The 230,686-nt window shown below is 45.2% G+C and carries 168 protein-coding genes, 1 pseudogene and 1 other annotated feature (2 of these 170 cut by a window edge); of the genes and pseudogenes, 21 read left to right on the top strand and 148 right to left on the bottom strand.

The genetic code is table 11. The features are described 5' to 3' along the window. Positions 1 to 126 carry the 3' end of an ATP-binding protein gene (locus MHI37_RS11845; protein ID WP_256710645.1) on the top strand. 2,865 nt of this gene lie to the left of the window's left edge, so only the last 126 of its 2,991 coding nucleotides appear in the window; its start codon lies beyond the left edge, outside the window; the stop codon is at positions 124 to 126. Positions 127 to 248: 122 nt separating this feature from the next. Here MHI37_RS11845 and MHI37_RS11840 read toward each other — a convergent pair whose 3' ends face one another. The 3 genes from MHI37_RS11840 to MHI37_RS11830 form a co-directional block, all read right to left on the bottom strand. Then, positions 249 to 545, bottom strand: coding sequence for an RNA polymerase alpha subunit C-terminal domain-containing protein (locus MHI37_RS11840; RefSeq protein ID WP_076338761.1), 297 nt, complete (start codon positions 543 to 545; stop codon positions 249 to 251). Between the two features lie 696 nt (positions 546 to 1,241). Next, positions 1,242 to 1,490: a hypothetical protein gene (locus tag MHI37_RS11835; RefSeq protein WP_076334765.1), complete on the bottom strand. Its 249-nt coding sequence runs from the start codon at positions 1,488 to 1,490 to the stop codon at positions 1,242 to 1,244. Beyond that, complete coding sequence (locus MHI37_RS11830; RefSeq protein ID WP_076334764.1) at positions 1,459 to 2,730, bottom strand: transposase; 1,272 nt, start codon at positions 2,728 to 2,730, stop codon at positions 1,459 to 1,461. Before MHI37_RS11830 ends, MHI37_RS11835 begins: the two co-directional genes overlap by 32 nt. 666 nt (positions 2,731 to 3,396) lie before the next feature. On the opposite strand from MHI37_RS11830, the gene MHI37_RS11825 reads away from it, so the two are divergent. Continuing rightward, entirely contained in the window at positions 3,397 to 4,755 is a 1,359-nt protein-coding gene (locus MHI37_RS11825; protein WP_342556500.1) for a transposase, read from the top strand. Here the strand turns inward: MHI37_RS11825 and MHI37_RS11820 are convergent. The 3 genes from MHI37_RS11820 to MHI37_RS11810 form a co-directional block, all read right to left on the bottom strand. Further along, positions 4,725 to 7,721, bottom strand: coding sequence for an Ig-like domain-containing protein (locus tag MHI37_RS11820; protein ID WP_342556550.1), 2,997 nt, complete (start codon positions 7,719 to 7,721; stop codon positions 4,725 to 4,727). The genes MHI37_RS11825 and MHI37_RS11820 overlap by 31 nt on opposite strands. A gap of 367 nt (positions 7,722 to 8,088) precedes the next feature. Continuing rightward, positions 8,089 to 9,174 carry an aspartate-semialdehyde dehydrogenase gene (gene asd / locus MHI37_RS11815; protein ID WP_076338230.1) on the bottom strand — a complete coding sequence of 362 codons (1,086 nt, stop codon included), beginning with the start codon at positions 9,172 to 9,174 and terminating at the stop codon, positions 8,089 to 8,091. 140 nt (positions 9,175 to 9,314) lie between these two features. Continuing rightward, positions 9,315 to 9,582 (bottom strand) — a binding site (T-box leader). A 102-nt stretch (positions 9,583 to 9,684) separates the two neighbouring features. Continuing rightward, a complete protein-coding gene (locus tag MHI37_RS11810) occupies positions 9,685 to 10,056 on the bottom strand; it encodes a hypothetical protein (protein ID WP_179090260.1) in 372 nt (123 codons plus the stop codon). Positions 10,057 to 10,345: 289 nt separating this feature from the next. On the opposite strand from MHI37_RS11810, the gene MHI37_RS11805 reads away from it, so the two are divergent. After that, a complete protein-coding gene (locus MHI37_RS11805) occupies positions 10,346 to 11,584 on the top strand; it encodes an ISL3 family transposase (RefSeq protein ID WP_076338222.1) in 1,239 nt (412 codons plus the stop codon). 424 nt (positions 11,585 to 12,008) lie between these two features. Here MHI37_RS11805 and MHI37_RS11800 read toward each other — a convergent pair whose 3' ends face one another. Further along, the gene (locus MHI37_RS11800) at positions 12,009 to 12,767 is read right to left on the bottom strand and encodes an SDR family oxidoreductase (RefSeq protein ID WP_076338221.1); all 759 of its coding nucleotides are present in this window, start codon (positions 12,765 to 12,767) and stop codon (positions 12,009 to 12,011) included. 684 nt (positions 12,768 to 13,451) lie between these two features. Between MHI37_RS11800 and MHI37_RS11795 the strand changes: the two genes are divergently transcribed. Further along, complete coding sequence (locus MHI37_RS11795) at positions 13,452 to 14,261, top strand: SDR family NAD(P)-dependent oxidoreductase (RefSeq protein ID WP_076338220.1); 810 nt, start codon at positions 13,452 to 13,454, stop codon at positions 14,259 to 14,261. Positions 14,262 to 14,340: 79 nt separating this feature from the next. Next, complete coding sequence (locus MHI37_RS11790) at positions 14,341 to 14,880, top strand: TetR/AcrR family transcriptional regulator (protein WP_076338219.1); 540 nt, start codon at positions 14,341 to 14,343, stop codon at positions 14,878 to 14,880. A 396-nt stretch (positions 14,881 to 15,276) separates the two neighbouring features. On the opposite strand, the gene MHI37_RS11785 is transcribed toward MHI37_RS11790, so the two are convergent. From MHI37_RS11785 to MHI37_RS11730, 12 genes are all read right to left on the bottom strand, one after another. After that, positions 15,277 to 16,161, bottom strand: a complete 885-nt coding sequence (locus MHI37_RS11785; protein WP_076338218.1) for a carbohydrate ABC transporter permease — start codon at positions 16,159 to 16,161, stop codon at positions 15,277 to 15,279. An 11-nt stretch (positions 16,162 to 16,172) separates the two neighbouring features. Further along, entirely contained in the window at positions 16,173 to 17,147 is a 975-nt protein-coding gene (locus tag MHI37_RS11780; protein WP_076338217.1) for an ABC transporter permease subunit, read from the bottom strand. Positions 17,148 to 17,421: 274 nt separating this feature from the next. Further along, positions 17,422 to 19,023 (bottom strand): response regulator, encoded by a 1,602-nt coding sequence (locus MHI37_RS11775; protein WP_076338216.1) that lies wholly within the window; start codon positions 19,021 to 19,023, stop codon positions 17,422 to 17,424. Then, positions 19,020 to 20,777 carry a histidine kinase gene (locus MHI37_RS11770; protein ID WP_076338215.1) on the bottom strand — a complete coding sequence of 586 codons (1,758 nt, stop codon included), beginning with the start codon at positions 20,775 to 20,777 and terminating at the stop codon, positions 19,020 to 19,022. Before MHI37_RS11770 ends, MHI37_RS11775 begins: the two co-directional genes overlap by 4 nt. 184 nt (positions 20,778 to 20,961) lie before the next feature. Beyond that, entirely contained in the window at positions 20,962 to 22,515 is a 1,554-nt protein-coding gene (locus MHI37_RS11765) for an ABC transporter substrate-binding protein (protein WP_076338214.1), read from the bottom strand. Between the two features lie 124 nt (positions 22,516 to 22,639). Next, complete coding sequence (locus tag MHI37_RS11760) at positions 22,640 to 25,429, bottom strand: family 78 glycoside hydrolase catalytic domain (RefSeq protein WP_076338213.1); 2,790 nt, start codon at positions 25,427 to 25,429, stop codon at positions 22,640 to 22,642. A gap of 16 nt (positions 25,430 to 25,445) precedes the next feature. Next, positions 25,446 to 26,714, bottom strand: a complete 1,269-nt coding sequence (locus MHI37_RS11755) for a family 1 glycosylhydrolase (RefSeq protein WP_076338212.1) — start codon at positions 26,712 to 26,714, stop codon at positions 25,446 to 25,448. A 220-nt stretch (positions 26,715 to 26,934) separates the two neighbouring features. Beyond that, on the bottom strand, positions 26,935 to 28,716 hold the full coding sequence (locus tag MHI37_RS11750; protein WP_076338211.1) for a family 43 glycosylhydrolase: 1,782 nt from the start codon (positions 28,714 to 28,716) through the stop codon (positions 26,935 to 26,937). A 48-nt stretch (positions 28,717 to 28,764) separates the two neighbouring features. Beyond that, complete coding sequence (locus tag MHI37_RS11745; RefSeq protein WP_076338210.1) at positions 28,765 to 31,074, bottom strand: glycoside hydrolase family 2 TIM barrel-domain containing protein; 2,310 nt, start codon at positions 31,072 to 31,074, stop codon at positions 28,765 to 28,767. A gap of 465 nt (positions 31,075 to 31,539) precedes the next feature. Next, a complete protein-coding gene (locus MHI37_RS11740) occupies positions 31,540 to 33,276 on the bottom strand; it encodes an ABC transporter ATP-binding protein (protein WP_083676399.1) in 1,737 nt (578 codons plus the stop codon). A 43-nt stretch (positions 33,277 to 33,319) separates the two neighbouring features. After that, on the bottom strand, positions 33,320 to 35,083 hold the full coding sequence (locus MHI37_RS11735) for an ABC transporter ATP-binding protein (protein ID WP_076338208.1): 1,764 nt from the start codon (positions 35,081 to 35,083) through the stop codon (positions 33,320 to 33,322). A gap of 97 nt (positions 35,084 to 35,180) precedes the next feature. Beyond that, a complete protein-coding gene (locus tag MHI37_RS11730) occupies positions 35,181 to 35,615 on the bottom strand; it encodes a MarR family transcriptional regulator (protein WP_076338207.1) in 435 nt (144 codons plus the stop codon). Between the two features lie 261 nt (positions 35,616 to 35,876). Between MHI37_RS11730 and MHI37_RS11725 the strand changes: the two genes are divergently transcribed. After that, positions 35,877 to 36,494, top strand: coding sequence for a TetR/AcrR family transcriptional regulator (locus tag MHI37_RS11725; protein ID WP_256710611.1), 618 nt, complete (start codon positions 35,877 to 35,879; stop codon positions 36,492 to 36,494). 47 nt (positions 36,495 to 36,541) lie between these two features. Beyond that, positions 36,542 to 38,890, top strand: a complete 2,349-nt coding sequence (locus tag MHI37_RS11720; RefSeq protein WP_076338206.1) for an MMPL family transporter — start codon at positions 36,542 to 36,544, stop codon at positions 38,888 to 38,890. 1,348 nt (positions 38,891 to 40,238) lie between these two features. Here the strand turns inward: MHI37_RS11720 and MHI37_RS11715 are convergent. Further along, entirely contained in the window at positions 40,239 to 42,515 is a 2,277-nt protein-coding gene (locus MHI37_RS11715) for a glycoside hydrolase family 3 C-terminal domain-containing protein (protein WP_076338203.1), read from the bottom strand. 164 nt (positions 42,516 to 42,679) lie between these two features. On the opposite strand from MHI37_RS11715, the gene MHI37_RS11710 reads away from it, so the two are divergent. Beyond that, positions 42,680 to 43,918 carry a helix-turn-helix domain-containing protein gene (locus MHI37_RS11710; protein ID WP_076338202.1) on the top strand — a complete coding sequence of 413 codons (1,239 nt, stop codon included), beginning with the start codon at positions 42,680 to 42,682 and terminating at the stop codon, positions 43,916 to 43,918. Positions 43,919 to 44,485: 567 nt separating this feature from the next. Here the strand turns inward: MHI37_RS11710 and MHI37_RS11705 are convergent. The 13 genes from MHI37_RS11705 to MHI37_RS11645 form a co-directional block, all read right to left on the bottom strand. Continuing rightward, positions 44,486 to 44,944, bottom strand: a complete 459-nt coding sequence (locus MHI37_RS11705) for a hypothetical protein (protein ID WP_076338201.1) — start codon at positions 44,942 to 44,944, stop codon at positions 44,486 to 44,488. Positions 44,945 to 44,957: 13 nt separating this feature from the next. Beyond that, positions 44,958 to 45,260 carry a hypothetical protein gene (locus MHI37_RS11700; protein ID WP_076338200.1) on the bottom strand — a complete coding sequence of 101 codons (303 nt, stop codon included), beginning with the start codon at positions 45,258 to 45,260 and terminating at the stop codon, positions 44,958 to 44,960. 276 nt (positions 45,261 to 45,536) lie between these two features. Beyond that, entirely contained in the window at positions 45,537 to 46,115 is a 579-nt protein-coding gene (locus MHI37_RS11695) for a hypothetical protein (RefSeq protein ID WP_076338199.1), read from the bottom strand. 2 nt (positions 46,116 to 46,117) lie between these two features. Continuing rightward, complete coding sequence (locus tag MHI37_RS11690; protein WP_076338198.1) at positions 46,118 to 46,597, bottom strand: RNA polymerase sigma factor; 480 nt, start codon at positions 46,595 to 46,597, stop codon at positions 46,118 to 46,120. Positions 46,598 to 46,906: 309 nt separating this feature from the next. Then, positions 46,907 to 48,385, bottom strand: a complete 1,479-nt coding sequence (locus MHI37_RS11685; protein ID WP_076338197.1) for an Lsa family ABC-F type ribosomal protection protein — start codon at positions 48,383 to 48,385, stop codon at positions 46,907 to 46,909. A gap of 333 nt (positions 48,386 to 48,718) precedes the next feature. After that, positions 48,719 to 50,416 (bottom strand): phosphoenolpyruvate--protein phosphotransferase, encoded by a 1,698-nt coding sequence (gene ptsP / locus MHI37_RS11680; RefSeq protein WP_076338196.1) that lies wholly within the window; start codon positions 50,414 to 50,416, stop codon positions 48,719 to 48,721. A 10-nt stretch (positions 50,417 to 50,426) separates the two neighbouring features. Then, positions 50,427 to 50,684, bottom strand: a complete 258-nt coding sequence (locus MHI37_RS11675; protein ID WP_076338195.1) for an HPr family phosphocarrier protein — start codon at positions 50,682 to 50,684, stop codon at positions 50,427 to 50,429. Between the two features lie 28 nt (positions 50,685 to 50,712). Further along, positions 50,713 to 51,762 carry a PTS sugar transporter subunit IIA gene (locus tag MHI37_RS11670; RefSeq protein ID WP_076338194.1) on the bottom strand — a complete coding sequence of 350 codons (1,050 nt, stop codon included), beginning with the start codon at positions 51,760 to 51,762 and terminating at the stop codon, positions 50,713 to 50,715. Between the two features lie 90 nt (positions 51,763 to 51,852). Beyond that, a complete protein-coding gene (locus MHI37_RS11665) occupies positions 51,853 to 52,983 on the bottom strand; it encodes an AraC family transcriptional regulator (protein ID WP_076338193.1) in 1,131 nt (376 codons plus the stop codon). Between the two features lie 3 nt (positions 52,984 to 52,986). Next, positions 52,987 to 53,775, bottom strand: a complete 789-nt coding sequence (locus MHI37_RS11660) for an ABC transporter ATP-binding protein (protein WP_076338192.1) — start codon at positions 53,773 to 53,775, stop codon at positions 52,987 to 52,989. Between the two features lie 16 nt (positions 53,776 to 53,791). After that, positions 53,792 to 54,736, bottom strand: a complete 945-nt coding sequence (locus MHI37_RS11655; protein WP_076338191.1) for an ABC transporter substrate-binding protein — start codon at positions 54,734 to 54,736, stop codon at positions 53,792 to 53,794. 14 nt (positions 54,737 to 54,750) lie between these two features. Further along, entirely contained in the window at positions 54,751 to 55,782 is a 1,032-nt protein-coding gene (locus MHI37_RS11650; RefSeq protein ID WP_076338190.1) for an iron ABC transporter permease, read from the bottom strand. Further along, positions 55,779 to 56,783, bottom strand: coding sequence for an iron ABC transporter permease (locus tag MHI37_RS11645; RefSeq protein WP_256710610.1), 1,005 nt, complete (start codon positions 56,781 to 56,783; stop codon positions 55,779 to 55,781). Before MHI37_RS11645 ends, MHI37_RS11650 begins: the two co-directional genes overlap by 4 nt. 526 nt (positions 56,784 to 57,309) lie before the next feature. Between MHI37_RS11645 and MHI37_RS11640 the strand changes: the two genes are divergently transcribed. The 4 genes from MHI37_RS11640 to MHI37_RS11625 all read left to right on the top strand — a co-directional run bounded on the left by MHI37_RS11640 (position 57,310) and on the right by MHI37_RS11625 (position 61,367). Next, positions 57,310 to 58,137 carry an AraC family transcriptional regulator gene (locus MHI37_RS11640; RefSeq protein WP_076338189.1) on the top strand — a complete coding sequence of 276 codons (828 nt, stop codon included), beginning with the start codon at positions 57,310 to 57,312 and terminating at the stop codon, positions 58,135 to 58,137. Positions 58,138 to 58,660: 523 nt separating this feature from the next. After that, positions 58,661 to 59,752, top strand: coding sequence for a fatty acid desaturase family protein (locus MHI37_RS11635; protein ID WP_076338188.1), 1,092 nt, complete (start codon positions 58,661 to 58,663; stop codon positions 59,750 to 59,752). 28 nt (positions 59,753 to 59,780) lie between these two features. Then, the gene (locus MHI37_RS11630; RefSeq protein WP_076338187.1) at positions 59,781 to 60,101 is read left to right on the top strand and encodes a MocE family 2Fe-2S type ferredoxin; all 321 of its coding nucleotides are present in this window, start codon (positions 59,781 to 59,783) and stop codon (positions 60,099 to 60,101) included. Positions 60,102 to 60,113: 12 nt separating this feature from the next. Beyond that, positions 60,114 to 61,367 carry an FAD-dependent oxidoreductase gene (locus tag MHI37_RS11625; protein ID WP_218638943.1) on the top strand — a complete coding sequence of 418 codons (1,254 nt, stop codon included), beginning with the start codon at positions 60,114 to 60,116 and terminating at the stop codon, positions 61,365 to 61,367. A gap of 358 nt (positions 61,368 to 61,725) precedes the next feature. On the opposite strand, the gene MHI37_RS11620 is transcribed toward MHI37_RS11625, so the two are convergent. The 69 genes from MHI37_RS11620 to MHI37_RS11280 form a co-directional block, all read right to left on the bottom strand. Next, entirely contained in the window at positions 61,726 to 62,622 is an 897-nt protein-coding gene (locus MHI37_RS11620) for a xylose isomerase (RefSeq protein WP_076338226.1), read from the bottom strand. Between the two features lie 146 nt (positions 62,623 to 62,768). Further along, the gene (locus tag MHI37_RS11615; RefSeq protein ID WP_076338186.1) at positions 62,769 to 63,599 is read right to left on the bottom strand and encodes a sugar phosphate isomerase/epimerase; all 831 of its coding nucleotides are present in this window, start codon (positions 63,597 to 63,599) and stop codon (positions 62,769 to 62,771) included. Further along, a complete protein-coding gene (locus MHI37_RS11610; RefSeq protein ID WP_076338185.1) occupies positions 63,596 to 64,699 on the bottom strand; it encodes a Gfo/Idh/MocA family oxidoreductase in 1,104 nt (367 codons plus the stop codon). The genes MHI37_RS11615 and MHI37_RS11610 overlap by 4 nt, the downstream gene beginning before the upstream one ends. 31 nt (positions 64,700 to 64,730) lie before the next feature. Beyond that, on the bottom strand, positions 64,731 to 65,546 hold the full coding sequence (locus tag MHI37_RS11605) for a TIM barrel protein (RefSeq protein WP_076338184.1): 816 nt from the start codon (positions 65,544 to 65,546) through the stop codon (positions 64,731 to 64,733). Between the two features lie 3 nt (positions 65,547 to 65,549). Next, positions 65,550 to 66,449 (bottom strand): sugar phosphate isomerase/epimerase, encoded by a 900-nt coding sequence (locus tag MHI37_RS11600; protein WP_083676395.1) that lies wholly within the window; start codon positions 66,447 to 66,449, stop codon positions 65,550 to 65,552. 9 nt (positions 66,450 to 66,458) lie between these two features. After that, complete coding sequence (locus tag MHI37_RS11595) at positions 66,459 to 67,271, bottom strand: alpha/beta hydrolase (protein ID WP_076338182.1); 813 nt, start codon at positions 67,269 to 67,271, stop codon at positions 66,459 to 66,461. A gap of 18 nt (positions 67,272 to 67,289) precedes the next feature. Continuing rightward, on the bottom strand, positions 67,290 to 68,135 hold the full coding sequence (locus MHI37_RS11590; RefSeq protein ID WP_076338181.1) for a sugar phosphate isomerase/epimerase family protein: 846 nt from the start codon (positions 68,133 to 68,135) through the stop codon (positions 67,290 to 67,292). Positions 68,136 to 68,142: 7 nt separating this feature from the next. Next, on the bottom strand, positions 68,143 to 69,138 hold the full coding sequence (locus MHI37_RS11585; protein ID WP_083676394.1) for a zinc-binding dehydrogenase: 996 nt from the start codon (positions 69,136 to 69,138) through the stop codon (positions 68,143 to 68,145). Then, positions 69,135 to 69,911: a ThuA domain-containing protein gene (locus MHI37_RS11580; RefSeq protein WP_076338180.1), complete on the bottom strand. Its 777-nt coding sequence runs from the start codon at positions 69,909 to 69,911 to the stop codon at positions 69,135 to 69,137. Before MHI37_RS11580 ends, MHI37_RS11585 begins: the two co-directional genes overlap by 4 nt. A 6-nt stretch (positions 69,912 to 69,917) precedes the next feature. Next, positions 69,918 to 71,540, bottom strand: coding sequence for a glycoside hydrolase family 43 protein (locus MHI37_RS11575; RefSeq protein WP_076338179.1), 1,623 nt, complete (start codon positions 71,538 to 71,540; stop codon positions 69,918 to 69,920). Between the two features lie 88 nt (positions 71,541 to 71,628). Next, positions 71,629 to 73,290, bottom strand: a complete 1,662-nt coding sequence (locus MHI37_RS11570; RefSeq protein WP_076338178.1) for an extracellular solute-binding protein — start codon at positions 73,288 to 73,290, stop codon at positions 71,629 to 71,631. Positions 73,291 to 73,358: 68 nt separating this feature from the next. Then, entirely contained in the window at positions 73,359 to 74,258 is a 900-nt protein-coding gene (locus MHI37_RS11565) for a carbohydrate ABC transporter permease (protein ID WP_076338177.1), read from the bottom strand. Position 74,259: 1 nt separating this feature from the next. Next, a complete protein-coding gene (locus tag MHI37_RS11560) occupies positions 74,260 to 75,195 on the bottom strand; it encodes an ABC transporter permease subunit (protein WP_076338224.1) in 936 nt (311 codons plus the stop codon). Between the two features lie 191 nt (positions 75,196 to 75,386). Further along, on the bottom strand, positions 75,387 to 77,564 hold the full coding sequence (locus tag MHI37_RS11555) for an AraC family transcriptional regulator (protein ID WP_179090258.1): 2,178 nt from the start codon (positions 77,562 to 77,564) through the stop codon (positions 75,387 to 75,389). A 254-nt stretch (positions 77,565 to 77,818) separates the two neighbouring features. Next, the gene (locus MHI37_RS11550) at positions 77,819 to 78,568 is read right to left on the bottom strand and encodes a phytanoyl-CoA dioxygenase family protein (RefSeq protein ID WP_076338175.1); all 750 of its coding nucleotides are present in this window, start codon (positions 78,566 to 78,568) and stop codon (positions 77,819 to 77,821) included. Between the two features lie 250 nt (positions 78,569 to 78,818). After that, positions 78,819 to 79,637, bottom strand: a complete 819-nt coding sequence (iolB, locus tag MHI37_RS11545) for a 5-deoxy-glucuronate isomerase (protein WP_076338174.1) — start codon at positions 79,635 to 79,637, stop codon at positions 78,819 to 78,821. Further along, a complete protein-coding gene (iolG, locus tag MHI37_RS11540) occupies positions 79,630 to 80,685 on the bottom strand; it encodes an inositol 2-dehydrogenase (protein WP_076338173.1) in 1,056 nt (351 codons plus the stop codon). Before iolG ends, iolB begins: the two co-directional genes overlap by 8 nt. 45 nt (positions 80,686 to 80,730) lie before the next feature. Continuing rightward, positions 80,731 to 82,176, bottom strand: coding sequence for a CoA-acylating methylmalonate-semialdehyde dehydrogenase (locus MHI37_RS11535; RefSeq protein WP_076338172.1), 1,446 nt, complete (start codon positions 82,174 to 82,176; stop codon positions 80,731 to 80,733). A 19-nt stretch (positions 82,177 to 82,195) separates the two neighbouring features. Then, a complete protein-coding gene (gene iolC / locus MHI37_RS11530) occupies positions 82,196 to 83,206 on the bottom strand; it encodes a 5-dehydro-2-deoxygluconokinase (protein WP_076338171.1) in 1,011 nt (336 codons plus the stop codon). Positions 83,207 to 83,219: 13 nt separating this feature from the next. Next, positions 83,220 to 84,119, bottom strand: a complete 900-nt coding sequence (gene iolE / locus MHI37_RS11525) for a myo-inosose-2 dehydratase (RefSeq protein WP_076338170.1) — start codon at positions 84,117 to 84,119, stop codon at positions 83,220 to 83,222. 25 nt (positions 84,120 to 84,144) lie between these two features. Next, entirely contained in the window at positions 84,145 to 86,010 is a 1,866-nt protein-coding gene (gene iolD, locus MHI37_RS11520; protein WP_076338169.1) for a 3D-(3,5/4)-trihydroxycyclohexane-1,2-dione acylhydrolase (decyclizing), read from the bottom strand. A gap of 566 nt (positions 86,011 to 86,576) precedes the next feature. Further along, positions 86,577 to 87,581 carry a LacI family DNA-binding transcriptional regulator gene (locus tag MHI37_RS11515; RefSeq protein ID WP_076338168.1) on the bottom strand — a complete coding sequence of 335 codons (1,005 nt, stop codon included), beginning with the start codon at positions 87,579 to 87,581 and terminating at the stop codon, positions 86,577 to 86,579. Between the two features lie 603 nt (positions 87,582 to 88,184). Then, positions 88,185 to 88,562: a hypothetical protein gene (locus MHI37_RS11510; protein WP_144023735.1), complete on the bottom strand. Its 378-nt coding sequence runs from the start codon at positions 88,560 to 88,562 to the stop codon at positions 88,185 to 88,187. Positions 88,563 to 88,728: 166 nt separating this feature from the next. Continuing rightward, complete coding sequence (locus tag MHI37_RS11505) at positions 88,729 to 89,142, bottom strand: DUF5662 family protein (RefSeq protein ID WP_076338166.1); 414 nt, start codon at positions 89,140 to 89,142, stop codon at positions 88,729 to 88,731. A 675-nt stretch (positions 89,143 to 89,817) separates the two neighbouring features. Next, positions 89,818 to 91,176: a transposase gene (locus MHI37_RS11500; protein WP_076340183.1), complete on the bottom strand. Its 1,359-nt coding sequence runs from the start codon at positions 91,174 to 91,176 to the stop codon at positions 89,818 to 89,820. A gap of 271 nt (positions 91,177 to 91,447) precedes the next feature. Beyond that, a complete protein-coding gene (locus tag MHI37_RS11495; protein WP_076339972.1) occupies positions 91,448 to 91,681 on the bottom strand; it encodes a hypothetical protein in 234 nt (77 codons plus the stop codon). A 54-nt stretch (positions 91,682 to 91,735) separates the two neighbouring features. Continuing rightward, positions 91,736 to 92,539 (bottom strand): histidinol-phosphatase HisJ family protein, encoded by an 804-nt coding sequence (locus MHI37_RS11490; RefSeq protein ID WP_076339973.1) that lies wholly within the window; start codon positions 92,537 to 92,539, stop codon positions 91,736 to 91,738. Positions 92,540 to 92,557: 18 nt separating this feature from the next. Next, positions 92,558 to 93,673 (bottom strand): ABC transporter ATP-binding protein, encoded by a 1,116-nt coding sequence (locus MHI37_RS11485; RefSeq protein WP_076339974.1) that lies wholly within the window; start codon positions 93,671 to 93,673, stop codon positions 92,558 to 92,560. Further along, positions 93,670 to 94,500 (bottom strand): carbohydrate ABC transporter permease, encoded by an 831-nt coding sequence (locus tag MHI37_RS11480; protein ID WP_076339975.1) that lies wholly within the window; start codon positions 94,498 to 94,500, stop codon positions 93,670 to 93,672. The genes MHI37_RS11485 and MHI37_RS11480 overlap by 4 nt, the downstream gene beginning before the upstream one ends. 9 nt (positions 94,501 to 94,509) lie before the next feature. Continuing rightward, on the bottom strand, positions 94,510 to 95,448 hold the full coding sequence (locus MHI37_RS11475) for a sugar ABC transporter permease (RefSeq protein ID WP_083676590.1): 939 nt from the start codon (positions 95,446 to 95,448) through the stop codon (positions 94,510 to 94,512). Positions 95,449 to 95,529: 81 nt separating this feature from the next. After that, positions 95,530 to 96,909: an ABC transporter substrate-binding protein gene (locus MHI37_RS11470; RefSeq protein ID WP_076339976.1), complete on the bottom strand. Its 1,380-nt coding sequence runs from the start codon at positions 96,907 to 96,909 to the stop codon at positions 95,530 to 95,532. Between the two features lie 149 nt (positions 96,910 to 97,058). Then, positions 97,059 to 98,417 carry an aspartate aminotransferase family protein gene (locus tag MHI37_RS11465; protein WP_076339977.1) on the bottom strand — a complete coding sequence of 453 codons (1,359 nt, stop codon included), beginning with the start codon at positions 98,415 to 98,417 and terminating at the stop codon, positions 97,059 to 97,061. After that, entirely contained in the window at positions 98,398 to 99,219 is an 822-nt protein-coding gene (gene phnX / locus MHI37_RS11460) for a phosphonoacetaldehyde hydrolase (protein WP_076339978.1), read from the bottom strand. Before phnX ends, MHI37_RS11465 begins: the two co-directional genes overlap by 20 nt. Further along, a complete protein-coding gene (gene phnW / locus MHI37_RS11455; protein ID WP_083676591.1) occupies positions 99,209 to 100,318 on the bottom strand; it encodes a 2-aminoethylphosphonate--pyruvate transaminase in 1,110 nt (369 codons plus the stop codon). Before phnW ends, phnX begins: the two co-directional genes overlap by 11 nt. After that, positions 100,315 to 101,289 carry a CehA/McbA family metallohydrolase gene (locus tag MHI37_RS11450; RefSeq protein WP_076339980.1) on the bottom strand — a complete coding sequence of 325 codons (975 nt, stop codon included), beginning with the start codon at positions 101,287 to 101,289 and terminating at the stop codon, positions 100,315 to 100,317. The genes phnW and MHI37_RS11450 overlap by 4 nt, the downstream gene beginning before the upstream one ends. Next, positions 101,286 to 102,266 carry a CehA/McbA family metallohydrolase gene (locus MHI37_RS11445; RefSeq protein WP_076339981.1) on the bottom strand — a complete coding sequence of 327 codons (981 nt, stop codon included), beginning with the start codon at positions 102,264 to 102,266 and terminating at the stop codon, positions 101,286 to 101,288. The genes MHI37_RS11450 and MHI37_RS11445 overlap by 4 nt, the downstream gene beginning before the upstream one ends. A gap of 374 nt (positions 102,267 to 102,640) precedes the next feature. After that, positions 102,641 to 103,426: a DeoR/GlpR family DNA-binding transcription regulator gene (locus MHI37_RS11440; RefSeq protein WP_076339982.1), complete on the bottom strand. Its 786-nt coding sequence runs from the start codon at positions 103,424 to 103,426 to the stop codon at positions 102,641 to 102,643. A gap of 48 nt (positions 103,427 to 103,474) precedes the next feature. Continuing rightward, on the bottom strand, positions 103,475 to 104,866 hold the full coding sequence (locus MHI37_RS11435; protein ID WP_076339983.1) for an MATE family efflux transporter: 1,392 nt from the start codon (positions 104,864 to 104,866) through the stop codon (positions 103,475 to 103,477). A gap of 693 nt (positions 104,867 to 105,559) precedes the next feature. Continuing rightward, on the bottom strand, positions 105,560 to 112,117 hold the full coding sequence (locus MHI37_RS11430) for a DNRLRE domain-containing protein (RefSeq protein ID WP_076339639.1): 6,558 nt from the start codon (positions 112,115 to 112,117) through the stop codon (positions 105,560 to 105,562). Positions 112,118 to 112,158: 41 nt separating this feature from the next. Continuing rightward, on the bottom strand, positions 112,159 to 113,010 hold the full coding sequence (locus MHI37_RS11425) for a protein phosphatase 2C domain-containing protein (protein ID WP_076339640.1): 852 nt from the start codon (positions 113,008 to 113,010) through the stop codon (positions 112,159 to 112,161). Between the two features lie 8 nt (positions 113,011 to 113,018). Further along, positions 113,019 to 114,281 (bottom strand): extracellular solute-binding protein, encoded by a 1,263-nt coding sequence (locus tag MHI37_RS11420; protein ID WP_076339641.1) that lies wholly within the window; start codon positions 114,279 to 114,281, stop codon positions 113,019 to 113,021. Between the two features lie 25 nt (positions 114,282 to 114,306). Then, entirely contained in the window at positions 114,307 to 115,941 is a 1,635-nt protein-coding gene (locus tag MHI37_RS11415) for an iron ABC transporter permease (RefSeq protein ID WP_256710706.1), read from the bottom strand. Positions 115,942 to 115,981: 40 nt separating this feature from the next. Then, a complete protein-coding gene (locus tag MHI37_RS11410; RefSeq protein WP_076339643.1) occupies positions 115,982 to 117,079 on the bottom strand; it encodes an ABC transporter ATP-binding protein in 1,098 nt (365 codons plus the stop codon). After that, positions 117,076 to 118,191 (bottom strand): ABC transporter substrate-binding protein, encoded by a 1,116-nt coding sequence (locus MHI37_RS11405; protein ID WP_144023810.1) that lies wholly within the window; start codon positions 118,189 to 118,191, stop codon positions 117,076 to 117,078. The genes MHI37_RS11410 and MHI37_RS11405 overlap by 4 nt, the downstream gene beginning before the upstream one ends. A gap of 87 nt (positions 118,192 to 118,278) precedes the next feature. Continuing rightward, a complete protein-coding gene (locus tag MHI37_RS11400; protein WP_076339644.1) occupies positions 118,279 to 119,859 on the bottom strand; it encodes a response regulator in 1,581 nt (526 codons plus the stop codon). After that, the gene (locus tag MHI37_RS11395; RefSeq protein WP_076339645.1) at positions 119,831 to 121,654 is read right to left on the bottom strand and encodes a sensor histidine kinase; all 1,824 of its coding nucleotides are present in this window, start codon (positions 121,652 to 121,654) and stop codon (positions 119,831 to 119,833) included. The genes MHI37_RS11400 and MHI37_RS11395 overlap by 29 nt, the downstream gene beginning before the upstream one ends. Before the next feature lie 374 nt (positions 121,655 to 122,028). Then, entirely contained in the window at positions 122,029 to 122,493 is a 465-nt protein-coding gene (locus MHI37_RS11390) for a family 78 glycoside hydrolase catalytic domain (protein ID WP_076339646.1), read from the bottom strand. Positions 122,494 to 122,514: 21 nt separating this feature from the next. Continuing rightward, a complete protein-coding gene (locus tag MHI37_RS11385; protein WP_076339647.1) occupies positions 122,515 to 123,366 on the bottom strand; it encodes a hypothetical protein in 852 nt (283 codons plus the stop codon). Between the two features lie 110 nt (positions 123,367 to 123,476). Next, on the bottom strand, positions 123,477 to 124,346 hold the full coding sequence (locus MHI37_RS11380) for a carbohydrate ABC transporter permease (RefSeq protein WP_076339648.1): 870 nt from the start codon (positions 124,344 to 124,346) through the stop codon (positions 123,477 to 123,479). After that, entirely contained in the window at positions 124,346 to 125,305 is a 960-nt protein-coding gene (locus tag MHI37_RS11375; protein WP_083676554.1) for an ABC transporter permease subunit, read from the bottom strand. Before MHI37_RS11375 ends, MHI37_RS11380 begins: the two co-directional genes overlap by 1 nt. A 102-nt stretch (positions 125,306 to 125,407) precedes the next feature. Next, a complete protein-coding gene (locus tag MHI37_RS11370; RefSeq protein ID WP_076339649.1) occupies positions 125,408 to 126,952 on the bottom strand; it encodes an extracellular solute-binding protein in 1,545 nt (514 codons plus the stop codon). Positions 126,953 to 127,031: 79 nt separating this feature from the next. After that, the gene (locus tag MHI37_RS11365) at positions 127,032 to 128,861 is read right to left on the bottom strand and encodes a cache domain-containing protein (protein WP_076339650.1); all 1,830 of its coding nucleotides are present in this window, start codon (positions 128,859 to 128,861) and stop codon (positions 127,032 to 127,034) included. Between the two features lies 1 nt (position 128,862). Beyond that, positions 128,863 to 129,876 carry a response regulator gene (locus MHI37_RS11360; RefSeq protein WP_076339651.1) on the bottom strand — a complete coding sequence of 338 codons (1,014 nt, stop codon included), beginning with the start codon at positions 129,874 to 129,876 and terminating at the stop codon, positions 128,863 to 128,865. A gap of 189 nt (positions 129,877 to 130,065) precedes the next feature. After that, positions 130,066 to 131,595 (bottom strand): glycoside hydrolase family 28 protein, encoded by a 1,530-nt coding sequence (locus MHI37_RS11355; RefSeq protein WP_076339652.1) that lies wholly within the window; start codon positions 131,593 to 131,595, stop codon positions 130,066 to 130,068. 244 nt (positions 131,596 to 131,839) lie between these two features. Then, positions 131,840 to 132,154: a hypothetical protein gene (locus tag MHI37_RS11350; protein WP_076339653.1), complete on the bottom strand. Its 315-nt coding sequence runs from the start codon at positions 132,152 to 132,154 to the stop codon at positions 131,840 to 131,842. A 408-nt stretch (positions 132,155 to 132,562) separates the two neighbouring features. Beyond that, a complete protein-coding gene (locus MHI37_RS11345) occupies positions 132,563 to 132,853 on the bottom strand; it encodes a hypothetical protein (RefSeq protein WP_076339655.1) in 291 nt (96 codons plus the stop codon). Between the two features lie 272 nt (positions 132,854 to 133,125). Next, on the bottom strand, positions 133,126 to 134,043 hold the full coding sequence (rbsB, locus tag MHI37_RS11340; RefSeq protein WP_076339656.1) for a ribose ABC transporter substrate-binding protein RbsB: 918 nt from the start codon (positions 134,041 to 134,043) through the stop codon (positions 133,126 to 133,128). Positions 134,044 to 134,058: 15 nt separating this feature from the next. Then, positions 134,059 to 135,027, bottom strand: coding sequence for a ribose ABC transporter permease (gene rbsC / locus MHI37_RS11335; RefSeq protein ID WP_076339657.1), 969 nt, complete (start codon positions 135,025 to 135,027; stop codon positions 134,059 to 134,061). A gap of 2 nt (positions 135,028 to 135,029) precedes the next feature. Next, complete coding sequence (locus MHI37_RS11330; protein WP_076339658.1) at positions 135,030 to 136,511, bottom strand: sugar ABC transporter ATP-binding protein; 1,482 nt, start codon at positions 136,509 to 136,511, stop codon at positions 135,030 to 135,032. A gap of 18 nt (positions 136,512 to 136,529) precedes the next feature. Continuing rightward, positions 136,530 to 136,928, bottom strand: coding sequence for a D-ribose pyranase (gene rbsD / locus MHI37_RS11325; protein WP_076339659.1), 399 nt, complete (start codon positions 136,926 to 136,928; stop codon positions 136,530 to 136,532). Between the two features lie 2 nt (positions 136,929 to 136,930). Next, positions 136,931 to 137,809 (bottom strand): ribokinase, encoded by an 879-nt coding sequence (gene rbsK, locus MHI37_RS11320; RefSeq protein ID WP_076339660.1) that lies wholly within the window; start codon positions 137,807 to 137,809, stop codon positions 136,931 to 136,933. 294 nt (positions 137,810 to 138,103) lie between these two features. Further along, a complete protein-coding gene (locus MHI37_RS11315) occupies positions 138,104 to 138,988 on the bottom strand; it encodes a carbohydrate ABC transporter permease (RefSeq protein ID WP_342556549.1) in 885 nt (294 codons plus the stop codon). 18 nt (positions 138,989 to 139,006) lie between these two features. Then, a complete protein-coding gene (locus tag MHI37_RS11310) occupies positions 139,007 to 139,903 on the bottom strand; it encodes a sugar ABC transporter permease (RefSeq protein ID WP_076339123.1) in 897 nt (298 codons plus the stop codon). 85 nt (positions 139,904 to 139,988) lie between these two features. After that, entirely contained in the window at positions 139,989 to 141,425 is a 1,437-nt protein-coding gene (locus MHI37_RS11305) for a sugar ABC transporter substrate-binding protein (protein WP_342556548.1), read from the bottom strand. 276 nt (positions 141,426 to 141,701) lie between these two features. Continuing rightward, complete coding sequence (locus tag MHI37_RS11300) at positions 141,702 to 144,299, bottom strand: glycoside hydrolase family 3 N-terminal domain-containing protein (protein WP_076340095.1); 2,598 nt, start codon at positions 144,297 to 144,299, stop codon at positions 141,702 to 141,704. 286 nt (positions 144,300 to 144,585) lie between these two features. After that, complete coding sequence (locus tag MHI37_RS11295) at positions 144,586 to 146,322, bottom strand: S-layer homology domain-containing protein (protein WP_076340096.1); 1,737 nt, start codon at positions 146,320 to 146,322, stop codon at positions 144,586 to 144,588. Between the two features lie 1,803 nt (positions 146,323 to 148,125). Further along, entirely contained in the window at positions 148,126 to 148,695 is a 570-nt protein-coding gene (locus MHI37_RS11290) for a manganese catalase family protein (protein WP_076340097.1), read from the bottom strand. 42 nt (positions 148,696 to 148,737) lie between these two features. After that, on the bottom strand, positions 148,738 to 149,001 hold the full coding sequence (locus MHI37_RS11285) for a spore coat protein CotJB (protein ID WP_076340098.1): 264 nt from the start codon (positions 148,999 to 149,001) through the stop codon (positions 148,738 to 148,740). Between the two features lie 3 nt (positions 149,002 to 149,004). Beyond that, the gene (locus MHI37_RS11280; protein WP_076340099.1) at positions 149,005 to 149,229 is read right to left on the bottom strand and encodes a spore coat associated protein CotJA; all 225 of its coding nucleotides are present in this window, start codon (positions 149,227 to 149,229) and stop codon (positions 149,005 to 149,007) included. Between the two features lie 219 nt (positions 149,230 to 149,448). On the opposite strand from MHI37_RS11280, the pseudogene MHI37_RS11275 reads away from it, so the two are divergent. Continuing rightward, positions 149,449 to 150,090, top strand: a pseudogene (locus MHI37_RS11275) (arylamine N-acetyltransferase); the annotation flags it as partial. A gap of 181 nt (positions 150,091 to 150,271) precedes the next feature. Here MHI37_RS11275 and MHI37_RS11270 read toward each other — a convergent pair. Next, complete coding sequence (locus MHI37_RS11270) at positions 150,272 to 151,516, bottom strand: IS4 family transposase (RefSeq protein WP_076340182.1); 1,245 nt, start codon at positions 151,514 to 151,516, stop codon at positions 150,272 to 150,274. A 175-nt stretch (positions 151,517 to 151,691) separates the two neighbouring features. Here MHI37_RS11270 and MHI37_RS11265 point away from each other — a divergent pair, with 175 nt between their 5' ends. Beyond that, complete coding sequence (locus tag MHI37_RS11265; RefSeq protein ID WP_076339470.1) at positions 151,692 to 151,925, top strand: hypothetical protein; 234 nt, start codon at positions 151,692 to 151,694, stop codon at positions 151,923 to 151,925. Between the two features lie 634 nt (positions 151,926 to 152,559). On the opposite strand, the gene MHI37_RS11260 is transcribed toward MHI37_RS11265, so the two are convergent. The 5 genes from MHI37_RS11260 to MHI37_RS11240 form a co-directional block, all read right to left on the bottom strand. Continuing rightward, positions 152,560 to 153,381: a helix-turn-helix domain-containing protein gene (locus MHI37_RS11260; RefSeq protein ID WP_076339469.1), complete on the bottom strand. Its 822-nt coding sequence runs from the start codon at positions 153,379 to 153,381 to the stop codon at positions 152,560 to 152,562. Between the two features lie 79 nt (positions 153,382 to 153,460). Next, a complete protein-coding gene (locus MHI37_RS11255) occupies positions 153,461 to 154,621 on the bottom strand; it encodes a sn-glycerol-1-phosphate dehydrogenase (protein WP_076339468.1) in 1,161 nt (386 codons plus the stop codon). Further along, positions 154,618 to 155,421, bottom strand: coding sequence for an HAD-IIA family hydrolase (locus tag MHI37_RS11250; RefSeq protein ID WP_076339467.1), 804 nt, complete (start codon positions 155,419 to 155,421; stop codon positions 154,618 to 154,620). The genes MHI37_RS11255 and MHI37_RS11250 overlap by 4 nt, the downstream gene beginning before the upstream one ends. Positions 155,422 to 155,529: 108 nt before the next feature. Further along, positions 155,530 to 156,312 carry a DeoR/GlpR family DNA-binding transcription regulator gene (locus MHI37_RS11245; RefSeq protein WP_256710694.1) on the bottom strand — a complete coding sequence of 261 codons (783 nt, stop codon included), beginning with the start codon at positions 156,310 to 156,312 and terminating at the stop codon, positions 155,530 to 155,532. Positions 156,313 to 156,472: 160 nt separating this feature from the next. Beyond that, complete coding sequence (locus MHI37_RS11240) at positions 156,473 to 157,243, bottom strand: AraC family transcriptional regulator (RefSeq protein ID WP_083676529.1); 771 nt, start codon at positions 157,241 to 157,243, stop codon at positions 156,473 to 156,475. A gap of 139 nt (positions 157,244 to 157,382) precedes the next feature. On the opposite strand from MHI37_RS11240, the gene MHI37_RS11235 reads away from it, so the two are divergent. Continuing rightward, positions 157,383 to 158,300 (top strand): nucleoside hydrolase, encoded by a 918-nt coding sequence (locus tag MHI37_RS11235; protein WP_076339465.1) that lies wholly within the window; start codon positions 157,383 to 157,385, stop codon positions 158,298 to 158,300. A 97-nt stretch (positions 158,301 to 158,397) separates the two neighbouring features. Here MHI37_RS11235 and MHI37_RS11230 read toward each other — a convergent pair whose 3' ends face one another. The 22 genes from MHI37_RS11230 to MHI37_RS11125 all read right to left on the bottom strand — a co-directional run bounded on the left by MHI37_RS11230 (position 158,398) and on the right by MHI37_RS11125 (position 187,526). After that, positions 158,398 to 159,330: an acetamidase/formamidase family protein gene (locus MHI37_RS11230; protein WP_076339464.1), complete on the bottom strand. Its 933-nt coding sequence runs from the start codon at positions 159,328 to 159,330 to the stop codon at positions 158,398 to 158,400. Positions 159,331 to 159,478: 148 nt separating this feature from the next. Then, a complete protein-coding gene (locus MHI37_RS11225; protein ID WP_076339463.1) occupies positions 159,479 to 160,726 on the bottom strand; it encodes an MFS transporter in 1,248 nt (415 codons plus the stop codon). A gap of 100 nt (positions 160,727 to 160,826) precedes the next feature. Then, the gene (locus tag MHI37_RS11220; protein WP_076339462.1) at positions 160,827 to 161,720 is read right to left on the bottom strand and encodes a carbohydrate ABC transporter permease; all 894 of its coding nucleotides are present in this window, start codon (positions 161,718 to 161,720) and stop codon (positions 160,827 to 160,829) included. Positions 161,721 to 161,763: 43 nt separating this feature from the next. Beyond that, a complete protein-coding gene (locus tag MHI37_RS11215) occupies positions 161,764 to 162,675 on the bottom strand; it encodes an ABC transporter permease subunit (protein WP_076339461.1) in 912 nt (303 codons plus the stop codon). 79 nt (positions 162,676 to 162,754) lie between these two features. Beyond that, complete coding sequence (locus tag MHI37_RS11210; RefSeq protein ID WP_076339460.1) at positions 162,755 to 164,386, bottom strand: ABC transporter substrate-binding protein; 1,632 nt, start codon at positions 164,384 to 164,386, stop codon at positions 162,755 to 162,757. A 202-nt stretch (positions 164,387 to 164,588) separates the two neighbouring features. Beyond that, entirely contained in the window at positions 164,589 to 165,968 is a 1,380-nt protein-coding gene (locus tag MHI37_RS11205) for a sugar ABC transporter substrate-binding protein (protein WP_256710693.1), read from the bottom strand. 24 nt (positions 165,969 to 165,992) lie between these two features. Next, positions 165,993 to 167,849 (bottom strand): histidine kinase, encoded by a 1,857-nt coding sequence (locus MHI37_RS11200; protein ID WP_076339458.1) that lies wholly within the window; start codon positions 167,847 to 167,849, stop codon positions 165,993 to 165,995. Between the two features lie 18 nt (positions 167,850 to 167,867). Next, positions 167,868 to 169,478 carry a response regulator gene (locus MHI37_RS11195; protein WP_076339457.1) on the bottom strand — a complete coding sequence of 537 codons (1,611 nt, stop codon included), beginning with the start codon at positions 169,476 to 169,478 and terminating at the stop codon, positions 167,868 to 167,870. 231 nt (positions 169,479 to 169,709) lie between these two features. Then, positions 169,710 to 171,314 (bottom strand): helix-turn-helix domain-containing protein, encoded by a 1,605-nt coding sequence (locus tag MHI37_RS11190; protein WP_076339456.1) that lies wholly within the window; start codon positions 171,312 to 171,314, stop codon positions 169,710 to 169,712. After that, on the bottom strand, positions 171,307 to 173,085 hold the full coding sequence (locus tag MHI37_RS11185) for a sensor histidine kinase (protein WP_076339455.1): 1,779 nt from the start codon (positions 173,083 to 173,085) through the stop codon (positions 171,307 to 171,309). The genes MHI37_RS11190 and MHI37_RS11185 overlap by 8 nt, the downstream gene beginning before the upstream one ends. Before the next feature lie 68 nt (positions 173,086 to 173,153). Next, positions 173,154 to 174,482 carry an extracellular solute-binding protein gene (locus tag MHI37_RS11180; protein WP_076339454.1) on the bottom strand — a complete coding sequence of 443 codons (1,329 nt, stop codon included), beginning with the start codon at positions 174,480 to 174,482 and terminating at the stop codon, positions 173,154 to 173,156. A gap of 32 nt (positions 174,483 to 174,514) precedes the next feature. After that, complete coding sequence (locus MHI37_RS11175) at positions 174,515 to 175,345, bottom strand: carbohydrate ABC transporter permease (RefSeq protein ID WP_076339453.1); 831 nt, start codon at positions 175,343 to 175,345, stop codon at positions 174,515 to 174,517. Positions 175,346 to 175,355: 10 nt separating this feature from the next. Next, positions 175,356 to 176,225 (bottom strand): sugar ABC transporter permease, encoded by an 870-nt coding sequence (locus MHI37_RS11170; protein ID WP_083676530.1) that lies wholly within the window; start codon positions 176,223 to 176,225, stop codon positions 175,356 to 175,358. A 250-nt stretch (positions 176,226 to 176,475) separates the two neighbouring features. Beyond that, complete coding sequence (locus MHI37_RS11165) at positions 176,476 to 177,840, bottom strand: extracellular solute-binding protein (protein WP_076339451.1); 1,365 nt, start codon at positions 177,838 to 177,840, stop codon at positions 176,476 to 176,478. Between the two features lie 370 nt (positions 177,841 to 178,210). Next, on the bottom strand, positions 178,211 to 179,467 hold the full coding sequence (locus tag MHI37_RS11160; RefSeq protein ID WP_076339450.1) for a glucuronate isomerase: 1,257 nt from the start codon (positions 179,465 to 179,467) through the stop codon (positions 178,211 to 178,213). Between the two features lie 37 nt (positions 179,468 to 179,504). Then, on the bottom strand, positions 179,505 to 180,914 hold the full coding sequence (gene gndA, locus MHI37_RS11155; RefSeq protein WP_076339449.1) for an NADP-dependent phosphogluconate dehydrogenase: 1,410 nt from the start codon (positions 180,912 to 180,914) through the stop codon (positions 179,505 to 179,507). A 164-nt stretch (positions 180,915 to 181,078) separates the two neighbouring features. After that, positions 181,079 to 182,461 carry a nickel pincer cofactor biosynthesis protein LarC gene (gene larC / locus MHI37_RS11150; RefSeq protein WP_076339448.1) on the bottom strand — a complete coding sequence of 461 codons (1,383 nt, stop codon included), beginning with the start codon at positions 182,459 to 182,461 and terminating at the stop codon, positions 181,079 to 181,081. Position 182,462: 1 nt separating this feature from the next. After that, complete coding sequence (gene larB, locus MHI37_RS11145; RefSeq protein ID WP_076339447.1) at positions 182,463 to 183,137, bottom strand: nickel pincer cofactor biosynthesis protein LarB; 675 nt, start codon at positions 183,135 to 183,137, stop codon at positions 182,463 to 182,465. Next, a complete protein-coding gene (larE, locus tag MHI37_RS11140; protein ID WP_144023793.1) occupies positions 183,134 to 183,952 on the bottom strand; it encodes an ATP-dependent sacrificial sulfur transferase LarE in 819 nt (272 codons plus the stop codon). The genes larB and larE overlap by 4 nt, the downstream gene beginning before the upstream one ends. Positions 183,953 to 183,973: 21 nt before the next feature. Then, positions 183,974 to 185,488 carry a gluconokinase gene (locus MHI37_RS11135; protein WP_076339445.1) on the bottom strand — a complete coding sequence of 505 codons (1,515 nt, stop codon included), beginning with the start codon at positions 185,486 to 185,488 and terminating at the stop codon, positions 183,974 to 183,976. Beyond that, positions 185,485 to 186,762, bottom strand: a complete 1,278-nt coding sequence (locus tag MHI37_RS11130; protein WP_076339444.1) for a lactate racemase domain-containing protein — start codon at positions 186,760 to 186,762, stop codon at positions 185,485 to 185,487. Before MHI37_RS11130 ends, MHI37_RS11135 begins: the two co-directional genes overlap by 4 nt. Beyond that, complete coding sequence (locus MHI37_RS11125) at positions 186,759 to 187,526, bottom strand: SDR family oxidoreductase (protein WP_179090318.1); 768 nt, start codon at positions 187,524 to 187,526, stop codon at positions 186,759 to 186,761. The genes MHI37_RS11130 and MHI37_RS11125 overlap by 4 nt, the downstream gene beginning before the upstream one ends. Before the next feature lie 168 nt (positions 187,527 to 187,694). Here MHI37_RS11125 and MHI37_RS11120 point away from each other — a divergent pair, with 168 nt between their 5' ends. Then, positions 187,695 to 188,687 carry a LacI family DNA-binding transcriptional regulator gene (locus tag MHI37_RS11120; protein WP_076339442.1) on the top strand — a complete coding sequence of 331 codons (993 nt, stop codon included), beginning with the start codon at positions 187,695 to 187,697 and terminating at the stop codon, positions 188,685 to 188,687. A 13-nt stretch (positions 188,688 to 188,700) separates the two neighbouring features. Here MHI37_RS11120 and MHI37_RS11115 read toward each other — a convergent pair whose 3' ends face one another. The 9 genes from MHI37_RS11115 to MHI37_RS11075 form a co-directional block, all read right to left on the bottom strand. After that, a complete protein-coding gene (locus MHI37_RS11115; RefSeq protein ID WP_076339441.1) occupies positions 188,701 to 189,801 on the bottom strand; it encodes an endospore germination permease in 1,101 nt (366 codons plus the stop codon). Between the two features lie 29 nt (positions 189,802 to 189,830). Beyond that, positions 189,831 to 190,064, bottom strand: coding sequence for a hypothetical protein (locus tag MHI37_RS11110; protein ID WP_076339440.1), 234 nt, complete (start codon positions 190,062 to 190,064; stop codon positions 189,831 to 189,833). A 6-nt stretch (positions 190,065 to 190,070) separates the two neighbouring features. Further along, positions 190,071 to 191,282: a Ger(x)C family spore germination protein gene (locus MHI37_RS11105; protein WP_076339439.1), complete on the bottom strand. Its 1,212-nt coding sequence runs from the start codon at positions 191,280 to 191,282 to the stop codon at positions 190,071 to 190,073. A 35-nt stretch (positions 191,283 to 191,317) separates the two neighbouring features. Beyond that, positions 191,318 to 192,838: a spore germination protein gene (locus MHI37_RS11100; protein WP_076339438.1), complete on the bottom strand. Its 1,521-nt coding sequence runs from the start codon at positions 192,836 to 192,838 to the stop codon at positions 191,318 to 191,320. A gap of 509 nt (positions 192,839 to 193,347) precedes the next feature. Continuing rightward, positions 193,348 to 194,202 carry an IS3 family transposase gene (locus MHI37_RS11095; protein ID WP_083676096.1) on the bottom strand — a complete coding sequence of 285 codons (855 nt, stop codon included), beginning with the start codon at positions 194,200 to 194,202 and terminating at the stop codon, positions 193,348 to 193,350. 20 nt (positions 194,203 to 194,222) lie between these two features. Beyond that, positions 194,223 to 194,906, bottom strand: a complete 684-nt coding sequence (locus MHI37_RS11090; protein ID WP_342556530.1) for a helix-turn-helix domain-containing protein — start codon at positions 194,904 to 194,906, stop codon at positions 194,223 to 194,225. A 176-nt stretch (positions 194,907 to 195,082) separates the two neighbouring features. Then, complete coding sequence (locus tag MHI37_RS11085; protein WP_256710736.1) at positions 195,083 to 195,550, bottom strand: HIT family protein; 468 nt, start codon at positions 195,548 to 195,550, stop codon at positions 195,083 to 195,085. A gap of 19 nt (positions 195,551 to 195,569) precedes the next feature. Beyond that, on the bottom strand, positions 195,570 to 196,493 hold the full coding sequence (locus tag MHI37_RS11080) for an AraC family transcriptional regulator (protein ID WP_076340153.1): 924 nt from the start codon (positions 196,491 to 196,493) through the stop codon (positions 195,570 to 195,572). A gap of 192 nt (positions 196,494 to 196,685) precedes the next feature. Next, positions 196,686 to 197,330, bottom strand: a complete 645-nt coding sequence (locus tag MHI37_RS11075) for a hypothetical protein (RefSeq protein WP_083676608.1) — start codon at positions 197,328 to 197,330, stop codon at positions 196,686 to 196,688. A gap of 140 nt (positions 197,331 to 197,470) precedes the next feature. Here MHI37_RS11075 and MHI37_RS11070 point away from each other — a divergent pair, with 140 nt between their 5' ends. Together MHI37_RS11070 and MHI37_RS11065 are read left to right on the top strand one after the other, a co-directional pair. Next, the gene (locus MHI37_RS11070; RefSeq protein ID WP_076340152.1) at positions 197,471 to 197,989 is read left to right on the top strand and encodes a hypothetical protein; all 519 of its coding nucleotides are present in this window, start codon (positions 197,471 to 197,473) and stop codon (positions 197,987 to 197,989) included. A gap of 932 nt (positions 197,990 to 198,921) precedes the next feature. Next, positions 198,922 to 199,521: a hypothetical protein gene (locus tag MHI37_RS11065; RefSeq protein ID WP_076340151.1), complete on the top strand. Its 600-nt coding sequence runs from the start codon at positions 198,922 to 198,924 to the stop codon at positions 199,519 to 199,521. A gap of 139 nt (positions 199,522 to 199,660) precedes the next feature. Here MHI37_RS11065 and MHI37_RS11060 read toward each other — a convergent pair whose 3' ends face one another. The 3 genes from MHI37_RS11060 to MHI37_RS11050 all read right to left on the bottom strand — a co-directional run bounded on the left by MHI37_RS11060 (position 199,661) and on the right by MHI37_RS11050 (position 214,329). Next, on the bottom strand, positions 199,661 to 201,013 hold the full coding sequence (locus MHI37_RS11060; protein ID WP_076340185.1) for an IS5/IS1182 family transposase: 1,353 nt from the start codon (positions 201,011 to 201,013) through the stop codon (positions 199,661 to 199,663). A gap of 295 nt (positions 201,014 to 201,308) precedes the next feature. Continuing rightward, positions 201,309 to 206,930, bottom strand: coding sequence for an S-layer homology domain-containing protein (locus MHI37_RS11055; protein ID WP_342556547.1), 5,622 nt, complete (start codon positions 206,928 to 206,930; stop codon positions 201,309 to 201,311). A gap of 691 nt (positions 206,931 to 207,621) precedes the next feature. After that, entirely contained in the window at positions 207,622 to 214,329 is a 6,708-nt protein-coding gene (locus MHI37_RS11050) for an Ig-like domain-containing protein (protein ID WP_342556546.1), read from the bottom strand. A gap of 498 nt (positions 214,330 to 214,827) precedes the next feature. Here MHI37_RS11050 and MHI37_RS11045 point away from each other — a divergent pair, with 498 nt between their 5' ends. Both MHI37_RS11045 and MHI37_RS11040 read left to right on the top strand, forming a co-directional pair. After that, complete coding sequence (locus MHI37_RS11045) at positions 214,828 to 215,067, top strand: hypothetical protein (protein ID WP_076335019.1); 240 nt, start codon at positions 214,828 to 214,830, stop codon at positions 215,065 to 215,067. Positions 215,068 to 215,481: 414 nt separating this feature from the next. Then, on the top strand, positions 215,482 to 215,829 hold the full coding sequence (locus MHI37_RS11040) for a hypothetical protein (RefSeq protein WP_076335018.1): 348 nt from the start codon (positions 215,482 to 215,484) through the stop codon (positions 215,827 to 215,829). A gap of 117 nt (positions 215,830 to 215,946) precedes the next feature. On the opposite strand, the gene MHI37_RS11035 is transcribed toward MHI37_RS11040, so the two are convergent. From MHI37_RS11035 to MHI37_RS11020, 4 genes are all read right to left on the bottom strand, one after another. Then, positions 215,947 to 219,672 (bottom strand): family 43 glycosylhydrolase, encoded by a 3,726-nt coding sequence (locus tag MHI37_RS11035; RefSeq protein WP_076335017.1) that lies wholly within the window; start codon positions 219,670 to 219,672, stop codon positions 215,947 to 215,949. A 21-nt stretch (positions 219,673 to 219,693) separates the two neighbouring features. Beyond that, on the bottom strand, positions 219,694 to 220,731 hold the full coding sequence (locus tag MHI37_RS11030) for an S-layer homology domain-containing protein (protein WP_076335016.1): 1,038 nt from the start codon (positions 220,729 to 220,731) through the stop codon (positions 219,694 to 219,696). Between the two features lie 35 nt (positions 220,732 to 220,766). Continuing rightward, positions 220,767 to 222,044 (bottom strand): dockerin type I domain-containing protein, encoded by a 1,278-nt coding sequence (locus tag MHI37_RS11025; protein ID WP_076335015.1) that lies wholly within the window; start codon positions 222,042 to 222,044, stop codon positions 220,767 to 220,769. A gap of 126 nt (positions 222,045 to 222,170) precedes the next feature. Next, the gene (locus tag MHI37_RS11020) at positions 222,171 to 226,685 is read right to left on the bottom strand and encodes an alpha-L-arabinofuranosidase C-terminal domain-containing protein (RefSeq protein WP_179090133.1); all 4,515 of its coding nucleotides are present in this window, start codon (positions 226,683 to 226,685) and stop codon (positions 222,171 to 222,173) included. Between the two features lie 447 nt (positions 226,686 to 227,132). Here MHI37_RS11020 and MHI37_RS11015 point away from each other — a divergent pair, with 447 nt between their 5' ends. Continuing rightward, positions 227,133 to 228,488, top strand: a complete 1,356-nt coding sequence (locus MHI37_RS11015; RefSeq protein WP_076335013.1) for a dipeptidase — start codon at positions 227,133 to 227,135, stop codon at positions 228,486 to 228,488. Between the two features lie 94 nt (positions 228,489 to 228,582). On the opposite strand, the gene MHI37_RS11010 is transcribed toward MHI37_RS11015, so the two are convergent. Beyond that, positions 228,583 to 229,398 carry a phytanoyl-CoA dioxygenase family protein gene (locus MHI37_RS11010; RefSeq protein ID WP_076335012.1) on the bottom strand — a complete coding sequence of 272 codons (816 nt, stop codon included), beginning with the start codon at positions 229,396 to 229,398 and terminating at the stop codon, positions 228,583 to 228,585. A 53-nt stretch (positions 229,399 to 229,451) separates the two neighbouring features. Further along, positions 229,452 to 230,686 carry the 3' portion of an extracellular solute-binding protein gene (locus MHI37_RS11005; protein WP_076335011.1) on the bottom strand. It continues 301 nt past the right edge of the window, so 1,235 of the gene's 1,536 nt are visible here — the last part of the coding sequence; its start codon lies beyond the right edge, outside the window; its stop codon occupies positions 229,452 to 229,454.

The raw sequence follows: 230,686 nt of genomic DNA, 5'->3' as shown, positions 1-230,686 counted from the left end.
TCCAACACAAACCGGCGATTAATCCAATTGTATAGCCAGGGCTTGACTATCGTCAGTAATCCCAATATAGGGACTACTGTATCCTTTGTCATACCTGATCGCCCAGTCAACAAACGATTAGTCTAGGCTGAGACAAATACGCTGCAATAAAAATAAGGGGGAGAAGAGCAACGTTGCTCTTCTCCCTTGTCATTGGAACAATCATCGTTGATTTCTCGCTTCGCAAGACAATCCCCGGTTAATCAGGATCAGTTAGTTTTGAATGATAACCCATGTTCCATCAAAGCTACCCTGAGTACAGGTAACGATTTTGGCCCCATACCGTGAAATTGTAAGATCTCTTTTTCACTATATGTTGAGAGCTGTTGCAAAGAAGCTATTCCCTTATGCTCCAGAGCTTGTCTTGCAGGTGCAGCAAGAAGAGAAAGAAATCCGTTGCCAGGTTTACGTTCTTGCTCACAAGTCGGGCAGGATAGGCAATCGCTGCTTTTATAAAATTGATGTCCCTTGTCGCAAGTCTTTAAAGCTTTATTTGAAGCTGCCATTGTCATATCTCCTTTACTTCAAGCCTGTATCTGCTGCGCTTTCCCCCAGCGCAGCGCATCTTCAACCAACGGAACAATACGCATTTCTTTTTGCTGCTTTGTTCTTCATTAGGATTGGTCTGGAATAGCCAGCTAAACAAATCATTAGGTTTCCATTATAACATAGCATAAAAAGAGACATCCGCTTGGAGGCCACTGCAAAACGAATACAATATCTCTAAAATAAAGCTAAGAGTAGAACCATTGTTTTAGGTGTAACGCACACTCAAGCAAGCCCTCCAAAGCATCGCCCTTTGGACGTGCCACGAAATGGAAATAACCAAATACTGAAGTTAGAAGAACAAAATCGCCCTTACGGATGATTGGAAATCGCAGACGCGTCAGCTCACACTTCTAACGGAAACCACAGACGCTAAATCGCCTTTATTTTTCGTTTCAAGATTCTAACGGAAGCACAGGCCTCTATTTATACCCTACATGCACGATCTCGCTTCATTTCTGCGGAATAGCGTCTCCCACTTCCGTTAAAATGTGACGCTAACCCAAAATGGCAGTTTAGCGTCGCTGGCTTCCGTTAGCTTTCGTTAGCTGCTCACTGGCTGCTGCCGCAGCATCATTATCAACAGGTTCGGAGAATGCATAGTTTCCTATACAAGAACAAAATCACCTACGGTGAATTTACGTACTAGCCGACGGTTACTTCTCCGCCGGCTCTTTCTTCCTCACCAAGTCTCCGTTACACTCCGGGCATACGAACACAGGACTCTCCTCAGGTCCTAATTCATAAGAACACTCTCCTACGATGAAATCAGGCACAGGATCTAAACATCCGCAATCTACGCAAACATAATCGATAAAGACTTCTTCCTCCTCATCATCAAAGGAAAATAGTTCAACAGCTTCTTCCTTTTCGCTATCCTGTTTCTTGCCTTTCCTTTCGTTCATTAGCCCGAACCCCCCATTTCTTCTTATACGCTCGTTCACTTTCCTCATCATAATAATAAATTCGCCCATAGTCTGCATGCCAAATAACCACAAGCAACATGGTTTGTTTGCAGCAGGGACAGGCGATCGGATCCCGTTCATAAGTCTCCAACATCCGCTGACGGTACGTCTTTCTTCTCTTTTCCTTCGGCGGGAACGTCATTTCAATCTGTTTATGGACCATGTACCGCCATAAGTTAATGATCTTTTGCGACTCCTTATTCTTACTTCTGCTGTACAGGCCATACCTGCCTACCATTCGAAAATGCTTCGGCGGGATATGCTGCACCAGGGCATAAATGAATTTCATGACAGGGGCTACGACATCGATCCTCTTTCCTGTCTGATGATCTTCGTACCAGTAATGTACCGTATGGTAGTCATACTTTATAATGCGATACTCTGCGATTGCCGGACGAGCCAGATAACGTCCAATATACTTGGCCGCTCCACGGGCATCCTTCATTCGTTGTTCTGCGTTGACATAAAATCCATGCTTGTACCGACTGTACAGTTGGTTTACCAACGTTTTTACCTTCGCATCGCCAGGATGCCACTTCAACATTAAATCCATAAGTAGCTTCTGCCATGACTTTCTCAAGTAGGTAAAAGAAATATACTCCACACTCTTCCACTGCTTATGGCAATCTAACGCACCTTCCGTAACCAGGGCATGAATATGCGGATTAAACTTTAGATCCCTTCCAAACGTATGAATGACCGTAATGACGCCCACGTCATACTGTTTGCTCTTATTTTTACGCCGATAGTAATATTGGATGACCTTCGCCACTTCTTTACTAAGCTCGTTCAAACGACTCCGATCCTCAAAGAAGTATTTCCTCAACTCTTTTGGTACCGTAAACACGGTATGACGATGGGGGACATTCAGGATTCGCTCCTGTTGCTTTTCTGCCCAGTCATCGGTGTATTTCTTTCCGCATCCATGACAAAACCGACTCTTACAAGTAAAACAGATAATGACCGGTTCCGGTTTTCCCTCCGTACAACCCATACATTCATATCTCGCGTAACCCATATCCTTCGTGCCGCATCGCGTTGCCTTGTTTACGGCTTCCGGTATCGCTTTCTGCAGTTCTTCCGGGAATAGATTCGCATGAAGTTCCCAAAACCCATGAAAATGATCCTTCAAGATCTGTTTCACGATCCCTCGTTTCTTCCATGTTTCTCGCTTCTCCATAACGATCCCCCCCTATTTATTTTTTCGACTCGATTATCCACATTTTTTAGCATCGCATAATTTCCTAAACAAGAACAAAATCACCCTTACGGATGATTGGAAATCGCAGACGCGTCAGTTCAAACTTCTAACGGAAACCACAGACGCTAAATCGCCTTTATTTTTCGTTTTGAGATTCTAACGGAAGCACAAGCCTCTATTTGTACCCTACATGCACGATCTCGCTTCATTTCTGCGGAATAGCGTCTCCCACTTCCGTTAAAATGTGACGCTAACCCAAAATGCAACTTTAGCGTCTCTGGCTTCCGTTAGCTTTCGTTAGCTGCTCATTGCTGCTGCCGAAGCATCATTATCAACAGATTCGGAGAATGCATAGTTTCCTATACAAGAACAAAAGCAGCCAGTCCTCGGATGAGGAGCAAGCTGCTTTTTTAATCTGCATGTTACAGTTCCATTTTCAAGCTCGGTCCCACCCAAAAGCAGGTCGCATTAATTATTTAATAGATACTAACTCAACTTTCGCAGAGTCAAAACCGAGTTGACTCCAATCCGGTGTTAAGGTAAAGCTGGTTTAAGTAACGATCTTGCCCATATAGAAAAACACCGCTTCATTTGGTAAAGTGAGATTGTCGAGATCCACTAAACCAAAGAAGAGGTGTCCCTTCCATGATAAAGCAAAAGTCGTCCCTAGATCAACTCCCACCTGAAATGAGGCCTGCTTTTCAGGAACTCGGTGTACTGAAGCACCTGAGAAATGCAGGATTCAAAAAGACTTTTGGCTATACCTGTTCCCATCTATTTATGCTCGTTTTTGTCCTTCTCTTTCATCAGAAGAACTGGTTTCGTCTGCTCGAAAGTTCCAAAAGTGAAGCCTTTCCTGGCAAAGATGCCGTCTACCGGTTTCTTAATCACAGCGGATTTGCTTGGCGGCGTTTCTTGACTTCTCTCAGCAGTGACACCGTTCAGCGAGTCGAAACCTTGACCTCCGTCACACGAACTTCCGTGTTTATTGTCGACGATTCCATGTTTGAACGAAATCGCAGCAAAGCGGTAGAACTTCTCGCTCGGTTCAAGGATCACGCCACCGGTGCTTATTATAAGGGGTTCCGTATGCTGACTTTAGGCTGGTCGGACGGCCATACATTTCTCCCTCTGGACTTCGCCCTGCTCAGTTCTGTGAAGGCTGGACTGACCGGTATTCATCCGGGAATCGATAAGCGATCCACTGGCTACAAACGCCGGAAAGAAGCTCTGCTTTCGGCCCCGCATCTGGTTTCTGAACTGCTGGATCGGGCCATCGCCTCGGGTGTTTCTGCGTCTTACGTACTCATGGACAGTTGGTTCACTCATGCGCCCTTAATCGAGCGAGTGGTGGAACGAGGTCTTCATGTCATTGGCATGGTGAAAAACGACAACAAGCGATATCTCGTTCAGGGCAAGCGGGTCGATCTCAAAGGTCTTTACCGATCTGCAACGCAAGTCCAAGGGAAGCAACGGAATATTTTGCGTCAGATTCATACGGAACTGGTTCCCGGTATTCCAGTCGTCGTGATCTTTGTTCGCCATCGCTCCAAGAAAAACGAGTGGCTCGCGATTCTATCGACGGATCTCACACTGACGGCACCGGAAATCATTCAAATCTACGCTCTTCGCTGGGACATCGAGGTCTTTTTCAAATGCGCTAAATCCTTGCTGCGCCTGCAAAAAGAGTTCCAAGGTCGCTCCTACGATCTGCTCATTAGCCATACTACGATTGTCTTTTCCCGTTATATTCTGCTGGCTTGGCAGCATCGGCAAAGTACCGATCAACGGACGCTCGGTGGACTGTTTTATTTGCTATGCGATGAAGTCGGTTCTTTGGACTGGGCAGTGGCTTTACAGCAACTGGTGGAATTGATGAACGAAATCGCTAATCAAGTCGGCAAAAAGCTATCCACTATGATAAAAAGTCAACTACAGCTCTGGATCTCCGCTTTGCCCAATTACATCAAGGCTTACTTGCCAATTTCAGGCTGCGAAAGTTGAGATACTAATAGCATATTAATTTCCGGATTCGTTTGAAGAGCACGTAAAACAATAGTTAAAGCTTCTGCACGAGTAGAGGGTTTATTGGGCGCAAATTGCCCATTGCCTTGTCCACTAATTATGCCAATTGTTGCAGCTTTCTCAATTTGTTCCTTGTTCCACGCACCATCAATATCTGAGAAATCAGGTTTTGCAGCGACCTCTACATGGTTAAGGTTAACAATTTTGGAGATGATGGATATAATTTCAGCACGGCTGATTTCTTTGTTTGGCTTAAATGTATCATCTTCATAACCTGAAATAATTCCAATTTCAGTCAGAGCATTAATTGAAGCTTCAGCCCAATGTCCTGACGTATCCGTTAATCCTTTTCCAATACCCGTGCCAGAAATATCAAATACATTTGCAATAATTGTGGCAAACTCAGCACGGGTAATACTTGCATTAGGATGGAAGGTACCATCTTCATATCCGTTAACAACGCCCAATTTAACAAAGAGGTTAACCGTTGCATTGGCCCAATGGGAGGCCGTGTCTTTGAATTGAACCTTTGTAGGATCAGCTTTTGCTTCTTCTACTTTCTTAGTAAGACTGGATAAAACATTTTCAGCTTTGACGACTGCCTCATCAAACGTCACTTCTGGTTTTGCTGTAGGTTCTGGTGCAGGTGTGGGTTTTGGTTCAGGCTTACTTTCGTTGCCACCACTGCTCCCGCCGTTAGTAAGCGCTGTGATGGTTATCACTTTTGTTCCTACAACACCTGTTCCATCTGTAGCTGTAGCTTTAACCGTTACCGTTCCTGCTGATGCTGGCGTCAATAAACCGCTTGCGTTGATCGTAGCCGACCCTGTTCCATTTTCTACGGACCACGCAACTGCTTTCTGACTTGCATCTACAGGAGCTGCTTCAGCCGTCATTTGAAGCGACGACCCTGTTGCTACCGTGGAAGCTTCGCCTGCTGCTGTTACTGTGATTGCATTCACTGGCACTGTGATGGTTATCACTTTTGTTCCTACAACACCAGTTCCATCTGTAGCTGTAGCTTTAACCGTTACCGTTCCTGCTGATACTGGCGTCAGTAGGCCGCTTGCGTTGATCGTAGCTGAACCTGTTCCATTTTCTACGGACCATGTTACTGACTTCTCACTTGCATCTGCCGGAGCTGCTTCAGCCGTCATTTGAAGCGACGACCCTGTTGCTACCGTGGAAGCTTCGCCTGCTGCTGTTACTGTGATTGCATTGACTGGTACTGTGATGGTTATCACTTTTGTTCCTACAACACCAGTTCCATCTGTAGCTGTAGCTTTAATCGTCACCGTTCCAGCGGATGCTGGCGTCAATAAACCGCTTGCGTTGATCGTAGCCGACCCTGTTCCATTTTCTACGGACCATGTTACTGACTTCTGACTTGCATCTGCCGGAGCTGCTTCAGCCGTCATTTGAAGCGACGACCCTGTTGCTACCGTGGAAGCTTCGCCTGCTGCTGTTACTGTGATTGCATTTACTGGCACTGTGATGGTTATCGTTTTTGTTCCTACAACATCTGTTCCATCTGTAGCTGTAGCTTTAACCGTTACCGTTCCTGCTAATACTGGCGTCAATAAACCGCTTGCGTTGATCGTAGCTGAACCTGTTCCATTTTCTACGGACCATGTTACTGACTTCTGACTTGCATCTGCCGGAGCTGCTTCAGCCGTCATTTGAAGCGACGACCCTCTTGCTACCGTAGAAGCTTCGCCGGCTGCTGTTACTGTGATTGCATTGACTGGTACTGTGATGGTTATCACCTTTGTTCCTACAACATCTGTTCCATCTGTAGCTGTAGCTTTAACCGTTACCGTTCCTGCTGATGCTGGCGTCAATAAACCGCTTGCGTTGATCGTAGCTGAACCTGTTCCATTTTCTACGGACCATGTTACTGTCTTCTGACTTGCATCTACAGGAGCTGCTTCGGCCGCCATTTGAAGCGACGACCCTGTTGCTACCGTGGAAGCTTCGCCTGCTGCTGTTACTGTGATTGCATTGACTGGTACTGTGATCGTTATCACTTTTGTTCCTTCAACACCTGTTCCATCTGTAGCTGTAGCTTTAACCGTTACCGTTCCTGCTGATACTGGCGTCAGTAGGCCGCTGGCGTTGATGCTAGCCGATCCCGTACCATTTTCTACGGACCATGTTACTGTCTTCTGTTTTGCATCTACTGGTAGTATTCCAGCACTCATTTCTAAAGTGTCGCCTACTTTTAAAGAAGAAACATCTCCGGCGCTACTTACTTCGATGCTTTCAACAACCTTAAAGAAGTTCTTCGAAATTAATTTTGGACCTGAGTACAAAGAAATAGGCTTTTCCATGATATGATTAATGTCTGTTTTAATAAGAAAAGTGACCAATCCACCAACCGTATACGAGGAGAAGCCCTCCTCCACTTCTCCATTAGAGCTAACTGGGTCTGTGTCCCAAAAGATTAAACTTGAATCCGTAGAATGAGCGAATATCTCTGTGCGATCATCCACTAGCTCACCATAGCTATCATAAACTGCAAATGTCAAATCTACAAAGTCTCCAGATTCTTTAATAACCTTTTCTGGTTCTTTTGCTAATACGACATGATCTGCTGCAGAGTCAGGCCTATGTTCTAAAATTCCGCTTACGAATACAATAGCAGGCAAATTAAAATCAAACGAATACGAATAATTTGGAACCCAGCTTACATTACCATCATACACGTAACCGCCTACAATTTTTTTAGAATCGTAAGTTGAGACAGTTACTGAGGTTTTCCCAATATCGTCTTGTTGATCGGTTACAGTTCTATCTGAATATCTTACAAAAACATGCTGCGAACCACTAAGTACATCATCTTCGAAGCGAAACTCCACCTGATTCCGTTGTTGAACACAACCACTTAAAAGGATCAAAACCAAAGCCGAAGCCAAAATTGAACTGTATGCTGAAAAGCGTTTCATGGTACTTCCTCACTCCTAGTTGGTTATAAATATTTTATCAATTGTGAATCTACCTAATTATTGTTCTTCATAGAGTGCCTCCTCATTGTTTCCAAATAGTTGAGCATGCTTCTAACGCATATAAGGACAAGTATATCCGATCCCAATGACAGATAAATGACAAGATTCGGCAAAATATTTGTTTGATATTGAAACTGAATATGGCTGAGGTCCCTTGCATCTACATGCCAAATAGACCCATGGTAGACGCCATATCATACCCGTGTCTAAGTTTAAGTAGCCCTATACTCCAACAAACAGCAAAAAAGCCTCTCCACAGCCAGCCTACAGCATGGAGAGGCTTGATTCTAATAACAAACTATTTATCCTATTTTGACTGAATGTACCCTTCCGCTTTAAGCAGCTCGGCAATCAGAACGGCACCGCCCGCTGCTCCACGCAATGTGTTATGCGATAGTCCTACAAATTTATAATCAAATAAGGAATCTGCGCGTAATCTGCCTGCTGAAACTCCCATACCGCGCTCGATATCACGATCAAGCTTCGTCTGTGGTCTATTCTCTTCTTCAAAATAAGTAATAAACTGCTTCGGTGCACTTGGCAGTCCTAGCTCTTGAGGACGTCCTTTGAATTGTTGCCAGCGATTAAGAATTTCTTCTTTCGAAGGTTTTTTCTCAAACGATACAAATACGGTTGCCAAATGTCCATCTAATACCGGAACGCGGATACATTGTGTTGTAATCAATGGTGCACTTGCTTTAATAATTTCATTGTTTTCGATGGTTCCCCATATGCGCAGCGGCTCCTGCTCGCTCTTTTCTTCCTCACCGCCAATATAAGGGATGACGTTATCCAACATTTCTGGCCAGTCGGTAAAGTTTTTGCCGGCTCCAGATATGGCCTGATACGTGGATGCAACCACATTCGTCGGTTTGAAGTCTAATAGTGCGTGAAGCGCCGGCACATAGCTCTGAATGGAGCAGTTGGGTTTAACCGCAATAAATCCGGTCGAAGTACCTAGACGCTTTCTCTGTGCAGCAATTACATCTAAATGACCTGGGTTAATTTCCGGAATAACCATTGGGATATCAGGTGTCCAGCGATGAGCCGAATTATTAGAAACAACAGGCGTGCCCGTCTTTGCGTATGCTTCTTCCAAAGCTTGAATCTCATTTTTCTTCATATCCACTGCACAAAATACAAAATCGACTTGAGCAGTAATTTCCTCTACTTTGGAAGCATCCTGAACGATAATATTTTTCACTGCGTCAGGTATTGGACCAGACAGCTTCCATCTGCCTTGCACAGATTCTTCATACGTTTTACCTGCCGAACTTGCACTTGCAGCTATAGCCGTTACTTTAAACCATGGATGCTGATCCAGCAGCTGAACGAACCGCTGCCCCACCATGCCTGTTCCTCCAACAATACCAACCCTTAATTTTTCTGTCATAATCGATTCCATTCCTCTCAACTTGAAATGATCTTCCTAAATAATTATTCAAACAGACTGATTTGGTGTACCTTTTGTTGAATATAAGCTGAATTTTATTATAGCAACAAAAAAATCCCGTCCCTAAGACTATGGAAAGTCTTAGGGACGAGATTTGTATACTCGCGGTACCACCCTAGGTTCACTACTATGTCGCCATATTAGCCTCTTCAAGTACGGCTTTGCCATCTGGCAATGCTTATACTCTAGCTCTGTAACAGGAGCTCCTGTCACACCATCACCCCTTTATCTAGGGCTCCAATGTGCTGCTCTGAGTCTTTTTTCAATAAATAACTCTTACTCCTTTTCAGCTAACGGAGCTCTCTGTGAAAGAATTCGTTTATTTACTCGTCTCTTCATCGCATTTCATATTACGATTATATTATCAAATAACAGTTCTGAGGTAAACATGAATTTAAAAATTGATACAACATTTATTCTAACAGATCTGCGATATTTAGTGTAATACCATTATATGCCGCATATCCGAAGCTTTTGGGATTCCGTGTTTCCAGAGGAATTGGAGGAATTTCTAGTATAGTGTATATATCCGGAATGTTTTCCTGCAATTTTCCCATCTATATTTTTATTAGCTGAATTTATTATGGTCAAGTCTTTTATCCCGTACGGGATACTGTCCGTAGTTGCTTCAAATGGAACAGGTGTCTGCGGTTCATAATCAAGCAGCTTCACCTTCTGAAGCCGCATTTGTGTACAATCGCTGCCTCTAAGCACCTCCGGCCACATGGCATGCTTACCCTCCGGATGCCAAGACATCGGTGAGCAATAAACCCAATTTTCATCCGTGGTGAGCTGTACTCCTTGATAGCCTTCTTCATTCATTGAACGATTGATGTCAATTAATACCGGCCCAATATTGCCTGACCTGAATTTGCGTAAGGTTATCAGAGATCAATTCCTGTACAATTGAATCGGGTGTACTGCTCTTCATTCCCCGAACAAACTGTTTCACCTCTCCGCCTCGAATTGGATTCGGAATAATAAAGCCTGGTTTTTTTGGCTCAAAACAGAAATCAGTGCTTGACGAAATAACCCAAGGTTAGAAATGGAAAAACATCTACCACTCCTGTATTGTTGTAAGTCCTACCCAACAACAAAAAGGAAATGACAGATGCAGATCCAGTATATCAATGAAATGCTCGACATACCAGAGCTACAGATTAAGCAGATTGTGCGAATAAGCGCAGATGAAATTCATATAGAGGTAACACCAATCGCTCAAAAACAATGCTGCTCAATTTGTAGATCAGATGAATATGTCATTCGTAAAGGCAGCAATGACATACGTAGCGTCCGACACACACCCGCGTTCGGGAAAAAAGTGTATCTTTTGGTTCCATCCATCCGACTGGCATGCAATCAATGCGATGTTGGGTTTGTATGGGTGTACGAATTTGTTGGAACCAAAAGGCAATACAGCAACCTCTTTCGAGAGAGAGCTGCTGAGCAAGCTATTGGCTCTACCGCAGCACATAGCGCCCGTATGCAGCAGGCGCCCACCAGCACGATTCAGCAGATGCATAACGATGCTGTTCCTCTGGAGAGCGAACGACTTTCAGAGCAAGCATGGAAACAAGCGAAAGAAAGCAAAGGCTTGGTTTTGGGTGTCGACGACTTCGCTATCAAGAAGGGGCATACCTACAACACGGGCATCCATGACCTGAAAGGAGAGATGATGCTTGATCTTTTACCCGGGCGAAAGCTGGAGGATCTACGCGTCTATGCCAAGCACCACCCCGTTTTTTTGATGTTGGAGCCTAAAGCAGTCGTGATGGATTTAGCTCAAGCCTATCACACCTGGATTCGCGAATGTTTTCCTAGGGCAATCCGAATCGCTGATCGTTTTCATGTCCATGGCTACGTGATTGAAGCGCTGCAAGAAGTGCGAAAAACGGTACAGATCACGCTTTCCCCACGAGCGAGAGCAGTACTCAAAACGCATCATCGTCTCTTAAATCCCCAAGCAGAATCTCTGTCTGCTGAAAGTAAGGTCAAGCTCAATGAGTTATTGGGATACTCCCCACTCCTGAGAAACTGCTGGGAATGGAAAGAAGCTTTTACGGCTTGGTATGACTATTCACCAAGTGCCGAAGTTGCAACGGTGGGATTTAACCGTTGGTGTGAGCAGGGCGAAAAAATCGACCACGAAGCAATCAAAAGTGCACTGAAGACGATGCGGAATTGGCAAGAAGAAATAATCAATTACCATCGCTGCAGATGGACGAACGCAACAGTTGAAGGCCGGCATAACCGAATCAAAGCTTATCAACGACGGCATTACTTCACACGCAATCGTGATCGGTATAAGAGCGGAATTCTAGTTGAATGTAATCGCAATCGACTTAGCTAATAATCAAGCGCTGATTTCGAGGTTGAGCCGTTTTTTTGGGTCATTTTCAAAACTCGATATTGTACTAATTAGCTGCACGCTTTCGATTCAATAAGAATCCGTTTTACGCGCCAATGCACCGATAGCTACAGTAGCACCGATATCGGAACGGAGAAACGTCCAACTCTGGACCTCTGTCAAGATAATAGACACGGATTTTGTTTCTTTAAAGCATTAAATTCATAGTTGTGTTCAAAGTAAGCTTCACGTCGAGCCCGCCTGTTCACAGGAAGCAAGGGGCAATCACATTGCGGCCTACAAGGGTACCAGGTCAACCTGGTCTCGCCTTCGGCGATGGCGCATGTGATGACGTGGACAGGCCAACCGCTATAGCGACAGGAGCAGCAATTAGCCAGTATGGGCTATAGCCAAGACCACATCCACCTTAATATGCCGTCCACCCAGCATCTGCCGTGATAATCGTACCATTGACAAAACTCGACTCATCCGAAGCCAGGAATAGTGCCACCTTAGCAATCTCCTCAGCATCCCCCACCCGAGGGTTAATTCCCATACCAGACATTGCACGCTCCGCTCCAAACGAATGTGGCGCTGTCAACGAAGCCGAGATATTTGTCTTCACACCGCCAGGTGCAATCGCGTTGCAACGAATTCCCTTACTCGCATATTGAAAACCTACGTTTTTTGTCAATCCTACAACGGCATGTTTAGACGCTGTATATGCCGCACCGGCGCGTGATCCGAATAAACCGCCTGCGGAAGCGACGTTAACGATGATACCAGAATTCTTTGGCAAGAAAATTTCGAGAGCCTTCCGCATCGTACGCATCGGTCCCGTCGAATTGACAGCGAAAACACGTTCCCACAGCTCGTCCGTTAGATCACCAGCAGGTACGAAATTGTCCATAATACCAGCATTATTCACTAATATGTCAACTGTTCCGTACGAGTTTATCGTTTCATCGAACAAGCGTTGTACGTCATCTTCCATCGCAACGTTTACTTGAATAGCAATTGCTTCGCCTCCCTTGTTCACGATTTCGTTCACGACTTGGCTGGCGATCTCCAAATTAAGATCAGAAACGACGACCTTAGCCCCTTCACCTGCGAATAACTCGGAAATGGCTTTCCCCATTCCGGAAGCAGCTCCGGTTACTATTGCTACTTTTCCTGAAAGTTTCATTTTCATACCTTCTTCCATTATATTTAACATATTGTTAATAACGAGTGGAACGAGAACACTTTACTTTTGTATTTACCTTATATCCTAAATATATAGTAATCCAGATGCTACCCAGTAACGACCGCTGTTTTCCCATCAAGTTTCACGTTAACTGTTTCCGTTCTGGCATATGATACATTCCGATTATTATTCGATAATAGATAACTCGGTTACGATAGGTGCAGTTGGTCCGGAGAAATAAAAACTGCTAACTGATCTCACGAGAATCCGCTAACCATTCCGATCATCGGATTAGATAAGAATTCTGGAATATACTTTTTTCCAAGATGGATTCTGCCGCATCTTTCTCCAACAAGTCCCCCACTTTGGAATCTTGACCGAATTTCATAAATAGAGTTCACCCCCTCTCTTTAATTCGAAATTAAAGTTAAACCTGTACCCAACTTCAGCATTCGTAATAACTTCTCATTATTCATCTATGAATTCGCTACAATGTCCTGTAGTTCCATCCTAATGTAGGATGACTGCACACCTCTAACGTTTTGACGACTTAATCAATGAAACTTTGACGACTATTTCGGAATTAGAGCCAGATTGGCAATTATAATTATTGACAAGCAATCCTATCAAATTTAAAATTATAAAAACATACATATGTATGTTTTAGAATAAGGAGGGTATTTCATGACGGATTTCTCAAGCGTTAAGGGCAAAGTTGCTATAGTTACAGGTGCTGCTGATGGCCTCGGCAAAGCGATTTCACTATGTTATGCGGACAATGGCATGAAGGTCGTTATATCAGATATTAATACCGACAAAGGATTAACGGTTGTAGAAGGAATTAAATCTGCCGGCGGAGATGCAGCATTCTTCAAAGCTGATGTAAGTAATGAAGAAGAAGTAAAGAACCTTATTGATTTTACAGTCGAAACTTATGGCCAATTAGACGGACTTGTCAATAACGCAGGCATCGCCGCCGATAATAGACCGATTCATGAATATTCCACCGCTGAGTTCGACTGGCTCATGTCTATTGATTTGAGAGGCGTATTCTTGGGAACGAAGTATGCAATCGAAGCGATCCTAAAGTCTAAATCATCTGGGGGATTCATTGTTAATGTCGCTTCATTAGCCGGAATATTGGGAAACAGTTCAATGGGAATTTATTCGTCTGCCAAACACGGCGTTGTAGGTTTAACCAAAAGCGCTGCGCTAGATTATGCGCCTTATAACATTACAGTTAACGCGATTTGTCCGGGAACATTCAGAACTTCAATCTGGGGGGAAACACCTGAAGAAATAGTCAATCAATATGCGAAAATCTTCTCTCCAAGCGGAGAATTAGGCGATCCGAAAGAAATTGGTCACTTAGCACTATTTTTAGCTTCCGACTTGGCACGTTATATAAGCGGGTCTGCTATTTCGATAGATGCTGGCTCAAGTGCAGGCAAAATTACTCCAGTTCAATGGACTCATCCAGAAATTCTGCAATAATTCGTCTCTCCCGAAAATAACTTCCTAGCGGAAGTTATTTTTCTTTGTATGCTATAATGCATGTGAGGAGTTGAAAGAAATGATTACGACCAAAGAGAACATGTGCGAAATCGCTATTCAAATGTTTAGAGAACATGGCTATGAGAACATTAGTATCAACATGATATGTAATCGACTCCAGGTCACTCGTGGCTCTTTCTATCATCATTTTGAAGATAAAAACGATCTGCTATTATATTGGTTCTCCTCCCAGGTTAGGATGCATATCATACTAGAATTGGACGAAGGTTCTCCGAAACAAATCTTAAAGAAACATGCTCTAGACTACGCAAATATCATCGAAAACGTCGGCTATGATTTTATGTACCACATTCTATTGGCAGAATTTGAACTTCAAGGCAAGCACTTTCATACCTATTTCGATGCGGAAGGCCTGTCCATCGATCTCATCCAAAAGGCGATCGAAAGTAGAGAAATTCATTCAACGAGGACACCGAAGGAATTGTTAGATACGTTTATAGCTGCTGTAGTCGGTGCCATTGTATTGTGGAAGCTCGAACGAGGTGAATTTGATATCTCTAGGAAAATAGATCTCATATTTGAAATTACTTATCGATAAACGGAAACAGAATCGATACAAAAATACCATTCCGGAAAAAGAGGAATGGTATTTTTATTGTACGCATTTTAGAACCCTAATTTTACACTCTGTCTTTGCGAATGACGTACAACTCCGTATTAATTAAAGACAATAACTCCATTGGAATATTAAAGGCGGATATTTTAGACATTTTCTCGATTGACATGACTCCCTTCATGGCAGTGAATCTCGGATCTTCTGCCGCATTCCCGAAAAACTTCTTGAATATGGCCTTGGCTTCCTCATTTTCGTAGAGATCTTCAATAATGCCGAAAGTAGAATGGTACCCCTCCTGGAGTGCTACCTCTTGAATAATTATTGTTATGAATAAAGGTCCATTTCTCGTTAAGATCTATCGTTTGCATTTGAAATTCCCTACCCTTTCACTGCACCGAACATAATGCCCTTAATGAAAAACTTCTGGAAGAACGGGTATGCTATTAAGATCGGTAGCGATCCCAGCACCGCGATCGCCATCTTTGCCGTATCCGAAGGCATCTGAGACATGGCATCGCCGGCATTTGCGCTCATATTCGATTGAATAAACTGAATGTCCTGCATGATCCTTTGCAGGAGATTCTGTATACTGAACAACTCTGGCTTCGTAATATAGATCATCCCGGTCTGCCAGTCGTTCCAGTACATGATCGCCGTAAACAGTCCGATTACAGCCAATATTGGCGTGGAAGTTGGAATAATTATGCTGCCTAGAATTCGGTATTCACTCGCTCCATCCAATTGCGCCGATTCGATCAAATCTTTTGACATCGATCCTTGCAAGAAGATTCGCATCATCATGATGTAATAACCATTCGTGAGAACCCCGGCGACAATTAAAACCCAGATTGTGTTCTTCAAGTCTAAAATTTGCGCATAAATAAGGTACGACGGAATCATCCCTCCGTGGAACAACATCGAGAAAAATACGAGAAACAGGATAATTCCGCGATGTGGTGTTTCTGGTCTGGATAGTGGATAGGCCATTAACAGTGTGGTGAATATTCCAATTGTTGTGCCAACAACCGTAACGAATATCGATACGCCATACGCTCGAATAATATTCGATCCACTATCGAACAAATATTCATAAGCCGCGGTACTGAACACTTTAGGAATGAGCGAATATCCATTTGCTATGAGTGACGATTGATCCGTCAACGACGCAGAGATCAGCAAGATGAACGGAATAATACAGACTACGCTTAATATGATCAGAACGGTATGACTAAACCATGTTATGACTCGGCTTTCATTTATCACGTCGTTTCCCCCTAGAATAATGCGCTTTCTTTATTTTTGCGACGCACCAGATAGTTCACTGTAATGACGAGAGCAAATCCTACAACTGACTGATACAAGCCCGCCGCCGCAGACATACCCATGTTGCCGCTCCCCATCAAACCGTTAAACACATAAGTATCAATTGTGGCTGTTGTCTCGAAAAGTGCCCCAGAATTCAGTGTTACCTGATAGAAAAGACCAAAGTCGGAATAAAATACCCGTCCCAGCTGGAGCAGGGCCATCATTAGGATAACAGGTGTTACGATTGGAAGCGTAATATATATAATCTGCTTTAAGCGGTTGGCGCCATCAATTCTCGCAGCCTCGTAGTAATCTTCATTGATCCCGAGCAATGCAGCAAAATAAACAATACTTCCATATCCGACTCCCTTCCACTGATCCACGAAAGTCAAGATAACAGGCCAAAACTTCGCTTCGGCATACCACATGATTCCTTCCTCTATTCCGAGCAGCGGAAGAATCGTTCGATTGATCAACCCATTCTCGACACTGAGGAATCCATACACCAGATAACTGATAATAACCCAAGAGATCAAGTGAGGCATTGAAATAATGGCTTGATATGTTCTAAGAAAAACCTTCTGTTTAATTTCATTTAGCAAAATAGCGACACCTAACGACAAAATCGTTCCTAGAGCGAGGAACAAAAGATTGTATAGAATTGTATTACGGGTAATAATGAATGCGTCTGAGGTTTTGAACAGATATTCAAAGTTTTTTAATCCAGCCCAATCGCTTCCGAAAATACCTTTCGCAAAATTGATCTCCTTGAAAGCGATGACGACCCCGAACATTGGCAGATAGTTATTGATTAAGAGATACAATAACCCAGGTATCATCATAATCAGTAGCGGTGAGTACCTGCGATAATCATACTTTTTCTTTTTCTTTTCCGATTTCGTTTGAGGTAAGGCCGCCGAATCCGCAGGTGAAATCTGATTCATGTAAAATCACATCCTTGTCTTCATCTATTGTTTATAGACCTATCATAAGAAATTCACGTGAGTTTAACTAACGTTAAGCCGACTTCTTATCTAACACTTTCACGACTATTGTCGTGAACAAATCATGGTTTATCCGCATAATAAGTGGTGATCCCTAATATAGATTTGGTCAAAAAAAAGAAATAGCGGTGCCAGGAAAGTTATCCCTGTACCGCCATTTCAACTTTAGATTTGTTGCCACTTTGACTTTTGAAACAGTCCCGGATCTAATTATTTATTTTTTTCCAAATTGGTTCCTGTATTCCGTTGGTCCCAGCCCAGCGTGTTTTTTGAATATTCTAGCGAAATGCGAGAAATTGGTGTGTCCTACAGACGAAGCAATCGAGCTAATTGGGATGTTGGTTTGCGACAGCAGCTCTTTTGCCAAATTGATTCTTTCATTTAACACATAATCAGATATAGAGTATCCCGTTTCTTTTTTGAATATCCTGGATAGATAATCGGGATTTAGATAGACATGATTGGCAATCGTATCTCGCGACATGTCGTGGCCTATATTTTGCTCGATATAGCGTTGGACCGTCTGGACGACCGTTTCGGTTTCTTCAACTGCTTTAGTTTGTTGCACGGCTTTGTCCAGTGTATGATGAACCCAGACTAATAAGTCAGTCACAGAGTGCCCCGCTAGCTCCGATAGCCTTCTAGACGCTTCATCGCCATATAGTTGGTGGGCCTGAATGCCGCTTATATTCAGAAACGAATAAAGCGCCTGCATGAAATCCTGGTGAAACTGATGCAAAATATTGGCATCCACGATTTGGTTTTGTACCAGCTGCTCGAGAGACTTCTCTACTTCCCGAATAGACTCGTCCTTTGTCCCTGTTTTTAGTAGAGAAAACCACATATTCAAATCTGGTAGCCCGATCGATTGAGTCGTATCCATTCTCTCAACGAAAGGAAAAACCTCATTGTAAAAGGCTACGTTATTTCGATCGCGTTGCTTTAAGCTTGTAACCAATCCTGCAATTCCTTGAGCTTCAACAGGCTTTCCTAAATAACAAGATACACTGCAATAAAAATACTCTCTACACATTTCTAAATAGTGATTGCATGCCTTAGGAAGCTGATCTAGGTTCCCGTCTTCCAATATATCCGCTGCAAAAATCCCAATCATTGTTCCGCGGTCAAGAAAAAAGAATACACCATTTAATTGGCTGCCCGTTATGATTTCTTCAGCCGAATTTTTAAGCGCATACTCCATTATTTTTTCATCACGCCTACTTAATGGTTTATTCCATTTTTTCACTGAAATCAACAATGGGAAAAAAATCGCGTCATCTAAGACCGGCAGTTGATGATACTCGGCATGTTTATGAATCGCTTCCGGATTACTTGGTATGGTGTGATTAATAAGGTCCAACCAAAACCGTTCAATGACAAGTGATTTATGCTTCATCCAAAATTGATGGGATTGTTTATTCCTAATCATTTCACTGTTATGATTAATGATGCCTTGGGCCCTTCGGATTACATTTTCCAATTCGTCCGTAAGCACGGGCTTTAACAAATAATCCAGACTCCCTAACTGAATAGCTTCCTTTGCATACTTAAAATCAGCGTGGCTCGTAAGAAATATGGTGATGAGATGCGGATATTGCTCCCTTGCCCATGACAACAGCTCCAAACCGCTCCCTTGCGGCATTTCTATATCGCACAACATAATGTCTATTTTTTCACTTTCGATTATGGCTTTCGCTTGCTTCATATTATAAGCTGTGAATAATCTGGATAGTCCAAGCTTATCCATATCCAGATCGCTTTTGACTCCTTCAATAGCATGTAATTCATCATCGACAAGCAACAATTGATAAGTCATCGTTTCCCCTCCATTACAGGTTGAGTTGGAACAATGATTTCCACTACGGCGCCACCTGTTTCCTTATCGTTATAATAATGAATGCTGACAGTTTCGTTATATAGCAGCTTTAGCCGCCTTTGAACATTCCATATCCCGATGTGCTCACCTTGTTCATTTTCTATGTTTTTGCCAGCCAGCAGCTCCTGAAGTACCTTATCCTCAAATCCTTTTCCCGTATCCTTTATGCTTATTTTCATCATAGAGCCGTCTATTTCATCTTCGAAACCGACATATACCGTGATGTGGATAGGCTCCTCCATCGTTACTGCATGTTTAATCGAATTCTCGACAAACGACTGAATAACGAGAGGTGGAACCGGAATATCCGTTAAGTAATCTGGTGCATCTACTTTCCAGGTCAATTTCTCAGGAAATCGCAGTTCCTGTATACTCAAATAATGACGAGTGTGCTGCAGTTCATCATTTAGCCTAACAAATGATGTATTGCTGCGAAATAAAAAACGGAAATATTTAATCAATGACATGGTCATTTCCATGATCAATTGGTGGTTTTTGACTTTAGCTAAATTATAAACAATATTCAAAGCATTCAAGAAGAAGTGTGGATTTACTTGCAGCTGCAGCCGCTGAAGCTCCTCTCGCTGCTTATTCAATTGTTCTTCAAACACGTTGACTCGAAGCGTTTGGATTTCATTCATCATCGAATTAAAGGAAAATCCTAATATTTTAAATTCCTCAGCGCCGAGTTCAGCATTCACGCGGACACCCCAATCCCCCCCGCGGACTCTACTCATTGCGAGTAGGACCCGTTTAAGCGGGTTAAGAAAAACTTGCTTCATTAAATACAGACCAATCGGAATAAATATTAACGAGCTTATGGTGATGAACCAAATAAGCCGTTGAAGATAGGGAAGGTTCGCTAGTATGTTGCGATCCGGTATAACCGCAATCAGGTTGAAGTTCCCTCTATAGGATTCTGTCCCGACGACAAGATACTTGCGATCCGAACCCGATAAATAATGTTCATTCAAGTTCTTTCGCAGATTAATTCCATCGTTATCTACGAGGCTACGATTTGTAATTGACTCTCCTTGATCATCAGCGATTAGTGTTGTCCCCCCCTCTCCTAGTTTTAGTGCGGTAAGAGGCTTTAGCAATTCATCCGTTCTTACCCAGCCCCCTAGGTAGACATCTCCTGATTTCACGATATTAATTAGATAATGCTCTTGTCCGATTTGGGTATGCTGCCACCTTTTTGTTCTGACTCCTTTAGGTATTTTTTGTTGAGTAATCATGTTCGTGATATGATCTTTCACGATCTCCTTTTCCTCATATGAGACCCCGGTAGAATACACATCCATATAATCGTGTCTGTCCTCGACATAAACAAAAAAAGAACCTAGCAATTTGAATAGAGCCATATCGTACGACAATTTGTTAAATATATACGCTTTCGACATATAATACTGATCATCGGTTTCAGCCTGTTTAAGAGCAATTAAATCATAGCCCGTTCCGGCAATCGTATGGATATAGGAGTCGATATCATTTAAGTTGGAATCTATCTGATTCATATGCAGCGACAAAGTATTTTTGTAAGAGTCTGCCACTTGTGCACGGACTACGTCAATAGCGTAGAAATTATTATAAAGCAGCATTCCTGTCAGAGGCAACGTCATAATAAGCACGCTTAACGTAATCTGGATTCGCAACGAATTTAGGCGAAGCCTCTTTAATGTAAGCTTTTTCATGCTCTCCGACCCCTTCTAGTTTTGTTTTCTTACATTATAAGTGACAAACTTACCTTACGCCTATGTGAATTATCTCTAAGCGAATTTTATACGGCAAACCTCCAATAAACAAAGCCGGATCTACATGTAGACCCGACTTTGTTACTGTTTTTATAAGGTTTATTACTCGAGCTTAATGCATTATTTATTTTGCTGCAGCCCAGGCATCTAACTGCTGTTGTTTCTCCTCAATCACTTTATTAATACCAGCCGATTTCAGTTGAATGATAAACTCCTTAAGAATGGATTCTGGAGCCACCGAGCCCGTTTCCAAAACTGATTTGTACCGGTTCGTAACATTCGTGATCGCCGTCAATTCGTTCTGTACATTGCTTGGATTGAACGAAAATCCCAGCGCTTTGGATTTATTCGCTGAAGCGTTAAATTCCTTAACGCTTTGACCGATTTTCGGATCTTGGCCTTCGAATGTATAGGCTATGAAAGGATTGCTCGTTGTAAGAGCATTCATCGTATATCCGACGGTCGATATGTCAACGCCCTCAGGGTATCTGATTATATTATCCGACACGTTAACATAGTGTTTGCCTTCGATTCCCCAAATAATAAGATTGACAAGTTCTTTATCTGTATACATTAGTTCTAGAAACTTCATGACGCGCTCCGGATTTTCGGACTGCTGAGCAATCCCCCATAACCCGACTATTACATCAGTAGTGACAGCGTAAGACTCGATATCGAGATTTACGACCACCAATTCTTGACCGATGAGTCGCTCTTCCTGCGCTCTAATTTCGGGTTTGTTCATCGTAATATAAGAAAATGCCTTATTCGCCTTAAGCAAGTCAGCTGTATTGGTTTTCGTAGTTGCAGCATCCTTGTTGACATAGCCTGCTTTAAACCAATTGTGCATTTTATTCAGTAACTGTGCATATTCATCAGTTTCATACCAGTTGACTAATTTCAAATCATTATCGAAGCCCGGCAATACGCCATTACCGTCTCCAAGCTTATCATAGCTTCTATAAAAATCCATCGCTTTCGATAAACCGGAAGCAAGCGGAAACACTCCTGGCTCATTTTCTTTAATAATCTTAAACACATTATCCAAATCATTCAAAGAATGAATGGCATCTACATCAATATTATATTTTTCAACTAAGTCTTTTCTCATGAATACAGCTGGCTGCGACGCGAAGGAATGCAGAGTAGGAATACCATAAATTTGTCCATTCACTCTAGCGGACTCCATATATTCGGCTCCAATCGCTTCAACAATGCCTTGTCCATGTTTATCCAATAGCGGATCGATTGGAAGAAGTTTTCCGCTTATCGCATCAGTGGCATATTTGCTTCCAATACCGAAGGTAAACATTAAATCCAGCTTTTCTCCACTGGCTGTCATCAGGTTCATCTGCTGGTCATAACTTCCAATGCTAAGCGGAAGAATCGTTACGGTTGTATTCAGCTTTTCTTGTGTAAGCTTGTTAATTTCTGCTTCAACCAGCTTCATATCTGCCGGAACCGCTCCAAATATGGGCAAAGCCATCGTTAATTCGTAGGGCTCTTTCATTGCATCTTCAGCGCTTTCAGAAGATTCGGAAGCATTTCCTGCTCCAGTTGTCGGGCTTGGCTGGCCAGTCTTCGTATTTCCGTTGTTGTTTGACGAGCATGCGGCGATCAGTGTTGTCATAAGCACTAACGCAAGCAGAATCCTGGTGTACTTGAATGTCCTTTTCATCGTATTCCCCCTATATAATTGTTTGCTAGCACTTTGAGTATATCTTCCTATATCCCGCACAACTAACAGTTTAACGACTTTATGACTATTGCTTTGCCGACTTTATTCAGCATTGCAAACATGATTAAATCGTAAACAGATACTCGCCGCTCCCCACTGCCAGAACGATGTTCTCACCTTCATTGTAGGCATCCGTAGACTCGTTGAATACATTTTTCAAATCTTCAAGACGGCCTGGAAGCACAATCGTTGCCGTGGTATTGGCGGGAACCTCAAATCGATAGCTTACTTCTTGATTCTTTTTCTCCCAGCTTGACCGGATGGTTCCATAGCTGGACTCAAACGTTGCAGTTGCCCGAGTCAACGTACCTCCTGCCAATGGTTTCAACATAAAATGCTTGTAGCCTGGCTTCTCCCAAACGGGCCGTATTCCGGCTATACAGGCGAAGAGAAAGTCGCATACAGCCCCATATGAATAATGATTTAATGATCCTGACAGTTCCCCCTCAGGTGAAATGCCTCTCCAGCTTTCCCAAATTGTCGTAGCCCCCTTGCTGACGGCAAACAGCCAAGACGGACTCGTATCCTGCTCCAGCAGCCGGAAAGCCAGATCGGCGTAGCCGTTATCCGCTAATACCTGCAATAAGAATGGCGTCGAAAGAAATCCTGTATTCAAGTGATCATTCTGTTCTTCAACCAACTGCGCCAGCCTGTTAGCAACAGCTTGTTTTTTATCTTCATCCACTAACCCGAAAGCAAGCGTTCGGACATTAGGAGCCTGCCTATTTTCTATCATGGCCCCATCTTCTTTAATGAAATATTTATTATAAACTCGTTTAACCTTCTCGTAGAGCGCCCTGTACTTCGCTCCCTCCTCGGTCTTCCCAAGCACAAACGCCATCTCTGAGAGCAGGCGGGTAGAATATGCAAAATACGCCGTTGCAACAAACGGGAGAGATCCCCTGGAGTTGGTCATGGCTGATACTATATCGTTAAAGATCGTGTCAGCTTCCAACCATTCGCCCCAATGGAACTTCGTATCCCATATATAATCAGCGTCAAGCTCCCCATCGGTATAATTGTGATAAGCCGGCGAATCTTTGAATTCCTCACTTTCGGTTTTTGCGGAGGCAGCCATATAATCCACCCATGCTTTCGCCGAGTCAAATTGCTTCTCCAGAATCCACTTGTCCCCATAACAAAGATAGAGGGTCCATGGAATTATAACGGCCGCATCTCCCCAGCCCGAAGAACCGTCCAGCATACTGGCAGTTCCAGGCTTTGGCCTACGAAGCGCCATCATCGGATCACTATTCCCCTTCGCGAACCGTTCCCATTCTTCCAAGCTGTGGTGCCCAATCACGGTTGGCACCGTGCTTCCTACCGAACCGTCCGGGAATTGTTCGGCCGCCAAGTCGGCCATCCACTTCTCAAAGAAAGGATATACATTCATAAAATCTGAAGCCGTTCTGCAATACAATTGTGCATCGCCTGTCCACCCTGCTCTTTCTCTTGTAGGGCAATCGGTAGGGATCTCCATAAAGTTACTCTTCTGGCTCCATCTCGAGTTAGATACAAGTTTGTTAATCAATGGATTCGAGCAGTTGAAATCGCCCGTCTCCTCCAGATCGGAATATACGGCTACCGCCGTAAAGTTCTCTGGAATTATTTCCCCTGGATATTTCTTCACCAGTACATAACGGAAACCAAAGATAGCAAACTGCGGTCGGTAGCTCTCGCTTTCTCTTCCTGCCAAAATATAATGAACCTCTTGAAAGTCCTCTATTGCTCCATGTGCCGCAAGGTTCTGCAATGTGAAGTTACCATCCTGATCCAAGGCTTCGCCATGAATCAAAACGATCTCTTTCCCCTCATCTCCTTGCACCTTCATATCGACCCAACCTGCGATATTTTGCCCGAAATCCAGCACCCTATCTCCATTTGGCGTTTGCAATACCTTTGGTGTGAACCTTTCCTTCTGCCTAACAGGCACGCTGCGAGTAGCAATCAAATTATCGAATCGATCCTCGACAATCTGCACTGACGCCCAAGCAGTATCGTCATACCCAGGCTGGTTCCAGCCCATTATGTTCATTCTGGCATCATAAAACTCTCCCGCTTTCATATCCGACTTCAGCAAAGGGCCATAAGAGGTTCTAAAGGAACCGTCACTACCGATGACCTCTCGGTTGCCATCTTCGTAATCCAACATGAGTTGCCCTAAAAAAGCCACTTTGTATCCAAAATTGTTTTTTAAACTTGCTCCACCGGTCATTCCTCTCCACCAGCCGTCTGCAAGAATAATCCCAAGTGCATTCGTGCCTTCATGTACAAAAGAGGTCACGTCATATACTTGATATTGCAGCCGGTTATAATAGGAAGTGAACCCGGGCGTGAACAGATGATCTGTACCTTCCGCACCGTTTAAATAAAAGCTGTACAAACCTTTGGCCGTGAAGCAGGCTCGGGCGGCAACAAGACCTTTCCTCACTGTGAAATCCTTCCTAACATAAGGAGCCGGTTTATAAGCGTCGATATCTACTTCCTTCTCCGGTTCAATCCATTGAGCCTCCCAATCTGCAGCATGCAACAGACCTGTTTCGAAGTAGGCCGGCTTGCTAAACGCCGATTCCTCTTCATGATTACTATAAACCTTGACTCGCCAATAGATACGTTCTATCGAATTTAATGCAGGACCCTCATACAAGACACCTTGCGAGTCGCTGCTCTCTAACTTGCCGCTGTCCCATATTAAGTTAGCAAAGTCATTGGCTTTGGATGCTTGCAATTGATAGGCAATTTGCATGACGTTTTTTCCATCGCTGCGCAGCTTCCAGCCTAGACGCGGCCGTTGCGCGTCAAGACCCAAGGGGTTTTCCAGATACTCTGTCCGTAACGACACAACTTCAACCATGTTCTGTATCCTCACTTTATAATAGATTATTCTTGGCAATATTTCCGTAATGATATGCGCTTGGCTTGGGCTTTCTTTCTTGTGTGGATCGGTCTACTGAGATCAGCCCGAAGGTCTTGGAGTACCCGAGCTGCCACTCGAAATTATCGAGCAACGACCAATGCATATACCCCAATACAGGTATCCCATCAATTACACAATCATGCACCCCTTGTAGCGCACGATCGATAAAAGCAATTCTGCGTTCATCGTTCTCCGTACCAATGCCGTTCTCCGTGATGATGATCGGCTTATTCAAATACTTGGAGGCATACCGGATTACGGACTCTAGTCCTTCTGGATAGTACTCGTTACCCATCTGCGTTTTCTCGGCATCCTCGGCAGGTGGTATATATCCTTCTGGACCATATACGTACCTTGTATAATTCTGCAATCCGAAGAAATCATCTTCTTCTAGATAAGGAAGAAATTGAAGAAACTCCTCCTGCATAGCATGCGCTGCATGTTCTTCACCGCCCGGGATGGACTGAATGTCGTATAAGGATAACGTTATGCCTACTTGGGTTTGCGGGCTAACCTTTCGTATGGCCTCTCTAGCTTCTGTATGTGCCTTGAAGATAACTTCCAACCCTTTCTCCGATCTCGCAGCTAAAAAGGCATGGACGTCTTGGGGAGGCACGCCGAATGCTTGACCTAGTTCGACATAATACTTTTGCATGCTTTCCATCCTCCCGGTATTAATTCCGACTTGCGCTGCATTCTGTGTCTGATGACGCTTTATGATCTTGGTTATTCCGATGGAGATGTTGGCCTCATTAATCGTGCAGACGTAAGGAATAGAATCACCTAATTCACGCATGACATGCTCACAGTATCGCGCAAACTTTGCTGGAGTCTCCATGGACTCCCAACCTCCGGCACGAATCAACCACTGCGGAGAAGTGAAATGATGGAGGGTTATGATCGGCATGATGTTAAACTCTTCGCAGGCTGTCAGAACATCACGGTAGTGATCCAAGACCTCCTGGTCGAAACGACCTTCCTCCGGTTCAATTCGTGCCCACTCCATGGAAAAACGATACGAATTCAAGCCTAGTTCCGCCATGAGCGCGATATCTTCCCTGTACAAGCGGTAATGTTCAACGGCTTCACCGGATGGCTCCTTAAACACAGTCCCCTCCAAGTTCTCCATCAACCAAAAATCAGAGTTTACATTGTTGCCCTCCACCTGGTGTGCAGCAGTAGATGCTCCCCAGTAGAAACTTTTGGAAAATTGTCTCGACATTATGAATTCCTCTCCTTTACCTATCGTAGTTACTATACAATTAAAAATACTAGCTTCATCCAATTGTAATCAAAGCCTTGAAAGTCAACTAACGTTTTGGCGACTTATTGAATGAAGCTTTGCCGACTTTTCCTCCGAATGCGCAAGTAGCCGAGTCCTCTTCGGCCCCGGCTGCTTGCTTGTCTAGCATATGAGTATCCAAACGCAGAGAAACCTTCTGTTAGATGACTTTAATAACTTCGCCTTCCGTAATTCCCGTTTCATTAAAAGCATCCACTCTGACATATACGGGCTCGCCTTTTATTAACGCCCCTATGCACACCTCGTATTTGCCCAGAACCATGTAGCTGTGATACAGCTTCTCCGACGTATAACCCCATAACACGTTATATCCCACAGCAGTATCTTGGTTCCATGCAACGGAAAGATCAAGTCCGTTTTGAACGTCGGTCTTTACTCCGGATACTTGAATAGGGGGATCACCTGTGCCTATTCCAAACACTCTAAGACCGGAAATACATGCCTGTTGGCGATACGGCAGTTCTATCACCGTACATCGGATAAATCGCGCCTTCAAGCCTTCTTCCCGGACGATCAGATCATGCGCTAGATCGGTATCCACATTCGATTTATCTTTGATGACAAAATACGATGTTCCGTCCAGCGAGCCTTCCAGAAGCCATCTCGTAACATGTTTGCGATGATCAATATAGCGAGGTGTATGACCACTTCTCCGCATCTCCGCGCCATTAGGAAGCGATAAGTCTAATTGATCGTCTGCAAAGTTGATCTGAACCGCATGAACTTGACATTGATCCAGTAAATCGATCTCCAGATATTGACCAGCCTCGTTAGTTACCGCTTTCCACCAGGTCTGTACATTCTCATCGGTTGCCTTCATCGCCTCCTTCCCCTGTACATGAGACGAAGCTTTCGCCGGCTTGCCGTAAGAGAGCAGCATCCACTCGGGATTGGCCCAAGTGTCGTTTTCAGCCTGCTCGATCTTCATCGGCCAGTCGCCGTATCGCTGATTGCAGTACAACTCTCCATCTTGATCAAATCCTGCAGACCACAATCCCAAGCGCCTTTCGAACATATGATTCACGCTGATCCTCATCGTTGAAGCGTGCCAAAAGTTACCATACTTATCTTCCAGAGTGGACCCATGTCCTGCTCCCTGAATAAAGCCCCCCGGTTTAAATGAATATGGATTGTTTTTAGCCAGCGTAAAGGGGCCTAGTGGTTTATCCGACACGTATACTCCATCGGAATAAACGTTATACTGCGTACCGGGGCTAGAATATTGCAGATAATACCTGCCTTCATGCTTATCCATCCACGCTCCTTCTATATAAGGATCATTCCCCAGCGCAACTCTAAGATGACTTAGCATTTCTTCCGTAGCATTTGGCATGCTTTGGGCATATCTTTGAACTGCTTGCTCAATTTGCTCGGGCGTTTTAGGAGGAATATGATTTTCTCCGTTCCTTTCATACCCAATAACGGATTGGTTGTTGAAGATCAATTCCGACGGCTCGCCAATCGGCTTCATATCATCTGGCTGCAGCTCAATTCCGTAGATCGGCTTGGAGTTCGAGCATCCCCAGTAAAAATAAACCCGCCCATCATCATCCACGAATAGATTCGGATCCCAGAAGGGAAATGTGCCTTCTATCTCTTCGAAATGTCCATGAATTGGATCTTTCGTTCGGTAAAAAGAACCGTTTTTCTCCGCATTCGAAGCCGTGAAATACATATAATCTCCAATAATCCTTACGTCTGGAGCATAGTCATAAATCGGCACATCTTTCAACGGATGGAATTCCCAGTCCACGAGATTATCACTGACAAGAAAACCGGTCGTCATAGAAGGAAACAGAAAGTATTTCCCGTTAAATAAAATCAGGCTAGGATCCGCTGCCTCTCTGTTGACTTTCATTCCGTTCATTTCGATAAACTGATATTTGTACTCCATGTTGATGGGATTGCAGATGTATTTCATCTCACATCATTTCCTTTCCTTTCGAACTAAACTCGAGACCTTTAATCGTTAATTAGGCTTTTTGATTTGCGTTAATTCTTTATTGAGCGCGTATAACAGCTTTTCAGTAAAGTGTTCGGGTGCCATTTCCGCTAAGGTATCGATCTTGAATCCTTGAGTCATGCTGTAAGTAGGCCTCTCTCTAAAGCCCTCTCCCAGAAATTGATTCAGCACTGCTGCCGCGTCATCACTCTCGTAAAGCTCTTTAAAGGTACATCTGGTGGAGTATACATCATTGGTAATTTGCAGGTCCTCCATTGTCTTCCCATCTAGTTCGGGCAATTCGAACCAGTTGCTGACTTCCTCGCCCTTGTCCTCTACCGGGGCTTCGTAGCTTGCATTCGGCTCGTCCACCTTATTAAACTGTGCAGTATCCGAGTATTGAACTTGTCCATCGGTGGCTACTGCACGAATAGCATTCAACCCATCAATCAAGCTCACATGCTCAAAGCAGAAGATTTTCTCATCGCTCGTTTGCGTTTGAACTTTGGCACCATTGACGAATAGCGTCACTTCAGAGCAATTAGAATAGACCTTAATAGAAATGGATTCCTCTGCTCGATCTATGAATCGTTTGCTCGCGATATGAACAAATTTTTCTTCGGACCAATGAGCTTTATACATATAGAAAGCATCCTTCTTAATCTTTCTATCATAGGAAATAAGACCTTTGTTGTTTCTCCCTTTGACGCCTCCTTCGTCTCTGATGTTGGCTCCAAAATCAAACATGTTCCACACATAAGTCCCCCATAAGAAACGTCTCTTCTCAAAAATCTTCCAAACCGACTCATGGAAAAGGGTATGATATTCTTCCGTGTAATCTTTCATTTTAGGAGCAGAACTATGATATTGGACAATGCCTTCTGCGCCATATTCGGATATGCACAACGGCACATCAGGATTAATGCGATGAAACTTGTCAAGCCAAGGGGCAAAATCCTCTGACTTTCCGTGGTACCAGCCGTAGTACTTGTTGTATCCAATTACATCCGTTATACGGTTATATTCATCTTCCTCGTTGACGAACAGAACATTTGCCATCGTCGTTATTCGGGTAGGATCTTCATTTTTAGTTAGTTCATTCAGCTCTTTAACGAGCTTCCTGACCTCCGGCCGTTCTCCACCGATTTGAATTTCATTTTGCACCCCCCAGAATATGATAGAAGGATGATTATAATTTTGTTTGATCAATTCCAACATCTGCTGCTTTGCATTGATTCCTTCTAATTCATTCTGTGACATGATCGATATGAATGGAATTTCTGCCCATACAACCATACCTTCTTGATCGCACAAATCATAAAAGAATTGGCTGTGTTGATAATGAGCGAGCCTGATCGAAGATGCCCCGATTTCTTTTATATATCCCATATCTTCAACTTGCTCTTGTTCCGTTATGGCCCAGCCCATATCCTTTCTATCTTGATGTCTGGATACACCGCGCAAAGGCAAATGTTCGCCATTCAAGAAAAAGCCCTGCACTGGATCGACATGAAAGTATCTCACTCCAAAAGGAATTGAACATTCATCGATTGTGTCATTAAAGCTGGTTAATGAAACGTTTACCCTATAAAGATAAGGGTTTTTCCGGCCATGCCACAGTGTCGGGTTGTCTATGACACAAGACAGCTCTTCTATTTTGCTTTCTCCTGCAGCCAATATAACTTCCTTTGCAGCGTACGTTACAATCTGATTATCAGCATCGAAAATATTCGCCCAAAGTCTAACTTCCTTCACTTCATTACCGTCATTTACAAGTCTTGACCGAATGATCAGTCGAGCTTTTTCCTTCGTTACTTCTTCCTGAATGACATATACGCCATTAGAACCATAATCCATTAAATCCAAATGAACGGAATTCGCTACAACTACATTGACATCTCGGTAAATCCCTCCGTAGAAGGTAAAGTCTGCTTTCTGAGGGTAGACGTCATCTACGACCTTATTGTCGACTTTTACTGCAAGTACATTGTTGGCACCGAAATTAACAGCCTCCGTTATGTCAAACCTGAATGTGGAGTACCCTCCTTTATGCTGACCCATATGCAGGCCATTCACGTATACATCCGTTATACTGTTAGAACCATTGAATTCTATAAACAGTCTGTTCCCCTCGCAAGAAGGTTCGATCGCAAACGTCTTTCTGTACCAGCAAGCCCCTTGATAATATTCATAGCCGTTTGCACCATCGATCGCGTTCCATGTATGGGGAATATTCACGATGCCCCAATGCTCGTCATTATACGATTCATTTTCCGCATGCTCTTCATTCTTTCTAATAAATTGCCAAGCATCATTCATCTCAATACGTCTTCTCATTGTGTAACAACACTCCTCTTTTGAAAAATACCTAGCCCTTATATAATTGTAATTAACACGATGAGAGCTTACTAACGTTTTGACGACTATATCGATGGAACTTAAACGACTTTTTAAAGAAGGTTTCGAGTTCAAGCCACCTTCAAATAACAAGAACACCATTCCATAAAAAAAAGGAATGGTGTTCTGCTTGAGTTGAATGACGCCGATGCGGTTATTTTCAAGGAAGAAATTTAGAACCGATTTGATTATTTGAAAATAACTTCCGGCAGGTATAATATCAGAAAAGCAGGAGCCGCCATTTATACTAAGCAACTCCTGCCACAAACATGTATATCATGAAGCATTTGTAGAACTTTGAACAAGCACCCTTACAGAGACAGGTTTAATTATTCACCTGTCTATCGTAGGGGAGTTTATTAGCATCAGACTATCGTCGCTTTCATTTTCTGAGCATATGTCTTCTTACAGAGCAGCTTCCGCAGTCTCAAACTGGCTATTATACAAATCGGCATAGAAGCCATTCGCAGCAAGCAGTTCCTTGTGATTGCCGCTCTCGATAATATCTCCGTCCTTCATGACGAGGATGATATCGGCATTCTTTATCGTAGACAGCCTATGCGCGATTACGAACGAGGTTCTTCCTACCATCAGACGGTCCATTGCTTCTTGAATGAGAAGCTCTGTTCTCGTATCGACGGAGCTCGTCGCCTCGTCGAGGATGAGCAGCGGGGCGTTTGCAATAAGCGCTCTTGCAATCGTAATGAGCTGCTTCTGACCTGCGGAAAGGTTCACTTGCTCGTTCAGTACCGTGTCGTAGCCATGAAGCAAGGTTCTGATAAAATGATCAATGCCGACGGCCTTAGAGACGTCCTTCACTTCAGCATCGGTAACGCCCTGCTTATTGAAGACGATATTTTCTTTGATTGTGCCCTCGAATAACCACGTGTCCTGAAGCACCATACAAAACTGCTCATGAACATTTTCCCGAGGAAGCTCATGGATCGGTACACCATCGATGACAATTTCCCCGCCGTTCAGCTCATAAAACCGCATTAGCAAATTAACGATAGTTGTCTTCCCCGCCCCTGTCGGACCAACGATAGCGATCTTCTGGCCTGGTAAGGCGCGGGCTGAGAAATCGTTAATGATAAGCTTATCCGGATCATATCCGAAGGAAACGTTCCGGAACTCTACCTGACCCTTAACGTCCTTAAGCACCTTCGATTTATGGCTCTCGTCCTCAAGCTCCTTCTCTTCCAAAAATTCAAAAACGCGTGCGGCTGCAGCTGCAGTCGATTGCAGACTTGTCGCGGCCTGCGCAATTTGCCCAAGGGGCTGAGTGAACAGCCGGACATAGAGCATGAAAGCAACGATAACACCAAACGAAATTTGACCATCCATTGCTAATGCTCCGCCGACAATACATACCGCCACGTAGCCGAAGTTGCCGACGAACATCATGAGCGGCATCGTCAAGCCGGATAAAAATTGCGACTTCCATGAGCTTTCATACAATTTATCGTTGATTTCGTTAAAGGTTTCCTTCGCTTTCCGCTCTCCATTATAAACCTTAACGACATCGTAACCTGAGAATATTTCCTCGACATGACCATTCAATGCACCTAGGTTCGCCTGCTGGTGAACGAAATGCGTTTGCGATTTTTTGATCATTATGGTCATAAAGCCAAATCCTAGAAACGTCGAAATAATCGCCGTCAACGTCATCCATACATTGGTATAGAACATCATGAACAATGAGCCCACAAGCATGGTGACGGAAGTTACAAGCATCCCGACACTCTGATTCATCGTCTGTCCGATCGTATCGATGTCATTGGTGACACGGCTCAGTACATCGCCATTGCTTGTGGAATCAAAATATTTCAATGGAAGCTTGTTAATCTTCTTCGAGATGCGCGTGCGCAAGCTTTTCGATACCTTCTGCGTTACCGTAGCCATAATGTAGCCTTGGAAGAAGGAGAAGATGACGCTTAAACCGTATAGGACGGAAAGCAGTATACCGATGCCAAAAACCGCGTCCATGTCGATTTTGCCCATTAGCCCTACGGTAATGTGATCCGTCATTTCCTGCAGCTTGCTTGGCCCGACAATCGTAAATAGGGTGCCGACGACGGACAGCAGCAGGGCCACGATAATAAGAGGTACATATGGCCTGCAATACGCGACGAGCTTGCCCATTGTGCCTTTGAAATCGATGTTTTGCTTGGTTGCGACCTGTTGTTTAGCCAATTTCAAGCTCCTCCTTCGATAACTGAGAGTTCGCGATCTGACGATAAACCTCGCAGGTCTGAAGCAGCTCTTGATGCGTACCTCTTCCTACGATCTTGCCTTCGTCGAGAACGAGTATGAGATCGGCTTCCTTTATCGTTCCGATTCGCTGCCCTACAATCAGGTTCGTAGCGCCCACCGTTTCTTGATTCAGCATGGAGCGCAGCTGACGGTCTGTCTTGTAATCAAGTGCTGAGAAGGAATCATCAAAAATGTAAATGTCAGGCTTCCGGAATACCGCTCTAGCGATAGATAACCGCTGCTTCTGCCCGCCGGACAAGTTCGAGCCGCCTTGCGAGATGCTGCCTTCGTACCCGCCTTCCAGCTTTTCCACGAATTCTTGGCCTCTGGCGATCGCTACCGCTTTCTTCACATCCTCAGCAGATCCTTCCACTCGCCCGTTATCCCCATAGGCGACATTAGACGTTACGGTTCCGCTGAATAATACGGTTTTCTGAGGAACGTAACCAAGCTTATTGTGCAGATCCCGCAGCGTGTACTCTTTCACATTCAACCCTTGGACAAGTACCGCTCCCTCTGACACGTCATAAAATCTCGGAATTAAGTTCAGCAGCGTACTCTTGCCGCTGCCCGTCGAGCCGATGAATGCTACCGTCTCGCCCCTGCGCGCAACGAAGCTGATATCTCTAAGTACATATTCATCCGAATCCGCATATTTGAAGCTGACATTCCGGAATTCAATCTCTCCTGCTTTGGCGGCATTAGTCGATTTCGATCCACCATCCTTGATGCTTGGTTCCGTATTTAATACTTCTATTACGCGCTTGGCAGAAACCGACGCACGCGGCAGCATAAAGAAAACCATCGATAACATCATGAAAGCCATAACGATCTGCATGGCATAGGAAGAGAAGATAACCATGTCACTGAACAAGCCAAGTCTTGCCGCTGTATCCGCTCCATTGATCAAATAAGCGCCGATCCAATAAATAGCCAAGCTTAATCCACTCATGATAAGACTCATGACCGGCATCATTAAGGCCATTAATCGGCTTGTGAACAGATTCGCATCGGTTAACTCCCGATTCGCGTATTCGAATTTCGCTTCTTGGCTCGGTCCTGCATTATAAGCACGAATAACTCGCAGACCATGCAAGCCTTCTCTTGTTACTCGGTTCAATTGATCCGTTAATCCTTGAATCATTCTGAACTTCGGCATGGCGAACAAAATAACGATCGCAATCATGAGAAGCAGCAGCGCGACCGAAACACCGGATGAGAGCGTCCATTGCCAGCTCTTGCTGGAGATCTTCACAATCGCCCAGCCTGCTAGAATAGGTGCTTTTATCATGACTTGCAGCCCCATCGCCACGATCGTTTGCACTTGCGTAATATCGTTCGTAGAACGGGTAATAAGGCTCGCCGTCGAGAATTGATTCATTTCGGCCATCGAGAATGATTCAACCTTGTCGAAGAGCATGCTTCTGAGCCTCTTCGCGAGTGAAGCGGCGCTCTGAGCGACCAAATAGACGACGATGAAAGATGCAATTAAGCTTCCAATCGCGCATATCATCATGTAGGCGCCTGGTTTCCATACCTCGCTTAAGGAGCTTCCTTCTGTCTGCACCAGCTTTGTGATTTCTGCCAAATAATCGGGAAGCTTAAGATCGAGCCATACCTGGAACACGATAAATGCGGTACTGATGACGATAAACCAAACATTTTTAGGATTGAAATACTTCAAAATCTTTAGCATTTATCAAACGCTCCTTCTCCATGTTGTTAGCCATAGAACTGTAAGTCTACTAACAATATTACACTAATAAAAGCCGCCATTAAAACGTTGACGACTGCTACTCCAAATTTTTTTTAATTTTATCCAGTACGGCAAAAAAAAATTCCATCTCCTCTCGCGATATCCCCTTCCTCAGCTCACACTCCAATGCAACGTACTTCTTGATAATCGTTTCATGGTACTCGATAGCCTTAGGCGTAAGCATAATTCTTTTTAAGCGCGCATCGTAAGAAACTGACTGTCTTGTGATAAGGCTATTTTTCTCCATCAATTGCAAAATCTTACTCGCCGTTGAACGGCGAATCGAAAACTCGTTCTCGAAATCGCGCTGGAAAATCTCTTTGTCCTGGTTATCGACAAAAAACTTCAACACCCAACCATGCATCCCGGTCAGTTGATCCGCGTATTTCTGATGAATAAACCCGTCAGCCTGTCTTTTCAACATATTCCTTAGCGTTCTTAGCTCGAGCGCAACCGATCGGTCTGCGTCCATTTTCGCCCTCCTTTACCTGTCCAAATGAAGATATTTTCTCATTTTATCACAATAGTTGTTAGTCAGCTAACATTATTACGACAACTTGCTGCCACTTTCCCGACTTTTTGAACGCGCGGAGAAACCGTGATTTTGGACGCCACAAATACGTCACAACTTGCTCATTGTGCATCATTGCCCATTGGGCAATAATATAGATATGCATTAATAATTGAAAAAGCCAGGATACAGTCTGAAAAGAGGTGAACGCTTAAGCGCTCCATGATGAACAAACTAAGTCTACGCGATATCAAAAGGGAAGCAACCGCCAATGCACTTGCCGATGCAGCGTTCGCTCTTGCTCTGGAGAAGGGGATGGACGGCTTCGTCGTCGAAGATGTCGTGCAGCGTGCCGGTTACTCCAGAAGAACGTTTGCGAACCACTACTCCTGTAAAGAGGAAGCGATAGCGACGGCGGCTCTTATCTTTAAAGGCGCCGATGAGGTCGCGGATTGGATTGCAGGCTTAAACGAGGACATTCCCCCACTCGAAATCCTGTATCACTTGATGAAGCTGCAGCTGACAGCAGAGCATTTCTTGAAATTACAACAGCTTGTATCGCTCTCGAAGCAGTACCCGTCACTTGAGCCCTACATCCTCAGCGGACTGCGTCGCTTGCAAATATCCGCCCAGGAGACATTACACGATTTATCCCATGGACGTTATCCCGAGGGGTACACCCACCTTCTCGTCGGGGCTGTTTACGGGGCTGTACTGCCATTGCTTGACGGCAGCCTGAACGTTCTGCTTCCTGGTCAGTCAGCTGCCGAAACCCCAGAGGCTGTTACGCTCGATCATTATTTGGATACCATGTTCGATTACTTGCGAAACGGATTCTAGTTCATTATTTCACTTTATTTCCACATGCAAAGGAGAAGTATTAACGTATGTCAACTTTTCTGTACAGATTGGGTAAGTCAGCCTATACCAAACCATGGTATTTCATTGTCAGTTGGATCGCGATCCTCGGAGTTGTGCTTGCCATACTCGGAGTCAACGGAATACATGTCAGTTCCGAAATGAAAATTGAGGGTACGGAATCACAGAAGGTGCTTGATCAATTGACGGCAGAGCTGCCGGAAGCTTCAGGCGGACAAGCCAGCATCGTGTTTACTGCGCCAAACGGCGAACGTCTGGATACGCCGGAGCGTTTGAGCTCCATTAGCAATGCCGTTAATGATGTATACAATCTTGAGTATGTTATCAATCCCATCGAACTGGCTGCACAAGCCGGAGCGTCGATGACCGACGCGGCTGCGCAAGGCAGCCAGACAGCACAAGGGGAAGCATCAGCCGGGTCCACTCAAGAAGCAACAGGCGAATTGCCTCCTTACGGGCCGATGTTGGTCGACGGCGTTCCGCTGCCAGGCATCATGATCGCTTCGGATGGCAGCGTTGCCCTGTTCCAATTCCAATTCACCGTTCAGCAAATGTCGTTGCCCGAATGGGTCCCTGATTCGGTAATCAATGCTGTCACGACTGTCGAGCAGACTGGGATTACTGCACTGCCAAGCGACTCGCTTTCGACTAAGCCTGCAATCGGCTCGACGGAAGCCATCGGCATTGCCGTCGCCGCTGTAGTGCTCTTCATGACACTCGGTTCGGTCGTTGCTGCAGGCTTGCCGCTTCTAACCGCTCTCATGGGCGTAGGAATAAGCGTAGGAGGAGCTTTCGCCTTCTCGAATGTGTTCCATATGACCGATCTCACGCCTGTACTGGCGCTAATGGTCGGACTTGCCGTCGGTATTGACTACTCGCTCTTTATCGTCAACCGTCAGCGCCGTATCATTCTCGATCAGGGACTAAGCGCTCAGGAGGCAGCTAGCAGAGCAGTCGGCACTGCCGGGAGCGCCGTATTTTTCGCTGGCTTGACCGTTATCATTGCGTTGTGCGGCATGCTTGTCATCGGGATTGGCTTTTTGTCCGCTATGGCACTTGTTGCCGCATTAGCCGTCCTCGTTAACGTTCTGGTTGCCCTAACCCTGCTGCCGGCTCTGCTAGGTCTGGTAGGGGAACGCATCTGCTCTGCCAAAGCACGCACGAAGAGCAGTACCCAAGCGAATAAAACATCTCATGGGTTCTCTCACCGCTGGGTAACGGGCGTATCGAAGAGCCGTTGGCTTATAATTATTGGCGTCATTGTTATACTTGGCGCAGGGGCTCTCCCGGTCGCGAAGATGGAAATGGGAATTCCTTCTGGTGCGACAGCGAACTTGGACACCCCATCAAGACAGAGCTACGACGCGATTTCAGAAGGTTTCGGCGAAGGCTTCAATGGCCCGTTGCTTCTCGTAGCCGAACCTAAAGGCACAGGTACCATTACGATGGAGACACTGGGCGGGCTCGTTCAGGAGCTTCAGCAGCATGACAACGTATCGCTAGTCACGCCTATGGGCGTAAACAAAACTGGCAATATGGCCATCATTAGCCTTATCCCGAAAACAGGACCTACCGATAAAGAGACAAAAGATTTAGTACAGGAGCTTCGAGAGTCTGAAGGTGGCACCGCGCTGACGAATGATCTCACGATCGGCGTTACTGGATTCACCGCTATCAACATCGATATGTCGTCGAAGCTGGCTGAGGTGTTCCCGCTCTACGTTGGCATTATCGTCATTCTCTCGCTAATTATTCTGCTGCTCGTATTCCGTTCGATTATCGTTCCACTCAAAGCTACGGTCGGCTTCATTCTCAGTGTGCTCGCCACATTCGGGATCACTACAGCCGTATTCCAATGGGGATGGCTGCACTCCATCTTCGGCTTTGACACTGGCGGCCCGCTGCTCAGCTTTATGCCGATTATGGTTACCGGCATTCTTTACGGCCTGGCAATGGATTATCAGGTCTTCCTTGTCAGTTCCATGCGCGAGTCTTACGTCCATGGTCATCGTGGAACGGATAGCGTCGTTCACGGATACAAACAGGCCAGCCGCGTTGTAGTAGCCGCAGCCGTAATTATGGTGTCTGTCTTCGCCGGCTTTATTTTCGCTCATGATATCATGATCAAACAGATCGGTTTTGCGCTGGCGATCGGCATCTTTATCGACGCCTTCATCGTCCGAATGGCGCTCGTCCCAGCAGTTATGGCGGTCTTCGGAGATAAAGCTTGGTGGCTGCCAAAATGGCTAGACCGCATGCTGCCGAACCTCGATGTCGAAGGCGATAAGCTGCTAGCAGTACTGAAGGAACAGGAAGGTGCCGCCAACATCAAGGCTAATCCTCGTCAGGCTAACTGATTTCATTTCAGAAAAAATAAGGCAAACCAGATGATCTGGTTTGCCTTTGTTTCATTTATGCTCCCGAAATTGGCTCCTATACTCCGTAGGCCCCAATTCAGTATATTTTTTAAACACTTTTGTAAAATGGGAAAAATTTGAATATCCAACGGATGATGAAATCGAACTGATGGGGATGTTCGTTTGCGTTAACAATTCCTTCGCCAGCTTGATTCTTTCCAGCAGCACATAATCCGTAATGGTGTGACCCGTTTCCTTCTTAAATTGCCTTGTCAAATGGTCAGGGTTCAAAAACACCTGTTCGGATACCGTTTCTCGGGACAGATCCTGGTCAATGTTAAGAGCAATATATCGTCATACTCTCATAAAAGGTAAAGCTTAATTATAAGCATACTCGCTAGGCAGTAATGTTACGATTGTCTCAGGCGCTCAAAACCATCAATATAGCATTAGAAATACAAATCGTTTTTGGGGTTTCACGGAATCATTGGAGAATTAAGAATATGAAATAACCAGCCAAATAATAACAAGGGAATACAACAGGCAATGAGTATTACTATTACAAAAACTTTACTTTTTAATTGATTCTTCATCTACATCCTCCGCGCAATTAAGACCTCGGTTTCTACGTAAGACGAATAATCCAGAAATTTTGTTGCGCTATCCTGCACCTAAGCAGGATAGAAGCTATTTCTTCGAGCTCCCACGTATCTATGTTGCACTCCCGCACTATAGAGACCCTTACCCGTGCGTCTTAAACCGAAATTAGTCTATTCTAATGCAAATGTGCAGGATAGACAGCTCTGAGAGGCTGAAAAGCGCGAAGTTAGTGCTAATTTGCAGGATAGCTTGCGTGCGGAGGTGAATCTACTGTGTCCGTTAGATAGTCTTCGAGCTGTGGAGGGCCTATTCTGTGCAGAAGAAGCGGACATTTGTGCACAGAGTAATTATACGAATATCCTATAACAAACCCATCAAGCAGCTCCACAACCAGTCATCCAACAGGCTCTTCAACTAACCAACTTTGGCGCTATCCTGCACTTTAGCAGGATAGAAGCCGCTTTATCGAGCTCCCACGTATCTATGTTGCACTCCCGCACTATAGAGACCCTTACCGGTGCGTCTTAAGCTTAAATCAGTCTATTCTAATGCAAATGTGCAGGATAGGCAGCTCAGGGAGGCTGAAAAGCGCGAAGTTAGTGCTAATATGCAGGATAGCTTGCGTGCGGAGGAAGCTGGGAGCGTGCTCAATGAGCAAAAAAGCCCCTCCGCAGCAAAAAAGCACTGCAGAGAGGCTTACCTCTAATAAAATATCTTCTTAGTTGTTTCCTTTGCAATGTTCCTGTCGTTATTCATTAAGCTCTTCAATCAGCGCGGCGAGCATCTGTTCCGAGACCGCTCCCTGACTGAATGATGCCAACGCTCGCAACGGCATAAATCTCGTCATAGCTTCCATCATTTCCGAATGCTCATCAGCTTCCTGTTTGTCAGTCCCCATGCCCATTCCCTGCTGGAAGCCCTGAATCAACTTTTGGATTTTAGCAGCTTGTTTCGGATTTCGCATAATATCCCCAAGCGTCGAATTCCGAGTGTAGATTGGCTTTATCGTAACAGTAGATTCAATATTTACCGTCTCCTGCAGATGGATATTCATAGAGGAAGAACCGACTAGAATAGCGAACTCTCCCGATTCGACGTGCCAATCCTTAATGCCAACATTGTAGTAAGCGAACGAACGCTTATCGAGCGTAATGGCAACTGTCTTCTCTTCGCCAGGAAGAAGATCAACCTTCACAAAGCCCTTCAACTCTTTCTCTGGACGATTCACCGTACTTTCAATATCGTTTACGTACAGCTGGATGATTTCCTTGCCAGCGCAATCGCCGGTATTTTTAACCGTGACATGAACATTAACCGTTTCCGTATCTTTGAGTTCTTTCTTATCCACAGCAATACCCGTATATTCAAATGTCGTATAGCTTAGTCCATAGCCGAACGGAAAGAGGGGAGCAATCTTCTTCGCATCATAGTAACGATAGCCGACATATAAGCCTTCACGGTACTCCACACGGTCTTCTTCACCCGGGAAAAATAAGTAGGACGGACTATCGCTAAGTTGTTCCGGAAAAGTTTCAGCAAGTTTACCTGAAGGATTCACTTCCCCGAAAAGCAAATCAGCAATAGCTCCCCCACCTGCTTGTCCGCCAAGATAGCCTTCAATTACAGCTTTCGTATGGTTCAGCCACGGCATCTTTACCGCTGCTCCGTTTAGCAGTACGACCACTAGATTGCTTTGAGCTTCCGCGATTTCTTCGATCAGCCTGATTTGATTGACCGGTATGCTGATATGTGTACGATCATATCCTTCCGATTCGTATCGATCGGGCAGTCCTGCGAATACCACAACAACATCGGCTTCTTTTGCCGCATGTTTAGCTTTCTCCAGAAGTGATTCATCGATAGAATCATTTTCGAGCACATAACCTTCAGCATAAGTGACGGTTGCATTGGAACCTGCCAGTTTCTTCATTTCTTCGATTGGAATGTCCAGCTTCGTCGGGGTGACGTGCGAACTGCCGCCTCCTTGAAATCTTGGCTTCTGAGCAAATGGTCCGATGACAGCGATCTTTTTGCCCTGGCCTAGAGGAAGAATACCGCCTTCATTCTTCAGCAGCACCATACTCTCGCTTGCAACCTTCCGAGCAATCTGATGGTGTGCTTCTCTGTCATAGGTGAAATTATTTTTACGATGATCCACATATTTAAAAATAATACGCAGCAAACGTTCCACTGCCTGATCCAGTTTTTCTTCGGACAGCTTGCCGCTTTTAACTGCATCAATCACTTTCTGATCGCCTGCTCCGCCGGATGAAGGCATTTCCAGTTCCAGACCTGCCGCGAGTGCTTGATCCCGCTCATCTACTGCGCCCCAGTCAGAAACGACAAATCCTTCATGCCCCCACTCGTCTTTCAAAATATCGGTCAGCAAATATTCATTCTCGGATGCATATGTCCCATTGACCTTATTATAGGAGCTCATCACGGTCCAAGGCTGGCCTTCCTTTACCGCACCTTCAAAGCTCGCCAAATAAATTTCTCGCAGCGTACGCTCATCAACGACCGCATTGGTCGTCATCCGGCGATATTCCTGATTGTTTACCGCAAAATGCTTCAACGACGTGCCTATTCCTTGGCTCTGGACACCTTGAATGTGGCTAGCTGCCATCTGGGAAGAGAGATATGGATCCTCCGAGAAATACTCGAAATTACGACCGCATAACGGGGAACGTTTAATATTTGCGCCTGGCCCAAGCAGAACAGCAACATTTTCTTCCTGACACTCCTCGCCTAATGCGACGCCTACTTGTCTAATTAAATCACGATCCCATGACGTTGCAAGTCCAGCAGCCGAAGGAAAGCAAGTAGCAGGTACACTGTCGAATAAGCCAAGATGGTCTGCTGAAGCTTTTTGTTTGCGAAGTCCATGTGGCCCATCGGTTACCATGACGGATGGAATCCCTAGCCGTTCCACGCCTTTAAGATGCCAGAAATCAAGCCCCGAGCACATTCCAGCTTTTTCTTCCAATGTCATTTGTGCAATAAGCGCATGAATATCCCTGTTCATTGTTTCATCCCCCGATCGATATCATCAAATTCAGACAGCAGTACAATCACTTTCACAACCAGCGTTTCTGTCTTTATTATAGAAGCAAGCTTCGCATTAATATGGTATTTTTGTTTGAAAAGTAGTATTATTTTTTGTGATGTTTGTGAAAAAGGGGCGATTAAATGGTACCGTCAATGACAGACTTACAATATATAAGCAGTCTCTTGCATGAGATCTTTCAAATCCCTGTTTTCTATCTCAACGCTAGAGGTAAAATCGAATGGGGATATACGGGCGAATGGATTGACAGCCCTCTTTACACTTCTAGGGAAGCTATGCTTGCTCCGTTTTCTGACTCTGTATATAGGCTTGCCTTTCCAGTTCTTCATAACATGGATACCCTCGAGAATTTCTGTTCCATTGCTATTGAAGAAGAAGGAAACTATCAAGGAACACTTGTACTTGGTCCTACCGCTTACTCCAAAATTCCAGGTGAGCTAATCAATGGATTAATAAACGACCGATGGATAAAGTCTAATAAAGAAGAAATTATAACCTATTACCGAAACCTCCCGCTTTTGTCGAGCATGAACTTATCGAAAGCCGCCCGACTCGCCCTTTTTATGATTAATAAAGAACAAATGGATTCCACTTTGCTACTGCATTTGAATAGAAAGACATTGGATTCTTCGACAGAGGCGGCCAACTCGGCCCAGATTTTATCTGAACGCAGGTTAAATTCAAATTTTCATCACAGTCGCGATCTGGAGGAAAGGCTCTTTCTCGCCATCAAAGAAGGACAGCCCGAATTACTTATGAGTATGTTGCAAAACACTCCTTTTATCACTGGCACCGGGATTCTTGCTAAAAAAAGCGAGATTCGTAATCAAAAGAATTTAGCTATCGCCGGTGTTACACTTGCAACCCGTTATGCCATGGATGGTGGGATGCCTTCTGAATCTGCCTATACGATGAGTGATATGTATATCCAAACCATAGAGGAGCTGACTGCTACTAGTGAAATTAATGCTACCCTAAGAAAATCTTTCTGTGATTTTTCCGAACGTGTCCGCAGCAACAAAACCAACATTTATTCCAAACCCATAAAAAAATGTGTGAGCCATATATTTAATCATCTGTACGACGACCTATCGCTGTCTGATCTTGTAGAGCTTACTGATTACAGTCCTGCCTACTTATCGACCTTGTTTAAGAAAGAAGTCGGCATAAGCTTTAGTGAATATGTAATGAAAGCTAGAATCGAGGAAGCCAAATATTTAATAAACTACTCGGACCATCCTCTGTCCAAAGTTGGTACCCTGCTCAATTTCCATGATCAGAGCCATTTCATTAAAGCTTTCAAGAAACTAACCGGAATCACGCCCAAACAGTTCCAAATGCTGCGGACCGCCAAAATCTAATTAATAGGCAGCTCAGGCGATCACTTTGTTTCTCCAGAACGATCTTCTCGCTTGGCGAAATCTTCATTTTTTCAAGTTCAACCTATGTAGATGGAATTTCTCCATCTATTTTAATGGATTTTAACTTTTTCTGGCATTTAGATGGAATTCTTCCCTCTAATTCCAATGAATCAACCGAAATTCATAAGAAACTGTAAAATTAACTGGACAAATTCCATCTATTTCCTATGACAAGCGAATAACAATATTTTAACGGGAGAAATTCCATCTAACTTCATTGAACTTATAACTGTGAAGTTACAAAAACGGATGCCATTATATAATTCCGCTAAAAAACGGAAGGTTTTTAATAGCTTCCAAGGTGAAACGGCAATCGCCGTCCTAAAGGCGGTGGCGCGTTTTAATCCGGAGAAATATTGAGATAGTTTAGGAAATGAGGCAACACGGGATTGGTGTAATGATGGTGTGGATGCGGGTGGTTTTATGCGGCACCCACTATTATAAATCGAAGACGCTTTTTCGGTACCCGCCCTCTTAAAGAGGGCGGGCTGCATTTGTTTAAAGATTTTAATTGGTTGGAATGATTCGAATATCCTTATCCAAATTGGCAAGCATCATGTAATTGCGATTGAAAGTAAAGATTCGTTTTACCTGATAATAAGACATCGTTACAGCAGTAAACGCTTCGCTGAGCGAGAAACGGAGCTCTGGTCTGTCGATAAGCAGTCTGCGCGACTCCAAATCAAATTCGGGGCCGCTGGAGATGACCGCCAGCTTGCCTTTACTTACCGCCTTATCAATTGCATTCAAAAAATATTCCGCCTGCTGATAGCTGTAATCATTGCGAAGCCATTCGTGAAGATCAAATATAATCGAGTTTGTCGTCACGTAATTACGTTCTAGATCATGCAAATCCAGAAACAAGGAACGGGCTTTCTCATAACGGGGGTCTTCAGGGTTCATTAAAGCGGCTAAAGCTGTTCCATCCAAAAAAATGGTATCCTGAATGTTCAATTGATTATCCATAGGTCAGCACTCCTTAATCCACTAATTTGCAAATACCGTCCAAATACAAAAGTGGGTTATCTTCCTTTTGATCCACTGAAATGTGGGTTGATTCATTTGGGGCGCTTGCCAGGTATTGGACAACGATTCCATTGACGATCGCTTGAACGGTCGTATGCTGTTTATCGGCGATTGCTTTCAGCTCAACATAATATTGCGGATTAAGTTCTATCGTGCTTTCTACTTGTTCTTCACTTCTTGAAGAAATGAATTCGGAAGCAGTAGACTTCGCTTTTTCGAATTGATTTTTAATGAAGCGTTTGTAATTATTCACCATCGGGATTCACTCCTTATGTATAGCTTTTATAAATATTCGTCGAAATTTGTCGTTTTTAGGGGGTGATGTCGGGTGAAACGCCAAATTTTGGCTTGCTTCAAGGTGATGGGGGTCTCCATGTGATAACCGGTAGTTAACTCAATGATTAAATAAGAAATTATAGCTTCTATTCCGTTCAACAAAAAAAATCAGCGGTACCAGGCATTTATGCCGGCCGCTGATTTTCTTTGTTTTATGATCGCATATGAGAATGCGGTTTTTCTGCTAACCACTCGCTTAAAAATTGTTGAAAATAACGTCGGCCGCTACCTTTCCGCTTGTGACGTCTTCCGAGGTGAAGCCAGATACCGTGTTGCCGACTTTAAATTCCTTGCTCACCAGTTGCTCAGAAGGATCAGGAGCCGTCGGGCCCGTTATGCCGTAAGTCGTTTTATCTGTTACGGTAACCCATAGCTCGCCGATACGGAAGCTTTGGCCGTCAGCGCTCACCTCATCAATGACACCGTCAATGTTGACCCGATGCTTAGCCGAAGAGGCTGATCCCGGACCGCTATTTTCAACGATGCCGCCGTTTGGGTTGTTAGTGACCGAATCAGGGGCAGTGCCACTTCCGTTCTGGTTAACCGCATAGATGCCCAAAGTCAATACTGCGCAAGCTGCAATGCTCGCTGCCCAGATGACCACCTTGTTTTTCTTTACTGCTGGATTAGCTGTTTTCATAGCATTCTCTCCGTTTCGTTTATCGTTATCGATGAGCTTGTACCTTTCCAGGTTTAAACGCTCAAGCGTACGTTCTTTAAAGTCTTCGCTCGTTTTCAATTTGGACATGGCCGATTGATAACTCGATTTTTTCATCTTCACAAATCACCACCTATAACTTCTTTAAGCTGATTGCGCCCGCGAGCAAGCCAAGTTCCTACCGTCGCAGGTTTGGCATGAAGAATGTCCGCTATTTCTTCCAATGAGTAGCCCTCGTAATAATGCAGATGGATCGGGACCCGATATTTCTTGTCTAATGATAATACAGCCTGCATGACCATGTATTCGTCCTTCGGAAGGTATGATAGATTGTCCGGCAAGAGGTTCCGACTTTTAAACCAGCTCGTCTTGAGCAAATTCTTGCATTTATTAATTGTTGTTCGGATTAACCAAGCTTTCTCATGATCAACGCTATCGAAGACGGGGAATTTCTGGAGATAGGCCAGAAATACTTCCTGTGCGACTTCCTCCGCGTCAGCAACGTTTTTGAGATAGGCGAATGCTATCTTGACCAAGCTGTCGGAATAGTTCACCACGGCTTTGCGGACGGATTCATTGAGCTCATATGAATCGTTCACCTGATGTCCCCCTTTCACTAGTAATACAATTGAGGAGCCCGTTATTTTTCACGCTGTAAAAAATAAATTTGGATTAATTGCTATATACGAGGAGCACTTCGCTTCCTATTAGTATGTCCACTTGCCAAAAACAGCAGCAGTTCGCGGGGCAGAAGCAAATAACAAACCCCTTGGTCTCATGGAGGCCAAGGGGTTTGTTATTACGCGAATGAGTTGCCGGAGTGATCAACAGGCATTGTTACTGCAGGATCATCAGCTTGTTAGTCTAATAACGAACGAGTCATATCCTTCTCATCGACATGGATCATATTAAAGTTCAATGATCTTTGTAGCCACATGATCACAAAATTCCTTGTCATGCTCCACAAAAAGAATGGTTGGTTCGTATTCAAGCAGAAGCTCTTCAATTTGCATGCGAGAAATAACATCAATAAAATTAAGCGGTTCATCCCAAATATGCAAATGAACCTTCTCACTAAGACTTTTTGCAATCAGTACTTTCTTTTTCTGTCCGCCGCTAAAAGCTGAAATATCCTTATCAAATTGAGCTCTGGAAAAATCAAGCTTTCTTAAAATCGACTTAAATAAGCTTTCATCAATCCCATTGTCTGCAGCATATTCAGATAAATTACCCTTTAGGTGGGACGTGTCCTGAGATACATAGGATATTTCGAGCATGCTATCCTTGCTGAAATTGCCTGTATAGTTTAAAGCCTCACCGCAGATAAGCTTGATGATACTTGATTTTCCGGAACCATTTATACCCGAAAGAGCAATTCGTTCACCCTGCACAATCGAAAAGCTAATATCTTCACAAACCATCTTCTCTCCATAAAAAATCGAAACATGATCTAGCTCAGCTAGTTGATTTTTATGAAAAGCAAGTTGTGAAATTTCTAAGCTGTCAGAGCTTTCGATATTTTTGAGGAGTTTAGACTTCTCATCAATAGCAGACAGCTGTCTTTGTTCAATTGCTTTAGAGCGTTTCATCATTTTGGCAGCCTTGTGGCCAATATATCCTTTATCTACCTTAGAACCTGAATTTCTTGTTCCATTCTTTGTTTTTTCCACTTCGTGTGACCAATTACCCGTCCGTTTAGCAGAACCCGATAGCCGGTTAATGTCTCTTTTAAGTTTCTCGTTTTCTGCAAGCTCAAAGTTATCCTGTCTCATTTTGTTTTCCCACCAGCTGGAGAAATTACCTTTTTGAATTTCGATATTGGTCTTATTGATGGAAAGGATATGGTCTACACAGTTATCTAGAAACGATCTGTCGTGTGACACCAGAATAAATGAGCTTTTAGTATTGAGATAGTCACTCACAAGCTTTCTGGCATTCATGTCCAGATGATTGGTTGGTTCATCAATCAACAGAAAACTATTTTCCTTAATAAACAGTGTAGCCAGCAATACTTTGGTTTGCTCGCCATTCGACAATGAATCAAAGGGCCGATATAAAACATCTTCCGAAACCTTTAGCAATGAAAGCTCACGCATCAGTTTCCAGTGAACATAATCCGGGAAAATCTCGTTGATGACATCAAGCGTATTATTTTGCTTGTTTTCCACATGGAAAGGGAAATACTCGAAACTGACCTTGGCAGAAATATTTCCACTGTATTCATATTCACCAAGCAACAAATTGAGAAACGTTGTCTTTCCTCTACCGTTTCTTCCCGTAAACCCTAATTTCCAATCCGTATCGATCTGAAAACTTACATTTTCGAATATATTATCGTAACTGCCCGCATAGGCAAAAGTCAGGTTTGTAACATTAATTAATGACATAGATATAACCTCCTGTAGAAAAAAATAAAAGCTACAAGAAAGTTACCTTCTTGTAGCTCAAATAAATACAGTTAATCCAACCCCAAATAGAGTTAGCTTAGGTTATATTGTTTGAGTGAAAAGATATAGTAACTTTCTTGCATATAAAAAATAAAACATGCGAAATAAACGCAGTCCGTTTTATTCATTTACATTGTTCGCAAGAAATACTACATTCTACTTTTCAACCCCAATCATTAATTTGAAAACATTGTATCACGTTCATATTTTAATTTCAACTGATGCATCATGGTTCATTGAATCACGTATTCAAAGATACCCCATCTAGCCTCTTTAGACATCTGAAATAAACAGCTTTAGCTGCTCACTTATCTCTTCAGCTGTTGACAATTGCACTACACGCTTCGATAGCACTTCTAAGTCTTTCAATGAATACTCTGCTACGATTTTGCGAATGGAGAGCAATTGGGTAGCGCTCATGCTTAATTCATCAATGCCCATACCAACTAGTAGTAAAGCTGCCGCTTTTTCGCCTGCCATTTCTCCACATACCCCAACTTTTTTTCCATGCGCATGAGCAGTATTAATGACCGACTGGATCATTCTCAATACAGAGGGATGAAAACAATTTTGTAGATATTGTACCTTCTCATTCGTACGATCTGCTGCCATCATATATTGGACTAGATCATTAGTGCCGATACTAAAGAAATCAACCTCGTTACAGCACTCCTCCATGATCCATCCAATAGAAGGCACTTCAATCATCATACCGATTTCCATTTGAGCATCAAAAGGAATGCTCTGCTGAGCTATTTCGGCTTGAACTTCCTGTAGCAACGCTTTTGCCTCTTTAATTTCTCCCAGCGTTGTAATCATAGGAAATAGTATCTTCACCTTTCCATAAGCACTCGCGCGACAAATAGCTCGCAATTGCTCTTTAAACAAGCTTAAAAAAGAGGGCTGCAAGCATAAGCGAATGGCTCGCAGTCCCAAAAATGGATTTTGTTCTTGTCTCTGGTGCAAGTAAGGGATAATCTTATCTCCGCCCACATCCAAGGTTCGAATAATGACTGGAGCCTTCGCCTGCATGATTACTTTTTTAAAAGTCTCATATTGTTCTTCCTCGCTCGGAGCATGAGTACGATTCATAAACAAAAACTCACTGCGAAACAGACCTATCCCATCAGCACCTACGGTCTGTACCATTCTCGTATCGTCTGAACTAGCAATATTCAGTGCTAATGTCACGTTATGTCCGTCAGCTGTAGCGGTCTTCTGTGCAATAAAGACTTCTAGTTTCTTTTTATTTACAGCTTCTTGCTGAAGCTTATCCTGATAATATTGAATTTCAATAGCAGTTGGATCGTTAATCAATAGACCTTGATAGCTATCTAGTATTACGAGTTTCCCATGAGGAATCAAAGCAATGTCTAGTCCCGTAATAGCAGGAATTGCTAAGGATCGAGCAATAATCGCAGTGTGTGTGGTCTGGCCACCTGTCGTGATCATGCCGGCTACATAGTTTAAATCAAAGCCTGCCGTCATGGATGGAGTTAAGTCTTCTGCTACAATGATGACTGGCTCATCAAGCCTGATCTGCTCCTTTTCTTTTCCCATCAGCGCTTCATAAATTTGATTACGAACATCGTATAAATCAGACAAGCGCTCTTTTAATAATCGAAGCTCCATCTCATTGAAGTATTGGACCAATTCCTCCGTAACGTCGAATAGGGCGGTAATCGCACTGACTTGCTTATTCTTAATTCTAAGCTTTACCTCTCCTATCCATTCCGGGTCACGTAGCAGCTGAATATGTGTATGAAAAATGCGTGCCTGCACTTCTGCTGCCAGATTATGCATTTGCTGAAGACTATATTCTACTCGATCAACTGCTTGTTGTAGACGCTGCTGCTCTTTTTCAATCCGATCAGAAACGATTTCTTGGGGTGTCCAATCCATCACAGCAGGCTGAATGACATACGTTTTTGCAATCACATAGCCCTCAAATATACCAATCCCTTGTTTCATCTTAACATTCCTATTCTTCATTGGTCTCTATAATTCTGCCAATCGCATCTAATATAGATTCAGCATGGTCTCCTTCTGTTTCAATAGTAATCGCTTCTCCATATTTCACTCCTAGCTTTAGAATACTCATCATGCTTGCTGGATTAGCTGTTTTACCTTCCTTTATCAGTTTAAGAGAACAAGGAGCTTGCTGTGCAATCTCTACAATTAAGCTAGCTGGACGATAGTGTAGTCCATCCGTATTTTTAACAATAAAAGTTTTTTTCATGATTTTGTGGTTACCCTACTCTGTATTCTTACCATACGCGCGTATCACGTTCTACTTCCTCGAATCGTTGAATGAATTCCTCAATAGATGTAGCATTAGCTACTTTATCAGCATTTCCCTTCATTTCAAACATAGTAGCAGCCTTCATCAATACGTCCAAATGATACGATCGTTCAGCCGCTATCCCAATCATGATGTAGACCTTCTCACCATTTTCGTAATCAATGCCATTTGGAAAGTGCAGAATAACTACACCAGATTTCACTACAGCTTCCTTTGCGATCTTTGATCCGTGTGGTGTGCTTACTCCATTACCGAGATAAGTGCTTTTCACTTTTTCCTTTTCATGCATGCTGGCAATATAGTTTTCTGCTACGTAGCCTAGCTCCACCAGCTTCTCACCTGCTAATTGAATCGCTTCCGTCTTAGGTATGGACTGCAAATTCAAGAAAATATTCTGTTTCGAAATTGGTATGTAAAATAGCTCCTCTTCAATCATTCCACTAGCATCAGAAATAATGGTTAGACGATCTGTAGCAGGAGTACGAGTCTGCGGCTTCGGAGCTGTCTCAGGGTAACCAACATGTAAAATACCAACTACCTTCTCACCAGGCTGCACACCAATGGACTGTCGAAATTCAGGAGAATAAATCACTGCATCAGTTTTCCAAATGACTCCCAGTCCTCTTTCCCAAGCTGCCAACTGGAAATTTTGAATCAATGTACTGACTGCTGCAAAATCCTCTTCCCATACATTCGGACGAGGGTCCTCCGGCATGATCACTACAACATGAGCAGGAATTTCCAACAAATAATCTATCTTAGCCTTTTTCATCGGCTTGCCCATTTTACCTTTCTCTGCATCACGCTTCATAAGCTGGACTAATGTTTTTCTTCCTCCCTCAACAAAAGCAATAAACCGCCAAGGCTCCCTAAGCTTATGATTAGGTGCCCATACTGAAATGTTCAGCAACTCATTAATCAAATCAAGCGATACCGCATCAGGCTTGAAATTTTTTATCGTGCGTCTTTCCTGAATCGCATGTGCAACAGGAAATTGCGTTATAATAGTTGTCATAATCCTTCTCCCATCTATTCCTTAATCATTTCACTTTATCGTTCTTCCTCGTATCGCAACATGGATAATTCTAATCATTTACGGATGATTTTATTGCTGTTCATTCATGTGATATGCTAGCAGCCAATCATAGGTCAACTCTTCCAACTTCAATATATAAAGTATTTGCGTCAAACCCACCTCAACATTATCATCCGCCAGCGCATATACCGGGGCAATATTGAGCAGCTCCTTCTCAGCATACTCGTAGCGCGAGGGGATAAAAATATAGGCTGGCTGCTTCTCATTAATTTCCGTTAGAAGCTCATCCCAATTAGACTCTTGTGGCGTATCACTAGTTAAAAAGCATGGCTTAATGCCAATCGTACGAACAATATTTTTAATCTCGGGTGTTAAGGCGACTATTTTTTTCCGTGTCTTCTCCAAAAAGATAACGGGGGACACACCCAGCTTTTTTTTGAACACACGACTAAAGTAGTACTCATCATCATAACCCACTGCATGTGCAACCTCTGAAACCTTTAAATGCGTGCCAGTAAGTAGCTCTAAAGATTTTCGAATACGCTGTTCGATCAAATACTGTCCAGGGCTTGCACCATACTGATGCTTGAATCGCTTGAAAAATTCAGATACATTCAAACCTACCCGCTGTGCTAATTCTTCAATAACGATTTTATCCTGTACATGCTCCTTCAGCATGTCAGCTACATGCTCCATCTCTAGCTCTTGATCAATCTTTGCTTCCTTCGTTGCATCCGATAATCGTTCCCAGAGTTCATAAAACATTGAGCGATCACGAATATGTCGATATGAAAAACGGCGGTCCAATTTCATGCAAAGTTTTTCAATCAAATACTGCGTGGCTGTCAGTGATGTCGGATACATGATTCCCCAGAACGGCATGCTGTAGCTTTTCAGCTTCCAATCATGCTTTTTACGTTCAACCCTCATAGAGGCAAATTCAATTTTTTTCAGTACAAAGCAGGCGGAGCTCGAATTTTGGAATTTCAACCTTTCTTCGGCTGGATAAAAGAGAAAATCCCCTGCTTGCACCCTATGGTTGCCAAGCACATCATGAACCTGACCTTTCCCTTCCAAAACATAAATCAAGGTATTGATTTGTGTCAACAACTGATGTGAACGATCTTTATCCAGCTTCATCGTATGATAGCTCTCGATATCAAGCCATAGCCTTGGAAGCTCCTGTATAAACTGAGGCAAGCTCTACACCTCCAATACATAGGGTAAGCATATTGGTTTGCCTGTTCTTGGATCTTTAATAATATTAGAATGAATACCGAAGACCTCATACAGATGCTCTCGTTGCATAACTTCGCTTGGAGAACCACTATGCACGATTTTCCCATCTTTAACTGTTACCATATAATCGGAATACAAACTAGCATGATTCAAATCATGTACGACCATAACAATTGTACGTCCTTCCTGCTCATTCAATCTTCTCAAGAGTGAGAGAACTTCATATTGATGGGCTATATCTAAGTACGTAGTAGGCTCATCCAACAGCAGAATCTCCGTTTCCTGCGCTAAAGCCATCGCTATCCAAACTCGTTGCTTTTGCCCACCCGATAATTGATCAACAGAACGTCTTGCGTAAGGAAGCATATTGGTTACATCCAATGCCCACTTTATCTTTTCTTTATCCTTCTTCGTTAATGTCGCAAAGCCACCCTGATGGGGACTACGGCCAAAGCTGACAAGCTCTGCCACTGTTAATCCGTCAGGTGCAATTGGATTTTGCGGTAAAATAGCCAATTGCTTGGCAATTTCCTTTGATTTTTGAGTATGCACAGCGTTACCGTTCACGTAGACCACTCCGCTTTGTGGCTTTAAAATGCGAGCAATCGCTTTTAAAATTGTCGATTTACCACAGCCGTTAGCACCAACCAAAGCAGTAATTTTCTTCATAGGAATAGTCAGGTGCAAATCCTGAACAATCATAACATCCTCATAACTGATATCCAGATGCTTCGTTTCAATGATGCCAGGCATTTATTATTCACACCCCTTATTCAGATTGACTTGCAATTTTTTTTGTTAACTCCAATATTTCAAATTGTGAAGAAAATACATTTTCGATAAACAATTTATCCACCATGTGGACATGATCGTTTTTTACAACATTTAATGAATTCCAAACCGAGTTGTTTGTCCATATATTAATTAAACCGTTTGGATCATTCGGGTCAGATTCACGTACGGATTCGGCAATAATGATATGATCGGGATTAGCAGCACTTATACCTTCAATGGTCAGTTGTCCACCATTCTCTAATCCTTCAACAGGCTTAAAACCTAATTCATCATATAGTAAACTAAAATCTTCAATACTAAGTGCTGTGAAATCCTTACCATTTGCACGAAGCACTAGAACCGTTTCATCGAACTCTGGAGTAAGCGCCCGCTTTGTTTCTTCAATCCTCAGGTCATAATCTGCTATAATTTCTTCCGCCTTTGCTTCCTCACCCAGCAGCTCCGCAATTTGACGAATCCGTGTACGATAATCAGAACCACCCTTCACAACTGCATAAGGTGCAAGATCCTTTAGACTGTCTAATTCACGAACTTTATCCGAAGTAAATATTAATAAATCAGCATCCATATCAAGCAACGATTCAAGATTCATTTTATTTCCCATATTGATAATATCTAAACCCTCTAAATAAGGAGCTAAAATTTCTGAATGGGTAATCTCATCTAGCCCTTCACTGCCTATTGGTGGATGACCCAGCATCACGAGAATATCAAGAATTTGCTCATTAATAGAGACAAGGGTTTTAGGATATGTCTCTAGCGTAATTTCACCATTTTCATGCTGAACAGTACGAGGATAAACTGCGGATATTTCTTTTTCTTCCGTTGAAGGCACCACAGTTGTTTGCTCATTAGCACCACATCCCGCCAAGCTAGCAACTAATACTAATAGAACGAGAGAAATAATATACTTTTTCATCTTTCATAACTCCTCTATTTTGATTTAATTAATAAATATAAAAAGTAAGGTGCGCCCAACATGGAGACGACTACCCCTGCCGGCAATTCTGTGTTCGAAAGAATACTTCTTGCAATAGTATCTCCAGCTAGTACCAACAACGAACCAAGCAAAGCAGCAACTGGAAGCATGTATTGATGCTTCGGACCAACCAGCTTACGAGCAATATGCGGCGCCATTAATCCAACAAACCCAATACCTCCACCTATAGCTACGGAAGAAGCAGCCAAGCCTAATGCAGCTAATAATAAATAAATTTTTTCTTTTTCGAGCGAATATCCTAATGCGATTCCGGTTGAATCATTTAGGCTTAAAATATTTAGGATATGAGATTTATAGTATACGAACGGAATAATGATACAGATCCAAGGTAATAGGGCCAAGACATAATCCCAATTTCCACCGTATAGACTTCCCAAGCTAAATTCAAAAACCATATCAAATTCAGTTGGATTTAGCCTTAAGGTTAAAATTACAGATACGGCCGATAAGGCAGCTGCTACGGCAATGCCCACCAAAAGCATTCTTGTCGGCATCAATCCATGTCCCTTTTTATATGACATCACATAAATTAGAAATGCCGAAAAGCATGAACCGCATAACGCTCCTATCGGAAGGACAAAAGGATTGGCAAACAGCGTACTGGGAGCAGCAATTACCATAATTAAAACAACTAGGCTAGCGCCTGAGTTGATACCTAAAATACCTGGATCAGCGAGTCCATTTTTAGAAATACCCTGCAATACAGCTCCTGAAATAGCAAGGCCGGCACCAATTAATACAGCGATGACCATTCGTGGCAATCGCAGTCTAAATAAAACTGTTTCTTGCTTAAAGGTGCCCTCCCCCATTATCGTTGACCATACTCCTACTGGATTTAATCGCATTGCACCTGAATTTAGGCTAATTAGAAAAATACCTAATAAGAGAAAGGTAAGAATACTAATCACTTTAATGCTATTCTTTTTACGCAGTCGATGGATTTCATTGAAGCTTTGAACGTTCATAACAATTGTCTATTCTCCTTCCGAGCAAGATATAAGAAGAAGGGAACGCCAATTACAGCCATAATAGAACCAAGAGGAGTTTCATACGGCATATTAATTAATTTAGCACCGATATCTGCAAATACGACAAGGACTGCTCCAAGCATAGCTGAGCATGGAATGATCAAGCGATAGTCCACACCTACTAGGAATCGAACAATATGCGGGATGATTAAACCTACAAATCCAACACCGCCAACTGCCGCTACTGCTGCCCCGACTAAAAGAAGTACTGCAATGCCAGATACGGCTTTAATAAGTCTTGTTCGCTGCCCAAGTCCTGTTGCCACTTCTTCACCTAGGCTTAAAATCGTTAGCTTTGGTGACAGCAGTATCGCAATAAAGAGTCCGACTAGTATCCATGGACTTATGATTTTAACCTGAAACCATTCTACTGCTGAAATGCCCCCAGCTGACCAGAAAGCCAGTTCATAAGTCGTGCCGGACAGCAAAGAAATAATTTGAGTAGCACCCTTTATTAAAGCACCCACCACAGCCCCAGCTAGTACTAAACGTAATGGTGTCAAAGCTCCTCTTGCAAAAAAAGCTATGGCATAAATGAGCAATACCCCTAATCCTGCACCCAAAAATGAAAAATAAATCAGATACTCAAAGGGTAATTTCGGAAAAAATGCAATCACAATTGCCACAACAAGGCCAGAACCAGCGTTAATCCCAAGCAGGCCGGTATCTGCTAATGCATTTCTTGTCATACCTTGCATCATGGCACCCGCTACAGCAAAGCTTGCACCAATTAAAGCTCCGGCCAGTGCTCTAGGCAAACGAAGATTTTGTATAATTTGATGCTCTTCAGAAATGGAATCGAAATGAAGGATAGAATCCCATATCATCCATAAGGAAATTCCTGCTGGACCCGTGCCGATTGAAACAGCAATGCCCGCGACAATAGCCAGTATTCCGCCGAATAAAACCAACGTCGCAACAAAGGGTCTGTATATCAACTCCTCCTGCTCCTGTTGCTTTCGACGATGCTGTGATGATAAACATTTCCAAATTGTGGATACCAAGCAACAAAGCCTCCTAAGCATTATTAATAATGAAAATCATTATCACTACTAAAATCACTTTAATTTACCTCCATTAAAAATGCAATCATTTTCAGAAAGTGATTGGAATCCAACCATCTAAACGATACTCTCCAATCGCTGAAATCCTTGATATTACAGTGTTTTTCAGTATGTTCAAAGATATCAAACTACGGAATATTTTATACTGAATCATATTTTTATCGAAAATTTCATATAAAAATCCATCTCTTTCAATACTCGCTCGTCACAGGATAATTCCATATTCATTATCACAAAAAGGATTACATGGCTCGCCCTAAGGCTAATTAACAGTTAAAATATTTAGTTGACGAGCAGTTAATGCCTCTGTTGCGATGACAATGGCCGCTGGTTGCGATTTTGTGCCTATCATTGATATAATGCGGCTAGATTACTATTTTGCTTCCCTGAGGTGAATACCATGTCCATCCTTCCGTTAGACCTCTCTATTCAAGATATCGACAACGCTACAGCGGGGTCCATCGTCTACCCGCCAGGGGGGCGCCTTGGTCCCCGTATTCAGCAGGATGTTCAGCTTGTCATGCTTTATACAGGGGAGATGTGCGTTGAAATCGACGGAAGAATGCTCCGCATCGGGCCTGGACATGTCGTCCTGCTAAAGCCTGGGTGTGAGGAATCCTTCACCTTCTCGCGAACAGAAGAAACCTGGCATCGCTGGATTGCAGTTCATTTGAATGACCTGTCCGAGCAGACAAAGCTTGGACTCGCTCAATTGCCCGAGTACCTGCCGATCACCGAAGAAATGAACCGGCTGCTTGATCTCATGCTGAACGTTCAGCGCTATGCGCAGCCTGAGGATTCAGCAGTCGTCAGTCTTGGACTGGCTGCGCTTTATCTCTACCCTACCGAATCCAGAAGAGTACTCCTGCAAAAAGAGAAGCATCCTGCCATCTATTTGGTTTTATCCCAAATCCACGAGCATTATATGGACGAATTGACTTTGGCTGAGCTGGCCGACCGTGCAGGACTGTCCCCAGAACACTTGGTCAGGCTGTTTAAGCAATATGAGCAGACCACGCCCATTGCCTATCTTTGGAATTACCGCATCGGAAGAGCAGTCGAGCTATTAACCAGCACCGGACTGAACATCACAGAAATCGCACATCGCTGTGGCTTCAAAACCTCTCATCATTTTGCCAGAATGGTAAAACAGGTAACCGGGCGGACAGCCTCCGAAATACGACGACTATCCTGGAGCGGCATCTCAGCTCTTAAACCAAGGATATGAGCACAGCTTGCGCCCTTAATCACTTATCACGATTTACAAACCAAGCAGCAGCCTTCGAGAAAGAACTATCCTCGGGGCTGCTGTTTTTAGATGCTACGCACAATACTTCATCATTAACTAATAGCACTTTATACATGAAGCCCACCACCCTGTTATTAAAATCCCTCTCCTTCGTAATATAAAAAGCGTGGCATGCTCATACTCAAAAGCTAGCGCTAGACTTTATTAGACACAACTATTCGAAATATATCATCACCAAAGTCATAAGCACTGCCTCTAACATTTCACTCACAAACTTCCCTCTTTTCATGAAATTCGGCATTTAAACACTAAAGTAAAACGCTTAACTAGCTACAATATACAGACACATGCGTTTCCAACAACATTCTCCATCTTATATTTTCTTATATTTTAAATTTTTAGAAATATCAACTACAGATAAAAAGAGATCAATTACGCGCATTGTTTAACGCTTCTAGATTGTGTACGATCCATATAAACATTTACGAAGGAGGAAGAGCTTGTGTCGACCACATTAAACCACAAACGGGACTACAGCCTAACCGGACCTGAGAACGATTTGGCGCAGCAAAAAGGTCTGGTAGCAGCGGAATGGTATACCAGCCAAATTCCCCGTTCAAAGCTAAAAGAGCTTATGAAACGAAAAGACGGGCCAGCGATCCGGGATACGATCATCTGGTTTTGTGCGCTTGCCGCTGCTGGATTTCTAGCCTATTTTTCATGGGGAACCTGGTGGGCTCTCCCCGCTTTCGCGCTTTACGGCGTGCTTTACGCTTCACCCGCTGATTCGCGCTGGCACGAATGCGGTCATGGCACCGCATTCAAGACGTCATGGATGAATGAGGCCGTCTACCAAATCGCTTCCTTTATGATTCTAAGACCCGCTACTCCATGGAGATGGAGTCATTCCAGGCATCATACCGATACGATCATCGTCGGCAGGGATCCTGAAATTGTAGCCCCGCGTCCGCCAGTCTGGCATGTCATTCTCATGGAGTTTTTCAAGCTGTATGGCGGTCCAAGGGATTTGAAGCGTATGCTCCTTCATTGCTTCGGCAAGCTGGACGGAGAAGAGAAAGAATATATTCCGGCTTCAGAAATACGCAAAACCTGTACAGAGTCACGTATTTATATACTCATATTCATAGCGGTTATCGCAGCCTGCATCTACAAGGGTACCATCCTTCCGGCGATGTTCATTGTATTGCCTTCTTTCTATGGAAGCTTCCTTGTTCTCATGACCGGCCTCTCCCAGCATCTTGGGCTTTATGAGGATGTGCTTGATCACCGCCTCAACACGCGAACGACCTATATGAACCGAATCCTTCGGTTTCTGTACTGGAATATGAACTACCATATCGAGCATCACATGTTCCCCATGGTACCCTACCATGCTCTGCCGAAGCTGCATGAAGAAATGAAACACGACTGTCCGGTGCCTTCGCCTAGCCTTGGCGCAGCACTCAAGGAAGTATTCTCGGCCCTCATTCGGCAGAGGCGGGACCCATCGTATACGATTCTCAGGCCGCTGCCGGCAACGGCCCGTCCCTATGTCTATGGTCCAAGCACAGAAGAGAAGAGCAATAAAATCTAAACAAATAGATATAAAAGAGGAGCAGCATATGACATACGAAGGCTGGATCACCGCATGTGAGGAAGAAGATATTGAGGAAGAGGATGTCATTCGGTTTGATTATGGCGATCGAACCTTTGCGATTTACCGCTCTGCGAAAAACGAGTATTTTGCCACGGACGGCTACTGTACGCATGAAAAATTTCATTTGGCCGACGGACTGGTCATGGGCAATCATATTGAGTGTCCGAAGCATAACGGGCGGTTTGATTATACGACAGGCGAAGCTAAGCGAGCACCCGTCTGCCAAGCGCTCAAAACCTATCCGCTCAAGCAAGAATCCGGACTCATCTGGATCAGAATCAATTAAGGAGGAAGAATTTTGTCGAATTATGGAATGGTTATCATAGGAGCTGGAGAAACGGGTGCCCGTGCAGCGGTCGAGCTTCGCAGCTTAGGCTGGACCGGAAAAATTACCCTGATCGGCGAAGAAGCTCATGCTCCCTACGAGCGTCCGCCGTTATCCAAGCCTACATTACTGGAAGAACACAACCCTTCACCTGCTTATATTCTCGACAACAAGCAGCTGGAGGAGCACCGTATTGAGCTCATGAAAGGCTGCAAAGCCGTTTCAATTGACAAAAACAACCATAGCGTACAGCTTGAAAATGGGCAAAACATTAATTACGAACGGCTTTTGCTTGCTACGGGCGCCCAGCCGAGAAGGCTTTCCATACCATTATCAGGATCCCAATCCCGATTTGATACGTCAAGCGTCCTCTACCTGCGTTCGTTCGGTGATGCACTCTCGCTTCGCAGGAGGCTGGAGCCTGGGAAACGAGTCGTCATCATCGGCGGTGGTTTTATCGGTCTTGAGGTCGCGGCAAGCGCGCGAGAATGTGGATGCGAAGTAACGGTCATCGAAGCCGGCCCGCGAATTTTGATGCGGGGCGTTCCCGAAGCGATTGCAGCTATCGTAGATGCCCGTCACCGCTCGGCAGGCGTCCAGTTCAAGCTCGGGGTCGGAATCGCCGGTATATCAAGCTCCGGCGGGGAAAGCATTATTACCTTGATTAACGGGGAAACGCTGGCCTGCGACGCTCTGATTGCGGGTATTGGCGCTATTCCCGAAACAGCTCTCGCCGCGGCCAGCGGCCTCGCCATCGAGAATGGCATTAGTGTTGATGAGAAGCTGGCAACGAGCGACCCGAATATTTTCGCTGCAGGAGATTGCTGCTCCTTCCCACACCCGCTTTATGGCGGCATGCGTATTCGGCTTGAAGCGTGGCGCAATGCCCAGGATCAAGGCACGCATGTTGCCGGAAGCATGCTGGGTGCCAAAGAAGCCTATGCGGCAGTGCCATGGTTCTGGTCGGATCAGTACGATCTCACCTTGCAAGTTTCGGGCTTGCAAGGTATAGGAACAACGACCGTGCATCGAACCCTTGGAAGCAGCGGCGATTTATTTTTCCATCTTACGGATGAGCGCACGCTCGCAGCGGCAAGCGGCATCGGTGGTCCCGGTATTGCCAAGGATATTCGGCTTGCGGAAATGCTTATCGCGTCCAAGGCAGTTCTCGATCCAGATGCGCTGGCACGCCCAGATGTCAAGCTAAAGGTGCTGTTAAAGGGTTAAAATCAAATTAGAAATCGCAGACGCGTTAGCTCACAGTTCTAACGGAAACCACAGACGCTAAATCGCCTTTATTTTTCGTTTCAAACTTGTAACGGAAGCACGCGCCTCTATTTGTATCAAATATACACGATATCGCTTCATTTCTGCGGAATAGCGTCTCCCTGTTCCGTTAAAATGTGACGCTAACCCAAAATGCAACTTTAGCGTCTCTGGCTTCCGTTAGCTTCCGTTATCGGCTATCCGACTGCTGCCGCAGCATCGTTATCAACAGGTTCGGAGAATGCATAGTTTCCTATACAAAAAAAACCAGCTGAGCAGGTCTAGCCATCCTGCCCAGCTGGTTTTATTGTATTTACTCTTATTCGGCCTCGCTCAGCACGCGTTGCCACTGCGCCAAAGCAATTCGCTTGAACAGCAGCGCCTGCTGCCAGCGGTCGGAAATTTCCCGTTCCACTCCCCCAGCAACCCTTTGCGTAATGGCGTAATAACCAGGCGGGCCAAGCTCCGTCACGAAAGGCAGCACATCTCCCGGCTGCGCCTGCTGGAGCCAACTCGCCATCCCTTTTCGCCACCAGCGCTCAAAATTGTGCAGCATGGGATGGTCACCTTCCGTGCCGACGTCGATCTGCACTTGTTCTCCATTCGATACGCGGGCGTGAATGCCCGAAGTACGCTCAAGCAGCTTTCCGAAATATTCCTCCGCATGCAGGAGCGAACCGTTCAATTCGCCTGAAACCACGTAATGGGACAAATCAATCATGAAACGAAGCTCCGGCAGCTCGCGGGCATACGCAGCTGTTCGAATGATATCCTGAGTAACTGTACCTCTATGCGTTTCTATGAAGGTCGGCATGCCGGCTTCCTTCGCTTTCGCCAGTAAGCCCGACAGCAGATGGATAGCCTGCTGATCAATAACGAACGAGTCCATCACCTGCAAATTCACATACTGCACGCGGCCGAACCGTTTCGCCTCCTCAAGAATGGCGTTTATATCTTCTACCTTTGATGGGAAAGCCATCGCATTAAAGCCTAGCTTGTAGCGATCAAGCAGCCGATGCCACTCCTTTGCTTCTTCCAACGATGGTATCGATGCGCTGATCGCGGCGTAGCCCGCTTCAGCTATTTTCTCGAATTTTTGTTCCATCGTCCATTCTTTTCCGTTCTCTCCCAGCGAGTTCATCGCCCACCAGGATTGCTGTAATTCCAGTCTCGGAGCATTAGATGATCCATCGTTTACCGCGTTTCTTATTCCCATGTCATTTCCTCTTTTCTTCTTCATGTCCGCAGCAGCTGCCCTTTCTGCTGGTTGAAAAACCAAAGAAAAGCCGGCTCTAACTTAAAGCCCGGCTCCTCCTAGCGTTCAGAGCGATAATCCCTTTACCGCTTGATGTGATTAATAGCTTAAACCAGCATCCAGCCTGGATGCTTCGCCAAGCGCTGCTCTATTATGCTTAAAGCTTTTTTGTTTCGTTCTAAATGGCTGTACGTGTCGCCGCCCATGCCATAGCCTTGGAAACCAAGCGCTCCTTCATAGCCATGCTTTTTCAGCGCTGCTAGAAAGCTGAACATGTCAAGCTCCCCCTGGTCAATGCATTCAATCGAAGCAGGCAATCCCCCTGGAGGCAGCTTCCGGCTTCCGCAGACATTGACAGCATGCAGATAAGGTACGCATGCGGACAGAGCCTCATTCAGCTTCGTTCCATCGATGGCATACCAATGGAAGGAGCTAAAGGTCATGCCAAGCAAAGGATGATTCAGCTTGTTGATCAGCCTAAGCGCATCCTCCCAGCGCTCCATCCAGAAAAAAACATGATGGTACAGCGAGATCTGAATATTTCTCCGCTCTGCAATCCCGAGCAGATCCGTTAACCATTCTAGCGCCAAATGATCGCCTTCTGGATCCGAAGGCGAATATTTATTGTCGCCCATCGTCAAGGCAAGCTCTACTCGGCTGCAGCCCTGCAACGTCTCCAGCATGGTTATCATTTTTGCCGCTTCTGGATGCTCTTTGGACCACGTAAGATCAAGCACCGCATAAACGGCAGCAACCTCCAAGCCGTAGGTAGCTCTCACCTGAGGAAGCCGGTCAAGATCCTTCCATGCCTGCTCGTCCCATAAGGTTAAGTAGACAGCTTCATAACCAAGCTCCTGCAGCATTTCACAGCGCACATCAAACGGGTAATTTCCAAGACTATGATAAAAGAACGTATCCATGGCATAAACATTTTTCATCGGATTTCCCCCTTGACCACCGCTTGCCGCTCTCCGCTTCGGGCACAATCGTAGATCGCAGCCAGAATGCTGAAGTTGAACACCGCCTGCTCGTTCACGATGGCTGGTGAAGCAAGCCCGGAAATCGCTTGCAAGAAATAAACAATCGGTTTATCCATCATGCCCAGAGGCGCGTTCGTTACGGTGCTTCGATTTTCCGCGGGCTCCCCGTTCACATCAAAATGATGGGTAAGCTCGCCGTTCCCGTCCAGACAAAGCCAATCCCATTGGAGCGCTCCTGCCGTACCCTCGATCTCGGTTATGCTCCGCTCTTCACCATGGCAGCATGCCGCTCGCTCGTAATGAACTGGCACAAGGCTGCCGTCCGCCAAATGAAGTCTCAACAGCGCTCCGACATGCTGCTCCACATCGCTCGATATCTCGGCCGCGTGCGGATGATCCGTCACAGGATCTGTCATCCAGGCATGAAGGACCTCGACTTTGACCGGCTGGAGCACTTCCGTCAAGCTGGCTATGTCGTAAGGTCCCCAATCCATCAAGGTGCCGCCTCCGCTAACCGAGCGGTTCAGAAACCAACGGCTTGTCGGCTGATACTCGATTCCCGTCCGTGCTCTCTTCCTTCGCTGAACCCACTGTACTTGGTACAGTTCCCCTAGTGTTCCTTGCTCCAGCATCTCTCTAATCTCATTCGTTATTTGCAAGCCCGCAAACCGCGAGCTGCAGCAGCCCAGCATTTTCCCAGTTTCCTGCGCTGCTTGCAGCATCAGAACAGCTTCCTCCCTGTTCATAGCAAGCGGCTTCTCGCATAACACATGCCTGCCGGATCGGAGGGCACGGCAAGTGATATCCGCATGTGTGAGCGGCGGTGTCGCGACAATAACCACATCATTTTCCTCGGCAGGCTCGCCTAGCATCGAAGTTAACTGATCAAAGGGGACCGCCCAAGGAAATCGTTTAACAAACTCTACTAATGCAGAAGGATTCACGTCCGTTACAAACAGCGATGGCCGCTCAAGCTCTGACTCCGCTAATTGGCCAATGGCCTCGGCATGGTAACCGGCAATTGCTCCGGCGCCAACGATGTAGATGCGCTGTTTCATAATCCACTCTCCTTATCTTGTATTGTTGTCATTATCTTCCTAACGGAGCAAGCGCTTCGCGAATATAAATTCCATTCTGCAGGGTTACTTGATCAGGGTCCGACTCAGCGCCCTTGGACTCCTCCTCCACCATAATCCAGCCGTCATAGCCGGTTCCGTTCAGAAACCGTACGATTCCTTTATGGTCGATAATGCCTTGTCCAAGCGCCGTCCATGACCCGTCAGCATTCATATCCTTAAAGTGAACATGCTTGATCATCGACCGGTACGTCTTAATAATAGCCTCGACGTCCATCCCGCCCTTGGCAATGTGTCCCGTATCCGGCGCATAGCCGCAGTACCGGCCATCTAGACCATTCAGCAGTACGCTGTAATCTTCTTCCACGCGAAAAATCGAGCCGCTTGGTGAATTCGGATGATAAGCGCATGGAATTCCTTGGTCGAAGGCACGCTGCGCAACAGCGTTAATATTGGACAGCGCGTTAGATTGCCTATTCACGAGATCACTGCGATCCTTGCCTGGCAGCTGCACCAAGGTCAATATCGTACCTGGAAAATACTTCAAGTATCGGATAATACGGTCTGCTTCTGCTCTTTCCTCCTCGGTCTCCTCGCCATGACGCCACTCCAAAGCAAGGCAAAGCGCGCTGAGACGCAGCCCTTTCCTATCCAGCTCGTCCAGCAGGGCAAGAGGCGTATCCGTATACCGCCCAAGCATACATACCTCTGGTTCAATACCGGCACCCCCGGCCTCGGTCACCGTAGTAAGAATATGATCCAATTGGTCGCGGTATTTTTCGTACGACATTTGCCATGTGTAGGTTTGAAAACCAAATGGAATCGTCATTTTCTATTCCGCCTCCTTAATGGCTTTGCGAATGAACGGGACCGCTTGTCGGCCCCATTCCTCCACCTCCGCGTTAAAGCAGAAGTCGACGCACCACCACTCCATAACGGACACCACTGGCTTCAGCTCTTTCAGTACCGCTTTGAAATCCACCTCTCCCGCTCCAAAAGCAGCGTGCGTACTTGTTTCTTCATCGTGCAAAGTCCCGTCTGAATCAATGAGATGAAAATGTCCGATATGCCCTTGCAGAAGCTGCGCATACTCCACGATACCACCGGAACAAATTTCTTTCTCGCCTGTTTGCCGCGCTCCGACAACCCCGCTCATATAGGCATGGCTTGTATCGAACAGCACTTGAAAAGCCGGATGGTTAACTGCTTCGACGAGTCGCTTCACCTCTGAGGGCTTATTCAGCCAGAAGCCAGGCTCGAACTCCCAAACGATTCGTATGCCTTTGGCCGCTGCAAGTTCAGCGGAAGCTCGCCATGTTAAGGCGAGATGGGCAAAATTATCCTCGTACTGCTCCAGTGACAGCTCTGAGGGAGGACTGACCGTATCTACGCGAATCGTATCGATGCCAAGGTCCGTGCAAAATGTAATGTAACTTCTCAGCAGCTCCAAATAGTCGGCTTGCTTACATCGGTCTGGAGGTGCCGAGCTGAAATCCGGAGCATAGCCGGAAATGCCAAGGCCATAGGATTGAATCTCTTCCAGCAGCGCTTGACGGCTGGAAGCTGTTGGATAAAGCTCCGGTGTCGGGTGGGGGGCAAAGCCATTGATTTCAATTCCGTCATAGCCAGCTTGCTGCGCATATTGCAAGATACGCGTGAAAGGCCACGGGGATTGCGCAAAGGGCCCAAAGGCAAACGCCCAGGAACCGATCGAAATTTTAGGATTCATCATTATCTCTCCTTATTGTATAGCTTCACGATGACGCATTAAAAAATCCAGCGTGATCCGGTTGAAATCCTCCAGCCGGTCCCAATGATGCGTATGGCCGCTGCCTTCGAATATATGCATTTCAGCGTGCTTAATCTCCTCCGCGATGGCCAGCGACAACGAAAGAGGGGTAAATATATCTTTATCCCCTACTGTAATGAGCGTCGGCACTGTTATCGTCCCGAGTCTCCCCGTCGTTAGATGGGAAATGCAGGCCTCGCACTGCGCAAGAAACGCTTGAATTGGCATGGGAGAAGGCTGAACCAAAGCCGCCTGCTGTGATGCCTCCAATGCAGGCAAATGATGCTCATGAAAGGCAGGCGTATAAATAATGAGCTGAAGCAGTTTCTGGAAATCATCCGCCTCCATTAGCGAATAGGCATTGCCAAGCGTCTCAAATACACGTCTCGTATACGCTCCGCACGCCAGCCAAGAGCAGTTCAGCGTAAGGCTTCGTACTCGCTCAGGTGCCAGAAGCGCCGCTTCCTGCGCAATAGCGCTCCCCATTGAAATGCCGGAGAAATGTGCCTGCGCAATGCCAAGCGCATCGAGCAAACCGATCGTATCGGCTGCCATCATTTTCGTCGTGTAGGGCCCTGCCGGCTTAGCGGATTCTCCCGCACCGCGGTTATCGATCAGAATGCAGCGGAAATGCTTCTCATAAGCACGCACATGCTCTTCCCACACGCTGCCGGCTGCACCGAGGCCCATTAGCAGCACCAGCGGTTCTCCCTGCCCTCGTTCGGTATAATAAAGCTCGATTCCATTCGTTTGTACCACAGACATGGCCTATCTCCTCCCATTTTAAACCAAGCAACTCCGTATATATTGAACGCCTAGACGTGCCGCATCATCTGGATGCTCCGAGTAATCACGCCACAGATGCAGCCTGGATATCAATCCGGGAACCTGCTGTCCGAATGCTTCGATCGTTAGCCAGCCTTCGTAGTCAACTTCCTTCAGCACATCGAATATCTCTTTAGGCACGGCATGGCCGCTGCCCGGAACTCCCCGATTATTTTCCGAAATATGAACATGGACAATATGCTTTGCTGCTCTCCGCCAAGCCTCCGGTACGTTAAGCTCTTCGATATTGCCGTGATGGGTGTCTGCGAGCAGACCGACGTTCGGAAGTCCGATTTCTTCGACGAATCGAACGCCATCCTCCAGCGTATTGACAAGGTACATTTCGAAGCGATTGATTGGCTCGAGGGCAAGCTTAATCCCCAGCTTCGCGGCAAACTCGCCCGCAGCGCGCAGCGTCTCGACCGCATAACCCCATTCCTCCGGCTGCGGGCCTTGCCCACTGAAGCGGCCAAGCCCTTGGAACAAAGGGCCGCATAATACTTCTGCGCCAATTAATTGCGTATTTATAATGGCACGCTTCAATACATCAAGAGCATTCTGCCTCAGCCTGGCGTCACTGCTGGCAGGATCTGCAGAAGCCGCATCAAGCGCTGCGATTCCAGTGCTTCCTAGCCCAAGCTCCTTCAAAATCTTACCGAATGCACTCGCATCCTCAGCGTCCATATTATCTACCGCTAGCTCTACACCGTCGAAGCCCCAATTCTTAATAGACGACAGCAAATTCAGATGCTTGGAGGGGTCTGGCTGATCCGTCCAAAGCAGCAAATTCATTCCTACCTTCATGACCGAATCACTCCCATGGTTTCAATATAATCTTGCCGCTTTGCTGTGACGCAGACACTTCGAACGCTTCTTGAATTCGGCTCATCGGAAACGTATGCGTAATCAACAGGTCAGCGAGCGGCGATTGCTCGATTACTTTCATCAAGTACGGAAACTCATTCAAGTTGTAATGCCATGAGCCAATGAGATGAATGCCTTTGCGAAGCAGATCGTCACTCACCTTGATCGGCGTCTCGGAGAAGCATTCTCCAACGAAAGCTACTTTCCCCTTCCGTTTGACCGAATCAATTTGCAGCCGATGTGCCGATACGACTCCAGAACAATCAAGCCCGTAGTCCGGACCTTTGCCGCCGGTCAAAGCCTTAATTTGACTAACAGCATCTTTATCGCGGGGATCAATAATATGATCTACCCCCATTTGCTTGGCAAGCTCTACCCGATATGGATTCATTTCGACCGCGATAACTGCTGCGCCCCGGAACTTCGCATTGACGATTGCGCCAAGGCCGACGGGTCCAAGCCCTGTAATGAGCACAGTCGAGAAAGCATTAACACCCATCGTGGAGAAAGCACCGTGTGACGGCCCAAGACCGCAGCAGGCTAGCGATGCTTTCTCGTAGGAAACACCGTCCGGAATTTTGGCAAGCAGCCAAGATGGCTTCGACAAATACTGCGTCATGGTTGGCTCGTAATGATTCTGATTGTGCTCGCAATAGATGAAGTCGCCTGCAATGCACATTTCGCATTCCCCGCAAGGATATTGCGGCATGACAACTACGCGGTCACCGACCTTTACCTTGCTGCCCGGCGCTGCTTCAACTACCTCGCCGGCCGCTTCATGGCCAAGGCATTCCGAATGGTCACCCTGGACAAAACTTTTATACTCCGCACACATCGGCGCGGCATGTACTTTGACAAGCGCCCAGCCTGCTTTCAATTCAGGCTTTTCCCGTTCTATTAATTCGGCTTTCTTCTCGCCTGTAATCGCTGCAAGTTTCATCATTCTGTTCCTCCTTCTATTAAATGCTCCGATCCAACTGCCCAATGTACGCCATTAAGCAATAAGCGCCTGAAAGCTGCCAGCTCAAAATCATCCGGATGTCCCATTGTCGTTGTAAATACTCGCCCACCGCCAGCATGTGTCCGCGTCCAGGCTACCGGATGCACACGCGGGGTCTCGCTTGTATATGACCAGCCGTTATCCTCCGGATTAACAGTCGCCCCGTTGAGCAGCGGAATCGTACCTTCCGGCGGATACGGAAGCACCTGATAAAGCCAGGAACGGCATTCAAAATGTGTAGGAATGCCCCTCAGAATTGGATGCTCCGCTGCCGCCCATGCAGTCGAAACGCTTGTCGTTGAAGAATGGCCGAAATGGCGAATCCACGGCGCACCTAGTACGTCGATACCGAAGCCGTCATTCCAGCATTCGAGTGGATGTCCCTCCGGGTACTGGAATGCATGCGTGCTCGTCCGTAAACCGATGACCGGTTTACCCGCTTCCAAATAATCGCGAATATAACGGAATTGCTCTTCCGGCAATTGACGGAACCGAATGTAAAACACGGCCAAATCTGCTTCTTGAAGCGCTTCAAGTCCAGATATGCTTGTAGGATCAGCAGGGCCCATAGAAGACGTAAGCACGGTTACCGTTGCCCCGTGCTTCCTTGCAGCTTCCTCTGCAATCAAGGGTATTGTTCTTTCCGATTCATATTCATCCTCGCCGCATAGAAATACGATATGCTTTCCTTTTAACGACTCATTAGAAAATTCCATCTCGCATCACTCCTTCTCCACATAACGAAAGTAATTGAAATCGGCAGCCTTGCGGCCTCCGGATAAATCATGAGCGCATAACCCGATGAAGGCGCCTGTGAAGCCCCAGTCGGTAAAATAACCGTCGACCAAATGAGTCGCGTATTCATCCGATATTTTACTGGCATCCAGCGTGGGGCCTATTGTTTTCCAGTCGCTTCCATCCAAAGAATAATAGAATTGAAGCTCAGTATCATGAAGCGTCAACCGCAAGTAAACGCGCGCTCCGGCCGGAATAGGGATATGCGTATCTGTATGTTCGTTATAAACGCCATGATCGTTTGAGAGAATTGCAAGATTGGTGCCTACCGACTCGTCATATCCAATTCGCAGATAATAATAGTTTTGAGAATTATAATAATAGATTAGCCCAGCCATCTGCTGATAGCTGTTCGGCTCAAACTCAGCCGCAGTCTCTGCTTCACATCGGAAGGCTTGCTGGCGCCGAGCAGCCAAGCTGTGCCGGAAACGGGAATTAGGAGACTCCATGCCCCTCAGCCGCAGATAGCCCGGCCGCTCTGTTATGGACAGCCAGTCTTCGCGTATGGGCTGGCGAAGCGATTGCCACTGGATATCCAGCACGCCAGCTTCGAAATTGTCTATTTCCTTAGATGCTGGGAAGGGATGCCACGGCAGCGCAGGCGCTTGTACGTCATCGAGCGGAGCATTCCCCCCTCCTGAGAGGCGCAGCCAGCCTTCCTCCGACCATTCGCAGCGCTGTATCGAAGTTTCTCTGCCTAAGTTGCAGCGTTTATCCTCCGTTGCAAGCGGCCGTCCACATAAATGAACGATGTACCACTCGTCGCTTGTCGTATGCACCAGGCTGGCATGTCCAGCCTTTTGCAGCTTCAATTCCGGTTTATGGTTAGCAGTAAGCATCGGACCCAAAGGGTCCGTTTCATAAGGGCCGAAGAGCGTGCTTGAACGAGCCAGCGTCACAGCATGCTCATAGCTGGTCCCGCCTTCGGCAACCATCAGATAATAATAGCCGTCCTTCTTATATAAATGAGGTCCTTCCGTCAGCCCCAGCTCAGAGCCTTTGTAGATCAGATAGGAAGGCCCGATCAGCTGCTGCTTTTCCTCTGAATATTCCTGCAAATAAATGCCATTGAAAGGATCTCGATCCTTCCGGTAATCCCACTGCATATTGACAAGCCATTTCTTGCCGCCATCGTCATGAAACAGCGAAGGATCAAAGCCGCTGCTGTTCAAATAAACCGGATCGGACCAAGGGCCCATAATATCGGGAGCAGTAACTACATAATTATGTGTATCCTTATAAGCACCCGCATGGCTTTTCACATCAGTGTAGACCAGATAAAACAAGCCTTCATGAAAAGTAAGGCACGGTGCCCAAACACCGCCGGAATCCGGATTGCCCAGCATGTTCAGCTGGCTTAAGCGATCCAGTGGGCGCGTAATGAGCTGCCAATGGATCAAATCGCGGGAATGGTGGATTTGAACGCCCGGAAACCATTGAAAGGTCGAGGTCGCAACGTAATAGTCATCGCCGACTCTCAGGATAGACGGGTCCGGGTTAAAACCGCGTAAAATAGGATTTTGGATGCGCGGAAGCTCATGGCTCTTCATTTGTCTCACTTCCTTCTTGATCGAATAAACGGCCTGAAGCACTACGCCGCAGGCCGCTAATTTCAAACTAAACGCGCGATTATTTCATTTATTTCATTTTGCTCAGATCCGCGTCGTAAGCACTTTGCAGGATTTGCAAGTAATCAGTCAGCTTCAGGCCACCGAAGCCTTGTACATAGCTGTCCCAATCCTTCTGGATATCCTTATGCCCCGTAATGAACTGCAGCATATTCGAACGGACGTAATCCTCAATCGTCGCTTTGAATTGTGCGGCTTTTTCACCATCCTCGGCACTGATGAAAATATCAATCGGGAACATTTCATCCTCTTTCGGCTCGAAGCCCTCATACTTATTCGTCTCCATGACCAAGCGAAGCTCGTAGCCCTCTGGCGACAGGATATCCTGAGATACAGCCTCCGACTCGAAACGGTCTCGCGGACGGAAATCAGGACCTGCCTGATCCCAGCCATCCGTGTGGATCGTCTCGCTTCGGTAGGATGGATCCACCTGATAGCTGGCAGGCTGCCCGTTCACGTTAAGCTGATCAGAAGTTGCCTTGCTCCAGGAATGACCCTCCACCGAGAATACTTGTCCTCTTGTTCCTTCTTCAGTCCACAAATAGTCAAGCATCTTGATCGCTGCGATCTGCTGCTCTTCATTCGCTTTATCCGTAATGGCAAACCGGCCCTGGTTACCCACTGATTTGTAATAGCCAGACAACTGCACGCCATTAGGTCCTTTAAGCGGCGGAACAGCCACATAATCCTGATTGCGCTCGTCGGTCGCAGCTACAGCCATCTGCACATGGCCGATTGCGAATGAACCTAAAATCGTTTCACCGACGTTGTTGCCAAGCTGCTGCAGTCCTTCCTGGTTTTGCGTAAAGGTTTGTGGATCAATCAAACCTTCTTTATACAAGGATGCCAGATAGCCAAGTCCGTCTTTCCATTCCGGCTGGCTGGCAGAGAGCTGTACCTGTCCATCCTTGACGCGAATATACGAGAAGGACTGACCGTCGCCGTTATTGTATATGAACGGATTCATCAGGAAACCCGTAATGTCGCCATGCCATGTGTACAGTGCTCCACTAAGCGGAACTTCATCTGCAATGCCGTTTCCATTCGGGTCTTTGGTTTTGAATGCACGCAGAACCTCAGCATATTCCTCCGTAGTCGTCGGCATGTCCAGCCCGAGATTGTCCAGCCATTTTTGGTTGATCCACAGCTTTTGCGCATACCAGCAGTGGTAGCATTCATTAACCTGCGGCATGCCGTATATGTTCCCATCCGAGGAGGTAACCGCCGTTCTCAAATCCGGACGTTCTTCAAAAATCCCCTTAATATTCGGTGCGTATTGATCGATCAGATCGTTAAGCGGCAGGAAGACACCCTGCTTGCCGAACTTCATTTGCTCGGCAGGCGTAAAGTTTCCGCTAAGGAAAATCTCCGGATAATCGCCGCTTGCCATAAGCACATTACGTTTATCGTTGTTATCGTTAGGCGTTCCGACCGTAAACGACAGCTGCACATTTGTTTTCTCTTCCACCAGTTTCGTAAACGGATTATTCAGGTTTGCAAGGTTAGGCGATTGATTGATGAATGCAGATAATTTGACCGGCGTTTGCGATTCTCCGCCTTCACCGGCTCCATTCTTTCCTTGACCCGCAGAATTATCATTTTTTGAGCAAGCACTCATGAGAAGTGCAGCTGTCAACAAAACACCAGCCATTATTCTCCATGTTTTTTTCATTCTAAACACCCCTTTAGATTTGTTATGGATATTGCCTTCGGCTTCTTTCTGCCTATTATCTGTTTATATTAACCTTTAAGAGAACCGATCATGACCCCCTTTACGAAATGCTTCTGAACAAATGGATATATGATGAGGACAGGCAGACTCGAAACGACGATTAGCGAAAATTTCAGCAAATCCTTCATTCCTTGTCTAGCTTCCATTGTTCGTACGTCTACCATCATTGAATTATCGACGGAATTTTGTATCAGAATTTCGCGAAGAATCAGCTGCAGTGGGTATAGATTTACGTTTTTCAAGAAAATTAGCGCATCAAAGTAAGCATTCCATGCGGTTACGGCGTACATGAGCGCAAGCACCGCGACTACTGGCTTTGACAGCGGAAGAACAATGGACCAGAGGAAACGGAGATCGCTGCAGCCGTCAATTTCTGCCGCTTCATTCAATTCATCTGGAATCGACTCCTGAAAGAACGTTTTTGCAATAAATATTTGCCAGACCGCGATAGCCTGCGGCAGCAGCAAAGCCCAGCGCGTGTCGATCATCCCGAGGCTCTTCACCGTTAGATAATAAGGGATCAACCCTCCGCTGAAGATCATGGTGACAATGATCAAATACATGATCAGTGTTCGCCCGTAAAAAGTGCGCTTCGATAACGGATAAGCTAGTGCAAATGTAAGGAAGACGCTGATCAAGGTTCCCACGCACATATAGAATAGAGAGTTCGAATAGCCTGCCCATATGCGTGGGTTGTTTAGCACTGCCGTATAGCCTTTCAGCGACGGTTCGACTGGGAACAGCCATACTCTTCCGGACACAACTGCCTGCGGCGAGCTGAACGAAGAGCTCACAATATAAATAAGCGGGTAAAGAACGGCCGCCAATACGGCAAACAATACGATGTAAATGACGGTGAGCAGCACCTTGTCCGACAACGGCTCTTTAATAGCACCTGATTTCGCCATATTAGAACAACCCCAATCCTGTAGCGCGTCTTGCCCCGAAGTTGGCAAGCAATATTAATAGTAGGTTAATCAATGAATTAAATAATCCGACAGCCGACGAGAAGCTGTAATTGGCCTGCACTAGGCCGACCTTGTACACGTAGGTCGATATGATTTCAGAAGAGCTCGTGTTCAACGGATTTTGAAGCAGATACACCTTCTCGAAGCCGATATTCAGCAGTTGTCCCATGTTCAGGACAAGAAGCAGCACCATGATCGGCATAATGCTCGGCAGATCGATATGAATGATTTTTTGCAGCCGGCTAGCGCCATCAAGCTTCGAAGCTTCGTAAAGCTGCGGGTTAACTCCAGCAAGAGCGGCTATATAAATGATGGCGCTGTATCCCATGTACTGCCAAACGTCCGAGAGGACGAAGATCGTCTTGAACATGGAGGGTTCGCCGATAAAATTGACGGAATCAAGCCCTAGCGCGGTTCTCACATGATCAATCACGCCGATACGCGGTGCCAGGAAAAGCAGAATCATTGAAACCATGACAACGGTGGAAATAAAGTATGGCGCGTAAGTAACCATTTGAACCGTCCGTTTGAAAAAACCGTTTTTTAATTCATTAATCATAAGCGCGAGCAGGATTGGAGCAGGAAAGCCTACCGCTAACGTGTACAGGCTTAAAAACAGCGTGTTTTTAATGAGAAGCCAAAAGTTTGGGTGGTTAAAAAATGCTTCGAAATGTTTGAAGCCTACCCATGGACTGCCCCAGATGCCTGCCTTCACGTTTAGATCCTTAAACGCGATCTGAACGCCGAAAATCGGAACGTATTTAAATAGAATAAAATAAATGAGCGGCAGCAGGATCAAAAGATAAAGCTGCCAATGCCTTTGCATCTTTCTAACGATTTCGCTTCGAACGGTCCGTTTGATCGGCTCTGTCGGCATGCGTGCTGCGGCTGGTATTGAGGTCATGTTGGACACCTCGCAACGCCTCCTTGTGACTATAGATTGGTTTGTTGAGGCAACTATACCCCACAAATCCACAGCCCTGCAATTTACAAGAATCCGGCGGTATACAAAAATCGGACCGAGCCCTGACGGCGCGATCCGATTGATTTATATACCTTTTTCCTTGCTTAACCGAGCTTCTCTCTACGAAAATCACCCGGCGGAATGCCTACCACCCGCTTAAAAACCCGGTTAAATGAGACCGGATTCAAATAACCAACCGCACGTCCGATTTCCTGAACGCTCATCTCTTTTTCCAGCAGCAGCTGCTTAGCCAGCTCAACCCTTCGATGAATAAGAAAATCGATGAATTTAATATTGAACTGCTCTTTGAATAGCGAGCTGACGTTTTTGGAAGGAATATCGAATTGCTGGCTTAAATGAATAAGCGATAAATCCGGATCGGACACATGCTCTTCAATATACTGTTTCATCTTGACCGCAATTTCGGCTGCCCCGCCCTTGCTTGCTTGCTCGGCAATGACATATTCAAGCTTCTCCATAATGCTGAGAATCTCTTCCTGCACATCCTCAAGTGTTTCAAATTGATCGATCACATCCTTCATGATCGCTTTGTTCGTCTCGATGATTTCGTCGTTTAGGATGGTGCCATGCACATGCTCAAACAAATAAAAGATGAAATAGTTGAGTAAATTAACGATATCCTCACGTTTCAACTTATATTGCTTGAACTGCTCGAAAAGCGTGCCGTATTTTAACAGCCAATCTGGCTCCATCGAGTGAAATGCGTAAATGAGGCTTCGAATTTGCTCAAGTTGATTGTACAGTTCGAAGGAGGTTCCCGATTCAGTCTCCCAGTACCCAATCGTGCGGTTATTGCCGAACACCAGCCTGAAATTCACAGCTTCCATCGCTTTTTTATAAGAAGTCTTGAGCATCGTGACCGAATCCGTCGTTTGCCCGATTCCGAAAGTAGTCGTGAACGGCAGATTTGCCCTGATCCATTGAAGCGCGCTGTCCGAAACCTTGAGGATGCTATCTATCAACTGCTTTTCATTATCCTCTTGTATATAAATGAAGCCGCACATCTCTTTATCGTTCACCCATTCGCTCCAACTAAAAAGATCGTATTTCTGAATAAGCTCCATGTACATATTTTGAATGATAAAACGGAACAAGATCATATCCTGCTCCCGATAACGCGACAATAAATCTGAATATTTATCGATCGAAATAACGATAACGGCGGCCTTGCTGAAACCGCTCGTAAAGCCGTGACGTTCCATCTCCACATTCCACTCCGCATTCGCAAGCGATCTGGAACCGCTCATCACTTCAAGAAAAATCGACTTTTTGCGGTAGCCGCTATTCATATCGGATTGGGACTTGAACAGGTTGAAGCGCTGAACTAGGGAATCGACCGTCGATTCAATATAGTTGAACTCATTTCGCTCAGCAGCACCCTGCTCGCCTGATGCATATGAGATTTTGTCCAGTTTATTAATAAGCGCACGCAGCGGCTTGTAATTGCGATTGGTCATATACACAATCGATAGCATTCCAAAAACAGCGACGATAAGAGCGAGGATGATCCATACGCTCGAAAAGGTTTGCAGCATCGTAAAACTGCTTCCTTTATTCAGTCCGCTTTCGTAGGTCCAGCCCGTATAATCAGACACGACGGTTGAAATGGCTTTGCGTTTTTCCGATGCCTCTTTCTCTGAAGCAAATACAGGCTCGTTGTTCTTGCCCGTTATCATAACATAGCTGGCGGTTTGATCCATTTTTTGCGATACCAGCCCTTCAAGCGAGCTCGTCCGCACATTAATAATCATCAGACCGCTTTCGCCGCGGCTCGTCAAATACTTACGCGCAAGCGAAACGACAGACTCCTCTCTTGAAGCATGAAACTCCTTGAATATGCGCATATTCGTCCAGTGGTAAGAATAATTGTCCTGCAGGAGCTCTTCGATAAAGTCGCGGTCCGAAAACTGCTCCAGCGGCGACACCGTATTGGAGCTAAGCACATAGTTGTCTCGTTCCCGAACCAAATAAATGGAATGGATGCTTTGGTAGAGCTGCCTTAGGTTATTGAATTCTTTGGTCATTTGGTACGTAAAAAAAACGGACGGCGGACCCTCCTGATCAAAATAATCGAGCATATTGAATTCGGCCGAGTTGCTGCTGCGCGTCTGAACGGTTACCATCATATGGTCAATCGACTGCAGCGGCTGCTCCACGGTCTGGACAATTTGATTGTTGACACTCGCGTAAATATGGGCTGTGTCCTGCTGCGCACGTTCTGTCAGCACTTGAAAAAAGATGAAAAACAAAAAAGAGATCATGAGTAAAAAAACCGGCATATATGAAAAAAGCAGACGGTAGTACCACGTTTTGCTTATTTTTTTCAGCTCCATTCAAAAAAAAGAGTAGCCTTTCTGTAACCGCTTTCGAAAAGCGGAAGGCTTTATCTATTTAGTTTATCAATACAATGTGTTGGAATACAAGGGGAATTGAGACTTTTGTACTACTGTCATCGCCACCCTGCTGCTTATTGGTTCCTTTATCACTCTCTAATAACTGACCGGGGCCTCAGTCATTAAATCAACGAATACTTCTCGCGCAAATCCTCTCGCAGCGTGACGGCTGAATCCTCGCGGATATAATGGCAAACGTAAGAGCGGCGCCAGCGGTCCTCGCTTCGGTTGCGGTTGGAAGAATGGATCAGCAGCTCATGGAAAAACAATATATCTCCCTTTTCCATTATGACCGGAATTTGCTTTGTCAAGTCGATGCCTTCCGTCTCATCCGTCCATTCTTCATGCTCCTCGAGATTTTTCACTTTTCCATGCGGCAAAAGGCCAAGCTTATGCGTTCCTGGGATAACCCACAAGCACCCGTTCTGCTCGTCTACCTTTTCTTCCGTCGCGATCCAGGCGGCAACCATCGTCATTGGATCGTTTTTGATATAGTAATAATCCTGATGAGCCGCCTGACCGTGAGAGCCCGGTTCCTTATAGAAGAACATGCTTTGCACGCAAACCGCTTCCTTTTCCATCAATTGGGCTAATGCGCCTCTTACGATGGGAAGCTTCATCATTTGCCTAGAAAAGCTGTCATGCTGATGCGGATTGAAAAGCCGCGTGGAGAAGCGTGCTTTCTCCGAGGTGCGTGCCCAGTCGAGCATTTCGTTCAGCGGCGCAGAGCGAAGTTCGTAAATGTGTCTGTTAAAAGCATCGATCAAATCGGCGCTGCACCCTTTTTTTATGATAATGTATCCGTCTTGCCTGTATTGCTCCAGCTGCTTGTCGGTAAGCGGCTTTAAAAGTTCGGAATCCTTCTTAAACATCGTTGCACTCCCCCTCTTCATATACAAGTTTATTGTTGGCTGGCCCCTGAGCAGCTATACTTGTATCTTACTATCGAGGGTGCTGAACAACAATGGATCTGATTATCACAATTGTGTCTACTATTGATATATCGCAATTTTAAAATATAAAATCGTCAGAACGAGGAAAGGACAGGAGCCATACTCGCTCCCGCCCTCCATTTGTTTTACTTGCTGCATGACAATGTCTAAATCATACTATTGGCAATCTTTATACTCGGTCGCTCGGCTTCGTCATAATCCAAGCGTGTTCCTCATCGTTGACAAATTTCCAGGCTCTTGTCGGTCCCGCCATGACATTCAAATAATACACTTCATAGCCCGGAGGCGCGGATACCGGATGATAGCCTTCTGGAACGAGCACGGTTTCACCGTTCTTTACGATCAACGTCTCGTCAAGAGAGCGGTTATCCGTATAGACTCGCTGCACGGCAAACCCTTGCTCAGGCTGAATTTTGTAATAGTATGTTTCCTCCAGCAGCGACTCCTCGGGCAGGGCATCACGGTCATGCTTATGAGGCGGATAGCTCGACCAATGACCCTCCGGCGTAATAACCTCGACTACCAGCAGACTGTCTGCCGGCTCGCTCTCCGGCAAAATGTTGTAAATTTGGCGCTCCAAATTTCCGTAGCCCCGCGTTTCCTGTGCGGCAGCCGAAGGTGCGATAAGGCGTGCCTTGAAGCCGCCTTTCCCAGGGGCACTGCAAATCGCAAGCTCAAGTGCAGTCGTTGCAGTTACTTCAAAGCGGTCGCCATTTGGAACGTAGACGGCATAGGGCGGTTTATTCTCGAAAACGCTCATCCGATCGCCAACCTTCGTAAAGCTCTCTTCCTGTGTGGCAACATCTGCAATGCCAGACAGCAGTACCAAGCAATATTCGAGATCGCCGGTCACGCGTTCCAGCTTTTGTCCCACTTCCAGCTTCGCTACCTCGAACCCGACATATTGCCAGCCTGCCGATTCGGGTGAAACAGCAAGTACGATGCCGTCCTTATTCGGACTCACAGGCTTAACGATTAGCTTAGACATAGCTCTGCGCCCCCTCTGCTTTCTGTTTCAATTCCACAGCCTCGCTGATTTGAACGGGACGTCCGAGCTGATAGGACAGCTTGGCTGCCAAAGCGATCGTTTCGGCCTTCACGCCGTCATCGCCCGTAACAGGGAGAGGCTGCCCATTTGTGAGACATTCCACGAATTGCCTGGTTTCATCGATGTAAGCTTCATTGTAGCGCTCCAGAAAAAAGTGCAGCGGTTTATCCCGCGTCACGCCCTCCGCGGAGCTGACCTCAGCCGTGTTCGGGTGATCATTGCTGACTGCGACGCTGCCCTTGGAACCAAAAACCTCTACACGCTGATCATAGCCATAAGCTGCCTGGCGGCTGTTGTCAATCACACCCATCGCTCCATTCGCGAAGCGCAGCGTGACGATGGCCGTATCCACATCTCCGTATTTACCGAAGACCGGATCGATCAGAACACCACCCTGTGCATAAACCTCCGTCACCTCGCTGCCGGTCAGGAAACGTGCCATGTCGAAATCATGGATCATCATATCCATAAAGATACCGCCGGATACTTTGATATACTCCTCATGCGGCGGATTCGGGTCGCGTGAAGTAATTTTCACGATATGCGGCGTGCCAACCGAACCGATCAGCACATGCTCACGCACGCGCTTGAAATTATGGTCAAACCTGCGGTTGAAGCCGATTTGCAGCTTAATGCCCGCCGCCGCTGCCGCCGCAACGGCTTCCTCCGTCCGCTTGATGTCCATGCTGAGCGGCTTCTCGCAAAACACATGCTTGCCTGCTGCCGCTGCCTGTTTAATGAGAGGGACATGCGTATCCGTCGAAGAGCAGATAAAGATTGCATCAATCGCAGGATCATTTATAATTTCGGAGCTGTCTTTGCATACTTTCGAAATTCCCCGCTCTGTCGCCCATTCCATGAGTTCAGGGCCTGCGAACAGGTCACTGACCGCCGTTATCTGTACCTGGGGCAGACGCAGCAGGTTATCGGCATGGATCTTACCAATCCGGCCCGCTCCAATAATGCCGATTTTTATTTGTTTTTTCATCTGATTATACCTCCCGCTTCCCTATGCCTGAACTGCCAAACAACACTACCAACGTGCCGTCACCATTTTCTTGCGCGTATAGAACTCCACACCGTCGGTTCCATTTGCGTGAAGATCGCCGTAGAACGATTTCTTCCATCCCGAGAATGGAAAGAATGCCATCGGCGCAGGCACGCCTAAGTTAATGCCAAGCATGCCCGCATCAATCGTCTCGCGGAATTGGCGAACGCTGCTCCCATTGGTCGTGAATAAGCAAGCACCGTTAGCGAAGTCGGATTGATTGGCTAGGACAATGGCATCCTCCAAAGTCGCTACGCGTACAATCGCAAGTACGGGGGCAAAAATCTCGTCCTGCCAAATTTTCATGCCGCAATCCACGTTATCGAAAATCGTAGGACCGACGAAATATCCCTCTCCGTCAGTTGCTCCATCCTTGCGTCCGTCGCGAACGAGCAAAGCTCCTTCGTTCTCGCCAGTTTCAATATAATGAAGCGTTCTTTCCTTATGCCCGCTTCGAATGACCGGACCGAGGAAAATATTCTCTTCCATGCCGTTGCCGATCGTAATTTTGTTTGCAGCATCGGTCAGCTTGCTTACAAGCGAATCGCCGACTTCACCTACCGCTACAACGACAGCACAGGCCATGCAGCGCTCACCAGCCGAGCCGAAAGCCGCATTGACAATTTCTTTGACCGTCAGGTCAAGATCAGCATCCGGAAGCACGATGGAGTGGTTTTTGGCGCCAGCCAAAGCTTGCACGCGTTTGCCGTTTGCCGTACCTGTTTTGTATACATATTCAGCCACGGGCTGAGAACCGACGAATGATACCCCCGCAATATCCTTGTGTTCCAAAATCCCGTTCACGACATCGCGTGCTCCGTGCACGACGTTCAGCACACCTGCTGGCAGGCCAGCTTCTGCGAATAGCTCTGCTAGGCGCTGCGCCAATAGCGGCGTACGCTCGGAAGGCTTCAAGATGAACGTGTTGCCGCAAGCGATAGCAAGCGGGAACATCCAGCAAGGCACCATCATCGGAAAGTTGAACGGAGTAATTCCGCCGATCACGCCGATCGGGTAACGGTACATGCCGGATTCAATGTGGGAAGCGATGTCCGGCAATTGCTTGCCCATCATCAGGTTCGGAGCACCAGCCGCGAACTCTACACACTCGATGCCGCGCAGCACCTCACCGTAAGCTTCGCTGTAGCTTTTGCCATTTTCTTTCGTAATCAGCTGGGCAAGCTCTTCCCAATGGTCAACAAGCAGCTGCTGATATTTAAATAATACACGTGCGCGTTTCGGTACTGGTGTTTTGCTCCAGCTTTGGAATGCATTCTTGGCTGCATAGACCGCTTTGTCGACATCCTCTTTTGTAGATAAAGGAACATTCGCAAGTATTTCTTCTGTTGCTGGGTTGACAACCGCCTCTACTTCAGAGGTTGAAGCCTCCACCCATTCTCCGCCGATCCAATTTTTTAATGTGTTTACCATGTTTAGCTCTCCTCTCGGCTTATGAAGCTGTAATTTCCCCGCGCTCACAGCGCTTAATATAGTCGTTTACTTGATCTGTTGTCGGCATGGCATCTGAGCAGCTATGGCTCGAAATGACGATACATGCGGCTGCGCTGCCATACTCCATGCTTTTCTCCAGCGTCCAGCCCTGCATAACTCCGTATAGAAATCCCGCAGCATAGGAATCGCCTGCTCCGAAGGTTTTGACGACCTTAGCCGGATAACTCTTGGCACGATGCTCCGAGCCGTCCTTCGCATAGGCAATTGAGCCTTCCTTGCCATGTTTGATAATCGCAATTTTAGCAGAATAGCTGAACCACTTCGTCGCAGTCACCCGGTCATCGTGATTGGGGTTAGCTTCAAACCTTTCCATCTGGTCAAATTCTTCACGCGTACCGATCAGAATATCGCATTTCTCAGCTGCCAGATTATAATAAACGGCGGTCTCCTCTGCCGATTTCCACGTATAAGGCCGATAATCAAGATCAAATGCGATAACAGCCCCATGCTTCTTCGCATAATCCAGCGCTTGGAACACCGCCTCCCTCGAAGGGCTTTGCGCCAAAGCCGTACCCGAGATAAGCAGCATTTTCGCTTGCGAGATAATTTCCTCGCTTACCTCTTCGGGCTTCAGAAGCAAATCAGCTACATGGTCTCGGTACATGAGAATGCTGCATTCAGACGGGCTTTTGATCTCAGTAAAAGCAAGCCCCGTTACCGCTCCCGTGTCATCTACAGAGACGCTCGACGTATCAATGCCTTCGCGCTGCAGATAGCTGGAGATAAACCGTCCCATCTGATCGTTCGCGATTTTCCCAATAAAAGCAGTCTTCTGTCCAAGGCGCGACATTCCGATCGCGATGTTCGCAGGGGAGCCGCCTACGTATTTGGTAAAGGTCATCGTCTCTTCCATGGGACGATTGATCTCATTAGCGTTCAAATCGATGCATAAACGTCCTATAGCTACAAAATCCATCGGTTTATCGCTTGAAAAATTCACTTGCTGCATGCTGCATCCTCCTTTACGTTGTCTTAAGGGAATTTAAATAAAGCAAAGATTGCTTCGCGTAATCGTAAGCAGGATGTTCTTCAGGGTCTTGTTCTCCTTCGAGCATCGCCCAGCCGTCGTAGCCGCGAGTAACTAATTCCTTAATTATGGGTTCAAAATCTATGCAGCCATCTCCCGGTACAGTAAATACCCCGTTGCGAATACAAGTGACGAAATCAGCTTGCTCCGCACGCGAACGATCCAGTACATCCTGCCGTATGTCCTTGAGATGGACATAAGCGATTCGGTCATAATGCTTTTGCAGCACCTTTAGCGGATCAGCACCGCCGTAATACGCGTGGCCGGTATCAAACAATAGATAAACAAACGAAGGATCGGTCAGCTCCATAAGACGATCGATTTCCTGAGGGCTTTCGATCACCGTACCTCCATGATGATGGTACGTTAGCTTCAAGCCATATTCCTGCGCAATAGCTCCGGCCGCGTTCAGTCCCTCGGCCAGGCTTCTCCAGCCCGCTTCATCCAGTCGCAGCACTTCCTTCTCGTTCGGTGTCCGCCGCGCATCGAAATGCAGCGAGCCTCCTCCTTCGCAAGTGCTAATGACCTTGCTGCCCATCCCTTGCAAAAACTTTGCATGCTCGCGATAGTCAGCAAGCTCGACGTCCCGGTAGGCCGGATCGGAGAACAATACGGTTTTCCATTGCGAAGAAAGGCTGATGCCGCGCTTCGAAAGCTCTTCCTTCAGTAAAGCCGAATCGGTCGGGTATTTTCGCCCCATTTCCGTTCCCCTCAAGCCTAACGCTTGAATTTCATCTACAATTTGCTCGAAGGTCGTGTCATTTCCATGCTCCTTCACGTCTTCACCGACCCAGTTAATAGGGTGTATGCCAAGCTGGAAAGGGAATTTATCCATTGCTGACTTCTCCTTTTACTCTCGATTAGATGAGTCGTACCGACTCAATCGTTTGTTTCATTTCCTTGTGGGCAAGCGTTACCTTCTCACTAACAGAAACTTCAGGTACGCCCACATTCCACCAAGACTCGTAGCCCGATGTATTCGTGCCTGGTACAACCGGAATTTCAATTAGCGTTGTGCCCTTTTCTTCTTTAGCCTGCAGCAGCGCCTCTCTGAGCTCTTCCGCAGTTGTTGCTTTATACGTAGCGGCACCCATGCTGCGCGCATGCGCCGAGAAATCGATTGGCATATATTCGCCCTGTAAACCGCCGGATTTCTCCGTGCGGAAGCGAAATTCATTGCCGAAGCCGTCGCTGCCATGGCCTCTCTGCAAATTGTGAATACATTGATAGCCGTGATTATCAAGCAGCAGCACCGTAATTTTGCGCCCCTCCTGAATGCTCGTAACCAGCTCAGAATGAAGCATCAGATAGCTGCCATCGCCCAAGATCGCGTATACATCCTTCTCCGGTTCCGCAAGCGCTGCGCCGAATGCTCCGCTAACCTCATAGCCCATGCAGGAAAATCCGTATTCCATATGGTAGGTTTTCGGTTCAACGGAGCGCCATACCCGGTGCAAATCTCCAGGAAGGCTTCCAGCCGCACAGACGATAATATCGGAATCGCCTAACGTTTCATTTATGACGCCAAGCGCTCTCGTTTGCGCCAGCCCATCTACATGCTCAGCAGCGTACAGGCGGTCAACTTCAGCATCCCATAGCTGTTTAAGCCCGGCGATTTCGGATGGCTCATAGTCTGCTCGATAATTCATTTCCGCTAATGCACCGCGAAGTCCCTGCAAGCCAGCTTGCGCATCGCAAGTGACGGCAACTCCATTAAGCTTGTAGGAGTCAAAAGCACTGACATTGAGATTGACGAATTGAACATCCTCACTGCGGAAAGCCGATTTAGAGGAGGTTGTAAAATCCGAATAACGTGTACCTACCCCAATAATCAGATCAGCCTCGGCAGCCAGGCGATTAGCGGCCAATGTGCCTGTAACACCAACGGCTCCGACATTTAGCGTATGATGCCATGGCATCGAGCTTTTGCCCGCTTGTGTCTCCGCAACGGGTATGCCAAACGCTTCGGCGAACTCAGCAAGCTCTTTCATTGCACTGGAATAAAGTACGCCGCCTCCGGCAATAATAAGCGGTCTTGATTTGCTCGAGATTAATTCGACTGCCCGCTGCAGCGATTCCGGCGTTGGGAGACGTCTGTCCATGTAATGAACCTTCTTCTCGAAAAACGATACCGGATAATCGTAGGCTTCCGCTTGAACATCCTGCGGCAAGGCCAGCGTGACGGCACCGGTTTCAGCTGGATCTGTCAGCACGCGAATCGCTTGTTGAGCGGCTTGCATCAGCTGCTCTGGACGTACGATGCGATCCCAGAACTTGCTCACTGGTTTAAAAGCATCGACAGCGGAAATGGTATAATCGGAAACGACCTCAAGCTGCTGAAGCACCGGGTCCGGCTGCCTGGATGCAAAATTATCTCCCGGCAGCAGTAAAACCGGAATACGATTGACGGTAGCCGTTGCTGCAGCTGTTACCATGTTTAGAGCACCAGGCCCAATCGAGGAAGTACAGGCATAAATTTGAAGACGGTTTTTCTGTTTCGCGAAAGCGGTTGCAGCATGGACCATCCCTTGCTCGTTCTTGCCTTGAATAAAGGTGAGCTCTCCCGGACTTCTCTCTATCGCTTCACCGAGCCCTGTAACGTTGCCATGTCCGAAGATACCCATGATACCTTGTACGAATTTTGTTTCTTTCCCGTCAACGGATACATATTGATTATCAAGAAAACGCAGCAATGCTTGTGCCATCGTTAACCGTATCTTATTCATATGATGCTCCCTCCACACTAAGTATAGCGCTTAACTTCACAAGGTGAAGCGCTTAATTGAACTTAATATACACCAAATCCATAGCTCCGGCAATCTTTTTATTTTTCTGCGGTCCAAACTCGTATTAAAGGCTTCCATCGTCTTCAACTAATGAAAATCAGAAAACCCCATCTGCATACATATAAAAAAAAGAATTGGATATGAAGAATTATTCCTCCATCCACTCCTTTCTAAATAAAGAAAAAAAATCACCCTTACAGGTGATTGGAAGTCGCAGACGCATCCGCTCACACTTCTAACGGAAGCCAGAGACGCTAAATCGCCTTTATTATTCGTTTCAAGATTGTAACGGAAACACGGGCCTCTATTTGTACCCTATATGCCCGATCTCGCTTCATTTCTGCGTAATAGAGTCTCCCTCTTCCGTTAAAATATGGCACTAGCCAAAAATGGAATATTAGCGTCTCTGGTTTCCGTTAGCTTTCGTTATTTGCTCTACGGATGCTGGAGCAGCATCGTTATCAATAGATTCAGAGAATGTATAGTTTCCTATACAACTACGAAAGCTATTGCTTCTTGGCTGTTGATTGCCGAATGACAAGCTCGGGCTGAAGTACAATCCTTATGTCATCCCGATTTCCGTCCTCCAGCATTGCAACTAATGAGTCTACCGCGATCTGCCCCATCTCTTTGGTAGGCTGTGCTATCGTTGTAAGTGGAGGATCCGTCACCTCTGCCAAAATCGTATTATCGAAACCAATGATAGATACCTGCTCAGGCACTCGGAGACCAAGTCCTTTAGCTGCCTGCAGTGCTCCGATCGCGAGCAAATCATTGCAGCAAAACAGAGCTGATGGCGGGTTGGCAGAGCTCAGCAACTCGGTGGCTTTCGCCTTGCCGTCACGGACTAATTCGTCGCCGCATGCCTGGATCAAACCTTCCTCTATCCTAAGGCCCGCTTGTTCCCATACGGAAAGAAAGCCTCTAATCCGCTCCCGGCTGCTGCTGACCTCTTCATTTTCGGATAGAAGACCTACATGTGAGTGATTCTGCTCAAGCAGATGGTTCGCCGCCATTCCGCCCCCACAAAAATCGTCAATAATGACCGTCTTTGCTCCAAGCTTTGCCTCGCGGGCAATCACGACGACAGGCAGCTTGCTCTTCACCAGACTTGCTAGCGTGCTTTTGTTTGCAATTCCCGTTCCGATAATCATGCCATCGACCCGCTTCTGCTGCATTAACGATAAATAACGCTCTGCGCGATCCTTATTATTATCCGTGCTGCATATAAAAAGGCCATAACCTAGATTATGGCTTTGATCCTCTACCGCACGTGCAATTTCTGCAAAAAACGGATTGGAAATATCGGGCACAAGCAGACCAATCGTAAATGTCTTCTTGCCCGTTAATGCGGAAGCAATAGCGCTGGGCTGATAATTTAATCGTTCCATAACCTGAATGATCTCATGTCTGCGCTGCTCGCTAATTTTGCCTTTTCCGTTAATGACCTGGGATACCGCCGCTATAGAAACACCAGCTTCCCGTGCCACATCATATATCGTAATTTTCATTCCTATTCCTCTTTTAGCCATCAAATGGTTTTCCCTTATTATGAAGACCGAATTTGGTTTTGGCAAGCTTCGAACCCTAAAGAACGGATATCAGCAGGCTAGAGTTTAATCTCTCTGAACAAAATCACCCGTACGGGTGAATGGAATCACAGTCGCGTCAGTTCACACTTCTAACGGAAACCACAGAGGCTAAATCGCCTTTATATGTCGATTCAAGATTGTAACGGAAACACGAGCCTCTATTTGTACCCTTCATGCCCGATTTTGGTTCATTTCTGCGTAATAGCGTCTCCCTGTTCCGTTAAAATGTGATACTAGCCAAAAATGGAGCTTTAGCGTCTCTGGCTTCCGATAGCTTTCGTTATCCGATCTCCGACTGCTGGCACAGCATCGTGATCAACAGGTTCGGAGAATCCAGAGTTCTCAAAGCAGCAATAGCAACTTCTATTTTCTATATGCCTTTTTGTTTCAAAGTTCGGTTTGGTTTGCTTTCTCAGAGCCGGCAGTATAAATAGGATATAAGCTTGAGCAAGTCTATTTGACGGGGACCAGTTCACTTTTGGGACACCCTCTACTTAAAGAAAAGTTTACAAAATAGGTCTTTTACCCAAAGTAATTACTATTGTGATCTTTAAGTATTGAAAATAACTGTCTAATATTTTTAAAATACATCGGTATAATATGCTTAGTTCCATCGAACTTTTCGATTATTATATTTCCATAAACTGCTTCAATACTTGTTATTTCTTTCACATTGAAGTTACACTTTTGCTTAAAACCATCGAAGTAAATAATAAAATCTTCTTTAATAATAACTTTAGCACGATAAATCATTATTGAAGTATATATTGAAAAAGTTATTAAACTAATGCCTAATAAACAAGCAATAATTTCACTTATATTAAGTCCATAATTCTTACTACTTTCTACACCTATATAAAACAATGAAATACCGATTATTACTGGAATCGCATTCGCCAAGTATAACCACCAATAGTATCTATACTCTCCTTCCAGTTCAGTATGATATTTCTTTTCATTCAAGAATATTGATTGGAGTAATTTAGGGACTGAGATGATAAGGAGATACATAAACGTTGTAACTACTAATATCTCAAACAATCAATCACCACATTTCCCTTGAGTGTTAGTATTTTCGGAGCAACCTTGTTTTTTTACTCATCGTTAAAATCTCAATTTCTTTTCTCGTATCGGCATGAACCACTATGTTATCAGTAAGGTTTAGGGTCGAATCTTTTACCTTTCTACCCCAATTTCTTGAAAAGGAGCGCCAATCACATATCATCTCAATGATATATTTCTTGGGCATGGGTAACGCCTCTTTAGCATTAGGATTAATAACCCAATACTCCCAATGATGCTTATTTTTATTTTGATGTCGGAGCCACGCGTATTTCCACTTTATTTCATCTTCTGCGTTCAATGGTTTCCCAGAGTAAAATTTCTTGGCATAAGGAAAAAACTCTGCTGGTGAAAACTTCGACAAATCATGTGTTATTCCTTGGATGTACAAGAAATACTTCCAATAGGTTTTCATCATTGAAACTTACATCTCCTCTCCAGAGTACCTTTCTTTCCGCATAAACAGAGATTCTTAATGCCCATTTGGGTTAACGAATGCTTCTCCTCCAAAAACGTTGGTTCCGTGTAATTGACGGTGACGATGTTCCTCTACCCTGGTATACCTTATAATTGTTTAATACCTAATATGATCTTTTCATTACTATAATTCATAAAATAAACAATTGAATATGCTGTTTGTCTATGTAATGTAGTCTTTCTAAATAAGTAATAGATTTTTTCTTCAGAGTAGATCTGATAGGGCAAAACACTATTACTAATTCTTGCTCCATCAGATAACTTGAAATCGGTAATAATTAAAGTCTCTAATATTATCTCATTAGAAGTGTATCTATAGTAATCCTCTTGAATTTGATACCTCACTGAAATACACATTAAGAAAAGAAATAAAAAGACTAGTATTCTTGAAATGCGTAAACTATTTATAAATATGCGCACCTTAAATGTTCTCTTTGTCTTTAATTCTTTAATCTTATAGTGGCTAATAAATATAGCTAGAAATAAAATCATCAAAATAAATACAATATGAAAGGCAAAAAACGAATGATAAAGATAATGAACAAAGAAAGAATTCTGATTGCTTCCGTTATAAAAAATTAATACAACAGATTTAATTCCGATCCATATTAATAACTCAACTTTCGCAGCCTGAAATTGGCAAGTAAGCCTTGATGTAATTGGGCAAAGCGGAGATCCAGAGCTGTAGTTGACTTTTTATCATAGCGGATAGCTTTTTGCCGACTTGATTAGCGATTTCGTTCATCAATTCCACCAGTTGCTGTAAAGCCACTGCCCAGTCCAAAGAACCGACTTCATCGCATAGCAAATAAAACAGTCCACCGAGCGTCCGTTGATCGGTACTTTGCCGATGCTGCCAAGCCAGCAGAATATAACGGGAAAAGACAATCGTAGTATGGCTAATGAGCAGATCGTAGGAGCGACCTTGGAACTCTTTTTGCAGGCGCAGCAAGGATTTAGCGCATTTGAAAAAAACCTCGATGTCCCAGCGAAGAGCGTAGATTTGAATGATTTCCGGTGCCGTCAGTGTGAGATCCGTCGATAGAATCGCGAGCCACTCGTTTTTCTTGGAGCGATGGCGAACAAAGACCACGACGACTGGAATACCGGGAACCAGTTCCGTATGAATCTGACGCAAAATATTCCGTTGCTTCCCTTGGACTTGCGTTGCAGATCGGTAAAGACCTTTGAGATCGACCCGCTTGCCCTGAACGAGATATCGCTTGTTGTCGTTTTTCACCATGCCAATGACATGAAGACCTCGTTCCACCACTCGCTCGATTAAGGGCGCATGAGTGAACCAACTGTCCATGAGTACGTAAGACGCAGAAACACCCGAGGCGATGGCCCGATCCAGCAGTTCAGAAACCAGATGCGGGGCCGAAAGCAGAGCTTCTTTCCGGCGTTTGTACCCAGTGGATCGCTTATCGATTCCCGGATGAATACCGGTCAGTCCAGCCTTCACAGAACTGAGCAGGGCGAAGTCCAGAGGGAGAAATGTATGGCCGTCCGACCAGCCTAAAGTCAGCATACGGAACCCCTTATAATAAGCACCGGTGGCGTGATCCTTGAACCGAGCGAGAAGTTCTACCGCTTTGCTGCGATTTCGTTCAAACATGGAATCGTCGACAATAAACACGGAAGTTCGTGTGACGGAGGTCAAGGTTTCGACTCGCTGAACGGTGTCACTGCTGAGAGAAGTCAAGAAACGCCGCCAAGCAAATCCGCTGTGATTAAGAAACCGGTAGACGGCATCTTTGCCAGGAAAGGCTTCACTTTTGGAACTTTCGAGCAGACGAAACCAGTTCTTCTGATGAAAGAGAAGGACAAAAACGAGCATAAATAGATGGGAACAGGTATAGCCAAAAGTCTTTTTGAATCCTGCATTTCTCAGGTGCTTCAGTACACCGAGTTCCTGAAAAGCAGGCCTCATTTCAGGTGGGAGTTGATCTAGGGACGACTTTTGCTTTATCATGGAAGGGACACCTCTTCTTTGGTTTAGTGGATCTCGACAATCTCACTTTACCAAATGAAGCGGTGTTTTTCTATGTTGGCAAGATCGTTACTTAAACCAGCTTTACCTTAACACCGGATTGGAGTCAACTCGGTTTTGACTCTGCGAAAGTTGAGTTAATAAAATTAATAACTCAATAATAATTAACCACATTGTGCTTCTCCTTGTTTATGGTTTTTAAGTAATTTCGTAAAATCAGACTTTTAAACTTTGCAAATATTACATATTAGAGTTATTCGTGGAGTGAATAAACAATCCTGCCAGTTAGTTTAACGAGGCAGCTATATGCGACGGATTTGGTCGAAATCCGAACCCCGAACATTTGATTTTCCTTGCTTCCCACCTCGATTAACGCAGCCGGCACTCTTTCTTTTAACGGTTCATCATATTGACCAATTGGTGCTGCTGTCGGATTATCGATAGCAAGGTCCAGTTTGTCGTAGTTCGCCAAGATGAAATCCGTCATTCTTCAATCTATTAAAAAAACCACTGCCATTAACTATCACAGTGGTTTTTCTAACTATATAGACACCAAATATGGTGCTCTTCTCTTAAATTGCACAACCTCTCGAATGCCTTTACTCTGCAGCAGCTCTATCGCTTCTGAAAAGCCTTGCTCTATATGTCCCACCTGATGCGCATCCGAGCCAATGGATACCGCTCTGCCGCCTAAATTCACATACATGTTGAGAATATACGAATGAGGATGAATCCAGCCTTGTCGATATAATCCGGTTGTATTCAGCTCCAATACCTTTTGTTTCTCAATGATCAGCTTTAAAATATCGTACAAAATAGGCTTGCAAGCCGCGATATCTTCTTCATACACCGGAAATGTCGTATATCTCACAACATAATCCAAATGTGCAACGATATCGTAATTATCCATCTTGTCGACAGCCTCTCTTACCTGTGTAAAATAATGCCTAAGCCGCTGCTGAATCGGCTTATCATGAAAAGCCTTTTCGGAAAAATCCAGCCTCCCGTCATTATGCGCAGACAGCAAAATAACGTCAAACTCGTGCTCTGCCAAATATTCGTTTATGACAACTTTATAATCGCTTCGAAAGCCGACCTCAATGCCCTTTCGAATCTCTATCGCATAACGCTGCGACAACTCTTCCGCTTCTCTATTGTAGTTCTTCCAATCAATATGAACATCCTGCTTGAAATATTTGCAATCATATTCTAAATGGTCTGTCGTAACGACAGCAGGCTTCCCCTGCGCAAGCGCAAATCGCACAAGCTCCTCTAAGGTTGAATTGGAGTCAGGCGAATAAGAAGAATGCACATGCTGATCGATTAAGAGATTAGGTATTGTCATTCTTTACTCCTTCTCATTCTATTGAAACTGCAATAAATTGCGACCTTCGTCTGTCATATCGAACAGATGAAATTTAGTCGGCCTTATGCCAATCGAGATCGTCTCGCGCTCCCTTAGAAGCTTCTCGTTATCAGCCAGCATCCGAACCATAATATCGGACTGCCCAGCAAGGTCTGTCAATTTTACTAATTGCCCATTGCCTAGATGCTCGATCAGATCAATTTTCAACCTAATAGCAGCCTCACTCGGTTGATCTGAAATGAACAAATCATGAGGACGTATGCCAAGCTTAACCGCTTTCCCGATATGCTGCTTCTCCAGCCTGCGCGCCTCGGGAATTTCCAAGTCGAACAGCTTCGTCTTTATCCACTGTTGTTCATCTCTCTTCTCTACGATTCCGTCAATCAGGTTCATAGGCGGATTGCCTAGAAAGCTGCCTACAAACAGATTATAAGGATGATTAAACAGCTCATTCGGAGGCGCGTATTGCTGAATTTTCCCTCCGTTAAGGATAGCTACACGATCAGAGATAGCCAAAGCTTCCTCCTGGTCATGCGTAACTATAATGGTCGTGACTCCTAATTTACGTTGGATTTTCCGAATCTCATCCCGTACATCCAATTTCAATCGTGCATCCAAATTGGACATCGGCTCATCGAGCAGCAAGATTTCTGGGTCCTTGGACAACGCGCGCGCCATGGCAACACGCTGCTGCTGGCCGCCTGACAGCTGCGACGGCTTGCGATCGAGCAGATGATCAATTTGTAATATTTTGCTCGTTTGCAAAGCACGCTCGTACGCATCCTTCTTAGCCATTTTTCTCTCGCGAAGCGGGAACGCAATGTTGTCACGAACTGTCAAATGAGGATAAAGCGCATAGGACTGAAACACCATACCGATATTACGATCCTTAGGCTCCACATGGTTGACAAGCTTATCCTTGAAATATATTTCTCCAGAAGTTGGCTTCAGAAGCCCAGCCAGCATCATTAGCGTAGTCGTTTTTCCACAGCCTGAAGGGCCTAGCAGCGCAACAAATTCACCCTTTGCAATTTCGAGATTCAATCCGTCTACCGCACGGCTTCCGCTTTGTTTGCCATCATAGTCCTTCACGATATTTACAAGAGAAATCATACCTGCTTTGCTCCTCCCATATTGATTTTCAGGAATATTTTTTGAGTAAAGATATAGAACACGACTAGCGGAATCGTATAAAACAAACCAATCGCCGTAATTAGCCCATAGTTCAAAATGACATTTTCCTTCGTAACAAGACGAGACAGATAGCCAGCCAGCGTCAGCATATTGTCATCGAATATAAACAGCTTGAATAAAAACCATTCGCCATATGCGCCTAAGAAGGAGAACACGGATATAGCTCCAATGCCCGGCAATACATACGGAACGAGTACTTTCATGAGCGCTCGAAATCTCGAGCATCCATCCACCATAGCCGCCCATTCCAAATCCCACGGCACCTCATCGAAGAAACCTTTCATAATATACACCCTGCCTGGCAATGATCCGGTTATCGCAACGAGAATAACGCCTAAATACGTATTTACCAAATTCATTTGAACGAGGATAAAGAACGTTGCGATAATGAGCGTAATGCCTGGAAAGGAGCGCATAAGAAATAGGAACTTCATGGCGGCCAGCTTGCCTTTGAAATCAAGCCTAGAAAATGCATAGGCAGCTGGTACAGCAATGCCAATTTCAATCACCACGATAAGAACCGAATAGACCAAAGTATTTAGAACAATCGGCCAAATCGCCGGCAGAACTACACCCGCATACTCGATCGGCTCTTTAACAAAATTGAAGTTCTGGAGCGTAAATTGCCCCGTCGTGCCATTGAAGGTTGCTGCGAGAAAATACCATATAATCATACCAATGATAGGCATGGTGAAGAGCAGCATATACGTGTGCACGAGCAGTTTTTTTGCAATGCTTGTCGACATAATTGCCTCCTAATCCTCGATTCGCGATGGCTTTATCATTTCATTGAAATCAAACAGCCTCAGCAGCCATAACGTCAAAATAAGCGAGATCAGCACAACCAGAAGAGAAAGAGCGGCGCCGTATCCATAATATTTCAAATTGAAGGCCTGCTGGTACGCGTAAAGAGATAACGTCGTCGTGTCCCGCATAGGTCCGCCATTTGTCAGCAGCAAGATGAAGAAATAGGAGGATACAAAGCCGATGAGATCCGATATCGTAATATACATTAACGGCCATTTTAATGAAGGCAGAATGATCTTGGTGATGACCGATTTCTCGCTTGCTCCATCAACTTTGGCAGCCTTATACAAATCTTCTGGGATGGAGCTGATTGCTGCCGATAATAAAATCATGCCACCCGAGGTAGTAGATACAATCGTTGCGATGATCACGATTGCCATCGCGATTTTTGTAAACCACGAGATAGGATCGCCATCTGGCTGGAATAAAAGCAGAACCTTATTGATTAGCCCATCACCCGTAGGATCAAATAAATACTTCCAGAACGTAACATATACAACAGCAGGAATGATGCTTGGAATTAACCACAGGACACGATAAATGACTGCCGTTAATTTTCCCTTTAAGAAATACTGGGTTGCAATGGATATAAATAAACCAAAAAACAAAGAGAACACAAGGGTAACCACTGCAAATAGGACCGTGTTCCATAAAATTTGAGGCATACTGTAATCGGTAAATATTCGCTTGAAATTATCGAAACCAACAAAATTAATTTTCATTGATGCGTTCAAATCTGTAAAGGACATGATAATGGTCGCAATCGCTGGCAGAATAAAAAAGACAAGTACGAGAAGAGCAAATGGCATTATGAAAAAATAAGGATACATTTTCTTGGCTAAAGGCTTCTTGTAAGCCTTCTTGGCTAAAGACACTGGGATCTCCATAATGAGATCTGCACCTGCTTCCTTTAAACAAAATATGCGGAAAGGTGCTCTTGCAAGCAGAGCACCTTTTCTGTATCATCGTTATTCTACAATGAGACTGTTCGCTGGTACGTTTTGTTTTACATCCTTTTGGAATAGCTCAAATGCTTGAGCTGCTGTTTGACCTTTAGTCAGAATTGCATCAATACCAAGCGTAAAAGATTTCATGTAGACCGCATAATCCATTTGAGCGGGACGAGTTTTCGTAAACTCGATTAAATAAGCGTGATCCTTGTAAAAGCTCATTTCTTGGAAGCGAGGATCTTCCTGTGCCGCCGCCGTTACAGGAAGCTTGCCGCTTTTCAGCGTATGATTAATCTGTAGGTCCGCATCCAGTACATGCTCAATCAGTTTTTGAACATATGGCATCTTCTCTTCATCTACTCTAGCTCCTACGTAGATCAATGCAGGATTGCTGTAGGATACAGGTTTTCCTCCCTGTTCAACCGATGGAACCGGGATCCAAATCGCATTTTCCTTAAACCAAGCTTCATAGCCTGCTAAGTCCTCATCCATGCCAAGTTGTGTACGCATCACTTGATAAAATTCAGTACGGGCAAATTCAGCGAACAAATCGCCTTTAATGAACAGCTCGGCAGCCTTGTCCGTATCAATCTCAGCAATGCCCTCCGTAACTACGCCGCGCTGCTTCGCATCCTGCCAAAACTCATACACCTTCTGCGTGTTTTTAGACAGCACCATCTTGTTCGCTTCCGCACTGTAATTAAAGTTGTCGAATGTATAATTCCAGCCTTCAAACCTCGTATCCTCAACGCCGAAGCCTACCTTAACCAGCTTTTGCTTAACCGCCGAATCTGCCAGATCCACAAGCTCGCTGAAGGTAAAGGTGCCTGCATCCACGCGAGCCTTCAGCTCATCGATTTGCGCAGCAGTCCAGCCGAGACCTTCCAGCGCCTTACGGCTAATGAATACGGGAGAAGCATCCATATCCTGAATAACGCCATAGTAATGATCTTCGTACTTCATCATGTTGTTGTAGGATTCCGGCATGTTTTTGAACACCTCTGATGTTCCAACCCAGTCTACATCGCGGATTAGTCCGGCATTCAGCTGCCACCCAATATCTACACTGGAGTTAATGAATACATCCGCTACTTTATTCGCTTGCGCCTGCAAGATCAGCTCATCATCGCCAATGCCAGGCCACCAGTCGATTTTTATCTGTACATTCTCCGACTTAAGCTGTTCGTTCACACGCTTTTCTGCTTCTATAAAATTGTCTTTCCGTGCTCCCCAGGTGTTCTCACGAACGGAGATCACTACCTCTTTCATTTTCTCGCCATTGCTAGAAGTGTCTGCGCCGCCATTTGCGGCAGCTCCAGTATTTGAGCCTGTACTACAACCTGCTAATAATGTCATACTTGTCATTACACTAACTAATCCAAGTGCAAGCTTCTTCATTCTAGTAAACCCTCCTCGTTTTCCAGTTCTCACTGGCTTAACTAAACTATAAAGGAGAATTGTAAAAACTGTGTCAATTACATATTAATAAATTGTTTTGTTATTTTTTTAATTGTAATGTTGTTGTTTTCATAATATTAAATCTGATTTCATTTTATAAATACTTGTTCAAGCGCTTGATCCAAAATGGCGATCGCTTCTTCCATCTGTTTCACGCTTGTAATTAGTGGCGGAACAAGCGTAATGACATTTCCGCTTGATACCTTAAAGCTAAGTCCTCGTGACAAGCATTCATAGAGTACTTTTTCAGCGCCTGCAACTTCCTTCTCCTTCGTCTCGCGATCTGATACGAGTTCGATTGCCGCCAGCATTCCTTTAACCCGAACATCGCCTATTACGGCATACTTCCTCTGCAGCTCCTGAAGATGAGCCATCAGCCATAGCTCCATATTTTGCGCATGCTCAAGCAGGTTTTCCTTTTCGATGTATTCAATGGTAGCCAGTGCAGCCGCACAGCCTACAGCGCTTTTCTCATGTGTATAATGCCCGAGGGAAATGTCTCCCGCAATATCTAGATGCTCTCTGGCTATAATACCTGCCATTGGGAAAATCCCGCCGCCTAATCCTTTGCCAATGACGACGATATCGGGAACAATATCATAATGCTCGTGAACGAACATTTTGCCCGTACGGCCGAGTGCTGTCGGTATTTCGTCCAGTATGAGCAGCACCCCATAATCATCGCAAATTTGACGAAGACGCTGCATATAGGCAACGCTCGGGATCTGTACATCCGTGCTGCGAATCGGCTCGAGAATGACTGCGCACACATCATCCTCCCTCTCCAGCATATAGCATAAATAGTCCAGATTTTTGGCGTTGGCAGCTTCTCCTTCGCCAAAGATCGAACGATAGTTGTTATAAGGCATCATATGCTCTGTTCCTGACATTAGCGGTCCAATCCCGCTTCTGAATACAGCTTCACCGCCAATTGATATCGCATCCAAGCTTGCGCCATGAAAGGAATCCCAAGTTGAAATTGTTTTGTGCTTGCCCGTTGCCCTGCGCGCAAGCTTTAGCGCTATTCCAATAGCAGTCGTGCCACCTGGCGCAAACAACACCTTGTTCAAATCTCCCGGTGCAAGCTCGATTAGCTTCTGCGCTAGCTTAATCGCAATCTGGCTCGTATAGCGACGCGGCAGAAACGGCAGCTGCTGCAGCTGATTAATAATGGCATTCATCACATATTCATTTTTGTGGCCTACCTGATGAACGCTGTTTCCATGGAAATCGATCACTCTGCGTCCATCCAGATCCTCAATATATATGCCCTCTGCACTTACGATCGCATTTAAGCATGGCGTAGACATCGACTGATGAAGAAAAAGCTTGCTGTCCTGTTCCAGTACAGCAAGCGTCTCTTCGCTTAGATACTCGTCTTGCCAAGCTTGACGAGCATCCGTTCCGTTTATATCTCCTTCTATTCGGCTATTGATGCGGATGTCCATAAGGCAGCTCCTTATTCATCAATCGTTCATTGATTTGCTCAATTACCGCAGGCAGCCCAGCCATATCTTCAATAACGGCATGCGCTCCTGCTTCCATATATCGCTTACTTACGTCAGCGATGATCTGGCGTTCTTCTTCAGGCGACAACTGCTGCACCTCTGCCTCCGTAAGACCAAGCATGGAGCTGCCTTTCACGATACCAATCGCCCATACTCCAGCACTATTCGCCTCTTGCATGTCAGAAATCGTATCTCCGACCTTAACCACTTGGGCATGATGGCGCAGGCCAAGCTGCTTCATATTCTCATAAATCATATAAGGATAAGGCCTGCCTTTGTCCATAACTAGATCAGGTGTTACCCAATGATCTGGTTCATATCCGTATTCCTTAGCTGCTTTCGCCACGATGGAAAGCATTGTGGTGGTATAGCCTGTAGTCGCTCCGATTTTTAGGCCTTGCTGTCTCAACAGCTCGATGGTCTCTAAAACATATGGATTGGGCTTGCCGAATTCCGAGAGAATAGCCATCAGCCTAGGCTCAAAACGCTCATGAAGCTCATCAATATCAGTCTCCGTATAGCTGCGGCCGAATTTCTTTTGAAAAGCAGCTTCTATTCTTGGCATTTGCAGCAGCGACTGAATATGGTCCCGCTTCAACTGACCCATAGGAGCTCGAACCTCTTCCATCGTTAATGGAATGCCTATTTCCTCAAAAATATGAATAAACACCTGCACCGGCGCAAAGCAGCCATAATCAACCGTAGTACCTGCCCAATCCAATATAACGCCTTCAATTCTCATCTTTACTCTCTCCCACAAAACGTAATATGTGCTCAATCAACCGTTCCATATCCTTTGCATGCACATCTCCCATATTCCCAATGCGAAACACATTCAAATCTGTTAATTTCCCAGGATAAATGACATAACCAGCCAACTTTAAATAGCTATAAAAGTGTTCAAACGTAAAAGGAATATGCGTTGGATACAAAAAGGTTGTAATAAGGGGAGACTGCAGCTCACTTTCCAAATAAGCCTTAAAGCCAGCTTGCGTCATCCCTTCCACGACGATTTGCTGGTTGATTCGATATCGTGCATGACGGGCTTCCACCCCACCCTCTTCTGCTAATTCCTTTAGTGCTTGCTTAAAAGCATGTACGACATGCGTTGGCGAAGTGAACCGCCATTTGCCGGAGTCCTTCTCCATCGTCTCCCACTGGTCATACAAATCCAGCGATAATGAGCGTGCTCTCCCTTTGCATTTCATGAGCTCATCCCTTTTGCAAAGAATAAAGCTGAAGCCTGGAACACCTTGGATGCATTTATTTGCACTGCTAATTATAAAGTCGATTTGCAGCTCCTCTACTGCGATCGGAATGCCACCAAAGCTGCTCATCGCATCGATGATTGCAATCCGATGATTTCGCTTAATGACATCCACAACCGCCTCAAGCGGATTCAGTATGCCTGTCGTCGTCTCACAATGGACCATCGCCACATGCGTAATGGATGTGTCCTCTATCAGCTTCCTCTCAACAGCTTGTGGATCTACAGGCAAATTAGCTGCAAATTCAAGGGATAAATGCGGGATACCGAGCACCTTTGCTATTTCCTCGATACGCTTCCCATAGGCGCCGTTTTGCAGAATGAGCAGCTTGCCCTCACTCGGAATGACAGATCCCAGCGTCGCTTCAACACCGAAGGTGCCGCTGCCCTGCATAAACACAGTCGTATAGTGCTCCTTAGATGTACAGCCAACCTCTAGCAGCTGCTGACGAATTTGCTCAACAATTGCTTTATATTCATGATCCCATGTACACCAATCTTTTTGCATCGCCTCTTTGACCGTTGCAGTTGTCGATAAGGGACCTGGCGTCAATAATAAATACGGATTGCTCATAGCTCCTCCGATGCTTGCATTTCGAATTTGGGGTAGATCGGATTGCTCCACGCTACTTTTCCTGATCCATCTATGCATTCCACTCGCACATATTGCTCATCATTTTGAATGAAATATTCAGCATCCGTGATGAGTTCACCCGTTGGGTCCATTTCTGCCAAGCCATTGTCTGGAAAGGTAATAAAGCGAATACTTTGCACAGGAGAGCATTTGACCTTAAGCCTGTCGTTTTCAATGCGAAGACCATAAATCATCGGACCATTGGAGCTGTAATACTGGCCTGCTTTCATAGCATCAATAATCGCCTGCTGCTCTAATCGCTCGCTCTCTACAGTAATCCAGCCGCCATAAAATTCGGACACTGCCATATCAGTAGGACCGCCGTGAGTATCGTCTGCCGCAATTGCATTTACTTGCTTGCCCCGCTTTAGGACATAGTCCCAGTAGGATACGCCGTAACCTACCGCCTCTTGAATTTCGGATTGGTGATTATAGATTTCGATCGCCGCATAGCCCTCAAGCTTTAGCAAATCTTCTTCTCGATTTTTAGACCATTCTGGATGATTCATAATGACGAGATTCCCTTTGCTTCTCATCTCATCAATCAACTGCTGGATCGTATCCAGGCTCACATAGTTAGGCTTCGCATGCTCCTCATCGTGTAGAAAGGGCTTCTCTGCCTGCAGCGACCGATCCAAAAGGCCATGCATATGGTATTGTTGGCCGGTTGTTTCACGTTCCATCTCGCAAGCCATTTCATAGCCGTCCAACATAATAAACTCTTCCGTGTCATACGCATCGCTTTGGAAATAGACTTCATGATCACTTAAGCACATAAAATCATAGCCCTTTGAGCGATAGGCTTCTATCATTTGCTCTACCGTATATTCGCCATCACTGCGAACGGAATGCGAATGAATATTACCTTTATACTTTTGACGCCCGGCATCTAAAATTATAGTATCTCTCATTGCTCATCCTCCTCTGCCAAATCTGCTACAAAGATCGGATTAGACCATGCTATTCTACCTTTCTCATCCACGCACTCCACCCGAATATAATTCATGCCTTTCTGGATTACCATGCTTCCTGAGGTCAGTAGCTCCCCCTTTTCCCGTTCTACGTGGAACGGTCCACGCAGCGGAAATGCTTTAAACATGATGTATTGGCAGGGTGAGCACTCGACATGAACAAAGCCATCCACTACACGGAAATCAAAAATTTCAGGTCCAGAGCTGGAATAAAATTGTCCATTCTTTAGTGCAGAAATAATGCCTTGCTGCGAAAGCTCCTCCGCTTCGACAGAAACCCAGCCTCCCCCATACTCGGAAATTTTGCAGTTTGGATCATGGTCGTGCGAATCATCAGCAGCAATACCATACACACGCTTCCCATTCTGCAGCGCATGATCCCAGTAAGCCGCTCCATAAGAAGAACTCGTCGTCCATTCCGTTGCGTGATTATAAATTTCAATCGCAAAAAAACCATCATACTGAACCATGTCCTCAAAGCGTGTCAAATGCCATTCGGGGTGATTGAATATCACGAGATTTCCATGCGCCTTCATTTCATCAATCAGCTTCTGCGGAGATTGTTGTCCCTCCCAAGGAATCGGAACCTCGAATGTTTGCAAATGATCGAATCTTTCTTTCTCCGACTTGATCGTTGGATCGTCCAGCACGCCAAAGTGGTAGCCTGGATCTTCATCCGGCACTAGATTCAAGCCGCCTCTCTCCATGCCCGGCAGTACAGTGAATGATTCCGTGTCAAATGCAGCGGTACGAGCGAATACATCATGATCCGTGATGCTGATGAAATCGTAGCCCTTAGCCTTGAACGCAGAAACAACATCCGCTGCCTCTTGTGATCCATCCGACCAAGTCGTATGCAAATGCAAATTTCCTTTGTACTTCCGTTTGCTTCTGTCCAAATACACTTTGTCTTTCATCGTCATCACTCCTATTTTTAGTCATCTGTTTCAATGAAGATGTGCTGAAGGATATAAAAACGACCACAAACAACATTTTGTTTTCTACTGCTTTTACTTTTATTTATGTTGTTTTCATTATTCTACTGCGAAAAAACGACCATTACAATGCGATTCGAAAGATTTAACATAGCGATTACAATCTTTACACAACAACAAACAACATAGAAAAAAAGCCAGCAGAGAAGTTTAGCTTCTCTACTGGCTTTTTCAAAATATAGGAAAGGTTATCATTTGGCCATACGATCTCTATATTTCTCAAGAATGAAACGCGCAGCGCCGCGAAAGGACGGCGACAGACGTTTCACCTTGCCTGATTCAAACATTATGCTTAACTATTCTGTTGGCATCATCCATCTCGTATTCGACTCTTCCAGCTGAGTTTTCCAGGCAGCCGGAGGCTCTAATTCCGAAATAACGATATCGATATTTTGAAAGTCACATATTTTCACCATAGACCGCTTGTTCCATTTCGATGAATCCGCCAAAATAATAGAGGTTTCCGACTGCTGAATCCATTTGCGGGTAAGCGACGCCTTCTCATAATCATAGCTCGTGAATCCATGCTCAATCGATAAGGCGTCAACGGTTACAAATGCTTTATTCACAAAAATATCCGACATATTCGCTTCCGCAATCGCTCCTGTTACACGAAGATGCTTCACATTCACTTCACCGCCAAGCATAATCATTCGACCATCGAATTGCTCTCGTTTCTTGAGCTCAATCAAAGCCATTAATGCGGAGATCGAGCTCGTCAAAACGGTAACCTGCTGTTTCTGAGAGAGAAACGGGATAATTTGAAGCGGTGTTGTACCTTCATCTATAAAAATCACGTCATAATCTTCGATTAGCGTAAAAGCAAGATACCCAATTTTCTCCTTCGCCTCTTGATTAACACAGGCTCTTTCAAACAATGTGGGCTCTACCTCAACCTTCAGCTTGATTGCGCCGCCATACACTTTCTTAAGCTTATTTTCCTTCTCTAGATCATCCAAATCTCTACGAATCGTCTCGGTTGTAACCTCGAACATACGCGCCAGGTCGCTCGCAATAACCTTCCCATGCTCGTTCAGCAAGTTCATAATATTCAGCTTTCTTTCTTCGCCCGCGAGTGACATCGCAAACCCTCCTATTGTTCATCGCTACTATTCTCAAGCACCCAGAAACTATAAAGATGCAGCCGTTGATGGCGAGTCAGCCATATTCCCAACCAAATTCCGCATCCATTTCTGAGAGCGATAACGTTTATACCCGATCAAAGCCTTGCTAATCTCTTCACATAAAAATATGGCGTAAACCCATTCCAGCGGCAGATGAAGCACGTATGCGCCAATAAATACCGCCGGCAATGTAATCGCCCATGTTGTAATTAAAATCATGTTCATCGTAAACAAATTATCTCCGCCTGCTCTAAACATACCGACAATCCACACATTATTCAAGAAAAATGCGGTCATCGCCAAAGCCTGCAGCAGCAAGACATTTCCTAAAGAAGCGTGCACCTCACCACTTAATTGAGGAAAAACAAAGGACATAAACGGAGAAATCATAATTATGACAATACTAATGATTATACCAGCAATAACCGAAATGCGAGTAAATCTCTGAGAATAATCCAGCGCCTGCTCATGCTTGTCCTGTCCCAGCTTTTGACCGATCATTACCTTAGCAGCATAAGCAAATCCGTGAATTCCCATCATAAAATATCCCTGCAGCGTATTTGCAAGCTGGAATGTAGTCAATGCCGCGATACCTAATGATCCGAAAGCTACGGCATACAGCATATTGCCAATCGCCCACATGCCTTCGTGGAATACGAGCGGCGTTATCGTTCTCACCACCTGCTTGCGCAGCTTCAGCGGGAAACTGAAAAGCTCTCGAAATCCAATATTTAAATAATACGATTTACTATAAATGAAAACAAACAAAAACAACAAACTTATACCCGAAGCGATTAATGTTCCCCACGCGGCTCCTGCAACACCAAGCTTAGGCAAGCCCAGCCTTCCATATATCAGGCCATAGTCCAATATAATATTGACTGCCATTGCACATAGGCCGACATACAACGTGATCTTAACCTTCCCTATAGATCCAAGCGCCTGCGCATAAGCATCTCTAATCGCACTAATTAGAAAAACAAAAGCCATAATCGCAACGTACTGCACACCAAGCGGCAGTAATTCAGCATCCTTAATAAATAGATAGAGAATCGGCTCCTTCCAAGACCACACAGCAACAAACGCTAGAAGACTTGTACCGATTCCCGCCAGCAGCATAAAGCCGAATGTTGCCCGCATAAGCGAATACTGTTGTTTGCCATAGTATTGGGTCATATAAGTGGTCATCCCATAGATTGCGGTAAGGATCATTGATAGAATGAAGCTGATTCTACCCGCTGCGGCAGTTACAGCGACTGCCCCATCTCCCAAGCTGGTCACCATAAGCATATTAACTAACGAGAACGAATTGCCAACAAGCATTTGCAGCACGGATGGAACGACTAATCCTTTCATCTCGCGAGTGAAATCAGACTTTACGAGCGTACTATTCCCCAAACATATCCCTCATTCACATTCAAATTGTACCACACCTCACATGTTTTTCACTTAGTTTCAACTGTTTTACGTAGCTTTCATGTTGTTTATATTGCTTTTATGTTGTCTCACATATCATACAAACTGCTTGCCAATTAATCAATGCATAATTGGGCCAAATAAGAAGCTTTACAAACACTTTAATTTTATTGAGAAAATACTGATTAACAAATTTTAACCAGCCCCCTACGGGTGATTGGAAATCGCAAACGCGTCAGCTCAGACTTCTAACGGAAACCCAGGCCTCTATTCCTATACAAGAACAAAATCACCCTTACAGGTGATTGCACATCGCTGATGCGTCAGCTCAGACTTCTAACGGAAACCACAGACGCTAAATCGCCTTTATATGTCGTTTCAAGATTGTAACGGAAATACGCGCCTCTATTTGTACCAAATATACACGATATCGCTTCATTTCTGCGTAATAGCGTCTCCCACTTCCGTTAAAATGTGACGCTAACCAAAAATGGCACTTTAGCGTCTCTGGTTTCCGTTAGCTTTCGTTTTCCGTTCTCCGGCTACCGGCGCAGCATCCTTATCAACAGATTCGGAGAATCCTTAGTTCCCTATACAAAAATAAAAGCACCTCTCTGCGGAGGTGCTTTCAATGTATTTTTCTAATATTCCAAAATGAAAAGTTAATTTAACCTCTTAAGCTTCCAGCATACGAATGATGACTGTGACTGCTTCAGCCCTTGTTGCTGTGTCAGCAGGCTTGAAGCTGCCCTGATTCCCTACAATGATATTTAACTGCTCTGCTTTGAATACTGCAGCTTTCGACCATTCAGGGATCGCAGTTACATCTTTGAAACCGGATTGTCCATTAAGATCCCCGGAAATATCGTAAGCTCTCATTAACATGGTAATCATCTCAGCCCGATTAATGAGCTGATTAGGACGGAGTGTCCCATCTGAATAACCGGAAATAATGCCATTAGCAACCGCTGCACCGACAATTCCCTCCGCCCATGTCGGAATATCCGAATGATCCTTGTAATCACCAGCATTCAACGTCTCATTTAGTCCGCGTGCACGAACTAACATCGCAGCGAATTGAACGCGCGTGATCTGACCATTTGGTTGCATAGTACCATCTGGATAACCAGTCAAAATGCCCATCTCAACCGCTTTGGCGATTGTGCTCGCTGCCCAGTGATTGCGTACATCCGGCCAAGTTGCAGCAGGGTGTTCACGGTCCACTAGATACACAGCAAATTTGCCTATTGTATTGGTGGCTACAGTGATGATCCCATCTTGTACATAGCCGCCCAATTCAACCCACTGATTAACCGATTCATCAAACCGGAACACAGAAGCTCGGCCTTCTTTCACTTTCGAATAATCGAAGGACAAAGAAATCGTCAAAGGCTTGCTGCTTTTCTTAGCATTCTCTGCCTCAATCGAATATACTGCACTCAATAAATCATAAGGCGCAGTATTTGTTTCTTGAGGCCATTTCTTAAGTGTCCATTGATTACCTGCATCTTCGAGCGGAATATTTACGACAAGTTCATCACCCAGCTTAATCGTTTCTCCAGCTGCATCTGTCGGCGTTGATCCTGGGCTTGAAGGACCTGGGCCAGGATTAACGACAATCTGCCGATTAATAACGATGGTGTAAGTGCGGCTGTCTGCCTTATTGGATGAATTTGTTTCCAGCCATAAAATATTCGCGCCCGATATCAGCTCAATCGGAGTGCTGCTATTTCCGCTTGAGATCGTCTGATCTTGACCATCTGGGGAGCTGATCCGAATCGTCTCTGCTGTATTGATGGCATAAGGCTTCAATCGGATATCATTTGTTGTGCTTGGCACGTTAACGGTATACTGCAGCTGATCTGTAGAAAATGCAGTCGATAAGCTGCCAATTGACAGCTGAATATCACTTAGACCCGATTTCTTGATCATTGCAATGGTATAAGTCCGCTCCGTTTGCCCGTCCTCAGATGTAATGACAATGGTAATATCCATCCCATTTTGAATAGCAATCGGAAGACTGCGTGTTCCGCTCTCTACCTGCTGCTGAGCGCCACTTCCCGAACGTACGATAATCTTAGTACCCTGTTCAACTGTAGGCGTCAAGCTTATTTCATCAATACTAGTCGGTATAATGGCATCATACTCGTATTGACCGGCTGCAAGTGCTGATGACAGCTGTCCACTCGACAACTCCAGCCCCGTCAGTTCTGCTTCGTTACCCAGCTTCCGAACAGTAATCACCGCATAAGCTGTTTGGCCATTTACATTCGTTGCTGTAATTGTTGCTGTCCCCTCAGCGATTGAAGTTACAAATCCACTCTGATCGACTATAGCTACTCCCTCGTTATCGGAAGACCATGTTACCGACTTGTCGACAGCATTTAACGGCTTAATAATTGCTGTAAGCTTGCCGCCGCTGCCGCCCAATTTAAGATTCATTTCAGATTGATCCAGCGCGATGCCTGTAACCTGCATCTGGTAAACGACACGCAAGTAAGGTCGCAGCTGTGAATCTGTATAATCCTTTGTATAAAATCGTTTCGTACCCGTCATAGTTGGATCGTCTGAATTCGGGTAGGACTGCGGCTTAAGCACGACGCCATAATTAGTTTCTGGAGCATTTGTCCAGTTCTGTACCATATCTGTAATCTCGAATGCATACCATTGAGGTACTCCTGAAATGTTAGCTTGTCCGCTTACAACCGGATTAAAAGGATTTGTACCGTTTGTGATATAGTTCTCCCATGTAGCCTCACCCGGCTCTGCCACTGAACCATCATTGGAATCGCCGCTTCCGCCTCGACCTTCTATCCATGGTGCAGTAGCCTGATGCGCGAACACATCCCTTGCTCTAGCCGTGCTGCGCTGGTTGTAATGATATAGATTTAGGCTCGCTTCGCTGATGATCGCTCCTTCAGGAATTGGCAGGTTATCGAAACGTACCAAACCATATTTCTCATCGTCAATCGTTTGGTTATAATAGCCAACCTCGAAGCCGTATTGACTGCCCAGATTATACTGATAGTATTTAGTGCCTGATCCGCCAGTACCTTTGGACAGCTGAGTATCTTCCGTTCCCGTATAACCGTCAATTCCTTCTTGGAAGGCGAATGCAGCTTTCGGAACAATCATTTTGTACGATTTGACATTTGATCCATCATTGGTGGATACGTTAACGATTATGACATTATCTCCGATTTCAAGCGGGAAAGAACCACTTTGCTGTCCGCTAACCGCCAGCACGGGCTGTCCACCGTTAACTGATATCGTCACAACCGCTTCTTCTTCCTCGGCGAACGGTGTTATCGCGAGATGATTATATACCTCTGGCACATCTGCAATGTAATCTGTTTTTTCCGGATGGAAGCTCTCGATCAGACCACCCGCATTGAGCTTCAGATCGGTCAGATTATTGCTCACTCCAGATCGGGTTACCGTTACTGGAACGGATGCGGTATATGCGCCTTCGGCTGTTGTAGCGACGATAGTAGCCGCTCCTTTGCTGATCGCTGTTACTACGCCTGTGTGGTCTACTCGCGCCACCGCTTCATTGTCTGATTTCCAGAACACCTCGCGATTCAAACCATTGTCAGGCATCACTGCTGCATTAAGTTTGGAACTTTCTCCTACTTCAAGTGAAAGCATAGACGGCGATACCGAAATTCCAGCGACCGGAATCGAATACGTCACCTCTAACTTGGGACGCCAGCCCTTTACGCTATGCTCCGATGAAACAAATGAAATCGTTCGATCTTCATTATTTAGCAGTAGTCCGTAGTTGGATGAACGGTCCTCCTGCCAGCCCTTCACTAAATTGCCTATCTCTAGCTGTTTCCAGCTAAATAATTCCATTCCAATCGCAGCTTTTGCAATCGGAGCGGCATCAAAGGCTGGTTTCGTTAGCCAATTCACCCAATTCTGTCCGCTAGGGATCGCACTCCCGTTTTCGCCAATTCCATTGCCCTCAATCCAAGGCGCAGTCAACTTATGCACAGCAATTTCACTTGAGAGAGAGCCATTGGCAGTACCTGCCTCAACCAAGTATAACCCCAGCTTAGCAGAAATCACCTTTGCAGCCGATGGTATGGATGAGAGATCGAATTTCAACAGACCGTAACGATGATCCTTAATTTCAGACTTTTCCGGAACATTTAGACTTCCATCGGATAACTGAATTTCAGCGATTTGCAAATACGAATCGCCACTATTTGCGGTGATATTAATCCGATATTGTGAATATGCTGTTGCATTCGCAAAACCTTGATACGTTTTCGTGAAAAATCGTTCTGCGAAGGACTGATTAGATCTTGTGTCCAAGATAACCCAATCGCTGCCGTTATTAGAGCCTTCAAATGTCCAGTTTTTAGGATCTCTGCCGGGAGAGTCATTAGCGGATGATATCGCATAACCACGTACGACAGCAGGTTCCTTCATTACAAAAGTGATCATAGATGTAGTTTGCTGTGTAAGCCACTTGCTCTTCAGGGATGAATCAATAAGATTATCCTTGCCTTCACTCGCTGGGCTTGCACCTGTTGTAGTAAGAGAAGCTATCTTTCCTGCTATGTTTCCTTCCATTACAGGCAAAACAGCCTGCTGCGGACCAATCTTAATCTGGGTATTGCCGCCGAAATTGTTAATATTATCGTTATTTACAGGCAGCTCCACAACTTGCGTATCTGTTGTGCCCTCGTATCCGTCTAATCCTTGCTGCAGAACAACGGTCTGTGTCACGCCAGAAGAATTATCATTTCCTCTTTCCTTCAAATACTTAATGAGGAGAGCAGTCGTATCCGTCTGGAGCATATCCACACCTCGGTCCAACAACCATGGGAAGCCGGCCGTCGGGTCTGTCAGGAAAGCATAATCCCCATGCCGGCCCACCAATCCAGGTACAGAGAAGATGGTATTTACCCATATTCTAGCCCCTTGTTTGTGCATGTCAGCAATAAAAGCAGGGTCCATGACCGGAGAGTCATCGTTCCCGAAGCTCACCTCGAAAGCATTCACTGTAAAAGGAGTCGTATTCGGGTTCATAAAGTCATACGCTGTTGCTGGATCTGATGTCAGCTGCATGAAGAGAGGCTGCACAGCAGAATCCTTGAATTTAGCCATCCAGCTAGCCGTTGAAGCTTTAGCGGCGCTGGTTTTGTATAAGGCATGATCCGAAGTATCCGTCCTCACCAGAATGTCCCACATGGTATCCCAATCCGCATTCTTAATGTCCAAATTCACCATAATATTGCCTCTAGCTAATTTCATGGCTTCTTCAAGCGTTGGAATCTCTTCGCAAGGATTACTGATGGAGCCATCGCTATTCTTGAGGCATAATTGCTTAAGCTGAGCCAGTGTAAGGCTATTCACTTCTCCGCTTCCATTCGTTGTTCGGTTAACGTTGCTGTCATGCATAAGAATTGGAACGCCATCGCTTGTGGTGCGGATATCCAGCTCGACCATATCCACTCCTTCTTCAATCGATTCACGAATCGAATCCAGTCCATTCTCAGGCAATCCATTAAGCCAATTGCCTCGGTGGGCAACAATTAAAGCGCGCCCGTTCGGGTTAAGAAATTCACGGATAATGTCGTCACCCTTGCCGCCAGTATCTCTGTGCTTCACTGTAATCGAATATACCTTAGCAGGATCATCAGTTTTCTCAGCATCTGACGCTTCCGCCGACTCTACCTTTATCTGTATGAGCGTGCGATCTCCCTGCAATTCAATCGGCAAGCTGGATTCTACGCTTGGGACAGTATGGGTTTCTCCCCCTCCAACCGTAATCGAAATCGTAGCATTCGCTTCAATTGCTGTTGGCGTAACGGTTATTTTCTTCGTGTTAATCGGTACCTGAACCTCATAGTCAAGCACTTCTGATGCAAATCCGGGCTCCAGCGTTGCTCCCTTTATGCTTAGTCCCGATAATCCGCCGCCCACTTCAAGCGGTGCTACGATAACTTGTACTTTATCCGTATAGCTGCCGTCATTACCTGTAGCTTTAACTGTAATCTCAGTTGTCCCTTCTCCTACAGGTGAAACCAGGCCATTGGCATCTACTGTCGCTACCTCAGTATTGGCAGATGACCATTCCAGCGCTCCAGTCAATGCCGCATTGAGCGGTCTAACGAAGGTTGCGGTCGACAAGGATACTGGCGCCTGACCTATACCGAGCGCAAGCGACTCGCTGTCGAGATTAATCCCGGTCAGCGGTTGTGTGTACTGAAGAATCAGCTTAGGTCTTTGAGCCCATGTTTCGAACTGGGCGGAGGCGAAATCTTTCGTCGATTTAATCGTTGTCTCATCGCTAAGACTGTCCTCCTCCTTCAGAATGACTCCGAAATTACTTGCGCTTCCGTTCACCCAGCTTTGTGCTAAGTCCGTCAATTCCCATGAATACCATTCATTGAGGGCAGTTCCAACCAGCTTGGAATCAAGCGCATCCGCATTGAAACTAGGCTGTGTATCCCAAATTACGCCAGGGGCGCCGACAGTTCCATCGAACCCAATCCCCGTCCCCTCTTCCCAATCACTTGTAATTTCATGAATGAATAACGACTTGTCCAGCTTATCGCCACTACGGACACGCGTACCCACTAGATACAAATCCAGTGTCGCCTTCGTCAAAGCTGCATCATCAGGAAGCAATGATACATCAAATTGGAACAAACCGAACTTTCGGTCTGTCATTGACGGATCGAAGTACCCTACTTCAACAGCATTATGGGCTCCCGTATTTTTCGCCTTATGAGACCCCTCACTAACATGAGCATCCTTCTGACCGATATAGTTGAAGCCTTGCTGCAGGACAACAGCCAACTTCGTAATCTTTATGGAGTAATTACGTATCGCCATGCCATCGCTTGAAGTTACCTTGATAGCAATAACATTGCTGCCGATTTCCAGATTCAAGCCTAGGCTCGCTGCTCCACTCACCACATTAACAGCTGGATCACCATTCAATGAAACAGCGATTATCGCCCCAGACTCCTCAGCAACAGGAGTAATCGTAACTGTATTATTTTGCTCACTAATTTGGGCTGTGTACACGGTTTGCTCTGGATTGAAGACCGGTGACAAAGTCCCCGTACTCAAGGAAAGTCCAGTCAGCCTCGCGCTTGCGTTCGTGGCAGCTGAGATTGATTGTGGGAAAGCAGCAGTAAGTAGCGACCAAAAGATTAAAAATGACATCGTACAAGCAAATAACTGTTTTTGAGAAAACCTTGTGGATTTCATTTTTCTTCATGCCTCCATTTTGGAATACCAATTTATAACTGTTAGAACTTGATCCAAATCGCCGTTTTATCATCAGAAGTTTTTATACGCGGGTAAAGCATACAATCCGCATCCGATTTCTCCAATGTCAGAAGCTCTTTCGAATAACGCTCCAGTCCCTTTGTCTGTATCTCCCTAGCCAGCGCAGTGTAATCCACATGACTATCGTACTTTTCTGATAAGGGGAACATACCGTCTGTCAAAAGAATCAATCCAGTTAACCGGTTCCGGCTAATCGATCCATATTCGAGAAAATGAACCAGCTCCGGTTGACCGTTCAGAATACCGTAACCTCCCGTAGTATTCATTAACGCTTTGTTTCCCAAAATATATGGAGCTTCCTTACTCATTCTTTGCTCTTTAGTGGTACTTCCTTCCGAGACAGCCTCCTGCCAGCGCCTTCTCGTCTGCTGATCCAAATGATCTACCTGATCCCTCGTCAGAACCCTTACCTCATCCGATTCATACACTCCCAATATCATGCAGTCACCCGCTTGCGCATAATCAATTCTCTGCTCATTGATCCGAATCACGGCAATGCCGGTTGACCATATCTGTTCAGGAATTGTGCAATCTACTTGGTGATGAACCATCGCTTGCCGCAATGTTGTATTTGCCAGAAGTACCGCAGCCTTCAGTGATAGCTGTTCCCATTCCCAGCCTTCAACTCTCTCTAACTGCTCCTGCACATGCCGTGAGGCCATGAATCCTCCTGTCTCTCCATTTGGTCCGCGGAAGGGTACAAACGAAGTCGCTCCATCCAACACGCCGAACAGGCCTCTTTCTTCTTGGATGATAAGAGCATCCTCATTCCAAACTCCATCTCCTTTGATCGTAAGCTTCTCAATAATCATTCCAGCCCTCACCTCATTCCCCTCATGAAAGATTCCTCATAAGTCTGCATCATACAAGGAATACATGCTTCTATAGAACCCTCCAATTGCAATTGGATGTTATGAATCACTTCGCGCCCTGCCTTACTCGTCATTCCTGCTCTCTCAAGCTGCAGCTTTCCAGCTGCTATCCGGAGCAGTTCATAATCTCGCTCCGTTAAATCATCGCCTTGCCTGATCATTTGTTCAACGCTCTCCTTTAAGATGGGCAGCTTGGACGTTTCCTTGAACAGACGCTGCTGTATTGCTGGCTGGAGTAAGTATGAAATGAGATGACGGACATTCTGCTCCGTCTCTGAACCAGACTTCAGCATCACAAAACCGCTCACCCGAGCGGAAGTTGCATCATTATGCGCAATATGAGGAACAGGGAGCACACCAAATTCGAACGTGCCGCCAATATATTCTTCTAGCCTCTTCGAAATATCCGATGGCGCCAGCAGCATGCCTGCCTTTCCATCGATAAAGCTGCTTAAAGCCAGATGATGCTCAAGTGCAGGCATGATCTTGTAGCGATGAACCAGATCATGCCACATACTGAACAAATATTCGGCATCCGCTGCTGAATCAGCCCCATTCATGCCGATTGAGCGAATCTGATTCCATAGCGCATTGTTATCTGCTACTAAGCCCCATATATCTGTACTCCCATCGCCGTTAATATCTTGTGTCATCTTCACTCCATACGAAGTCAACTGTTCCCAGCTCAGCGATGTCGCCTCAGAAGGTGCATCACTGAGACGCATTAGATTCTCGTTATAGTAAAGAACGGGTACAACCACTCCATAAGGCATAGCCCATAACCGTCCGTCATACTTGAACGTTTCCAAGTAATTGGAATCAATCGCAAGCATGGCCTCACTTGATAATTGATCGTCAAATGGGGCCAGCCCTCCTGTTTCAGCTAACCCAATTATTCCAAATTCACCGCCGATCTCTGCCATATGCGGGGGCATCTGCGTCGATATAGCTGCCGTAAGCTCCTCGTAGAGCAGTTGTTCTGAACGAAAGGAACGTATTTCAATATTCACTTCAGGATGCTTGGATTGATACTCTGCTAACAGCTCACCAACCGGCTTGCTATAAATCCAAGCCGTCAGAGAAACCTCTGTCTGTACCATATACTGGAGGGATCTGCTAGAGCTGATTGGCTGCAGCCATATTAGAATGAGCAAGCTTGCCAAAGCCCCCATGCCCACAACCGACCACCCTGCTATATTTTTCCAGACCATGGTTCTCCTCCACTCATCCTGTTATTTACGCGATCGTTCTTGAGCCCCTCGACAGCCAATTGGCGATAATCAGTGAAATAATTGTACATACAGATAAAATTGTGGCAAGTGCCGCTCCGGTGCCGTAATTGGAGCTGAACACCTCACTATAAATGCTCACCGATATCGTCGCTGTTGCTCCATGGTAAAGTACAATAGAGGTACTTAACTCATTAATTACAGCAACCCAGCTTATAATCGCGCCCGACATCACCCCTGGAATCATCAGTCTGACCGTCGTCTTGAAGAACGTCTTCATAGGAGCAACACCCAAACTAATAGAGGCCTCTTCCACACTTCGATCCAGCTGTTGAAGAATGCCGACACTCGACCGGACAGTGTAGGATATTTTGCGAGCTACATAAGCAATGACAAGAATGATCCACGTACCTGTAAGAATGATCGGCGGCTTGTTGAATGCGACAATAAGGCTGATACCAAGCACCGTTCCCGGAATAATGTATGGGACCATAATTAACCCATCCAGAAATGCGGTTAATCGAGATGCCCTTCTTACAAGCACATAAGAAATCAACACGCCCATGACAATAATGACCGCCATAGCCATCAACGAGAAGCTGAATGTATTCGTAATCGCCTTCTGTACCTTATAGCCTATTTGGATATAACTATCCAAGCTGAAGCCCCGATGAAACACAGGTCCCTTTCTCTCCAAGAAAGAGGTATAAATGACCGTAGCTTGCGGCAAAATCGAAATACTGACCGGAACGAAGGCAATGATCGTGAAAAACCAGCTTTTCTTTCTGGACAGCGGTTTAACCTTTGCAGTTCTCATGCCGGATGTTGCATAATTTTTGCGGGAAGACACGAATCGTTGAATAAATAGCACCAATGTCGAACACACAATCATTAAAGCGCTGACCGTGCTTGCCATAGACATATTGCCGCCCATCTCATTAATGAACTGTTCATAGGCCAGCACCGGCATGACCTTATAGCCTTGTCCCAGAAGCATCGGCGTGCCAAAATCAGCGAACGACTCCATAAATACGAGCAAAGTACCTGCTGATAATGTTGGCAGAACGAGTGGCAATGTAACTGTGAGCAGCCTTTTCCAGGCTGGCATTCCCAAGCTCTCGGCCGCTTCCTCCAGTGAAGAATCGGCTGTCCGGAGCGCACCTGAAACATATAAATAAATATGCGGATAAAATTGCAATGCAAACACGAATACAATGCCTTGCCAACCATAAATAGACGTAAACGGAATACCGATGCTATGCAGCAGTCTTGTAATGACACCGTTATTGCCAAGCAGCAAGATCCAGGAATAAGCTCCAATAAAGGGCGGTGACATCAGAGACAAAATAACAAGAATATTCAAAGTACCTTTGCCTCTTATTTGAAATCGAGTCGATAAATATGCTAGCGGCAAACCAATCAATACTGCAAACAAAGTGGCTAGTATTGATATTTTAAAACTGTTAAACAAGGCCGAATAGTAATATTTCAAGCGCATAAATTCCCAATAATTACCTAATGTTAACTTGCCTGTCTGATCATAGAAGCTGTTTAGCAATAATGAAACTAGCGGATACACGACAAAAAATGCAAGAAACGCAAAGGCAGCCAGTGTAACGACCGACCAAACATCCCATTTCAACCTAAACAGTTTCCTTCGCCCTAAACGGATTCCCTTACGGTCAAGCAAAGTTGAGAACCTCCTCTCCTTTGCCATCGAACAGAACCGCATGTTCCAGTTGGAGATCCACGAATAGCCGCTGGTGTTCCTCGAAAGGCTCAAACAGCTCGCTCATTTGCTGCTCTACTTCCAACAGATGTCCATGCTCGGATTCAACAACATAATGCATTTTCCCGCCTAGAAACGTCGCCTGCTTCACAATGCCATTTAATTTCTGCCCTGGATTGCCTCCCATAATGTCAAACAATCGTATTCTCTCAGGGCGAATGGAGAACAACGCCTTGCCAACATAAGCTCGTGCCAGCTTCATATGGATCAGCTGGTTCCCCAACTGAACGATCGCTATTCCTGTGGAGGGGTCATGCTCCTTAACAACTCCCTCTAGTAAATTCGATGTACCAATGAAGCTTGCTACGGTTTGATTCGCGGGCTTCAAATAGATATCCCGCGGAGAGCCAATCTGTTGAATAACACCACGGCTCATTACCGCAATTCGATCTGATACCGCCAGTGCTTCTTCCTGATCATGTGTGACATAGATGGTCGTAATATTCAGCTGCTTCTGCAAAGCTCTAATATCTGCTCTCATCTTAACTCTCAGCTTCGCATCAAGGTTGGACAATGGCTCGTCCATAAGCAGCAGCTCCGGCTCGATGACAACGGCTCTGGCTAATGCTATGCGTTGCTGTTGTCCGCCGCTCATATCCGATGGCGAGCGATCCCGCAAATGCTGCAGCTCAACCATCTCAAGAGCTTCCATAACTCTCTTTTCGATCTGTGTTTTATTTATTTTGCGAGCTTTCAAACCGTAAGCCACGTTATCAAATACCGACATATGCGGGAAGATCGCATAGTTCTGAAACACCATGCCGATATTCCTCTGATGAGTAGGGACCGTATTCATTAATTTCGAGCCGAAGTAGAGATCGCCTTGATCTTGCTGATAGAATCCGGCAATGATGCGAAGCAGCGTTGTTTTGCCGCATCCGCTAGGACCTAACAGAGTGAAGAACTCACCATCATTAATGGTGAATTCCGCTCCGCTAACCGCAGCCGCTTGGCCAAAATATTTGGTTACCTGATCAAACGTTACCTTCATTGACCCATTACAACCTTCATGAATCGTTCACCGATGGCTGTCTTGTTCGCAGTTACCCAATCGTAGTCGTAATCAACCGTTTTGATGCTGGCTATGTCCGGCAACCCTGAGATCGCTCCTGCATCCGTTCTTACCGATCTGCGGAAAAATTCGTCCTGAAGCAGCGCCTGAACATCTTGTCCCGATGCAAAATCGATGAACGCTTTGGCGTTCTCCATATTTTTGGCACCCTTAATCACTGCCATCCCATCTGGTGTTACAACGGTACCTTCTGATGGATACACAATTCCTACTGGCGCTCCGCCCTCAACGTAACGAAGTGCTGCTTCCTCCAATGTAATGCCGATTGCAAATTCCTTGTCGGCTACGCCTTTATAAACACTGCCTGAACTGGATAGCAGTTTGCCGTCAAGATTGGCTACTAGCTTCTGAACGAATTCCCAGCCCTTCTCATCTTCCTTGCCGAATGCAGTCAGCATCGTTGCCAATTGCGTGAAGGAAGAACTCGATTTACCGGGATCTGCGAAAGCGATCTTGCCCTTCCACTTTGGATCGAGCAATTCTTGCCAGCTCGTTGGCTCCTCCCCTGCAGCAACCAATTCTTTATTGTACATAATGACCATTGGCAGAAGTGTAAACGGCGTATACAAGTGACTTGCAGGCAGGTATGCCGGATTGATATTCGCCTTTTCTTTCGTTTCGTACGCTTCATAATAGTCGCTAAAGGCTCCAAGGGATGCTGTATCTCCTCCGAAGAAAACATCGCCCAGCGGATTATCTTTCTCTGCCTCAACACGCTTCAGCAATTCCCCTGTGCCTCCGGCGATCAACTCCACCTGTACGCCTGTTCTTTCTTGAAATTCCTTGACGATCGGATTGTTAATATCCGCATTATTAGGTGAGTAGATAACAACCTTCCCGCTCAGTTTAACTGTATCCGTTCCTCCCGCATTTGAAGGAGAATCTGTAGCAGCCGGTTCATTTGTCGTTGACGCGCCCCCGGCATTATTCGTTTTTCCAGTACCCGCATTGTTGGAACTCGTACCACAAGCCGATAACATCAAACCCATTACAACCACCATTGACAATGCTGCATTTCTAAATTTAATCATGTTCAACCTCCTGCTGTTTTTTAGTACACCCTTACTATAAGACCGCAGGAGCTATCCAACAACGTAGGAGATTTTCAAAAATGTTTGTTATTTTTCCGCACGATATCGCAGCTTTTGAACCTTCATGCGGAAGACCTTCTGCGTTTCTCCAGTCGTTTTTTTAAACAATTGACTAAAATATCGCGTCTCATGATAACCAACCATACGAGCAACCTCACCGATTCTAATCTCTGGATCAAGAAGCAGTTCCTTCGCCTTATTGATTCGCAATTCTGTAATGTAATCTAAGAAGCTAATCCCGAATTGCTTCTTAAACAACTTGCTGAAGCTGCTTTCACTCATATGCAGTCCGGAAGCCAGCTCATACATCTTCAGCTCTTCTGTAAAATGAGTGTTAATATAGTTCCGTACCTCTTCCATCTCATTTTTAATAGGGAGCTTGCTTCTTAAGTATTGGCCATTCACTTGGGTAACCATATTTTCCAACCACTCAAGTATTGCTTTGTAGGATCGCTTCCCATTAATTTCATCCATCACTTGTTTCAGCTCTGGCAATCCTTCGATTTCCCGAAAATGAAGGTTTAACAAATGGTAGACAACAAACAACAATTGAATGCCAATCTGCTTCTGCTTCATCTCTCTGCCGCCTAGATCCCACAACACTGATTTATACAAATCCTGCAAGGCCTGCCTGACAGTCTCATCATTTCCCCACTTCATGGCCTCAACAAGCTCTCTTTCATTCCACTCCAGGGAGGAACGATCCTCGTTATGAATCACTTCATAATCGATAATGGGAGGATGACCAGGAAACGCATGATAGAAATGTGCCAGACAGGCCTCTGCATATGCTTGACCTAGTGTTAACAAACCATGATGCACATGACTTAAGCTAAGCGTCACAGCAGCATCCTGCTGCTCCATTAGCTCCTTCACTCTAGCTCGCCATTTTGATCCGCCGGATTCATTAAGTAAAATGGCATACGAATGCTCATCTAATGCTATCGCTTCAGTTAACGCATGCTGCATAAGCAAGCTGCCAACGATTGAACGATCTGGTGAGAGGGACTGCGTCCTTGTACTATCCCCTTCAGCTTTCGAATAATCAAGAATGGCAATTCTATAATCATCGAACAGCTCTAGCCTGCCCTCCAAAGCCTCGTACAGTAAATTCACTTCTTTAATCGAGGCGGTATCCATCATCAGGCGGTACAGCACCTTTTCCAGAACAAAAGGCTGATTCGTTTTTTGATGATTTTCGAGACTTTTCCTGTAATCGATCTGCTGCCTCTGTATCGTAATTTTCCGAGTCGCTTCACCAACTACCCGCCGCAGCTCCTCCGGGTCGGAGGGCTTCAATAGTAATTCAAACGCCCCTAGCTTGATCGCTTCCTGGGCGTAAGAGAAATCATCGAACCCTGTGAGAAAAATAGCAGTAACCGTAGGGTGTTCTTCTCTAATCTCCTTCATAAGCGACAAGCCATCCATCCCCGGCATTCGAATATCAGTAAGTACGATATCAGGCAGCACTTCATGAAAAAGCCTTAGCGCATCCATTCCGTTGTCCGCCTCTGCCACGACCTCGCAATGCATATCCATCCAAGGAATCGTCAATTTCAATCCTTGGCGCACAATCCATTCATCGTCTACGATCATTACCTTGAACATTTTCATCACCCGCATGTTTGATTTGAGGAATCTTGATGGTAACAGTAGTGCCTGATCCGACTTCGCTCTGCATATGAAAGGAAGCTTCCTCACCGAATTGAAGCTCCATTCTTTTCTTCAAATTATCCAGTCCAATTCCGCTTCCCCCTCCTGTTCTCATTGTTGTCTGAACCGAATGATTTTCTTGCTGATAGGCAGAGAAGCCTATCCCGTCATCTTGAATTACAAATACAATTTTGCCCCCTGCTGCCTGGCCTCGAATACGCAATGTTCCATGTCCCACCTTTCTTTCCAGACCATGTACAATCGCATTCTCTACCACTGGCTGTATTAACAATTTCAGTGTATAGAAGGATAAAACATCATCATCCACCTCTACTTCCATCGTTACTTTATCTCTGAATCGAATCTTCTGAATCGCCAAATAGTGCTGAATTTGAGTCATATCCTCGCTGACTGTAATGAACTGATTTCCCTTCCGAATGCTGTAACGAAAAAGCTCTCCCAAGGAAATGACCGTTCGCGATATTTCATCAATGTTATGAATCCTCGCCATCCAGTTAATCGAATCCAGCGTATTATAAAGAAAATGAGGATTAATTTGCGCCTGAATTGCTTTTAACTCTGCCTCCCTCAACTGCAATATTTTCTCGTAATTCTCTTTGATCAAATATTGGACTCTATCGATCATACGGTTAAAGCTTTGGCCTAATTGTCCAACCTCGTCCTTATATTTCACTGGAAATGAGATATCCAGATCCCCCTTCTCCGCTTGCCTCATGAGTAGTCGAAGCTTACGAAGCGGATGGGTAATATGATTGGAAACCACATAGGCGAAACCAACCGAAGAAATAATTCCAACGATCAAGATCCCGATTGTAAACGTTCTTATGCTGCTGCTTTCTTTAATCATTTCCTTGACAGGAACGACACTAACCAACTTGAAGCCACTAACCTCAGAAGTATCGTAAATGATCATCTCTTTCTGTCCTTTTTGATTCTTAGATTGGAAATATCCCTTTGTCCCTTGCAGCACTGTCGATAGAAATTCAGCTTGGAGCTTTGTTCCGATCTGATGCTTTGGCAGGCTTGATATAACATTTCCGAATTGATCCAGCAAAAAAATTTGTCCATTCTCTACAAGATGCGCTTTGGCATATTTATCGACTAAATCCGTTTCCATAATATCAATGATCAAAAATCCTAAAAACTCGCCTGTATCGATATTTTTAAGCAGTCTGCCATTCCCTAGCGCCGTGCCAAAATCGTAAAGCTTCTTAAGTGTATAATGGGTATCCCATACTGCGTTGCCGCCTGCAAGGTGAGCTTTGCGAAACAAGCCCCAATTCGCGTTTATATTCCTATATTGCTTAGGAAGCACGTCTGCCGTGAAAAATCGGTCTCCATTTTTCCCTAAAATATAAATTTCGATATCCCAGTTTTTAAATCCAACAAATGATTCCATGATTGCTGATATTCTTTTTTCGTCCTGATAGCGATTGCTGGCCGAACGATCGTCTGAATCCACCGACAAAACTTGTTGTACATCCTCATTGCTATAGATATACATGGATAACTGCTCAATATCGCTAATAAAATAATTTATACTGTAAGTAATCTGAGACAGACTCTCCAACATCGTCTGATAAACCTTCTCCTGGACCGTATAAGAAGCATGATTATAGGACAATAATCCTAGTACACTTAATGGCATAATCGAAATTAACGTGAACAAAATAATAAGCTTATTTCTGAACCCCATATCAGCAATTCGCATAATGAACTTATCTTTCATATCTAATAGGCTCAATTCCTCTCATGGTGTCACTTGGATAAGTATCATTATAGAAAAGAAATATTTCTTGGATGTAAAATACAACGCTGAAATAGATCAAGTTCATTTTGTGCCGGTTAATTTTATATTGAATTTTGTAAATATCGATTCTTTACGTATATTTTCGAAATAATCATAAACCGTTTTCTCTGGCCAGCAGCTTATGCTTAATCTTCATGTCCTTGAGCTCTGTTCGTTTTAATCGTTCAGTAAATATCTGGTTGTCCTCCTTAGCTATAGCAAATAGGCACTGACTGCGTCGTCAGTGCCTACCACTAAATAATTTTCTTATCTGAATCTGTTATTTATGATTACTTTCATATTACCTTAATGCATTAAGCATGAAATAGATAACTTCCGGACTCAACCTTTATGACGCCATAAATCTGTCCATTCTCACGTAACATTTCATATTCACATGGAGCACCGTTCTTCAGAACATGTCCAGTAGACGAAAGAATCGGCAGCTTGACTTTCGCAGTCGTATTAGGCGGAATGCTTATATGCAGCTTCACCCCATCTCGACAAAGCGAATATAACTGGGATGCTCGGGCTGCATCCAGCACAGCAGCGAACTTAGCCATTAATCGGTAACACTCATAATAAAATGCCGTCTCTACGTTTTCAATATAATCGCCGCCGGTTTGCGGAGCAATGCCCCAGTCTCCGAGGCTATGGCAAATTAACCCTTCATGCACCTCTTTTGATTTCAAATAGTTCATATAATCTTTCATTGCCGGATAATCTTCTTCAATGGCGATTCGGTTGCTGTAAGTTTGCAGCAGCAGTTCTGGAACCATAATGCAAGCTATTGCAGGTGGTCAGTGAATCCTCTCGTTCCGCAAGTATGATATGCCGAACTTTATTTGCAGTCTTTGAGCCAGCTCGTCGTCTGTCAAAGGATTACGATGAGTATTTTCCAAATAAATACATTTATCTGTTTCCGGCATCAGAAAATTTTTATACCAAGCAAAGAAATCCGGATTGTCTCCGTGCATACGCAGCCATCTTCTTAATGTATCCATATTGTTCACCGTACTCTTAATGTTCGTAAGCCAGTCCGCTCGGTAGAAATTTTGCCAATCGCCGTGCTCTGCTTCCTTCAAAACGTCTATTCCTTGTTGATAGGACCACATCGCACGCGATGCGTGCACGAAAGCGACAGGAAAATCTTTATTCAAGTATGCATTAAATGAATCACCTAAAGCCGCAAATCCCTCACAGCCGGGTAGCGCATCTGCGCATTTGCGGCGAAACCATTCAACCTGCTCTGCAAAACTTACCGGACCGCTTGCCCAGTTCAACCTATGCAGCGGGTGTCCGTCCCTTCCTTGCAGCCAATGGCCGACGATTTCCCGAGCGGGGTGATGATAAAACTCCTCACCCGCACGATCATCTTCATTTGGACCGTACGAAATGGTCTGTTCCGCATAATCAAGATGGAATGCAGCAATCTCGTCTTCGCATGCGGAGTACATACGACGCACAAACTGTCGGAGATGCACCTCCGAATCCGTAGGTCCCTTGCTCCATAGCTCCCGGATGTAATCCAAGGTATACACATGCGGTCTTACATTCCCACTGTTCACCAGCAAATATGAGAACGCTCCCGAATGGAAAGCTTCCTCCAGCTCCTGCTGTATAAATCCGACTGGTGAAGGAAATAGGGTCAATGACAGATTTCAGATCCCGCGCCACCATATCCCATGCGTGTCGGACTGGAGAGGTCAACTTATTAGGTAAACGAAACGTAGTATTTCGATCAATTATCATACTCATGGAGTTATCCCTTCACCGATCCGATTAACATGCCTTTACTGAAATGCTTTTGAAGAAACGGATAGATAACCAGCAACGGCAATGCCGTAATCAAGATCGCCGCCATACGCGCCGCCGGGGTATACGTAAACACCGTTTCGGCCAGTTGACCTATTTTATCGTCATTTAAGATGAGCATTTGTCTTAAAAATACTTGCAGCGGCCATTTCGAATCATCGTTGAAATAGATGATTGCCGAGAAGTAGGTATTCCAATTTCCGACCATGTAAAACAAGGTAAATGTAGCAATTGCAGGCTTCGCCAATGGAAGGATGATCGTCGCAAACATCTTCCACTCCCCGCATCCGTCCATACGTGCCGACTCCTTTAATTCATACGGAAGCGATCCAAAAAAGCTGCGCATAACGATCACGTTAAATGGAGCGATGGCTGCTGGCAACCAAAGCGCCCAATACGTATCTACAAGATTAAGGCCATCCACGACCAAGTAGCTCGGGATGAGTCCGCCGGAGAAAAGCATCGTAAACAGGATCATAAAATTAATCACCGACCGCCCTTTAATACCGGGCTCCGACAATCCATAGGCCATCAAAGAGGTTAGCGTAATATTAATGAACGTTCCGACAACGGTAATCAAGATCGAGCTTTTTAACGCTTGAATGAAGCCGGGATTATTAAATAAATATTGATAAGCCTCGAGCGTAAAGGAACTTGGAATAAGAAAGAAGCCTCGCGTATAATAGTCCCGTGCAGGTGCAAACGAAGTCATGATGACATAAATCAACGGAAACACAATCGAAGCGGTGAAGGCAATCAGAAATGCATATACAATAAACTTGAATAGACGATCGCCCTTAGAGAAACGCTCACTCATTAGTAGACACCTTCCTCTCCGAACCGCTTTGCGATCGTATTGGCGGTTACCACCATGGCAAGTCCTACGATTGATTTAAAAAATCCGATAGCGGTTGAGTAGCTGAAATCACCTTGCACAAGACCTTGACGGTAAACGTACGTATCGAAAACGTCCGTGACCCCAAGATTCAATGGATTTTGCAATAGGAAAATATGCTCGAAGCCGACTTCGATAAAGCTGCCGAGCCGTAAAATAAACATAATCAAAATGACGTTTTTCAGAGACGGAAGGGTAATACTCCAAATTTGACGCAACCGGTTCGCTCCGTCCACTTTGGCTGCCTCGTAGAGAGCCGGATCGATTGACGCGATCGCTGCCAAATAAATAATTGCTCCCCAGCCCGCTCCTTGCCAAATATTATGAAATAACCATAGGAAACGAAAATATTTTGGATCTGTCATTAATTCAATGCGGCCGAATCCCATCGCGTCCAGCAGCATATTCACGCCGCCATCCTGCGCCCGGAAGAACAGCATCGTGATTCCAACAATAACTACCCACGAAAAAAAATGTGGTGCGTACAAGATCGTTTGCATCGAGTTCTTAAAATACTTATTTCCTACCTCATTGAGTAGAATTGCAATTAGAATTGGAAAAGGAAAAGCAATGACCGTATCCAAGACGTTTAAGATCAATGTATTTTTAAACAAAAGAATAAAATCACTATCCGTGAATAGGCGAACGAAATGGTCCATACCAATCCATTCGCTTTCCCAGACGCCTCGGAACGGCGAGTAATCTTTGAATGCGATGAATAGGCCAAACATTGGACCGTAGCGAAAAACAAGAAAATACAACAAACCTAGGGAAATCATCGTATAAAAAGGAAAAGCGCGCTTAAAGTATCTCGCCTTTGCTTTCTTGGAAGGAATTAAATCGGCGCTTGCTGCTTGCGGTTGTGTCACGTGTTGACGCATCTGTCTAATCTCACTCCTTATCTAACGCAACATAGGCGTATTGGAATAGGACAGGCCGCAAGAGAAGATGCGGCCTGCACAAATCGAAGCTCATGGTTATCGTTATTTCGTTGCTGCTTCGTTAATTTCCTTTATGATTTGCTCACCGCCGCCCGCAAGATAATCGGCGGAAGCCTGTTCGATGAATTCGATCGGTTTGGCTCCTACAATAATCTTGAAGATAGCTTCTTCAAACTTGGTCTTCAAATCCGCACCTTTTGCCTTGTACGTCTCCGAATAAAATTCAAGGCCCATAGCTGCATTCGGCCACGGATATTCCTCGACGAGTGACGTATACATTTCATGTCGGTCAGTTTCTGCCTTATCCGTCCAGAGGTAAAGGTTAAAATCGGTACCAGGGCGTTTAAAGAGGCTGCTGTTCATGAAACGCGGCATCTCCGGCTCCCAGAGATCGGTTACTTCGTACTTGCCTTCGGCGCTCTTGTTATAATGGACGCCTTCAATTCCGTTCTTCATAATCTGCGTGCCTTCCTCGGTAACCCACCAATCCAAAATTTGAAGAATCCGATCGACCTTCGCATCGCTTGCTTTCGCATTGATAACCTGTTTATTCATACCGAACGCCATGTTCGTGTTTCCGCGAAGTCCCGTAGGTCCGACGGGCGGAGCCATGGGAACGATAACCGGATTCGCGTCTGGGAACGTCTTCTTTACTTCCGTGCTGATATTAGGGTAATTGTTATGATAGGTGAACATGCCCAGCTTGTTCGCTTTCGTCAAATCTTCAATTTCATTCGATTTACGAAGTACAAAATCTTGATCCAGTACTCCTTCGTCGTAAGCCTTCTTCATGAAGGCAAGATAAGCTTTATACTCCTCTACTTGCGTCTGGTGCGGGATCAACTTTCCATCTTTTTCTGCCCATTCGTTCGCAAGACCGAACGCGTTCCGTAGTGCCAAGTTGTTGCCCGCAAAACCGATCGTATCGCCATTAATTCCGTTTTTATCCGGATCTTGCTTTGCGAAAGCTTTCGCGATTTCGTAAAATTTATCGACTGTGAACTCTTCGGCCGAAGGAAGCTCTAAACCGACGTTATCCAACCAGTCCTGCCGAATCTGCACCGTGTCGCGTACAGTCCAAGAAATTTCCGGAAGTCCGTACAGCTCCCCCTCCGAATTCAACACCGACATAGCTTCGCCTGGCGGGTACGCCGCACTCAGGTTCGTATACTTCGGCAATAAACCCGTTAACTCTACAAAAGCGCCTTCGGATTGCCAATCGATGTACGTTGGTGCGTCAACTCGGTAAAAGTCCGGAAGCGTACCCGATGCGGCCATAACCTTTAGTTTTTCGTTGTATTCAGGCCCGTTAATGAACTGCAGCTTGAGATCGATATTAAACTTGTCGTTCAAATACTGAATCGTAGGGTGATTCTCCGCCCATTTCGGCCCGCTCCAATACTGGGCGGCAATATTAATTACAAGCTTCTCCTCGTTGTTTGTCCCCGTCTTGTTTGATCCGGAAGTTTCCGTGGCTGCTGTAGGTCCTGTTTTCGTCCCATTCCCATCTTGTTTTGCTGACGAACATCCAATGACCATGCTTAAAGCCAAGAATGATACTGTAACCGCCTTCAGAATCTTCTTCAAATCAACATCCCCTTTTTTGTTATGTTCCCTTTACAATTCTTATTATATAACCTCGAATAGCTCTGAAAATTGTACAATCTTACGAAATGTTATCCTTTCTCTCAAACGGAATTCTTACCGAAACTACCGTTCCTTTACCCGGAAAAGAATGTATTTCTATCCCATACGATTTACCATAATAAAGCACCAAGCGATTGTGGACATTTACAAGTCCCAGTGAATCATAAGTCTTCATGCCATGATTCGGTTGATGTGTAATGGAAGCAAGTCGCTCTTTCAGATCTTGTAGGATATCTGCCTTAATTCCCGAACCGTTGTCCCCTATTTCGATAATCAGGTCAGACCCCTCAGGATATGCGCTTATGATCACAGCAGCTTTGCCATTTTGCGGCTCAACTGCATACTTAACAGCATTCTCGACGATCGGCTGCAAGGAGAGTTTGATGATGGTTGCACTCAGATATTTGTCATCCACATAAACTTTACTTTCGAAATGCTTTGTATAACGAATATGAATAATTTCCAGATATTTTTTTAGATGTTCCAATTCCTCTACTAGACTGATTTCCGACTGTTCCAGTTTTGCTGTAAACCTGTATAACGATGCAAGATTTTCTGCCATTCGTTCTATCCGTGGAACTCCCTCTAGAAAGGCGATACTCTTGATAATGTCCAACGTGTTGTATAGCAGGTGAGGATTGATTTGATTTTGCAAAGCCTGAATTGTCGCCTCTTTCTGCAGAAGCTTCATTTGTACTTCCTTAAGCTCCATACTGTACACCGTATTTACAAGCTGGTTCAGCCTTTCTGCCATTCGGTTAAAGCTCACACTGAGCATCTGAATTTCGTCGCGTCCTGGAGTTATCGGTGCCCGTGCGGATAAATCGCCGGTCTGTAGCTTTTCCATCGCTCTCTTCAAATAAACCATCGAACGGGTAATGCGGTTAGCCATAATCGGTACGGAAATGATGATAAGCAGGATCAACAACGCCATAACGATGACGGCAGAATTCTGAGCGATTTGCATCCCTGTCGCCATCTCTTTAAACGGTACCATCGCAATAGTCTTCCATCCTGTCACATCGGAAACACTGTATGAAACAAGATATTTTTCCCCATTCCACTCTTGGAGAGAATTCGGCTCGTCAAGCGAAAGCCATGAGAGTTCGGTCTCCTCGATCGGAGATGCCAACCACTTCGTATTTGGGTGATGTACAATTTTTCCGTCCGATGAAACCATAAAGATATATCCGGTTTTACCGATGCGCATGTTCCCAATCATGTTCTTAATTTCAGTTAGTCTCATTTGCAATACAAGCCTGCCCGATATTTTTGTATCGGTCACATCGAAAATTGGAATCGCTGCAGCAAGCACCGGAAAAGATAACTGCTCTCCGTAGTACGTTGGGATGATTTCTAGCTGTAGACTCATTGGCAACAAAAACCAAGGTTGATTTGACAATTCGATATCGCTGGAAGAACCGTATGTTGGCAGAACTCTCCGATCCAGCGACATAAGATAAATGTTATCGATCTCCGGATAGTTAAATGAAATGTACTTCCTTAAAATTTCTTTTGTCATGGAAATTTTCCCTAGGCTCATCGAATCATCTCTCAGCCAATCCTGAATCAAACTTGAATCCCCTTGTTCCAGCAGCACGCTTGAGTATCTTAATATACCTGCATTCATGGCATATGTAGATTTTGCAATCTGCTGAAAGTAGATTTCTATCTGATGGTTGAGGCTTTCGGTCGTGGTTTCGGTTATATTATAAAAATCCTGCTGTATCGTACGGGTGTAGTAGAAGCTTGAGAGAGAATTCATAGATAAAACAGAAACCATTGCTAAGCTTATAAAACTCACAATAATTTTTTGCCTTAATGTCAGACGATAGAGTAACTGCTTCATGCTAGATCCCCCAACTTTTTCGATATTCATTCGGCGACATACCCGTCATATTTTTGAAAACACGAATAAAATAAGGTTGGCTCGAAAAACCGACCTGCTCGGAAATCAAATAAATTTTGTCGTCTGAGTTACGGAGCAGCTCTTTTGCTTTCTCCACGCGTACTTGGTTAATATAGGTGATGAGCGACTCACCCGTATTACTTTTAAACAGGGAACTGAAATGAGAGATGCTCAAATTTGAATACTCTGCCATTTGAGTTAGCGTTAAGTCATCCTGGTAATGGTTTTGAATAAAATTGCAAGCGGATTTAATAATTAGTTTTAGTTCCTTTTTATTGCGTTCCGGATGAAGAAACCATGTCTCCATTAATTTACCCAAATGTGTACGAATTTCTTGATCTGAAATCTCGCTAAAGTTGGACTTCACCGTATGCTCAGCGTTGATACTAGTTAGCATGGTGCTGATCTTCGACTCTACAATTCGGAGCAAGCTCAAGTAAGCTCCGTAATTCACATGTTTTAAGTTCCTGATTTCATCTACAAGTTTATATAGATTTTTCATACCCACTGTGGAATCAATATCATTAATCGTATCGAAATACGTTTGAATTTTTATTAAATGATGATTCATATTCTCGATTTCTGTCAATTTCCCCATCACCTCGAGCAAAGCATCACGCAGTTCCTCCTTGTTCACTGGCTTCAGGAGATATTTATTGACGCCATAACTTATCGCTCGCTGCGCATATTGAAAGTTTTCATATCCACTGATAATAATAACCGCCATCGGTATTTTATGTTCCGTAATCTTTTGAACAAGCTCCAGCCCGTCCATCTCCGGCATCATAATATCCGTAATTAAAACAGTCGGCCACAATTGCTGAAGCATATGCCAAGCTTCTTCGCCGTTTGTTGCGTCGCCAACGACTTTAATATCGTGTCCAATGCTCTCCACCATTTCAATAATAGCCGCTCTAATCCATGGCTCGTTTTCTGCAACTAAAATCTTAAGCATAAGAACCTCCGGATCGTTTTTGAATTAATGATAGCCTAATCACCTACTGATGGAAAGGAAAGTGAAGTCTCCCAAACAGAAAAGCACCCCCAATAGTCTTCATCGGTTCTACACAAAGGGTGCGTCTCCAATGTCTACTATAAGGGGTGCGCTACAGCCTCCATGAATGCGCTGAGCTTTTGTTTACTGTTATTTCACATTGATAAAGTGCATAGCCTGTCCCTCGCGGGCTTCCACCGAGACATTATCCAGTACAAGGCCTCGAACATTGTTTGCTATAAAGCCATGCTTGCCTACGGCGGTTATGTTCTCAAAGCGAATATTCTCCAGCGGGCTTTCTAGCAGACCGGTAAGGTAGATGACGTTTCCGGCGACCGTATCCAGTGTGATGTTTTGGAACAGTACGTTCCGAATGACCGGGGTCCCCTCATCCTTTGGCAGGTCTTGGTGCGGGTCAAAAATCAAATCGCCGTAGAATTGGTCTACATATAATGCCCCACGGAACCACTGAGTATCTTGAAGTTCAACGTTTTGGTTAGATAACGTACAGTCCCGGTAGGTGATATTCTCTATCACACTGCCGCGCCCGCGAATAGCCTTGATGCTCGCTACACTGAAGGCATTATGAAACACGCAGTCTTCCACCAACACGTTACGCACACCGCCAGACATCTCGCTCCCCATAGCCACGCCGAAACCGCTGGTAAAGCGGCAGTTGCTAATACGCACGTTTTCCGTCGGAATGCCTACCGCACGGCCCTCAGCGTTTCGGCCGGACTTGATGGCAATGCAGTCGTCCTGGCTTGCGATGTGGCAGTTGAAAATATATACGTTGCTGCAGGAATCGGGATCCAGCCCGTCGCCGTTCACAATGCCATCATACAGTTTGCCCTCTTCATCATATTTAGTATGAATGCCCACGCCGTTGACGCTTAGGCCGTTACAGTACACGATGTGCACGCACCAAAAGGGAGACTGGCGAACCGTGATTCCTTGCAGGTACACATTATCGGTATTTCGGATACATATAGCAGATCCCGGCCTACCTGCCGCTTCCGATAGCTCCTTTTTGCGAAGCAAGCTACCGTTTGCATCTATTTTACCGGGCCCAGCAATGGTGATGTTGCGCAAGCGTCCACCCGCCGTATTCGGTGTGTTGACAAGGCTGGTGTAGCAGGTTTTTTCCAGACCCTCCCACCGGGATTCTATGAGCGGGTAGTCCTGCGTATCGGGGCTGCCAAGCAGCACTGCCCCTTCTCCTAGGTACAGCGTCATATCGCTTTTGAGGAATATAGCACCGGACAGGAACACACCTGCGGGGATATTGACAAGACCACCTGGACTACACACATCAATTGCAGATTGGATCGACTGTGTGTTCAACGTAGAGCCGTCCCCTACCGCACCGAAGGACGTGATATCAAACACCTGAGGCTGGGGCCTCGTTACGACGTTCAAGGTATTGCTTTTCAGCGGTTCCCCTGCTGCTACATATGCACACACATAGATTTCATACTCCTGTGCGGCAGCAAGTCCCTGAATAGTGTAGTCTGTATTCTCAGTAGTGGCGACGAGAGAACTGTTCACATACACCTCGTAACGCTCAACGCTGGTGCGAATGGGCTTATCCCAAAGAAGAGCTATGCTGTCGGCTGTTTGGGCTGCGGGCGGAGTGAAGAGATTAAAGGTGATTTGAATCAGCTGTTGTTCAGTGTACATAGCGCGATCTTTCCTTTCTGTTTGTGAATTCATGTGCATTGTGGATCATAAGAAACCCTATCCTGACTTTCCTTATACAAATAACAAACGAGCAGTCCAGCCAGCCTTAAATAAGTAAATAAACAGGTAACACTCCCAAATGAATATATTTCTTATATGCACTTAAGTATATAGCCTCTCTAAGCCCCATAAATTGTACAATCTCACGATATGTTATCCTTTCTTCTGAACGGGGGCTGTAACCTTACTTGTTTTTTGATGTTTCAATTATCCCTTTGGCTATCACTCTATTTGTCGTTAATTCAAATTTCATTCCAGGTTTGATTAAATGATTCGGCGCCTCTTCTTTCTCATGGAAAAGTAAATACAAATCTGCAGTTGTATCTCTTTGAGTATTTGGAGATTTGTGAAATTCAATCACTGCACTCCATAAGCCATTTATTAACTCTCTATCTTCTTCAAAGATGATGGGTATTGAGAAGTTTCCAACTGGAATAATACTTTGCCCGCCTTCATCGGCAGTCAGGAAATAGATCTTTACCGTTCCTACTGTCTTCACGATTTATCAACTCTTTCAAAGTATTTCAGATAGCTTATGACCTACAGTTACCTCAACGAGACTGCCGTTTCATACCGGCAGTCTCGTTGAGCTGATTATTTAAGCTATAGTGTCCCGTTAGATTCATAATTTTTCTATGTAATAAAAGATTTTTATTTTCTCATTCTATTTTGAATGATGATTAGTACTAAATACATAATTAAACCAACTACTCCTGTTAAAAACAGATTTACATTTTGAAATATTATCAAGTGAAAAAACAACATAATTGCTGCAATTAATAAAATTATAATCGAGATATAATCCATGAAATTAGGTTTATTTTTGATTCCCATTAAACTAAAGATTTTCTTCAACAACCATTCCTCCTTCCAACTATACCAGCGTAAATGTAGCTATCGTCACCTGTTAGCTCAAATCCTTAAACACCTTGATTGCTACTTCAGCCATTTTTTTAAATTCAACAGTACCTAAGTTTATTTCAAAATCTTTAGTTCCCTTTTCAAAGTAAGACCAATCGTTATTTTCCTTAATTAGCTGTATTTCATTTATTAGTTCAGAAAATGTAGTTAAGCCTTCCAGATCTAAATATAACCTCGCTAATTTTTGGAAGCCAGCTTCATCTGGAGTTTGATCTGTGCTAAAAAAACAAACAATGTAGTGTTCAAAGTAATTCTCAGGGTACTTGTTATCCTCCATTAAAATTCACCTCATTATCACTATTTCTTCATTATCAAAAGCAAATAGCTCTTTAAACACATTCTCATTTGTATCCAACTCGATCATTTTTCTGGTTGTAATTAGGATATTCGGGAAGTGAATTAAAGAATCCTGCCGTTCGTATTATAGCTTAATAATGGAAGCAGATAATAATACAAAAAAACCTCTCCACAGCCAAACATCGCTGCAGAGAGGTTCCCTCTAATAAAATATCCTCTCATCCCGATAAAGATTTTCACATTACTTTACCCTTATTCTTTAATAACCAATTTAAGAGGTGCCGCAATTAACTTTTCCACCGTTTTTCCATCTAAAACATCTTTAGCCGCTTGAACAGCGAGTTGTCCGATTAAATCAGGCTGTTGGGCAATTGTTCCTGTTAATTTTCCTGCTTGTATAGAGTTAAGCGCATCTTCGTTTCCATCAAAACCTATAATAGGGATGTTTTTTCCTGAGCTTTGAATCGCCTCTATAGCACCAAGCGCCATCTCATCATTGTGAGCAAAAACAGCTTGTACGCCTGGATTTCCTTGCAAGAGGTTCTCCATAACTGTTAGTCCTTTCGTTCGATCGAAATCCGCGGTTTGCTTTGCAATAACATCTAACTGTGTATCTGCTATTTCATGGAAACCTTTACCGCGTTCACGAGTCGCAGAAGCTCCTGGTGATCCTTCCAACTCAATGACTTTGGCCCCCTTTCCAACTTGCTGTACAATATATTCTGCCGCCATAGATCCGCCTTTGACGTTATCAGATGCTACCAGTGCTTTCACATCACCTTTGTCAGCGGAGCGATCCAAAGTTACGACAGGAATATCCAAACTATTCGCAGTCTGTACTACTGTTGAGATCGCAGATGAATCTACAGGGTTAATTAATAGTGCATTAACACCTTTTTGCATTAAATCCTCCACATCATTACTTTGTTTCGCTGAGTCATTCTGAGCATCAATTACAATTACTTCTATTCCAAGCTTCGCAGCCTCTGCTGCTACACCATCTTTGACGGATACAAAGAATGGATTATTCAGTGTAGATATCGACAACCCAATTTTGATATTACCTATTTTCCCACCACTGTTTGGCTTTGCCCAATCTGGAGGCTCCAAAGAACAGCCTGTCATTAGTACTAAAAGAAACGAAATCAGAATTACACTTATTTTTTTCATATAGGTATCCCCCTCTTATAAGGCTTTCTTACGGTCTAATAGTACAGCAATCGCAATAACAATCCCTTTTACTACCATTTGATAAAAAGAAGATACACCGAGTAAGTTGAGACCATTATTCAAAATACCGATGATAAGCGCCCCAATTAATGTGCCTACAATACGCCCACGCCCACCAGTTAAGCTTGTCCCACCAAGTACTACTGCGGCTATAGCATCTAGCTCATAAGAAGTTCCCGCTGTTGGTTGTGCAGAGTTCAATCTTGAGGTAAGAATTGCTCCTGCCAAAGCCGATAACATCCCCACTAATGAATAGATCATTATTTTGACCCGATCTACTTTAATACCTGAAATAATCGATGCTTTTTCATTACCGCCTATGGCATAGGTTTTTCGACCAAATGGTGTTTTATGAAGTACAACCCACAAAACTACAAAAACAATGATCATCGAAATAGCTGGAACAGGAATACCTAGAAAATAACCTCGGCCAAATAATTGAAACATTAAGCTATCTCCAAGACCTGTGATCGGATTACCATTCGTATATACAAGCGTTAATCCTCGAAAAATAGTCATGGTCGCTAACGTAGCAATAAATGGTGCCATTCTCCCCTTAGTAATTAGAACACCGTTAACAACACCCATCACTCCACCTAATACACAGCCAGCAATTATTGCTAATATAGGATCCCAGCCGGATAGCATAAGGTTTGCCATAATCGCACTAGAGAGCGCAAGAATGGATCCGACGGATAAATCAATGCCACCTGTCAGAATAACAAAGGTCATTCCGAAGGCAATAAGCGCATTGATCGCTACTTGTCTAAGCAAGTTGAGAATATTCAGTGGTTCCAAAAAACTTGGGTTCAGCACAGTTACAATGATAATAAGGATAATCAACCCTAGTAATGCTCCAAGTTTCTGTGTAAATTGTCCAAGCTGCAAGCCTTTATGTGCTCTGTCGTCCTTGATTGTCGTCATCACTATTGCCCCCCTGTAGCTAACCTCATAATATGCTCTTGCGATGCTTCCTGTTTTGAAAGCTCTCCACTGATCTTCCCTTCATGAACAACGAAGATACGGTCACTCATCCCTAATACTTCCGGAAGCTCTGATGAAACCATAATAATCGCTACACCTCGTTCAGTTAATTCATTCATCAGTTGATATATTTCTCTTTTGGCTCCTACGTCGACTCCACGTGTAGGTTCATCTAATATGAGAACACTTAATCCAATGCCGATCCATTTGGCAATAACCACTTTCTGTTGATTACCGCCGGATAAATTCCGAACTAAAGTGGATGAGGATTGTGTCTTAATATGCAATCGTTCAATAAGGACATCAACAAATTGTTGTTCCTTCTTCTTATTGATTAGTCCTCTAGGTGCAAAACTATATAAATTGGTTAGCACCATATTGTCCTTAACAGAAAAATCAAGAACTAAACCTTCATCTTTACGATCCTCCGTAACAAACCCTATACCCGCTTTCATAGCATCATTCGGATTATGAATGATGACCTTTTTTCCTTTCACCCAAATCTCACCACGATCCAAAGAATCTAATCCAAAAATCGTCCTCATCATTTCGGTACGTCCTGACCCCATTAATCCTGAGAAGCCGATAATTTCCCCAGATCGCACAGAAAAATTAACATCTCTAAACTGTCCCTTCTTTGTTGCGTTTTTAACTTCAAGCACAACTTCTCCAGGCTTAGCTTGACTGGATGGGAAACGGTCTGTTAATTCTCGCCCAACCATCTTTTTCACAACATCATCGAAATTCGTTTCTGGAATTGGTTTTGTATCCACCGTTTTCCCATCGCGCATGACGGTTATTCGATCGCATATCGCGAAGATCTCCTCCATTCGATGCGAAATATAGACGATTGATACTCCAGCTTTCTTCAGTGATGCGATAACCTCAAACAACTTCTGTATTTCACGCTCTGTTAATGCCGCTGTAGGTTCATCCATAACAATCACCTTCGCATTGGTCATAAGAGCCTTTGCAATTTCAATCATTTGTTTTTCACCAACCGAGCATTTCCCTGCTTCCTGGTTCAATGGAATCGTTACGGAAAGCTTTTTAAATTGCTCATTAGCGAGCTTTCTCATCTCTTTTATATCAAGTAAACCGAAACTTGAAGACCGTTCTTTTCCAATAAAAAGATTATCTAGCACGGTCATGTCCCGCCATACATTCAACTCTTGATGAATAAAAGCAATCCCGCTTTTTTCCGCTTCTTTGGGATTTGCAAAGTATGTTTCCTGACCATCAATCATGATGGTTCCTTGATCACGTTTATGTAAGCCAATCAATATATTCATCAAAGTAGATTTACCAGCACCATTCTCACCCATAAGTGCATGGACTTCGCCTTCATGAAGTTCAAAATTCACACCTGTCAATACACGGTTAGCACCAAATGACTTATGGATATCATTCATTTCAACGTGCATGTCGTTAGAACCCCCTCGTTATCCAAAATTAACACCTGATTGAAGTATGCAATTTGCATATGGCTTAGCCTCACCCGTTCGAATAATGACTTTTGCGTGCTGGGTTATCATTTTAAATTGTTCATGTGAAATCTCTTCTTTATCGATTTCCTTAAAACGATCGTTTAAGTATTGGGAGGTTTCTTTATTGTTTGCTGCAAGCTCTTCAGCTACAATTATTTTTTCGATAACCATATCTTCTGCGATAACATTCACAACGTCTTGAAAGCTTGGGACACCTATCATTAGAGCTAAATCTATTTTAGGAACATCTTTTGGAATTGGAAGTCCTACATCTGCAATGACAATCGTATCTGTATGACCCAAGTCAGCAAGGATTTTACTGATATGACTGTTTAATATTCCATGTTTTTTCATAATTATAGGTTCACCTCTACTTCAGATCTTGTTGGCATACCACCCTGGGCTCCGAATTTTGTTACAGATAAAGAAGCAGCACGATTAGCAAACTTCAAACTTTGCTGAGTTGAGCTGCCTTCCGCCAGCGCAACGGCTAATGCAGCATTGAAGGTATCACCAGCTCCTGTCGTATCTATAGCATTCACTTTATAAGTTGGAACGAGTACTTCTTGCTCCCCATCGTAATATCGAACGCCTTTACTCCCCTCCGTAATAAATAGCTTGTTGGGATATTTCCGTAATGCTTCTGTTGTTGTGTACTCCGGAAACAGAACTGCACATTCATGTTCATTCGGTGTGAGATAAGCTGCATTTTCAATGACTGTTTTACTGATCGTACGAGCTGGTGCTGGGTTTAGTAATAATGGTATTTTGAATCTATGGCAAATGTCGCTAACATAACAAACCGTTTCCTCTGGTATCTCTTGCTGTACTAGAACCATATCAACCGTTTTTATCGTATCAAGTGCTTTTTCAACTAAAGCAGGGCTAACTTTATCATTTGCTCCTTTGACTACGATAATACTGTTATCACCTTCAGCTAAAATAATATGAGCTGTTCCACTACTCACATCTGATGTTGAGTCTACAAACGTAATGGTAACGTTATTACTAATTAAATTATCAATGATAGCTTTACCATAGAAATCTTCTCCAATACAGCCAATCATCGTAACATGCGCACCTAATCGTGCTGCTGCTATTGCTTGATTCGCACCTTTCCCTCCCGGAACAGTCGAGAAGTTATCCCCAAGAACGGTTTCACCCGCATGTGGCCGCTTGGTTGATGTGACTACCAAATCCATTGCACAACTTCCGATTACACAAATCTTAACCATTTCCATCAACCTTTCTATTTGTTTATCTTATTTTTACTTCATATCATCTCTAACTCTGATTACGAATCTGCAGCTGAAAGCTCTATTCTCACACCTTATCCTGTTCAATTTGATTATTAAATAATCAAAGCTAAACTCAAATTTTGTAAATGAATAAGCTGATGGCAATTTGCGAAAAGATCTCTGTTGCTTTTCGTTCATTCAACGTTAGCGAGTGTGAATTTGTTAGGACAAAAAAAAGCACACCACAATTTTCGTGGCGTGCTGCAACTTGAACTCATCATATCCATGCTCCTAGCCTTTGACAGAACCGCCTGTCACCTGCATAAAGGACTTGTTCGCTATAACATAAACGATGAGAATCGGTAATATGGACAAGCAGGCACCCGCCATAATGAGATGAGTTTGGGTTGCTGCTGTAGTGCCGTATCGCAAATCTGCTAAACCAACCGTCAAGGTTTGTAGTTTAGGGTTCGTCATCGTAAAAACAAGCGGCAAAATGTATTCATTCCAAGCGTTGCGGAAAGCGAACAAGGCAGCTACGCCTAAGCCCGGCTTCAATAACGGAAGGATAATTCGCCAATACACCGAGAAGAAATTGCATCCATCAATGTAAGCTGCCTCATCCAAATCCCGAGGAATTCCTTTGAAGAACCCAATCAGAATAAAGAAAGTCGTCGCATGCGCACTGATCAGTATAAATATGATTCCCCATAACGAGGAATTTAGATTTAACTTCACCATCAGCTCAAATTGAGGACGGATGACAACGGCGCCAATCGATATGAACATGGTTGCCGCTTGAAGCGAAACATAAAAGCTTTTGCCGAAAAAATTTCTGCGGTCCACGGCATAGGCTGCCATAGAAGCGAGGAGCAGTGTGCCAATCGTTGTGAATGTACTAATAAAAAGGCTATTCCAAGTGAATTTTGCAAAGTCAGCTTGTTTCCAAGCCTCCAGGTAATTCGAGAAATGCCATACACTTGGAAGAATAGTCGCACCCGTGGTTAGCTCTGCATTCGTTTTGAAGGAGCCAAATAGCGTAACCAGCACTGGAAATACAGTAAATATCGCGATCATGGCTAGAAATCCCCATACGATCAATCTGGAAAATAAACGTTTCGCTCTCCTGCCGGTTTTTGTCAATGGAGCGATTTTAGTTGCTGGTGCAGTGTTCATTACAGCTAACCCCCTAAGCTAGAAAATACGATTCAAACGTTTCGAGATCCAGAAATAACCGATCGTAATGAGTCCAACAATGACGGCAGACATAAAGCCTACAGCGCTACCATAGCCGATCTGCTGGATCATCGTGGAGCTAGACGAAATCGGGAAGAACATCCGATAGACATAAAGATACATGACTTCGGTTCGTCCGATTGGACCGCCCTCGGTTAAGACCATAATACTCTCGTAGCCCTTTAAAGAGATGGTGATCGCCAGCATAATAATCATTTGCAGCACAGGCCCCAGCATCGGAACGGTAATATAGACAAACTTTTGTCTAGCGTTCGCCCCATCTAGTGAAGCACTCTCATAGACATCATCTGGAATGCTTTGCAGACCCGCTAGAAATAGCAGCATGTAGTTTCCAATTGCTCCCCAGATCGCAACGATAATCGAAGTAAACATGGCCATATCCGGGCCAAGCCAATCAATCCCTTTGGAAACGATGTGATATTTCATGAGAAATTGGTTTATGATCCCGTTGTACGAATTGAAGATGTTAAAAAAGACGATGGAAATGACCGCCGTACTCAGTACAGTAGGCATAAAATAAATCGCTCTTAAAAAGTTTTTACCCTTTAGTCCTTTATTCAGAATGACCGCTAAAACTAACGAAAGTGGAATCGTGATGATAATTTTACCCGAAGCATAAATCGCCGTATTGACCACCGAGTTCCAATAGGCTTCATCTCGCATTAAAGCAGCGAAATTGCCAAAACCGATAAAGACTTCTTCCCCGTATCCTGGATAGCTATAGAACATATATCTAATCGCCCATAGAATCGGATAAATACCTAGCACCACGGTGAATATAAGACTGGGTATAATAAATGAGTAGGATTCTCCTAATTTACGCAGGCTCGTCATGTTCAATTTCATCTCCTTAAATAACAAGGATAGGGTTTGCGAGATGCCCCCTATCCTTCTGTGCAGGATTCAGATCATAGCCGTGTTATTTCGTTAACATCCCTTGCATGCTTTTCGCATCAAAGTCCGGCATGGCTTCCGTCGTTACGTCTCCGCTTGCTCTCGCTTTATCCAGCGCCACATTATATCGCGCATTGACATCCTCGATCATCTTATCCAAATCGCCGCCACTGATCGTGTATTTAATAAATAAGTTTGAAAAGTCCGTTCCATCCACGGTCACTTTCGGGGAAATCGGCCAAATGCCATCATTTTCTGTCGGAAGGAAGCCTTCAATGCCAGGAACTTCTGGTGTTTTGGACTTCGCAATAATGTCAGGAAGAAGGGATAATCCGTAACCACCCTCATAATACTTTTGCAGCACTTCATCGCTGTACATATAATCTAAGAACTGCCACGCTTCTTCTTTGTGTTTGGTCTGGCTGCTAATCGAAAGCCATGGACCTGTTTTCCAGTAGCCCGCTACGCCTTTAATCTCGCCGTCAATCGTTGGCGGCAGCGCTGCGGCCCAGTTAATTTTCGCAGGGAACTGTTCTAGATACACATTCGTCTCAGCGGAAATAGAGAGGTACATGCCAATCTTTCCTTCGGCAAATTGAGCACGAAGCGGATCAATATCCATAGCCTCAACGCCCGGCAGCATGCTGCCATCGTCTTTCATTTGTTTGAATGCGGTCATAATGTCTGCAAATCCAGAAAAATCATATTTGCCTGTTTTAAAATCGTAGCCATAGCCGCCAATACCACTGAGTTCAGCGATCGAGCGTGGCGCTTTCTCAAAGGAGTTGTCTGCTCCTTTAAAGTTAATGGCAAAGCCGTAAGCTCCGGTATCCTTGCCAGCTTCAGTCAACTTTTTAGCCGTTTCTATCATTTCATCCAACGTCTGAGGAGGAGCGGCAATGCCCGCTTTCTCAAATAAATCCACATTATAAATAAGTCTGCTTGAATAGCCGTAGTTTGGAAGGGAATAGATTTGGCCATCCATCATATTGGACTTGTCAATCAGCGCCCCTCCAAATTTAGCGTCCATTTCCGCATTCATGTAACCATTCAACGGTTCCAGATATCCTTTTTTGACAAAGGGTATAAAGTTGCTTGGTGTGGTTCTAATAATGTCCGGTGCTTGCTTGCTCGAGAAGGCAATGTCCACGGACTGGTTATAGTTTTCAGACAGCCCTTTTACTTCGACTTCGATGTTGTTTTTATTCGTTTCGTTAAACCTTTGGACGACCTCCTGAATATAGGCCAAATCATGTCGATCCTCTGTCCAATAGTTTAGCTTCACCTTCGGTGCATCACTGGTTCCCTCGTTAACGGCTGCATTGGTGGACTGTGGCGATGTTTCGTTTGTCCCCTTAGGTGAATTCGTCGTATTACCGCCACCTGAGGAGCATGCACTCAACGTCAGAGCGAGAATGGTGCTTACTGTCAACATACTTGTTTTGTTCATTTTATTAAACATGAATGCTTCAACCCCTTCGGCTTTTGTATAGCTGGTTATAGTAGTAATTATAATGAACAGGCACCAAAGACATAATGGGATAAACCGACTGAGAAGGGGGGGATTCCGATGATCTTCCTACCAATCTGAGCCGCTGCTCTCCCATGCTTGAATTTGTGACAATGGCGTTTGAATGGCATATAACAGCAAAGAAAAACGAGCCTATAGAATCGCTTCTATGGCTCGTTTTTCGTTCAGGGAGACCTATTTGCATCCCGGAATCCCTTTGCTTCGCATTTATTCGATTAATTGTGCAACAGTGGATAGATCGAAAATATCAATTTTCCCATCTGGATTTACATCCGCTGCCTTAAAGCTAGCCCAGTTAGGGCTTTGATCTGTCTTACCAAATGCTGCGGCAACGATGCCAAGGTCACCAATGGACACTTTGCCATCGCCGTTCAGGTCGCCTTTAGTGTATCCAATGCTTATCGTTTTGGAAGCTTCGGCAAGCGGTGTTTCAACACCGTTTCCATCAGCCAAAATAATATTAGTTAGCGTAACATCAGTAGTAGCAATCTGTGTATTCGATTTTGCTTTAAGCTGTAAGCTTAATAGATCGCCATCCGAATTAATCGCATTCCCTTCCCCTAGGCTCGCGAAAATAATTCGTACTTTCCCTGGCGCCTTCACCTCTTTACTGATGACTTCCAAACCTGTTTTCAATGAAGTTGCATCAACAAAGTCCAATTTAGCCGGATCAAAATTAAGAGTAAGCTCTTGCGCATATACGTTTTGAGCTACTTTATCCAGACCAAAGTTCAAGCTAAAGTCTTGTCCACCCGCTACAGAAGTTTCTCCGGTTAGCGTAGCACTAATGTCAGAAACGTTGGCTTCGTAAGATAATCCAAAACCAAATGTGTAGTCGTCACCAACTGCATTCGTATACGTGTAATCGAACGACTCGGCGTAGCCTGGTACGTCCGGCGCGTTATTCTCTACTGCCGCTTGGTTAGCTGGGACCGTGATCGGCAGCTTACCTGTAGGGTTGTAACGTCCGCGCAGCACGTCGAGCAGCGCTTCAGCCTTGACGTTGTAGGTTGCCACGACAGCTGCAGCACCGGGCTCAACCTCGTTCATAACCCAAGGATTGGTCATGTTGACTACGAGGGCAGTCGGAACAGCCTCCTGGATTTGTTTGACACGATCAACGTTGATACCAGTGAGTGTGCCCAACTGGATCTCCACTGTGGAGAGGTCAGGGTACTCGTATGCTCTCGGACGCAACACCACGAGGGCTGCGGTTGCCTCCTCGAGCGTGCCTACGATGTTTACTGACGGATCCTCCTTAGCAATGAGTGCCTTCATTGAAGCAGTCTGAGCAGCACTGTTGTTACCGTTGAAAACCTCAACGTACAGCTTCGTAGTTGCGAGTTTTTCATCGGTCAGCGGCAGCAGTCCCTCATTGTTGCGAAGGAGTGTAACCGACTTGCGGTGAGCCTCGTCGGCACGTTCCTGGTTTGCCGTGGAGTCTGCGATTGCCTGAGCCGCAGCCGGGTCAACGTACGGGTTCTCGAACAGTCCGAGATTGAATATCTCCGAAAGCAGAAGCGTCAAATGAGGTGTGAGCTCTTCTTCATCGAGCACACCCGTGTTAACCGCGGAGATGAGTCCACTCGGGTTGTTGCTGTCAGAGAATATGCTAGTTCCCGCGCGGATCGCCTTGGCGAACTTCTGCTCAATTGGCAGGCTCTCCACACCATAGGCCATGTTGGCCAACACGCCGCTGTCACTGTTCACGTAGCCTTTGAAGCCCAGCTCGCCCCGCAACAGGTCAGTGATGATACCCTTGTTGTAGGCACCTGCCACTTGCTCGAACTGCTCGGTTTCAGAGTACCAAAGCTCTTTCGGGAGCTGATCGGCACTCATCTCGTTGTTAGGAACGTTATAGAAGGACATGATCGAACTCGTTCCTGCTGCAATTGCAGCCTGGAACGGTGGAAGCTGATACTCAAATAAACTTCCAGCCGTCGGGTAGAGCGTATACTTGCCGTGTGGTAAGTGCGGGTCCAAACCTCTTAATACTGGTCCGTCACCTGGGAAGTGCTTGATGGTATGAGCTACAGAATCGCTGTTGATTTCCTCCCCTTGGAAGCCTTTGACAAGCTCAGTGGCTATCATCGCGTTTAACTGAGGGCTCTCTCCGAAAGATTCGCTGATACGGCGCCAACGCGGCTCTGTCACGACCTCAACTGTAGAGCCGTAGATTTTGCGAATGCCGGACGCGCGCCACTCTTCGCGGGCGATCTCTGCAAAGTCGCGGTTAAGAGCTTGGTCTTGTGTTGCCGCCATGCCCAAAGCTCCGGGCCAAATGGAGAACTGTCCAGAAGCCTCTTGGAAGCCGAACTGGAGAGATTCTGCAATGTAGTTCCGCGGGTTGGAGGTAAATACGATCGGGATACCCAGCGGTGTGGCTTCTGCGATCTTCTGATACGTGTTGTTCCGTGTAGCGATATCGAAGGCAGTAGGATTATCGCGTAAGATGAAGTAACGTAGGTTACGATTCTCGATGAAATCGTTGACGGTAGTAGCGTTAGGATTAGAGGTGATATTCATGAGGCCAGCTTTCTCCGCCACGCTCATGCGCGAAATGAGGTCGGCCACGCGCTCCGCTGTAGATTTCTCCCAGTTTTCATAAATGTCCAGTTCACCGTTACCGTTTAAATCTCTGTATTTCTTGCCATCAATCGTAAGTATTTCCTTCACTTGACTGGAGATTACAGGCTGTGTTGCGCCTTCAGCCGCACTTGCGTTTGATAGACCAAGCGAAGATAGCAACACCGAACCAAGTACAAGCAATGCGACTGGTTTAGATTTTTTCGAGATCGAATTCATATTTTTCCCCTCACATTAATCATATTTTATACTGCTTGTGATTCCCTTTTTAGGTTTTCATTGATGAGATTTCCTTTACAATTCCTTTGTTAAACACTTACAAATCGAATAGTAAAACTAGTAAACTTTTAATGGCGCATACCAAATATCTTGATAAACTTAGTTTACTTAAGGTGGACCTCTCATTTTATGAATATCACCTCCTTTATTACTAGCAAAAAAATCTCTCTTTCGATTCTAGTACTATTTCGTCATGGAACTAGAATCGAAAGAAGTCGTCTAATTCCTACTTGTACAAATTTGTATAAATGTTATACATCAAAACAGCTGCTTGAGCTCTATTCGTTGTTCCTTTTGGATCGATCGCGCCCCCAGCTCCCTGAACAAGTCCCATTTTGACCATTGCAGCAACGCTTTGAACAGCATAATCTGCTATTTTCGCATGATCCTTAAATTGGCTCAGTTGTTCCTCATTCGCGTCTGTTGTCATTTGTTTAACCACTCGCAACGTACGCTCTGTTAATACGATCATGTCTTCCCTTGTAATTGGCTCGTGAGGCAGGAAACTATTGTTGCCTACGCCTTCCGTAATGCCGAGGCCTCTAGCGATTTTTACAGCATCATAGTAATAATCGCTTTCTTTTACATCCGCAAATTCGCTTCCGGCTCCCTTACTTACGTCAACCTCTAAAGTCCGTACTAACAAGACTAGAAAGTCGGCGCGTGTAACGGACTGACGAGGAGCAAACGCCTTGTCTGAGATACCGTTGATAATCCCTTTGGATGCCAAAACCTCAATCTGTTTTTTTGCCCAATCCAATGCAGAAATATCGTCAAATGTTTTTTGAACAAATGCTACAGCGTACTTGCTTAAGTGTGTAGTCGAAAAAACGACTGCTCTCGTAGTGGCATCATACCTGCCATTAGGAACCGGAACCACTTTTCCCTCTTCATTTAAATACCATACAACGATATGCTCAGGGCTCTTTAATTCTTCTGTGCTCAGTGAATAGGGCACGACTACCGTTACAGGAGAATTCGGGTTGTTCCAAGAGATTTTTTTGTCATCGACATACAGGCTTATATCTCTAACAGGTCGATCCCCGATTTGCTTCCCTAGCGCTTGATCTAGCTCACTGGCATCTACTTTTCCGATCCTCAAGCTTATGCTACCGGCAGTTACTTCACCGACATTAAACATTTTATTGGATATTAAAATAGTCCCAAGCGGCGAAGTTACTTTGATTTGAACCAAACCTCCATTACCTGCAAAAGCGGATGTCGGTAACTCCAATTCGTAGGCTGCTGCACCTGGTACTTCTTTCATGACAACCTCTATATTTTTTACTCCTTTTTCATTGGCTGCTATCTGATTGACCGCCTTATCCCAAGCTGCCTGGGTTACAATTGCTGTTGCTATTTTCGTTTCAGCATTCAGCTTCACGTCCGAATTTAGTATCCCTGGTGTTGACTGATCAATTGGCGGGTTTACAACAGTTCCCGGACCTCCAGAGCCTGGATTGCCTGGATTGCTTGGATTACTGCTAGTAATCGATGCGCTCACCTTCGTATCTGGTTGATACAGATGTCCGGTCATTTGGCTATCCACCGTCTGAACGGATTTAAGCTCAAGTGCAGCGGTTCCTTCTTGAATTGTTTTGAACGTTAGGGTCGCTAAATTTAAGGCACCGCTGTCACCCGCTACTTTATGTAACTTAGTACTTGCAAATCGCAATTGATTACCTTCGACCATTGGCTTGATTGAGAATCCACCGGATATGCCGCCTTGAACTCCCTTATATTCCAGCAAGGTTTGATCAAAATTGAGAATGAATTCATATCCATACACATCCTTCAAATCATTCCCAGTAACGGTAATCTGCAGCTCATTGCCTAACGCTACCTGGTTGTTAGTCACGTTTAAAGTAAAGGAAGGAGCGGCATCTGCATACGTAACCAGAGGAGCTACACATACAAAGCACATTAATAAAATTAAGCTGAGCAAATACGATTTACGTCTCACGATGAAGGTTCCTCCCTTATATAGAGACAGGAGGAACGGCTACGCTCTCCCCTGTTTCTCAATTACTCATTTAATTTCGTCATTGTTGAAAGATCGAAAATATCATTTTTTAGTAGATCGCCATCCGTATTTATCGCATAGCTTGTACTATCATGGTCATAGGCTTTCAATGTCCAAGCACCCAGTCTCGTTCTTTATTAAGCGCATACATAAATATTGAAATAACTTTATGATTCAGGTGGATATCTCAGCAATTCACCTCCATTTAATTGCTTAGCCGTGTTATGGCTATGTCTTACTCCCCTGATTGCAATGCTTTTTCTATCTTGCGGAAACATGGTGCCATTCCGTTATCCGATACATCAGCCATCGCTATGTAAGAGATTAGGTTAATCATAATAGAACTGTATCTGAAACATAACGGGACAAACCGATTGTGATGGGGGGGATTCCTATGAAATGTGTTTAATAGAATTCACTGGGTTAATTTATAAGAGCCTAGCGGCAGGATCGCTGCCAAGGCAGTCGCGACGCGTTAACGCCGTCATTCATCTCTGCGGGGTCAGGTATAGCTCGACGTTTCAGCTCATTTCCAGCCGTCTTGTCTCCATTGTTGGCAGCTATGCTGCAAATGCGCGGGAAAGTTTACTTTATTGGCTGTCACGAGCAGAGCTCGTGCTGCAGCTAGCTGCATTTGTTCTATGCATGTTTGTGTATCACCCTATACATCACAAAACTCACACACACATCGTCTTTTTCCTCAACTTTCCCCATGCTCGATGCCGCTCCTCAAATCCTCACTTCCCCTACTCCCAGCTCCCAGCTCCCAGCTCTGAAGCTATCCTGCACTTTTGCAGTAACTTCGTGCGATTGGGACGCTCTAGCTGACCTATCCTGTACTCACGCATTATAGATCGTCATTTCAGCTCATCTCCAGCCATTTTATCTCCATTGTGGGCAGCTATCCTGCTTACGTACAGGATAGCTGCCCTAAACCATTAAAAAGAGTAGGCTACCCTGCAAATGTGCAGGATAGCCTATACTCATTCTTATGATTGACTGTAACGGCAAAGCTCGTACTGCTGCCGCCTTTGTTCTAGGCATGTTGGTGTAGGCTCCATATCCTTCACACAAACAAACACACGCATCGTCTTTTCCTTCAACTTCCCCCACGCTCCATGCCGTTACTCAAATCCTCACGTCTCCTACTCCCAGTGCTGAAGCTATCCTGTACTTTTGCAGTAACTTCATGCTATTGGGACGCTCTCCCAGCTGAGCTAAGCCCCCACGATCATTTTCATGCCATTCTTTATGGTAGGGGAACCAACCATACGTGGACTCCCACCGCTCAGTATTACACTGTCCAAAACGGCTGGTTTAGAACTTTTCTTATTCCCCATCACAACTCTCGCAAATCGACTATAAAGAGTTCAAGCATAATGCACAGAATCCCCCTTACGGGTGACTCGAAATCGCAGACGCATCAGTTCACACTTCTAACGGAAACCACAGACGCTAAATCGCCTTTATTTTCCGTTTCAAGATTCTAACGGAAACACAGACCTCTATTTGTACCCTACATGCCCGATCTCGCCTCATTTCTGCGGAATAGCGTCTCTGACTTCCGTTAAAATGTGACGCTAGCCAAAAATGGAACTTTAGCGTCTCTGGCTTCCGTTAGCTTTCGTTATCTGCTCTCCGACTGCTCCCGCAGTATCGTCATCCACAAGTTCGGAGAATGCATAGTTTCCTATACAATAAAAAAACCTCCCCACAGCCAAATCGCTGCAGAGAGGCCCACCTTTAATAAAACACCTTCTCATCCCGCTTTTCCTTAAGTATCTCCACCGCTTCCCGGAAGCGCAGCGAATGCACGATCTCCCGCTCCCGTAGGAACTTCAAGCTGTCCTGCAAATCCACATCATCAGTCAGGTCAATCAGCCACTGATACGTCGCCCGCGCCTTCTCCTCCGCCGCAATATCCTCATACAGATCCGCAATCGGATCACCTTTCGCTTGAATATAGGCCGCGGTCCATGGGATGCCACCAGCATTCTCATAAAACAAAGCACTGTCGTGAGCAACGTAATGCGCACCTAGTCCGGCTTTTTTTAGCTGCTCAGGGGTCGCGTCCTTGGTCAGCTTGTAGATCATGGTCGCGATCATCTCAAGGTGGGCGAATTCTTCTGTCCCTATATCCGTAAGCAAACCAATAACTTTGTCGGGTATCGTGTAACGCTGGTTTAAGTATCGAAGCGCCGCGGCAAGCTCTCCATCGGCACCGCCATATTGCTCCATGAGGAACTTAGCCATCAATGGATCGCATTTGCTAACTCGAACAGGGTATTGCAGCTTCTTCTCATATACCCACATGCAGGGTACCTCCTCCAACGTCTGCTTTAGCCAAACCTGTAATCACACCTGCCACGGCCAAGGCGTATCATTCCATGACCAAGGCACGCCAGATAAGCTTTGACCAAAATGCTTCAAAGGACCATATCTCGATTCATAATTATGTGCGACCTGCTGCCTTACTTGAGCGAATTGATTATATTGCTGTATAGCATTCACATCGGTCGGATGCGTATCCAAATACAAGTTTAATTCCACTAGCACAAAATCAATCGCTTGCAGCTCATGAAGCAGCTTGTAATACTCCTCATCCAAAATAGCAGACATCAGTTAATCACCAGCTTCCTGTCTGGCATTTTTTGAGTCATATGGACTAAACAACGCAGGCCACAGTGTCCCGTATCGAAGTGCTTCGTAGGGCGAAAACTGCGGCAAATTGGGCGGCTGAAAAGAAATAAACAATTGCGGCGGCACGCTGAAGCTTTTTATTTCTATAGGTGGACACGGATCAAATGGACCAACAAAGGGCTTATAATATCGCACCTGATTATTCACCAAGTTGTCTCCTCTCACAATGTTCTTACCATCAGTATATGTACGGATACTTGACTACAATAACTATGCGTGCAGCAATTTAGATTTTTATATCGATCAATGAAGAAAAAACAGCTGTATCGGTACAACTGCTTTTTTTTGCATATTGAGTCCTATGCGTTTCTCCTATACGATACTCGTATAGCCAGTGCTTGAATTTCAAGAAAACGAGGTGTCCGCATGTACCTGATGACTAATGATGAAATAAAAGCATACTTAAATCGAATCGGCATTAAAGAAATCCAGCCGCCAACAAAATCCTATTTGTTCGAGCTTCATAAGGCTCATGTGAAAGCTCTCGCTTGGCAAACAATTGATATTTTCACAGGCAGACCCGCATCTATGGAGTTCCAGCAATCCATCGCGCTTGTTATAAGCGGAAGAAGCGGTTATTGTTTTCACTTGAATGGCGCATTCAGCGTGCTGCTGCGTTCACTCGGTTATAAGGTCTGTTTACACCGGGCTGGCGTTCAGCCGTTAGGCACTGAGCCTCGGATCAATTCCTTTCATCTTGGACTATCTGTCCAATTACTGAATGGTGGGCAGGAAGAAGAAACCTGGATCATTGACGTAGGACTCGGGGATATGCTCTTCGAGCCTTTGCCTTTCCACTTTGCAACGTATGAACAAGCTCCTTTTACTTATAAGCTGACAGCGTCTAGCCTTGTCGATAGGGGCTGGCGTTTAGAGCATGATCCGCTTGCTTCCGTTGTTGGTGCAGACTTTGATCCGACGCCTATAAAGGATCTTGAGGAATTTATGCCAAAGCATGAATATTACAGCCGCTCACCGGAATCTCCCTGGTTTAATATGTTTTTGATCACTAGCATTGCATAAAAATCGTATAGTCTTGTCAAGCGCTTATCCAGGTTACAGTATTAGTAAAAGAAAGGAGACCTATGGTTAGTGAGAATTTTCAGAATATAAAATCATGACAGTTAGTGCCAAAAAGACAAGGGGTGCTGTGATTCAGACAATCCATTATCCACATAATGTTAGATATTTAAATTACCGGATCATATGCCAGTTCGTCCAAGTGATCTTCTTCACCATTCTCGAATTGCTGTAGCGTCTCCGCAAATATGCGCTCATGATCGTAGGTCCGTCGCCCCTTGGATGTTCGGGTGCGGTCCCCGTACCATTTTCGGATCATCGCTATCAAGGGCTCGTCCCAGCAACGTTGCATCAGTTTATAGATGATTAATAAGTTACCCTGGAACGCAATCTTTCGCTTAAGAAGCAGAAGCAGACAATACGTGATGAGTGCAATGCGGATTTGCGTATAGACTGCATTGGCGCTGATACCATAGAACCGCTTAATGTGCAGATGCTGCTTGACCCACTTGAAGAACAACTCGATGTGCCAGCGGCGACGGTAGAGCTCGCCAATCTCGATTGGCTCCATGGTCCTTTCATTCGTGATGATGGTAATGAGATTGCCCTTGCTATCATGTGTTTCGATTAACCGCAGCGTATGCTCCATTTGGTTTACACCAGGCTTGCCTAATCGCACGATGGCTTCTCTTAGAATGGGTCCCTCGGCATTCACAACCTTCTCTTCAAGGACCGTGACGACCGCATTAGCCTTCAAACGAGTGATGAATCGCGTACCATTTTCGCAATACTGGTCGAATAAGTCATAATCGAGATAAGCGCGGTCAAACAGATTCATCGCATCCGGTTCCTGCACGACAAGCTCGTTCATCTCTGTCTTGTCCGAGGCTTTTGCCGGTTTAAGGACGACTTTATCTGGACTTACCATCTGTTCGTGATAGACTACGCGGGTATGCATCTTGATGCCAGCTTTCGTGTTGCGAAATTCTGCCCACCGATGCTTCGTTAGACAGAGAGAGATCGTGGAAGAATCAATCAGATTCAACCGTCCAAGTGCTGCCGTTCCTTTCTGAAAGCCGTATTCCCTGTGAATCTGCTGAATGAGATGGCCAAGTGTCGCATCGAATAGACCTGGATCCAAGTCTCGCAATTTTCGGGAAAGCTGCGAAGCACTGATCGATTCCAATGCCAGTTCTCGTTGCAGCTCTTCACTCATGCGAACGTCCAAACTGATGTCAGCCAAACTCTTGACTTGGCACAACTGTGCAAAGATAAACAACTTACAGAATGTAACGGAATCCAGCTTCTTCGTGTACTTATCCAGTCCAAGTTTTGCAATCTGGTTCAATAAAAATTCTCGATCAAGAGGAATAAGGTATTCCTTAAAAGTGGATTTTGTAGTATCCTTGTCCATGCGATCTCCTTATGAGTAGGGATTTGGACAGGACTGTCTTCTTCCCTAATCATAAGGTTTTTTCTTTGGGTAAAGCCACCTTAATTATTACATATTTAGAACAATTTTCTCATATAGGCTTTTCGGTGATCGCACTTGACAAATCTGATTTTTGTTTATGCAATGCTAGTGGTTTTTGATTAAAAATAGGAATGAAGCAGAAGGCCATGAGCTGCGAGGCTGCATATGGAAAAAGCTTGACCGAAGCGGTATGACTAAAACGGAGATTCAAACAAAATCAGTGTGGCTGGAGCTGCTCGGTGAGCAATTTGGAGAAAAGCTAGTTAACTATAGCGGTTTGGAGAAGGATCAGCTCTGGAAGCGAGTCCAAGCTGACCATGAGGAATGGAAGAATTCGTCAGCAAAATAGATCTTAGCTTAAATTATATAAGTTGAACTTAAGTTTTAGAAACCAATGGTAAAGAAATAGCGCGATAGGATGAGGCTACGCTGCAGTTTGTACAACGTAATCGACGTGACTTGCCTGACTCAATACGTACACTGTAGTTTGTGCAATAGGTTGCCTAGTATAGGGCGATATTCGTTGGTTTGGAGCTAAATCTCCTGCAATAGTACAATGTAGCCATCTGAAACAGCTCTCATGTAAGGTTTCTATTGTACGAAGTGCAGGCTACGCTGCTTCTCATTAAACGATATACCTTGAACCAAGGTGAAACGGCTATCGCCGTCCTTTGGCGGCGCCAGCGCGTTTCATTTCGAGAAATATAGAGAAAGTATGGCGAAATGATATCCTTTCCTATATTTTAAAAAAATGAAGATTTAGCGAAGCGAGAAGATTGTTTCTCTAGAAACGAAGTGTTCGCCTTTGCAGCCATATTCTTACCTTTAAATGTCTTAGGAAATCAAAGAATCTGGCTGCAACAGCGACCCTTCAGAATGATCTACTCGCGCAGCGACCAAAACGCAAATGTTTAGTTCAACTTATATAGAAGAGACCAGCCGCTTCAACTTAAGCTGCTGGCCTTTGCATCAATAAAGCCGATTTATTGATTTCTCCCACCGCTATCTTCCGATAGCCTAATGTATTCCCTCGGACTTGTGCCCATCTGCTCACGGAACAAATAGGCGAAGTGGTTGTAGTTTTGAAAGCCAACATCGAAAGCAGCCTCAGTAGCTGTCCGGTCAGAGTGTTTAATAAGCAAGGCAGCCTGCCGAATGCGCATCGCGTTCATCGTCTCAACGATCGTCGAGCCCGTTTCTTCTTTAAATAAATGAGAGAGCCTAGAGCTGGATAACCCAACCGATTTGGCAACATCCTCAATACGAACGGTTTCTCTCATATGCTTGGAAAGATAATGCAGTGACTCCTCCACTCTCGGATCTACTTTGCGCCTGCCGCGTTCAGCCATAAGCAGCAAAATACTGCGAATTTCATTTTCGCATAATGCGATCCAGAAGGACCGCTGTTCTCTTGAATCCTGAATAACATTTCTAAGGGCACGATAGACTCTTTTCTGCAGATGAGCCTTACCCAGAGATTGAATAATAACTTCGTCCGCAGGTAAATAATTGGTTTCAATCATATTCGGAAAATGAGCCCATATAAAATTCCACTGGCTGCCCGGAGCCGTTCCATACTGGTGGGAAACACCGCTGCGCAATAACGCAACATCCCCCGCCGAGCAGCTTTCCTCACCCGCAGGAGTGCGAAAATATCCGCTGCCTTCCAGCGTATACGTAATTAGCCAATCCGACATACCAGAAGGCCGGCTTGTCATATATCGATCAGGCTCGTTGAAGTGCCCTGCAACAATCGTGCCATTGGAGAGAGAAGCGTAATTATGAAAACTATCATAGGTAGCCATGACAGTCCTCCTTCACCTTTTTACCCTTAGCATACTGTGTTGATCATACTAGTTCAATAGAAACCTAGCGTGTGCGAAATCATCGTTCATTAAACGTTCTCAATAGGGTGTAACGGTTAGGCCGAATGCGATGGGCTTCTCTCAAGCTTCTCTCTAGCAAAGCGGCATCAATTCCTAATTGCTTCGGCTCTGTCGGACCACCAACCGCTTCGATTAACTGACGAATCGTTTGTTGATCCGGTATTTGACTGATTAGCTTCCGAGTAGCTTCCTGCTGCTCTGCTGTAAGAAAGCTCAAGTCTCCACTAGCTAGCTCGTGATAGAAAGAAGAAATTTCTGCGCAGGCAACGCCTACTTTTGCACCGTGAAGAATTTGTCTTCTCTCCAGGCGCAGAAACTCCATTTCCCAATAATGCGAGAGATGATGCTCGGCACCCGAGGCAGAGTGAGATTGTCCAAATAGCAGCATCGCGAAGCCAGAGGTTAACAAAGCGTCTGTTAAAAGTCTGATGCCTTCTGGACTCCGTTTGGCAATCTCATCAACATGCTCAACACACAGAAGAAGAGCCTTTTCGGTTAAATCTGCTACTACTTGTGAATACGGCTCGCCACCTGCCAATGCCCCGAACTTCCAATCAAATAACGAGGTGAATTTGCCAAGCATATCGCCAAAGCCAGCTGCAACAAGTGCAGAGGGAGCTTGCACCAATATATCTAAATCCGCAAAAATAGCTGAAGGTCCGATCGACTGAATCGTTATCTTATCTCCACGTAGAATTACAGGCGCTCCTTTGGAATTGAATCCATCTACAGACGGTGCTGTCGGTAAGGAAATAAACGGAACATTCGTTGTGTATCCTGAGAACCGGGCAATATCGTGCAGCGTTCCTGAACCAACCGCGATTACAGCTTCAGCCGCTTGTGATTTGATATCCAGCATTAATTGCACTAGGGACGCTTCATCCGCAATAACATCCCCTTGCAAATTGGGCTTTATGATGGATACATGGACATCGATGCCCGCTGCATGAATTGATACCTCAAGCGAATGTCCAGCAATGGCATAGGTCGTTTCATCCGCAACGATAATCACTTTATGGTATAAGCTTTCTTTAAGATAAGGGGCAACTTTACTGATCGCGCCTGCTTCCAATACAACGGGGCCCATGTCGAGCACGCGAAGATCCATTCCTTCTTCCTTGGACGCTTGTTCTCTAATAGTAGCTAAAATATCGCTCATATAAGCTCCTCCTTCAGCGCTAGTAATGGGATCAAATCCGAAATTGAATTCCAAACCCAGTCTGGCTGTTCATTTGCTAGTAATGCATCTTGACTGCTGGATGAACCACTAAGAACAAGTGCGGTTTTTATCCCTGCTCTCTTCCCTAAAGCAATATCGGAAGCCAAGCTATCGCCTATGACTAAACAACGCTCTGGAGTCACACCGAGGGTGCGCAAGGCCGCTTCTGCCATCATCGCTGACGGCTTGCCGACAACAAGCTTAACATCCTTCCCCGTTGTAGCAACGATTGCCGCTACCATTCCAGCGACATCAATCGATTCTCCATCTTCTCCTGGAAAAGATTTATCGGCATTTGTTGCTATAATTTCCGCTCCGCTGCTTACAGCTCGAAAGGCCTGATTCAGCTCCTTATAGGTCAAGCTTTCATGCAGTGTAATTACTAAATGATTTGCTTCCTCTGGATGCTTCGCCATGTCGATATCCCAAGATTGCAGTTCCTCTCTCAGCCCATAGTCACCAAGCGTCCAAACCTTAGCAAGCGGCTCGTGCATTCGCAAATATTGTGCAGTAACCGTTGAGGTTAGCAGAATTTCGTCAATTGCGGCTGAAATCCCCATTCGCTGAAGCTTTTCTTGGCACATCACCCGGGAAATATTTCCGCGATTGCTTAAATAAACAATCTTTTTTCCGTGCTTCTTCAGATGATCAATGGCCTCCATCGCCCCGTCAATCGCCTGATTGCCTCTATATATCGTTCCATCCAAATCTATAATATAGCCTTCGATCTCATTCAGCATTGTGCAGCTCCCTCCGTTTCATCCCTCCTCTATTTTCCTTTCATTTATCATCATTTGTCAACGATTGAATGCTTTTATTGACGTTTTCAAATGCTGTTATATGACAGCTTATTTGTTGTCATTTGCTGCAGCTATTATAATTTCTACACCTTTTATTTTTTCTAAATATCGTTTATCCGCTTTGCCATCTGTGATAAGGGTATGAATGCCAGCCAATTCCACTGATGTCGCTATAGAGCGTCTGCCTAGCTTAGTGTGATCAGCCAGCGCAATCGTTTTTCTCGCATTAGAAGCCATTTTTTTCTTAAGCTCCGCCTCGTATAAGCTGAAATCGGTCATGCCTTCTTCCACACTAACTCCTTCGGCAGAGGTAAAGAACAAGTCGCCATGAATGCCATCAAGCAAATTTTTTCCGAGTACGCCCTCTACCGTTCTTGAACCGGATCTAAGAACACCTCCAATTAGGATGACATTGATCCGCGGATTCTGATTAAGCGTCATAGCGGCATCGAGCCCATTCGTGACTACCGTTAAATAATCATAATCGGCAAGCACCTTCGCCAGCTCAAGCACGGTCGAGCTTGCGTCGAGTAGAATGCATTGCCCCTTGGTGACGAGCTGCGCAGCTTGCTGGCCGATTGCTCTTTTCTCCGCATAGTTCATCTCGCTTCGCGCAACGAACGAATCTCCTCGAAAACTATTTTTCTTGTTCGCTAGAACGGCGCCGCCATGCGTACGTTCAATTACACCTTCATCCTCAAGCATCCGGAGATCAGTACGGAGTGTTCCCTCGGAGACATTCATTTCCTTCGCCAGCTCCTTAACGACAACCTGACCCTTTAGCTTCAACCATTCCACGATTTTCTCTCTACGCTGCGCAGCAAACATCATAAGCCTCCCTCTCATTATGAACCACACAAACAAACAACAAAATATATTAACAAACAACAATAAAAATCAACATATGCAGCTATCTACATTCTGACATAACCAAACTGCGTCGACAAGTTCAAGCCGCGTCAAGCGGTTACCTGTTATGCTCGAATTGGCCCTAGGTTTGCAAATGAGCTAACCGATGCTGTCGCGGGGTAATCCCTAATTCTCTCTTGAAAAAATGACAAAATTGTGCAGCTGTTGAGAACCCGGCATCTAGCGCGATTTCATTGATCGGCAGTTTTGTATGCTGCAATAGTTGAGAGGCATGAGTAATCCGATGATTCAACAAATATTTTTGAGGTGATAAGCCTGTTTTCTCTTTAAATAGATGACGAAATCGATCATAGCTGTAGCCCGCTAGAGCTGCAAGCTCTTCAATTCCTAAAGCCTGCTGATAATGCTCATCCATGTAATTGCGAACATAGTGCAGCGGGTCCGTATGTAATTGCTGCTGGTTTTTCGGAGGAAACCTTCTGCAAAGCTCAATAACGATCTCACTTGTCAGTAAATTCAGCTTCTCCTGATAAAGCGGCTGCTTATTGATAAATTCAGCTTTCATCTGCAACAGCAGTGACAATATCGGGTAATTGCCTTGATGAACTTCTTCTGCAAAGAAGCCAGTAGGAATATGGATGTGAGGAGCCACATGAAAGCCAATAAACATAACTTGACTATCCGTAGTATGCACTTCATCATGTACGCTCCCAGGCCGAATAACAGTAAAGGAATTGTCATGAAACGGATAGCTATGCTCCTCGATAACGGCCTGGCCTCCACCGTCCAGATAGTATACTAATTCATAAGAATGATGCTGGTGAGGCCCTACTCGGAAGCCTTTCTCTCTAGTCGTATGATGAAAAAAAACCATTTTAGCGAGCATATTCATTCCTCTCCATCCTCCAGCACCGATTTTTTTCACAATAAAGTTAGCCAGTTTCTATAAGAATGATAGCCATATCATGATAAAAAAGTTTCTTCTATCATGTTATATTTACAGCGTTAAGTAAATAGAGGAGGCTGCATCGATGACCGTACAATTTCCAGTAATCTCAAATGAGGACAGAGTAAAACGATTAGAGCCCGCTCACAGAAAGGTACGAGCCGTGCTCGACACCGATACCTTTAATGAAATCGATGATCAATTCGCAATCTGCTACGCCCTTCTGTCACCAGAGAGCATCTCATTGCAAGCGATTTATGCTGCTCCCTTCCATAATGAGCTATCCGATGGTCCAAAGGATGGAATGGAGAAAAGCTATAACGAGATTGTGAAGGTTCTAGAACTAATGAAGAGCTCGGTGCCGTCATATCCGGGGTCTGAGAGTTATTTGCCAGGACCTGAGACCTTTGTTGAAAGCCCGGCGGCACGTCATTTGGTCGAGCTTGCGATGGCCTCCTCGGATGAAGATCCACTTTATGTATTTGCTATAGGTGCTATTACAAATGTAGCTTCGGCCATTCTGATGCAGCCGGAAATTATTCGTAAAATCGTCGTAGTATGGCTGGGCGGCCACTCGTTTCAGTGGCAGGATACTCGTGAATTTAATCTCCAGCAGGATCTTCATGCTTCACGTATCATGATGGATAGCGGAGTGCCGCTTGTGCTCATTCCATGTATGGGCGTTACTTCTCATCTTACGACTACCTTGCCCGAAATTCGGGAATATGTGAGGGAGCAAGGCGAGATCGGACACTACCTTTACGATATTTTCGAGAAATGTACAAAGGATCATTTAGGCGCTTCACGCGTGATTTGGGATATGACAACCATTGCTTATACGATTAATCCCGAATGGACACCAAGCTCACTTGTGCCTAGTCCGCACATCTCTGATCAATTTCGGTGGAGCTTCGATTCATCGAGGCATTTGATCCGTTATGTCGATCACATCCATCGCGACCCGATTTTCAAAGACTTTTTCTCCAAGCTGAAGCGGCAATAATGAGCAGAACCCTTCGCAACCACCTATTCGCAAAAAAGAATGCTAACGAGTCCGTAGCGTTTCGTTAGCATTCTTTCTTTAGTATTATGTGTTCACCTTATCTGATCGCGCCATGCGGAAGCACAGCATGCACACCACGGACACCATTTACGATTTGCGTAATCCTTAAATCAACGACAAGACTAGCTAAAGCAAGAGCTTCTTTACGATCAAACCCAAATATTTCTTTCATAAGATTTAACATCCCCTCAAGAGCGATAAAGGTTGCTTCATTTAAATCTTCATGAAAGCCCATCGTGATCCACGCCGCAGCCGTTTTTGCCCTTGGCATCGTTAAGCTAATATCTTCTCGAACCGTAAACGTAAGGTCCACCAGCTCCATTGGACACTCTAATGCGGGACATCCGACTTCTCCATCCCCTTGAATGGCATGTCCATCACCGACTGAAAACAGCCCCCCTGACACTGGAATCGGGAGATATAATATGCTTCCTGCGATCAATTCTTTACAATCGATATTCCCTCCACAATAACGAGGAGGATACGTAGAATGAATGCCTGGTTCATTCGGAGGCATTCCCATCACCCCCATAAAGGGACGCAATGTTACCTTATGCCCTTTATCGCTGGTGCCGATCATTGCATTTGCATCTAGCTTCCAATTAAGATGATATTCCGCACCATCTGCAATGCCTAATCTATTATTTATTGGATGCGGAAAACCACCCGCACTATTCCATCCCCATGAGCCAGGATGAATGTCATTTATTTTTATTTCGAGCGTCATCCCAGGCTCTGCACCGCGAATGGCAACAGGCCCACAAAGCGCATGCCCTCCATCCCGTGGGCGTTCCCTTGGTTCAAATCGTTCACGTACGCCAGAAGCCGAGAATGGCTCAAGTCCCCATCCCGCATCCAGCGTGCGATAACGAATGGCATCCCCAGAATCTATCGATAATAGAGGTTCAAAATCTCGTGAGAAAGAGCCGTGCAGGGTAAATCTTTCAGGATGAATTGTATAATGTGCCATTATATTACCTCCCGATAATGTAATCCCTTTCACTCCTATTTTACTTGAAAAATATAGGTGAAGACACAAGGGATTGTGTCATTATTAAGCAGAAAGCCCGGCTGTCCAAGGAGGACTGTCGGGCTTTCTATTTCACGCAGCGTCACCTTTAAATCAGCTCTTTGCGCGCTTTCAAGTAGCGATACAAGAAGCAGCCAGACACGGCGCAAATGAAGGCACATAAGCCGATAAAGCCGTAGCCGGCCTGCAGCCCGCGAAGCAAGCCCAGCTCTGTATTGGCTCCGTAGCTGTTTTTGATCCCTTTCGTTATCGCACCAATGGCATAATTGCCGATGACGCTCCCAATTCCCATTAGAGTAACGGTAAAGGTAATCGCCGTATCGCTCCCCTTTGGGTATCGTTTGGCGATAAACGCCATGACGGTTGGATAGATAGGCGCAATTCCTATTCCTGCCGCTGCGAATAGGAAGGCTGCCGATTCCCCTCCCAATATCGCAATAAAGGTACATGTAGCGGAGAATGCTGCGAAAATAATAAGTGAAAGATTAAAGCCGATTTTGTCTGTTACGGGGCCGAGCAGCAGCCTCGCTGCCGAGAAGCATAGAAAAAACATAGACAGCATGCCAGAGGCGGATACCGTATCCCACTTGTAGGCCTTCTCCAGAAAATTGACGAGCCATCCGCCCACGGCCAATTCCGATACGACGCCAAAGGAGAGAATAAGCACGAGCAGCCACAAAGCTGGATCACGCACTAAGCTCTTCAGCGGCAAACGATCCTCCTGTAACAAATCATCGCCAGGAAACTTGCTTAGAAATGCTGGAATCATAGGCAGTATAGATAAACAAAGCATCACTAAATACATTCCCCGCCAATCAAGCGTATGGCCAAATACAGTTACCGTCATTAATCCTGTAGCAATCATAGGGGCGACCGTAGAGCTGATTCCATAGAAAAAATGAGATAAATTCATCATCGTGCCTGTGTTTTTCACAAAAATCCGCGCGCCAAGAATAGCCAAGCTAATTTCCAGCATGCCATTTCCTATGTACATTAAGAAATAGGACGATGTAAATACCGGATAGCTTTGGGAGAAAAAGATTAGAACGCCCGACAGCAGCATCGACCCAAAAGCCATGATGCTTACCGCTTTAATGCCAAGCTTGTGAGTAAGAATGGCTGTAAAGGAGCAGGCAATCAAATAGCCCAGCGCATTAAGCGACAGCAATGTGCCAAGCTCCATCTCATCGAGCATAAAATCGAATTGAATTCGCGGGATTGCTGGACCTTTAATATTTTCCGAAATTCCAAAAATGATAAAGCCCAAAAAAATAGTCGTTAGCTGCAGCGCATAACCTTTGTTAAACCTCTGACGTTTCTGCATTTGTTTATCCATGTACAAAAAATCCCTTCAATAATATTTCATCAAAAAGCTATCATAACTGCACAAATAAAAAAAAGCCACCCCTTTCGAGTGGCTTTGGAACCGTCATCTATCAGCCTTTAACCGAGCCAATCAAAACACCTTTTTCAAAATATTTTTGCAAGAAGGGATAGATCATTAAAATCGGCAGCGTAGATACGATAATCACACCGTATTTGATTTGATCCGCATATTTTTGGGCATAGCCGCCTGCATTTCCGCCCGCTCCTGCTCCGTTTTGAAAAACTTGATTCGATAATAAAATATCTCTTAGCACGATTTGCAAAGGCTGTAATTTATTATCCCGAATATAAATTAATCCCGTAAAGAAATCATTCCAATGCCCGACCAAATAATAAAGACCAATGACGGAGATCAAAGCTTTGGACAGAGGCAGCGCAACTTTAATAAAAAACGCAAAATGAGAACAGCCGTCGATTGCAGCCGCTTCATACAATTCAGATGGCAGCGATGACTCAAAGAACGAGCGCGCAATGATGAGATAAAACACATTCACACAAAACGGTAAAATAAACATCCACAGCGTATTGGTTAGATGCAGGTCCTTCATAAGCAAATAAGTCGGGATTAAACCGCCGTTAAAAAACATCGTAATGACAAATGCGAGCATAATGAATCGTCTTGCAGGAAATTCACGTCTGGACAGCACATAGGCTGCCGGCAAAGTGACCAACAAATTAACAAGCGTACCTGCAAACGTATAAAAGATCGTATTGCGATAGCCTACCCAAATGCGATCATCCTGCAGTATTTGATCGTATCCGAAGAAGCTGATGTTTTTGGGCATAAACAAGACTTTCCCGGTCGACACCAAGGTGGAATCACTAATAGAAGCAATGACAATAAAATAAAGCGGATAAATAATGGACAAAAAAATTAACGTACACATCATAAATAATACGATTCGAAATAATATTTCACTACCGTTTATACGGCTGCCCCCCATATTCACTCCTCCTTCTACAGCAAGCTATATCGTTTCCTATATTTTAAAATAAGCTCGTATTGGAAGCTTTCTTTGAGATGGCATTCATTGCAAACAAGAAGACAAAGTTAATCAGCGTATTAAACAAACCAATAGCCGAGGCATAGCTGAACTGATTGGATACAATCCCGATCTTATACACGTATGTGGCGATAACCTCTGACACCGGCAGGTTCAACGAATTTTGCATTAAAAATATTTTCTCGAAGCCTGTACTGAGTATATTCCCCATACTAAGAATAAACAGAATAACGATGGTCGGAATAAGCGCTGGGAAATCGATATACCGTATCGTCTGCCATCTGCTCGCTCCATCTATTTTCGAAGAATCATAGAGCTGGGGATCAACCGTCGACAGCGCAGCTAGATAGATGATGCTGTTCCAACCGCAGTGCTGCCAAATATCCGAGATCACATAGACCGGTATAAACGTAGAGGTAGATGCCAGAAGGTTGATATCTCCTAAACCGATGGATTTCATCAAATAACCGACAATGCCTGTTTCCGGAGATAACAGCACATTCAGCATACCCACCAGTACGATAATCGAAATAAAGTGAGGCAAATAAACGGTTGTTTGCATAAGATTCTTCATTTTTTTTCTGCGAATTTGATTAAGAACCAGAGCCAATAGGATCGGTGCGGGAAAGCCGACAATGATCGAAGTGAAGCTAATCAAAAACGTGTTTTTCATCAAGTCGGTAAACAGGAAGCTGTCCATAAACTGTTTAAAATAAAACAAGCCTCGCCATTCCCCGCCCGTAAGGCCCTTGCTGAAGTCAAAATCCCGGAATGCCAACTGAATGCCGTACATGGGGATATAGTTGAATAAAATGATGACGATTATAGCTGGAAATACCATTAGCCACAAATGAATATCTCGTTTGAAGGTATGGAAAACACTCCGAGAGCCCATAGGATAATCTCCCTTTTTGTTGAGAATGAAGCTATACCCTGTCTAAGAGCGGCATAGCTCCTTCCATCAAGTGATGTTGTTACTTTTTGCTCATGTAGTCGTCATAATATTTCTGCATAATTTCCAGGTTTTGATCCAGGCCAGCTTTTTTGCTTTGCTTCACGTATTCATCCCATTGTGTTTCAATACCGCCCTTGGTCACCCATTTGGCAAAGCTAGTGTTGGCCAAATTCATAATGTTCGTATTGCCGAGGCTCATCGTATTATTGTCTGCGGTCGTATACTTGATGAACATGCCGGGGAACACATCGTTGTCGGTATCGACATCTAGGGCATCCTTTAACGGCTCTGATTGAACAAGCACCTCTTGCATATCTTTACCTAGCGTTAAATTCAATGAGTCGGCAATATACATCGGACCATTATCTGCCCAAGTAGATGTCCATTTCCAAGTTCCTGGGTCCATCTTCGTATCGGCTGGCGGCAGCACGGTGTAGGTACTGTCGCCATTATCTTTAATATTCGTGTCTAGCGAGCCGAACAAAACCTGCATGCTCACTTCTGGATTATATAATTCGTTAATAAATCTCATCGCAGCTTCTTTATTTTTTGTTTTGGCTGACATAACAATTTGATTGACCCCATAGTTCAAGGTTGCAAAATCATAGCTCCAAGATAATTCACCTGAATAGCCAGCACTTTCTTTAAGTGGACTCATGGATGTGTATTGCGGCGCCAGCTGCTCGCCGAATCTATCTGATGCTACCCAGCCCCAAGTGAAGCCTACTTTAGCCGCATCTCCTTCACCACGGGCAACCGACTGGAATTTCGTATAATCGTGAGTAAAGACCTCAGAATTAATCAAGCCTGCTTTGTAGAGCTTATTAAGGAATACGACCATTTTCTTATACCGATCATCTGTCAAAAAGTTTTTCACTTGGCCATCTTCAACAAAATAACCTTGTCCGCTTCCATCTGTCAGCGTAATGCCCATCCCGCCTAGCAGAACTGCCGGATTAAAAAAACCGCCAATGCCTCCCGGCCAATCCATCGGAATTTCATCATTCAGATCACCGTTGCCGTTCGCATCCTTTTCTTTGAACGCGACCAACACGTCATACAGCTCATCCCATGTCGTCGGCATGCTCAAACCTAGATTATCCAGCCAGGTCTGATTAATATATTGTCTTGTTGCGGAGCCCGGCCAAAACCTTTGGTATTTAGGCAAGCCGTAGATTTTGCCATCGGGCTGCGTCGCAATAATTTTCGTATCTGGCTTGGAGGCGAACATCTCCTGTACGTTTGGCGCAGCTTCTGCAAGCTCGCTCAAATCCTGGAATAGACCTTGAAATTGTGCAAAATCAGCGTCTGTAATCACATTCGCTCCTACAAATAAGTCTGGCGTATCACTGCTCGCAAGCATTGTGCCTTTTTTCTGATCCCAGTCTGCTGTAATCTCCTGCCACTCAATATCTACCCCCGCAGCATCCTCCGCCTTTTGCAGCCATTCCATTTCAGCGAGCGGCTTCGTGAGTGGGTGCTTCACGACAAGAGCCGTTAATTTCACTTTCTCACCGCTGCCAGCTCCTCCACCAGTACCTGCCTCAGAGATTTGTTTATTGCCAACATCATTGCCTCCGTTATTGCTGCAGCCTACAACGAGTGCTGTACATAGGCATGCTGTAAAAATAAGTTTAAACGCTTTTTTCATGTTTCTTTCGCCTCCCTTTTCTAATTTGTTATCGCTTTCATAACGTGACGCCTCTATCGTAGCAATCGGTTACAGGTGGGACAATACGGAAAATCATTGGATTCCGGTGAATATCATTGGATACAAAGACAAAAAAAAGAAGCCCCGATTAATAGGGCCCATAAAGGTGCAGTTAGTCTGAGCTTACTGCAGTATTCTTACATTAGGGGTATGTTCCGCGGAAAGCAATCTTCATTTTGTCCGCTACGCTCTCGAAAGCTTCCTTCACATTCTTCTTTCCAAGCCATACCTGATCAAGCGCAGGCTGCAAAACCGCATTAATATTTTCATTGTTTTTGAGATAATAATCGTACGAGTTAACCCCGTTCTGAATCGTCTGACGCATCACAGCATCCTGATAGCCGGCCGGATGGCCCGGATTTAGGTCAGCCCAACGCGCAATCAGCTCCGGTTTCGTGTAATAATCCTTAAGCAGCGGCATCCACAACCCGCCTCTATGCAAATCGATCGAATTTTCCGCATCGAGCTGCCATTTATAAAAAAGCCATGCTTCTTCGGGATGTCTCGTCGTTGAGGACATAACCAAGGGCTCACCAAACTGAATCGTCTTGCTTGTCTTGAGCTTCGGCAGTACACCAACGCCGTAATTCACATTCGCCGCTCCTAGATCAATTTGGACCCATTGGCCGTTAAGATCCATCGCAATCTTCCTGCTTTGCAGCGCAAGCGCAGGCTGTGGAAGGTTTTTCGATTGAATCGGCGACGGGGCAACATGATGTACATAAATCAAATCAGCCAGCTTCTGAACCGCATCGATTACAGCAGGGTCATCCAAATTCATTTTGCTTCCGTCTGGCGAAATGACGCTGGCATCATTGGAAGGCACCATCAAATACCACATCCACGAATTAAAGCGCACGCCGAATTGCGTAATCTGATTAACATCAAAGTCCGGACTGAGCGCATTATGACCGTTGCGATCGAGAGTCAGCTTTTTTGCCGCAAGCAGAAATTGCTCCCATGACCAGGCATTCTCAGCCTTCGCTGGCGGCAGTGCAACGCCGGCTTCCTGAAACAGATCGGCATTGTAATAGAGCGCAAATGCTTCCTCGGCTACCTTAATCCCTGCGACTTTGTCCCGCTCCCAGTACATGACCGCATTCGAGATAAGAGAATCCTCGTTAATCTCTGCATCCACTTCCAAAAATTTTTTCAAATTATAGAGCTTCCCTTGCTCGGCCCATTGCAGCGCAGTATGCTTGTACAGCATAAACACATCAGGAGCTTTGTTGCTGGCGTACATCGTCGTAAGCTTCTTAATATATTCACCCGGCTCATGGATGTGTTGGATCGTTATCCAAGGATACTTTTCCATGAATTGCGTAATCATCCGTTCCTTAGCTTCCTTCTCATTCAATGTGCCCCAGGAAGCGTAGGTCAAAATCACCTGCTCTCTGCCATTATCCGCCTGTTCATGGCTCGGCCCAATGTCAGGCGCTGTACTGTTCGCCGCTTGGCAGCCTCCTAAGAGCAGCATCGCGCAAACTATCAGAAGGACAATAATTCCGCGCTTGTCTCTCACGAGCCGTTCCCCTCCTTCCATGAATTACACAATTTCCTTCCGCTCATGCTGCCCGACATTCAGCCCCATACGAATTAAAATCGTCGTACCGCTCCCTTCAGCGGAAGAAATATCAATGCCATACTCCAAGCCATACAGCAGCTTGATCCGCTTCTCCACGTTAGGCATGCCTGTGGAGCGGAGCTTGCCTGACTTTATCTGATCAATATGCTCTTTCGTAATACCAGCTCCATTATCTATGACGGAGAATAAAACCATGTCGCCATCCGTCCAGCCTTTAATCTTTATGATGCCATCCTGCTCCTTCTCCGCAAGCCCATGAATAATCGCATTCTCGACAAATGGCTGCAAAAACAGCTTAGGCACCTCCATATCCTGAAGCGCTTCTTCCACATCAATCTGAACATGCAGCAAATTTTCAAATCGGCTCGACATAATATAAATATACTTGTTCAGCCAGTCCAAATCGGTTCGCAGCTGCCAGGTTTCTTTCTTATTTCGTGTTGATGTCTGCAGCATATCCGCCAAATTATGAATAATGAGACTCATCTCCTGCTGATTGTTCTCTACTGCAATCCAGTATAGCGTTGTTAGCGTGTTGTAGAGAAAATGCGGATTAAGCTGGAGATTCAGCGCCATGAGCTCAGCGTCCTTTTCTCTAAGGCGCGATGCATAATTTTCTTCTATTAATGTCTGAATTCGACCGTTCATATGATTAAACATTCGAATTAAGTGACCGAATTCGTCACGCCCCTGCTCTGGAATATGAATATGAAAGTTGCCTCGCTCCATCAGCTTCATCGCCTTTTTAATTCGACTGATCGGCTTCGTAATATACACCGACATCATATAGGCGAGCAGAATCGATACCAGCAGCATAATCACTAGAAATAAGGTAGAATATTTGCGCAGAGCATTCAGGTCTTGCAAAGCATCGACTACGGGAATTTTAATATAGGACAGCCAGCCCGTGCTATCCATACGGCTAAAGCTAATGACTACGTTCTCGCCGTCAATCGTCCTCTGAATACTACCCGTCTTCATCATCATCGCTTCTTCAAGCCAGGGAGGCGGGCCTTGACTAGCCGCTTTGCTCGCATCAGAATCAATGACAACGCTCCCCTTCTCATCGACAATTCCATAAGACAAATGTTGAAATTCACTTTGCCGCGCATAATCAGCGAACAGTCTTTCAACATAATCGGTCGTCAAATTAATCATCAAGATGGGGTTCTCTATCGTCTGCGGCAAGGTATGGAAAATCCCGTTTTCATCAATATAGGTTAATTTCAACATCTTCACTGCCGACACCAGCTTATCAAATTCAAAGCTCAAATTAGACATGTCCTTCTCGCCTAACGTTTCGGCGAACCGATAGGTTGGAATCCACTCCAAATCGCCTTGACCGGCGAGCGCCTTATCAAACAAGGAGGATTGAAAGAATCCTTCTGGCATAACGAACATGACCGAGGTATTCCCGAAGTTGTATTTTGGCGTCAGTATAAATGAAGAATAGATGTCCGTATCACCACCGAAATATTTCAACAAAATTTGTGTAATTTTCCGATCTGCTTTTATAAGCGATTCGTTATCAGATGAATCCACCTCTGTAATGACTTCATACAATTCATTATCAATCGGGAGCATTTCACTTTTGTCACGAATAGCTTGCAGCTTATCGTCCAAGAGCTGATTATTGTTAATGACGACATTGCCAAGACTTTCCCTAACATTGGATAACATGTTTTGTGCGCTGATTTGGTAATAGGCAAACCCGAGAATTAAAATGATAAAGCTTACCAGTACAAAATAGGATACGAGCAGCTTGACCCGGAATTTCACATTGGAGCCCAGCTCAGCTATTTTTCTCAGGATGTGCATCGGTTTGGCCTCTTTTAATTAGGATGAGAACATTCTACGAAATTCTTCAGGGGGATACAGGAACATTTTTTTGAAAACCTTATTGAAATACTTAATGTCTTTATAGCCGACTTGCCTAGCGATATCAGCAATCTTCAGCTCTGTTTGCAATAATAAGCTGCGTGCTCGCTGCATTCGTGTTTTCACAAGAAAATCGGTAAAGGAAAGACCAATATTATTTTTGAACAAAATACTAAAATACGAAGAGTTATAGAAGAACCGCTGCGCTACCATCTCAAGTCCTAAATCCTCGTGCAGATTTTCCTCGACGTACTCCCGGCATTTCTGCATGATCATCTCGCTTCGGGATGATTTATCTTTTTTAATTTGCTTCATAATGCCAGCAAGCAGCTCTGCCGCGATGCTCTGAGTTTCTCGAAAGCAGGAGGAAGGTAACAGCTCCAAATCGATTCGATTGCTGAGCACGCGGTACACTTCACCGTCTATCATAAATTCGACACGCTTCAAGCAGGTCAAGAGCAGCTGTGTGACATTGCATTTTAGTCGGAAAGGGGTGGGGTAAGCCTCTGCTGATTTATTTAAAATAGAAGCAAGGATGCAGACAGCACTCTCCAGATGGTTCTCTGTTATTGCCTTCTCCAGAGCATCGGTATCTTTGGTTGTAACCTGAGGAGGAGAGCTTCTCTCCAGCAGCTCTTGCAATTCAGTGGCATTCAGCCACTTGCCTTCTGGAAAATAGTACAAATATTGCAGCGCTGTTCTTGCGCTGTCGCAGCTTGCCCGAATATCCACATCGATTTGGAACGATTCCGACCCAATTCCTGCACTAATAGAACAACTATATATACTCTCTAGCTGAGCGAGTGTTTTTCGAAGATTTTCCAAACATTCCGAGCTGGATATATTGCTCTTCCATACGGCAATAACATAAAGCAGATCCTTCTCATGCTCGGGTGCAACCATCAGCGTCTCTGCAAAATTCGAATACGTTTGCAAAATCGCTCGCTTCAATATACTCGTCCATTCGAGTGTTGGCCCATGCTCAATTCGATCTTTAGATTTTGTTTCGAGAATAAGGACCGTTCCATGTCCTTGCAGAGGAAAATGCTGCCTCACTTCATTCAACTGGGCTGGCTGCAGCTCCTGGGTCATCCATTTATAAAGTAAATGCTCCATGTAGACGGGCATTGTATGAGCGAGCTGATCATTTAAGCTCTTCTTCTCGAGTTGAAGACTGCTTTCCTGATTAAGCTGCATTTCCAAATCAGATATAATAGGCTCAAGCTGCTCGGTAATGACCGGCTTGACCAAATAATCCTTTGCCCCGAGCCTAAGCGCCTGCTGCGCGTAATCAAATTCGTGGAATACGCTTACAAAAACAACTTTAGGAATTTTAGTACCCGTATTGTTCAAAGCCTTCAGAAAATCCAACCCGTTAACGAGCGGCATCTGGATATCCGTAAACACAATATCGAGCAAACGGCTTCGTGCAAGCTCAAGTGCTTCTTTGCCATTCTTCGCCTCATGAACTTTATAATCCGGCCGTAAAGAGCGAACCATCGCGGCTAGGCCCCGCCTTTGCTTGGGCTCATCGTCGACGACCAAAATCTCCAGCTTGCCTGCACCCATATTAACATCCCCCTAGAGGTATTGCGAAACAAACATCTCTTCTTATTGTATCGTTTGCTTCTTCGATTTGAAATGTAAACGAGGGAGAAAATAGTTGGATTAGGAGAATCATTTTTGATTATTGATTCTCCATAACCTTCCTAGCATGATCAAAATGTACTTAACACACAAGAATGCCTGCTGTTTCATGCGGATAAGCACCTATGTGTGCTTATCCGCAGGCAGCAAGCCTTATATCTTCTTGCGATACTCATTCGGCGACATGCCGGAGTATGCACGAAACAGCTTATTGAAATAGCTGGCATTGTCATAGGCAAGCTCTTGAGCAATTTGCTCTATACTTTGGCTGCAAGTGTCCAGCAGCTCTTTGGCCTTCTCCATCTTTCGTTTCGTAACAAACTCTACAAACGTTTCACCGGTCTCTTTTTTGAAAATTCGACTAAAGTGCGTTGGGTTTAAGTTTAGTCTGCGCGCCATTTCATCCATAACGATTTTCTCTTTTAGATGCATGTGGACATATCGTTGTGCTTCCGCTACTTCTTTGCGAATGGATTGATCCTTGCTCCCTCTTATCGAATCCATTTTCGCGATCAAGAAATCGTACAACCAATGGCCTAGATGCTCCAGCGTGTCTATAGCATAAATTTTTTGCTGCAGCAATTCTGCACTATAATTCGTCAAAAAATGATGCATGACTGAGTATTTGAGCTCAATATCCGAGACGATCTTCAGCACCCAGCCCCGTACAGAATCAACCGGATACCTTTGCAATTCAATAAGGCTGAGCCACTTCTTGACCGTGCTTCTCAGAAGCTCCTCATCCTCCAATTGAATGCCATTTCTAATATCATTTATCGCATCAATATAATGAACGAATAGCTCATCCTCCGACGTCTCCGTAGGTTGAACCTTAAGAATACGATTTTCCCCTGAATAAAATCTCAGCGTCTTGATGCCCAGCATCGATTTAATCTGCTTCTTGAATGTCAGCATGGAATCAAAGCTTTCGCCTAAATAGAAAGAGACACCAAGCTTCACATTGCGGCGAAGCATCTTTTGTACTTCAAGCAATTCGCCGTTTATGCTGTCCACAAGGTTGACCTTAATCGTCTTGGGATACGGATAGAGGATGAAATAGGTCTTCTCATTAAGAGTCAGAACCACGTGATCTGCGATTTGAACAGATTCTTGCAAAGCATTTTCTACAACAAATCGCACCTGATGTGCGCCTCCGAAGCGTTCCTCTATATCCAAAAATCTCTCCAGCGTACAAAGTACCGGCAGGTATCGATAACCCGCCTTCAAATGAATGCCTAAGCTCAGAGCACGATTCTCCCACTCCCCCTCATCCCATACAGGCTGCTCGATCAACGATTGCAAGAAGGTTGATTTTAAAGATGAAAGGCCAAGGGAGACCACCGCCTGCAGCTTCTGATGATCGTTTTGAATCGTCGTTTCCTTATGAAGCTGTGTAATAAGCTGCGATAGTATGTCTACTAACTGTTCAATCCGCATCGTTTCCTTCAGTATATAGTCATTTACATTCAGCTTTACCGCTTGCTGCGCAAAATGAAACTCCTCATGACAGGATAAGATAACGGTTTTTAGACCAGGATTTAGCTTGCGTGCTTCTTCAATTAATTGCAAGCCGTTCATAATTGGCATACCAATATCGGTAATTAATATATCAGGCGGCAGCTTCTTGCAAGCATGGAGTGCTTCCTCTCCATCCGAGCAGGCAGCTAACAATTCCAGCCCAAGCTCCTGCCAAGGAAGCTTGGCCTGCAAATATTCAAGAACAGGCATCTGATCGTCTGCGATGATTACTTTATACATGATGATTTCCCTCCATGATAGACGTTGGCAGAACGAACACAACCTTCGTTCCTACTTGATATTCGCTTTCCAATTTCATCTGGAATTGATCGTCATAAATTAGTTTAAGCCGCTCGTAAACATTCGTAAGTCCAATCCCCGCCGAAGTCCCTTCATTTCGAGCATATCTCTCCATAATTTCCCTTTTGCTAGGCTGCAAGCGATCATTTACACGTTCCAAGGCTTCTACAGTCATACCCGCACCATCATCCTCTATTGAAATGTGCAAAGCTTCTCTCGTCTTCTCTACACGGATGGAAATGAAGCCGCCTCGCTTCGAGAAGCCATGCTTGTAGCAGTTCTCAATGATCGGCTGGAGAATAAACCTTGGCACGGTTTCCATATGCAGCTCATCCTTGATTTCAATCGTTGACTCGATCTGATGCCGCAAAGAAAAGTTCATCAGATCCATATATTGCTGCGTAATTTCAAGCTCCGTAAGCAAAGGCACAAACTCCTGCTGGGAAGAGAGCGTCGTTCGCAGCAGCGAGGATAACGATCCGACTAACTCGGCATTTTCTTCATCGCCCTTCATAAGCAGCTTTAAGCGTATGGAGCTTAGTACATTAAATAAAAAATGCGGATTAATCTGAACCTGCAGCATCGCAAGCTCTGCTTGCCGCTTAAGCTCCTGCTCCAGCTTTACTTGCTCAATCATCTCAGAGATCCGGTCAAGCATATGATCGAAGGATTTCCCAAGTCGGCCAACCTCGTCGCCCGCCCTCACATTCGATCGAATTTGCATATCGCCTGCCTCTACCCTAAGAGCTACATCACCTAAAACCTTTATCGGTTTAGTAAACTTACTGAGCAGATAGGTGAGAACTAATAGAAATCCCGCAGCAAATACGATTTGCAGCAGCAGTCCTGAGCGATAAAACCCATTAACCTTGTCGGTTAGCTGCTCATATGGCACCAAGCTTACCAAGGACCAATCTGCATAATGAACGGGCAGCGATACATAGATCTGGTTTTCTCCATTCAAATGAATGATTTCAGGCGTTACGCTGGTGCTTGTCGATATTAGAGCATTGAAATTTTTTCCAATATTATCCTCATCACGATGGGACAGAATTTGCTGATTCTGATCGAGCAAAAATATATCCTCTGCCAAATGATCAATAATATCGCTAACTGTATTTTCCGTACGGCTAACAATCAAATAAGCAAGCGGCTCTGACGTATATTCAGTCAATGCACGCGCAGTCATAATGACATAAGGATCTTCCTCTGCCTGCAGCTTTAAATAATTAGGCTGTACACCCAAATATAACGTTTCAAAGGGGGCCAGCTTCGCTATTTGTTCAAACCATGGCTGCTGCCTAAACGACGTTGGAGCAAATTCATAATAGGAATAATTCGAGTAATAACGTCCATCCTTAGTCAGCAGTGTAAGGCGTATATCCGGGCGAGCACTCGCGATCTGCTCAAGCAGGATAGTAACCGACAACTGAACTAAAGGCTCGTCGGGTTTTTGCAGCAAGCTCTTTAGCTCATCATTAAATTGAACTCTATTGGATACTTCGACCATCTCTTCAATAATTCCATGAATTTGATACTGCACAATACTGAGAGACTGGTTCGCACTATTCAGAGCTTGCTCGCGTATGATTTGCTGTGAGAAAAAGCTGGTGTTATAAAGCATCACAAGGGTAGGAACCATCAAACAACCGATGGATGTCGCAATCAGCTTTTGTCTTAGCGACAATTTACGAAAAAAATTAAATTTCATCCCTGCTTCCTCACTCTCTATAACGTGACAAAAGCTAGAGCGCCATAAAGGCCGCTCCAGCAATGTGATTATGAATTCGAATCAATTAGCTTTTGAATTTTCTCTTGTGCAGTATTCAGTGTTGCATCGACATCTTGACCTTGAAGCATCATTTTGTCAAACTCTTCCTGCATCGTTTTTTCTACTTCTGATGAAAACGCTGGCGGATTGATAGTTGGAATCATCTTGCTGTTTTCCAAAAAGCTCAGCGCTGATTCCTTATCGATCATTTCAGAATTGGATGTTCCTGCGATAATCTTATCTAAAACTTCATTCATATCGGCCTTTTTCCACGACGGAATATTTCTGCCTTGGACCACAAGTCCCTGAGTAGTAAACCAACGAATAAACGTGTAGGCTTCTTCTTTATGCTTGGACTTACTGTACATCGACACAATATCAGCTGAGGCAGAGGTTGTGATTTGGTCATCTTTATTTATTTTCGGGTAAGGTGCAAATACCGTTCTGAATGCGGCTGGCACCTTCTCTGTGCCCCCCGTTTCAGGAATGAAGAACGTTCCTGTTACGATCATGCTTGCATCTTGATTAAAATACTGCGGACGATAGTTCAGCTTCTGGCTGATAACTTCAGCATAAGGCGTCGCCGACTTATCCTTCTCTGCTTGCAAGCGAACCTCCATCGATTTCTTCATAATCGGATTCGTTATATTCGCCAATTTGCCATCATCCGTGACAAGATACGCGTTTGTCGGCTGGTTGATTAAACCAATCATGGAATACGGATTCGTCCAGCTATGGAAGTACGTTCCATAACGTTTTTTCTCTCCGTCTAGCTTAGTTAATTTTTTGGAATAGTCAAGAAAATCATCCCATGTCCAATCCGTTGGGACTGGCAGTCCCGCCTCTTTGAGATGGTTCTCGTTAATAGCAACGAACATGTTGACAGATTTTCCTGGCAAAGCATAGATTTTACCCTTTTCTAACGTATTAACGGAATATTCGTCCTCAAATTTCACATTATCTTTATTCAAATAATCATCGAGCGGCTCGAGCATGCCTAGTGCTACCCTTTGTACGTAAAAGGATGGCTGGGAGAACATAATAACATCCATATTTTCTCCAGATGCTGCAGCCAAATCCACTTTTTTCACAGCCTCAGTAGCATTGTTGTCACCTGCTGACACAAAGGTTACTTCAATGTTCGGGTACTGCTTCTCGAACTCCTGCTTGATGATATCGAAATTTTCATTTTTAAGATTGTACCAAGTGTGAACCTTAATCTCGACAGGTGCTCCATCGCTTCCAGCCTTGTTTCCTGCTGATGAACCACAGCCTGTTAGAAGCATTGCAGCAGCCGTTAGTACGACCGCAGAGCTCTTCAACCAATTTCTAAACATATTGTTTCCCCCTAAGTTCTTTCTATTTCTTGCTAACCTTTGACACTTCCTGAGGCCACACCCTCAATGACTTGCTTCTGCCCAATAATGAAGATGATGAGCAGCGGCAAGATTGCGGATACAGCGCCTGCCATCATGAGAGAATAAAACTCTCCGTTCACGTCTGAAAACTTAGTCATACCTAGCTGAAGCGTGAACAAATGGTCTGATCGGATGAAGATCAACGGATTCTGATAGTCATTCCAAGTCCAGATAAAACGTAAAATCATTACGGTAGCCAATGCAGATTTTACTAATGGAAGCGTAATTTTCACAAAAATAGTCCAATGGTTCGCGCCGTCTATACGTGCCGATTCGATAATCTCGTTATGAATGCTCATATAAAATTGACGCAGCAGGAAAGTCCCGATAACCGAGGAGCTGCTCAGCAGCACCAATCCCAAATGATTGTCAAACAATCCGAGCCAACGAAACATAATGAATTGCGGTACCAATATCGCTTGAGTCGGAATCATGAACGTTGCAAGAATAACAATGAATAATAGGTCTCTGCCTTTAAACGTAATTTTTGAGAAGCCATAGGCGGCCATAGCTGAAATAATGAGAGAGAACACGGTAGTCAAGAACGTAATTTTAATCGTATTCCAATAATACAAGCTAAAGGGAAGTGCTCCGAACCAAACCTCCCGATAATTTTCAACGGCGTTCCATGTTTCTGGAATCCATTTGATCGGATAAGCAAGTACATCAAGCTCTGGCTTAAATGATGCGGAGATCATCCAAATGAAAGGCATGATAAACATTATACCTGCGATACTCATGAATAAAGTAACAATGATACGTCTAATACGTAACGAGCTCATAGGAATCCCCCTAGTAGTTTACCCATTTCTTCTGTCCGATCCATTGGATGACTGTGATGGCCAGAATTAAGAGAAGTAGTGCGATACCAATCGCCGATGCATATCCTGATTTCAATTGAATGAAAGCGACTTCATATAGGTAAAATACGATAACTGACGTTGAACCTGCAGGTCCGCCATTCGTTAAAATCATAATCAGGTCGAAAACCTTAAAGGAGCCGACAATACCGGTAATAAGCAGGAAGAACGTTGTTGGTGAAAGCAGCGGTATAGTTACCGTGAAAAACTGACGAATTTTCGATGCGCCATCAATGTCAGCTGCCTCGTAGAGATCTGAGGGGATATTTTGCAATCCCGCCATAAAGATAATCATTTCGAAGCCAATTCCCGCCCACACCATAATGATCATAACGGATAGGAGAGAAAAATTCGGATCTGCCAGCCAAGCTGGCGGATGATTAATTCCGATCGACATAAGGAAACTATTAATGGGTCCGCTCGTCGGATGAAACAACACTCGCCATAGAACGGCTACCGCTACAAAGCTAGATATGAATGGCATGAAATAAATGACTTTAAAGAAGCTTTTAAAATAGGTTGCTTTATTAATCAGAACTGCCAAGATTAATGAAATAAATAAGGAGACTGGTATAACAAAAATTAAAAGAAAGTTATTGGCTAACGACCTCAGAAAGTTTTCATCAGAGAACATTTTAATATAATTAGCGAATCCAATGAAATTGATGCTTTTTAAGCCTGCAATAAAGTTCCAATCCGTAAAGCTAATGATCCCTGAGAGTAGAATCGGAATAATCGTAAGGACTGTGGCTACAATTAGCATGGGTGCTATGAACAAATACCCTGCTAACGTGTCCTGCATAAATCTCTTTTTTCTTTTTTGTGGAACCCTATTCGTTGCAGCTCCGGTTTCTTGTAATGCTTGTTCCAATTGAATCACCTCTTGTTGTTCGTCTATGTCTTCATTATAAAGAGCATCAATATCAAATACAGGGCAATTTTTTTTCTATTTGAAAACAAATTTGCTTCAGTTATTGTCCATCCAACTCAAACAGAAAGTGCACGATGCAGAATAGCTTCTACATCGTGCACGCTAGAATCCAGATCAATAATTATTGATACGATTCAACAACCTTTTGTATTTTTTCCTGTGCGGTATTCATCGTTTTGTCGATACCCTGACCCTGCAGCAGCATTAAATCAAATTGCTCCTGCATAATCTTCTCTACTTCTGCTGAGTATGCCGGTGGATTTTTAGCCGGAATCATGACACTATTATTGAAAAAGTTCAATGCAGATTCCTTATCAATCATTTCTGGATTCGCAGTTGCCCCAATAATCTTATCTAAAATTTCCTCGGTATTAGCCTTTTTCCAGGATGGAATGTTTCTGCCCTGCACCATGAGTCCCTCTGTCGTAAACCAACGGATGAACGTATAGGCTGCCTGCTTGTTTTTCGATTTACTATACAGCGCAAGTATATCTGATGAAACTGTTGTACTATTCGGATCTTCTTTGTTTACTTTCGGATAGGGCGCAAAAACAGTCTTGAACGTCGCCGGCACCTTATCTGTCCCACCTACCTCTGGAAGGAAGAATGTACCTGTCGCTATCATGCTCGCATCTTGGTTGAAATATTGTGGACGATAGTTGAGCTTCTGACTAATGACTTCCGCATAAGGCGTTGCTGACTTGTCTTTCTCCGCTTGCAAACGAATTTCCAGCGATTTCTGCATAAATGGATTCGTAATATTCGCTGATTTTCCATCATCGGTAACAAGGTATGCATTTTCCGGTTGAGTCAGCAATGCAAGCATGGAATACGGATTCGTCCATGTGTGGAAATACGTGCCGTAGCGTTTTTTAGCGCCATCCGTTTTCGTCATCTTTTTCGCATATTCAAGATATTCATCCCAAGTCCAGTCGGTCGGAATCGGCAGTCCCGCTTCAGCCAAATGATCTGCATTAATGGCAACGAAGAAGCTCACTGATTTCCCTGGCAGACCATAAATTTTTTCTTTTACTTGCGTATTCACGACATATTCATCATCAAAGACAAGGTCATCCTTGTCCAAATATTCATCAAGCGGCTCGAACATTCCAAGCTCCACACGCTGCACGTATGCCGCTGAGGATGCAAGCATAATGACGTCCATCGTTTCACTTGAAGCTGCAGCCAAATCTATTTTTTTCAAGGATTCAAGATTATTATTGTCTCCTGCCGATACAAATTCGACTTTGATATCCGGGTGCTGCTTCTCAAATTCCTGTGCTACGAGATCAAGTTTCTCATTCTCAAGATTGTACCAGGTATGAACCTTAATCGTGACCGGTTTTGCCTTGCTGGTTTCAACTTTGTTCGGAGCAGCTGTTTGTGTGCTGGTGTTATTCGTTTTGGCTGCTTGAGAGCATCCTCCCAGAAATAAAGCTGCTGCTGTCAGAACAATTGCCGAACTCTTTACCCATTTGTTAATCATGCCTTTTCCCCCTTGATTGTTTTCATTTATGTTTGATACTTCACACGGACATGCCTGCTTTCGCTTGCTGCCTGCCATGTTGAAGATAATCAACCTAAGAACAATGCGAGTACAAACCTAAATAAAACGCTTACAACAATCCGCTTGGATAACTTATATCGCTGAATATGCTGCATTCAAGGTGTCTTGCTGATCAGCTATGCTTTCATTATAGAAAGTGCGAAATGCAAATACAGGATACAAATTTTTCTCATTTCAAAAAAATTTGCTTCCTTTGCAGAAGCAGCACTTCCTTGCCTTTCCATTCATTAAAAACAGGTGCAGCCATTATTGGCTGCACCTGTTTTCCCCGATCTGCTTCTCGTTATGGCTATTTGCCTAGAAAACGCCAGAAGTTGCGATTCAGCATATCATTCAAATCTCGTTTAATTTCCTCTTCCGTGACGCTCCAGCCGCTTTGGTGCAGCTTCTCATATTTATCCGCCAGTACGTTTCCGATAATTTTTCTTGAATGCTCCCATTTATAGATCAGTTGCTCGAAGACACGGCAATCCGAATGCTGCGGGATCATAGAAGTGCCTAGCAGCTCTATGCGGAAACGCGTCATTTCCTCAACCATAGACTCGATATGCAGAAACCACCAGCAGCCGAAGATCATCAAATTGCGGAACTTACGCGCAAGCACCGTCAATTCATGCTGGTTTTCTCTTGCCAGCATCGTGATAAGAAACTTTTGCTCCGGATAACGGCGGCATAGCGCTTCAACTGCAGACACATCTGACAGCATGCTCATATCGCCTGCTAAGCCGAGTGATGGATTTACTTTTCTTCGAACGCCGATCATGAGTGCAAACGGAATATTTTGCGTCTGGCATACGGGAATCATAACCTCATCAATCATCTTGCTTCTGTGATCTTCCGCTGGGTATTTAAAATCACCAGGCATCGATACAGCAAGATAGAGCGCATCCATGCGTACGATCCATTCCGATAGAAAACGACGAGTTTCCTCCTTCGTCCGCTCTGTCCACTCAGCTTGTACATCATAACCAAGGCCTTGAAGCTCGTTAACCGCATTCGGCCAATCATTTAGCAGGGCATCAACACGCAGCGCCGCATAGAAACGAGGATCTGTTTTACCTTTGCCCGATAACCAAACTGGACGCTCTACAGCATCGAATGGGTCATTGGTCATGACGATTTTTTCGATACCAGCAATCTTCATCACCGTGTCGACCTGCTCCTCCACCGTGCGATTCGCCAGTGCCTGACGGTAATCGTCCAGGTTGCGCGAGGATACATCAAATCCAAGGCGTTTGAGGATCGTAATAAATCCGCTCGCTGCCTCACTAACCGGGGAATGATCAAGAAATAGTTGTTTCCAAATCCAATCCGCTTGCTCACGCTTGCTCATTGACCAGAAATGGCTATAGTCCTCCTCTGACCATCTGAATGACTCTGAAATTAAATAATGATACGTCAGCAAATCATCGATGCCCCACAGCAGCAGCTCCCCAAATTCAGGCGCATACAAATGCGTATGCATATCGGTGACGGGCATGCTTAAAGCCAAGCGTTCAACAGTCTGACGAAGATCGGCGATGTTTATTGCGGTTTGAGTATTCATTTTCATTTCCCCCTATGAATTATAATGAGAGTTAAATCTAGTTATTCCATTGATAGTGATATGAACCTGCTTTATCGACGCGCTCAAACGTATGCGCCCCGAAATAATCACGCTGAGCCTGCAGCAGATTAGCCGGAAGATACTCTGTACGGTAGGCATCAAAATACGATAGAGCCGAAGCAAATGCAGGCACTGGAATGCCATTTAGCGCTGCAGCTGCAACGACCTCGCGCCATGCTTGCTGGTACTCATTCACGATGTTTTTGAAATAGCTGTCTACGAGCAGATTTGGTAGATTTGCATCGGCTTCGAAGGCATTTTTAATATTTTCAAGAAATTGAGCACGGATAATACAGCCGCCGCGGAAGATCATAGCAATGCTGCCGCAGTTCAGATCCCATCCGTACGTGTCAGATGCCATCTTCATTTGAGCAAAACCTTGAGCATAAGAGCAAATTTTGCTCGCGTATAGCGCTTTGCGTACAAGCTCAATAAAATCTGCCCGATTGCCGCTGAACTTAGATACCGCTGGCTTGTCAAACAAAGCAGCTGCCCGTTTGCGTTCTTCACCAAGTGAAGATAAATAACGCATAAATACAGATTCTGTGATGACAGGCAAAGGTACGCCAAGATCGAGCGCGTTTTGCGAGGTCCACTTGCCAGTCCCTTTTTGACCAGCAGAATCCTTAATAATATCAACCACTCTTTTGCCTGTTTCCGGATCAACCTTCGTGAAAATATCCTGCGTAATTTCAATCAGGTAGCTGTTAAGCTCACCCTCGTTCCATTCTCTAAAGATATGATGAAGCTCCTCAGCCTCAGCCCCAATCACATCCTTAAGCAGATGGTAAGCCTCGCAAATTAGCTGCATATCGCCATACTCGATTCCGTTATGCACCATTTTGACATAATGGCCTGCTCCGTCTGGCCCGATGTGTGTACAGCATGCATCCCCCTCGACCTTGGCAGAAATAGCCGTTAGAAAAGGTTCAACAAGCGCATACGCTTCCTTCGTTCCTCCTGGCATAATTGCTGGTCCCTCAAGTGCTCCCTGCTCGCCGCCAGATACACCTGCACCGATAAAGCGAATACCCTGCGGCTCTAATTCGTTCGTTCTCCGCTGCGTGTCTACAAAGAAGGAATTGCCTCCATCAATCAAAATATCACCTTGCTCCAGAAGCGGAATGAGCTGCTTTATCGTATCATCCGTAGCATCTCCAGCTTTGACCATGATCAAAATTTTTCTTGGGACTTCAAGCGAAGCGACAAATCCTTCTAAAGATTCATAGCCATATACTTGACGGTCGGCTGCTTCCTTTACCAATTCATCTGTTTTCCCGTAGGATCGATTATAAACGGCAACCGCAAATCCTCGGCTTTCCAAATTCAAAGCTAGGTTTTTCCCCATTACTGCAAGACCAATAACGCCAATTTGTTGTTTACTCAATTGAAATCTCTCCCCGTTTTCACTATTTCACATAATAACAACGTTGTTAAAAAACGCTGCAATCATTCCTTCTTATTGCAGCAAGACCCTCGGCTTACCGTTTCTCCGCAAAAGCTAATGAAAAACGGCAATGCCGTGACTCTGACAGACTTCTGATGATCTTATTATTTCTGCAGCTGTTTATATACGGCGCGATAAACAGCCTCAAGTGGAACTCCAAATGCTCGGGCAGCTTGAGCTGCATCCTCAAACTCTGGCGATTGGCGAATGATTCGGCCGCCATCTAATGCTTGCTTGACCTTTATCGTGCCGTATGAGGTTTCTACCTCAATCCATTGACGTTCAAGCGCTTTTCGCTGCCATTCACTTCGACGCACACCAAAGGTAGACGTTTCGGCAAGCAATGCTTCCTCGCAACGCGTGCAATTGGCCGGATGGCATAACACCGTGATGAGAACACCTGGCCGATTTTTTTTCATATAGACAGGGGTGTAATAAACATCAAGCGCCCCTGCTTCAAATATTCTTTCCATAGCAAAGCCGAGTGTTTCCCCAGTGGAATCATCCACTTGAGCCTCAAGGACAACAATCGTCTCCTTGGTGCTCTCTGCTTGCTCAGGTGCATACAAGATAGCTCTTAATACGTTTGGATGTTCAAAATCTTTTGTACCCGCCCCGTAGCCGATCCGATCAATCGTTCCTGCTGGCAGTGTACCAAATCCCGACGCGAGTGCTTTGACAATTCCAGCACCAGTTGGCGTTGTCAATTCACCTTTAGCCGTAAAGGCAGATAGCGGTACGCCTCGAAGCAGCTCTGCGGTTGCAGGAGCCGGAATTGGATATAACCCATGCGCCATGCGCAGCTTGCCCGTTCCTGTAGGCACGGGTGAAACGATTATTTTGCTCGCATCAAGACTTTCAAGCGCCAAGCAAACTCCAATAACGTCTAATATGGAATCCATCGCTCCAACCTCGTGAAAATGAACCTCAGCAGGGTCCATGCCATGAATTTTACCTTCTGCTTCGGCAATTAAACGAAAGATGGACAAGCTTCTCTCTTTCACACGCCCCGGCAAACCTGAAGCTTCGATCATACGAATGATGTCAGCAGCTTTTCTATGCTCGTGCGAGTGATCATCGTCATGTGCGTGACTATGCGAATGCTCATGCGTGTGTCCATGATCATGTGAGTGACTATGCGTATGCTCATGCGTGTGTCCATGATCATGTGAATGCTCATGTGTGTGCTCGTGCGTGTGTCCATCGTCATGTGAGTGACTATACGTATGCTCGTGCGTGTGTCCATGATCATGTGAATGCTCATGTGTATGCTCGTGCGTGTGATTGCTATCTTCAAAGCTTAGGTTTAGCCATTTCGCAGTGATGCCTCTCCGGTCTACCTTTACGAATTCCATTGTGAAGGGATCGATCGGGAGCTTCTTTAAATGACTGACAATATAATCGGGATCTGCGCCAAGGTCAACAAGCGCAGATAGTGCCATATCGCCTGCGATGCCAGAAATACAATCCAAATAGACCGTTCTCATTCTAAGTGCCCTCCGCTACCAGTTGTAATATCATTGCCGATTGAAAACCTGCTCCGAAACCGTTGTCAATGTTGACCACGGTCACACCGGCTGCACAGGAGGTCATCATAGCTAGAAGTGTTGTTATTCCTTGCAAATTCGCACCATAACCTACAGACGTAGGTACAGCAATAACCGGTCTGCGAACAAGCCCTCCAACGACACTGACTAAAGCCCCCTCCATGCCTGCAACTGCGATCACAACGGAAGCTTCTCTAATGCGATCCTTTTGACTGAGCAGACGCTCAATTCCTGCAACGCCAACATCATAGATCCGATCAATTTCGCAGCCCATCCAAGCAGCCGTACCCGCTGCTTCTTCAGCCACTGGAATGTCTGATGTCCCGCCAGTTACAATTGCGACCTTGCCTGGAAGCTTACGTGCAGACTCCCCGAAGGAGATTAGGCGAGATACTTCGTCATAACGCGCCTCCGGATATTTAGCAAGGATACGCTCACCCATCTCTTCAGATGCGCGGGTGACAAGAGCCCTGCCATGAATCTCCACCAGTCGAGTGAAAATCGTTTCCACTTGATCCGTCGTTTTCCCTTGCCCAAACACAACCTCTGGATGCCCTGTTCGCTCATTGCGCCCTACATCCAGCTTACAGAAACCTAAATCCTCAAACTCGTTCATATCGCAGAGCCTCCACGTTCAAGCACTTTATTCATGCTGCCGCTGCGATAACCGGTAAGATCCATGGATACATAAATATATCCTAGCTCCTTCAATCGCTGCGAAATCATAGCTGCGTGACCAAGAAGCTGTTCCATAACGGCTGGCTCCACTTCGATTCTGGCAATATCGCCGTGACTCCTAACTCTCACTTGGCCAAAGCCAAGCGTACGAATATAGCGTTCAGCCTCGCCAACCCGGCCAAGCTTCTCTATCGTAATCGTCTCGCCATAGGCGATCCGCGAGGAGAGACATGCAAAAGACGGCTTATCCCATGTAGGGAGTCCATGCTCGCGGGATAAATCACGGATTTCTTCCTTGTACAGCCCTACTTCCTGCAAAGGTCCCCGTACGCCGCGCTCTTTAGCCGCTTGAACGCCTGGTCTATGCTCGTTCATATCATCTGCGATGAGACCATAGACGATATGACGATATGCCCCATCTTTAATGAATGGCTCTAAATGCTCGAATAAGCTCTTTTTACAAAAATAACAACGGTTCGCATTATTCTCTTTATAACCTGGAATACTGAGCTCTGAAGTCTCTATTACTCTATGAGTCACGCCGAGCTTCTTCGCGAGCTCAATAGCTTCCTCCAGCTCTTCCGTCGGATACGTTTCCGAGTCCGCCGTAACCGCTAAAACACGCTCTGGTCCTAGCGTCTTAATGGCTGCATCCAGAAGAAAAGTGCTGTCAACGCCTCCTGAGAAAGCGACCACGACGGATTCCATTTCGATAAGAACCGCTTGCAGCTTGCTGTATTTATCATGCATAATAATTGCCTCCTTCAGCTAAGGTCATTCAACCGACGCATGCTGCAGCCTAGATATTTCTCTCATCGGCTCTTTCAATCGATCGTATAAGCTTAAGTATAGCGGAAGCAATCCTTGATACAAACTATGATTTTTCAGGTTCGGCTCGTAGAGACTGCCCTCCATCTCTTTCCACCTTAGCAATGAGCCTTTGCAGTCGTCCATCGCGTAGAGCCCAAGCTGCGCTGCGCCGAGTCCGGAGCTTTCTACTGAAACGGGCACCTTCACAGGTACTCCGAGCATGTCAGCCATCATTTGACACCATAAGGTAGAACGTGCAAAGCCCCCAGAGGCTCTAACCTCCCTAGGTTTTTCTCCTGCTTGCTTCATTAGAGAAGCGATTGCTGTAATTTGGAATATGACGCCTTCCATTGCAGCGCGCAGCATATCGGTCTCCAGATGCGAGAGCGTCAGTCCAAACATAACACCTTTTGCCTGCGCATCCCAAAACGGCGCTCTCTCTCCCGATAATAGCGGTAAAAAGAGCAGTCCATTCGCTCCCGCTGGTACGGATGCTGCTAAGGGCAATACTTCATCCAATGGTTTGCCCGGATAAAGTCGATCCGAAATCCACTGAGCTACGATCGCTCCATTGTTCGAAGGCCCGCCAACAATCCAGCATTCCTCTGTCAACGCATAACAGAACAAACGCCCTTCCGGGTCAACGGTTGGCTTATTCGTCGCCGTCCGAACAGCACCGCTCGTGCCGATCGTTACAGCCAGAACGCCTTCTTCCACTGCTCCAATACCAAGATTGGCCAGCACACCGTCCTGCGCGCCAACAACAAAGGTCGTACTCGCGCTTAACCCCATTCGCTCAGCTGGCTCCGTCCTAAGTCCCGTTATCCGTTCCGTAGATGGAACTAATGTAGGCAATTGATCCTCGCGAACATCTGCGAGAAGCAGCGCTTCCTTATCCCAAGTCAGCGTTTCCAAGTTGAATAGTCCCGTAGCACTAGCAATGGAATGGTCCATCACCATAACACCAAATAGTTTATTCAATATATATTCCTTTATTCCAATAAACTGCTTTGCTGCAAAAAACAAATCCGGACGTTCTTCCTTCATCCAAATCAGCTTCACGAGCGGCGACATCGGATGAATCGGTGTCCCTGTCCGCAAGTAGATTGGCAATCCCGTACCATCAGAGAGCAAACGTTCTGCTTGCGCAGCGCTGCGCTGATCAGCCCAGGTTATGCTCGGAGTCAGCGGGAATTCCTGATCATCAAGCAGAATCAAGCTATGATTGGCTGAACTGAATGTGGCACAGACAATTTGCTCAGCGGTGTAGCCGCCTTTTTTCATAACAGCTGCGACTGCGTCTAACACAGCCTCATAAATAACATCCGGGTCCTGCTCTGCATACCCAGAACTTGGCGTATGCAGAGGATAGGCAACGGAATGGCTGTTGTGAATATGACCTTCACGGTCAACAGCCAACGTCTTGGTGCTCGTTGTTCCAATATCAATCGCAATAACAATTTCTATTTTCTTGCTCATTTTGGTAAAAATCCTTCCTCATCAAACGTCCACTCATAAGGGCCTTCTAATATTTCAATTCGCGGATTCGCTTTAGCTTCTTCGAGAAGTGTCTCTGAAATTTCAATAACGCCGAGATGAAGTGTATCGCGAATGCGAACTAGCTTGCATGTTGTATAATCCAATATATTACAGGTTTTAATGGCTGCCTTGATAGCATCACGATCATTCGCAAGCGTTGTCGCCTGTTTCGTAGGCGCGCACACGGTTGATGTGAGTCCATTCGCATAGGTGCTAGGCCAGTCTGTCTTGCTCACTAACCGACTCGTTGTGAAATCAGCAGTCCCTACTCCGTTAGCGTTCCCTTGAGACTCTTCAGTCAGATCAAGGACGACCATCTTATTCACCTCAGGTCCCCCATGTGCATATGGCGTAGGGTATCTGCCTGTAATATTCGGATCTGCACCGTCTCCGCTAATGTTTTTGCCGATATAATCAATGACGAGCACATCCAATTCTTGGAAAAGAATCTGAGGAAGCCGGCTCTTCGCCTCCACCAACAGCTCCTTCTCTCTTGCCTCCATCGTTTCAGGGTCCAGAACCTCGATCCGACAAATTTGGTCATAGGCATTCTCGACAATCGCTACACCGAATTTAATAGGGAGCTTCTGGAGCATTACCTTAGCCATAGCTGGAACGTTCTCCGCCATATATTTAAATCCTAGCTGGTGGCAAGCCTCTGCCCCCTTTTGTTTTCCTAGTCCGATCGAGATCATTTTGAACATACCGCTTTCAATCGTTCCGCGAAATGCTGTATGCGGCTTAATCCGGTTAATGACGACAATAGCATCGGCCTCTGTAGCTGCAATTTTGTCGCAATAAATGGGAAGTCCGTTAGGCAGATGCTCTAGCAGCACAACCTCCATGGAAGAGCGTACTGGGCAGCCCATCCGCAGCTCATCGATACCAAGATGAGCAAGCACCTCGGTTTGCCCCTCAGCAGTCGCTCCACCATGACTACCCATGCATGGCACGATAAATGGCTCAGCACCAATTCGCTTCAGCTCGTCGATAACGGTTTTGGTCAATTCGTCGATTCGGGATATTCCCCGGCTGCCAACAGCTACCGCAACCTTATGTCCTGCTTTTATTTCCGACATAGAAGCGGCTGCACGCAGTCGCTGAATTAAATCTTCAATTGGATTGTCCAGTATAGTAGCATCAAATGATTGACGGATTTTCACAAGCTTAGGAACAGGGATACCCTCAACAAGCTGTGTTAAGATATCGCTCATATCGTCATTGCTCCAAATCCGCCATCTACGCGCATCATAGCACCTGTTACAAATGAGGATGCTTTGGCAGAGGCTAAGTATACAACCATACCTTTAAGCTCCGCTGGATCACCAAAGCGATTCATTGGCGTATGCTTCATAATCGATTCTACTCGCTCCGGCGATAGAATTTTTTTGTTTTGCTCGGCAGGGAAGAAACCAGGAATGATCGCATTTACTCTTACGTTATGAGGAGCCAATTCCCGAGCCAAAAACTGAGTTACGCTATTAACTCCCGCCTTGGATGCTGAATAGGTAAACACCCTGGAGAGCGGTGGTTCAGATGAAACGGAAGATATATTTATAATGGAGCCGCCGCTGCCTTGCTCAACCATCTTTTTCCCAAAGACCTGGCAAGCGAGTACGACACTTTTCAAGTTAACATCCATAATGCGATCCCATTCTTCCATTTCCAAATCAAAGAACGGCGTTGTGCTATTGGTACCTGACGCATTAATGAGAGTGTCGACACGTCCACCCCACTGCAATACTTGATCTAATACGGCTTCCAGCTCGTCTTTTTTAGTAGCATCTGCTTGGAAAGAAACCGCGGTACCGCCGTTTTGCTCGATTTGCTCGCATACTACTCTAGCTTTCTCCATATCCCGGCCAACTACAGCGACCTTCGATCCTGCTTCGGCAAGCGCAGCTGCCATGGCACTGCCTAGCACACCATTTCCACCGATCACGACTGATACAGTATCTTGTAAGTTAAACATTAGCAAACCACTCCCCATCCCAAATTAACAACGTTGTTATTTATTAATATTATCCCAATATTTCGTTGCTGTCCATACCAAAAAATAGGTCGCTTTCATTTGCAAAAATATAATACTATGATAAAGTGAACGACATAAATGAGTATTCGCACATGCATTTGCCGGAGGGAATTCATGGTAACCATTAAAGATATCGCAGATCGAGCTGGTGTCAGCTTTTCTACCGTCTCTAAGGCGCTTAGAGATAGTCCGCTCGTACAGAACAAAACCAAACAGCATATTCTTGCTATTGCAAAGGAAATGGGCTATCAGCCCAACATTGCTGCTCGAAGTCTCGTCTCCAGAAGAAGTGGAGCGATTGGCGTCGTATGGCCATCCATTGAACGTGCGGCTCTCTCCTCTCTCATTACAAAAATTAACGAACAGCTAGAGAAAAAAGGTTATATCACACTGCTTTCCATCAGCAATTTAGAATCGGCTATCGAAACCTTTCGCCGATACCAGGTGGACGCCATACTCGTCTTCGGAGACAGAAATAGTATTTCCAGCTATAGCAACATAAATCCACAGCAGCTGCCAATTCTCACCTATGGGGCTGCCGGTTATACGTCTTACTCCGCAGTTGATGTAAACAGAGGTCAAGCCATTCGTCTTGCTGTTCGACATTTGGCTGAGCTTGGCCATCAGAATATTGCCTACATCGGGGAGCCCAAGTCACATGATCCTCTGCAAACTGTCAAGATTCAAGCTTTTCGCGAAGAAACGATTAGTCTAGGCCTTCCCTTTCAGAACGAATCGATTCTTCAGATGAATAGCTTGGATTTTCACGATGGATACATGGCAGCACGTACGATGCTCGCACGAGCAGTACGCCCTACAGCCGTCATCAGCGGCGGCATCGATTTGACTCGCGGCATCCTCAGAGCCATCGGTGAGCATGGTCTTCGCGTACCGCAGGATGTATCCATTGTCAGTTACGACAACCTGCCTCAGATGGAGGATATCGGTATGCCAATGACTGTAGTAGGCGTTGCCATAGCGACGATAACAGATGTCATTTCGGCAACTTTACTCGAACTGATCGATAGCCCGGAACAGCATAAAACCGTTTATTTAGAACCAGAGCTTGTCGTTCGCGCCTCCACTTCAAGGCTTGCGGATTTATAAGACAAGCAACCTGCTATTCCGCTCTCTTATTGCTCTTAACTAAAGAGGCTGCCCATAAAAACAGAGGCACGAGCAAACCAAAAGTCAGATTGAAAAACGGAAGAATTTTTTTATCAAAATTGTAAATATAGCTTGTGTTAGGAGCTGCAACTAATGCAACATTCACGATAATAATGGCGAGTGGAATAACCAGCATCTTCTTATCTTTTAAATTTAGAGCTTGTGCTAAACCTTGAACGATCACATAAAAATAAATACAAATTCGAATAAAGCAAGTGAAAAACCATGCGAAAGCAATCGTCGACTCCACTCGTTCAAAAAAATGACCGATGCTTATCTTTTTGGCTAAACCAAAGGTTGGATAGATTTCACTAGACGTTATTTCTACTCCTAATACTAGGATGGAAAGAAGTGTAATCGTGAACAATAGTGACCAGCCAATGATGACACCTAACAGCAGCGCTTTTCCAGCCTTCGCTTGCATATTGGCATGAGGCAGTAACATCAGAAAGAGAACCATTTCCAGAAAAGAAAAACTCATAGAAGGAATAATGCCTTGAACGACTGGCTTGAATCCTCCCTCTAAGACGGGCAGCAAATTTCCCAACTGAATTTGAGGAATGAGAGAGGCTGTCATAAACAGGATCATCATAAATCCTATAAAAGATAAAATCTCAGCAGTTCGGGCTATCGATTCTATTCCTAACTTGACTGCGTAAATAACAGCAATAATAAAAACGACATAAATTGCCTCGATAGGAGTGTCCGGCATCGTTTGAGCTTTCACAAATTCCCCCATGCTTCTAAGCGTAAGCGCACATAACAAAAACGGATACATCATAATAAACAGCAAGGATATCGCTTTTCCCGTCCATTTGCCCAGAATCGCTTCAAATATCTGAATTAAAGTTTTCCCCGGATGCTTTCTGTATATGGCAAGGCATAACCAAACAATAAGGATAGATAACAAGAGCGAAATCAGTAATGAAAGCCATGCATCTTGCTTCGCCTCCGCAACAAGCTGTGAAGGCAAGATCAGTATCGAACTACCGACAACATTCATGATCATCAATATCGTTAGCTGACTGATTGAAATCATGCTTTTTTGTTCCATTGCTTTCACCCTCGATTAGTTATGTAAATCTAATTTATCATTCGAAATAAAGCATCACTCAGCGGCTTATAGACAAAAGTAATCCAATCGAGCGGATTGGGCATGTTCAGCTTCAGGCCTTGACCACTACTTAATAAGGCAGCCACACCCAAACAGATGAAGTAAACTATCGTTTCCTTCTTCAGCCTTCTCTTAATAAGGCGTGGCGCTTCAATAATTGCAACCAGCACGGATAGCGTTACGATGCATACGACAGCTAACACCTTAACTCATTCCTTTCCTGGTTTCTTAAATATGGGATCTATGACTGACCCCATATTTTGGATTTTCATTTCCGCTTTAACCGTTACTTGGAGATCTTTAAATTGATCATCCCAATTGTTGCTTAATGCCTTCCAAGCTTTTGGCTCTGCACGATGGATCACTTTCCCGAAACCAAATATATCGGTCTTATATTTATTTTTCACATTCTCTATCGTAACGACTATCGAATCCTCAACATATTTGGAGGCAGATTTCTCAAGAGCAGTAACGTTTCCCGGCTGGTGAAGATCGATAAGACAGGCGCTCTCCACGATATTTATTTCTGCTCGAACAAAAATATCAACGCTTGGCACCCCCTGCTCCACCCTTCCCTTCACTTTAGTTTTAGAGTTCATTACCGCATAGCTAATTTTATGTTGTTCGCCAGGGCAGTTGAATACTAGACCTGATTTTTTTACATTATTTGTAATGTAATTAAAGTAGGTGCTATCCTCATTATTCAACCAACCGATCAGTTTATCTTCTTGAAATACACCTAACCCGATTAACAAAATATCAGCGGAGTTTGTTATCGTCTTTAAATTATCCAATGAATTGCCCTTCTTCGAATCTCCAATTAGTTTGATACCCGGCAAAACTATGCTCTGCCCCTTGCTGAGCAAGCCCTTAATAAGTACGTCTAATTTCACGCCCTTTGTTGAAGACAAATATTGATCTGATGCTTCCAGTGATTGATAAACTTTGGATGATGGAATATTTTCAATTGGACTAATAATGAGTAGAGCTTGTTCTGCAGTGGAGTCTTTGGCAATGATGATGTTAAAATCCGCACGATAATAAATTTCCCTTCTAAAATAATCCATCATTTCACTTATCCCATTGCGAGCCGTTTTTTCACCAATCACAAGCACGCGTATATGTCCTAAGTAAATCTTTCGAGGGCTCGTTTTTGTCATCTTTCGAAGCGCTTCGGAAATGGAATAACCTTTAGCTTTGAACAGGCTTACCGGGGAAGAGCTGGCTCCACCGCTCTTGTTAGACTCATATTGCCTGGGTTCTAAAACTTGGACAGATACCTCATACATCTCACCAGACTTATCGATAGCCATTCCGGCAGCAATTGAATATTCGTTTAATTCCGTGCGACTCCAGCAGCCGGATATGATGGCTAACATGAGAATCGTTAATAAAATGATATTTATTTTTCTTTTCACCATGTTCCCTCCTATTGCTCTCTACATCAAGGCTGCTGTTATTTTGGAGGATGCATCCGCTGTCGTCTTAGATTTTTTCGTGCAATTAATTTCGGACGAAAAAGCATGGATCTGATTGGTACCCGCAAAATGCTATCTTTCTGGCCTTCCATATCAAATGGTGCAAATGGACTTAAATAAGGGACACCAAATGACCGCAGGCTTGTGAGATGAAGGATCAGAATAATAAATCCTACACTCATGCCAAATAGTCCGAATGACGCACCCAAAAAGATAAATGGAAATCGCAATAAACGAATCGATATGGACATATCATTTGATGGAATAACAAAGTTGGCTACAGCTGTTAGCGACACCACGATTACCATTGCTGGAGAAATTAGACCCGCTTGCACGGCTGCAGTCCCAATAACTAGCGAACCAACAATCGAGACTGCCTGACCGATGTTTCTCGGCATTCGAATCCCCGCTTCACGTAATATTTCAAACGTAATTTCCATAATCAACACTTCAACAAAGGCTGGGAAAGGCACGCCTTCACGCTGCGCGGAGAGGCTCCCGAGAAGTGTACGCGGAATCAATTCGACATGAAAAGTTGTGATCGCAATGAATAGCGCAGGGGCGAATAAGCCGATAAATATCCCCAAATAACGTAATAGACGAATAAAGGTTCCAATATCTGCACGATGATAATAATCTTCCGCAGAATGAATAAAGGAAACAAATAATGCCGGTACGACAAGTACATAAGGTGTTCCGTCGACGATGATCGCTACTTTTCCCTCAAGCAGTTCAGCAGCAATTACATCCGGTCTCTCTGAGTTCAGCACAGTCGGAAATGGAGTTTTCCCTTTGTCTTGTATCAGCTCTTCAATGTAGCTGCTTTCAAGAATGCTGTCGATGTCGATCTTCTTCAGCCTTAAGCGCACTTCATTTACAATCTTTTTATTCGAAATTCCATTAATATACATGATCGCTACGTCTGTCTGCGTCAGGATCCCGATTTTATAGGTTTCCATCCTCAGATCAGGCGTTTTTATTTTCCTACGAATCAAGGCCGTATTGACCCTTATATTTTCCATAAAGCTTTCTTTGGGTCCGCGAATGACCGTTTCGGAAGTAGGCTCCGTTATGCCGCGCTCCTTCCAGCCATTCAAGCTTATGGAGAACCCCGATAATTGACCATCAATTAATAAAATGACACCTCCGGACAATAAAGAAGTGAACATCGTATTATAATCCGCCACATCCTCATTAACGGAAACGGATGTCAAAACATACTCTTTTAAATACTGCAGAACATTTCCTTCTTCTGTTTTAACGCTGCCTAAATCAACGCTATCAAGCATAAGAGACTCTAGAACGAAGTTGTTAACCGCACTTGAATCGATTAGCCCGTCAATGAATATGACACATGCTTTCAAGCCGTCAAAAATCCCTAATCTAATTTCCCTTACAACTACATCCGTGCTATGGCCCATTAATTTGTTTATCTTGAGAATATTCTCTTGCAGGCTAACGACCAGTGGATCTCCCGCTTGCTTCATTTCCTGTTCCATTCCATCACCTCCCCCATTAACAGTGTCATTTGTTTAAAATATCCTATTAATCCTTTTTCATGCAGCTGGACAACGGAACAAAATCACCCTTACGGGTAATTGGAATTCGCAGACGGATCCGCTCACACTTCTAACGGAAACCACAGACGCTAAATCGCCTTTATTTTTCGTTTCAAGATTGTAACGGAAACACAGGCCTCTATTTGTACCCTACATGCACGATCTCGCTTCATTTCTGCGGAATAGCGTCTCTCTGTTCCGTTAAAATGTGACGCTAACTAAAAATACAACTTTAGCGTCGCTGGCTTCCGTTAGCTTTCGTTATCCGCTCTCCGGCTGCTCGCGCAGCATCGTTATCAACCGGTTCGGAAAATGCATAGTTTCCTATAAAATAAAAAAAGCCCGCCCTCAGATTGAAGTGCTCCCTGTCAAGTAGACAGTAGAAAAAAACAAAAAACGATTAGACCTATCCCTCAGTTCAAGTACAGAGAACTGGGGGATTATTTTTATTAAGCAGCTCGGCGATACTCGTGGGGAGACAAGCCGTTAAGTCGCTCCGTATATCGGTAGTTGTTGTAGTATCGAATATAGTTCCTCACATCTTCAAGAACTTCATCGTAGGTATCGTATTTCTTCAAATAAAAGCTTTCTGCCTTGAATGTGCCCCAAAATCGCTCGATCGGCTGGTTATCCAGGCAGCGACTCACACGAGACATGCTTGTTGTGAAACCGTATTTCACCTTCAAGCGATTATATTCATGCGAGGTATATTGGAAACCTCTGTCACTATGCAGAAGTGGCGTGATTCCACGTTTTCCCCTATATGCCTTCTTTATCGTGTCCATGACCAATTTGTTGTTGTTGGAGTGGCTGAGCACCCACGAAACGACGGAGTTATCGTGCACATCAATCATGGCGCTCAAATAGGACTTTCGACCGTTCCCATACTTCAGCTCGGTGACATCTGTACACCACTTTAGGTTCGGAGCAGCGGCTTGAAAGTCACGGTTCATGACGTTTTCGGCAACATGTGTTTCCGTGGCTCTCACGTAGCTTGGACGCTTCCTCCGAATCACTGCTTTTAATCCGAGAGCTCTCATAATCCCGTAGTAACGCTTTTTGTTGTAAGTCTTTTTCAGTTTACGGTTTAATTGGAGACGCATTTGGCGATAACCCAGTATCCCTTTTCGCTTGTCATAGCGAAGCTTCACTTCTTTTGCTAGTGAAAGCCGCTCAAGTTCTCGATTGGACGGCGTCCATTTTAACCATTTATAATAGGCAGATCTGGCGACGTTAGCGAGCTTGCATAACGCTAGTATCGCGTAGCCCTTTTCCGTGTGCAGTTCTTGAATCGCTTGATACAAGTCTACGTGTCGAACGAGGGTTAGCGTGTACGTTTTCGCCGGATCTCTGCCAACTTTTTTTCGAAGGCGTTCTCCATTTCTAAATACTCGTTACGCGCTTCTAGCTCTTTGATTCGGAGTTTAAGACGTTCAGCCTCATCCAGTTCTTCCTCAGGTCTACTGCGCCCACGACGGTCCCTAAGAACCTCCTCGCCGCCTGAATGATATTTACGAACCCATGCGTACACCTGTTGGTAGGAAACATCGTACTTCTTCATCGATTTCTGATAATCCAACTGATTGGCAAGGGTATACTGCACAATTTCAATACGCTCTTCAAAAGTGGTTTTACGTCCTTTATTCATGTGAACCGTTCCTTTACGAGTAGGTTTAATTTCTTTCCCACAAGTATACTTGGAAATCCAGTTCGTCAAAACACTTTTACTTGAAATGTGATGCTGGTTTGTCGCTTCTCGGATGGAGTACTTTCCGGATAGAACGTCACGAACCGCGGTCTGCTTGAGCTCATGTGAGTACGTTTTCCAAGCTTTGGATTCCTTTAACCCTTCATAACCATCTGCTTTGTATTTCCTTATCCAATCCACAACAGTCATATCGTCGATCCCCAGTTGCTTTGCTTCATGATGAGGATTTGAATCCTGTTTAAGGCATCTTTTTACAACCTGTAGTTTTACATCTAATGAAATTGCACTCCTTTTTGACAAAGCAAAAACTCCTATCATGGTAGAAGTAGAAGTTTTGTTTTTTCTACTGTCTACTACGATGGGAGCATATCAGATGAGGTGCGAGCTATTATATTTCTCCGGAATGAAACGCGCAGCACCGCCAAAGGACGGCGACAGCCGTTTCACCTTGACTTTCCAGCTTTTCTTCTCTAAACCTACAGATGCTGTTTGATCTGTTCAATCAGATCTTGGTATTGTTCTTCCGTAAGCTGCTTATTTCCCGAAGGATTCATCTCAAACATTTTTCCCCACTCCGGTCCATCCTTCTGCTTGGGAACAATATGGAAATGAACATGAGGCATCGTATCGCCAAACGCACCATAATTAATTTTACCTGGTGTAAAAGCTTTTTCTATCGCAGACGCCACTTGCGCAACATCTCTCATATAGGCATCTTGTGCTTCCTGTGTTAAATGAAATAATTCATTGTGATGCTCGTTCAGCGCTACTACACATCTGCCTTTGTATGTCTGTTCTCTAAATAAATATACGGTTGAAACCCGAAGCTTCGTGATCTCAATCATAATCTTCTCCAACCGGCCATCATTCGCGCAGTAATTACACTCCATTGTCATCAGCCTGCTTTCATAAACGAATATAGTTATAATCCAACTTTTTATCAATCAATGCATGACATCCCATTTAATCTTGAGTTTGCTGCCTCTGGATGCGCTTATTCGCACGATAACGGGAAGGAGTGACATTCATTTTGTCTTTAAAATAGCGACTGAAATGCGATACGCTTTCAAAACCAGCAGCACGGGACACGTCGGCTAACGATTGATCCGGCTCCATTTCGAGCAAATACTTCACTTGATTTAATCGGCATCCCATCACATATTCCATTACGGTAAAGCCTGACACTTCCTTGAATATATGCGCGGCATAATACTTGCTCAGATTTAAGTCAGCGGCTAATTGATCCAGACTAACTTTCTCCATGTAATGAGCGTCAATCCATGTTGAAATGGCTTCAGCATGCTGCTCTTTACTTGTCATTTTTTTCTTCACATGCATGAATTCTCGTTGAGCCATTTTATATATACCTAACAGCAATTGCACGAGCTCCAGCTTCACTTCAGCCTCTAACAGCTCGCTTTTTTTACCCGTTTTCTGCATCTCATCATCCATTTGGACTAAAAGAATTGCAAGTTTCTTCATCTGAGCATCAACAAATTGCCCCGATTCATCATTCCCTGTTCGCAACAAGCAGTTGTTTAAATTTTGAAACGGTGCGAGCAAATTGGGGACACCCAGCACAGTCATTAGCTCTTGCAGCCAAGTAGGTGAAAAATGAAGCATGCTCCTCGTGTAGGTGCTGACATCACGCGGATTCGGTTTATGCAAAGTCAGCCCGTCCAATAAGATAATATCACCTGGCTGCAAATCATATATCCGATTATTAATTAAATATTTACACTCTCCTCCACAAAAATAATAGATTTCGTATTCGTGATGCGAGTGGAAATTATTGATGGGCAGCTCCGAACCTCTCACCTGATAAAAGGCGGTTAACCATTTATCCATTATTTTCGCTTGGTATAACGGAGTTTTCCATTCATCCATATCACTCTCACCCTCTACATTTGAATGCTATTATCAGAGGCTCAATTGAGTCTGCTCATATAATATTACAGTTGGCTTTAAATAGCTTTCATTTTAGTTGCTTAATATGCCGTCAAATTTGACTCAGGTTGCTTTTTTTGTCTCGTTCGACTAATTAGTTTAGTTTTATATATTGGGTCGGCGTCATTCCTTCTAGCTTTTTAAATATTCGCGTAAAATATCCCGCATCATCAAAACAGTTAACGTCATACCTGTTTCCTTCTTGAATTGTCGCGACAAATGCGCAGGATGCACAAGACAATATTCAGAAAGCTGATTTAAATCAAATGATTTGCTAAAGTGAACAGTAATATGCTGCGCCGCTTTCTGCACTACAGATGAATAACCCAAAACTGCGCGAGACTTAACCAAATCACAATACTCGCTAAACATGAGCACTACTATCGCATTAAGTGAATTTATACTTTCCGAACGTTCAATTTGCTTCGAAAATTTCTCGGACAGATGATGAAGGAAAAACGGATGCACCTTTCCCTTCTCCGCTGCTATTCGTAAAATAGTATTGAGAATAATGAGCATGTTTTTCATCGCCCTAACCGGCTGATTCGGAAATCTTGATAAAAAATCATACCAGTGCTTGCTTTCTGGCATCATTTCATCCAATTTTGTTTTATCTCCGTGCTCTATATTCTTGTTAATGATGCCATAAGGAGTCTCATGAATGAGCTGTGTACGACTCAGCAGGTTAACAGCACTCTGTACTTTGGAAACGATCTTATCCGTATCCGGCATTTGCATCAGAAACGGCCCTACAACCCAAGTATTAGCCTCATGCATATCCTCCTGAACAAATCTTAATAAAAAATTAGGAATCCGATCTCGTTCGTGTCCCAAAATCACAGAGCCGTCTTCCGCCAAAACAACCGTACTGGTATCTATTAGATGAAAAATGGTATGAAGCTAAGCTTAACGATACGATGAATATGGCCGTACCTGCTTCTTATAATGATGTAGGTGTTACTGCTGAAATTCGCAATCACGTAGGCATTGTATGCTATGAAAGAGAGTTCACGATTCCAAGTTTAACTGTCGCAGTAAACAATATATTGGATGAAACAACACTTCCAATTGGTTCATACAGCGAGAAAGAGATTCCAGGACTTGGACATGTCAAAACAAATAAACCGAATTTCGATTTTTTCAATTATGCCGGTATTCATAGACCCGTAAAAATTTATACAACCCCTCATACCTACGTCAAGGATATAACCATCGTTACAGCTTTGGAGGAAACAACGGGCGTTGTTCAGTCTGAAATCTCCTACGTTGGCGATGCAGCGGTGCATGCACGCATCATGGATCAAGATCAATACATGATAGGTGAACTAAATAGTGCACAGGGCAGCCTTAACATTAATAATGTGAATCTTTGGGAGCCATTGAAAGCGTATCACTATACCCTTCAAAGGAGTTTCAGGTCGAGTATTTGCGAATAAATCACGAGGTTTTTGATGAGTTTGAGCATTTCATTGGAGAGCAAGTATGGAACTTCGCAGACTTTAACACGAGTCAAGGCTTTATCCGTGTTTAAGGCAACAAAAAAGGGATTTTCACCCGTGACAGAAAACCGAAATACGCGGCTCATGAATTGCGTAAGAGATGGCTTGCGATTCCGGATTTTGGTTATAAAAAATAATTAATATTTAATCATAGCTGTAATCACATCCCGAAAGCCGTGAGGAACAACCTGTCTATTAGTCATCCCCTAGCTCCCGTCAACAAGAGATAATTCGAGAGAATTGACTTTTCCTGCAGCAAAGAAGATAAAAAAGTTTGGTACGATATATGCGTAAGAATAATCTTCTCGTGCAGCGCCCAAAACGTAAATCTCTCGTTCAACTTATCTAGTTGGGTTACTTTAGCTTTCTTTCTCTGGTTCTTAGATCGGTCGTGCTAGCTCGATGGGTTCAGCGCTATAGAAAGAAGGCTACGTTGTAGTTTGTACAACGTAATCGACGTTACTAGCCTAACTAGGGCACGTACACTGTAGTTTCTACAATAGTTTCCCTATTCTAGGACGATATTCGTTGGTTTGAAGCTCATTCTACTGCATAATTACAATGTAGCCGTCTGAAACAGCTCTCATGTGAGGTTTTCATTGTAGAAAGTGCAGTGTAGGCGCTTCTCCTTAATCAAGCGGAGACTTTAGCGCGTGATATAGCGAATTTCGGGTCGTATGGAGCATCGGATTGTAATGATAATTAGGAACGAATTACAGATGTTTTTTAGATCATAAGAAGAGCCTCGTTTAGTGAACACGGCTCTTCTTATTTAGCTTCTAAGCAAGTTTTTTATTTTCTGAAATAGCAACCTTTGTTGAAATGATCGGTATATACTTTCGAAAGCTTTCATCAAGGGGGAACATCAATTGCAAACAACATTAAAGGAAAACCTGCTCGGTATCGGAATCGCCGTTACAATTGTAAGCGGCATTGCTGTTTGGGGAGGGACCTACATTGCGGATAAGGTTAATGCTGGGCCATCGAAGATAGAAGCTGCGACGTCTAAGATGAAGCCCATACATATACCAAATATAACATTCGTTGAATATTCATCAGAAAGCCGTGCCATTAAAAAACTGAAACAATACCACGCATTGTTCGATCTGAAAGTTACCGGTGGCGGCATTGAAAACTATACGCCTGATAACGATGCAGCTTGGAACGATTTTTTGAAATCAGAAGTATTCGATCCACAGCAGTATCGCACCATTGGCAGCGAGCTTGCTGAGCTTCAAGGTCTGGAAATCGATATGCAAAACCTGATTGAGCTTGCTGCAATCGCGAATGAGAAGCATGATCCCGATGCCTTACGTTATATGCATCGCATTCTTCATGATCTGGATTTATACGCCTTTCCTGAGGATGAATCGATCAATGGCGACTATTGGGGCGTAACGAACACTGCTCCTGCGCCAGACAACACAAACTACAAGGAAATTACTGACTTTATGTCCAGCAACACCTAGTAATATATTACGAAAATCAAACCAGAAGCGAACTGCGAGGCCACTGAAAAACTTACGTTTTTAATTATATGAATCAATTTCATAATGCATAGTTAAAGAATCGTAGACTAACCGAATGTGAGCATTTTCGTTTTTTAAATTATGCTGCTACTTCTTGTAATTGGCGACTTAGACGATCGCATGCTAACTTTGTGCAATTATAAACCAGCGTTACCAAGTTAAAATGTGCTTTCGCTTTTTGACCTGTTCGATGTCTTACATTGTTCAACTGGAAGAATTCCTTTAGGTAAGCATTCACTCTTTCGACTGCAGATCGTTTTTTAGCGATTTCTTTCCAAAGTTTCGAGCCTCGAGCCGGAGCACTATACTTTCTAAGATCAATTGTGATCTTCATCTTGTAAACCTTCTGGCAAAGTGAATCATGCGTTAATGGACAGCTCTCACATTCTTTCGGTCGTACGTATTTGAGCGTTTCATATTTCGAGTCGTAGCTGTCGTAACGATACGAATGCTCTCTCACACAGGTAGGGGCGAAGTGTTCGTCAAACCCGACAAGTTCGGGTTCTCGCCGACGGTTATAAGCGATAACGGCATGAGCCTTCGCTTCTCGCACTTGCTTATATATGGGCTCATAATCGTAACCTGCATCCATCGCTGCATAGTTGAAATGGAAATTTGGATGCTGCAAAGCAATCCCTTTTAGGAGCGGAATCGCGGCTTTACCATCATTCAAGTTCCCAGAAGAGAGCATGGCTCCAAGGATATATTGACTCTTGGTTCCGACTGCAAGATGACCTTTATAGCCATACCAAAAGACGTTTTTCCCATCACTATTTTTCTTGATTCCCCACTGCGGGTGAAGAGGCATTTCATCCCTTAGAACATGGAACGTCTCGCTGAGTTGTGCAGCGATTTCTTTCTCGAAGATTGGCTTTTGTTTCTCTTCTTCTTGTTTTTGTTCGAGCCAAGCTTCACGTTCGGCTTTTGATTTTCGACCACGCTTTTTAGGTTTGGGTTTTTCCTTTTCTTGCTTTGCAGGCGCTTGATCCCGAGCCTCGATATGAGTTGCATCTATGGCAACGGTATCGTCCGTAATGAATGATTCTGCCATGGCTTGCTTTAACAACTGGTCTTGCATTTCTTCTAGCGCATAGCTTTGGCTCATCTTGCGCACCAGCCTGGAATAGGAAGATGCAGAAGGAATGGCTTCTGAAAGCATAAAGCCACAATCCAAGCGGAATAGGATGTCATGCTGAAGACGCTTTATTAAATCTTTGATCGTAGGAATACGTTCAACGATTCTAACGATTAAGGAATAGACCATCGCCCTGTAATTCACTTCAACGGGAGCGCCATAAAGAGATGTTTTTCTGACCAAGCGCAAGATAGGCGTAATATCGATGGTAGAGAAAATCTCAAGGAAACGATCTTTTTGTTCCATTTCATAAAGCTCTTGCAGGGTAAATAAGCTCTCGTGTCGTATATATGGCATAGGGAGTTCCTCCTTTTCTCTTTGGTATGGTGTGGTAACTTTACCTATTCGAGATTTGGGGAGGTACTCCTTTTTCTATGCCTTAAGAAGCTAGTCGTAGCAAGGCTTTATATTTATGAAATTGATTCATATAAAATAATTTTAATGGATAAGGGCGAATTTGGCCATTATAACTCCGCTCGGATTATCTATCTCACTTAAATTCTTAACGCACTAAAGAGTGAATAAGAGGGTTCCTCAAGTTACAGGAACCCTCTTGTTCTATCCTCCTGGTGTTTGCTTAGTTTCCTGTATCTTACATGCGATCTAAGATCGCATGAATAATAACAGCAGCCTGTGCTCTAGTTGCCTGTTGTTTCGGTGCAAATTCACCATTACCCATTCCATTAATAATGCCTTCAGCTTGCATCGCTGCTACTGCTTTCTGTGCATAATCAGAAATCGCAAGACGATCTGTAAAGGCTTCAGATGCGCTGCCGCTTAGCTGCAATTGTACATGATTAGCGGCTTGATAAGCCATAACAGCCATGTCTTGTCTTGTAATTTCTTCATGGACGCCGAAGCTTCCATTGGGTCTTCCACTCACGATGCCCAGCTGGTAGGCTGTTGCAACTTGATCATAGTACCATGCCCCTGCCTTAACGTCGGAAAGCGTTGTTGTTGCATTGGCATCCGTTAGACCGAATACATTCATCAGCATCGTAATAAATTCAGCTCTTGTCACTTTACCGTCTGGCTTGAACTGTCCTTCGCCCATTCCACTGACAATGCCTCTTGCCGCTAATGCTTCGATTGAATCCTTCGCCCATGCTTTCGTTACATCTTTAAAGCTTGCTTCCACATAGGCTGCTGCATACTTACCGGAGTGTTTAGGCTTGAATTCTACGTTGCCTGTTTCTGCATTGTACTTACCATTCGTTACAACCTTTAGCTCCCCGTTGTCGCTGATGTAATAAATGACAACCTTATTCGGATGCTCACCTGGTTGAAGCTCGTATGGTACAGCCACTTGCACGTCACTTCGACCATCAAACTCGCTGACCTTCTTTCCGTCAACTGCTAGGTTGAAGTCATACACTACAGCATCCTTCAATTGATCTTGTGTCTCAGCTGGTAAACGGGAGACATCGGCTTTAGCTACAGAAATCGTCACATTCTTCGCCGCTTCGGAACTTCTAGAAATCAACTTAGTGGATACCGTTACGGTAGCAAAACCTGTATCGACCTCGATGGTGTTGATCGAAGCACTTCCATTGCTTAATAGCTCATCTACTGGAAGCTCAATTTCTAGTTCATTCCTATTCGCAGCAGCTTCTACTTTAATTTGAAGCGTGTCGCCTGTGGCTTTTTCAAGTGCACTCTTCATCGTTCCAGCGCCCAGCTTAGCTGCTGCTTTACCATTGGCATTTAACGTTGGTTTAACGCTCACTTGGCCGTTGTCATTAACCTCTGCACCGTCTGATGTGTTTCCAGTGGAACCTGATCCACCGGATGATGTATTGCCGTCATCGTTTGCTCTTGGTGTACCTACCACTACAATACCAGAAGATTCATTGCCATGTGTGTCTAAGGTGGTAATCAGGAACTCATATTGTGTTCTGTTTCTTAATCCTTCAAAGGTATAGGTTTCAACACCTTTGTCTACAAACACATCTGCTGTCTCCGTGTCACCATGACCGCTAATTTTAATGGAGTCTAAATCGCTATCTGTTGGGTCAGTCCAGCTTAAGATAAGCTTCTGGTCGCTAACAATCACTTTTTGTCCTGTTACCTCTCTCGGAGATGTTGTATCCACCTGCGATGCTGCCTTTGGTGTTCCCTTTACGCTGAAACCGTCAGATTCGTTTCCATCAGCATCGATGGTGCTAAGGTGAATGTTATATTCCGTACCATTGGCAAGGTCTGTTACCACAGAGCTTTCTACACCTTGATCCACAGTATAAACCACAGTGTCGGTTCCCCCGCTAACCACAAACTTCACTTGTGTGATATCCGCTGGATCCTCCCAGGTAAAAGCTAATTGCTGATCTCCAGGCACGACTTTAACGTTTGTAACATCACCTGGTTTTGATACCGCCGCTTCTACCGTCACAGCTGCTGTTGCTGTTAAGCCTCCATCTACCGTTGTAACCGTGATGTTTGCTGTTCCTGCTTTTACTGCGGTTAATAAGCCGTTAGCATCCACTGTTGCTACATTCTCATTGTCGGAGCTCCATGTCACTGCCTTATTCGTTGCATCCTCTGGTGCAGCGGTTGCAATTAACGAGGCTTGCTCGCCTTCTGTCAATGTAACTTCAGTTTTGTCTAAAATTACACCTGCAACGGGTACATTAATAACTGCTGCTTCTACGGTAAAAGAAACAGGCTGCGTATAAAGGTCGTACTGATTGCCTGCGTCAATCGTCGTTGTGTAGCGCAGCAGCGCATGCGCCGTGCCCGACTGCTTAGCCGTGATCGTGCTGCCATTCACTTCTACGATGTCCTGACCGTCCAGCAGAACGATCTCGGGCGATATAGTCGTTAGAGCCCCCTTATAGGTTTGAATTTCAGCAGATACGTCGACGCTTTGGTTCTCCGACAGCGTGTACTTCTCTTGGCCCGGCTTGATCGAGGCGGTCCAATCGGAAGCCCAATACGCATAGTCAGTTGTCAACCCCCAAGTGCCGTACATGAAGAATTGGATCAAATCGTTGCGGTTATTGAACGTCCACGGCGCGATCGTGAGACCGCGGTGCTTTGCGGCTTCCATGTAGTCCTGAGTGAGCAGCGTAAAGTTCGCATTGTAAACCGCATTAAGATTTTGAACGGTAAGCAGCGTCTGACGCACGGCCCGATTCACATCCCAAGTTCTGCTGATGCCGGAACCGACAATCAATTCGGTAGTTAGCTCGGGCATCTGTTCGTTCATTCTTTTGATTTGATTGCTGTCAAACGAAATCACAGTGATCAGATCCTCGGCATGCTTCTCCTTGATCAGCTTAACGATGGCTTCGATGACGGCAGGGTTGCTCGTTTTGACTTCGACCTGAATAACTAGACCCGATTGTCTCGCGAGGTCGATTTGCTCTTCCAGTGTCGGAATTTGGACATTGTGAAACTCTAACGGAAACTGCTTGTTTGCATTTAACTGCTTGATTTGCTCCAGCGTATAATTCTCGATAAATCCGGTTCCGTTTGTCGTGCGCTCCAGCGAGCCATCATGCAGAATGACCGGATGGCCGTCTTTGGAAAGATACACGTCAGTCTCGATAAGTTCGGCGCCCGCTTCAATAGCCAGAACATTGCCCACGATTGTATTCTCGGGCGATGTGGAAGGCATTCCTCTATGGCCGACAATATACGGCTTGCGAACAAGCGTCGTCTGATTCGAATAAAGCTTCATGGCGTCGATCGCTTGAAGCGGCGAATCCGTTACGATGCCGTTCGTCCCCGCGGTGATCAGCGTATGGATGGCCAAATTTTTCTCGGCCGGGACAGCCTGCTCCTTGGTCCATACGGTCATTCCGAGCTTCTGCAGATAAGCAACGTTGTCCTTGGAAGCGGCGTTCTGCGGCAGCAGTATGATTTTAGCCTGACTGACGTTCGTATGTCCGCGGATTTCCAGAAGCTTCTCTACGGACCAATCGATATTGGCGGTAAAGTCAACGATTCCGCGAATGATCGGATAAGCCTCACGCGCCCTTTTCACAAGCGCACCGTTGTCGGAGATGATATCCGCATCTTCCAGGCCCACGTTTTGCAAATATTCGACCAACGAGTCAACCGTCTGCTCGTCCTTGACATAGAAGGCCGGTATCATCCTGGTGTCGATTGCCGTAAGCACGGAATCCAGGCTACCGATTTCCGTCTGACCGGAAGGGTCAGTGACCGTTAATTGGCTATTCACATACAGGAACACTGTCGCCGGAAGCTGAGGTCCGGAGAGCGAATCCAATTGCCCGGCGCTTTTCAGCTCGGTCACCACTGTCGGTGCAAGCGCGATCTTCGTCTCCGGCTCCTTGACCTGCACGAACCGGTCCGCCGGCATCGGAGGCAGGGCGTCCTGCTGCAGCGTGATGCGGATATTGTCCACCCGCATTTTGTTGCCATCGGCCTGCAAGCCTATTTGTCCCTTGGTATAGGCGGAAGCCCCATCGGAATCGATCAGCACCTTGTTGTTGATCGACAATTGAACCCGATTACTGTGAGCTTTCACTGTGTAGCGATACATTTTACTGCTGTTAATCGCTTCGCTGAACGAGGCGGTTTCAAACACTTCCCAGGTGTTGTCCGGCTTTCGCTGGGCGAATTCAATACCGTTTGCCGCCGTGGCATTCTGCCTGACAGCCATTTGATAATACGGATAGTCGTTGTTTTGAATGCGGAACATAATGGAATCCCATCGTAAGTTGTTGTTCGCCGTCACAATCGTGACATCCGCTTCGATTTTGTAGTCTCCGAAAAATCCCAAATAATCGGGCAGCAGCACGCGGGTAGGGTTGTCCGGCGCAGCGAGAGCATCGATTTCGAAAGCGCCATCCTTCACAACAGCTTTGCTTGCTGTCGATCCTTGCTTTCTCGTCCAACCCTGCGGCATGGAGCCGTTGGCAAGCGAGTTAAAGTTCTCTTCGTACAGCACATATTCACTATCGGCTGAATTCTTAGCCACGACCTGCATAGTGATGGAAACTCCATCCTTTTGCACAGTGACCAGGTAAACGCCTTTACTAAGGACCGTCATCTTGCCGTCCGCAAAGGAAATATTGCTGCTAACTGAGCTCCATTGCAACTGATCGCCTTTGATCGTGCCAGACGTGGAATCATTGAAATTAGCCTTGAAGCTGACCGAAGCGAGATCGACCGGCACGCCGGCGACCGCTGTTACATATCTCTGATCGTGCTGGAGACTATTCACTTTGTCGCCCGTAAGAGCATCCTTCTGCACCGTGATGCGGATATTGTCCACGCGCATTTTGTTGCCGTTGGCCTGCAATCCTATTCCTCCCTTGGTATAGGCGGAAGCCCCATCGTTATCGATCAACAGCTTGTCGTTGATTGATAATTGAACCCGATTACCGTAAGCTTTCACCATATAGTGATACATTTTGCTGCTGTCAATCGCTTCGCTGAACGAGGCGGTTTTAAACACTTCCCAAGTTTTGTCCGACCTCATCTGGGCAAATTCAATGCCGTTTGCCGCCGTAGCACCCTTCCTGACATTCATATGATAATACGGATAGTCGTTGTTTTGAATGCGGAACATAATAGAATCCCATCGTGCGTTATCGTTCGCCGCCACAATCGTGACATCCGCTTCAATTTGGTAGTCCCCGAAAAGCCCCAAATAATCGGGCAGCAGCACGCGGGAAGGGTTGTCCGGCGCAGCGAGAGCATCGATTTCAAAAGCGCCATCCTTCACGGCGGCTTTGCTTGCCGTCGAGCCTTCCTTTCTCGTCCAGCCCTGCGGCATGGAGCCGTTTGCAAGCGCGTCAAAGTTCTCTTCGTACAGCACATATTCGCTATCCGCCGGATCCTTCGCCACGACCTGCATAGTGATGGAAGCTCCATCCTTTTGCACGGTGACCGGGTACACGCCTTTACTAAGGACTGTCATCTTGCCGTCCGCAAAGGAAATATTGCTGCTTGCTGAGCTCCACTGCAGCTGGTCGCCGTTGATCGTGCCAGACGTGGAATCGTTGAAATTAGCCTTGAAGCTGACCGAAGCGAGATCGACCGGCACGCCGGTGACCGCTGTTGCATATCCCTGATTGTGCTGGAAGCTGTTCACCTTAACGTCCGCGAGAGCAGTCGTGACGGTCAGGTTCGTCCCTCCATCGCTAGCCGCAGCATGTACCTGTGCAGGGGCCGATAGCGGAGATAGCCCGATTAACATAGCCGCAATAATAAAACCGTTCAAAAAACGCGAAGACCTTTTCATTTTTCTTCATTCCTCTCCTAAAAAAGTAGTAGGGAGGGACCCCGGACTTGACAAAGGTGGCAAGCAGAGCCCCGACGACATAGCTGATCATTACGGCGCCGTCATTACTGACCGTCACACCGGCTTACCGGCAGATGATCGGGTTATCCCATTCGACCAGAATGGACTTTGGATCGCCGTCCAGTAGAGAGTACGGTCGCCTCGTGCACATTGACTGGAAAATGCGAAGCAGCACCATAAGGAAGCGCTTTCAATTTTTGGAAGAAGGTCAGCTGCGTTAAGACGAGGTCAAGTCCCTAAAGCTGATATCCGCATCCACAGCGGTTGTCTTGAGATTATGAAAATCGAGGATGTCTCTCTCAATTCCCCCCTTTCACTATAGCTACGAGTTCATTTTAAATAATAATTTCCCCCTTGTATTTACAATAACGAGTAATATTTTGCAAAAATCGGATATATTTGAACGAGAAATAAGGAAATAGGACCAGCTTCCAAAAAAATCACGGGCATCAAGAGCTGGTCAAATCCAATTACCGCGGTTAACAAAGAAGAGTTCTATAGTTTCAAAACTCCGCCCGGATCACCTAGCTCACTTAAATTTTTAACGCACAAAAAAATGAAGAAGAGGGTTCCTCTAGTTACAGGAACCCTCTTCTTCTATCCTCCTGGTATTTACATAGATATCGGTATCTTACATGCGATCTAAGATCGCATGAATAATAACAGCAGCCTGTGCTCTAGTTGCCTGTTGTTTCGGTGCAAATTCACCATTACCCATTCCATTAATAATGCCTTCAGCTTGCATCGCTGCTACTGCTTTCTGTGCATAATCAGAAATCGCAAGACGATCTGTAAAGGCTTCAGATGCGCTGCCGCTTAGCTGCAATTGTACATGATTAGCGGCTTGATAAGCCATAACAGCCATGTCTTGTCTTGTAATTTCTTCATGGACGCCGAAGCTTCCATTGGGTCTTCCACTCACGATGCCCAGCTGGTAGGCTGTTGCAACTTGATCATAGTACCATGCCCCTGCCTTAACGTCGGAAAGCGTTGTTGTTGCATTGGCATCCGTTAGACCGAATACATTCATCAGCATCGTAATAAATTCAGCTCTTGTCACTTTACCGTCTGGCTTGAACTGTCCTTCGCCCATTCCACTGACAATGCCTCTTGCCGCTAATGCTTCGATTGAATCCTTCGCCCATGCTTTCGTTACATCTTTAAAGCTTGCTTCCACATAGGCTGCTGCATACTTACCGGAGTGTTTAGGCTTGAATTCTACGTTGCCTGTTTCTGCATTGTACTTACCATTCGTTACAACCTTTAGCTCCCCGTTGTCGTTGATGTAGTAAATGACAACCTTATTCGGATGCTCACCTGGTTGAAGCTCGTATGGTACAGCCACTTGTACGTCACTTCGACCATCAAACTCGCTGACCTTCTTTCCGTCAACTGCTAGGTTGAAGTCATACACTACAGCATCCTTCAATTGATCTTGTGTCTCAACTGGTAATCGGGAGACATCGGCATTAGCTACAGAAATCGTCACATTCTTCGCCGCTTCGGAACTTCTAGAAATCAACTTAGTGGATACCGTTACGGTAGCAAAACCTGTATCGACCTCGATGGTGTTGATCGAAGCACTTCCATTGCTTAATAGATCAACCACTGGAAGCTCAATTTCTAATTCATTCCTATTCGCAGCAGCTTCTACTTTAATTTGAAGCTTGCCGCCTGTAGCTAGTTCAAGTGCTCTCTTCATCGTACCAGCGCCCAGCTTAGCTACTGCTTTACCATTAGCATTTAACGTCGGTTTAACGCTCACTTGGCCGTTGTCATTAACCTCTGCACCGTCTGATGTGTTTCCAGTGGAACCTGATCCACCGGATGTTGCTGCCTTTGGTGTTCCCTTCACGCTGAAACCATCAGATTCGTTACCATCAGCATCGATGGTGTTAATGTGAATGTTATATTCCGTACCATTGGCAAGGTCTGTTACCACAAAGCTTTCTACACCTTGATCCACAGTATAAACCGCAGTGGCGGTTCCCCCGCTAACCATTAGCTTCACTTGTGTGATATCCGCTGGATCCTCCCAGGTTAGAGCTAATTGCTGAACTCCAGGCACGACTTTAACGTTTGTAACATCACCTGGTTTGGATACCGCCGCTTCTACCGTCACAGCTGCTGTTGCTGTTAAGCCTCCATCTACCGTTGTAACCGTGATGTTTGCTGTTCCTGCTTTTACTCCGATGACTAGGCCGTTAGCGTCCACTGTTGCTACACTTTCATTGCTAGAGCTCCATGTTACTGCTTTATTCGTTGCATTCTCTGGTGCAACGGTTGCAGTTAACGAGGCTTGCTGCCCTTCTGTCAATGTAACTTTAGTTTTGTCTAACGTAACACCTGCGACTGGTACATTAATAACTGCTGCTTCCACCGTCACAGCTGCTGTTGCTGTTAAGCCCCCATCTACCGTTGTAACCGTAATGTTTGCTGTTCCTGCTTTTACTCCGATGACTAAACCGTTAGCGCCCACTGTTGCTACATTTTCATTGCTGGAGCTCCATATTACTGCTTTATTCGTTGCATTCTCTGGTGCAACAGTTGCAGTTAACGGAGCTTGCTGCCCTTCTGTCAATGTAACTTCAGTTTTGTCTAACGTAACACCTGCAACTGGTACATTAATAACTGCTGCTTCTACCGTCACAGCTGCTGTTGCTGTTAAGCCCCCATCTACCGTTGTAACCGTGATGTTTGCTGTTCCTGCTTTTACTCCGATGACTAAGCCGTTAGCGTACACTTTGGCTACATTTTCATTGCTGGAGCTCCATGTTACTGCTTTATTCGTTGCATTCTCTGGTGCAACGGTTGCAGTTAACGCGGCTTGCTCCCCTTCTGTCAATGTAACTTCAGTTTTGTCTAACGTAACATCTGCAACTGGTACATTAATAACTGCCGCCTCTACCGTCACAGCTGCTGTTGCTGATAAGCCCCCATCTACCGTTGTAACCGTGATGTTTGCTGTTCCTGCTTTTACTGCGGTTAATAAGCCGTCAGCGTCCACTGTTACTACATTTTCATTGCTGGAGCTCCAGGTTACTGCCTTATTCGTTGCATCCTCAGGTGCAACGTTTGCAGTTAACGGGGCTTGCTCGCCTTCTGTCAATGTAACTTCAGTTTTGTCTAAAGTTACACCTGCAACTGGTACATTAATAACTGCTTCTACGGTGAACAAAACAGGCTGCGTATAAATGTCATACTGATTGCCTGCGTCAATCGTCGTCGTGTAGCGCAGCAGCGCATGCGCCGTCCCCGGTTGCTTGGCTGTGACCATGCTGCCATTCACTTCTACGATGTCCTGACCGTCTAGCAAAACGATCTCGGGTGCTATAGTCGTTAGAGCCCCTTTGTAGGTTTGAATTTCAGCAGATACGTCGACGCTTTGGTTCGCGGCCAGCGTGTACGTCTCTTGGCCCGGCTTGATCGAGTCGGTCCAATCGGAAGCCCAGTTCGAATAGTCGGTTGTCAGCCCCCAGGTGCCGTACATGAAGAAGCGGATGAAATCGCTTCGGTTGTTGAACGTCCATGGCGAGACCAGGAGACCGCGGTGCTTCACAGCTTCCAGGTAGTCCTGACTAAGCACCGAGTAAGGTGGATTGTATCCTGCATTAAGATTTTGAACGGTAAGCAGCGTCTGGCGCATAGCCCGGCTCACATTCGAAGAGTCGGTGATGCCAGCATTACCCAGTAACCCGGAAGGCAGCTCGGGCATCTGCTCATTCAATCTTTTGATTTGATTACCATCAAACGCAATCACATTGATGAGATCCTCGGCATGCTTCTCTTTGACTAGCTTGACGAAGGCTGCGATGACGGCAGTGTTACCCGTCTTGATTTCGTTCATAATCATTTTGCCCGATTGTCTCGCGAGGTCGATTTGCTCTTCCAGCGTCGGAATTTGAACATTATGAAACGCTGACGGAAACTGCTTGTTTGCATTCAACTGCTTGATTTGCTCCAGTGTATAATTCTCGATAAATCCGGTTCCATTTGTCGTGCGCTCCAGCGAGCCGTCGTGCAGAATGACCAGATGGCCGTCTTTGGAAAGATACACGTCATTCTCGATAAAATCGGCCCCTGCTTCAATAGCCAGAACATTGCCCACGATCGTATTCTCGGGCGCTACGGAAGGAAGCCCCCTATGGCCGACAATATACGGCTTGCGAATAAGTGTCGTCTGATTCGAATAAAGCTTCATGGCGTCGATCGCTTGAAGCGGCGAATCCGTCACGATGCCGTTCGTCCCTGCGGTAATAAGCGTATGGATGGCCAAATTTTTCTCGGCCGGAGCAGACTGCTCCTTAGTCCATACGGTCACCGCACGTTTTTGAAGATAAGAGACATTGTCACGTGAAGCTGCGTTCTGCGGAAGCAGTATGATTTTAGCCTTGTTGGCGTTCATTTGCCCGCGGATTTCCAGCAGCTTCTCCGCAGACCAGTCGGTATTGGCGGTAAAGTCCACGATTCCGCGAATGATCGGATAAGCCGTGCGAGCTCTTTTCACAAGCGCGCCGTTGTCGGAAATGATATCAGCATCTTCCAGTCCCACGCTTTGCAAATATTCGACCAACTGGTCCACCGTCGGCACGTCCTTGACATAGAAGGCCGGTATCATTCTGGTGCCGATTACCGCAAGCACGGAATCCAGGCTACCGATTTCCGTCTGACCGGAAGGGTCGGTAACCGTTAATTGTTCGTTCACATACAGGAACACTGTCGCCGGCAGCTTCGGTTCAGCGAGCGACTCCAATTGCTCGGCACTTATCAGCTCAGTCACCACTGTCGGCGCAAGCGCGATTTTCGTTTCCGGCTCCTTGACTTGCACAAAGCGGTCGGCCGGCAGCGGAGGCAATGCGTCCTGCTGCAGCGTGATACGGATGTTGTCCACCCTCATTTGGCTGCCGTTGGCCTGCAGGCCAATTCTTCCTTTGGTATAAGCGGAAGCTGCATCGGTATCGATTATGACCTTATTGTTGATCGATGCCTGCACGCGGTTGCCGTAGGCTTTAATCGTGTAGTGATACATTTTCCCGCCGTCAATTACCTCACTGAAAGAACCGGTGTTCCAAACGTTCCAGGTGCTGTCCGGCGTCTGCTCGGATAATTCAACACCGTTGGCTGCCGTAGCATCCTTCCTGACGGCCATTTGATAATACGGGTAGTCGTTATTTTGAATGCGGTACATTATGGAATTCCATCGTGCAGTATCGTTCGCTGCCAAATTCGTAACATCCGCTTCGATTTTGTAGTTTCCGAACAATTCCAAATAATTAGGCAGCAGCACGCGGGAAGGGTTGTCCGGCGAGGTTCTGGCATCAATTTCGAAAACGCCTGCCTTCACAGCGGCTTTACTTGCCGTTGAGCCTTGCTTTCTCGTCCAGCCCTGCGGCATGGAGCCGTCGACAAGCGAGTCAAAGTTCTCCTCGTACAGCACATATTCGCTATCAGTCGGATTCTTCGCCACGACTTGCATAGTGACGGTAATGCCGTCCTTTTGCGCGGTGACCGGGTACACGCCTTTATGAAGGGCTGTCATCTTCCCGTCCGCGAAGGAAATATCGCTGCCGGCAGTGCTCCAGAGCAGCTCGTCGCCTTTAATCGTACCAGACGTGAAATCGCTGAAATCGGCCTTGAAGCTGACAGAAGCGAGATCAACAGGAACGCCGGTAACTGCCGTTACATATCCCTGATCGTGCTGGAGACTATTCACCTTGACGCCCGTGAGAGAAGGCGTGACGGTCATGTCCAGCGATGTATTCGCATTCGCGTAAACCGCCGTCAGCTTCGCCGTGCCCGCCTTGATTGGATACAACTGATTGTTTATCACCTTGATGATGCTCTCATCGGACGAATACAGCTTGAAGCGGTCGCTCGTTACCTCTTCGGTAATTCCGTCCGAGTAAGTGACGTTTCCGGCGGAGCCGATAGGACCCGTAAGCGCTTCCAATGTATCCGGCAGCGTAAGCTCAAGCTGCTCGGCTGTAATCCTCGTTACCTTCAGATTATCGAATGAAACCGTGCTCTGGTCGGCCTGCAGACCGATTTTCCCTCTTTCCAGCAGAACGTCGGAGGACAGATTTTTGTCCGTTAAGAGCGTAAAATTGGCATCATTTTTCGCTTTCAGATACTCTTTGACATTGTTGCCGAACACTCTAACCTTCATCGTGTAATCCGCACCCAACGTCAATGTCTTCCCTGTTGTGCCGGTGACCGGTGTCGGGGCGTACCATGTGTCAGCCGGCGTTTTATAGGCCACTTCATAGATGCCGTTCACGCGGATTGCCATTTGATTGTACGGATTTTTTCCGTTGGCGGCGCCTCGGAACATGATAGCAGCCCACCTAGCGTTATCAAGAACAGCATGAAATCTGACGTCCGCTTGAATCGAGTAGTTATCCCACTCAACTGGGGCCGTTATTCTCGCCTGCTTGCCGCCAGCCCTGCCGTCAAAAGTCAGGCGCCCGTTCCCGTCTTGGTCCTTCACGATACTGAACGGATTGCTTCCCACATTCACGTCGGAAATCCAGCCGAATGGAATGCTTCCCGCTGCATAAGAGTCAAAGTTTTCATCTAGCAGGACCGGACTTACATTTCCGGAGACGGGATTGCTTTCAACAAGATCTATCACTCCGTAGCCGCTCGTATCATTCCAAGAGGAACTGGATTGATAAGCGCTCCAATAGTTCGTTGTCTGCTTGCTTTTATCCGAATCGTATCGGTCCGTAGCCGAAAATTCCATGCCGAGCTGATTCGACAGCATCGGATCCATATGCAGCATATCCCATGGCACCGCAACCTCGCTAGACCAGCCATTCTCCGTCTTGTTGATCGCCCGCAAAATCTTCTTCTCGTCCTTGCCCGCATGGTTGTTCAGCGCTGCGCCGAAATGGAATTCCGGCGTTGTCGTTCCCGGCTTATACACGAGGCCGATCTGCATGTCGTCGCTGGCGAAGGGAGCCGACTGGTGCAGCGTCGGATCGATGAACACATTCATATTGTCCTGATCGAGCCAATCTCCCGAGGCACCTGTAATCATGTTGTCATCCTCTGTCTTCATGCCGATGTACAAATATTGATTGTCCCACAGCAGTCCGAAACTGGACTCCCGCCTAGGAGCGTCACCGACTTGCTGCGTCATGGGCTGATCGATCTTCCAAATCGTTTCGTCCAGTTTGCCGTCGATAACGGGGGCGGTTAATGTTCTGTTCACTTCCAGCCGCGGTCTCCCTCCATCGTCATTCGCAGCATGTACCTGCGTAGACGCCGATAGCGGAGATAGCCCGATTAACAATGTCGCAATGATAAAACCGTTCAAATAACGCGAAACTAATTTCATTTTTCTCCATTCCTCTCCTTGAATTGGATAACCTCTTGGCATTCGCTGAGGCAGATGGGGCAAAGATTTCCTTACACCACCTCAACTGCTCTCCTCCTACTTTTGTAGGGGCATTTTTTATTTCGGTCATAAGTTAAACTGAAGAAAATAATTTCTAAAGATGGCTAATTTCTCAAAAAACACTTGACCATTTACAAAACCATTCAAAATCGAATGAAGGGATATGACTCTTACCACTCGTGATTGGAGCGTGCTGCACTTTAAGCACGTTTTTGTTCCTCAATCGGAATACCAAGCTTTTGTTCTTCATCAACTTCGTACCTCATACGGTCCCGGCGTTATTCTCATCAACAAAGCTTGGACGCTCGTCGCCACGCTCTGAATGACGGTTTTTTCCACCATTAGGAAATTAATGGAGGATTATTGCTCCGATCGAAGGCCTAACCAATGTTGTCAGGTTAGTAGAATTTAGTAGAGTTAAAAAGATAGAGTAGGCGATTGACGACGAAAAAAAAAACCAGAGATGATCCGAGACTGTTCCTGAAAACGCCGCGCGACTTGGAAAAATGGAAGGTGATTTACAAGCGCCGCACGTCCGTCGAGCGTTCCAATAAGCAGGAAAAAATCGATTACAAGCTGGAATCCGGTCGGCTCCTCTCGACGATGATGTGGTACATGCGAATTTACGGCATTATGACCCCCAGCATATGGATGCCTAGTATAACGGTGTGCTTTTAAGTTATCATATTCGGTCCATGATAGATTTGTAATTTTCTGCTCTTTTATACAATATTCCATTTTTTATGCCTGACTCCCGAAAAAAAGAAGCCGGCTGCCCTACATGGCGTCGGCTTCTTTCAACTTTACTTGACTCTTGCAAAAAAAGTTGTCTTTGAAAAACCTACTGCATTCGCGATAAAAGGTTCAATTCTTTAGAACCTTTGTCGATTAAGATAAATAAAAAGGAGATCGTGTCATTTCCAGCGAAATTGTTGGTCACTATACAAGTCAATATCGTATAAAAGCCTCGGTAACAAATATCCAAGCATACAAGCACAGCTGTGCATAATCTATAGAGAATATACGGCTTGGGAGCCAACAGCATCATAAGGATGCTCCTGGTAAATTATAAGTAAAGGAATGTGATTCGATGTGAAGCGGCGAAAAAGAGCCCAGACTAACACTATTCTGCCAACTGAAATTGAGCCAGTGGAAGAACCTATTATGTCACAAGACACTCCTGCTATGCCTGCTGTAGAAAATTCAGATTCGATGTTAACTCGAATAGGCGGCTTTGACGGTATTATGTCCATGATGGGAACCGCACAGAAATTTATGGGTTTCTTTCAACAAATGCGTCCAGCGTTTAAACTCGTCAATTCACTTTTCGGCGCAAAAGCGTTTCTTTCCAGCGTACCTAATCATAGAAGAAATAGAACGAAAATCAGAAAAAGTTCAAGCAAACTATCAACTGTGCGAAACAAGAAAAAACGGAAATAAAAAGAAGAAACGGCTGTCGCCGTTTAAAAACTAGTATGTCCTAAGACGCGAGAGGCTGCCACCTCCGTAGATCGAATCTACGGAGGGGACAGCCTCAAATGCTTGCTGTTTTTATTTTTATTGTTTCAAAATCAATTGCGCCATCGTCGACAGATCCACGATGTCTACCATTCCATCATTACTCAGGTCAGCGATTCTGTATACGCTCCAGTTAGGATCACTGGACGTTTTGCCATAATAGGATGCTATAATTGCTAGATCACCGATGCTGAACCTCGAATCGCCGTTTATATCCCCTGGTGTAGCTCTATCGATCTCAGAAATATTTACGCTATGAGCCGCCCCGCCGATATCAGTCTCATCATCGCCGCTCGACACGACAACATTGGACACATTAATGACCGTAACAGCTGCCTGTGACGCCTTCACTTTCCATCGCACAGTCAGCCATTCACCATCCACTCCGACTCCCTGCCCAATGCGAGCTGCGATAACTCGGATTTGACCTTCTGTTTCTGCTGGGTCCGATACCGCTACTACTGCAAAATCCTTATTCTTAGATACTGCATCCATAAACTCCAGCTGTTCCTGATCGAATGTGAAGGTTATATCCTGTGCGTATACTTCACCATCCACGCCACTCAGGCCATAAATGAGCTCCAATGTCTCCCCTGCTTGAATCGCATTCGTTCCGGATAAGATGGCAGAGACACCGCTTCCTTGCTCGCTTATTACGGTTACAAGGAAATCCTTCGTATCAAGAAAACTCCCCTTCTGCACGGTGGCCGTCAAAGTAACGGTCCGATTCCCTTCACCAAGTGCAGGACGTTGAACCACTCCATTTGTGCCAGCAACAGAAGCATCGCTTGAATGCCAAGCAATAGATGAGCCCTTGCTTCCCACAGTCGGCAAAATAAGATCGTCGATTATAGCTGAGGTATCGCCTAATTGAAGCCATTCCGTATCCTCTGCTACAGCCTGTGAATTGGCTTGCTCATACAAGGATCGCACCTCCCAGGAAGTAAGCGCCTTGTTATAGATACGGAAATCGTCAACCTCTCCGCCAAAGTAAGGATCACCGGAATAAAATGATTTTCCGATATAGCCAGAGAAATCCTTCGTTGCATCGTACAGGTCGGACGGCTTGATCGTAACGGAAGAATTTCGCGCCACCTCTATTCCATCCAGATACATAACACCCAAATGCTCATCTGAATTAACAACAACCGTCAATTGCTTCCACTCATTCCCTGGAAGTGCCGACGCATGCGCCCATTTTTGCTCGCCGCTCCAAGTGCTGGTCGTTATCGCCGAGTGCAAAATGTTCGACCCATTATAAGGAGAGGTAAATAAGTAACGATCGGAATCCGTACCCAAACCGTATAAAAATTGATTTCTTGTCGTCGTATTCGTAAATTTAACGTACGTTGATATTGTAATATTGTCTGTGCCCTTTAATATTCCGTTAGGAATCTTCACATAAGGTGCTGTCGTGGACGTAGATGCTCCCCCTGACATCTTGAACGAGCCGCCATTTACGCCTGTGCCAAAAGCCGGCGTTCTCACGTAAGCTCCGTCATTTCCGTTTCCGGAATGATCCGTCGCCACTGTGCCGCCTGTCTCATCAAACGAATACCAGAGCAGCAGATCTTTATCCGATACGGCAGCAGGTACCGTTACATGAAACGTAAACGTTTGGCCTTCATATTGAGCTGTAATAACAGCTAATCCTTGACTCAGCGCCTTTACAACACCGGTTTGGCTCACCTTTGCCACTGCTGCGGTAGAGGAGGAATAAGCTACACCTGTTGTAATGACTGTGCTTTGGCCATTCCCATCCGCTTTCTTAAGCACCATTTGGTGTGTGTCTCCCGCTTCGATAGTTGCACTTTCCTCCGCTGCATACACGGTACCCGCAGTCGCAATGACTGTAACCGTCGCTTCTACAGCTGCTCCCGGAAGATTGCCGTCTGCCACTGGCACTCCTAAATACGGAGTCCCATCCTCATGCCAATATACGTTCTGTACACGCGCCCATCTGGAAGCGTCATAAAGCGGGTTGTAGCCGTTAACGCCTGAATACTGCTCATTCTTTCGTGCATGGTACACATACAAGTCCGAAACACCATCTTCAGCTACTGTGAATGTGCCATGTCCAGGCCCGAATTGCTCATTCGCTTTGCTCGTTGCCATAATTGGATACGGCGTTTTCGTCCACGCTGCCGGGTCGAGCAGATCAGTACTAGGTGAATCCAGCGCAGATAGCAGTCCGATTGCATAAGTAGAATCCGTAGAGCCTGCGGAATAGGTTACAAATATTTTGCCGTTGCGCTTAATGACATCTGGCCCTTCAACGACGTTGTCTCTGCGCTGCTCCCATGTATATTCTGGTACAGCAATATTCACCTGCTGGCTGCCAAGCGTAGTCGGGCTAGTCAGCTTAGCAATGCGCAGGCTCGAGTTCATTTGCAGTGAGGAATTGGCAAACGCCCAAATCATATACCATTCGCCGTTATGCTCGAATACAGTAGAGTCTAGGTCGAACGCTTCATTTTGCATAGCGACCTTTCCAAGCTCATTCCACGCGCCCGTCATCGGGTCGTCCGTTGCACATTCCAGCACATAGACACGCAAATCAAAGTTTGCCGTCGTCCTTCCGGCTGCGAAGTAGATATACCACTTGCCATTCATGTAATGAATTTCCGGAGCCCAGATATGGAAGGACATTTCACCGGAAGACTTGCGCAGCCAAATCGTTTTCTCTTCAGCGCTCGCCAAGCCTTGCACCGTCGATGAGCCTCTTAATGTAATCCTATCATATTGATAGGAGGCGGTTCCGTTGTGCGCAACATCCATATACGAGCTTGTAAAATAATACCTTCCGTCCTTGCTCTTCTCGATATTGGGATCGGCTCCATTTTTTATGAGCGGATTCACGATATTGGTGGTCCCCTTTACCTTGCCCTTCACTTTGAAGGTTCCTTCCTTCGCATAGGCTGCAGGGTCAATCGCCTCCCAATCCATCCCTTTCGACACTAAGGTGCCATCGGAATAGATAACTTCCCCGACATCTGGCAAAGTAGGAGCAGCGCCAAGAGCCGTCGTGGTCTGAATCGGCTTAACTCCCGTTGGCATTTGAGGTGTTCCGAGGCTTGCGAGCAGCGTGGTGAGCTCGCTTGGCGTTACTCGGACTACGCTTCCAGCAATCGCTTTGGCTGGTGCACTGTTCATGACCGGTTTGGCAGCAGGATACTGCGTACCTTGATAGGTGATTGGATCCGATACCGTAATAAAGTCCTCCGTCGTATTCGTGTAGAGCGTAGTTCCGTTCGTCCAATACAGCTCATAAAGACCGCTGGCTTCATTATAACGAGCCTGTGGTGATTTTGCGGGCTGAGAGGTTTTGTTCAACTGTATTGTGCGTTCGTTCGTATAATGCAGCAAATCCTTCGAATCCCAAGCGAATATTCCAGTGTTAGTCGTTGCTCCCGCGCTGGTGACGATTGTCGCGAGCAGTACAAAGCTGCCGTCCTGCTTCCGGAGCAAGAACGGGTCACGATACTGCAGGCCATTTGCAGGATTCGCCTGATAACCCGTATTTTTCTTGAATAAAATGCCGTTATTATCTCCCAGCGCCGTCCAATGGCTCGCGTCATAGCTGTAGGCAAGATGCAGACTATCATCCATGTAGGTCATGTTTGTTCCTGAAGTTCCACTCGTATGATAGGACATCACATAAATGTCCTGCGCTGCCTCAGCTGCTCCGCTCACCGGCGCGAGGGCAATCGAGCTGACAAGCAGAGTCCATGCAATCATCAGCGATAAAGCCTTCTTTTTCAACATTTGGGTGATTCACCTCATTAGTTAATTTGGGTTTAGCACATCCAGTATTCTCAAAATGATAACGACGGCTTCGGCACGAGTAGCATTTGCCGCAGGTTCGAACTTATTGCCTCCCTTCCCTTGGATAATGCCCAGCTCCGCTGCTGCTGCTACGGACGGCTTCGCCCATGAAGGAATAGCATTCGAATCGTTAAATGCCGGATTCAGATCAGCTTCAAGCTCCTTATCCAGTGCCCTCATCACCATAACCGCCATTTCAGCTCTGCTGATCAGCTTATTCGGACGGAATGTTCCATCCTCATAGCCTTTAACGACACCGGCTAATTCCGCTTGGGCGATAGAAGGCCTCGCCCAGCTCGGGATACTAGCTAAGTCTGTATATTGAAGTGTCGTATCGTCGCCCTTCGACTTCAGCTCAGTCGCCCGATCCAGCATAACGATAAATTCAGCTCTCGTTACACTGCCATTTGGACGGAACATTCCGTCCTGATATCCTTTAACGAAACCAATAGCCGCAGCCCGTTCAATGGCTGTTTTGGCCCAGTGGCCGGTCAAATCCTTGAATGTAATCGCTGGTGCGGTAACTACTGGTGAAAGGTTAAGCTTAATATCTGTCATATGGGTCGTGGAGCTTAAGTCGCTTTTTACAAGCTTCACCCTTGATAGCTTAATTACGACCGGCTCCGCGGCAGTGCTAATGGCTTCGAACGTAATCGCCGCCAAATCTGCCTTTCCGGAATCGCCTGCTGCCTTACCGATTTTGGTATGCGCGAATACAAGCTTCCCGTCTTTCGGTGCCAAGGATACAGGGAAGCCTGACATCGAGCTGGCGGACTTAACGTAACGCAATTGCTCCGGATTATATTCCAGATTAATTTCAAAGCCATACATATCCGTCAGATCACTCCCGCTTACGGTAACGATAAACGGCTGTCCGAGGACTGGCTGCTCGCTGCTTGCCGTTAAAGAGAATAAAACGTCCTTCGCCGAGGCGATACCGGGAAGAACCGTCAACGTTATCAATAAAGCAAGACACTGAATGAACAGTTTGCGTTTCATATTTCTCCTCATCCTTATCCAAGTTTTATGGCTAATCACAACAAAATTTTTGCTGCCAGAAGTGAAAGATCGGAAATATCAATAAATCCGTCATCATTCAAGTCGCCTTGCTTTACGCTAGACCAATCCGCATCAGTCGACGATTTACCGTAGCCATTGGCAAGAATAGCAAGATCTCCAATACTGATTCGATGATCTCCATTGAGGTCACCTGCTTCTGTATTCGTCATCTCGAAGCTGATGGTATGCGCTACGCCGCTAATATCCGTCTCCTCGCCCAAGCCATTAGCAACTATAAGCGACTGTACGGATACTATTGTAGATTCAGAGTGAGTACCCGACTTAACTTTAAAGTGTAGACGTACATATTGTGTGCTCGGACTTGGGAACAGCGTGTCCATATGTACGATTAGCAATCGTATTGCGCCGCTGGTTACGTCTGAGTCCAAAACATGAAACCTCTCCTCGTTGATTGAAGCTGCTCCAATGAATTCAAGCGTCTGATCGTCGAACGATAGGATCAGGTCCTGCGCGTAAATATGCTGAAACAGATCATTAATCCCAAAAACCAGCTCCACCGTATCACCAGCAGAAGCCGTCGCAGGACCGGTCAGCGTTGTGGAGGCTGGCGTGATTTTCCCATGAAGGATAAGCTCAGCAACCATGAGCAAGTCATAATAATCAACCGTTCCATCTTCATTGAGGTCCATTTTCGCATAGCTAGCCCAATCTGGACTGACTTCCGACTTCCCAAGCGCCGTTACAACGAGCGCCAAATCTCCAACCGTTACTAAGCCATCGTCATTCAAATCTCCTTGAATGGCTGCTGCAGCAGTAAAGCTGCGAAGATGCAAGCCGCTCTCGCTGCCTAGCGCCCCTTCCATACTTGCAATTGCTATCTTAGGCACTGAAGCAGGCATACCAAGCTTCGCCTTCCAATAGAGAACTAGCCTATCATGATCACCGTATTCAAAGCTGTTTCCACTGCCGCTCGCCGCAAGCAGTCTGACCTCTCCTTGGCTTTGCGTTTGTCCAGCAATGATCCATCCATCTCTAATATAGTCAGCGCCCAAGAACTCCACCTGCTTCGGATCAAAGGTGATCGTAATATCCTGAGCAATCATCGGCTCATTGGAACTAGGCAGCACATAGAAGGTCTCAAAGCTTTGTCCCGCTTCGACGACTCGCAGTCCCTCCAGCTGCGCACTAGGCAGTCCATCGAAATCTGCGGACGCCCATGACATTTCGGGCTTAACCGTCATGACCACGCACAAAAGCATGATAAAAGTAATAAGCCACTTCCTCTTGCACATTTCAGCACAACCTACCTTTCTTAAGGCAAGATAATTTATTCAATGCCATCTTTACATGAAAATACATTAGACAGGCATGCTTCGACATTGCCTTATCAAAGCACGCCTGCCTTCATCTCTATTTGATCAACCCTTCAATATTTGTCTTGCTACAATTACTAGATCCTGAATATCAATGACATTGTCGCCGTTCAGGTCGTTTTTCTTCACAAGCTCCCAACCCGAATCAGAAGAGGTTAAGCCATATCCTTTCGCTATAATCGCCAAATCCGCAATACTCACTCTTTGGTCATTGTTCACATCACCTGGTATCGTTACGATGACTAGACCTTTAAATAGCTGCAGTGCTGTATTTAACTGCAATGCTGCTTGCTCAATTTCTGTTTGAGTAGCCGTTGTATCATTTGCCACACTGCTGGCATGATCAATCGCCAATTGCAGTGCTGCTTTCGAACCGACTGGATATTGCCCGCTGCCGCTGCCCTCACTAGCTGCATCGTGTACACTTTGTGCTTGCGTAATTAATGCTAGCAGAGCAGACTTGTCAATCGTATTAATCTGTACTTGCAACGATGCTCCTGCAAGCACCGACTCTGTCCCGTCACTGGCAGCAATAACAGCATTCGTTATCGCTACGTTCGCCAAACCGGAAACCTGCTTCGCTTTAAATTTAAAACGAAGCAAGCTGCTATTCGGTTGAGGCTTAGCCTCGCCGAGATGAACAGCCAGCAGTCTCACGAGTCCTGGTGTTTCGCTCTCAGTTCCAACGATGACCATATCATTCTCGTTCAGCGATTCCGCTTCGTCAAAAGTAAGCTTATCTGCGTCGTAGGTTAACGTAATATCATGAGCAGCCGCCTCTTTGCCGCTATCCCCAAGGCCGTACTCCACTGCAAAGCTTTCTTCTCTCGCAGCCGAGGCAGGACCCGTAAGCATAACGCCAGAATGCTGCTCAGCATTCCCAACCAGAACAGCAGCCTGCGCAAAAAGATAGGTTCCCTCTACCGTGCCCCTTACTTCAAAGCTGCCTGTTTTTGCTACTTGAGCTGCGTCGACCGGTCTCCAGTTAACAGAAGCATCCCTCGTACTGCCATCAGATAGGTTTGCGCGAACGACCTTTGGCAATTGCGGAATGGCTCCCTTCTTCGTTGTAATCGCGGTAGGCTCGATGCTTGTTATGATCGGGCTATTATTCATTGGCAGCCTAAGAACGGTTACAGAATAGGCTGGGAAATCATAATCGAACTCTTTGCCTGTACCGCTAATGATCTTCGTCTGTGGTGACACATTTGTCGGATTAGCGAATGAATTTTCTGCCGTTAATGTCTCATCTTTAAGAACAATCGCTGTAGCGTTAGCACCAATAATCCCTGCTCCCGCGATTTGTATTCTTGCTTTCTGCGCACTGCCTGATGAGTTTACGGTTTTCACAATAAGCTCTCCGGTATGCGCCTCCTTCGTCGTTACGCTATACAATGGCCCGGGAATGACGATATCCGTAATATCATGAATCAGCTCGCCATCCAAATAAGCTCTAATATGTGCGCCTTCCACAACAATTTTTATGTCATACCATTGGTTCGTCGATATCGTCTTATAACTAATGTTGCTAATCGTTGATTTCGTTCCTTTTACGGATTTCTCCACAATTGTTCTCGAATTAGAAAATCCGCCAAGATTCCACCAATAATAATCATCGCTATTTTCCGCTCCGAAGCCGATAAGGAAGCCTTCTGAGCCGCTGACCTTTCTAGCTTTGAGCTCCAATGTATAATTGCTCCAATCCTTGCCTTGAACGAGCTCCAGTCTCGCATCCGTTGTGGATTCCGACTGTTTCAGCAGCTCGCCGGTCGCAGCCCAAGTGCCTTTGAACGTTTTCCAATCGGTCATTGTATCAGAATTGCTGAAATCGTTATCGTACAGCGGAGTTTGATCAGCTGCCGTTACCCGAATATCGTCATATTCAGCAATAGTGCTCCACGCTCCAAGCACGATAGAGCCGGTAATCGTATCCGAGGTTTGATTTCTCTTCTTTAATTTGGATGGCATGACGTACTGTCCGACATGCTGAGCGAATAGCTGCTGCACATAATAATTCGGCGTTCCAAACGATTGACTGTTGTTGAACCAAATCAAATCCGGTGTCCACTGGGTATAGCTTTGGTGTGCAAACAACGGAGCGTATGCAGCCATCGCAACAACATCCGAATTTCGCTCCAAGCCCGTCATAAACGCCGCTTCGGCGAGTGCACTCTCCATATTATTTCGCTTGCCGTTGCCATGCGCAGCATACTCTCCGACGAATACCTTCGGACCGCTGCGGTCGTATCTGTCGTACCTTGTGACGTTATTGTAAAACCACTGCGGCGATTGATACATATGCTCATCAACCAGATCAGCCTTGTTATTGTTCTTTCCGAGCCACTCGTACGTCAAATTAAAGTTGGCATCCTCGGGGAATGCCCCCGCGCTCAGCACGAGCTTAATATCCGGATATTTCGCTTTAATGGCATTGTAGAAAATTTCATAACGGGTAAAATAGTTCTGTCCCCACAGCTCGTTGCCTAAGCCGAGGTACTTTAAATTAAACGGCTCTGGGTGCCCATGCAAAGCGCGAATTGCTCCCCACTCAGTCGTCTTCGCATCACCATTCGCATATTCGATCAGATCAAGAGCATCCTGAATGTACGGCTGCAGCTGATCGACCGGCACCGTTGGCGGATTGCTGCTGCACGATACTTGACCTATAAAAATGATCGGCAGCGGCTCAGCGCCAATATCCTGCGCATATTGGAAATATTCTTGGAAGCCGAGACCAAAGGACTGATAATAATTCGATGCCCATTGGTTTGGCTGTACTTTGCGCTCCGCAACGTCGCCAACCGTATTTTTCCACTGGTATCGATTAGCAATGGAGCCGCCCTCCACAATGCATCCACCAGGGAAGCGGAAGAAGCTAGGGTTCAGATCGTCTACCATTTCTGCTAAATCGTAGCGCAGACCGTTGTCTCTGTTGTTGTAGGTTTTGCCTGGGAACAGTGACACCATGTCAAGCTCCACAACCGCTTTATCCTCTGTAGTTACAAACAACCGCGCATTCGTAACCGTCGTGTTTGACTCCATTGAACAGCCAAGCTTCTGCCATTCTGACGTTATTCCGTTCAGCTCACAGGCAGCAAATATATTCGTTGCGCTCGTGCCTAGCCGCGCTTGCAGCGGTTTTGTCAGTGCATCCGTACTGCGCGCGTATACCGTGAAGTTATATCGCTCTCCGCTCTGAACGGCTAAGCCCGTATAACCGGCATTCGAAATGCCATAGCCCCCGCCAGGCTCCGTAACCGATATCCGGGCATAACGTGGGTTTTTTGTGTTCAAAGGATGATCAGCAGCTGTCGTAACTGTACCAATTGCCCCGTCAAACCCCGCATTCGTCCAGCTGTAAAGCGGCGTAGAAAACTCGAACGAACGGTTCTGTAGCAGCTCCCCGTAAAGCCCGCCATCTGCCGCATAATTAATGTCTTCATAGAACACACCATATAGCGTCGGGCTTACTTCGTGCTGTGCTTCGTCAGCGTTAATGTTCAACGAGTATGCGAAGGAGTTCTCCTCCCATACGGTAACTTTAAATTCCTTTGTATCTTGCAGCGTGCCTTTAGCAATCATAGCGGTCAATGTCACCGTACGATCACCTTCTCCAACGCCAGGCCGAATAACCGTACCGTCAGTCTGAATAACGGAGGAGTCTGAGGATTGCCACGTGATTGCCGCTCCGCCAGGACCGATTAGTGGAAGAGTCAAATTCTGTGTCTGCTCCGACGTATCACCGAGATCCAGCCAATTTTTGCTGTAGGCAACGATTTCTAGGTCCGTCATCGTTTCCGTTACTAGCGACATAATCTCATCGCTGCCTAATGCTCGTTCATAAATACGGAAATCGTCGATTCGTCCATCAAAATACGGATCTGCCGGATACTGCGACCTTCCGATATAATTGGTTGTCGTCTGGCCCAAGTGCGTCATATTAGCTTGCATATTGCTGACGCTCGCAACTTGGATACCATTGATGTATAACGTATACGTATTGCCGAAAATGGTAATCGCAACGTGATGCCATATTTTTGACGTCGGGAACGCTGGTCCTGTCAAAATGTTCTCCGCACCGCCCTGCGGCATGTTGGCAAGACGCGTTGCACCTCCATTGTCGTTAAGCGTCAGAAAAATACGGTTTGTCGTTCCGGTTCCCAGGGCGAAAACACTCGCCCATGTTTTTACACTGTCTACATCTACCCAAGTCGCAACGGTTAGGTTAGGGGAGTCGCTTGCAATGCCATTCGGCAGGCCAATATATCCATTTGTACCCTGAAGGTCCACCGCTCGACCGCTTTTCCCTGCAGCAGTCCACGCCGTACCGCCATTCAGAACACCATCATTCCCGTGGCCCGAGACATCCTTCACCGTCGTACCTGAAGTTTCTTCGAATGTATAATGTAAAAGCAAACCATCTGTCGATACGGCCGATATATCACTTACCGGAGTAGGCTCAGCCCCTACTCCCTCCTCCGCAAACGTCGGCAATGGAATCGCAGAGAAGAGCATCGCACTCATGCAAAGCATCGCTGTCATCCTTTTAAATTTTCTCATTCGAGATTGAACTACCATGGATAAGGCTCATCCTTTCCTTTTTCATAATGAATTTGTTGTTGCCCTGTACGGATTATTTCAATATTGAAATTGCTAGCGCCGATAAGTCACCGAACACACATACCGTTATAACGAACACTAATACCGCCCTTATTACCTTATAGGTCAGATAAGTGATTCCCCTTTTTTCAATTGATCGTTCTGCTCCTTCGAGATTTTGTATTCCTTCCTTATTTCATCATTACATCCTGTATTCGGCGCATTCCCTCCTCTCGACATTATTGTAAAGCGCTTTCAATGCAGTGGAAATGGAATAATATGTCCTAATAGTTCGAATTTATATATATATTCCCTTACCTATGTTTTGTCCTGTTCTCATCTCGTATGTTTTACTTCACTGGCCGAAGGCGTATACTTAGGTTATATCGCATGAGGAGGTACATACATTTGAACTATACAACCTATTTTCAAGAACTGAGAGAACAGCATCTCGACGAGCTGAAGCATTTTTTAACGATCCCCAGCATTTCGGCCTTGTCCAATCATAAAAAGGATATGAATGAGGCAGCTGAGTGGGTAGCAGCCAAGCTGGAAAAGGCTGGTCTTGAACAGGTAAAGGTTCATCCGACCGACGGGCATCCTATCGTATACGCTGAGCATCTTCATGCGCCAGGCAAGCCGACCGTACTTATCTACGGCCATTATGATGTACAGCCGGTTGATCCCCTTCATCTATGGGAGACTCCGCCTTTTGAACCAACCGTACGTGATGGCAAGCTATATGCCCGTGGTGCAACCGATGATAAAGGGCAAATTTATCTTCATATTAAAGCCGTTGAGGCCATTCTAAACCAAGAAAAGGCGCTTCCGGTAAACGTAAAGTTTTGTATTGAAGGCGAAGAGGAAATTTCCAGCCCTAATCTGCCCGCATTCATGGAAGCTAATGAGAGCATGCTGGCAGCAGATGTCGTGCTCATATCGGATACCTCGCTGCTCGAAAAAGGGAAGCCTGCAATCTCCACAGGGCTTCGCGGACTTTGCTCTCTGGAAGTGACGGTAGCAACCGCTAATACGGATTTGCACTCAGGCTCATTCGGAGGCGGCGTGCCAAATGCGCTGCACGCCTTGATTTCTCTGCTCGATTCTCTGCATGACGACAAAGGACGGGTCGCCATCGATGGGTTCTATGATGGAGTACCAGAGATTTCTCCAGACATGCGCGAGGAGTTTTTGAAGCAAAACCATAATGAAGAGGAATTAAAAAAGAGCCTTGGACTCGAAGCATTATACGGAGAAGAGGGTTATTCCTTTGTTGAACGGACGGGTGCAAGGCCTACTCTTGAACTAAACGGCGTATATGGAGGGTTTCAAGGCGAGGGTACAAAAACGGTCATTCCAAAGGAAGCTCATGCCAAAATTACTTGCCGGCTAGTCGGCGATCAGGACCCCTCTTATGTATTGGATAAAATTGTGGCTCATCTTGAATCTCATATTCAGCTGGGGGCAAAGGTACTCATTAAACGTGGTGAAAAAGCTCGTGCCTTCAACATGGACCCCTCAAATGCCATGCTTCAAAAGGCCGCTGATGCCTATGAGACCGTATATGGCACACGCGCTCTATTCACGAAGGACGGTGGATCAATCCCCATTGTCGAAACCTTCTCACGCGTATTAGGCGCTCCAGTCGTCATGATGGGCTTTGGCCTTCCAGACGAGAATCTGCATGCCCCTAACGAGCATTTCAATCTAGAGAACTTTGACAAAGGACTGCTTACCATCGTTGAGTTCTTGAAACAGCTTTAAGTACATAAAAAGGCAGCTGAGCTTCGCAAAATAAGCGATTTTCAGCTGCCTTTTTTCATTATTTTATCCCAATTATTCACATTGAGCTATACAGCTAGCGATCCGTTTCACTAAGCAGCATCGATTTAAGCGGCACCATAGCATCCTCTGGAACATAATATTTGAACTTATTATCGCTTATATCCCCTAGAAGCTGACGACGAATAGGATCGGCATCCTTCAGAAGTCTCTCCGAAGCGCTATGATAATCTATCGGACGCATCCATATTGGACTGTATCCAAGAAATAGCTGTCTTCTCGTATATTCAGATGAATTTGGAGAACCGGCATGCCACAAATTTTGTGCAAATATAAACACATCTCCCGGCTTTCCGCACACTTGAACTTCGCCTTCTAGCTGCTGCCTCACATCCTTATGATTAGGGTTGTATGGCTTCTTATGGCTGCCCGGAATCACTTTCGTATTGCCGCGATTCGGCTCTGACATATCGCTTAATATATAACAAGCCTTAATGTAATAAGTAGCAGTCAGTCCAGCAATAACAGGAAACTGAGGATGCGGTCCGTCTTGATGCCAATCAATAAAGCTGTGTGTGGCTGTTTTTGCTTCGTTTGGATTCGGTTGTCTGATCGTAAGATGTGAAATATGCAGCTGGATGTTATGTCCGAGTAAATTAACAATGAGTGGAAGAACCTCTGGTTGATCGATCAATGAAGCGAACTCTGCATGCCGTTCAACACTATTATAAATGTTATGGGCAAGTGTTTCCGGCTCATTGGCAATGACCTCATCAATAGCCGCATTCAAACGATCTACCTTTTCTTGCGATAATACATCACGTAATATCAAATAGCCCTGTTCATTAAATTGTTTCATCAAATCCGGAATATTCAGCTCGGCTGTCTTCATCTTTCAAACCTCCTGCTTGTATTTAATTTAATGATAAATTAACTATGAATATGTTAACCGCCATACCCGAGCGCCTGAAGCTGCACTGCTGCGCTGTCCAAAAATGTTTTGTAGTTCATTGAGGTTTCCAACGTTTGTAAAAAGGCAGCATATTGATCAATCGGACGTTTATTAAATATAAATTTCGCGAATTCTTCCTCAATAAATCGATTCGAGTCAACCGGGTTATAGCCCTCAGGATTATCGATGAATCCGTTCAGCGCTTGAATGCGGGGCTGATTGTTAGCGAATTCAATCGATTCAGATTGAGAGGAGAACTTAGCCTGCAAATACTCCATTTCTGGTCTTCCTGTGAATTGGTACAACCAGGAATATCCGACATCACCTGCTTGATCTGTCATGATTGGCTTACCGTTATCAAGCTTGAAATGCGTATCCTTTACACCGAATTGCACAAGCATCGAGCCGCCATCCGGATTCGAAATGTAGTTGAGGAGATCAAACACCTTCTGCAGCTTCTCTGGATCTTTCTCAAGCGCCTTCGGTATGGCGAATCGACCCGGTGTCGCACCAATATCCCATGATCCATCATGTTGTCCGCCTGCTCCAGTTGGGGCAGCAATCTGCAGCCACTGCGCATTTGCATTTACCGTTTTAATTTGTTCCACGAACTGTTCCTTCGTAATATTAGGCCAATCGATATATACAATACCTGCTTGCCCTTTAATTGCCTTCTCTTGGTGCTGCAATCCGCTATTTGCTAGCAGCTCGGAGTCAACAGACCCAGAAGCGATCATGGTTCTAATAAATTCAAGCGCATCCTTCATCGCCGGATCATAAAGCGAATTGACGACTACCCCGTCCTTTTCATAGAAATCACCAGGCATGCCTACGCCGAATGCACCGAATACCGGTGCGAATGCACCTATTTTACCGCCTGTTAAGCCGAAGGTATCTGGTTTGCCATTTCCGTCTGGATCGTTTTTGGTGAAGGCTTCCGCTACGGCAGATAGTTGTTCTACTGTCTCAGGCACCTGCAGCTGTAATTTATCCAGCCAGTCCTTGCGAATCCAATACGTATTGTACGGAATTTGTGGGGACTTGGATATGCCATAAACCTTTCCATCGACCATGCCCTTCTTGACACTGTCTTCACCAATAAAGGCTACCGTTTGCTCTAATTTATCCATATACGGCGTCAAGTCAAGCAGCAGTCCTTGCTTGGAAAATTGAATCAGCTGCTGGCGATCGACCATAAACAAATCCGGAAAATTACCAGAGGCCATAC

Origin of the sequence: Paenibacillus sp. FSL H8-0548 (assembly GCF_038630985.1) — a bacterium.
Classification (GTDB): domain Bacteria; phylum Bacillota; class Bacilli; order Paenibacillales; family Paenibacillaceae; genus Pristimantibacillus.
Note: the sequence above shows the minus strand (reverse complement) of the source record. Positions and strands in the feature narration are given on the sequence as shown.

What these genes read in the sequence shown, in the direction of transcription:
- MHI37_RS11840 (WP_076338761.1), bottom strand. Translation starts at nt 545, where the DNA reads ATGGCAGCTTCAAATAAAGCTTTAAAGACTTGCGACAAGGGACATCAA.
- MHI37_RS11835 (WP_076334765.1), bottom strand. Translation starts at nt 1,490, where the DNA reads ATGAACGAAAGGAAAGGCAAGAAACAGGATAGCGAAAAGGAAGAAGCT.
- MHI37_RS11830 (WP_076334764.1), bottom strand. Translation starts at nt 2,730, where the DNA reads ATGGAGAAGCGAGAAACATGGAAGAAACGAGGGATCGTGAAACAGATC.
- MHI37_RS11825 (WP_342556500.1), top strand. Translation starts at nt 3,397, where the DNA reads ATGATAAAGCAAAAGTCGTCCCTAGATCAACTCCCACCTGAAATGAGG.
- MHI37_RS11820 (WP_342556550.1), bottom strand. Translation starts at nt 7,721, where the DNA reads ATGAAACGCTTTTCAGCATACAGTTCAATTTTGGCTTCGGCTTTGGTT.
- asd (WP_076338230.1), bottom strand. Translation starts at nt 9,174, where the DNA reads ATGACAGAAAAATTAAGGGTTGGTATTGTTGGAGGAACAGGCATGGTG.
- MHI37_RS11810 (WP_179090260.1), bottom strand. Translation starts at nt 10,056, where the DNA reads ATGAATGAAGAAGGCTATCAAGGAGTACAGCTCACCACGGATGAAAAT.
- MHI37_RS11805 (WP_076338222.1), top strand. Translation starts at nt 10,346, where the DNA reads ATGCAGATCCAGTATATCAATGAAATGCTCGACATACCAGAGCTACAG.
- MHI37_RS11800 (WP_076338221.1), bottom strand. Translation starts at nt 12,767, where the DNA reads ATGAAACTTTCAGGAAAAGTAGCAATAGTAACCGGAGCTGCTTCCGGA.
- MHI37_RS11795 (WP_076338220.1), top strand. Translation starts at nt 13,452, where the DNA reads ATGACGGATTTCTCAAGCGTTAAGGGCAAAGTTGCTATAGTTACAGGT.
- MHI37_RS11790 (WP_076338219.1), top strand. Translation starts at nt 14,341, where the DNA reads ATGATTACGACCAAAGAGAACATGTGCGAAATCGCTATTCAAATGTTT.
- MHI37_RS11780 (WP_076338217.1), bottom strand. Translation starts at nt 17,147, where the DNA reads ATGAATCAGATTTCACCTGCGGATTCGGCGGCCTTACCTCAAACGAAA.
- MHI37_RS11775 (WP_076338216.1), bottom strand. Translation starts at nt 19,023, where the DNA reads ATGACTTATCAATTGTTGCTTGTCGATGATGAATTACATGCTATTGAA.
- MHI37_RS11770 (WP_076338215.1), bottom strand. Translation starts at nt 20,777, where the DNA reads ATGAAAAAGCTTACATTAAAGAGGCTTCGCCTAAATTCGTTGCGAATC.
- MHI37_RS11765 (WP_076338214.1), bottom strand. Translation starts at nt 22,515, where the DNA reads ATGAAAAGGACATTCAAGTACACCAGGATTCTGCTTGCGTTAGTGCTT.
- MHI37_RS11760 (WP_076338213.1), bottom strand. Translation starts at nt 25,429, where the DNA reads ATGGTTGAAGTTGTGTCGTTACGGACAGAGTATCTGGAAAACCCCTTG.
- MHI37_RS11755 (WP_076338212.1), bottom strand. Translation starts at nt 26,714, where the DNA reads ATGTCGAGACAATTTTCCAAAAGTTTCTACTGGGGAGCATCTACTGCT.
- MHI37_RS11750 (WP_076338211.1), bottom strand. Translation starts at nt 28,716, where the DNA reads ATGAAATACATCTGCAATCCCATCAACATGGAGTACAAATATCAGTTT.
- MHI37_RS11745 (WP_076338210.1), bottom strand. Translation starts at nt 31,074, where the DNA reads ATGAGAAGACGTATTGAGATGAATGATGCTTGGCAATTTATTAGAAAG.
- MHI37_RS11740 (WP_083676399.1), bottom strand. Translation starts at nt 33,276, where the DNA reads ATGGGCAAGCTCGTCGCGTATTGCAGGCCATATGTACCTCTTATTATC.
- MHI37_RS11735 (WP_076338208.1), bottom strand. Translation starts at nt 35,083, where the DNA reads ATGCTAAAGATTTTGAAGTATTTCAATCCTAAAAATGTTTGGTTTATC.
- MHI37_RS11730 (WP_076338207.1), bottom strand. Translation starts at nt 35,615, where the DNA reads ATGGACGCAGACCGATCGGTTGCGCTCGAGCTAAGAACGCTAAGGAAT.
- MHI37_RS11725 (WP_256710611.1), top strand. Translation starts at nt 35,877, where the DNA reads ATGATGAACAAACTAAGTCTACGCGATATCAAAAGGGAAGCAACCGCC.
- MHI37_RS11720 (WP_076338206.1), top strand. Translation starts at nt 36,542, where the DNA reads ATGTCAACTTTTCTGTACAGATTGGGTAAGTCAGCCTATACCAAACCA.
- MHI37_RS11715 (WP_076338203.1), bottom strand. Translation starts at nt 42,515, where the DNA reads ATGAACAGGGATATTCATGCGCTTATTGCACAAATGACATTGGAAGAA.
- MHI37_RS11710 (WP_076338202.1), top strand. Translation starts at nt 42,680, where the DNA reads ATGGTACCGTCAATGACAGACTTACAATATATAAGCAGTCTCTTGCAT.
- MHI37_RS11705 (WP_076338201.1), bottom strand. Translation starts at nt 44,944, where the DNA reads ATGGATAATCAATTGAACATTCAGGATACCATTTTTTTGGATGGAACA.
- MHI37_RS11700 (WP_076338200.1), bottom strand. Translation starts at nt 45,260, where the DNA reads ATGGTGAATAATTACAAACGCTTCATTAAAAATCAATTCGAAAAAGCG.
- MHI37_RS11695 (WP_076338199.1), bottom strand. Translation starts at nt 46,115, where the DNA reads ATGAAAAAATCGAGTTATCAATCGGCCATGTCCAAATTGAAAACGAGC.
- MHI37_RS11685 (WP_076338197.1), bottom strand. Translation starts at nt 48,385, where the DNA reads ATGTCATTAATTAATGTTACAAACCTGACTTTTGCCTATGCGGGCAGT.
- ptsP (WP_076338196.1), bottom strand. Translation starts at nt 50,416, where the DNA reads ATGAAACAAGGGATTGGTATATTTGAGGGCTATGTGATTGCAAAAACG.
- MHI37_RS11675 (WP_076338195.1), bottom strand. Translation starts at nt 50,684, where the DNA reads ATGAAAAAAACTTTTATTGTTAAAAATACGGATGGACTACACTATCGT.
- MHI37_RS11670 (WP_076338194.1), bottom strand. Translation starts at nt 51,762, where the DNA reads ATGACAACTATTATAACGCAATTTCCTGTTGCACATGCGATTCAGGAA.
- MHI37_RS11660 (WP_076338192.1), bottom strand. Translation starts at nt 53,775, where the DNA reads ATGCCTGGCATCATTGAAACGAAGCATCTGGATATCAGTTATGAGGAT.
- MHI37_RS11655 (WP_076338191.1), bottom strand. Translation starts at nt 54,736, where the DNA reads ATGAAAAAGTATATTATTTCTCTCGTTCTATTAGTATTAGTTGCTAGC.
- MHI37_RS11650 (WP_076338190.1), bottom strand. Translation starts at nt 55,782, where the DNA reads ATGAACGTTCAAAGCTTCAATGAAATCCATCGACTGCGTAAAAAGAAT.
- MHI37_RS11640 (WP_076338189.1), top strand. Translation starts at nt 57,310, where the DNA reads ATGTCCATCCTTCCGTTAGACCTCTCTATTCAAGATATCGACAACGCT.
- MHI37_RS11630 (WP_076338187.1), top strand. Translation starts at nt 59,781, where the DNA reads ATGACATACGAAGGCTGGATCACCGCATGTGAGGAAGAAGATATTGAG.
- MHI37_RS11620 (WP_076338226.1), bottom strand. Translation starts at nt 62,622, where the DNA reads ATGGGAATAAGAAACGCGGTAAACGATGGATCATCTAATGCTCCGAGA.
- MHI37_RS11615 (WP_076338186.1), bottom strand. Translation starts at nt 63,599, where the DNA reads ATGAAAAATGTTTATGCCATGGATACGTTCTTTTATCATAGTCTTGGA.
- MHI37_RS11610 (WP_076338185.1), bottom strand. Translation starts at nt 64,699, where the DNA reads ATGAAACAGCGCATCTACATCGTTGGCGCCGGAGCAATTGCCGGTTAC.
- MHI37_RS11605 (WP_076338184.1), bottom strand. Translation starts at nt 65,546, where the DNA reads ATGACGATTCCATTTGGTTTTCAAACCTACACATGGCAAATGTCGTAC.
- MHI37_RS11600 (WP_083676395.1), bottom strand. Translation starts at nt 66,449, where the DNA reads ATGATGAATCCTAAAATTTCGATCGGTTCCTGGGCGTTTGCCTTTGGG.
- MHI37_RS11595 (WP_076338182.1), bottom strand. Translation starts at nt 67,271, where the DNA reads ATGTCTGTGGTACAAACGAATGGAATCGAGCTTTATTATACCGAACGA.
- MHI37_RS11590 (WP_076338181.1), bottom strand. Translation starts at nt 68,135, where the DNA reads ATGAAGGTAGGAATGAATTTGCTGCTTTGGACGGATCAGCCAGACCCC.
- MHI37_RS11585 (WP_083676394.1), bottom strand. Translation starts at nt 69,138, where the DNA reads ATGATGAAACTTGCAGCGATTACAGGCGAGAAGAAAGCCGAATTAATA.
- MHI37_RS11580 (WP_076338180.1), bottom strand. Translation starts at nt 69,911, where the DNA reads ATGGAATTTTCTAATGAGTCGTTAAAAGGAAAGCATATCGTATTTCTA.
- MHI37_RS11575 (WP_076338179.1), bottom strand. Translation starts at nt 71,540, where the DNA reads ATGAAGAGCCATGAGCTTCCGCGCATCCAAAATCCTATTTTACGCGGT.
- MHI37_RS11570 (WP_076338178.1), bottom strand. Translation starts at nt 73,290, where the DNA reads ATGAAAAAAACATGGAGAATAATGGCTGGTGTTTTGTTGACAGCTGCA.
- MHI37_RS11565 (WP_076338177.1), bottom strand. Translation starts at nt 74,258, where the DNA reads ATGGCGAAATCAGGTGCTATTAAAGAGCCGTTGTCGGACAAGGTGCTG.
- MHI37_RS11560 (WP_076338224.1), bottom strand. Translation starts at nt 75,195, where the DNA reads ATGCCGACAGAGCCGATCAAACGGACCGTTCGAAGCGAAATCGTTAGA.
- MHI37_RS11555 (WP_179090258.1), bottom strand. Translation starts at nt 77,564, where the DNA reads ATGATCTCTTTTTTGTTTTTCATCTTTTTTCAAGTGCTGACAGAACGT.
- MHI37_RS11550 (WP_076338175.1), bottom strand. Translation starts at nt 78,568, where the DNA reads ATGTTTAAGAAGGATTCCGAACTTTTAAAGCCGCTTACCGACAAGCAG.
- iolB (WP_076338174.1), bottom strand. Translation starts at nt 79,637, where the DNA reads ATGTCTAAGCTAATCGTTAAGCCTGTGAGTCCGAATAAGGACGGCATC.
- iolG (WP_076338173.1), bottom strand. Translation starts at nt 80,685, where the DNA reads ATGAAAAAACAAATAAAAATCGGCATTATTGGAGCGGGCCGGATTGGT.
- MHI37_RS11535 (WP_076338172.1), bottom strand. Translation starts at nt 82,176, where the DNA reads ATGGTAAACACATTAAAAAATTGGATCGGCGGAGAATGGGTGGAGGCT.
- iolC (WP_076338171.1), bottom strand. Translation starts at nt 83,206, where the DNA reads ATGCAGCAAGTGAATTTTTCAAGCGATAAACCGATGGATTTTGTAGCT.
- iolE (WP_076338170.1), bottom strand. Translation starts at nt 84,119, where the DNA reads ATGGATAAATTCCCTTTCCAGCTTGGCATACACCCTATTAACTGGGTC.
- iolD (WP_076338169.1), bottom strand. Translation starts at nt 86,010, where the DNA reads ATGAATAAGATACGGTTAACGATGGCACAAGCATTGCTGCGTTTTCTT.
- MHI37_RS11515 (WP_076338168.1), bottom strand. Translation starts at nt 87,581, where the DNA reads ATGAAAATTACGATATATGATGTGGCACGGGAAGCTGGTGTTTCTATA.
- MHI37_RS11505 (WP_076338166.1), bottom strand. Translation starts at nt 89,142, where the DNA reads ATGATGAAAACCTATTGGAAGTATTTCTTGTACATCCAAGGAATAACA.
- MHI37_RS11500 (WP_076340183.1), bottom strand. Translation starts at nt 91,176, where the DNA reads ATGATAAAGCAAAAGTCGTCCCTAGATCAACTCCCACCTGAAATGAGG.
- MHI37_RS11495 (WP_076339972.1), bottom strand. Translation starts at nt 91,681, where the DNA reads ATGACGGATTTCATCTTGGCGAACTACGACAAACTGGACCTTGCTATC.
- MHI37_RS11490 (WP_076339973.1), bottom strand. Translation starts at nt 92,539, where the DNA reads ATGACAATACCTAATCTCTTAATCGATCAGCATGTGCATTCTTCTTAT.
- MHI37_RS11485 (WP_076339974.1), bottom strand. Translation starts at nt 93,673, where the DNA reads ATGATTTCTCTTGTAAATATCGTGAAGGACTATGATGGCAAACAAAGC.
- MHI37_RS11480 (WP_076339975.1), bottom strand. Translation starts at nt 94,500, where the DNA reads ATGTCGACAAGCATTGCAAAAAAACTGCTCGTGCACACGTATATGCTG.
- MHI37_RS11475 (WP_083676590.1), bottom strand. Translation starts at nt 95,448, where the DNA reads ATGGAGATCCCAGTGTCTTTAGCCAAGAAGGCTTACAAGAAGCCTTTA.
- MHI37_RS11470 (WP_076339976.1), bottom strand. Translation starts at nt 96,909, where the DNA reads ATGAAGAAGCTTGCACTTGGATTAGTTAGTGTAATGACAAGTATGACA.
- MHI37_RS11465 (WP_076339977.1), bottom strand. Translation starts at nt 98,417, where the DNA reads ATGGACATCCGCATCAATAGCCGAATAGAAGGAGATATAAACGGAACG.
- phnX (WP_076339978.1), bottom strand. Translation starts at nt 99,219, where the DNA reads ATGAGAATTGAAGGCGTTATATTGGATTGGGCAGGTACTACGGTTGAT.
- phnW (WP_083676591.1), bottom strand. Translation starts at nt 100,318, where the DNA reads ATGAGCAATCCGTATTTATTATTGACGCCAGGTCCCTTATCGACAACT.
- MHI37_RS11450 (WP_076339980.1), bottom strand. Translation starts at nt 101,289, where the DNA reads ATGAGAGATACTATAATTTTAGATGCCGGGCGTCAAAAGTATAAAGGT.
- MHI37_RS11445 (WP_076339981.1), bottom strand. Translation starts at nt 102,266, where the DNA reads ATGAAAGACAAAGTGTATTTGGACAGAAGCAAACGGAAGTACAAAGGA.
- MHI37_RS11440 (WP_076339982.1), bottom strand. Translation starts at nt 103,426, where the DNA reads ATGTCACTCGCGGGCGAAGAAAGAAAGCTGAATATTATGAACTTGCTG.
- MHI37_RS11430 (WP_076339639.1), bottom strand. Translation starts at nt 112,117, where the DNA reads ATGAAATCCACAAGGTTTTCTCAAAAACAGTTATTTGCTTGTACGATG.
- MHI37_RS11425 (WP_076339640.1), bottom strand. Translation starts at nt 113,010, where the DNA reads ATGATTATTGAGAAGCTTACGATCAAAGGAGATGGAGTTTGGAATGAG.
- MHI37_RS11420 (WP_076339641.1), bottom strand. Translation starts at nt 114,281, where the DNA reads ATGGTCTGGAAAAATATAGCAGGGTGGTCGGTTGTGGGCATGGGGGCT.
- MHI37_RS11410 (WP_076339643.1), bottom strand. Translation starts at nt 117,079, where the DNA reads ATGAAGGTAACGTTTGATCAGGTAACCAAATATTTTGGCCAAGCGGCT.
- MHI37_RS11405 (WP_144023810.1), bottom strand. Translation starts at nt 118,191, where the DNA reads ATGATTAAATTTAGAAATGCAGCATTGTCAATGGTGGTTGTAATGGGT.
- MHI37_RS11400 (WP_076339644.1), bottom strand. Translation starts at nt 119,859, where the DNA reads ATGTTCAAGGTAATGATCGTAGACGATGAATGGATTGTGCGCCAAGGA.
- MHI37_RS11395 (WP_076339645.1), bottom strand. Translation starts at nt 121,654, where the DNA reads ATGAAAGATAAGTTCATTATGCGAATTGCTGATATGGGGTTCAGAAAT.
- MHI37_RS11390 (WP_076339646.1), bottom strand. Translation starts at nt 122,493, where the DNA reads ATGGTTCCAGAACTGCTGCTGCAAACTTACAGCAACCGAATCGCCATT.
- MHI37_RS11380 (WP_076339648.1), bottom strand. Translation starts at nt 124,346, where the DNA reads ATGAGTGAGCGTTTCTCTAAGGGCGATCGTCTATTCAAGTTTATTGTA.
- MHI37_RS11375 (WP_083676554.1), bottom strand. Translation starts at nt 125,305, where the DNA reads ATGCGTCAACACGTGACACAACCGCAAGCAGCAAGCGCCGATTTAATT.
- MHI37_RS11365 (WP_076339650.1), bottom strand. Translation starts at nt 128,861, where the DNA reads ATGAAGCAGTTACTCTATCGTCTGACATTAAGGCAAAAAATTATTGTG.
- MHI37_RS11360 (WP_076339651.1), bottom strand. Translation starts at nt 129,876, where the DNA reads ATGCTTAAGATTTTAGTTGCAGAAAACGAGCCATGGATTAGAGCGGCT.
- MHI37_RS11355 (WP_076339652.1), bottom strand. Translation starts at nt 131,595, where the DNA reads ATGTACACTGAACAACAGCTGATTCAAATCACCTTTAATCTCTTCACT.
- MHI37_RS11345 (WP_076339655.1), bottom strand. Translation starts at nt 132,853, where the DNA reads ATGGAGGATAACAAGTACCCTGAGAATTACTTTGAACACTACATTGTT.
- rbsB (WP_076339656.1), bottom strand. Translation starts at nt 134,043, where the DNA reads ATGAAAAAAATAAGTGTAATTCTGATTTCGTTTCTTTTAGTACTAATG.
- rbsC (WP_076339657.1), bottom strand. Translation starts at nt 135,027, where the DNA reads ATGACGACAATCAAGGACGACAGAGCACATAAAGGCTTGCAGCTTGGA.
- MHI37_RS11330 (WP_076339658.1), bottom strand. Translation starts at nt 136,511, where the DNA reads ATGCACGTTGAAATGAATGATATCCATAAGTCATTTGGTGCTAACCGT.
- rbsD (WP_076339659.1), bottom strand. Translation starts at nt 136,928, where the DNA reads ATGAAAAAACATGGAATATTAAACAGTCATATCAGTAAAATCCTTGCT.
- rbsK (WP_076339660.1), bottom strand. Translation starts at nt 137,809, where the DNA reads ATGGTTAAGATTTGTGTAATCGGAAGTTGTGCAATGGATTTGGTAGTC.
- MHI37_RS11315 (WP_342556549.1), bottom strand. Translation starts at nt 138,988, where the DNA reads ATGAACACTGCACCAGCAACTAAAATCGCTCCATTGACAAAAACCGGC.
- MHI37_RS11310 (WP_076339123.1), bottom strand. Translation starts at nt 139,903, where the DNA reads ATGACGAGCCTGCGTAAATTAGGAGAATCCTACTCATTTATTATACCC.
- MHI37_RS11305 (WP_342556548.1), bottom strand. Translation starts at nt 141,425, where the DNA reads ATGTTTAATAAAATGAACAAAACAAGTATGTTGACAGTAAGCACCATT.
- MHI37_RS11300 (WP_076340095.1), bottom strand. Translation starts at nt 144,299, where the DNA reads ATGAATTCGATCTCGAAAAAATCTAAACCAGTCGCATTGCTTGTACTT.
- MHI37_RS11290 (WP_076340097.1), bottom strand. Translation starts at nt 148,695, where the DNA reads ATGTGGGTATATGAGAAGAAGCTGCAATACCCTGTTCGAGTTAGCAAA.
- MHI37_RS11285 (WP_076340098.1), bottom strand. Translation starts at nt 149,001, where the DNA reads ATGTCTGCTATTTTGGATGAGGAGTATTACAAGCTGCTTCATGAGCTG.
- MHI37_RS11270 (WP_076340182.1), bottom strand. Translation starts at nt 151,516, where the DNA reads ATGGACAAGGATACTACAAAATCCACTTTTAAGGAATACCTTATTCCT.
- MHI37_RS11260 (WP_076339469.1), bottom strand. Translation starts at nt 153,381, where the DNA reads ATGGCTACCTATGATAGTTTTCATAATTACGCTTCTCTCTCCAATGGC.
- MHI37_RS11255 (WP_076339468.1), bottom strand. Translation starts at nt 154,621, where the DNA reads ATGAGCGATATTTTAGCTACTATTAGAGAACAAGCGTCCAAGGAAGAA.
- MHI37_RS11250 (WP_076339467.1), bottom strand. Translation starts at nt 155,421, where the DNA reads ATGCTGAATGAGATCGAAGGCTATATTATAGATTTGGATGGAACGATA.
- MHI37_RS11245 (WP_256710694.1), bottom strand. Translation starts at nt 156,312, where the DNA reads ATGATGTTTGCTGCGCAGCGTAGAGAGAAAATCGTGGAATGGTTGAAG.
- MHI37_RS11240 (WP_083676529.1), bottom strand. Translation starts at nt 157,243, where the DNA reads ATGAATATGCTCGCTAAAATGGTTTTTTTTCATCATACGACTAGAGAG.
- MHI37_RS11235 (WP_076339465.1), top strand. Translation starts at nt 157,383, where the DNA reads ATGACCGTACAATTTCCAGTAATCTCAAATGAGGACAGAGTAAAACGA.
- MHI37_RS11230 (WP_076339464.1), bottom strand. Translation starts at nt 159,330, where the DNA reads ATGGCACATTATACAATTCATCCTGAAAGATTTACCCTGCACGGCTCT.
- MHI37_RS11225 (WP_076339463.1), bottom strand. Translation starts at nt 160,726, where the DNA reads ATGGATAAACAAATGCAGAAACGTCAGAGGTTTAACAAAGGTTATGCG.
- MHI37_RS11220 (WP_076339462.1), bottom strand. Translation starts at nt 161,720, where the DNA reads ATGGGGGGCAGCCGTATAAACGGTAGTGAAATATTATTTCGAATCGTA.
- MHI37_RS11215 (WP_076339461.1), bottom strand. Translation starts at nt 162,675, where the DNA reads ATGGGCTCTCGGAGTGTTTTCCATACCTTCAAACGAGATATTCATTTG.
- MHI37_RS11210 (WP_076339460.1), bottom strand. Translation starts at nt 164,386, where the DNA reads ATGAAAAAAGCGTTTAAACTTATTTTTACAGCATGCCTATGTACAGCA.
- MHI37_RS11200 (WP_076339458.1), bottom strand. Translation starts at nt 167,849, where the DNA reads ATGCACATCCTGAGAAAAATAGCTGAGCTGGGCTCCAATGTGAAATTC.
- MHI37_RS11195 (WP_076339457.1), bottom strand. Translation starts at nt 169,478, where the DNA reads ATGGGTGCAGGCAAGCTGGAGATTTTGGTCGTCGACGATGAGCCCAAG.
- MHI37_RS11190 (WP_076339456.1), bottom strand. Translation starts at nt 171,314, where the DNA reads ATGTATAAAGTAATCATCGCAGACGATCAGATGCCTGTTCTTGAATAT.
- MHI37_RS11185 (WP_076339455.1), bottom strand. Translation starts at nt 173,085, where the DNA reads ATGAAATTTAATTTTTTTCGTAAATTGTCGCTAAGACAAAAGCTGATT.
- MHI37_RS11180 (WP_076339454.1), bottom strand. Translation starts at nt 174,482, where the DNA reads ATGTTTAGAAATTGGTTGAAGAGCTCTGCGGTCGTACTAACGGCTGCT.
- MHI37_RS11175 (WP_076339453.1), bottom strand. Translation starts at nt 175,345, where the DNA reads ATGAGCTCGTTACGTATTAGACGTATCATTGTTACTTTATTCATGAGT.
- MHI37_RS11170 (WP_083676530.1), bottom strand. Translation starts at nt 176,225, where the DNA reads ATGCAGGACACGTTAGCAGGGTATTTGTTCATAGCACCCATGCTAATT.
- MHI37_RS11165 (WP_076339451.1), bottom strand. Translation starts at nt 177,840, where the DNA reads ATGATTAACAAATGGGTAAAGAGTTCGGCAATTGTTCTGACAGCAGCA.
- MHI37_RS11160 (WP_076339450.1), bottom strand. Translation starts at nt 179,467, where the DNA reads ATGAATACTCAAACCGCAATAAACATCGCCGATCTTCGTCAGACTGTT.
- larC (WP_076339448.1), bottom strand. Translation starts at nt 182,461, where the DNA reads ATGAGAACGGTCTATTTGGATTGTATTTCTGGCATCGCAGGCGATATG.
- larB (WP_076339447.1), bottom strand. Translation starts at nt 183,137, where the DNA reads ATGAACGAGTTTGAGGATTTAGGTTTCTGTAAGCTGGATGTAGGGCGC.
- MHI37_RS11135 (WP_076339445.1), bottom strand. Translation starts at nt 185,488, where the DNA reads ATGAGCAAGAAAATAGAAATTGTTATTGCGATTGATATTGGAACAACG.
- MHI37_RS11130 (WP_076339444.1), bottom strand. Translation starts at nt 186,762, where the DNA reads ATGAGCGATATCTTAACACAGCTTGTTGAGGGTATCCCTGTTCCTAAG.
- MHI37_RS11120 (WP_076339442.1), top strand. Translation starts at nt 187,695, where the DNA reads ATGGTAACCATTAAAGATATCGCAGATCGAGCTGGTGTCAGCTTTTCT.
- MHI37_RS11115 (WP_076339441.1), bottom strand. Translation starts at nt 189,801, where the DNA reads ATGGAACAAAAAAGCATGATTTCAATCAGTCAGCTAACGATATTGATG.
- MHI37_RS11105 (WP_076339439.1), bottom strand. Translation starts at nt 191,282, where the DNA reads ATGGTGAAAAGAAAAATAAATATCATTTTATTAACGATTCTCATGTTA.
- MHI37_RS11100 (WP_076339438.1), bottom strand. Translation starts at nt 192,838, where the DNA reads ATGGAACAGGAAATGAAGCAAGCGGGAGATCCACTGGTCGTTAGCCTG.
- MHI37_RS11080 (WP_076340153.1), bottom strand. Translation starts at nt 196,493, where the DNA reads ATGGATGAATGGAAAACTCCGTTATACCAAGCGAAAATAATGGATAAA.
- MHI37_RS11075 (WP_083676608.1), bottom strand. Translation starts at nt 197,330, where the DNA reads ATGCATGAGGCTAATACTTGGGTTGTAGGGCCGTTTCTGATGCAAATG.
- MHI37_RS11070 (WP_076340152.1), top strand. Translation starts at nt 197,471, where the DNA reads ATGAATATGGCCGTACCTGCTTCTTATAATGATGTAGGTGTTACTGCT.
- MHI37_RS11060 (WP_076340185.1), bottom strand. Translation starts at nt 201,013, where the DNA reads ATGCCATATATACGACACGAGAGCTTATTTACCCTGCAAGAGCTTTAT.
- MHI37_RS11055 (WP_342556547.1), bottom strand. Translation starts at nt 206,930, where the DNA reads ATGAAAAGGTCTTCGCGTTTTTTGAACGGTTTTATTATTGCGGCTATG.
- MHI37_RS11050 (WP_342556546.1), bottom strand. Translation starts at nt 214,329, where the DNA reads ATGAAATTAGTTTCGCGTTATTTGAACGGTTTTATCATTGCGACATTG.
- MHI37_RS11035 (WP_076335017.1), bottom strand. Translation starts at nt 219,672, where the DNA reads ATGTTGAAAAAGAAGGCTTTATCGCTGATGATTGCATGGACTCTGCTT.
- MHI37_RS11030 (WP_076335016.1), bottom strand. Translation starts at nt 220,731, where the DNA reads ATGAAACGCAAACTGTTCATTCAGTGTCTTGCTTTATTGATAACGTTG.
- MHI37_RS11025 (WP_076335015.1), bottom strand. Translation starts at nt 222,044, where the DNA reads ATGTGCAAGAGGAAGTGGCTTATTACTTTTATCATGCTTTTGTGCGTG.
- MHI37_RS11020 (WP_179090133.1), bottom strand. Translation starts at nt 226,685, where the DNA reads ATGAGAAAATTTAAAAGGATGACAGCGATGCTTTGCATGAGTGCGATG.
- MHI37_RS11010 (WP_076335012.1), bottom strand. Translation starts at nt 229,398, where the DNA reads ATGAAGACAGCCGAGCTGAATATTCCGGATTTGATGAAACAATTTAAT.